The 230,686-nt window shown below is 54.3% G+C and carries 178 protein-coding genes, 2 tRNA genes and 1 pseudogene (2 of these 181 running past the window's edge); 118 read left to right on the forward strand and 63 right to left on the reverse strand.

Features of this window, described 5'->3' with window-relative positions; translation table 11 throughout:
* On the forward strand, window positions 1–453 hold the end of the coding sequence (locus K239x_RS13580) for a TolC family protein (RefSeq protein WP_145418592.1). 2,889 nt of this gene lie to the left of the window's left edge; only the last 453 of its 3,342 coding nucleotides appear in the window; the start codon falls outside the window, past its left edge; its stop codon occupies window positions 451–453.
* A gap of 29 nt (window positions 454–482) precedes the next feature.
* Entirely contained in the window at window positions 483–1,952 is a 1,470-nt protein-coding gene (locus K239x_RS13585) for an SGNH/GDSL hydrolase family protein (RefSeq protein ID WP_145418593.1), read from the forward strand.
* A gap of 484 nt (window positions 1,953–2,436) precedes the next feature.
* Here K239x_RS13585 and K239x_RS13590 read toward each other — a convergent pair whose 3' ends face one another.
* Complete coding sequence (locus K239x_RS13590; RefSeq protein WP_419190023.1) at window positions 2,437–4,734, reverse strand: hypothetical protein; 2,298 nt, start codon at window positions 4,732–4,734, stop codon at window positions 2,437–2,439.
* Between the two features lie 756 nt (window positions 4,735–5,490).
* On the opposite strand from K239x_RS13590, the gene K239x_RS13595 reads away from it, so the two are divergent.
* On the forward strand, window positions 5,491–6,078 hold the full coding sequence (locus K239x_RS13595) for a peroxiredoxin-like family protein (protein WP_145418595.1): 588 nt from the start codon (window positions 5,491–5,493) through the stop codon (window positions 6,076–6,078).
* Window positions 6,079–6,279: 201 nt separating this feature from the next.
* Here K239x_RS13595 and K239x_RS13600 read toward each other — a convergent pair whose 3' ends face one another.
* From K239x_RS13600 to K239x_RS13615, 4 genes are all read right to left on the reverse strand, one after another.
* Window positions 6,280–7,578, reverse strand: coding sequence for a Gfo/Idh/MocA family protein (locus K239x_RS13600; RefSeq protein ID WP_145418596.1), 1,299 nt, complete (start codon window positions 7,576–7,578; stop codon window positions 6,280–6,282).
* Window positions 7,579–7,593: 15 nt separating this feature from the next.
* Window positions 7,594–8,511 carry a DUF6807 domain-containing protein gene (locus tag K239x_RS13605; RefSeq protein WP_145418597.1) on the reverse strand — a complete coding sequence of 306 codons (918 nt, stop codon included), beginning with the start codon at window positions 8,509–8,511 and terminating at the stop codon, window positions 7,594–7,596.
* 98 nt (window positions 8,512–8,609) lie between these two features.
* Window positions 8,610–9,620, reverse strand: a complete 1,011-nt coding sequence (gene argC / locus K239x_RS13610; protein ID WP_145418598.1) for an N-acetyl-gamma-glutamyl-phosphate reductase — start codon at window positions 9,618–9,620, stop codon at window positions 8,610–8,612.
* Between the two features lie 66 nt (window positions 9,621–9,686).
* Window positions 9,687–10,943 (reverse strand): putative sugar nucleotidyl transferase, encoded by a 1,257-nt coding sequence (locus tag K239x_RS13615; RefSeq protein ID WP_145418599.1) that lies wholly within the window; start codon window positions 10,941–10,943, stop codon window positions 9,687–9,689.
* Window positions 10,944–11,217: 274 nt separating this feature from the next.
* Between K239x_RS13615 and K239x_RS13620 the strand changes: the two genes are divergently transcribed.
* Window positions 11,218–12,435, forward strand: coding sequence for a hypothetical protein (locus K239x_RS13620; RefSeq protein WP_145418600.1), 1,218 nt, complete (start codon window positions 11,218–11,220; stop codon window positions 12,433–12,435).
* A gap of 137 nt (window positions 12,436–12,572) precedes the next feature.
* Complete coding sequence (locus tag K239x_RS13625; protein WP_145418601.1) at window positions 12,573–13,775, forward strand: hypothetical protein; 1,203 nt, start codon at window positions 12,573–12,575, stop codon at window positions 13,773–13,775.
* Between the two features lie 67 nt (window positions 13,776–13,842).
* Here the strand turns inward: K239x_RS13625 and K239x_RS13630 are convergent, their stop codons facing one another.
* The 6 genes from K239x_RS13630 to K239x_RS13655 all read right to left on the reverse strand — a co-directional run bounded on the left by K239x_RS13630 (window position 13,843) and on the right by K239x_RS13655 (window position 25,189).
* Window positions 13,843–14,580 (reverse strand): class I SAM-dependent methyltransferase, encoded by a 738-nt coding sequence (locus K239x_RS13630; RefSeq protein WP_145418602.1) that lies wholly within the window; start codon window positions 14,578–14,580, stop codon window positions 13,843–13,845.
* Between the two features lie 97 nt (window positions 14,581–14,677).
* On the reverse strand, window positions 14,678–16,630 hold the full coding sequence (locus K239x_RS13635; protein ID WP_419190024.1) for a dienelactone hydrolase family protein: 1,953 nt from the start codon (window positions 16,628–16,630) through the stop codon (window positions 14,678–14,680).
* Window positions 16,631–16,697: 67 nt separating this feature from the next.
* The gene (locus tag K239x_RS13640; RefSeq protein WP_145418603.1) at window positions 16,698–18,314 is read right to left on the reverse strand and encodes an outer membrane protein assembly factor BamB family protein; all 1,617 of its coding nucleotides are present in this window, start codon (window positions 18,312–18,314) and stop codon (window positions 16,698–16,700) included.
* 105 nt (window positions 18,315–18,419) lie between these two features.
* Window positions 18,420–19,370, reverse strand: coding sequence for a TIGR01777 family oxidoreductase (locus K239x_RS13645; RefSeq protein ID WP_145418604.1), 951 nt, complete (start codon window positions 19,368–19,370; stop codon window positions 18,420–18,422).
* A 128-nt stretch (window positions 19,371–19,498) separates the two neighbouring features.
* A complete protein-coding gene (locus K239x_RS13650; RefSeq protein WP_145418605.1) occupies window positions 19,499–21,403 on the reverse strand; it encodes a hypothetical protein in 1,905 nt (634 codons plus the stop codon).
* 150 nt (window positions 21,404–21,553) lie between these two features.
* Window positions 21,554–25,189, reverse strand: a complete 3,636-nt coding sequence (locus K239x_RS13655) for a hypothetical protein (RefSeq protein WP_145418606.1) — start codon at window positions 25,187–25,189, stop codon at window positions 21,554–21,556.
* A gap of 204 nt (window positions 25,190–25,393) precedes the next feature.
* Between K239x_RS13655 and K239x_RS13660 the strand changes: the two genes are divergently transcribed.
* Complete coding sequence (locus tag K239x_RS13660; protein ID WP_145418607.1) at window positions 25,394–25,909, forward strand: gamma carbonic anhydrase family protein; 516 nt, start codon at window positions 25,394–25,396, stop codon at window positions 25,907–25,909.
* Window positions 25,910–25,912: 3 nt separating this feature from the next.
* Here the strand turns inward: K239x_RS13660 and K239x_RS13665 are convergent, their stop codons facing one another.
* The 3 genes from K239x_RS13665 to floA form a co-directional block, all read right to left on the reverse strand.
* Window positions 25,913–26,815, reverse strand: a complete 903-nt coding sequence (locus tag K239x_RS13665) for an NAD(P)-dependent oxidoreductase (RefSeq protein ID WP_145418608.1) — start codon at window positions 26,813–26,815, stop codon at window positions 25,913–25,915.
* 13 nt (window positions 26,816–26,828) lie between these two features.
* A complete protein-coding gene (locus K239x_RS13670) occupies window positions 26,829–27,335 on the reverse strand; it encodes a hypothetical protein (RefSeq protein ID WP_145418609.1) in 507 nt (168 codons plus the stop codon).
* Window positions 27,336–27,517: 182 nt separating this feature from the next.
* Entirely contained in the window at window positions 27,518–28,543 is a 1,026-nt protein-coding gene (floA, locus tag K239x_RS13675) for a flotillin-like protein FloA (RefSeq protein ID WP_145422353.1), read from the reverse strand.
* 618 nt (window positions 28,544–29,161) lie between these two features.
* Between floA and K239x_RS13680 the strand changes: the two genes are divergently transcribed.
* The 5 genes from K239x_RS13680 to K239x_RS13700 all read left to right on the forward strand — a co-directional run bounded on the left by K239x_RS13680 (window position 29,162) and on the right by K239x_RS13700 (window position 34,702).
* Window positions 29,162–30,187, forward strand: a complete 1,026-nt coding sequence (locus K239x_RS13680) for an SPFH domain-containing protein (protein WP_419190026.1) — start codon at window positions 29,162–29,164, stop codon at window positions 30,185–30,187.
* 25 nt (window positions 30,188–30,212) lie between these two features.
* Window positions 30,213–31,142: an SPFH domain-containing protein gene (locus K239x_RS13685; protein ID WP_145418610.1), complete on the forward strand. Its 930-nt coding sequence runs from the start codon at window positions 30,213–30,215 to the stop codon at window positions 31,140–31,142.
* 21 nt (window positions 31,143–31,163) lie between these two features.
* A complete protein-coding gene (locus tag K239x_RS13690; protein ID WP_145418611.1) occupies window positions 31,164–31,580 on the forward strand; it encodes a hypothetical protein in 417 nt (138 codons plus the stop codon).
* A 128-nt stretch (window positions 31,581–31,708) separates the two neighbouring features.
* Complete coding sequence (locus K239x_RS13695; RefSeq protein WP_419190027.1) at window positions 31,709–33,070, forward strand: BNR-4 repeat-containing protein; 1,362 nt, start codon at window positions 31,709–31,711, stop codon at window positions 33,068–33,070.
* A 117-nt stretch (window positions 33,071–33,187) separates the two neighbouring features.
* Complete coding sequence (locus tag K239x_RS13700) at window positions 33,188–34,702, forward strand: Gfo/Idh/MocA family protein (protein ID WP_145418613.1); 1,515 nt, start codon at window positions 33,188–33,190, stop codon at window positions 34,700–34,702.
* Window positions 34,703–34,838: 136 nt separating this feature from the next.
* Here the strand turns inward: K239x_RS13700 and nagB are convergent, their stop codons facing one another.
* The 3 genes from nagB to K239x_RS13715 are packed head-to-tail and all read right to left on the reverse strand — an operon-like array spanning window position 34,839 to window position 37,742.
* Window positions 34,839–35,630, reverse strand: coding sequence for a glucosamine-6-phosphate deaminase (nagB, locus tag K239x_RS13705; RefSeq protein WP_145418614.1), 792 nt, complete (start codon window positions 35,628–35,630; stop codon window positions 34,839–34,841).
* Window positions 35,627–37,006 carry an HD domain-containing protein gene (locus K239x_RS13710; protein ID WP_145418615.1) on the reverse strand — a complete coding sequence of 460 codons (1,380 nt, stop codon included), beginning with the start codon at window positions 37,004–37,006 and terminating at the stop codon, window positions 35,627–35,629. Before K239x_RS13710 ends, nagB begins: the two co-directional genes overlap by 4 nt.
* A gap of 4 nt (window positions 37,007–37,010) precedes the next feature.
* Window positions 37,011–37,742: a hypothetical protein gene (locus K239x_RS13715; protein WP_145418616.1), complete on the reverse strand. Its 732-nt coding sequence runs from the start codon at window positions 37,740–37,742 to the stop codon at window positions 37,011–37,013.
* Window positions 37,743–37,765: 23 nt separating this feature from the next.
* On the opposite strand from K239x_RS13715, the gene K239x_RS13720 reads away from it, so the two are divergent.
* Window positions 37,766–38,428, forward strand: a complete 663-nt coding sequence (locus K239x_RS13720; protein ID WP_145418617.1) for a tRNA (cytidine(34)-2'-O)-methyltransferase — start codon at window positions 37,766–37,768, stop codon at window positions 38,426–38,428.
* 108 nt (window positions 38,429–38,536) lie between these two features.
* Here K239x_RS13720 and K239x_RS28635 read toward each other — a convergent pair whose 3' ends face one another.
* The gene (locus K239x_RS28635; RefSeq protein ID WP_419190028.1) at window positions 38,537–38,698 is read right to left on the reverse strand and encodes a hypothetical protein; all 162 of its coding nucleotides are present in this window, start codon (window positions 38,696–38,698) and stop codon (window positions 38,537–38,539) included.
* Between K239x_RS28635 and K239x_RS13725 the strand changes: the two genes are divergently transcribed.
* The 5 genes from K239x_RS13725 to K239x_RS13745 all read left to right on the forward strand — a co-directional run bounded on the left by K239x_RS13725 (window position 38,697) and on the right by K239x_RS13745 (window position 42,113).
* Complete coding sequence (locus K239x_RS13725; RefSeq protein WP_145418618.1) at window positions 38,697–38,993, forward strand: hypothetical protein; 297 nt, start codon at window positions 38,697–38,699, stop codon at window positions 38,991–38,993. The genes K239x_RS28635 and K239x_RS13725 overlap by 2 nt on opposite strands.
* Window positions 38,994–39,282: 289 nt before the next feature.
* Window positions 39,283–39,651 carry a hypothetical protein gene (locus K239x_RS13730; RefSeq protein ID WP_419190029.1) on the forward strand — a complete coding sequence of 123 codons (369 nt, stop codon included), beginning with the start codon at window positions 39,283–39,285 and terminating at the stop codon, window positions 39,649–39,651.
* Window positions 39,652–39,838: 187 nt separating this feature from the next.
* A complete protein-coding gene (locus K239x_RS13735) occupies window positions 39,839–40,873 on the forward strand; it encodes a hypothetical protein (protein WP_145418619.1) in 1,035 nt (344 codons plus the stop codon).
* Between the two features lie 202 nt (window positions 40,874–41,075).
* The gene (locus tag K239x_RS13740) at window positions 41,076–41,504 is read left to right on the forward strand and encodes an STAS domain-containing protein (RefSeq protein ID WP_145418620.1); all 429 of its coding nucleotides are present in this window, start codon (window positions 41,076–41,078) and stop codon (window positions 41,502–41,504) included.
* Window positions 41,505–42,040: 536 nt separating this feature from the next.
* Window positions 42,041–42,113 (forward strand) — tRNA-Asn (locus tag K239x_RS13745).
* On the opposite strand, the gene K239x_RS13750 is transcribed toward K239x_RS13745, so the two are convergent.
* Window positions 42,087–42,692 (reverse strand): hypothetical protein, encoded by a 606-nt coding sequence (locus K239x_RS13750; RefSeq protein WP_145418621.1) that lies wholly within the window; start codon window positions 42,690–42,692, stop codon window positions 42,087–42,089. The genes K239x_RS13745 and K239x_RS13750 overlap by 27 nt on opposite strands.
* Before the next feature lie 20 nt (window positions 42,693–42,712).
* Here K239x_RS13750 and K239x_RS13755 point away from each other — a divergent pair, with 20 nt between their 5' ends.
* From K239x_RS13755 to K239x_RS13775, 5 genes are all read left to right on the forward strand, one after another.
* Entirely contained in the window at window positions 42,713–42,907 is a 195-nt protein-coding gene (locus tag K239x_RS13755) for a hypothetical protein (protein ID WP_145418622.1), read from the forward strand.
* A gap of 85 nt (window positions 42,908–42,992) precedes the next feature.
* A complete protein-coding gene (locus tag K239x_RS13760; protein ID WP_145418623.1) occupies window positions 42,993–43,199 on the forward strand; it encodes an NAD-dependent epimerase/dehydratase family protein in 207 nt (68 codons plus the stop codon).
* A 777-nt stretch (window positions 43,200–43,976) separates the two neighbouring features.
* Window positions 43,977–45,575, forward strand: coding sequence for a redoxin domain-containing protein (locus tag K239x_RS13765; protein WP_419190030.1), 1,599 nt, complete (start codon window positions 43,977–43,979; stop codon window positions 45,573–45,575).
* 244 nt (window positions 45,576–45,819) lie between these two features.
* Window positions 45,820–47,067: a trypsin-like peptidase domain-containing protein gene (locus K239x_RS13770; RefSeq protein WP_145418625.1), complete on the forward strand. Its 1,248-nt coding sequence runs from the start codon at window positions 45,820–45,822 to the stop codon at window positions 47,065–47,067.
* A gap of 190 nt (window positions 47,068–47,257) precedes the next feature.
* A complete protein-coding gene (locus K239x_RS13775) occupies window positions 47,258–51,238 on the forward strand; it encodes an NACHT domain-containing protein (RefSeq protein ID WP_145418626.1) in 3,981 nt (1,326 codons plus the stop codon).
* Window positions 51,239–52,038: 800 nt separating this feature from the next.
* Here K239x_RS13775 and K239x_RS13780 read toward each other — a convergent pair.
* The 4 genes from K239x_RS13780 to K239x_RS13795 form a co-directional block, all read right to left on the reverse strand.
* The gene (locus K239x_RS13780; protein ID WP_145418627.1) at window positions 52,039–52,815 is read right to left on the reverse strand and encodes an SDR family NAD(P)-dependent oxidoreductase; all 777 of its coding nucleotides are present in this window, start codon (window positions 52,813–52,815) and stop codon (window positions 52,039–52,041) included.
* Between the two features lie 182 nt (window positions 52,816–52,997).
* Window positions 52,998–54,497, reverse strand: a complete 1,500-nt coding sequence (locus K239x_RS13785) for a sulfatase (RefSeq protein ID WP_419190031.1) — start codon at window positions 54,495–54,497, stop codon at window positions 52,998–53,000.
* Between the two features lie 68 nt (window positions 54,498–54,565).
* The gene (locus tag K239x_RS13790; RefSeq protein WP_145418629.1) at window positions 54,566–55,984 is read right to left on the reverse strand and encodes a hypothetical protein; all 1,419 of its coding nucleotides are present in this window, start codon (window positions 55,982–55,984) and stop codon (window positions 54,566–54,568) included.
* Between the two features lie 256 nt (window positions 55,985–56,240).
* Window positions 56,241–56,543 (reverse strand): hypothetical protein, encoded by a 303-nt coding sequence (locus tag K239x_RS13795; protein ID WP_145418630.1) that lies wholly within the window; start codon window positions 56,541–56,543, stop codon window positions 56,241–56,243.
* Window positions 56,544–56,724: 181 nt separating this feature from the next.
* Here K239x_RS13795 and K239x_RS13800 point away from each other — a divergent pair, with 181 nt between their 5' ends.
* From K239x_RS13800 to K239x_RS13835, 8 genes are all read left to right on the forward strand, one after another.
* Window positions 56,725–57,261 carry a sigma-70 family RNA polymerase sigma factor gene (locus K239x_RS13800; protein ID WP_145418631.1) on the forward strand — a complete coding sequence of 179 codons (537 nt, stop codon included), beginning with the start codon at window positions 56,725–56,727 and terminating at the stop codon, window positions 57,259–57,261.
* Entirely contained in the window at window positions 57,228–58,658 is a 1,431-nt protein-coding gene (locus tag K239x_RS13805) for a FecR domain-containing protein (protein WP_145418633.1), read from the forward strand. The genes K239x_RS13800 and K239x_RS13805 overlap by 34 nt, the downstream gene beginning before the upstream one ends.
* Before the next feature lie 104 nt (window positions 58,659–58,762).
* Window positions 58,763–59,449 (forward strand): 3-keto-alpha-glucoside-1,2-lyase-like domain-containing protein, encoded by a 687-nt coding sequence (locus K239x_RS13810; protein ID WP_145418635.1) that lies wholly within the window; start codon window positions 58,763–58,765, stop codon window positions 59,447–59,449.
* A gap of 87 nt (window positions 59,450–59,536) precedes the next feature.
* Window positions 59,537–62,188, forward strand: coding sequence for a DUF1592 domain-containing protein (locus tag K239x_RS13815; RefSeq protein WP_145418637.1), 2,652 nt, complete (start codon window positions 59,537–59,539; stop codon window positions 62,186–62,188).
* 8 nt (window positions 62,189–62,196) lie between these two features.
* Window positions 62,197–63,483, forward strand: coding sequence for a DUF1552 domain-containing protein (locus K239x_RS13820; RefSeq protein ID WP_145418639.1), 1,287 nt, complete (start codon window positions 62,197–62,199; stop codon window positions 63,481–63,483).
* Window positions 63,484–63,636: 153 nt separating this feature from the next.
* Window positions 63,637–63,828, forward strand: coding sequence for a hypothetical protein (locus K239x_RS13825; RefSeq protein ID WP_145422356.1), 192 nt, complete (start codon window positions 63,637–63,639; stop codon window positions 63,826–63,828).
* Window positions 63,829–63,935: 107 nt separating this feature from the next.
* Window positions 63,936–68,258, forward strand: a complete 4,323-nt coding sequence (locus tag K239x_RS13830; RefSeq protein ID WP_419190032.1) for a sulfatase-like hydrolase/transferase — start codon at window positions 63,936–63,938, stop codon at window positions 68,256–68,258.
* Between the two features lie 353 nt (window positions 68,259–68,611).
* Window positions 68,612–70,123 (forward strand): peptidase associated/transthyretin-like domain-containing protein, encoded by a 1,512-nt coding sequence (locus K239x_RS13835; RefSeq protein ID WP_145418641.1) that lies wholly within the window; start codon window positions 68,612–68,614, stop codon window positions 70,121–70,123.
* A 194-nt stretch (window positions 70,124–70,317) separates the two neighbouring features.
* Here the strand turns inward: K239x_RS13835 and K239x_RS13840 are convergent, their stop codons facing one another.
* Entirely contained in the window at window positions 70,318–70,554 is a 237-nt protein-coding gene (locus K239x_RS13840) for a hypothetical protein (RefSeq protein WP_145418642.1), read from the reverse strand.
* A gap of 121 nt (window positions 70,555–70,675) precedes the next feature.
* Between K239x_RS13840 and K239x_RS13845 the strand changes: the two genes are divergently transcribed.
* The 3 genes from K239x_RS13845 (at window position 70,676) to dgt (ending at window position 73,255) form a co-directional block, all read left to right on the forward strand.
* Complete coding sequence (locus K239x_RS13845; protein ID WP_145418644.1) at window positions 70,676–70,939, forward strand: PEP-CTERM sorting domain-containing protein; 264 nt, start codon at window positions 70,676–70,678, stop codon at window positions 70,937–70,939.
* A 162-nt stretch (window positions 70,940–71,101) separates the two neighbouring features.
* Window positions 71,102–71,431, forward strand: a complete 330-nt coding sequence (locus K239x_RS13850; protein ID WP_145418646.1) for a hypothetical protein — start codon at window positions 71,102–71,104, stop codon at window positions 71,429–71,431.
* Between the two features lie 555 nt (window positions 71,432–71,986).
* Window positions 71,987–73,255, forward strand: coding sequence for a dGTP triphosphohydrolase (gene dgt / locus K239x_RS13855; RefSeq protein WP_145418648.1), 1,269 nt, complete (start codon window positions 71,987–71,989; stop codon window positions 73,253–73,255).
* Between the two features lie 329 nt (window positions 73,256–73,584).
* On the opposite strand, the gene K239x_RS13860 is transcribed toward dgt, so the two are convergent.
* Window positions 73,585–74,037 carry a hypothetical protein gene (locus K239x_RS13860; RefSeq protein ID WP_145418650.1) on the reverse strand — a complete coding sequence of 151 codons (453 nt, stop codon included), beginning with the start codon at window positions 74,035–74,037 and terminating at the stop codon, window positions 73,585–73,587.
* Between the two features lie 375 nt (window positions 74,038–74,412).
* Here K239x_RS13860 and K239x_RS13865 point away from each other — a divergent pair, with 375 nt between their 5' ends.
* From K239x_RS13865 to K239x_RS13875, 3 genes are all read left to right on the forward strand, one after another.
* The gene (locus K239x_RS13865) at window positions 74,413–77,430 is read left to right on the forward strand and encodes a DUF7133 domain-containing protein (RefSeq protein ID WP_419190033.1); all 3,018 of its coding nucleotides are present in this window, start codon (window positions 74,413–74,415) and stop codon (window positions 77,428–77,430) included.
* Between the two features lie 115 nt (window positions 77,431–77,545).
* Window positions 77,546–79,003, forward strand: coding sequence for a DUF1593 domain-containing protein (locus K239x_RS13870; protein ID WP_145418654.1), 1,458 nt, complete (start codon window positions 77,546–77,548; stop codon window positions 79,001–79,003).
* 142 nt (window positions 79,004–79,145) lie between these two features.
* Window positions 79,146–79,958, forward strand: a complete 813-nt coding sequence (locus K239x_RS13875; protein ID WP_145418656.1) for a hypothetical protein — start codon at window positions 79,146–79,148, stop codon at window positions 79,956–79,958.
* A gap of 71 nt (window positions 79,959–80,029) precedes the next feature.
* Here the strand turns inward: K239x_RS13875 and K239x_RS13880 are convergent, their stop codons facing one another.
* The 4 genes from K239x_RS13880 to K239x_RS13895 form a co-directional block, all read right to left on the reverse strand.
* On the reverse strand, window positions 80,030–81,574 hold the full coding sequence (locus K239x_RS13880; RefSeq protein WP_145418657.1) for a DUF7133 domain-containing protein: 1,545 nt from the start codon (window positions 81,572–81,574) through the stop codon (window positions 80,030–80,032).
* A gap of 68 nt (window positions 81,575–81,642) precedes the next feature.
* On the reverse strand, window positions 81,643–83,943 hold the full coding sequence (locus tag K239x_RS13885; protein ID WP_145418658.1) for a c-type cytochrome: 2,301 nt from the start codon (window positions 83,941–83,943) through the stop codon (window positions 81,643–81,645).
* Window positions 83,944–84,098: 155 nt separating this feature from the next.
* The gene (locus tag K239x_RS13890; protein WP_419190034.1) at window positions 84,099–85,196 is read right to left on the reverse strand and encodes an exo-alpha-sialidase; all 1,098 of its coding nucleotides are present in this window, start codon (window positions 85,194–85,196) and stop codon (window positions 84,099–84,101) included.
* Between the two features lie 303 nt (window positions 85,197–85,499).
* A complete protein-coding gene (locus tag K239x_RS13895; RefSeq protein ID WP_145418660.1) occupies window positions 85,500–86,675 on the reverse strand; it encodes a Gfo/Idh/MocA family protein in 1,176 nt (391 codons plus the stop codon).
* Window positions 86,676–86,926: 251 nt separating this feature from the next.
* Between K239x_RS13895 and K239x_RS13900 the strand changes: the two genes are divergently transcribed.
* The 3 genes from K239x_RS13900 to K239x_RS13910 all read left to right on the forward strand — a co-directional run bounded on the left by K239x_RS13900 (window position 86,927) and on the right by K239x_RS13910 (window position 89,204).
* On the forward strand, window positions 86,927–87,832 hold the full coding sequence (locus tag K239x_RS13900; RefSeq protein WP_145418662.1) for a polysaccharide deacetylase family protein: 906 nt from the start codon (window positions 86,927–86,929) through the stop codon (window positions 87,830–87,832).
* A complete protein-coding gene (locus tag K239x_RS13905; protein WP_145418664.1) occupies window positions 87,832–88,203 on the forward strand; it encodes a hypothetical protein in 372 nt (123 codons plus the stop codon). Before K239x_RS13900 ends, K239x_RS13905 begins: the two co-directional genes overlap by 1 nt.
* A gap of 155 nt (window positions 88,204–88,358) precedes the next feature.
* A complete protein-coding gene (locus K239x_RS13910; protein WP_145418666.1) occupies window positions 88,359–89,204 on the forward strand; it encodes a transglutaminase family protein in 846 nt (281 codons plus the stop codon).
* A gap of 468 nt (window positions 89,205–89,672) precedes the next feature.
* On the opposite strand, the gene K239x_RS13920 is transcribed toward K239x_RS13910, so the two are convergent.
* From K239x_RS13920 to K239x_RS13930, 3 genes are read right to left on the reverse strand one after another with little or no spacing between them, the layout of a single operon-like run.
* The gene (locus tag K239x_RS13920) at window positions 89,673–90,950 is read right to left on the reverse strand and encodes a lamin tail domain-containing protein (RefSeq protein ID WP_145418669.1); all 1,278 of its coding nucleotides are present in this window, start codon (window positions 90,948–90,950) and stop codon (window positions 89,673–89,675) included.
* The gene (locus K239x_RS13925; RefSeq protein WP_145418671.1) at window positions 90,919–91,563 is read right to left on the reverse strand and encodes a CotH kinase family protein; all 645 of its coding nucleotides are present in this window, start codon (window positions 91,561–91,563) and stop codon (window positions 90,919–90,921) included. The genes K239x_RS13920 and K239x_RS13925 overlap by 32 nt, the downstream gene beginning before the upstream one ends.
* A gap of 54 nt (window positions 91,564–91,617) precedes the next feature.
* Complete coding sequence (locus K239x_RS13930; RefSeq protein WP_145418673.1) at window positions 91,618–92,040, reverse strand: hypothetical protein; 423 nt, start codon at window positions 92,038–92,040, stop codon at window positions 91,618–91,620.
* Between the two features lie 593 nt (window positions 92,041–92,633).
* On the opposite strand from K239x_RS13930, the gene K239x_RS13935 reads away from it, so the two are divergent.
* A complete protein-coding gene (locus K239x_RS13935; protein ID WP_145418674.1) occupies window positions 92,634–92,840 on the forward strand; it encodes a hypothetical protein in 207 nt (68 codons plus the stop codon).
* Between the two features lie 38 nt (window positions 92,841–92,878).
* Here the strand turns inward: K239x_RS13935 and K239x_RS13940 are convergent, their stop codons facing one another.
* On the reverse strand, window positions 92,879–93,475 hold the full coding sequence (locus K239x_RS13940; RefSeq protein WP_145418676.1) for a hypothetical protein: 597 nt from the start codon (window positions 93,473–93,475) through the stop codon (window positions 92,879–92,881).
* A 255-nt stretch (window positions 93,476–93,730) separates the two neighbouring features.
* On the opposite strand from K239x_RS13940, the gene K239x_RS13945 reads away from it, so the two are divergent.
* The 3 genes from K239x_RS13945 (at window position 93,731) to K239x_RS13955 (ending at window position 97,044) form a co-directional block, all read left to right on the forward strand.
* Window positions 93,731–94,243 carry an EF-hand domain-containing protein gene (locus K239x_RS13945; protein ID WP_145418677.1) on the forward strand — a complete coding sequence of 171 codons (513 nt, stop codon included), beginning with the start codon at window positions 93,731–93,733 and terminating at the stop codon, window positions 94,241–94,243.
* Between the two features lie 405 nt (window positions 94,244–94,648).
* On the forward strand, window positions 94,649–95,986 hold the full coding sequence (locus K239x_RS13950) for a tetratricopeptide repeat protein (protein WP_145418679.1): 1,338 nt from the start codon (window positions 94,649–94,651) through the stop codon (window positions 95,984–95,986).
* Between the two features lie 2 nt (window positions 95,987–95,988).
* On the forward strand, window positions 95,989–97,044 hold the full coding sequence (locus tag K239x_RS13955; RefSeq protein WP_145418681.1) for a PEP-CTERM sorting domain-containing protein: 1,056 nt from the start codon (window positions 95,989–95,991) through the stop codon (window positions 97,042–97,044).
* Between the two features lie 111 nt (window positions 97,045–97,155).
* Here the strand turns inward: K239x_RS13955 and K239x_RS13960 are convergent, their stop codons facing one another.
* Window positions 97,156–101,406, reverse strand: a complete 4,251-nt coding sequence (locus K239x_RS13960) for a response regulator (protein ID WP_419190035.1) — start codon at window positions 101,404–101,406, stop codon at window positions 97,156–97,158.
* Window positions 101,407–101,941: 535 nt separating this feature from the next.
* Between K239x_RS13960 and K239x_RS13965 the strand changes: the two genes are divergently transcribed.
* Window positions 101,942–103,270 (forward strand): DUF1552 domain-containing protein, encoded by a 1,329-nt coding sequence (locus K239x_RS13965; RefSeq protein ID WP_145418685.1) that lies wholly within the window; start codon window positions 101,942–101,944, stop codon window positions 103,268–103,270.
* 11 nt (window positions 103,271–103,281) lie between these two features.
* Window positions 103,282–105,807, forward strand: coding sequence for a DUF1592 domain-containing protein (locus K239x_RS13970; protein WP_145418687.1), 2,526 nt, complete (start codon window positions 103,282–103,284; stop codon window positions 105,805–105,807).
* Window positions 105,808–105,877: 70 nt separating this feature from the next.
* Here K239x_RS13970 and K239x_RS13975 read toward each other — a convergent pair whose 3' ends face one another.
* The 4 genes from K239x_RS13975 to K239x_RS13990 form a co-directional block, all read right to left on the reverse strand.
* Window positions 105,878–107,524 (reverse strand): flagellar hook protein FlgE, encoded by a 1,647-nt coding sequence (locus tag K239x_RS13975; RefSeq protein WP_145418689.1) that lies wholly within the window; start codon window positions 107,522–107,524, stop codon window positions 105,878–105,880.
* 123 nt (window positions 107,525–107,647) lie between these two features.
* The gene (locus tag K239x_RS13980; RefSeq protein ID WP_145418691.1) at window positions 107,648–108,013 is read right to left on the reverse strand and encodes a flagellar hook capping FlgD N-terminal domain-containing protein; all 366 of its coding nucleotides are present in this window, start codon (window positions 108,011–108,013) and stop codon (window positions 107,648–107,650) included.
* 56 nt (window positions 108,014–108,069) lie between these two features.
* On the reverse strand, window positions 108,070–110,232 hold the full coding sequence (locus K239x_RS13985) for a flagellar hook-length control protein FliK (protein WP_145418693.1): 2,163 nt from the start codon (window positions 110,230–110,232) through the stop codon (window positions 108,070–108,072).
* Between the two features lie 298 nt (window positions 110,233–110,530).
* Window positions 110,531–111,217, reverse strand: a complete 687-nt coding sequence (locus K239x_RS13990; protein ID WP_419190036.1) for a 3-keto-disaccharide hydrolase — start codon at window positions 111,215–111,217, stop codon at window positions 110,531–110,533.
* Between the two features lie 443 nt (window positions 111,218–111,660).
* On the opposite strand from K239x_RS13990, the gene K239x_RS13995 reads away from it, so the two are divergent.
* The 26 genes from K239x_RS13995 to K239x_RS14125 all read left to right on the forward strand — a co-directional run bounded on the left by K239x_RS13995 (window position 111,661) and on the right by K239x_RS14125 (window position 138,337).
* Window positions 111,661–113,751 (forward strand): FAD-dependent oxidoreductase, encoded by a 2,091-nt coding sequence (locus K239x_RS13995; RefSeq protein WP_145418695.1) that lies wholly within the window; start codon window positions 111,661–111,663, stop codon window positions 113,749–113,751.
* 347 nt (window positions 113,752–114,098) lie between these two features.
* On the forward strand, window positions 114,099–114,599 hold the full coding sequence (locus tag K239x_RS14000) for an RDD family protein (RefSeq protein WP_145418696.1): 501 nt from the start codon (window positions 114,099–114,101) through the stop codon (window positions 114,597–114,599).
* Between the two features lie 455 nt (window positions 114,600–115,054).
* Entirely contained in the window at window positions 115,055–115,393 is a 339-nt protein-coding gene (locus K239x_RS14005; RefSeq protein ID WP_145418100.1) for a hypothetical protein, read from the forward strand.
* Window positions 115,394–116,315: 922 nt separating this feature from the next.
* Window positions 116,316–116,867 carry a hypothetical protein gene (locus K239x_RS14015; RefSeq protein ID WP_145418699.1) on the forward strand — a complete coding sequence of 184 codons (552 nt, stop codon included), beginning with the start codon at window positions 116,316–116,318 and terminating at the stop codon, window positions 116,865–116,867.
* Between the two features lie 24 nt (window positions 116,868–116,891).
* Complete coding sequence (locus tag K239x_RS14020) at window positions 116,892–117,281, forward strand: hypothetical protein (RefSeq protein ID WP_145418144.1); 390 nt, start codon at window positions 116,892–116,894, stop codon at window positions 117,279–117,281.
* A gap of 129 nt (window positions 117,282–117,410) precedes the next feature.
* Window positions 117,411–117,980, forward strand: coding sequence for a hypothetical protein (locus K239x_RS14025; protein WP_145418701.1), 570 nt, complete (start codon window positions 117,411–117,413; stop codon window positions 117,978–117,980).
* Between the two features lie 626 nt (window positions 117,981–118,606).
* Window positions 118,607–119,158, forward strand: coding sequence for an SMI1/KNR4 family protein (locus K239x_RS14030; protein ID WP_145418703.1), 552 nt, complete (start codon window positions 118,607–118,609; stop codon window positions 119,156–119,158).
* Window positions 119,159–119,198: 40 nt separating this feature from the next.
* On the forward strand, window positions 119,199–119,978 hold the full coding sequence (locus K239x_RS14035) for a hypothetical protein (RefSeq protein WP_145418705.1): 780 nt from the start codon (window positions 119,199–119,201) through the stop codon (window positions 119,976–119,978).
* A 131-nt stretch (window positions 119,979–120,109) separates the two neighbouring features.
* Window positions 120,110–120,505 (forward strand): hypothetical protein, encoded by a 396-nt coding sequence (locus tag K239x_RS14040; protein ID WP_145418707.1) that lies wholly within the window; start codon window positions 120,110–120,112, stop codon window positions 120,503–120,505.
* Window positions 120,506–123,140: 2,635 nt separating this feature from the next.
* Window positions 123,141–123,680, forward strand: coding sequence for a hypothetical protein (locus K239x_RS14050; RefSeq protein WP_145418711.1), 540 nt, complete (start codon window positions 123,141–123,143; stop codon window positions 123,678–123,680).
* A gap of 1,370 nt (window positions 123,681–125,050) precedes the next feature.
* Window positions 125,051–125,347, forward strand: coding sequence for a hypothetical protein (locus K239x_RS14055; protein WP_145418713.1), 297 nt, complete (start codon window positions 125,051–125,053; stop codon window positions 125,345–125,347).
* A gap of 608 nt (window positions 125,348–125,955) precedes the next feature.
* Window positions 125,956–126,507 (forward strand): hypothetical protein, encoded by a 552-nt coding sequence (locus K239x_RS14060; RefSeq protein WP_145418699.1) that lies wholly within the window; start codon window positions 125,956–125,958, stop codon window positions 126,505–126,507.
* Between the two features lie 63 nt (window positions 126,508–126,570).
* The gene (locus K239x_RS14065) at window positions 126,571–126,966 is read left to right on the forward strand and encodes a hypothetical protein (protein WP_145418715.1); all 396 of its coding nucleotides are present in this window, start codon (window positions 126,571–126,573) and stop codon (window positions 126,964–126,966) included.
* A 909-nt stretch (window positions 126,967–127,875) separates the two neighbouring features.
* Window positions 127,876–128,130, forward strand: coding sequence for a hypothetical protein (locus K239x_RS14070; RefSeq protein ID WP_145418717.1), 255 nt, complete (start codon window positions 127,876–127,878; stop codon window positions 128,128–128,130).
* A gap of 188 nt (window positions 128,131–128,318) precedes the next feature.
* On the forward strand, window positions 128,319–128,789 hold the full coding sequence (locus tag K239x_RS14075; RefSeq protein ID WP_419190037.1) for a thioredoxin family protein: 471 nt from the start codon (window positions 128,319–128,321) through the stop codon (window positions 128,787–128,789).
* A gap of 122 nt (window positions 128,790–128,911) precedes the next feature.
* Window positions 128,912–129,166, forward strand: a complete 255-nt coding sequence (locus K239x_RS14080) for a hypothetical protein (protein ID WP_145418721.1) — start codon at window positions 128,912–128,914, stop codon at window positions 129,164–129,166.
* A gap of 906 nt (window positions 129,167–130,072) precedes the next feature.
* Window positions 130,073–130,540, forward strand: a complete 468-nt coding sequence (locus tag K239x_RS14085) for a hypothetical protein (protein WP_145418723.1) — start codon at window positions 130,073–130,075, stop codon at window positions 130,538–130,540.
* A gap of 297 nt (window positions 130,541–130,837) precedes the next feature.
* Window positions 130,838–131,161 carry a glycosyl-4,4'-diaponeurosporenoate acyltransferase CrtO family protein gene (locus K239x_RS28640; RefSeq protein WP_419190091.1) on the forward strand — a complete coding sequence of 108 codons (324 nt, stop codon included), beginning with the start codon at window positions 130,838–130,840 and terminating at the stop codon, window positions 131,159–131,161.
* A gap of 94 nt (window positions 131,162–131,255) precedes the next feature.
* Window positions 131,256–131,750 (forward strand): hypothetical protein, encoded by a 495-nt coding sequence (locus K239x_RS14090; RefSeq protein WP_145418725.1) that lies wholly within the window; start codon window positions 131,256–131,258, stop codon window positions 131,748–131,750.
* Between the two features lie 603 nt (window positions 131,751–132,353).
* A complete protein-coding gene (locus K239x_RS14095) occupies window positions 132,354–132,854 on the forward strand; it encodes a DUF6714 family protein (RefSeq protein WP_145418726.1) in 501 nt (166 codons plus the stop codon).
* Window positions 132,855–132,977: 123 nt separating this feature from the next.
* Window positions 132,978–133,454 (forward strand): hypothetical protein, encoded by a 477-nt coding sequence (locus K239x_RS14100; RefSeq protein ID WP_145418728.1) that lies wholly within the window; start codon window positions 132,978–132,980, stop codon window positions 133,452–133,454.
* A 107-nt stretch (window positions 133,455–133,561) separates the two neighbouring features.
* A complete protein-coding gene (locus K239x_RS14105; RefSeq protein ID WP_145418730.1) occupies window positions 133,562–135,004 on the forward strand; it encodes an FG-GAP-like repeat-containing protein in 1,443 nt (480 codons plus the stop codon).
* Window positions 135,005–135,259: 255 nt separating this feature from the next.
* A complete protein-coding gene (locus K239x_RS14110; protein WP_145418732.1) occupies window positions 135,260–136,054 on the forward strand; it encodes a hypothetical protein in 795 nt (264 codons plus the stop codon).
* 134 nt (window positions 136,055–136,188) lie between these two features.
* Window positions 136,189–137,172 carry a DUF4303 domain-containing protein gene (locus K239x_RS14115; RefSeq protein WP_145418734.1) on the forward strand — a complete coding sequence of 328 codons (984 nt, stop codon included), beginning with the start codon at window positions 136,189–136,191 and terminating at the stop codon, window positions 137,170–137,172.
* A gap of 270 nt (window positions 137,173–137,442) precedes the next feature.
* Window positions 137,443–137,745, forward strand: a complete 303-nt coding sequence (locus tag K239x_RS14120) for a hypothetical protein (RefSeq protein WP_145418736.1) — start codon at window positions 137,443–137,445, stop codon at window positions 137,743–137,745.
* A 154-nt stretch (window positions 137,746–137,899) separates the two neighbouring features.
* On the forward strand, window positions 137,900–138,337 hold the full coding sequence (locus K239x_RS14125) for an SRPBCC family protein (RefSeq protein ID WP_145418738.1): 438 nt from the start codon (window positions 137,900–137,902) through the stop codon (window positions 138,335–138,337).
* Window positions 138,338–139,798: 1,461 nt separating this feature from the next.
* On the opposite strand, the gene K239x_RS28645 is transcribed toward K239x_RS14125, so the two are convergent.
* Entirely contained in the window at window positions 139,799–139,999 is a 201-nt protein-coding gene (locus K239x_RS28645; protein ID WP_419189511.1) for a hypothetical protein, read from the reverse strand.
* A gap of 100 nt (window positions 140,000–140,099) precedes the next feature.
* The gene (locus K239x_RS14130) at window positions 140,100–140,582 is read right to left on the reverse strand and encodes a transposase (protein ID WP_419190038.1); all 483 of its coding nucleotides are present in this window, start codon (window positions 140,580–140,582) and stop codon (window positions 140,100–140,102) included.
* 686 nt (window positions 140,583–141,268) lie between these two features.
* Between K239x_RS14130 and K239x_RS14135 the strand changes: the two genes are divergently transcribed.
* The 5 genes from K239x_RS14135 to K239x_RS14150 all read left to right on the forward strand — a co-directional run bounded on the left by K239x_RS14135 (window position 141,269) and on the right by K239x_RS14150 (window position 145,387).
* The gene (locus K239x_RS14135) at window positions 141,269–141,601 is read left to right on the forward strand and encodes a hypothetical protein (protein ID WP_145418740.1); all 333 of its coding nucleotides are present in this window, start codon (window positions 141,269–141,271) and stop codon (window positions 141,599–141,601) included.
* A 374-nt stretch (window positions 141,602–141,975) separates the two neighbouring features.
* Window positions 141,976–142,776: a PEP-CTERM sorting domain-containing protein gene (locus K239x_RS14140; protein ID WP_145418742.1), complete on the forward strand. Its 801-nt coding sequence runs from the start codon at window positions 141,976–141,978 to the stop codon at window positions 142,774–142,776.
* Between the two features lie 591 nt (window positions 142,777–143,367).
* Window positions 143,368–143,517 carry a hypothetical protein gene (locus K239x_RS28650; protein ID WP_419190039.1) on the forward strand — a complete coding sequence of 50 codons (150 nt, stop codon included), beginning with the start codon at window positions 143,368–143,370 and terminating at the stop codon, window positions 143,515–143,517.
* 772 nt (window positions 143,518–144,289) lie between these two features.
* On the forward strand, window positions 144,290–144,652 hold the full coding sequence (locus K239x_RS14145) for a hypothetical protein (RefSeq protein ID WP_145418744.1): 363 nt from the start codon (window positions 144,290–144,292) through the stop codon (window positions 144,650–144,652).
* Window positions 144,653–144,790: 138 nt separating this feature from the next.
* On the forward strand, window positions 144,791–145,387 hold the full coding sequence (locus tag K239x_RS14150; protein ID WP_145418746.1) for a hypothetical protein: 597 nt from the start codon (window positions 144,791–144,793) through the stop codon (window positions 145,385–145,387).
* Between the two features lie 145 nt (window positions 145,388–145,532).
* Here K239x_RS14150 and K239x_RS28655 read toward each other — a convergent pair whose 3' ends face one another.
* Window positions 145,533–145,739, reverse strand: a complete 207-nt coding sequence (locus tag K239x_RS28655; protein ID WP_419190040.1) for a hypothetical protein — start codon at window positions 145,737–145,739, stop codon at window positions 145,533–145,535.
* A gap of 58 nt (window positions 145,740–145,797) precedes the next feature.
* Between K239x_RS28655 and K239x_RS28660 the strand changes: the two genes are divergently transcribed.
* The 10 genes from K239x_RS28660 to K239x_RS14200 all read left to right on the forward strand — a co-directional run bounded on the left by K239x_RS28660 (window position 145,798) and on the right by K239x_RS14200 (window position 154,991).
* The gene (locus K239x_RS28660) at window positions 145,798–145,923 is read left to right on the forward strand and encodes a hypothetical protein (protein ID WP_419190041.1); all 126 of its coding nucleotides are present in this window, start codon (window positions 145,798–145,800) and stop codon (window positions 145,921–145,923) included.
* A 615-nt stretch (window positions 145,924–146,538) separates the two neighbouring features.
* Window positions 146,539–147,111, forward strand: coding sequence for a hypothetical protein (locus K239x_RS14160; protein ID WP_145418750.1), 573 nt, complete (start codon window positions 146,539–146,541; stop codon window positions 147,109–147,111).
* Window positions 147,112–147,387: 276 nt separating this feature from the next.
* Window positions 147,388–147,876, forward strand: a complete 489-nt coding sequence (locus K239x_RS14165; protein ID WP_145418752.1) for a hypothetical protein — start codon at window positions 147,388–147,390, stop codon at window positions 147,874–147,876.
* A 136-nt stretch (window positions 147,877–148,012) separates the two neighbouring features.
* Window positions 148,013–148,777 carry a trypsin-like peptidase domain-containing protein gene (locus tag K239x_RS14170; RefSeq protein WP_145418754.1) on the forward strand — a complete coding sequence of 255 codons (765 nt, stop codon included), beginning with the start codon at window positions 148,013–148,015 and terminating at the stop codon, window positions 148,775–148,777.
* Window positions 148,778–148,976: 199 nt separating this feature from the next.
* Window positions 148,977–149,291, forward strand: a complete 315-nt coding sequence (locus tag K239x_RS14175) for a hypothetical protein (RefSeq protein ID WP_145418757.1) — start codon at window positions 148,977–148,979, stop codon at window positions 149,289–149,291.
* Between the two features lie 791 nt (window positions 149,292–150,082).
* Complete coding sequence (locus K239x_RS14180) at window positions 150,083–150,601, forward strand: heavy metal-binding domain-containing protein (RefSeq protein ID WP_145418759.1); 519 nt, start codon at window positions 150,083–150,085, stop codon at window positions 150,599–150,601.
* A 187-nt stretch (window positions 150,602–150,788) separates the two neighbouring features.
* Window positions 150,789–150,995: a hypothetical protein gene (locus K239x_RS14185; RefSeq protein WP_145418761.1), complete on the forward strand. Its 207-nt coding sequence runs from the start codon at window positions 150,789–150,791 to the stop codon at window positions 150,993–150,995.
* A 346-nt stretch (window positions 150,996–151,341) separates the two neighbouring features.
* The gene (locus K239x_RS14190; protein WP_145418763.1) at window positions 151,342–152,028 is read left to right on the forward strand and encodes an ankyrin repeat domain-containing protein; all 687 of its coding nucleotides are present in this window, start codon (window positions 151,342–151,344) and stop codon (window positions 152,026–152,028) included.
* A 424-nt stretch (window positions 152,029–152,452) separates the two neighbouring features.
* A complete protein-coding gene (locus K239x_RS14195; protein WP_145418765.1) occupies window positions 152,453–153,622 on the forward strand; it encodes a hypothetical protein in 1,170 nt (389 codons plus the stop codon).
* A 1,159-nt stretch (window positions 153,623–154,781) separates the two neighbouring features.
* The gene (locus K239x_RS14200) at window positions 154,782–154,991 is read left to right on the forward strand and encodes a hypothetical protein (RefSeq protein WP_145418767.1); all 210 of its coding nucleotides are present in this window, start codon (window positions 154,782–154,784) and stop codon (window positions 154,989–154,991) included.
* A 52-nt stretch (window positions 154,992–155,043) separates the two neighbouring features.
* Here the strand turns inward: K239x_RS14200 and K239x_RS14205 are convergent, their stop codons facing one another.
* Entirely contained in the window at window positions 155,044–155,412 is a 369-nt protein-coding gene (locus tag K239x_RS14205; RefSeq protein ID WP_145418770.1) for a hypothetical protein, read from the reverse strand.
* 519 nt (window positions 155,413–155,931) lie between these two features.
* Between K239x_RS14205 and K239x_RS14210 the strand changes: the two genes are divergently transcribed.
* Complete coding sequence (locus K239x_RS14210) at window positions 155,932–156,552, forward strand: EF-hand domain-containing protein (RefSeq protein ID WP_419190042.1); 621 nt, start codon at window positions 155,932–155,934, stop codon at window positions 156,550–156,552.
* A gap of 432 nt (window positions 156,553–156,984) precedes the next feature.
* Window positions 156,985–158,436: a hypothetical protein gene (locus tag K239x_RS14215; RefSeq protein ID WP_145418774.1), complete on the forward strand. Its 1,452-nt coding sequence runs from the start codon at window positions 156,985–156,987 to the stop codon at window positions 158,434–158,436.
* A gap of 31 nt (window positions 158,437–158,467) precedes the next feature.
* On the opposite strand, the pseudogene K239x_RS14220 reads toward K239x_RS14215, so the two are convergent.
* Window positions 158,468–158,611: pseudogene (locus K239x_RS14220) on the reverse strand (DUF1501 domain-containing protein); the annotation flags it as partial.
* A 111-nt stretch (window positions 158,612–158,722) separates the two neighbouring features.
* Between K239x_RS14220 and K239x_RS14225 the strand changes: the two are divergent.
* The 7 genes from K239x_RS14225 to K239x_RS14255 all read left to right on the forward strand — a co-directional run bounded on the left by K239x_RS14225 (window position 158,723) and on the right by K239x_RS14255 (window position 168,088).
* Complete coding sequence (locus K239x_RS14225; protein ID WP_145418776.1) at window positions 158,723–159,406, forward strand: transposase; 684 nt, start codon at window positions 158,723–158,725, stop codon at window positions 159,404–159,406.
* Window positions 159,407–159,548: 142 nt separating this feature from the next.
* Window positions 159,549–162,725, forward strand: coding sequence for a PSD1 and planctomycete cytochrome C domain-containing protein (locus K239x_RS14230; protein ID WP_419190043.1), 3,177 nt, complete (start codon window positions 159,549–159,551; stop codon window positions 162,723–162,725).
* The gene (locus K239x_RS14235; RefSeq protein ID WP_473163587.1) at window positions 162,725–164,200 is read left to right on the forward strand and encodes a DUF1501 domain-containing protein; all 1,476 of its coding nucleotides are present in this window, start codon (window positions 162,725–162,727) and stop codon (window positions 164,198–164,200) included. The genes K239x_RS14230 and K239x_RS14235 overlap by 1 nt, the downstream gene beginning before the upstream one ends.
* 128 nt (window positions 164,201–164,328) lie before the next feature.
* Window positions 164,329–165,462: a cellulase family glycosylhydrolase gene (locus K239x_RS14240; RefSeq protein WP_145418780.1), complete on the forward strand. Its 1,134-nt coding sequence runs from the start codon at window positions 164,329–164,331 to the stop codon at window positions 165,460–165,462.
* A 124-nt stretch (window positions 165,463–165,586) separates the two neighbouring features.
* On the forward strand, window positions 165,587–166,294 hold the full coding sequence (locus K239x_RS14245) for a DUF3467 domain-containing protein (protein ID WP_145418782.1): 708 nt from the start codon (window positions 165,587–165,589) through the stop codon (window positions 166,292–166,294).
* Window positions 166,295–166,345: 51 nt separating this feature from the next.
* Entirely contained in the window at window positions 166,346–166,966 is a 621-nt protein-coding gene (locus K239x_RS14250) for a Maf family protein (RefSeq protein WP_145422361.1), read from the forward strand.
* Between the two features lie 99 nt (window positions 166,967–167,065).
* The gene (locus tag K239x_RS14255) at window positions 167,066–168,088 is read left to right on the forward strand and encodes a DUF1573 domain-containing protein (protein WP_419190044.1); all 1,023 of its coding nucleotides are present in this window, start codon (window positions 167,066–167,068) and stop codon (window positions 168,086–168,088) included.
* A 145-nt stretch (window positions 168,089–168,233) separates the two neighbouring features.
* Here the strand turns inward: K239x_RS14255 and K239x_RS14260 are convergent, their stop codons facing one another.
* A complete protein-coding gene (locus tag K239x_RS14260; RefSeq protein ID WP_419188952.1) occupies window positions 168,234–169,289 on the reverse strand; it encodes a hypothetical protein in 1,056 nt (351 codons plus the stop codon).
* A 498-nt stretch (window positions 169,290–169,787) separates the two neighbouring features.
* Between K239x_RS14260 and K239x_RS14265 the strand changes: the two genes are divergently transcribed.
* Window positions 169,788–170,252 (forward strand): hypothetical protein, encoded by a 465-nt coding sequence (locus K239x_RS14265; RefSeq protein WP_145418784.1) that lies wholly within the window; start codon window positions 169,788–169,790, stop codon window positions 170,250–170,252.
* 198 nt (window positions 170,253–170,450) lie between these two features.
* On the opposite strand, the gene K239x_RS14270 is transcribed toward K239x_RS14265, so the two are convergent.
* Window positions 170,451–170,524 (reverse strand) — tRNA-Cys (locus K239x_RS14270).
* Between the two features lie 284 nt (window positions 170,525–170,808).
* Here K239x_RS14270 and K239x_RS14275 point away from each other — a divergent pair.
* Window positions 170,809–171,852, forward strand: coding sequence for a methyltransferase (locus K239x_RS14275; protein WP_145418786.1), 1,044 nt, complete (start codon window positions 170,809–170,811; stop codon window positions 171,850–171,852).
* Between the two features lie 120 nt (window positions 171,853–171,972).
* Here the strand turns inward: K239x_RS14275 and smc are convergent, their stop codons facing one another.
* Window positions 171,973–175,569 (reverse strand): chromosome segregation protein SMC, encoded by a 3,597-nt coding sequence (smc, locus tag K239x_RS14280; protein ID WP_145418788.1) that lies wholly within the window; start codon window positions 175,567–175,569, stop codon window positions 171,973–171,975.
* 347 nt (window positions 175,570–175,916) lie between these two features.
* Between smc and K239x_RS14285 the strand changes: the two genes are divergently transcribed.
* From K239x_RS14285 to K239x_RS14305, 5 genes are all read left to right on the forward strand, one after another.
* Window positions 175,917–177,956: a tetratricopeptide repeat protein gene (locus K239x_RS14285; RefSeq protein WP_145418790.1), complete on the forward strand. Its 2,040-nt coding sequence runs from the start codon at window positions 175,917–175,919 to the stop codon at window positions 177,954–177,956.
* The gene (locus K239x_RS14290) at window positions 177,953–179,044 is read left to right on the forward strand and encodes a MotA/TolQ/ExbB proton channel family protein (RefSeq protein WP_145418792.1); all 1,092 of its coding nucleotides are present in this window, start codon (window positions 177,953–177,955) and stop codon (window positions 179,042–179,044) included. The genes K239x_RS14285 and K239x_RS14290 overlap by 4 nt, the downstream gene beginning before the upstream one ends.
* A gap of 40 nt (window positions 179,045–179,084) precedes the next feature.
* Window positions 179,085–179,510, forward strand: a complete 426-nt coding sequence (locus tag K239x_RS14295; protein ID WP_145418794.1) for an ExbD/TolR family protein — start codon at window positions 179,085–179,087, stop codon at window positions 179,508–179,510.
* Between the two features lie 17 nt (window positions 179,511–179,527).
* Complete coding sequence (locus tag K239x_RS14300) at window positions 179,528–181,369, forward strand: prenyltransferase/squalene oxidase repeat-containing protein (protein WP_145422364.1); 1,842 nt, start codon at window positions 179,528–179,530, stop codon at window positions 181,367–181,369.
* A 73-nt stretch (window positions 181,370–181,442) separates the two neighbouring features.
* Window positions 181,443–182,567 (forward strand): sensor histidine kinase, encoded by a 1,125-nt coding sequence (locus K239x_RS14305; protein ID WP_145418796.1) that lies wholly within the window; start codon window positions 181,443–181,445, stop codon window positions 182,565–182,567.
* A 128-nt stretch (window positions 182,568–182,695) separates the two neighbouring features.
* Here the strand turns inward: K239x_RS14305 and tadA are convergent, their stop codons facing one another.
* Together tadA and K239x_RS14315 are read right to left on the reverse strand one after the other, a co-directional pair.
* Complete coding sequence (tadA, locus tag K239x_RS14310) at window positions 182,696–183,172, reverse strand: tRNA adenosine(34) deaminase TadA (RefSeq protein ID WP_145418798.1); 477 nt, start codon at window positions 183,170–183,172, stop codon at window positions 182,696–182,698.
* Window positions 183,172–184,017, reverse strand: coding sequence for a LamG domain-containing protein (locus tag K239x_RS14315; RefSeq protein ID WP_145418800.1), 846 nt, complete (start codon window positions 184,015–184,017; stop codon window positions 183,172–183,174). The genes tadA and K239x_RS14315 overlap by 1 nt, the downstream gene beginning before the upstream one ends.
* Before the next feature lie 349 nt (window positions 184,018–184,366).
* Here K239x_RS14315 and K239x_RS14320 point away from each other — a divergent pair, with 349 nt between their 5' ends.
* A complete protein-coding gene (locus tag K239x_RS14320; protein ID WP_419188953.1) occupies window positions 184,367–184,780 on the forward strand; it encodes a VanZ family protein in 414 nt (137 codons plus the stop codon).
* Window positions 184,781–184,791: 11 nt separating this feature from the next.
* Here K239x_RS14320 and K239x_RS14325 read toward each other — a convergent pair whose 3' ends face one another.
* Window positions 184,792–186,408 (reverse strand): ribulokinase, encoded by a 1,617-nt coding sequence (locus K239x_RS14325; protein ID WP_145418804.1) that lies wholly within the window; start codon window positions 186,406–186,408, stop codon window positions 184,792–184,794.
* A 175-nt stretch (window positions 186,409–186,583) separates the two neighbouring features.
* Between K239x_RS14325 and acs the strand changes: the two genes are divergently transcribed.
* Window positions 186,584–188,542, forward strand: a complete 1,959-nt coding sequence (acs, locus tag K239x_RS14330; RefSeq protein ID WP_145418806.1) for an acetate--CoA ligase — start codon at window positions 186,584–186,586, stop codon at window positions 188,540–188,542.
* 7 nt (window positions 188,543–188,549) lie between these two features.
* Here the strand turns inward: acs and K239x_RS14335 are convergent, their stop codons facing one another.
* On the reverse strand, window positions 188,550–189,053 hold the full coding sequence (locus K239x_RS14335; protein WP_145422365.1) for a hypothetical protein: 504 nt from the start codon (window positions 189,051–189,053) through the stop codon (window positions 188,550–188,552).
* A gap of 175 nt (window positions 189,054–189,228) precedes the next feature.
* On the opposite strand from K239x_RS14335, the gene K239x_RS14340 reads away from it, so the two are divergent.
* Window positions 189,229–190,122, forward strand: a complete 894-nt coding sequence (locus tag K239x_RS14340) for an alpha/beta hydrolase (RefSeq protein WP_145418808.1) — start codon at window positions 189,229–189,231, stop codon at window positions 190,120–190,122.
* A 45-nt stretch (window positions 190,123–190,167) separates the two neighbouring features.
* Here K239x_RS14340 and K239x_RS14345 read toward each other — a convergent pair whose 3' ends face one another.
* A complete protein-coding gene (locus K239x_RS14345; protein WP_145418810.1) occupies window positions 190,168–190,974 on the reverse strand; it encodes a TrmH family RNA methyltransferase in 807 nt (268 codons plus the stop codon).
* 896 nt (window positions 190,975–191,870) lie between these two features.
* On the opposite strand from K239x_RS14345, the gene K239x_RS14350 reads away from it, so the two are divergent.
* The gene (locus K239x_RS14350) at window positions 191,871–192,182 is read left to right on the forward strand and encodes a hypothetical protein (protein ID WP_145418812.1); all 312 of its coding nucleotides are present in this window, start codon (window positions 191,871–191,873) and stop codon (window positions 192,180–192,182) included.
* A 187-nt stretch (window positions 192,183–192,369) separates the two neighbouring features.
* Here K239x_RS14350 and K239x_RS14355 read toward each other — a convergent pair whose 3' ends face one another.
* The 3 genes from K239x_RS14355 to K239x_RS14365 form a co-directional block, all read right to left on the reverse strand.
* The gene (locus tag K239x_RS14355) at window positions 192,370–193,656 is read right to left on the reverse strand and encodes an outer membrane protein assembly factor BamB family protein (protein WP_419188954.1); all 1,287 of its coding nucleotides are present in this window, start codon (window positions 193,654–193,656) and stop codon (window positions 192,370–192,372) included.
* A 295-nt stretch (window positions 193,657–193,951) separates the two neighbouring features.
* The gene (locus K239x_RS28665; protein WP_419188955.1) at window positions 193,952–194,617 is read right to left on the reverse strand and encodes a hypothetical protein; all 666 of its coding nucleotides are present in this window, start codon (window positions 194,615–194,617) and stop codon (window positions 193,952–193,954) included.
* A gap of 358 nt (window positions 194,618–194,975) precedes the next feature.
* A complete protein-coding gene (locus tag K239x_RS14365) occupies window positions 194,976–196,754 on the reverse strand; it encodes a ferredoxin (RefSeq protein ID WP_145418814.1) in 1,779 nt (592 codons plus the stop codon).
* 655 nt (window positions 196,755–197,409) lie between these two features.
* On the opposite strand from K239x_RS14365, the gene K239x_RS14370 reads away from it, so the two are divergent.
* Window positions 197,410–198,783: a tetratricopeptide repeat protein gene (locus K239x_RS14370; protein WP_419188956.1), complete on the forward strand. Its 1,374-nt coding sequence runs from the start codon at window positions 197,410–197,412 to the stop codon at window positions 198,781–198,783.
* A 112-nt stretch (window positions 198,784–198,895) separates the two neighbouring features.
* On the opposite strand, the gene K239x_RS14375 is transcribed toward K239x_RS14370, so the two are convergent.
* Window positions 198,896–200,191 (reverse strand): DUF1552 domain-containing protein, encoded by a 1,296-nt coding sequence (locus K239x_RS14375; protein WP_145418816.1) that lies wholly within the window; start codon window positions 200,189–200,191, stop codon window positions 198,896–198,898.
* 37 nt (window positions 200,192–200,228) lie between these two features.
* Complete coding sequence (locus K239x_RS14380; protein ID WP_419188957.1) at window positions 200,229–202,784, reverse strand: DUF1592 domain-containing protein; 2,556 nt, start codon at window positions 202,782–202,784, stop codon at window positions 200,229–200,231.
* 416 nt (window positions 202,785–203,200) lie between these two features.
* On the opposite strand from K239x_RS14380, the gene K239x_RS14385 reads away from it, so the two are divergent.
* The gene (locus K239x_RS14385; RefSeq protein WP_145418818.1) at window positions 203,201–203,389 is read left to right on the forward strand and encodes a hypothetical protein; all 189 of its coding nucleotides are present in this window, start codon (window positions 203,201–203,203) and stop codon (window positions 203,387–203,389) included.
* A gap of 116 nt (window positions 203,390–203,505) precedes the next feature.
* Here the strand turns inward: K239x_RS14385 and pheA are convergent, their stop codons facing one another.
* Window positions 203,506–204,546, reverse strand: coding sequence for a prephenate dehydratase (pheA, locus tag K239x_RS14390; RefSeq protein WP_145418820.1), 1,041 nt, complete (start codon window positions 204,544–204,546; stop codon window positions 203,506–203,508).
* Window positions 204,547–205,253: 707 nt separating this feature from the next.
* On the opposite strand from pheA, the gene dnaK reads away from it, so the two are divergent.
* The 4 genes from dnaK to K239x_RS14410 all read left to right on the forward strand — a co-directional run bounded on the left by dnaK (window position 205,254) and on the right by K239x_RS14410 (window position 214,428).
* Entirely contained in the window at window positions 205,254–207,188 is a 1,935-nt protein-coding gene (gene dnaK, locus K239x_RS14395) for a molecular chaperone DnaK (protein ID WP_145418822.1), read from the forward strand.
* 274 nt (window positions 207,189–207,462) lie between these two features.
* Complete coding sequence (clpB, locus tag K239x_RS14400) at window positions 207,463–210,105, forward strand: ATP-dependent chaperone ClpB (RefSeq protein WP_145418824.1); 2,643 nt, start codon at window positions 207,463–207,465, stop codon at window positions 210,103–210,105.
* A gap of 323 nt (window positions 210,106–210,428) precedes the next feature.
* Complete coding sequence (ppc, locus tag K239x_RS14405) at window positions 210,429–213,167, forward strand: phosphoenolpyruvate carboxylase (protein WP_145418826.1); 2,739 nt, start codon at window positions 210,429–210,431, stop codon at window positions 213,165–213,167.
* Window positions 213,168–213,261: 94 nt separating this feature from the next.
* Window positions 213,262–214,428 carry a hypothetical protein gene (locus tag K239x_RS14410; RefSeq protein WP_145418828.1) on the forward strand — a complete coding sequence of 389 codons (1,167 nt, stop codon included), beginning with the start codon at window positions 213,262–213,264 and terminating at the stop codon, window positions 214,426–214,428.
* Between the two features lie 27 nt (window positions 214,429–214,455).
* On the opposite strand, the gene K239x_RS14415 is transcribed toward K239x_RS14410, so the two are convergent.
* The 3 genes from K239x_RS14415 to K239x_RS14425 all read right to left on the reverse strand — a co-directional run bounded on the left by K239x_RS14415 (window position 214,456) and on the right by K239x_RS14425 (window position 217,408).
* Window positions 214,456–215,586, reverse strand: coding sequence for an NHL repeat-containing protein (locus K239x_RS14415; RefSeq protein WP_145418830.1), 1,131 nt, complete (start codon window positions 215,584–215,586; stop codon window positions 214,456–214,458).
* Window positions 215,576–216,265: a response regulator transcription factor gene (locus K239x_RS14420; protein WP_145418832.1), complete on the reverse strand. Its 690-nt coding sequence runs from the start codon at window positions 216,263–216,265 to the stop codon at window positions 215,576–215,578. Before K239x_RS14420 ends, K239x_RS14415 begins: the two co-directional genes overlap by 11 nt.
* A 297-nt stretch (window positions 216,266–216,562) precedes the next feature.
* Window positions 216,563–217,408 carry a sugar phosphate isomerase/epimerase family protein gene (locus K239x_RS14425; protein ID WP_145418834.1) on the reverse strand — a complete coding sequence of 282 codons (846 nt, stop codon included), beginning with the start codon at window positions 217,406–217,408 and terminating at the stop codon, window positions 216,563–216,565.
* Between the two features lie 381 nt (window positions 217,409–217,789).
* On the opposite strand from K239x_RS14425, the gene K239x_RS14430 reads away from it, so the two are divergent.
* The 5 genes from K239x_RS14430 to K239x_RS14450 all read left to right on the forward strand — a co-directional run bounded on the left by K239x_RS14430 (window position 217,790) and on the right by K239x_RS14450 (window position 222,236).
* Complete coding sequence (locus tag K239x_RS14430) at window positions 217,790–218,290, forward strand: zinc ribbon domain-containing protein (RefSeq protein ID WP_145418836.1); 501 nt, start codon at window positions 217,790–217,792, stop codon at window positions 218,288–218,290.
* 156 nt (window positions 218,291–218,446) lie between these two features.
* Window positions 218,447–219,925: a DUF1570 domain-containing protein gene (locus K239x_RS14435; RefSeq protein WP_145418838.1), complete on the forward strand. Its 1,479-nt coding sequence runs from the start codon at window positions 218,447–218,449 to the stop codon at window positions 219,923–219,925.
* Between the two features lie 72 nt (window positions 219,926–219,997).
* On the forward strand, window positions 219,998–221,002 hold the full coding sequence (locus K239x_RS14440; protein WP_145418840.1) for a hypothetical protein: 1,005 nt from the start codon (window positions 219,998–220,000) through the stop codon (window positions 221,000–221,002).
* A 310-nt stretch (window positions 221,003–221,312) separates the two neighbouring features.
* Window positions 221,313–221,678: a hypothetical protein gene (locus K239x_RS14445; protein ID WP_145418842.1), complete on the forward strand. Its 366-nt coding sequence runs from the start codon at window positions 221,313–221,315 to the stop codon at window positions 221,676–221,678.
* 111 nt (window positions 221,679–221,789) lie between these two features.
* Entirely contained in the window at window positions 221,790–222,236 is a 447-nt protein-coding gene (locus K239x_RS14450) for a nuclear transport factor 2 family protein (protein WP_419188958.1), read from the forward strand.
* 46 nt (window positions 222,237–222,282) lie between these two features.
* On the opposite strand, the gene mnmH is transcribed toward K239x_RS14450, so the two are convergent.
* The 3 genes from mnmH to K239x_RS14465 all read right to left on the reverse strand — a co-directional run bounded on the left by mnmH (window position 222,283) and on the right by K239x_RS14465 (window position 227,225).
* Complete coding sequence (mnmH, locus tag K239x_RS14455; RefSeq protein ID WP_145418846.1) at window positions 222,283–223,311, reverse strand: tRNA 2-selenouridine(34) synthase MnmH; 1,029 nt, start codon at window positions 223,309–223,311, stop codon at window positions 222,283–222,285.
* A 191-nt stretch (window positions 223,312–223,502) separates the two neighbouring features.
* Window positions 223,503–225,473: a multiheme c-type cytochrome gene (locus tag K239x_RS14460; RefSeq protein ID WP_419188959.1), complete on the reverse strand. Its 1,971-nt coding sequence runs from the start codon at window positions 225,471–225,473 to the stop codon at window positions 223,503–223,505.
* A gap of 231 nt (window positions 225,474–225,704) precedes the next feature.
* Window positions 225,705–227,225: a sulfatase family protein gene (locus tag K239x_RS14465; protein ID WP_419188960.1), complete on the reverse strand. Its 1,521-nt coding sequence runs from the start codon at window positions 227,223–227,225 to the stop codon at window positions 225,705–225,707.
* Window positions 227,226–227,511: 286 nt separating this feature from the next.
* Between K239x_RS14465 and K239x_RS14470 the strand changes: the two genes are divergently transcribed.
* Window positions 227,512–230,686, forward strand: the 5' portion of a protein-coding gene (locus K239x_RS14470) for a tetratricopeptide repeat protein (RefSeq protein WP_145418852.1). It continues 275 nt past the right edge of the window; 3,175 of the gene's 3,450 nt are visible here — the first part of the coding sequence; its start codon is at window positions 227,512–227,514; its stop codon lies off the right edge, out of view.

Genomic DNA, 230,686 nt, shown 5'->3' on the forward strand with positions numbered 1-230,686 from the left:
TTGGCGTCCGAGCGAGTTACGGGCACGGAGTTGGAAGTTCGCAGTGGGTTCGCGACGTCACGTGACTTTTTGGAATCGCAGCAAGCCTACGTACAGGCTATCAGCGGCGTTGCGTCCGACCACATCAACTATATCGTGGGGCGATTGCAACTGTTCTTGGATCTTGAATCATTGACGGTCGGAGACAACGGGTTTTGGGAACAGTTGTATGATGAACAGCATCAGCCTATGCCTCAGTATCAACTGCCCTCCTATGCACGACCAGGTTACGGAAGATTGCATGCGAATCTAAAGTACTCGAAACTGATCAATCGAATGCGTTGCGTACCCGATGGTGTTTCAGTGATCAATGCACCAGAGCGTGACCAAGCATTAGGCGACCAAGGCATGATTGAACAACGTCAGAGTTTAGATTCTCCGTTGTCAGCTGAGAGGGCTTCGGTGCAGAAGTGATTCTGGCGACTTTTTGGTAAACTTGAACGATGCACCATGCAACCTGCCAGCCTGCTCCACTTTCGCCTGGACGCAAACGCCTGTTTCGATTCGGTGCGATCCTATTGGGGTGTTTTGCGGTCGTCGTGATCGAAGGTTTACTTCGACTGGTGGGCGTTGCTCCGTTCGTTCCGCCTGCGGATCCCATGGTAGGCTTCAGCGATGTGCGGCCGCTGTTCAAGATCAATGCGACCGGTGACCGCTACGAAATTCCCCAGTCTAGGCAAGCGTTCTTTCAGCCCGATTCCTTTGATGCAACAAAGGATTCGAACGAATTCCGAGTCTTTTGTTTCGGTGGTTCGACCGTTCAAGGCCGACCGTATTCCATCGAAACCTCCTACACGGCTTGGTTAGAAATGTCACTGCGAGCCGCTGATGCGAGCAAGAAATGGCAAGTAATCAATTGCGGTGGTGTCTCCTATGCGAGCTACCGACTGGTACCGATCATGACGGAGACCCTGGATTACCAGCCAGACCTCTTTATTGTCTATACGGGCCACAATGAATTCTTGGAGTCGCGAAGCTATCCGGAGATCAAACGTCAGCCTCGCTGGCAGAGGAATCTGTTCAACACGGTCTCGCAATCGCGGATCTACGGTTTGATCAACCAGATGATGCCGGCCGATCCGCCCAGGAAGAAAATCAACTTGCAGAGCGAGGTCGATGCGTTGCTGGATTATCAAGGTGGCTTGGCGAAATACCATCGAGATGATGCGTGGCGAGATGGCGTGATTTACGAGTACGAACAGAATGTAAAACGTCTGATTGAGATCGCTCGCGAGAATCAGATCCCATTAATTCTGATCAACCCGGCTTCGAATTTGCGAGACACACCGCCGTTTAAGGTTGAATTGCCAGGTTCATTCACCCCCGCACAAAAAAAAGAGTTTCAGAGTCGATGGGACGCCGCAAAATCCGCACCCTGGGATAACCTTGGTGTCAAACTTGCCGCCGTTCAAACTGTATTGGAGCTGGACAACCGGCACGCCGAAGCTCACTTCTTGGCAGCAAAGGTCTACGAAGCTCTCGGGGATCTGTCTCACGCCAAACTGGCATATCTGCGTGCAAAAGACGAAGACATCTGTCCGCTGCGAATGTTGGAACCGATGTACGACTCTCTACAGTCCATTGCAAGCCAAACACGTACTGAATTGATTGACATCCGCGCCCAATTTGAAGCGGAGGCAGAGTATGGAATTCCGGGAGATGATCAATTTATCGATCACGTGCACCCGCACATCAGTGGACATCAAAAAATTGCCCTCGCGATTTTCGAGGCTCTCGTGAACCGAGAGGTGGTTTATCCTGGGAATAGGTGGCAGACCCGCCGAGATAAGCTCTACGCCGAACATTTCGATACTTTACCCGACAACTACTTTCCAGAAAGCGTCGAGCGGCTACGTGGACTCAAACGTTGGGCGGCCGGACGAGCCCTGCGTCTAAAACTGAGTGACCAATAGTGTGCTCGCCACTCGTGCCCATTCAAAGGCTAAGAGTACCGCAGAGACGGAGAACATGTCTGGTAGACAACGCTGTATCAAACCATCCTGCATCCATCTTGAACTGCACACGCGACTGCAAATCAACGCCGCGCACCGCAATATAGAAATTGCTGATTTGCTTCATCAACAGATCGAAGTCAACGTTGGCCACATGCCCGTGCACACGCCCTATTTATCAAATTGCATTATTCACTGCTCTGATGGTGACTAACGGAGTAGAAAAATTGAACAGCCAGCCTCGGAAAAAATTTCGGGCTTTCGCGTTGGCAAAAGAGAGAACCTTGCGATGACGAAAATCACCCGGGATTGCTCGCAACTTCAATGTGAGATTCTCCTCATCATCTCAGTTACACTCCAAATTGGCCGCATCCTCCAGTGCACATGCGTTCGTGATCTCGTTTCACGAACCACCAATTCGCGACGCGGCGCCCTTGGACAAAAACTAATTGAGTTGAAGATTGGTATTGGGGTGCTGCTCGCGAAACCGCTTGACTGCGGTTGGGCTGATCTCGCTGCGGCTTGCGTAAACGTATTTCAGATTTGTGAGTGCAGTCAGATGCTCCAAGCCATCACCGCTTACTTTGGTACCATTCAGGTAGATCCACTGCAGCTCGTTGAGATTCGCCAGCGACTTCATCGCGTCATCTGTCACATCACTCTCTTGGAGTCCAATTTGAGTTAGATTTGGGAAGTACTCCGCAATCCTTGCGACGACTTTATCGTTCAAGCGACTACCTTGAAAATGTAACCGCTCCAGATTCAAGTGCCTCATCGATTGGAAGACGCTCACGTCAAGCGTTACGCCACTTAAACGCAACTCGGTCAGATTTTTCGCTTGACCTACGTGCTTCAAAACGTCGGCGTTGATCCCGGGAATTTCCGTAAGAGAAAGTTGCGTGAGGTCCTTTAGTTGACCTATTTCTTTCAATGCCGAATTGGACAATTCAGAGCAGTTCGACAGTGCCAACCGTCGGAATTGATCATGCGTAGTCAGCCCCTTGCAAAGACGCTGCAGCCCTTCGTCCGAAATCTGTGCCTGCGTTAATGAGATTTTCGTCAGCAGCGGCATTGCGAGCAGGTCGTCGATGATTTGATCACTGACTCTATCGGATGAAATGGATATGTCTGAGATCGACTTGTGATTCTCAAACGGTTCGAGAACGCGTGACGTGATCGCCGTCGATGAGATATAAAGCCCGGTCATTGAGACCTTCTTAAGTCGAGCGATCTGGTCGTCCGTTGGATCTCCCATCGTAATGAAAACGCTGCCTAGATTTGGTTCCGCATTGAGCAACTTGACTGCTTCGGCATTGATTATTCCACGAATGTGACCCGATTTGCGAAGTTGATTTGGGACTTGATAAAAGCTAACGTTTGGCAGTTTCCGAGGGACAAAGCGACCAGTCGCCACCGGTTTTCCAATGTACTCTCGATTGAAGCGAATCCGCCGAACGTTGGGAAGAGCAGCGAGCAAATCTTCCGCACCCTTTTGAGTCACTTTCGTATCGTGAAGGCTGATCGAACTCAACACCTGGTTCCCTTTCAAAGACTGAATGCCTTCGTCGGTAATTGATCCACCATAGATCGACAGGCGTTTCATCGTCTTGCTGTTTGCAATCGCCGCTAAGCCGTCGTCGCTGATGTCGCAGCGAAATAGCGAAATGGAAGTGAAGCTTGCCTCGCTAAGCGATATCCAACTTTGTTCGGAGATATCTTTGCTGCTAGTGATTGTCAATGTTGCAGGCAAAGTCAGATTTGCCAGATGTTTACATTGTTCATCAGTGAGACCTTTCATCGATAGCGACAACGTAGCAACGCGATGCAATTGGTTCAGCGATTCAATGCCTTCTTGGCTGACGATTAAATTCGACAGAGTAAGTGACGTCAGCTTGGGTAACTTGGTCAATAGGCGTAGTTCCTCTGCGTCCACGCGTGTTTGCAGCGACAGCATTTGAAGGCCTGGGAATTCGTAGATGGCGTCTACAAGTGCTTTGCTGATTTCGCGATCTTGAAGTGTTAGGCTGCGAACCGATCGACACTTCGCAATTTGAAGCAATCCATCATCTGAAAGCGATGTGTGCTTGATCGACAGATAACTGAGGGTGGGAATCTGCAGCAAGTGCGGTATGACAGCATCGGTAATCATCGGACCATCTAAGTTGACGGACGTCAGTGTTGGAAAGAAACGGAACTGGCTGGCGGACTTATCTTTCTTAATCCGCAAGAGAGTGATGGGAGCGTCGCCCCGTCGAAAAATCTGCTCGCCAAATGACTCCAACTTTTTGATCGCGCGGTCTTGGTCGGTAAGGCTCAAGTCTTCGACCTGCTTGCTTGCGAGCGACGCAGTGTCGGTTGCCCCATTGGAAACGACGCGTTTCAATGCTTCCAAGACTGCTGGACGACGCGACTTGTTCGCTCCAATCTGCGTCAAAGCTTCGACGCATCGAGAACCAGCTTCCACGTCATCTGTTAAGGCTGCCGTCGTTAGTGGAGCAATGGCCGCATCCCCGCTCTCGATCAAAGCTTCAAATGCGGTCTGTCGTTTCTGAAACTTGACACTGGAAAGGTCAGCAATCGCAGTTTGGATTGCAGCGCTGTCGGGTTCTGACTGATTCTTATCCTGGCCGGTTTCAGTTGTTGCAGGCTGGGCAAGCGAAGTCGCGCACCAATGATCCGGCACGCCGAGATAACCAACAATTAACAGGATGTAAAGCACCAAAGTTTTCGTCGGAATCGTCATTCTCATCATCGAACGCCTCCCCATCAGCGGTGATCGAAATCTGTCTACGCCAAACCCAGCGGCGCAGACCAATATAGCGGCGCGGCGCACGCTCGTCTCGAAACCGAACATACGAGACGTTTGTGTCGACAATCAGGGGTTACGGATGGAATCTTTGCAGGGAATCATCCTGCTGAGAAAAGCAACCAGGAAGTCAGTAACAATGATAAAGACGCTCAACGGCGTCCGCGAAGTTCAGCTAACTAATCGATCATCATGGCATTTGATCCTGCCGTGATTCCTCTCCCAAAATCGTCGACGGAGTTTTTCTAGGCCATCGCTGAGACCCTGAGCCTGGTGCACAAAATAGAGGCCCAAAAGCTGGGCGTTGCACGCTGGCTAGCTCTCAACTGAAAGATTACCAATTCAGCGTTTGGAGCAGAGCAACTTTGCCTGGTTCAAACATTTGAGACCAAATTGCTCTAATTGCCGATTCGTAAACGCCCCTAAGTAACTGCCGCGGAGCTTTTCGGGTTTGAGTCTCCGAAGCCGGTGTGCGCGACCGTCAACGCTCTGTTACAACGCATCGTCGATCAGATGTGCCTCACCATTTTGCAACGAAACTTCCGATTCGCCTGCGGGTTCAACGGGTGTCCAATTCTTTACTGATGCAGACATGGCGTACATTTCTACTCTTTGGACATTTATATCAAAGAATGAACCACTGCCTGAACGCAACCATATCTGAACAAAACAATCCCTCTACAAAGACGACCCATGAAAAACCATTTCGCGACCTTTGGGCTACTGCTGCTTTTGGCGGCCGTTACGTTTTCGTCAACCGCTCAAGCACAGCGACGTCGTCAAGCAACGCCAGGCAAAGAGCCTCCGCATCCACCAAAGGTCGGTGAAGTTGCCCCGGATTTTGAACTAGTGGATTTAAAGGGAGAGAAGGTCTCGCTGAAGGAACTGACAAAGGAGTCGCCCGTCGTGATGCTCGTGCTTCGAGGCTGGTATGGGAAACAATGTCCAATGTGCAACCGACAAGTCGGTGAATTCTTGAGCAAGAAGTCGGCGCTATCGAAAGTCCAAGTTGTGATGATCTATCCAGGTGAGGCTAGTCAGCTCGATGAGCATGCTAAGCAGTTTATTGGGAGCAAATCATTTCCGGACAACTATCATTTCGTGCTGGATCCGGATTTTAAATTCACCAATGCATGGGGGCTTCGCTGGGAAGCTCCGCGTGAGACAGCTTATCCGTCTACCTTTGTAGTCGACCAAGAACAGAAGCTGGTCTTTGGCAAAACCGTGGTCTCGCATGGCGACCGTGCCGACGTGTCCACCGTGGTGGCCAACTTGCCCTAAGCGTTCTTGCCAAGGCAAGCGTAGCGGTCGATCGGTTGCATCGAAGTTTGATCGATTTGACTTTGCGGTTGGCTGTGAAGAAGTGTCCCAGCTGAACAACAGCGCGGGCGAGTGTCGAAAGACCTAGGTCCACGCGGCGATGATAGAACCTATTTGCGCAATGACTTAGCTGGGAACCACGTGGTCACGCCTCGTAAGGTCTTAGGCTTTGGGTTTCCAGCCCTCGGCATACTCGCGGCCCCACAAGTCTTGGGCGTGCGCGTTGTCGACGATATGGCCGTTGGCGGGATCCGTCTTAACGACGCTTCCGGTGCGATAGGCGATGTTGCCCAAGTGACAAAGCAACGTGCTTTGGTGAGCAATTTCGATATCGGCATTGGGTTTGCGGCCCGTTCGAACGGCGTCCAGAAAATCAGCAAAGTGATCTGCGTCGCCGCCGTCAGCCGTTTCGGTTTCGATCTCTTTGTTTTTCATGTCGTACAGCGTGTAGCCGGACCCACGAATGACAATCGAACCTTCGGTGCCATGGATACTGACTCCAAACGATGCATCCAACGCTCCCAGCGGTGACCAACTGAGGCCTTCCCAGGTGATCATCTTTTCATTGGGAAACTTCATCGAAACCATCATCGTGTCAGGAGTTTCCTGATCATCGTCGTGACGGAATCGTCCGCCGGTGGCGGTGACGCTTTCGGGATAGGTCACGCCCAAACCCCAGCGTGCCACGTCAATGCCGTGAACACCGTTGTTGCCAAGTTCGCCGTTGCCCCAATTCCAATGCCAGTGCCAGTTGTAGTGCACGACATTGTCCTTGAACTCCTGACGCGCTGCGGGGCCTTGCCAGAGATCCCAGTCCAACCATTCGGGAGCCGCTGTTGTTTTGCCTTTGCCAATGGGGCCACGCCGGTTGTTGTACCAAGTACGTGCATAAAGGGTGTCGCCAATTGCGCCGTCGTGAACTTTGCCGATGCCTTTGACCAAGGCAGGCCAACTGCGCCGCTGGGTTCCCATCTGCACGACACGGTCGTTGTTGCGAGCCGCTGCGATGGCAATCTCGCCTTCTTCGGCAGTGTGGCTGCAGGGTTTTTCGACGTAGACGTGTTTGCCTGCTTTGCAACCCAAAATGGTTGCGGGAGCGTGCCAGTGATTTGGCGCAGCGCACACCAATACATCGATTTTGTCATCGTCCAAGATATTGCGAAAGTCGCCGACGACGTTGGGCGCCGTACCTTGATCCTTTGCCACGAGTTTGGCCGTCAACTCTGCCGCGCGGCGATCCACATCGCAGATCGTGCCAATTTCGACGTTAGGTTGAGCCATCATGCCGCGAGCAATGGCTTTGCCTCGCCCATTGACGCCCATGATTCCCAGAACGATTTTTTCGCTGGACGATTCGGCTTCTTGAGCCGATCCGGTGCGCGCTGCATTGGTAAATCCGCCGGCTGCCGCGATGCCCGCACCTGCTTTAAGAAAATTTCGGCGATCTGATTGGTAGTTCATTCGGCAATTGCCTGACTAAGGGAGTCTGGAGATGGAGTTGCGATGATGTGGCTTGCCGCCACGTCCAACGCGGAGGGAGGTGCTGGAATTGAAACGGTCCGCAATTGAATTGGCAGATGTCATGTCAATTGCGCCAGCGTGAGCGTGTAGCAAATATCTGAGGGTCAGCGGATCGTTCTTGGTCAGCATCACTGGGGCGTCGCGGCAGATGGATGCTCCCATCCATCCGTCATCGCGAACGTGCCATTTACTGGGGTAAGTAGGATTGGAGGAATGGTCAAAGTACGTGATGCCTTCCGTTACATCCGCGTCGATCGATCCGCTGTAGTCGATCCAAGCCGACGGTTTTCCGAACAACAACTTTTCGGTCGACTGTCCACTGGATCCGGTCAAAACACCGTTGCCGAATCGGGCCGAGATGGATTTTGCGACGCGCACCGCCAACAGACCAAAATTGGTTTGTTCCAACTCGAGGCTGTCCGCAACGGATTTTAAAGAGGTTTGGATTTCAAAAAGAACTCCGTCAGCATCGTCGGGTGCGACAGACACGATCAATTGTTGATCGACCAGAGGTGCGGGATCGTGGCCGTCGTACCACGCCAGGCGGCAGGCCATTTTGGCGGCGTCGTCACCGTCGTCGTAAGCCAGCCATTCCTCTTGGCGGATTTGCGCATCGGTGGCATCGCCCCAGAAATTGATGCCCATCACTTTGTGGTGCGCAAACCAAATCGAACGATGATGATCGTGGTCCGGTGCACCGGGGTGTCCCATCCGAGTCAGTGGCAATCCGGATGGACCGATCAGCGGAAAGAAAAATGGGCGAGGCACATCGCTTCCTGCATGCCACCGCAACCGTTCGCGACCATCAATGCCAAAAGCGACCTGGCGACCAGGAAGTGGCACAATCTGGCATCGAGGTGATCGGGTAAACATTTGTCATCTGCTTGCAGGTTCGATTCGCTAACACGGCACCATTGTAGCGGCAGCGAATGTCAGTTGCATGCTTGCGAGCAACGCATCGACACAAATGATTAACTCAATCCCGTTGACTCCGGTTGATCGAACATGACGTTCATGTTTTGCACCGCCGCTCCGCTGGCGCCTTTGGCCAAGTTGTCGATCGCACAAATCAGGATCAGACGTTTGCCGGCTTCACGGACAGTCATCTGCACAAAATTGGTTCCCGCAACATGCTTGGTTGCCGGCAAATGATCGACGGGGGTAACAAACACGGAATCGGAATACGTGTCCTGCCAACATTGCATGACATCTTTGGCAGACGCTTGATTCGGCTTGGTATAAATGGTCGACAAAATGCCACGACTCATCGGCGCTAAGTGGGGCGTGAAAGTCACGTCCAGTTCGGTGCCGCTGATCCGTTGCACCAGATCGGCGATCTCCGGCTGATGGCGATGATTGCCAACGCCGTAAGCCGCGATCGATTCGTTGGTCTCGCAGTACAACATCGCCAGCTTCGCTGACCGACCTCCGCCGCTGACGCCCGTTTTGCTGTCGACGATCACGTCGCTTGCATCGATCAGGCCGTTTTGCACTAAAGGCGCAAGAGGCAAAATGGCCGATGTGGGATAGCAACCGGGATTGGCAACCACGTCGGCGTCTTGAATTTGGTCGCGAAAGAACTCCGGCATTCCGTAAGCCGTTTTGCCGACTCGTTCTGGCCATGGGTGCGTGACGCCGTACCATTTTTCGTACAACGGAACATTGGACAAACGAAAGTCCGCGCTGAAGTCGATCACGCGTGTCCCGTGTTGCACCAATTCCTTGACCGTTTGTGCGGACGCTCCGTGCGGCAGGCAGCACATCACGACGTCGCATGTTTGGGCGATCTTAGACGCGTCCAATTGCGTCAGTTCTAAATCAAGGCGACCGGCGAGCATGGGATGCACTTCGGCAATCGGTTTTCCGGCGTCGGCACGACTGGTTGCCACCACCACTTCGGCTTGCGGATGGCTCAGTAATAGACGGATGGCTTCCAAGCCGGTGTATCCCGTCGCGCCGACGATGCCTACTCGAATGGTCATGAAACTCTCAGTGTAGTGGTTAAATGTTATCAGACGCGACAAGTCGTTTTGCGAACGCCCGTTCGCCTACAGACCGTCGTGTTCGATCGCTTCGGCCCGTTCGCTTTCGGTCAAGCTGTACATGTCACGAATCAACTGCATGTCGCATTCGCGTTGCTGCACTTTACGCCGCGCGAACATACGTTGTTGCGTATTGATCATCACGTCGGCAGGCAGCAGCGACGTTTGTCCAAACAGCCTTGCATAGTTGACATAGCTGGGCACGTTCTCGGTCGCAAAACCGTACAGCATGCTGCACACACCGATCACTTTGCCGGTAAAGATACTGGTGTTGATCGCGGTCTTGGAATAATCGCCGATGATACACCCCAAGAACTGCATGCCGGTGGCAATCTTTTTGTCACCGTAAGTCATGTTGATCTTACCATACGTGTTCTTCAAGTCGCTGTTGCAGGTTCCCGCGCCCAGGTTGATCCAGCTGCCCAGGTAGCTGTGTCCCAAGAAACCATGATGCTGTTTGTTGGTAAAAGGTTCGATCACGGACGCTTCGACTTCGCCGCCGATCTTGGTGGTGTGCCCGAGTGCGACGCCGTCTTTCAACGCGGCATGTTCCAGCACCCGCGCACGCGGCCCCGCGTAGACCGGTCCGGACAAGAAGCAAAACGGTCCGACTTCGACGTCTTTGTCCAGCAAGATAGGACCTTCGGAAGTATCCACGACGCTGTAATTACCCAGCGTCGCACCTTCCGCGGCAAAAACGCCATCGGCCGTTTCTTTGTAGTCCCCGTGCTCCAAACGCCACTGCATCGCGTCGGGCATCAACGCCATGTGGTGAAAGACGACTTCATGCGGGTGTCGCAGTACTTCGACGGATGTTTCGGATCGACCGAGAGTGGCCGCAATTTCGATCAGGCCAGCTGTGACCGAATCCGCTTGGTCGATCGCGGACTGCTGCGAAGCAATGTCCGCGGCCGTGATTCGGGCCAACAAAACTACGCCGTCTTCTTCGTCAAAGATGGCCGTCGATTCGTCTGATTCGCAAAGCGTCTTTAGCAGCGACGCTAGTTCCACTTTGGGGACAATCCGGGCGTTGACCAAGACGACGCCACCTGGGTCGCTGGCATTCGCGGGAGCCTCCAGTTTACGGTCAAGCCGTTCGATCGTCGCCAAATGCGGCCGCACGTCGACGGTCAGGTTGCCAGGAAGTTCTTGCAGCCAATCCAACAGCGTCAAACTGGCGCAATTGATCGCGTAGGCAGGCCGCGACAACGTAATGGGGCGAAGTCGATCGACAAATTGATCTTCGAAGCAAATGGTCTGCATGAGCCAGGCAGGGTGATAAGTAAGAGCGGACGATAACGATTGTGCCGGTGCCGCAGTTTAACCAAATCAAGGCCCCTGTCTGTAACCCTGAAAAACCTGTTTGCAGTCGGTAGTGTGCAGAATTCGCAACTAGAGTGCACTAGAGCTTGTCAGAGCACCACGCCGAGCAGGTTTCTGCTGCTGCCACAAAGCCGCTGCGACGGGATGCGTTTTGCAGTGTGCTCCCCCAGAGTCAACCACACAAAGGAAACCGTTCGATAGCGACGGCGTCTACATGTTTCTACGGCAGCGCAAATTGGGGGCTAGCTACTTTGGCGGTTGCCTTTGCGGTGTGTTGCTGAGCCTGATGACGACAGCAACGTCGGCTGACGAACTCGCCACGGGGGACCTCTCGTCCATCGATCGGCTGGTGACGCAACTGGACCACGATTCATACACCGTTCGACGTCAATCCAAGCGACGACTCTTTGAACTGACTCAGAGCCCTGAGACCAAAGAATACTCGGTACAAGCAATTGTACAGGCGACCAAGTCTCCGATTCTGGAGATCCACGAGAACGCCAGTCGCCTTCTTCTCGAAATCGAGCTCGCCGAAGTCGAACGTCAACTGAGTCGATTGATGGATGTGACGGTCGCGGCCGATGCGATTGATTTGCCATTTTGGAACCGTTATCGCAAAATGGCCGGAAGCGATTTGGACGCGCGACGATTGTTTGCAAAAACACTGCGTCAACACGATGCTGCGATTCGGCTACTTGCTCAATACGATCCTGTCACAAAACGCGACTCGGTGCTGCACCGAAACACTCCCGCTTACCCTCGATGGCAACTCGCTCGACTGCTGAATCCGCACACGATTGCCGCAGACGATGCGGTACTCTGGACAATTCATCTCTGCGCGGACGATCGAACGCTCCCCCTTGGATTGGCAGGTTTGTCCACCCAGACGATGCTGGTTTTGAGCCAAAACGAGGGTGGGCCGCAAATCGGCAATAGCGGCGAGGCAGCGGTTCTGCGCCGCGTGGTTGGAAACTGGATCGCCAAGGACCGGGGCACTGGATTGCAGCGCGAGCGAATGTTGATTGCTTTGAAATATCAGTGCGATCAGCAGGCTCGGGCTTTGTGCGACCAAGTGCTCGGAGATCGATTCGCCAGCGCATCTGCGCATTCGATGGCATTGTTGTGTGCATCCAAACTGAAGCGATCGGATTTACGTGAATTGCTTCGACAGTGGATTGGCGACGATCGCACGGCACACGTCTGGACGTTGATCGCATCTCGAAAAGCAAAGATTCGCACCCAAGTCGGCGATGTGGCTTTGGCGTTGTTGTTGCATCATCACGGAATTGATCCGCGACAAGCCGGCTTTCATGATTTGCAAGCCGATCCACGAACGATCTTTCGCGAGCATAGCCTGGGTTTTTCCGATCAAGCCACGCGTTCGGCCGCCTACAAGACGGCAGCGGAATTGATCCAATCGGTGTCGAACTGAGCTTTGCAGGCCTGCCATTGATAGCAAGCGATTGGCGATCAATTTGTCTCTGGCGTTGACCTACCACCCTCAAGCTTGCTAATCGCTGAGTTATTCCACGTTGAATCAACTCACGTCCCGGATTAACAGCACACTTCGTGAACGCTCGCGCACTCGTACCGCTCTTTGTCAGTCGCACGCCCAAGTGCAAAATCAGCCGCACGCTGACGACGCTCCTGCTTGCACTCGTGATGGCTCCTTTGGGATGTCAGGCTCCGATCCAACGTGAAGTCTACTCGGCAAAATTGTCCAACGAAGTCCGGGTCCTCGAAGACCAACTCTACGATGCCGACTATCAGAATCGTGTTTTGCGAGATGAACTGAAACGCGTGAAATCCGACTGCGAGCCGGCCGATGCGTCGGGCCACAGAGGATCATCCATTCAGAGTGAGTCAGGGCCTCTCCAGTACGGACCGACTGTTTTGCCGCCGCCTGTATTCGGTTCGCCGCAGGCATCCGATCCGATACCGTTGTCGGATCAGCCAATGCCGTCGTATTCCAGCGAGTCGATTGTCGACGAACCACCGGCCATGCCCGATTCGTCACTGCCGTCGGTGCCCTACATTCAGCCATCGCCCAGCCCAAACGTCGACCAAATCGAAACGCCGCAGCCTGATCAAATTGACGAATCAGACACGCTGCCTGCCCCCAAGCGAGCGGCGGAGGAATCGGGTGAGTTGCCCGCGCCTCAAATCGCCGAGCCCCCTGGACCGGAGACATTCAAAGTTCCGCCAATTGAACCAGGAAAACTTCAACCACCACCGCTGCCCGGTTCGCGAGACGACGTGCCTGATGGCAAAGTCGAACTGCCCGAGCTATTGGACGCTTCGCTCAATTATTCGCAGCCCGTTTTGCCAGAGCCGGTCAGCCCGGACCACATCCAGCTGCACCCCAGTTTATCGTCGGCACATCAGTTTGACGAAGACGATGAGGTGGACGGCTTATGGGTGGTCGTAAACGTCGTCGACGAGAACGGTCGCATTCTGAATCTGAATGATTTCGACATTGATGCCTCGATGACGATCGTCGCGTTGGATCCGACACAAGATTCGTCGGTTGCCAAAATCGGCCGCTGGGAGTTTTCGGTTGAAGAGGTCAAGAAGTTTGTCCGTTCGCTCCCAGTCGATGGCTTGCATGTTCCGATCAAGTGGCAGGACATCGAACCAGCTGGCGATGAAGTGATCGTGCATGTCAGGCTGCAAGCCGAAGGCGAAGAGATGCGTTGCCAAGGCAAGCTGAAACTGGAGTCGGACGTTGCGATGGCCAAGTGGCTTCCACGCGGCGAATCAATCAAACGCTAGATCAGCTGGACGGGCCGCTAAAGCATTCTCTCGCTATGCCAGCCAGCATCAGTCGCTGGCTCCGTAATCACTTGATCGCACCGAACGCGGCGAAGCACGAATTTTTGTGCAGAAGTTCGACGTCGCGAAAACCAACACGACGCAACAGCTCCAGTTGGAAAGTGACCGGGCGAGGCGAGTCTTCTTGGTCGATGTACGCAAACACCGAGTCGCGATAGTCTTCGCCGCCCTGGGCCGTCAGGTAGTCGCCATACCGCCCCCACATCATCTTCCCAACGGCAGACGATTCGTGCGAAACCAAATCAGTGATCCAAACCGAACCTCCGGGTTTCAGCAATCGGTGAATCTTCGCGAACGCAGCGTGCCAATCGTCATCGTCACGCAAATGATGAAGCACCGCCGCTGCCAAAACGACGTCGAATGATTCGTTTGGTAAGTCAGCGTCGCGAAAATCACAATGCCAAGTCCGGACCACTATTGCGCCCATGTCGGCAACGCGTTGCTCGGCTCGCTCCAGCATTGGTTCGCTAAGATCCAATAGGTCCGATTCAAAGTCTTTACCGCATGCTTGGCGAAGTTTGATCGTGTTGTTGCCAGCACCACAGCCGATGTCTAGCACGCGCTGAATGTTGCTTGTCGCCGCGACGGCGGCTTGCGTGATCAGCTCCATCGCGAGCGGAGCATCGATTGTTGCCGACTGCCCGGTTTCCAGATTACTGAATCGCTCCACGTCCCCGTCAAAGCGTTTGCAGATATCGTCGGGTGATGACTTGTTCTCTAGACTCACTTGGTCGGGAGTTTTCATGGTTTAAGCAGTGAGGCAGAAGAAGGATTTCAGTGCAAACTAGTTAAGAGGGGCGTGCACACGGATAGGTTCGCATCTCTTTTTCGTAAAGCGATGGCTATTGAGCGTGCTTGGCAGGCAGAGTCTTGGTTTCTGCTGAAGCGTCAGTCCAACATAAATTTCGGAACTCGGCATCTTCGCCTTCCCACGGCTCACCAACGATACGCGACGGTCGGCTGTCACCTCGCTCGGGTTTTAAGCGTTCGGAATCGCTTAGTGTCAGCCGCTTGATTCCGTTCCAGTTCTGACGACCGTTGCCGTCAAAATCTTTGAAATCCTGTGGCGAAAGTCGGACGATCTGCCATGCGTTGTTTCCTTGCAGGGCAACCTCGGCTGCGAAACCATCGAGCATCACGATCAGTTCGTTGGGTTTTTGGCAGCGAACCTGGATCGAAAGCTGGTCGCTTTCACTGGGTTGGTAAATTCCGTTGTAGAGCTTGTGAGTTGAACGCGCCCATTTTTCGCTTCGGTAAGTAAACCACTCCTTGTCCCAATCGTCACCGAAGTCTTCGATCGTGCGGGCCGGTTGAAGCGTCGGCCTAACGCTGGAGGATTGCAAATCGTCTGCGGATACCATCTTCAACAGCGACGAGAGATTGAAAGAGTCGGCTGAATATTCGCGGTAGTAGTAGCCTGCGCCGTTGACGGGTTGGTCCAGCGCGTAACGCACATTGGCGTAAACCCAAAGCGGTTGGTCCACCTTGGCGACCGGCAGTTTTGCGGTCCAGTGGTCGCCCGACTGGCTGGCTGGTGCGTGATGCCAAAATCGGTGTTTGGTGTTTTCAAAATCTTCCGGTTCGTCGTCGCTCTTCCCGTGCGGTGTGTAGAAAGCGTCCACCGACAAAATGGTCCGCGTATCGTCCGGACGAATGGATAGCTGAGCAACACCGTCGGTCGTTTTCAGATCAAGCGATGTGTCGGGTGTCGCGGGGCATCGAAAAGAACCCTTCAAATGCTGGTCGAACCACAGCAACGTGGCGACTTCGTATTGTGCCACGTCTTGATGGTTGTGGTGCGGCGCGCAGGTGAGTCGCCACTGACTGGTTGGCAGTTCATCAATCGCTTTGGGAAGGTCATTGATACGTCCGTGAAAATCGTTGGCGGGACTCAGGAAAATGATGGGACAATCGACGTGCCGCAGACTGACATCGTCACCCAAGGTCGCACGAAACACGGGGCTATCGTTGTCGCGATCGCTAATTCCTCCGCACGACGGCGCGGCCGCCTTGACTCGCGCATCAACGGAAGCCATGACTGTTAACTTTCCACCCATCGAATGACCGTAAACGCCCAGTCGTTCCGCGTCGACTTCGGGTTGGCGTTCCAGAAAAGTCAAAGCACGCCGCGCCGCGATCGCTCCCAGATACCAGCCGCTGTTACGAGGCGATTCGATATCGTCGATCGTCCAAGCGGCACTCTTTGCACTCGGGAACACATTGCCTTGGTTTCGACTCGGAGCGTGGTATCCATCGACTGCTCCCCAGTCGGTCGTCAGCTTGTAGTCCGGATCGTCTGTTTTGTTGTCCCAAAAAAGCTTCACGATGCGGGAATCAACACGGTAGCCGGGGGCGGAAATGCGACCGGCCCAGGCGATCGAAACCGTCGCATAGCCTCGCTTTGCGTTCAACAGACAGGCTTTGTAGTCAGCGAACTGACCGCCGCCGTGAATCTGCACCAAGCCCGGCACCTTTGCGTCGGCTGAGGCTTGCTTGGGAAATCCATAGACAGCGGCAAGCTTGGCGGTTTTGCCTTTGAACACGCCAATTTGGAATCGGACGATCCGCAACACCACTTCGTCTTCTTCCCACTCGCGAACCGTTTCCACTTGCAGCGATTCCGCTCGCGGATCAAATCCCGCCCACATGCCCTGAAAGTCGTCGATCGTCTGTCCCGGGCTCAGCACCGGCAATGTGTCGGATTGCTGAGCGATCAAAAGCGTTGCGAATAAACTCTGGCAGCAAAACGCCAGCAGACAGACAACCGTTTTTACGCGCATGTTCGATTGATTCATTGTGGAAAGTCGTGTGCGTCACTCGAACGTGGAATCGGTCACAGCGACACTGATCAAAAAGGGGACGCTACTGATCGGAATTTACATCGTTTTCGATGCAGACGATCTCTTTCATGGTATGCGCAAAGAGCCGATCATTCGCAAATGTCAGCGACGCCAACGTCCATGTCTCACCGCCGGTACCGAGGTCATTGATTGCGGCAATGGATTTTGGATCGAGCGTTTCGGTTTCTGTATCAATCACGTACACCGTGCCCGTCACTACTGGCAGGAAAAGATATCGCCCAACCCGTGTGGGGCTGGCCGCCGAAATATGTCCCCAGCCGGTTCCCTTATGGCCTTTGTCACCGACCGAGAAACCGTTTGAATTGACCGGCCGATTGTCGGGATTACCTTTTTTCCAAAGCAGTACATCCTTGTTTCTCGATTCGCGACTGGCCATCAGTTGGGCGGGTAATTCCAAGTACTGTACTTCGCCGGTTTCGACGTTGACGCGGCCGAGGTAGTGCACGTTGTGCGATAGGAACCAATGCCAGTCGCTCACCACCAAGTTGGCCTGATTGGTATTGGGATGGCCCTTTCCCGCTTTCACTGCGACGTGCAACTGCTTTGACCAATCGCTGGTCTTTTCATCAAAGCTCCAAACCGCTGCGTCGGCGTAAAGAGGTGATCTGCGAATCAGTTTGCCACTGCGTGTGTCTAAAACAATGTGATTTCCCGATTGAAATCCAAACACATAACGCGAGTTCCAGTGGCATGCGTACGAAGGATCCAGTCTGGGAAGCGTCACGCTCCAAATCGAAGTCCCCTCTTCTCCCGCCGCTAAGCTGGTCAGACTCTGTCCGGCGGGTTTTTCCAACGGACCATGCGGTCCACCGCGAGCGTGCGCGACAGCCAATTTCCCATCGGACGTGACACCAACCGTCGGCGTGTTGTGAACCGACGTGCCGACGTTTTCGCGCCACAGGACTTTTCCCGTTCGTTTGTCGATGCCATGTAGATAAGTCCAAACTTCCCGCTCATCTACGCCGGCGGGAACGTCAATCGACTTGGATTTGACGCCGGGTGAAGACCACTTTTGCATCTTGGCGCCTGAGTCTTTGTTGGCGACTTCCACATACAGGATTGCGTCGCCAACCAAGTAGGGTTCTGCTTGCCGATTGTTGTGCTTGAATCGCGGCGTCCATCCGCGAATCCACACTTGGTTGCCAGCGCGATCATAACAGCCCATCGCGCCGCATCGATTGAAAAACCAGACGTGTTCTTTGTCACAAATCGGCGCAAACACGGTTCCGTCGGTGAAGCCTCCGGCCAATGAGATCGACACTTTGCCTGGAAGCGTGACTTGCCACAGAATTTTTCCGCTGTCCGCGTCCAGACAAATGCCCAGGATGTCTTTGACCGCAATCTTGGATTCAGGACGTTCGATCGGCACGTGCGTCGTCACAAAGACTCGGTTGCCCCAGACACTGACGTTGCTCATGCCAGCCTCTGGCAAAGCGGTTTTCCAGCGAATGTTCTCGTCGCGCGTCACACTCCAGCGAGTGGGCGGATCACCTTCGACCTGCCAATTTCCGTTTGGGCCGGCCGCTTGATGCCAGTTTTCCGAAGCCCGCATTGTGGTTGCACTGCCGGCGAAGCAAACGAGCGACAGGAATCCAAAGAGAGTACGAATGAATTGCATTTTCTGAACACGAAACTAAAGAAAGAACGACTGCGAACCGTTTGACGCATCAGTCTAAGCCAGAATCCATTGCCCTGTGCAGCACTTGATTCGAACGTTCATTCTTTAGTCGCAAGGTTTTGCATAAAGCTCACGCAGTGCATCATTCAAATCGGAGAACTGAAACGTAAAACCCTGGTCGCGGAGGCGTTTGGACACGACGTATCGTCCGTAGAGTGCAAGTTCGGCGTCCGTGTTCATCAACAGCGGGGCTCCGATACGAACCATCCACTCGAAAGCTGGCAGGCCGATCGGCATCTTGAGAAATTTTCGTAGTGCCCGCATGAAGTCGACTTGAGCCACCGGATTCGGAGAAGACGCAATGTAAACACCGGACATACTGGCGTCGGTGATGGCATGTGCGAAAAGCCGATTGAGATCCGATTGGTGAATCCAGCTCATCCCGTGCCTACCACTCCCAACACGTCCACCCAAACCAAGTCGTGCGAGCAGTGCCAGTTTGGACATCGCTCCGCCGCCGGCTCCCAAGTCACGCCCGATCACGAAGCTCGTTCGCATGACGACGCCACGCTGGCTGGGCAGACGGCTTTGGTAGAATGCAGACTCCCAAGCCCGGCCAACCGTCGGCGCAAAACCCAGGCCTGTGGCGGAATCTTCATCGCAGACTAACGCCGGAGGATCTCCATAGATGTGCGCTGTACTCATTTGCAACCAAACCGACGGCGGCGAATCGACCGCCTGCATCGCGAGGCCAAGCGCACGCGTCGATTCGACTCGCGAACGCAGGATTTCGTCCTGATGATCGGGTGTCTTGATGCAGTCGACGGTGCGGCCAGTTAAGTTCACGACTGCGTCGGCGCCTTCGATCCGAGACAGCCATTCGCCGCAGGTTCGAGCATCCCAAATGCAAGTTTCCCAATTGCCAGACACGGCCGGCCGCTTACGCGAGAGAACGACGACTTGAGCGCCTTGTGCGGCAAAGTAGTTGGCCAGCGACGTGCCCAGAAAACCACTTCCACCCGCGATCACAATCCTCTTGTTGTCCAATTCCTGCATGCCAGAGCACTCCCAAGCCGGTACGGTTTGTCTACGGATTTAACCGCAATTCAGACCGTTCGTTGCCAGCGGAAAGTCGAAACCCTGAAAGATTCTGCGAACTTTGCTTCCAGCGAAAGTCGGAAGCGCTAGTGAACCGGTCGCACACAACGCGTCACCCAGCTCTTTGCCCGGTTTCGTTGCAGTTCTTTCAGCCGTTCCATCTTTCCGTCCGCGGCCAATACGGCTTGCTCCGCCCAAGTCGCGGGATCGTGCCGTTTGCGACTCATGCCGGCGTCTTTCAAGATTTGCTCCAACTTTGCAGAGTCGATCGACGCCAAACATCGAAAGCTATCGATCCCATTGGCGGACAACAGCTCCTTAATCTTGCGTCCAATTCCTTTGATCACCGTCAAGTCATCGTCAGTCCGTGTCGGCTCCGCAACTTGCACTGGCTCGGGAGCGACTTCAGGTTCTTGGGTGACATGAACTGATTCAGGCGGAGTCGTTCGATCATCGTTGCATGGTTCGATCTCGAGCTGTTCGTCCGAGGGCGTTCTCGCTTGGTCGATGTCCTCAGAAGTCTCCGTTTCTTGAGTCACATCGGCAGCATCCGATGATGATTCGGCCAAGTGCTTGGCGTAGAGGGACCTCTCGTGCTCCAGATTGGACTGACTCTCCGCCAGACTTTGCCGAAGCGTGATGAGTTGCTGTTCAAGCTGATCGACATGCTGAGCCGACTGGACCTGTTGTTCTGCTGCCTCGGAACGAACTTGCAGAATCAGAGCGTCCTGCTCTCTTCGTTCTCGTCCGACACGCTCCAGTTCCGCGACAAAATTTGAAAGCAGCGCCTCGGTCTGTTGCAGTTTCTTCACTGAGACCGACAACTCACTCTCGAGCAAATCACGCTGCACGGTGTGTTGTTCAACAGCCTTTGCGTTGGCAAGGAGATCAGATTGCAAACGTCTGATTTTTGCCTGCAGCGTCTGCATCAATCGCTCAGCCGACCCGGCCGACAGTTTTTGATCTACGCGAACTTGTTCCAACTCGGACTGCGAATGACTCAGTTGAGAACGAAGGTCTGCAAGCTCGGCATCGCGATCACCCAGTTTGCCTTGGATGAAGGCGATCTGCTTCGTTTGCTGGCTCGCTAAATCGGCAGCGGACTGAAGACGCAACTCAAGTGATGATTTCTCCTGCGACAGTGCATCGACTTGGCCGCGGGCTATTTCCCACTGTTGCAATCGAGTCGCGGCTTCGCTGGCAACTTGATCGTGGTCAGCCTGCAGTTTGCAGTGCGAACGGTTGAGATTGTGATGAGCGTCGCGAACACTCGCAATCTCGGCATCCCGTTGGATCAATTCGTCAGCGAGTCGCGAGATCTCCTTTTCCAGCTTCGACGTCGACTGCTGCAGAGAAAGGTTCTGACTCGATAGCGAAACCGCCTTGTCGCTGGCCAAATCAGCTGCCTGCTGAGCCGCTTGCTTTTGCGTGTTGGCCGCGTCGAGTATGCTGGCCAGTTCGTCGCGCTGCTTGGCTAATGCCCGCTTCTCGCCCGAAACTTGTTGTTCGCGTTTCAACGCCTCTTCCAACTCGTTGCCGTGCGAAGTCAGTTCGGATTTCAGACGATCCGATTCCTGTATTTGATGCTCAAGCTGTGACTCCACCTGTCCCAGTTCGGTTTTCAGGCTCGCAGTACACGAATCCGCGTCGCTAACTTGCGTCGTAGCCGTAGATAGTTCGACAGACAACTTTGCGTTGTCGGACTGCTGCTGGCCTAGCTGAGTCTGGAGCTGTGACTTTTCGGCTTCCAACCTGCTGGTGGTCTGTTGAAGCTCTTGTTCTCGCTGGTGCGAAGCCGTTTCGACTTCGGCTTCCAAGCACTCCAGTTTCTCCTGCAGCGATTCGCAATCCTCGGCCAGCTTGTTTCGCTCGGCCACCGCCTGATCATAAAGGTCGGCGGTGCGCTCATTAGCTCGATAGACTTCGTCCAGTTCGTCCTTCAAATCATCAAATGATTGCGACGGTTTGGAATTCTGAGACGTATCTGGCATTTCAAGTCGTCAGTGACGCTCGCTCGATTGGTCGCTTGTTGATCAATATCAACACGACCATGATTGCGAACGTCAGCCCTTCTGATTGGGGGCCGACTGGAAACTCGCAATCCGACTGCATCATCTTAGACAATCATCGGTCGCAATCAATTACGTACGACGACCACCCACCAGAGAATCTTGCAAGCGAACCAGTTTCTTCCAGTTCTGGTCGGCGGCCAATTGCGCCTGATCCGGCCATGTGGTCGGATCATGCATGTGAAAACGTCCGTCTGCGTCCTGCAAAATTTTGTGAAGTTTTTCGACACTGGTGGACGCCAGTTTGCGATAGGTACGAATTCGCTTTTCGACCAACAAGCTTTGGATCTTGGGACCGATCCCTTCGATCCGCGTTAGATCGTCGGGTTCAGTCTGGCGTTTTCGCGTCGGAGCCGCCGCGGATCGGTCGACCGAACTCGGCGGTGTCTTGAGCGTCAGCGGTCGCAACTCACTCAGTTTGGCGTCGACGGCACGTTTTTCGCTTTGCAGTCGTTCGAAGTCAGCGGCGGCAGCTTGCAAATTCGCAAAACTGAGAGCTTCGGTTTCCGTATTGGCGCGAATCAGGTCGCGTTTCTCGTTAATCAAGTGGTCAATTCGCGCCGCTTGGATATCCGAATTCAGTTTGACGTCATCAAGCGAATCACGCAGGTGAACCAGTTCGGCTTTTCGTTCGCTCAGCTCTTGGGCTCGCAATCGATCAGCACGGGTCAGTCTCTGATTCTCGTTGATCAAACGCATGATCTTGTCGGCTTGCTCGACCGACTGAGCGCGAATGGCTTCGTGACTTTTCTGCAGTCGCTGAATTTCGTCGATTCGTTCGTTAAGTGTTTCGGACAGAGCGTCGTTTTCGGTCGACTCTTGTGCCAGTAGCCGTTCATTCTCGGCAGCGAGTGCGGTGAGCTGCCCGGTTTGCTCCTGGACAATGCGTCTGGCTTCTTCCCAGTCCGCATTAAGATTCTGTAGTTCGCCGTCTCGCTTGGACAACCGGGCTTCCATTTCTTCGGCTAGCTGGCTGAGAGCCGCGTTCTCTTGGCGGATCGATTCAAGCTCTGTTTGATACGTGTCGCTCTCACGTTGGTTCTCGTGACAGAGTGACTGCAGCCGCTGGATTTCTTCGTTGGACGCATTTAGTTCCCCTTCAGCGGACGCTTCGTTTGCCTTGGCCGCTTCGTATCGTTCGACCAGAGAACGGGTCCGCGTCGTCAGTTCTTTTAGTTGATGAGCGAGTCGGTCTTTGGTTTCGTTGAGCTCGCTGATCTGAGAATCTTTTTGCGCGATCAAGTCGACGGTTCGGGCTTGTTCGACTGTTTGTTGCTCGCTTTGTGAGATCAAGTGAGCGATTTCGGTCGCCTGCTGCTCTGACTTTCGCGCCAAATTCTGGTGCTGTGCGTTGAGCCGCATCAGTTCAGCGGTTTGCGCGTTCAGAGATTTCGAGGTCGACGCGTGCTTGCCAGTCACTTGCTCTTTTTCATCTAAGAGCGATTGAATCTCGTCGACTTGTTCGGCACAGGTGGATTGCAAAGCCGCGTGTCCTTTTTGCAACTCCGAAAGCTCTTGAGTGACTCGTTCGACCGCCGCGTTGGATTGACAGATTGCTTCCTGGCTGGACTGAACGGCTTGCTCGTTGGCGATCAACGATTCGCTTTGTTGCTGGATCGTGGTTTGGAACTGGCTGTTCTCGCCGGTCAGCTTTTCCAATAGTTGCCGAAGTTCGGCGTTTTCGGCAGCGGCCCGCTCGCACTGTGATTCCAAATCACGTTTGATCTCTTCAAGGCGTTCTTGCTCGGATTCAATGGTTGCGCGAAATTCGTCGGATTCGATCTGCGAGCACTCTTTGGTCTGGCTCAGCTCCGTTGCCATGGTTTCGATGCGAAGCTGATCGTCGGCGACACTGGCTCGGAGAGCCTCGTTTTCCGCGACCGCTTGATCTCGATCACTCTGTAGTGATGCGGCGGCCGACTCGAGATCACGCTGCTGTTCAGCCATGGTAGCGACGGTCGATTTCGCTTCGGCCAGTTCGCGGGTCAGAGTTTGAATTTCTTGGTCTTGCTTGGACTGAATCTCAGAAGCGTGGCCACGCTGTTCACTAAGTGCGTTTTGGGCAGCTTCCCACTTGGCTTGCAGTCCGGATTCGCTTTTGATTGCGGTTTCGAGTCGCTCCTGAAGTTGCTCCGTCTTGGCTTCCAGTCGCTGGGACTGCGAATCTTGTGACGCACGCAGTTGTGACAACTGCTCGGACAGTTGCTCCGAAATGGCCTGTGTTGCGGAGAGTTTTTCGTTTGCGATGGTTTCACGAAACGTCCGTTCCTGGATCATTTCTTGAGCCGCCATTTCCTTAGCATGATGCTCTTTTTGCAACGTCGCGAGCGACTGAAGTTCCGCTAGTTCGTGGCGTAGAGCTTGCGTTGCATTCGCGGCATCGCCGATCTGCTCCTGAAGCTGTCGCTCAGTAAGAATCAGCGCATCAATCTGCGCCTGTTTAGCTTCGGCTTTTGCAACGATGTCATCAATCTGCGATTGCTTGGCGACACCATCAGCGACGACTTCATCGATGCGTGACTGCTTGGCCAGTCCTTCGGCGATGATCTGATCGATGCGAGCTTGTTTCGCTTCGCTTTCGGCAACCAATTGATCAATCTGTGCCTGCTTCGCTTCACTTTGTGCGACGATGGCGTCGATTTGCGACTGCTTTGCATCACCATCGGCGACAACTTCATCGATCAGGGCCTGCTTAGCCTGACTTTCGGCGATGATTTGGTCGATGCGAGCCTGTTTGGCTTCGCTTTCGGCCAGCATTTTGTCAATCTGTTCTTGCTTGAGCTGGTCTTGCTCCACAATTGCGTCAATCAGTTCTTGCTTTGCCTGACCATCGGCGACGACTTCGTCAATCCGTTCCTGCTTGGTCTTGCCGTCCGCGACGATCTGGTCAATTTGTGCTTGCTTCGCTTCGCTCTCCGCAACGATCGCGTCGATCAGGCTTTGTTTTGCCTGACCTTCGGCGACGACGTCATCAATTTGTGCTTGTTTGGTTTCGCTATCGGCAATGATTTGATCAATCTGCGACTGCCGGGCCGCCTCTTTTGACTGCCAGTCTTCGCGAATCGAATCATCCGCGATCTTCAACTTCGGAGCAGACTTCGTCGTAAGCGTTTCGCTGCTCGGTCGCTCTTCGCTAACCGAGGATCCCTTAAGCAGGCGATCAAGGGTCTGCTGAGCGCGCGTCAATTCGTCTTCACCGCCCGCAATTTCGCTCTGCAATTTCGTGAACTGTTGCGAGAGACGGTCATCTGTCTGGGGTGCGATTTGATCAGAGTGACTCTCCTGATCAGTTTGGTCTTCTTCTGGCCGATAGAGTGTCAGTTCGATCGTTGACGGCGACTTTCGCGGTTCATGATCTGAATCGTTTTCCGCGTCTGCGATTGCGTCGCGAAGGCCATCGTTTCGTTCATGCAAATCGAGCAGTACCGCGAGATCGGATTGCAGCTGCGAAATCTCTGACAGCGAGTCACCAGCAGGTTCCGTACTGGGAGGTGGCAACGCGTCGGTTGGCTCCAGGTTGTGCCGCGAAAGTTCGGACTGCAGCTGCCGGAATTCGTCCAGCAAGTTCGCCAGTTCGGCGTCGTAGGACGGCGAGTGTTTGGCGGCCGGATGCTGGTCTGGGTGCGAGTATGAAAAGAGACGTAGCGAAGGCCCCTCTGTTGCAGGAGCAACCGAAGTAGGTTCGTGATGGTACAGCTTGTCTTCCATGACCGATTGCCGAACGTGTGAATTGAGTGCGCAGTTCTTCTCATCCAATCGGCCGTAAAAGTCGATCGAATTGAACTAACCCGCATATATTTCGCGATCCCGTTACTCTGCTACCAATGGCTTTTGCTTTCAACTGGCTGTGGAGGCAGGCTTGCTCGCCGGCTTATTAAGAAGTCGCCAGGTTCTTACAAGGTTTGGACAACGATGTTGAACGTGACTCATCAATGCGATCTGATCAACGAATCTGCTTTCCTGGCGGATAATGCAACCATCGTGGGACACGTCGAGATCGCCGCTGATGCAAGCATTTGGTTCGGCACAGTGATTCGTGGCGACAGCGAGATGATAGCGATTGGAGAGCGTTCCAACATCCAAGATCTATGTTTGATCCACGCCGACCCCGGTTCGCCATGTCGCATTGGCAATGATGTCACCATCGGTCACTCGGCGGTCGTGCACGGAGCGACCGTGGGCGACGGCGCGATGATTGGGATTCGCGCGGTGGTTCTGAATGGTGCCGTGATTGGCGAAGGCGCTTTGGTGGGCGCCGGCGCGGTAGTGACCGAGGGCACGGTGATCCCGCCGGGACATCTGGCGGTCGGGGTGCCCGCGAAAGTGTTGAAGGAATTATCCCCCGAACAAAAAGAACGCGTCGCTCACGCTGCCAGCCACTATGTCAAAGCGGCCAAAGAATACGCCTGCGAACAAGACAAACCGTAGACGCTACGACCAATTGATGTTGTTCATTTTCGCCAAAGCCAACAGCAGCGATTGGGTGCCGTCTTTGGAATGCCCCTGAGCCGCCACCGCTTGATAAAATTGATGGGCCAGGGCTAATCCAGGGAGCGAGAGATGCATTCGTGCGGCTTCGTCCAGAGCGATGCCCATGTCTTTGATAAAGTGCTCGACAAAAAAACCAGGGTCAAAATCCCCGTCGACCATGCGTGGCGCCAGGTTCGATAGCGACCAACTGCCGGCCGCCCCGGAGGAAACACTTTGCAGGACCGTCGGAATGTCCAAGCCGGCTTTGTGGGCGTACAACAATCCTTCGCACACGGCGATCATCCCGCTGGCGATCAACGTCTGATTCACCATTTTGGTGTGTTGCCCACGACCGGGACCACCTTGATGCACGACCGTTTTGCCCATCAAATCAAATAGCGGTCGCACCGATTCCACCGCGGACGTGTCGCCTCCGATCATGATCGACAGCGCTGCGTTCTTGGCGCCCGTGTCGCCGCCGCTGACAGGTGCATCAATGGAAATGACGCCCAGTTTGGCCGCTTGTTCGGCAATCTCTTCAGCCAACGAAGGCTGGCTGGTCGTCATGTCGACAATGGTTATTCCTGACCGACAGCCAGCTAGCACACAATCGTCCCCGTCGATGATCACACTGCGGACGTCCGACGGGAAACCGACAATCGTAAATACAACGTCGCTCTGCTCGGCGACTTCTCGTGGTGAACCGGCTAACGTCGCGCCCCTGGCGACCAAATCATCGGTCTTGCCAACCGTGCGGTTAAAAACCGTCGCGCGGTAACCAGCGTCCATCAGATGGCCGCACATGCTGCGGCCCATGACGCCGGTACCGATCCAGCCGATTCGGGTAGATTTTGGATCCATGATGTTGTCGATTGACCTACCAGCGGTGATCGGGACGCTCCAGGATTTCGCGAAGCAAGATCGACTGCTGAATCCCGCCCGGTTTGGTCAGCATCTTGATCAATTCTTCGGCCGGATTACCAGTGGTGGCCGCTTGAATGGCTTTCGCCTTTGCTTTGATAACCTTGGCTTCTTTGATGGCCGTTTTGGCGGCCAATTTGACCTGGGCGTCACGCTCATTAGCGGCCCGTTGCCGCTGATTGGCGGCGGTGACTTTGGCTCGTTTTTCCTGCTTCTTTGCTTCGGTCAGCTTGCGGTGCAAGGCTGCTTCGTTGTCGGCTCGCTGATCACCGACCACTTGCGCCATGACCACATCGTCATCATGCTGACGAACCTGTCGTTCGCTGCGGTGACTGGTGTACTCCGGCGCCGGTTGTGCGCGAGGCGGCAAACCTTGGCCCACACCACCACCACCTTGTTGAGCAGCTTTCTGCTTGCGGCGTTCAGCGGCGCGACGCAAGAAATCTTCTAAGTCACCGGACATAAATGGGGTATCCGAAAAAGTGCAGCAATGGAGGTGTAATCCGCGAGTGCTTCAAACACATTCAAAATAACGTTAGCGAAACTCGCCACGGGGTTTCGGTTGATTCGGCAGATACCGAACGTCTTGACGATGTTCGCTACCACTTCAACCTACGCGCCCGATTTGGAGCAATCACTGCTGGATTAGTCGTCGTACGAATTGTCACTGGAGCTGGTCGCTTGCCCTGCCACAGCGATGGACTTTCGCATTTCGGTGTCCGCACTGACGTTCTGCAGTTTGTAGTAATCCAAAATATGAAGATTTCCACTTCGGAACGCAGCCGACATCGCTTCGGGAACCGCCGCTTGGGCTTGAACCAGCGAGGCACGGCTCTGTTGAATTTTGGCTTGCATCTCTTGCTCTTCTGCGACGGCCGACGCACGCTTGCCTTCCGCACGAGCACGTGCGACTTGAGTGTCCGCTTCGGCCTGGTCCGCTTGCAAGCGAGCACCGATGTTGGCCCCGACGTCGATGTCAGCGATGTCAATCGAGACAATTTCAAATGCCGTCTGCGAATCCAAACGCTTGGCCAGCACTGCTTTACTGATCACATCGGGATTCTCTAGTACCGCTTTGTGGTTGGCTGCCGAGCCGATCGCACTGACGATGCCTTCACCGACCCGCGCGATAATGGTTTCTTCGGTCGCACCACCGATCAACTGTTGCAAGTTAGCGCGAACAGTCACGCGAGCTTTGACCTTGAGCTGGATGCCGTCTTTTGCGACCGCGTCTAGCGACGGTTTTACGGATCCGCGCGGTGGACAGTCGATGACTTTGGGATAGACACTGGTCTGAACCGATTCCAACACGTCCCGACCCGCCAAGTCGATCGCGGTGGCTTCACGAAACGTCAAGGAAATCGTTTTGGCTTTTTTAGCAGCGATCAAAGCACGAATGACTTGCTGGACATTACCACCGGCCAAGTAGTGAGCTTCCAACGCGCCACTTGTCAGTTCTGGGTCCACCAGCCCTGCCTGAGTCGCCATGATCTTGCTGCGAACAATCTGCCTGGCGTTGACTTTTCGGAAAGTCATGCCCAGCAAACTGAAAATCGTGATGTCCGCTTTGGTCAACCAAGATTGAACCCAGAGCCCAAAGTAGCTCGCGAAGATGAACAGAAACACCAACAGCACGACGAAGAGGATCAGCGCGCCGATCAAACCGAACATCGTGGCGTCAGAAATCCCCTGAGCGATCAACCCGGACGGAGTGCCAATTCCGATCCTCTCGGATACCTGTGCGAATGGGAACATTGTTTGAATCAATCCTTGTCAAGCGAACGGTCACAGGTGGGGCCAAAAACGACATCGATCTTTCGACGCAATCTTCGCCATAGAGCTGCCTACTAATGTCCTGGCCTCCCACGCCCATGTCAACAACCCGTTCCTGCATCCAGCCTGAAACGCCCCACTCACCGCAACCGACGACAACGCGGCACCTAAGCCAAGGAAGTTACAAACGATCGGAACGCTGACAAGCGGGATCACCTTTAGAAGATAGGAGGTTTGTTTTTAGCGGAATGGCGCAACGCATCGGGGCTTTGACGCACCGGACGGCTCGCGCCGTTTCGCTAATAGTTGCCCCACTTTCCAAACGTAACTTGCCCTGGCAACGCTGCCCGCTTGCTAGGTCATGTTGCTAGGTCATGGTTGAACAGTAGTGCGATCGGCCACGAGGCAACATTTCGATAGGCAGTTTGTTATCTTGTGGCTGTCACGTCGCGGCCCCTTCAGCGCCGCGACGACTTGACCGACCAATGCGCAAAACACAGATACAAGGATACGTTCGTGGGATTCGTCATCTATCCGTTTCTAGCAGGCCTGATCATCTACGCGGTCTTCCGTGTTGCAATCAGCGGCTTTTACGTTGTTCGTCCTGATCAGCGAGCGGTGATTACGTCGTTTGGACGGGCCGAGCGCATGCCGGGCGGTCAAGACGCCGGGGAGGCGGATCCGTATTTGAGCGAAGACGAACGGGTGCGCTACAACTATCCTCGCGTTCGCGTCGTGCAGCCGGGCGGGCCGTATTTCAAATGGCCTTGGCAAGAGGTTCACAAAGTCAGCGTGGCGACCGAGGCAGTGGACCTTGCCTGGGATCCGACCAAACACCAAGACACGATCGAAGCGGTCACCAAAGACAATCTGACCACCGGGGTGAACGGACAGATTCGATATCGCGTCAGCGAAAGCAATCTCTACGCCTACCTGTTCGGGGTGGACAGTCCGCTGGAGCACATCATGGGTTTCTTTGTGTCGGTGTTGCGAGAACGCATTGCGACGTTTGTCGATCCGAAAGGCGACACCCTGCTGGCGGACGCCGATACAGGCGACGTGGACGATTCGGCCGTGCTGAAAATTTTGGAATCGTCCGCTCCCAAAGAAATTACCGAAGGCGTTTCGATCAACGACCTGCGAAAGAATCTGCCACTGCTGAATTCTTACATGGAAGAACAGTGTCGTGCGACTCCCGGGCGTTACGGTGTCGAACTCGAGGCCGCTCTGATCACCGCGATCGACCCGCCTCAGGAAGTCGATCGGGCACTTTCTGCGATCAACACGACCAGCAACCAAGTTGCTGCCGACATCAGCACCGCCCAAGCGGATGCGGAACAACAGATCACGATGAGCGAACGAGCGGTCGAGATTGCCGCCAACAATGCCGAAGCCGAAGTCGCGCCGCTGCGTGAACTGGCTAAGACGCTCACCCAGATCAAAACCGAAGGTGGGTCTCAAGCACTTGCTGCGTACGTGCGTAATTTGCGCATCGATCTTTACAAACGCGCTAAGAGCGTGATTCAAGTCGCCACGAAATAGCCTCACCAACGCTCGAGTATTTGTTATGAATCCAGAAGAACTAATCGTTGCCGGCATCGCCTTTTTCGCTGGTTTAGCTGCCATTCCGATCGCGATCGGAATCATCAAGGCGTTTGGCTTGTTCACCAGCGTCGGCGAACGACAAGAACACGTTTACACCTTGTTTGGAAAAGTACTCGGATCGCTCAGCGAGCCCGGTTTGCAGATCCCAATCAAACTGTTTGGCCCACGCGCTTTGCTGGTTCCGTTTTTTGGTCGCCGCGAAGTTGTCAGCACACGTTTGCGGCAGCACTACCTTCGCGGCCAAATGGTCAATTCCGAAGAAGGCACGCCGATGGGGGTCGGCATCTGGTACGAAATGGAGGTCAACGATCCGGTGGCTTATCTGTTCACAAACACCAACCCCGAAGGATCTCTGCAGGCCAACGTTGCTAGTTCGACGATCTCCACGCTGAGCAATTTGGAAATGGACAAAATGCTGGAGGATCGGCACAGTCTTTCGCGAACCGTTCGCCAAACCGTTTCACCTTTGTCCGAAAAGTGGGGCTACCGTCTCGGTTCAGTCTATATCCGCAAAGTCTTCTTTACCGACGTCCAGATGGTCCAGAACATTACCGACAAAGTCGTCAAGCGATTGGTGCAGGTCACCAGTGCAATGAAACAGGACGGAGACAACCGAGTGGGATTGATTCGCAGTGAAACCGCAAAAAGCGTTTCGCAAAAGATGGCTGAAGCCAGTGCGATGCGTCCCCAATTTGTGGGCAAGGTGCTAAACGAAATTGCCAAGGACGATGAAGAAATCCTGGAAGCGGAACTGGAGGTGCTGGAAGTCGAAAAGCTGCTGCAGTCGGGTGCCGATATCAACGTCATCCCTTATGGCACAAACTTGATCATGAATATGGGCGGTAATCAATCCTCACCGCCCAAGCGAACTTCTTCTCGCACAGAATCCTGACCTGCCCTTACATCGTCTGATATGTCGCACACTGCCCTCGAGCCTCCTGAATCCGGCCCCGATTTCGTCGCTGGCTTTCGCTTGATCGGTGGATCCGTTCTGGTCTTGATCGGCGTTGTACTAGCGCTCTATATCGTCACCGTCGTCATGGGCCTGATTGCCGCGGACCGACCACTCGAGTTGATCGACAAGATTGTCGTGCCCGCTGCGGAACGAGCGATCGAGCATGCCGAAGCAAAGGGTGACAACGCCAAAAATATCCATGACGTGTCTGACGACCTGAAGCGAATGATCGTGCTCGGCATCATCGCGTTTCTGATGCTGATCCCCACCATCATCGCTACCAACCTGATACACAGCGGTGTGAATTTGATGCAAGGCGACGCAGCGAAGTCGCTCAAGCAAATTGCAGCGAAGATCAATGCTCTAAATCACTGAACATGCTGTGCCGGCGGCGTGCCTCCGTCAGCGACACCGATTTGCGGTCATCGTGTGACGCCAAACCCTACTTAGTTCCCCGTCGCATTGTACAGCCGACGATCAACTGCATGACTTTCCTAATGAACGTGAAATCCCCTACGTACGCATTCTTTGGCGAGGCCGCAACACTGGCGGTTTCCGTCTTGCTCTTTGCCTTTGCCGCTTCGTCACCGCGAATTGCTTCGGCACAATCGCCAAGCAAACTAACGACTTTCATGACCGACGCGGGTTGGTGTTGGTACCAAGATCCGCGCGCTGTGATCAGCAACGACAAACTTGTCGTTGGTGGTGTGAGCGGCCAAACCGGTGACATCAAAGTGAGCGTGTTTGATTTGAAAGCGAACAAATTGCTGGGAACAAAGACGCTACACGCTCAGTTTGAATCCGACGACCACAATGTGCCTGCGTTTTACGTCCGCCCCGACGGCAGCCTGCTAGCCGTTTGGGCGAAACACGGCAACGAAAAGATTCACCACTACTGCATTTCGTCTCCTGACGATTACCTTCAATGGGGACAGCGTCAGGCTTTCAAACACGACTATCCCGATCGACCCGGCGTTACTTACCAGAACCTTCTTGTCATCGAAAACGAAGGCTTGCTCTTTAATTTCTTTCGTGATGGAAAGACGTACAATCCGACTTTCATTACGTCGGATGACGATGGAAATACTTGGCAAAACCGCACTCATTTCATTGCGGACGAAGTCGATGGACGCCATCGCCCTTACCCGCGTTATCTCCAACGCGATGCAAACACGATTGGCGTTTCGTTCACCGAAGGCCACCCTCGTAACTATGGCAACAGCCTTTACTACGCTGATTTTCGTGAAGGAGCGTTTTTCAAGGCCGATGGCACGAAGATCAAGAATCTCGACGACGGTCCCTTGATGCCGTCTGAGGCTGAGCGAATATATCAAGGCAGCGACACGACGGAAAAACCCGATGGATTTGGCAGTGTGCCCAACAGTGCCTGGACCTGTGCCACTGCGACCGATGCGATGGGGCATCCCAAGCTGGGGTACACGCTGTATCTAAGTAATGACGATCACCGTTTTCGCATGGCATCATTTGACGGGACAGGCTGGATCGATCGCGAAATCGCCTATGCCGGCACTTGTTTGTATCCGCGAGAAACCAGTTACACGGGTTTGATGACGTTCGACCCAGAAGACAGCAGCAAGGTCTTTGTCTCTAGCGATGTTGATCCGACGACCGGAGCGCATTCCGAAGGCAAGCACCAGATCTACTGTGCTACCATCACGCCAACGGACGACATTTCGTCAATCAAGTGGCAGCCGATTCAGCATGACAGCGGCATTCGTAATATTCGCCCCATGGCGCTGTCCGCGGACGGCTACAAAGTGCTGCTGTGGCTTAAAGGACCTTGGAATACGTACACCGATTACGCAACAAATGTTGTTGGCATCGTCCTGGAACGCCCCCGTTAATATGTACAATCTTTGCGTTAGCGCCGTCCGCAACTGACACCCTTCCAACGCCTGTCAGTGCTACAATAGGTGCCCCACAACCTTTCCCTTCCCACTCCATTGTGATGATATCCCTCCATGCCAAAGCTTAATCGACGACAGTTTTCGTTTGCCACCGCTGCCGCCGTCACGACGGCTACTCTGTCGCGTCCATCATTGGCCGTCAGCCCGAACGACAAATTGGGCGTATGCATTGCAGGTGTCAACAGTCGCGGCAACGAACACATTCGCGGATTTAACAAAGACCCACGCACGGAGATTCGCGCCATTGTCGATATCGACGAAAGCGTGGGCCAACAGCGAGCTGCCAAGATCAAAGAACTGCAAGGAAAGGCTCCCGAAGTATTCAAGGACGTTCGCGAGGCATTGGAATTCGATGGCATCGACATTCTCACTTGTGCGACGCCCAATCACTGGCACGCACTGATGGGTGTATGGGCCATGCAGGCGGGCAAAGACGTCTACATCGAAAAACCAATTAGCCACAACATCCACGAAGGACGTGCGCTGGTAGAAGCCGCCAAGAAATACGGCCGTATGTTCCAAACCGGTACGCAATCACGTAGCAGTTCGGCTTGTCAAGAAATGGTCAAGTTCATCGAAGACGGCGGGATCGGCGAAGTCAAGTTTGCACGTGGTCTATGCTACAAGCGACGTAAGTCAATTGGCGCTAAAGGCGACTACCCGATTCCCGAGAAAGTGGACTTCGATCTGTGGAGTGGTCCGGCGACCTACACCGATCCCAAACTGACTCGTGGTCGTTTCCACTACGATTGGCACTGGCAACGTCACTACGGCAACGGTGACCTGGGCAACCAAGGACCGCATCAAACCGACATTGCACGCTGGGGACTCGGCCTCAATCGGCACCCCAATTCCGTCGTCAGCTACGGTGGACGACTCGGTTACGACATCGAACGCGACGATCCCGCTTACGTCGACGCGGGCGACACGGCCAATACTGAAGTCTCGATCTATGACTACGGTGACAAATGCATCGTCTTCGAAACTCGCGGACTTGATGTCGCCGAATCACTTGGTGACGAAGTTGCAACCATGTTTGGCAAAGAACGTGGCAACAAAATCGGAGTCATTTTCTACGGCACCGAAGGATATGTAGCGCAAACGACGTACAGCTATTGTCGCGCATTCGATAAGAACATGAAACTGACTAAGGAGTTTCGCGCCAAGGACGTCGGCGACGCGCACTTCGCCAACTTCATTGATGCATGCCAAAGTCGCGACTACAGCACGCTAAATGCTGATGCGATGACCGGCCACCTGTCGGCAGCCGTTAGTCACCTTGGCAACATTTCGTACTACCTAGGCGAAGAAAACAAAGTCGACGCCTCCGAATTGGAAGCGACTTTGTCGAAAATCAAAAGTTTGGACGACAATTCGGCAACCCTTGCTCGAACGGTCCAACATCTCAAATCCAACCGCGTCGACCTCGACAAAACGCCAATCGCATTGGGCCCACATCTGAAATTCGACCCCAAAGCAGAAGTCTTTTTGGAGAATGCCGAAGCCAACAAAATGTTGACTCGCGAGTATCGCCAGGGATTTGAAGTGCCTGATGGCGCCAATGTCTAACCCGATTGGTTGACTGGAACTTAGTCAGCCCAGCGAATTTGTCGCTGGGCTGCGGAGTGGTTGGATCGCTCAAAGAATCCAAGTCTTCATTCGTCGTTGCTGCCGGCTAAGGGCGCAGCTACTAGCTCGGGCGCCGCTACTGTTTCAAAGCGGACGACAATCCCTTCGCAGCCGCTTCGTCCAACACGTACGTGACGTTCGCGTGCGTTTGCAGGAACGAAGCTGGGTGCGACGCGCTGACTTCTCCTTCGATAGCCAATCGAACCGCGTCGGCTTTGTCGCTGCCAAGTGCCAGCAACACGATCGCTTTGGCCTCCAGGATTGTCCCGATGCCCATCGTGATCGCTTGCTTTGGCACGTCGTCGATCGAATCAAAGAACCTGGCGTTGCTGGCGATCGTCCGTTCGGTCAAGTCGACCAGCCGCGTTCGACTGTCGGGGGCTGAACCGGGTTCGTTAAACGCAATGTGTCCGTTGTGTCCAATTCCCAATAGTTGCAAATCGATTCCGCCGGAATCCGTAATCAACTGTTCGTAACGCGAAATCTCTGCGTCGACATCAGTCGCCATACCATTGGGCAGAAACGCGTTGCGCGGATCCAGATTGACATGCGAAAACAGCTGCTGCTCCATAAAGCTCCGGTAGCTCTGGGGATGATCAGCCGCCAGCCCCACGTATTCGTCCAGATTAAAAGTCTTGGCTTCTGCAAAACTAATGAGGTCCTGTTCATAGAAACGCACCAGCTGCGCGTACATCTCAACTGGCGTTCCGCCGGTTGCCAATCCAATTTTGAGGTCGGGCCAACTATGAAGCGATGCAGCAAACAGCTTGGCAGCCCGTAACGAGGCGGCTTCCGCGTTGTCACAGATCAACACGTTTGGGTTGGGAGTGGTTGTCTCCGCTGTCGCGGGAGGGTCGCTTGACGTCATGCCATACCTTGTTCGGTGATTTCGATCGCACTGGCCAGCCACTGGGCCCACTGCCGCGTGCTGCTGCCGCGGTCACCCATCTGCTGACGCAGTTGGTCGCGTACCTCCCGGCGCACAAACACACGAACCCGTTTGACTTGATTGTCAAACTGCTGATTCGCTAGCGCTGATGCGACCGGCGAAACGTCACCCAAAGTGGACGATCGGCCATCTCGCATCACGACGTCCACATTGATGTCCACTTCCAATTTAGACGGCGGCGCGTCGATCAGTACATCGGCCGCGTGAACCGGAACACCACACTGCTGCGACAGATGGCTAGCCAGCGATTCGGCGCAAACAACCAGCCACCAGTACGGGCGTCTCGCCAGCTGCCGGTGAATCGCAGTCGTCTGCAAACCTTGTTCTGAATCCGCTTCGCTCGGAATCGCACTGAATTCTGCAACCCGTTTGTACAACTGTCGTCGCGAGCCAAATAAGCCGTTCGCGAGCGGTTCAGCGACCGACCCTTCGGCTGCCCGCGTCAGCATCGCGATCCACTCGGCGTCGACCAGCCGAAGTGACGATTGCAGGTCAAATCGATTCTGCAACAAGAACACGGCGCGTTGCAGCATTGCCGTGGCTGATCGGACCGTGTGGTGCCAGTAGACTTCGCTGAACATGACGTAGCGAGCGAAAACCATCATCTCCGCCGCCGTACGGCCTTTTTCGCCTACCGCTAACTGTCCTTTTTCCGGATGAACACAGATCGACGCGATCAATCGGTTGGTGTCAAAATTGTTGCCGTACGGGACCCCCGCGTGCAAGCTGTCGCGTTGCAAGTAATCCAGTTTGTCGACGTCGATGGGACCGCTTAAACAGCTCGCCAGAAACGTCACCGCCGGTGATTTTGATATCGGCTGCAGCAGCTCCAGCACGTCGTCGATCGTTGCGTTCCAATCTTGGTCAATGCAATCGGCGATCTCTGGTTTTCGCAGCCACTGCCCGACTCGGGATTCGTGCTCTTCCAATCCATCCAGTCGCATGTCTTCGATCGGATGGCAAAACGGCCAATGACCGACATCGTGAACCAATGCCGCGAGCACAAATGCTTCGCACATGGTTTCGTCGACCAAATTCTGAAACGCCGTGTCGGAATCAAGGCGTGCCAGCAGACGCAACGCGTTGTGGTACACCCCGAGCGAATGTTCAAAACGACTATGCATCGCGCCGGGATAGACCAGCGACACCATGCCCAACTGGCTAATCGATGCCAACCGCCGCATAGCCGCACTGTCGATGATGCGTCGCACGCGACGCGACAGCGGAACGCCATCGCTGGGCGGAATCCGAATCAGTCCACTCGCTTGATTCAGCGAGATCACTTCAGGCAGCATGCGTTTACAAACCCAGCTCTGGACGCAAACCTATCCCGACCGGTTCGACGCCGGCAAGCGTGACGCCGCTTACCACCGCCAGCAGAATGATCGCGATAAAGTACAGCCCAGCGTGGAAAAGCCCGTTTCCGATCTCAAGCTCGAAACATCCAATCGAAACCAAAGACCCCAGTCCCAGCATGATGCACAGCGTGACCCCGGCGGTTCCAAATCCAATTTCGTTTGCGTGATCCAATTCCAAAACATATGCCGGAACAAAAGCGTAGACGCTCCAGATCAGTGCAAACAAGACCGAACAAACCAGCACGCGATTGCGCAGTTCCGGACCAACGTACGGTTCGCGTTCTTGATCGTACAAAAACGAATAACCTGCCCAGACAAGTGGCGGAGCCAGCAGCAGCAGACCGGCGATCTGCGCCCACAGCGGAGTGCCTTCTTCGCCACCAGTCAATCGAAACGCCACCGCGACGGCAAAGACGGCCAAAACGGCGCCGATCGTGATAAACAGTCCCTTCTTGGTGACGTCGGTTTCTTTCCGCGCCAACGGTTTCAGCACGCTGCGGCCGCTACGATCCTTGGGCGCGCCGTCATCGGGAGCGTGAATCGTGACTTCTTCGGACTTGTCCGGAACCGAGATCTGTTTCTTGCAGTTCGGGCACGGCCCCTTCTTACCAGCAAACTTGTCGCTAACTTGGAATCGCTTCAAGCAATTCGGGCAGGTAACTTGAATCGACATTGATAACAGCGAAAAAAAGTGCGATGGGAGATAGTGTCTTGAACAACGATGACGATCTGACGGACGGTTCAAACGTTCCGCGCGATTTGCCGCGATCCGATCTGCAGCCGGACAGTTCGCAGCTAAACCAATTGCCGCCCGATAGTTTGTCGCGCAGCGATGCTCGGTCGCAACCCGCCGATCACGGACGCAGCCTAGATGGTAACGAATCTGACGCGTCGCCGTCGGCGCACGTGGTTTTGTATCATCCAGAAATTCCACAAAACACCGGCAACATTGGTCGCACCTGCGTGGCCGTCAATGCGAAACTGTGGATTGTGCGTCCAGCTGGCTTTCAGCTGGATGAAAAACGCCTGCGTCGCGCCGGTTTGGACTACTGGCAGCATCTGAAATTGGGGGATGCCAACAATTGGTCACACCTGACCGATCAATTGTCCGTTCCCCACCAAAACGGACGTTTTTTTTACTTGTCAAGATTCGCTAAACGCGAGATCTGGGAAGCGGACTTTCAACGCGGCGACGTGTTGGTTTTCGGAAGCGAATCGGGCGGACTGCCGGACCAGATTCTGGACACCGACCACGCTCACGCCCTGCGTCTGCCGACATCGGCGGATGTTCGCAGCCTTAATCTGGCAACCACCGCCGGCGTTGTCCTTTACGAACACATGCGTCAAACGCGCACTTGATCGACTGATTTTCCGAGCCAGTCGACGCGCACACGCAATTGTCCGCGCCGATTCCGGCTTGTCAAATCGGAGGCCCCACGTCGGAAGAACGGCATCAGCAGGCCGTAATCAATGGGCTGGCATCCGTAGACCCGCACCGCAGCTTTCGACAAATGCGCTCACTTCCACGCGGTCTTCTTCTCTTGCCTCGTCTGTCCCTTTCGCCATACAGTTGTAGTCCCATTCATCGACGTAGACTTTCAGCCAACCATTGCGACGGAATTTTCTCATGCGACAGTTTATTTTCGGCATGATTTGTGGGGCGGGATTGCTTTATGTTGCGATGCACTTTCACGTCGTTCGCGGCAACGATGGAGTCGTGTTGGTTCCCAAAGTCAGTAACAACCTGTCGGACGTCTACGTCGACATTCGCAACTTTGAATTGAACGACTGGAAAGAGCATAAGCCACTGGCCGCCGCGATCATGAAGAGCAGTCAGGCTCACTTGATCGAAGACTCGGCCCATCGCGCATTTGGTGATTCGATGCGCGGCCTGGTCGACGGATTGTTTCAATCATCCCAGTAGATTGGGTTGTCCCAATCATTCTCGCTGCTCGGCAACTCCGGGTGGGGACTGGACGTTAACTGGCTGTCAATTCAGTAGCGAAGAGAGCAACGCTCCGCTAGTGCCATCGAATGTGTTCTGCGTTGGGTGAATCAATGTCAACGCATCGCGGAGGCGAAGTCGGCGCCTGTGTATCTGCGCCGATGTAATTGTCGCAAGGCAATCAATCCGTATCCGCGTCATCTTCGCGCTATGTTGCGGTAGCAGCGCACTGGTCGTGCGCGTTGCAGTTTCGTGATCTTAGTGGACGATGAAGTTGACAGGCCATCGATCCGTCGACGGCCGCCTTCCTCCCAAGGCAACCGTCAAGGACACCGATGCCATGTCGTACTATCGAAACCGCTATTTTTTGCTTGGACTGTTGCTCATGCTACTGGGCGCTCAGTTCCGCATGATCGATTCATTCGTGCTGAATGAACCGACCACCAAGCTGCTCGCAAAAGTCACCAAGTCTTCGGTCGCCGAAGACACCACCGCAGGTGCGATCTTTTGGAAAGTCGCGCCCGTCGAAATGACGCGCAAACGCATTCACCCACCGCGTTGGCTTGGCTTGGCCATGATGGCAGTCGGCGCTGTGTTCAGCTTTCACGCGGTAGCACTTCCCCGATACCGCGAATAGACGTCGAACAGATTCGATCAGGATACTGGCTCAAGCAGTTCAGACGATTCCCAAGCCGCCGATGCGATGCGTGCCCTAACAGCTCGGTTCGCATTCGATGTTCCGTCGCAATCAATCCACCACTCCAATCTACGGACCCAGCAGGATGCGCAACTTTTCAAAGAGACGGCCAGATACCCTCGGCCGAATGAAACGACTGGCTCTCAACAGCATCCTGATCGCATCCTCCGCTGCAGCGATCACGGTCCCAGGATCGCTGCAAGCAGCGAATTCGTTTGACGTCTTCAACAATCCGTTGCGTGCAGAGACATCGTCGACAGAGAATCTGCGTGCTGAACCGGCTGCCCCGGCGATTCACAGTGACGATTCCCTGGCGACGTCCGATGCAATCCCGCAGGTGACGTATGGCGTAGCAACCGCCATTCCTCCGGCGTCAAACAAGCCGCCGACTTATGCCGCCCAGCAGATGCTTTCGGCGCGGATGGTGGTAACGAACCAAGTAGACCTCAAATCTGATTCGGTAAGTAACTCAGACGTCGACTTAGTCGAAAGCGATGCGCCCGGCGCTCTCGCGATTCAGGCGATTGACTTTCCACCCGCTGAGAATCAAGACGCATTGCACAGTTCACAAACGATGCAAAACACGCTGCAGTCACAGTCACTGCGTTCCACCAAGACGGTGTTGGCGATGCCGCCGACAGTCGGTCGATTTGTTCAGGACGAGAGTGTCTGGTTGTTTGTTCCGGACCAAGCGTCCAGCGCACCAACCACGCAAGCAGACGGCAGCCTCTCAATCGCGGAGCAAGCATCGCAACTACGAGTCAATCCGCGGAATACGTTTCGCCGCAAGTCCGCGGTGGATCAACTTCGGCATGCCACTCAAAATTTCGTCGAACTACTTCCCACCAATCCGTTCCGCAACGAAACGACGCCGATCGACCTTCCTGCTTCAAATGATACCGACGAGTACTTTCATTCAGCCAACACACCGGCAACTCGTTCAGTGCTGCCGGAATTTGGGATAGAACAAGCCGTCGTCGTCAACGATCTGATTCTGCAGCGAGCATTGCATACGATGCGCAAAGCCGAACTCTCTAATCAGTTGGCGTTTCACAACAGCCAACCTCCAACCGAGTCGCGTTGGGAAGTTTCCGGCGCACTATCGCTGGTCGACGGGAAGTATCAACTGTCATTGCACTCTGCCCAGCCACTTCACCGTTAGTGGGGGGAGTGGCTTCCCACATTCAATTACCTCGCGTTGAATCGCTGACGTATGCCTGCGCATCCTGGTAAGCGCAGTCAGAAACGGTTGATCGACAGTAGGTCGCGTGGTAGATTGTTTAGCACGCGAATGAGTTGTCCAAGGCAGCGCCCAAACAGGTTTTCTCGCGTCTGAAATCGGTCGGAAACGCGGAGAAATTTGGATGTATCAGTCGAGTTGGTCTCTTCAAGAAGTGGCGGACGTTGACCGGACAAAACGAGTGGCGGGAAGCGAAGTGCTCGGACTCGATGCGAGTGGTCTGGCTACCGAAATCAGCGACCTAATCGATTCATCCAGCGAAACCGCAAGCACCAACACCGTCGATGATTCGGCCACTGGCCCGCAGTTGGATTCCGTGCCTGACACAGCCAATGGTCACGGTCAATTGGAAATCGATTTCGCCGATATCCAAACGCTTAGCTCAGCTCACCTGGGCGGGTTGATCCGAGCAAATCGCGAAGCTCGCGGGATGAACGTCGCTTTGGTTTTGGTCAACGTATGTGACCCGGTCAAAGAAATCTTTTCCCTCACGCGGCTCGATCGAATGTTCACGTTCGTGGAAAAACGAGCAAATGTCAACGCGATGGCTTAGCAGGCCTGCAGGCAACGCACTTCTTTTAAGCGAACTGCTGTCACCGAAAGGTCGAAGCTGAGAGAGTCGACGCCATCGTGCAGCCCGAGAGCATCGCGGAGACCGAAAGTCTAACGCGTATCGATTCTTAACCGGCGTGCCGTTTGCGTCGAATCAGGCAGGATGAATCTGCACCGACCTGGGTTGCGGTCGACACCGGTCAATCTTTGATTGTTGGCTCTTTTTTAGACAGTTTGGTTATCTCACCGGCCTGAGCCATCCGATAGTGGCAATGCACGGCAGTCGATCAGGAGATTGGGCTAGCTGGTTGGGCGAACATCGATCGCCAAATCGTGTCCAAACTACCAGGCTTCGTGTCCACAATCGGCATGCGTGGCAAGTGCAGAGGACAAATCCAGCGTCCACGTGGCTACGCAGGAAAGAAAAGCGAGATTCGTTGCAAAAACATGCTCCAAACGCACCTTGCAACCAAATCCCTGCTCAAGTAAATTCTGCCGATCAACTAAGAGAGGTTCCAAAGCGAACCGCTCACCTATTCCCCTGTAGCTCAGTTGGTAGAGCAGGCGGCTGTTAACCGCCTTGTCAGAGGTTCGAGTCCTCTCGGGGGAGCTGGTCGTCGTCGCCGTTAGTGGCGGCGACTGGAGCCAAGTCGCGATTGGACCGGCGGTTTACGGTCTTTTGCGACTTGGCTCCTTTCTCATCCGTTGCCCTCCGCTTCGGGTTTTGTGACTCTAAATCGTCCGTTTGGGAATTGAGAGCTGCGCCTATTGCTGCGCCTTCCCCAGGCGTTTCGGCATTTGGCGTCTCGAAGATGCTTTGGGTTTCCATCGCGGCTTTGAAAGTCGCTTTCGTCGCCATCGCGTAGTGATCCATCGCGACGACAACGCTGTTGCCGCACCACTCGGTAACGTCCTCGACGGGGAACCGGGCCAGTAGTTCAGTTTCGCGGCTCGCCCTTAGGTTTTGCAGCCGCTTTGGCCACGGCTTGTGCCCAGCCCCCTCGACGATCTTTTTGAATGTCGTCCGTAGGTTTTGATCGAGGCTTCGATAGCGGGTGTCGACGTGAACGGCTCCCTCCGGAGCCGCGTCCCAGGCTTCTTCGAGATACGGACGAAGTTCGGCGAAGATCGGACAGACACGGACGCCGCCGCCTTCGTGATGCTCGACCTTCGGTTGCCGAAGCACCATGAAACCTTCGGGTACTCGCCGTGAACTTTCGCAAGGACGGCCAAGCTGGTTCCCTTCGCATTGTTCGGATCGGAGGGCAACCGGGCGTTGCGATTTTCAATGACCATCAGCCGGTCTCGGTGGTCACTCTCGCCATACGTGGCAACGCGGTGACGGAAGTTTACGTCATGCGAAATCCCGACAAGCAAAAACTCTGGCCCGAAACAGTAACGTAACAATCGTCGCCCGACAGCTCCGCCGGTCGGAATTGCAGCATACAGATCGGCGCAGCGATCCTGCGACTAGAAGCAAGGTTTATTGATGAAGACAACCGTTCTCGGCGCCACCGGTTTTATCGGGAATCGTATCGTCGAAGCGCTTCGCGAATCGGGGGCCGACGTCGTCGTCGCTTCCAGAAAAACGGGAGTGGACGCCATGACGGGCCAAGGACTTGATGAAGCAGTCTCTGGTTCGACCACCCTGATTGATGTCACCAACGCTCCGTCCTACGAAGAAGCCGAAATCTGAGCGTTCTTTGACACCGCGATGAAGAACATTTGTGCGGCGGCGGCCAAATATCACATCCAGCACTACTAGTTGTTGTCCATCGTGGGCGTGGACCGAATGGCGGACAGCCCCTATGTGCAGGGGAAGCTGATGCAGGAGAGAATCGTATCGCAGCCCGGCATCTCGTTCACCATTTTGCGAGCCACGCAGTTCTTTGAGTTCCTAAAAGTTTGCGGGCTTCTTTGAGGACAAAGGTACAATTCGTCTCCCGCCGGTGCGGAATCAGGCGTTAGCGGCTGAAGACGTGGCCGATCATGTTGTACGGCTGATCGGTCAAGACGCTCAAGATGAAGTTGTCGAACTTGCTGGCCCTGACCAATTCTAATTAATGGACATGGTGCGAAACATAATGGAAACTAAAGACGATTCCCGACCGGTAATCGAAGACCCGGCAGCGAGATACTTTGGATCGCACATTAATGAGACAGCTCTGGTTCCTTTAGGATAACACCAGATTGGACGAACAACATTTTCCGAATGGATGAACCAATTAACCAAACCAGTTTGATAACCCAACTTGATGGACAGCGAACAAACATCCATCGACGTCGCCGAACTGATTTACCCCCATACAACTCGACATTGGAGACCATTATGCAGCCAACAAAACACTTTCATCAAATACACCGACTGTTTCTACTTGGACTGTTGATTGCTGGCTCAGCGGTAATGGCATTCAGCCTAGGGCACGCTACTGCTCAGGAAACTGAAGCAAATCCGTCAACCAAAAAACCGCAAGTGAATGTCAAGGTACTGCGGCAAGATGAGTACGAAGCCAAAGTCGATGGAGAGAAAACGACGGCGACGATGCTGGAAGTCATACTTGATCCGTTGGCGGGCAGCCCACCGCACCGACATCCAGGGCCACTCTGCGGGTACGTGATCGAAGGCACGTTTGAATTCCAAGTCGAGGGCGGGCCGCTTCGCACACTGAAAGCAGGCGACGCATTCTACGAACCCAAAATGATCTTACATCAAGTTGGTCGCAATCCGGACAACAAGACGCGCACACGTGTCCTCGCCACAATCGTGCATCCATCGGACGCTGAGTCGCTAGTAATCCTTGAGCCTCAGCACGAGCAGGCTAGTTTGTCCACCGAAACCTTTGACGCTCCTAAGTCATTGTCATCGTGGTCAGCAAAATCTTCTTCGGGTGAGGATGTTCCTTTGCAACAACTCGCCGGCAATCCATTCGTGTTGGCGATGTTTCGTGGACACGGTTGCTACCACTGTGTCGAGCAACTGAAGGCTTTAGAGCAGGCTGAAGAAAACTTTCGGGAGCAAGGGATTCGGATTGTCGCAATCTCCAGCGAGTCGGTGATCGAAATGAACGCAGCCCTTGCCAAAAAGCCGCTGCCCTTTACCGTCCTTTCGGACATAGAATCGACTCTTGCCAAGTCTTTAGGGTCAGAGAGAATTGACAACTGGCACGGGCTGCTGATCGTTGACTCAAAAGGTAAGGCTCACGCACTGATAAGCGGATCGGCTCCCATGATGGATTGCGAAAAAATTCTCGCCACCACACAGTCGCTTGGATTGACGGGAGAAAAACTGGCCAGTCATCCAATTGGCAATGCACGATTAAGTTCGCTGATAAAGAAACAAGCTGCTGAGTCTCCGGAAACCTGCGCCGTGCCCACGACCCCAAGCAAGGCGGCAGCAACGCAAACGACTCCATCTAACCTTACCTATGCGGCCCAACCGAAACCTCTCGTTCCAGATTTGCCAATCGTCGGGCTGCTGATCTACGATCATGTGTTGCAAACGGAAATCACAGCCCCCAGCGACGTGTTTAGCAAGCACTCGGAAGACGGCAAGCAAATGTTCAACGTGATTACGATCGCGGCTTCTTACGATTTGATTGAAACCGAAGAGGGCCTGAAACTGTTTCCCGATTACACTTTTGAGAACGCGCCGAAACTGGACGTGATCGTTGTCCCCAGTGCCTACGACATGTCAGCGCGAGTCAAAGATGAGCGGCTCGTGCAGTTCATCCAAAGTCAAAACGGGAATACCAAATTCACGGTCAGCAATTGCGGCGGCGCGTCATTGATTGGCGAGTCCGGTATTGCCAAAGGAAAGAAAATCGTGACTTGGATCGGCGGTGGCAAAGACCTGCAAGAATCCTATCCTCAGTTGAAGGTGCAGGACGACGCGAACGTGAGCTATGTTGAGGACGGAAAATTTCTCTCGTCCAACGGCAATCTCGCTTCGTACATTTCATCGTTGGAACTACTTGAAAAGTTGACGAGCAAGTCGCATCGGAAATTCGTAGAGTCCTATCTCTATCTTGAAAGGCTAACTGGCTGGGACAAATCGCGAAGTCAGCCCGAATAGCCACATGACCACTGGCGTGAACAAGTCCACGCAATCTCCCACGCGATCTGTGCAAACGAGTAGAACCGTTTTCAAAAGAAGGTGAAAAAACTTTCTGCAACACCGCCCCGCTTCGCTCAACGCCAATCCATTCGCCTCCGCTGCATTGATTTGCAGGCCGATTCGAGGCACTTGAACCAATAAACCTCCATGCAATCCTGAGTGTCAGTTAGGACGTTCAGTTGACTCGCATGGAGGTTTTTTGATGTGTCGCGTTTCTCTCACTCTATTCGCAGTTGTTTCTTTAGGCGTTGCAATCCACGCCAACGACGACTCGGCAGATCGCGTGTTGCGTGCGTCGTGTCGCATCTTCGCAGGCAATGCCCGAGGCAGTGGAGTCATCTTCGATACCGACGAGGACAGCTACCACGTTCTGACAAACGCACACGTCGTCGGCAGAATCGGCAACCGAGTGAGTCTTGAGTTTGAGCATTCGGGTTATCGGTCCGGGAGGATTCCAGGCCGCGTGGTTCGTTCGCATAACGCCCGCAACACTTCGATTGATTTGGCGATTGTCGAACTTCCGCGTTCGGAGTTCCCCGGGCCGATGCCCGTCGTGCCGCTTGCAGGTGTTGGCTTCAAGGAGGAAACGCCAACCGTGCTGACGTGCGGAGCCCAAGGAGGGGCCGCCGTCAGCCTGCAACGTGGTCACATTGTTCGGCGGACACGAAGCTTGATCTACTACAAGCCCGAAGCGTTGCCCGGTCGATCGGGCTCGCCATTGTTCAACGAATCCGGTTCGCACATCATCGGCTTGGTCGCATGGAGAACCGGCGACGGTCACGGCTTGGCAGTGAATGCCGCCGTCGTTCGCTCGTTCGTCGGCGGCGAAGTCGCGGACGCCGAAACCGCATTACCCGACGACGCCATTCCCCTGTGGCAACCTCGTGTGCGTCTCATCTTGGTCACGTCCAAAGGATGCCAACCCTGCGAACTGCAAAAGCAATCCATGCCCGATGACGTTCGCTACGAAACGCTCGACATCACGAAAGCAAACGCCAAGGGCTACAACATCCGCGTGACACCAACGCTGATGGTCTTTGTCGATGGAAACCTCGAACACACCACAAGCGGTCTACTTCGCGGCGACCGCTTGCGAGCGTTCTTATATCGCTGGGGAATCACCGACAACGACACCCAGCCCGACGACGCCGACTTCAATCCCTGGAGCAATCCCCGCCGCTGGGAACGTGGCCCGATCCGCGACCGCATCGACAATGCCAAAGACCGCTTCGCATGGTGGCTCCTCGCCAAATGGCTCGGGTTCGCCACTGGCGGAGTAGCAGTCGTGTTTCCCTGGTTGTTCTTTATCTATCGAGCGTTACGCAAGCTGCGTGTCGCAGAAACAGGCAGACGTGTAGCCAGCAAACCCAGAAAACGAAAGCTTCGATCGAAACCGCTACGAAAAACCACGGGTCGAGGCAACCTATCGGCAACAAAACACTCGCGATAGCAACCTGAAAGCGACGCCAGAAATGCCGGACTCTCCTATTTCTTGCCTGGCTTCATGGGGCAAGTGTTTGAGCGGAAGTCGTACGGACCTGCTGAAAACGTAGCCAGGCTGATGTAACAGCAATCTCTTGATCGTTACAATGTTTTCCGTAGGAGACGCTCGCGAATATTTCCCACAATGCCTTTGTGTCATGCCCGATAGTTACGATCTAACCCAACTGAACAGTAGTGCCTTCGAGCATATGGTTAACGCAATTGCAATGCGAGAGCTTGGAACAGGTCATACTGGCTTTGGTCCAGGTGCTGATGGAGGACGAGACGGTTATTTCGAGGGACGTTCCCCATATCCAAGTGACGAGGAACAGTGGGAGGGCATTTGGTACATACAATCGAAGTTTCACAAGCCCTCCCTTGGAACCGATCCCCAGAAATGGATCCAAAAACAATTGAAGGGAGAGATCAAGCAATTTACCGAGTCGCCCGTTCGCGAATGGCCGAACAACTGGATTATTGCGACAAATATTGATCCTTCAGGTGTGCCGGAGACTGGATCATTTGATGTGCTGAAAGAGCTGGTTTCAGAGGCGAACGAGCTGCTTGCGTCAAAGTTCCATGTTTGGGGCGGCAAGAAAATCCTAGACCTTCTTGCAAAGTATCCGGATATTCGCGACGAATACGGGCATTTCCTTACACCAGGGCATGTTCTGACTGAGCTAATGAGATCGTTTGGCGACGAAAAAGCGCATGTTGAAGAGGTAATTCGTGAGCTTGTTGTTCCGGTCTTCAAAGATGAGATTCATACAAAGCTCGATCAGGCAGGAAGCGACAATGATTCAAGGCCTGGAATTCACAAGCTCTTCATTGACCTACCGTACTTGGCACACACTCCCGGACAAAGCCAGCATTTCCCTTCACAAGGCACAGTGCTCGATGGCCTTTCTAGGGCTTCAAATAGGAACCACGGATCAAAAGCAAGTTTGCCATCTGGAAAGAAATGGCTCAATTGGCTAGCGCAGCCAGAACGTTCTTCCGTATGGTTTGTGATTGGTGGCCCGGGTCAAGGCAAGTCAACGCTCGGTCAGTATTACTGTCAGATTCAACGGGCAGCGATAATCCTCGATGGTGCAATAGACCAAATCCACTCGTCAACTGTGGAGCTTGCAGAAGAAGTTCGTGAAGCTGCCATCGAGGGTGATGTTTGGCCAACCTCCCCTCGAATTCCTGTGGCGATCGAACTCCGAGAGTACTCGCATTGGCTTGCACGACGTGAAGCAGATGATGCGAAAGGTTTGCTCACCTATGTCGCGTCAATTCTGACGAATTCTCTTGAGAAGGACGTGAACCCAGGACTTCTCCAGCGAGCCCTTGCCAAAGGTGCTTGGTTCTTCGCGTTTGACGGATTAGATGAAGTACCTGGCGACACCAAGGCCATGGTAGCACGCGAGATCCAACACTTCGTTGAGGAGATTGCCGTGCGAAACAACTGTGACTTGCAATCGCTATGCACGTCGCGGCCACAAGGCTACTCCGGAGAGTTTAATGAAATTCAATGTGCGACAATTCGACTTCGACATTTGCACCCAGAAGAGGCGTTCCTTTGTGCGAAACCTGTGTTGTGTATCGGACGATCGAAGGATGACATCACACGATCGGAGAAAATTCTTGAATCGGCATTGAAATCACCAGCGGTCCAAGACCTTATGAAGACTCCTCTTCAGTCACACATTATGGCGGTTGTGGTGCGAGATGGAAATAAACCACCAGAACGGCGGTGGCAGCTGTTCAACAACTTCTACGAGGTAATACGCCGACGAGAAGCGAACAAGGAACTTGCAGACCCGGACGTTGCAAAGCTACTTAGAGAAAATGAAAACCTTCTTCGGTCAATCCACAACCGGCTCGGTTTTGTGTTGCACGCGGAGGCGGAGTCTGCGTCAGGTGCGACAACAAGTTTGAGTCGTGAGCGGTTCAGGGGCCTTGCCGAGAAAGTCGTCAATCAAATGTTGGACGATGACGGCGATCAAATGGTGAACACTCTGATGGAGGCGACTACAAATCGTCTCGTTTTGGTTAACACTCCTGACGATGGCGAATACTTGCGGTTCGATGTTCGACAGCTGCAAGAGTTTTTTGCAGCTGAGTACATCTACGAATCAGTTGTTGCGGGTGACCTACAAGATCGTCTGCAGATTATTTTCGGAGATTCTCATTGGCGAGAAGTCAGCCATTTCGTATTGAGTGCTTTGATCGAGAATAAGCGACAGACTGAACTCGCAGTCGCGATTGATGTTCTTAGGTCTTTAGATGGCGTTGACCCAGGAGCTCTTCGCCTCACGGATAGACGACTTGGCCGCGGCGCACTTGCTGCGAGTCGTTTGATTGAGGAAGGCGTTTTGGAGCAAGACAAACGCGTGCGTCAAGGCTTCCGTTCTTGTTTCGATGCAGCGTGCTCGTTTACATCTATGGATTCGTCCACGAGTCTTGCGAGCGTGGTCCAACCTAGGTCGCGCACTTGGTTAGTCAATTATCTAGTCGATGAACTAAAAGAAAGAGCCGAGTCGGAATCAATTGGTGCGTATGCCTTGCTGTTCGGCATGCTTGATCCGCAGGATGAAAAATGGGAATGGTTCTCGGCTCGTTTTAGACGAGCAAGCAGTCACTTCCAAGATGCTGTTTTTGCCTGTTTTCGGACTTATGTCAACGAGAATGCAAAGATTCGTTCCGAGAAGGCGACGATTCTCATTGAACGCATGATTGGAGACTCGTGGACCACACTGTCCGCGAGTACTCTTGAGTGTATTTGCTCGCTTCTTGGTCAATCAAGCGAATCGCTAGAGGATCTGGCGGGTTCGATGGGCCTTTCGGATCCAGAGCTTCGACTTCTTCGAATTCTTGTTGAGTCAGGAACGCACCCGACTCGTCGATCTCGGCATCATCGCACCCCGGTAGACGAGAACTGTGACCTAGTTCAGCACGGACCAGTTGCCTGCCTGTATGCAGCAGCAGATTGGTCAACTGAAATAGTACCAGAGTGCGATAAAACAGAGAGCACGAGAGGCTTCTTAGGTTTCCTTTCGTCTTTGGAAAGATTTGCTTCGTATCGTAACAAGGAAACTTTCGTTGCGGCACTCACAAAGGCGGAACTGGTCGGATGGGCAATGTTTCGAGAGGTTCCATCTGAGATACGCTGTCAGTTTCCCGCACTCGAATGCAATTCTGATCTGGCGGAACTTATAGAACAGCTTGATGACCTGGATGACAGCCAATTTCTTCGGTGTTTGTCTGAACGAAAAATTGGGAACTTTAGACTGAAACGCTGGGCTTCTTCCTTTCAATTTGATCCAGGTAAACCGATTGCTGATTTCGTGTCGCTTGTCAAAGAGCGTCCGGCTGTAGCAATGCAGGTGTGGTTTGGCGGACTTCTTGAAGAGCGATTTGGCATGGATTTTGATAAACAGAAGAGCGGTTGCCAAGACGTTCTAAACGCCTTTCAACACGCCGTTAGTGAGTGTGTTTCCCCCTTCTTCGTGGCTCCTGGACTGTGGGGGCGAATGATAGATTCTTTACCAGATCCAGACGCGTTCCGGGAAGAACTCACCGCTAATTGCATGTTATGTACGACTAGCTATGCAGCGTTTATTGCACCTGAAATGTACCCATTTCGACTTCGTTTACCAAACGAATCGAAGCTACTTCCACACTTAGCAAATTCGGTAATTGGTTTGCTTAACCACCGGCGTTCGGGTGCCCCTGGTGAGGAAGCATCCAAGCACGCTGCGAAGGTCGCTAAGTCCTATGCTGAGCTCGACCAGCTCGGTTGCCTTGTGGAGTCCATGAACGCGTCAGATCCGGAAAAGTTGGCTGCGGTCTTACTTCAAGTAGTTATCAATGGTGAGCTTGATTTCCTTATCGAGAAGGAGTCGTTGGTAGTAAATACCCTCAGCGGTCCAAACACTGCATCAGCGCGTTCCATTGCCGGCCTAATCAGGGCTTTCGGTAGTTACGCAAATGACGATCACCGGGGTTTTGCTGGAAAGATTCTTGAGACAGTGCGAGACAACTACGGAGTTAGGAGGATTGTTGAACAGGCAGTTTGTTCATGGCGTGAAAAGCCGACTTCCCCGCTTCAGCGATCCGGGAAGCTGCCTGATTGGCTCGACGGAACCGAGTAAAGCAGTCCATCTAAACAAGACACAATTCAGGCACGCCTACAAGAGTTTCCTAGGGGTGGCGGTATGGCGTGCAGCCGTTTTGCCGTCGACGCTTTCACCGGGGGTTGGAAGCACCGCTTGTCACACCGCCAAACCCCGGCTCGCTCGTTCCTCACTGCAGATACGTCACGCGACGGCTCCGCATTCTAGCGTGACGATGCTCGGGAGCATCTTCCGTGCGGCCGGCCTTTAGAGCCCGGTTCAGGCTGTCCGCAAGCGGTTAGCCACTTCTTTCGAGGGTCAAAGTCACTCGGCAGGCCACCGCTGCGTTCGTCCGTTCCGGTCGTCCGCTCGGGACTCGTTGGTGTTCGTGCTTTCGCACGTTTACTCGATCGTGCTTCTTACCGGCCTGTGGTTCTCTTTGGTGGTTTGGTCTAGTGTGGACCAGGACTGCACGAGCGTGCGTAGTGTGGAATCTTCCATTGCCGATGAGCCCACTGCACCGAAAATAGCACCACCACCTAGGCAAACCTCGGGTTTCCCTGGTGTTTTGCGAGGTTGTGCGTCTCCTGCCGGGGGAGCTATTTGGCTGAGTATTCGGTTCGATGTCTGTGTGCTTTGTCCAGTGGTTGTGTCATTGGTCGTTCCTGAAAACGGTGCTTGAATTTTCGGGTTGCCGCTGCTAACCAACTTCGTTGAGAATTCGGCCTGCCTGGGCGTCGACGTCTGATTGGCACGCTGGAACGTGGGATAGGTTTTCAGCTTGTCGAAGTGAATGTGACAGGCTGGAAGCTTATCCCACTGCACTTTCGAGGTACCGGTTAGGAATGCATGACTTGGCCGCCATCGATGTTGATCGTTTGGCCGGTGATATTGCGGGCGGCGTCGGATGCTAAGAACAGAGTCACCGCGGCGATCTCATCAAGCTCTTGCCAGCGTCCCAAGGGAGCCACTTTTTCGATTTTGTCGGCCGCCCATTCTTCGTAGGTCGGTTGCTCCTTTGCCGAAGAGCCACGAAAACTGGATTTCCAAACGGACTGATTCAGATCCGTCTTTACCATCCCAGGTGCGATCGCATTGACGCGTACGCCGAAGGGCGCCAGATCCTTTGCTGCACACTGTGCGAAATTGATCAACGCCGCCTTCGACGCGCTGTAGGGAGGATCCGTTTGAGAACCAATTTGTCCCGCGACGGAAGTAAAGAAACACATGCTCCCGCGACCGCGATCGGCTAGCCCCGGCGCGAATGCGTGCGCGACATTGACGGCTCCGATCAAGTTGACCTCCAAAACACGCTGCCACTGGGCCGGAGGAACGTTCCAAAACGGAAACCCGCAATGTCCACTTCCGACCCCTACGGTAAAGACGACATGCGAAACGTCACCACACTCGCTGGCAAGCTTTTCGACTTGTTCCAAACGGGTAACGTCAACCACTCTGCTTGTCATTCCAGCTGGCGACTTTTCCAACGCACGGTCGTCCGCATCAGCGGCGAGAACGGAACTGCCCGCATCGAGAAATGCATCCGCGACCGCTCGCCCAATCCCGTGAGCGGCACCGATGACGACCACTTTGTTCACGATTAGTTCAGTTTCCATTTTGCGACCTTCTGTTTCTTGCTCATACACAGTTCGTTAGCTTTGCCACCGGACCGAAAGAAAGCACGGTACTGCGTGCTAACAAGGCGAAGTAGGCCGGTTTGCTCAGGCGCCAAATTGGGGGAAGTCAGTTTTGGGCGGCGAGTGTTGATGTTTTGCGACGGCGACGCGATTGACGACGCCTACTTCTTTTGTTTCCACTTGCCCGACTTGGCGACAATTGCTGCCCGATTTTTTTTGAAACCTGCTGCATTGCGTTTGGCGATCAGTTGCTGCCGCAGTTTTTTCACGACCGTCGCGTACTCAGGATTTTTTGCTTGGTTCGTAAACTCGCCCGGATCGTTTTTTAGGTCGTACAGCTCCGCACCACTTTCGCCAAAGCCCCACTGAGTGAAACGCCAGTCCGCCGTGCGAATCGATTCTCCGCCGCTACGGCTGATTGTGAATGCCTGCTTCTTCGTCCACGCCGTTGACTCGGTGTTGGCCAACAGCGGTTTCAGGCTGGTTCCCTGCAGCGTGTCCGGCGCGGAGAGACCAACCAATTCGGCGAGAGTCGGATACAAGTCAACCAGCTCCGTGATTTTGGTCGTGCCACGGCCGTGTTGATCTTTCAGCCACGGCACGCTGATGATAAACGGCACGCGTGTGGCTTCCTCGAACAGATGTTGCTTTTGGTACTTGTGATGTTGTCCCAACAGGTAGCCGTGATCACTACTGAAGACGACAATCGTATTGTCCGCCAACCCCTTCTCATCCACCGCATCCAGAACGCGTCCGACCTGAGCGTCCATGTACGAAACGCTGGCGTAGTAGGCCTGTAGCAGGCCTTTGTGCAATTTCGGTGTCACCCCATACGTCGTGCTGTTTCGCTTGTAGCCGCGGATGATTCCTGGCACGTCATCCAGGTCATTCTCCGGCACAACGGGCGGCTCCATTTCCTCGCGATTGTACTGGTCGAAATACTTTGCCGGTGCGACAAGCGGCACGTGCGGTCGAACAAATCCCACGGCCAAGAAAAACGGTTTGTCTTTTACTTGCTCCAGGATCTTGATGGCACGATCCGCCGCCATGCCATCGGCGTGGTCGCTGTCTCCGCCGGACGCAACCACCCCCGCAAAGGTTTGTGAACCTTTGTCTTTCGGTGACCAGTTTGTCAGTTCACCGAGAGCATTCTGTTCCGCAGCTTTGACGTTGAACGCTTCGTCCCACGAGAACGGATCATCGCTTTCCGCTGTGCCGTCGATGATCTCAAACGGAATCCGCATGTGATAGATCTTGCTGACTCGCCCCGCGTAGTAGCCGTTGTTACGAAAAGTCTGCGACATCGTCACGACATCAGGCATACTGCCTCGCAACGTGCCAGCATTGCCCAGCGTCAGATTGGAATACGGATACAAACCTGACATGATCGAAGCACGCGACGCCCCACAAACGGGATACTGACAGTGCATGTTCTGAAACTTGACGCCGCGCTGTGCCAAGCGATCAAGGTTCGGTGTTTTGCACTGTTTGTGTCCAAAACCACTCAGCGCGGTGTTCAGGTCATCTGCAATCAGGAACAGCACATTCGGCTTTTCAGCATCAGCCCGTGACTGCGGAATCAGCATGGTTCCAATCAGAGCAACCAGCACCAGACAAGTCGTCTTCATCGTTTGATTCATCTTCTGGCCACTGGGAGACATGTTGAGTTTATTGTGGGAGTGCATGGGATCTGAAAGGAAAGGATTTGAGTGCGGGCTCAACGCGATTGTTATTGCACTTCGATTCGGTTGATGGACAGAGGTGGCAATTTGATCCGTCGATCTGTTGATTTGACTTGCACCAATACGTCCTCGTCCATATCGAACGTCTTGAAATCGTTAGCAGCGTCGAAAGACAACGCTCGGTGCATGACCGGCTGCGAATTGGCGTTCCCGTCAACGTTGAATTCGAAAGGGACCGGCTGAGTTGTCTTGTTGATTGCGAACAAAATTAGGTTGCCGTCATTGATGACCGCATTGGCACTAACGGCATCCAGGCCGTTGCCGATTGTCGTCGAATCAATGCTGCTCTTGTAAATCTGGCTGCCCTCGAATACGTTTCGCACAACTTGATAAGCGGCTCCGTAGCACGTCCGGGTATGTGTTCCAGTCGACTTGTCATACGCGATTAGCTTTTCGCTTGCGTTGATCTGGAAGTAGTCCGCGATTGCGAACATTTCCGGGTGTTCGAAGAATCCCAGATAGACGTCGGCCATTGCCAGGACACTGAGCGCGTTGGAGCCGCAACTGGCTGACCATTCGGAAACCCAGATCGGCAGGTCGGGGAACACCTTTTGCAGAGTCTGCCCGGTTTCCACCATATGCTGTCGTGCTGCCAGAGTCTTGGCAGCCCCTTCGCGATCAGGCTTGTAGCCGATGTGTTTGTGCAGGGTCACGGCGTCATAATAATCGTGCTTCTTCACCGCGATGTTCCACGGATTGGTTTCGGCCGTCCGCCAGTGCACGGGAATAGATACCAACAATTCGGGCGATTCTGCCTTGAGGGCCGCTGCGTGTGCCTTGGAAACTTCGACGTACTTTTCAACGTCCGCGATGGCGTTGCTACGTTGCGTCTTCCAAAACGGCTCATTCCCCAACTCCACCCATTTGACGTCGAATCCCTTGCTGCGACGATCAGCCAGTCGCCTGACGGCTTTCTCCGGGCTGTCGTAATTGACATTGAAAGTCAGCAGCACGTCGAAGTTCAGCTGCTGGTGCAGTTTGTGAAATCCGTCGAAGCCGTATTTCAGATCCGGATGGTTCTTAACCGCGGTATCGTACGGCGTATGGTAGTCGTCGGTTATCCTGCGGCCATCGGATTCCCAGTCGTAAAAGTTTGCCCAGACGCCGTGCGGAAACCGCAGCGATGACGGGTCGAGCTGCGTGATCAATTTTTGTGCGTCCGGATGGTTGTATCCAATCTTGCCGTACAAATTCTCCGGCCAGTTGCAATTCAATCCCAGCAGCAGGTGGTTGACTGGGGTGCTGCCGGTTGTGTCCACGTTCAGCGTGGCTTTGATCTCAGTGGGCAATTCAAATGGATACTGGACTTGAGACCCTTCGGCATCTTGCGCATCAACGTGCGCATCGATCGACGAAGTAGCACAGGCGAACACGGCAATCAGGAATGCGAGAAGATTTCGATTCATTTTCTACGATCCTGTTTGATTGATGGCTTGTGTAATGGCGAGCACTTTACTTGTCGCGGCGTGCTGTCACTTCTGGCGTGATCTGCGGCAACACAAAGTCTTTCAGCAATTGCGGCGGTCCGCTGAGCGACTGATCGTCGTCAACTTCTTTCATCCGTTATACAACCAGCTGACGAAGTTCAGCCAACTTGTCCGCGTGATCGGACGACTTGGCGAGGTTGTTTTCTTCAAAATGGTCTTCTTCGATGTCATAGAGCTATTCGGCCGGATTGCTATGATAGTCGTTCAGAAGTGCAGCTGCCTTTGGGTCCGTATGTGCTGCATCGATATACGACTGCCAATGGTGCCCGGCATTCGACCAGTGCTTGGGATCGCGTGGCGTTTCCTTGGCCCAAACATCGGTGTGGGTGGTGTAAGCAAATTCCCGATGCAGCTTGCGAGTGTATTTCCATTTGCCCACGCGGACGCAGCGAATCGGATAGACGTTCTTTTCGCTGTCCCCCTTGTGTGTCGCGTAGATCACGTCGCGATGCTTGCGGTAGCTTTTACAGAAAGTCATCCAACGCTTCACGCTGAGCCGCCAGCTAAGCTTTACGCCGAGTGGACTCTTCAGCCACCAGGTCGAGTACATCCTGGGACAGCACATGTCGGTCATGACACTTGTCACGGAGCCAGCCGAGCGATTCAAATCGAGCCACATTCTTTGCTAATTCCTTCCGCCTCACTGGAATTCCAAGCTGATGAGCAATGAATTCGTCCCTATCGAAGATCACACGCTGCAGGTGCAAACGCTGTTTGTACAGCACCAGCAGGCTGTTCTAGCGTTTGTATTGTCGCTCGAACCCCGAGTGCATGAAGCAGAGGAAATTGTTCAGGAAACCTTCGTCACGGCCAGCCGAAAAGCGGCGTCGTGGACTGCCGGAACAAATTTTTTGGCATGGGCCTGTACGATCGCGCGCTTCCAGACAATGAGTTCCCAACGTGATCGAGGCCGGAGCAACCGACGGTTGGCGAAAGATGTCGTTGAACTGCTGGCAGAACATACCGAAGAAGATTTTGCGGTATTTCAGGGGCGAGTGTCGGCACTGCGCGTCTGTCTGCAACGGTTGGCACCCAAAGCTCACGAGTTGATCAATCTGCGATACCACGCTGGACAAATGCCGGAGCAGATTGCAGAAGAAATCGGCTGGACCGTCAATTCGGTTCGCGTCGCACTGACACGGGCTCGCAATTCGATCCGCGAATGTCTCGAGAAATCCGAGGAGACGGCACAGTGAACAAAGCGATAAGAAAATTTCAGCGGCTCGATGAACTGATCGAAGCGTGGCGAGACGGCGAGCTATCCGAATCCAAGACGGAAGAACTAAACCAGATTCTCCGTGAATCAGAAGCAGTACGCGCACGGTTTTCCGCAGAGTCGCAGCTCCACGGCTTGCTGCACTGCGCCGTGTCCGAAGAGACGATCCAGCGAGTTGCTGACATTCCTGCAACGACACTCAAGGACGCAACTGGCAGCCTGCGAGGCGATTCGCGGTTCGGATGGTTGATGTTAGTCTCGGCTGTTGCGGCAGGATTACTGGTCACGCTGGGAATCCAGTGGTGGAATTCGCCCTCCGTGCCAGCCACCATTGCGACGCTTGCATCGAGCGAGAACGCGGCTTGGGAAAGTGACTTGCCGACGACACAAGGGTCGGAGCTATCTGCAGGACTGCTCAGCCTGCGAGCGGGCGTTGCCACAATCCGCTTCCATTCGGGTGCAGAAGTTGTTGTCGAAGCCCCTGCGCAAGTGGAGCTGATCTCGGCGATGCGAGCGAGGCTGCTTTCGGGTGCCGCCGTGATCGAGGTGCCGGATTCAGCGATCGGCTTTGTCGTGGAGACTCCCGATGGATACGCCATCGACTATGGGACACGGTTTGCCGTGCGAGTCGACGGGACACAAAAGCAATCCAATTTCGAGATCATCGAAGGCGTAATCTCAGTACACCACCCCGGCACGGGCGACGAAGTGCGACTTACTGGCCACGGCAAAGCGGTGACAGTGTCGGAACGATCGATTGACGTCGTGGATTTTGAGCAACAGGAAAACACACCCGATCTTTCGCAAGACGTGATTCGGATCGGAAGCAAGGGGCGAACGGGGTCGGCCATGCGACGCGATCACAAACGCCACAAATTCATCCAACCGGAGTTCCTTTCGGTCAAACGCACCGCCGGCGGAAAATGGGACCACCATTCTTTCTTTGCGTTTGATGTCAGTGCGATCGACCTTGATCAAATGCGATCCGTGCGTCTGCGGTTGAACCTAGTGCCGTCCACACGTGGTCTCGCGTCGCGTTTGCCCAAGATCAATCGGTTTGGGATCTATGGACTGACGGATCGCAAGAAAGAAGACTGGCTGTTTGGACAATCGTGGGACGATTCTCCGGGACCGGATGACGGCGTTCGCCTGGGGCACTTTGAAGTGCCTCGCAGTGCGAGACGCGGCACCTTTGGAATTCAGAATGACGCACTGCTGGATTTTTTGAGAGCCAATCACGATCGCCCTGCCACACTAATCCTCGTCCGCGAAACGACACAAATCGAAGGCGTGGGTCCCGGTTTGACTCACTTGTTCGCCAGTGACCTGCATCCCGAGGCGGTTGGGCCAATGCTTGAATTTGTGCCGATCGAGTAAATGAATGTGGCACGAGATATCGGACTGTCGTAAACAAGATGACAAGCTGGAATCCGATCCCACTGAATGTTTTGATGACTACGAACCCTTAGCGAGATTTCTTGATGTCGAATGTCAATGTGCTCTGTTTACTTGCGTCCGCGATGATGGCGGTCCAAGCTTTTGCGGACGAGCCAAAATCGACAGTTGCTTTTACGGATACGTTTGACCGCACAGGGCAAGTCGGCAACGAATGGAAGTTGAACACAAAGGAGAAACACGAGTTTGTGCTCAAGGATGGAGCGGTCCATATCACTCGCAATACCGACGCCAAGCACTCTGCGAACATGCTTCACCAGGCGCAGTTTCAAAATGGAACGCTGGCGATGCGTTTCAAATTGCTTCACGAAGAAGATTCGTTCAACGTGCAAGTAAGAAACTCTCAGTTCACCGACGTGAAACAGGGAATGCTGTTCAACGTTCGCATAGCCAACGGCACACTGGAGTTGCAGGACGCTGTGGTCGCTTATCACAACAAGAAAGCGATGCAGGCCAAAAATGCTGCGGAGCCCACGCCAACACAGAAAGCCGAATTGGACAAAGCGACCGCCGCGGTTCCGGTCAAACTGAGCATCGACCAATGGCATAAGCTGTTGGTGTCTGTTCAAGACGACCAATTGGCCGCATCGATTGACGGTAAGGAACTGGTTTCGCTTTCATCGAAATCAATTGGCCACCCAACGAAGGATAATTTCCGTCTGGAAGTCAAGCTGACGCTGGTGGTGGATGAAATCAGCGTGACTGTAAAGTGAGCCGAAGACGCTAGCCGCAGGCCTTCTGAAAGATCGAGCCGTAGCTCGATGGCTCTCAGTATCTAGAATTCACATCGTACGCAAATAATGAAACACATGTTCAGAACCTCGCTCGCCCTGATCGCTCTCGCGCTGTGTGGCAGTGTCTCAAGTGCGCAGGAAGCGCAGGCAGCGATCAATGCTGCGATGTCACAAGAACACCTCGCAGTCTTCAAGAAGTACTGCTTTGACTGCCACGATGCCGCGACTCAGGAGGGCAAGTTGAATCTCCAGGATCTGTCGTTTGAAATCAGCAAGGATGGCTCGACGGCGGAACATTGGGACAGCATCCTCGCGGCATTGAACTCCAACGAGATGCCCCCTGAAAATGCCGAGCAGATCCCCGACGACGAAAAGGCGGCGTTTCTTAAAGTGCTTTCCGAGCAAATGGTTCATGCGAGAAACATTCTCGGCGACAGCGGCGGCGAGATCACGATGCGGCGGATGAATCGACGAGAGTATCAAAACACTTTGGAAGCACTGCTTGGTTTTCGCGCCGATGTTTCGACTTTGCCGGATGATGATTCGTCGGGCGGGTTTGATACTTCGGGCGGCTCGCTTTTCTTTTCCAGCGATCAGTTTGAACAGTACCGCGCGACCGCAACGCAAGCCCTGGAGTACGCGCTGAGCCGCAAGCCCAGGCCAGAACCCAGGACCGTTCGATTTGAAGGCGAGACAATTCCTGCGGCTTACATGGAACGTGCCAAAAACAAGCGGGAATCGTACAAACGGGCGAAGGCGTTCCTCGCACAGGATGAAAAATCAGCGGCTGACTTTGGCTTTCCGCATCCAGAGCAAGCAAAAAACATTTGTGACAAACACGAATATGCAATGGCCGTCTATGACAATTACTTCTTCAATCGCCCTGAAAGTAAGACCGGAACAATCCTGCTGCCAGGACGGCGCAACGGTCCCGTAAAACAGATGCCTCGATTGCAAGTTCCGGCGTGGTATCCGGGCGGCACCTACAAAGTGCGACTCAAAGCAGCCAGCTATGACGACGCAAAAGATCAGCATCGGTATATCCAGGTGCAGTTTCAGGCAGGAAAGAATGAGTTTACCAATCTGCAAGGACTCACTCGGGTGACGGGATCGATCAAGAATCCGCAGCTTATTGAATTGGAATTGCAAAACCCGGTCGGCGTGAAAGGTAATTTTCGTGTCAGGCAGCGCCACTACGAAGAACCGTGGCGATACAAGCTGGACATTCAACAGATGGCAAAGAACGGCGTCGGCAGCCTGCCGGCCGTGTGGGTCGACTACGTCGAGGTTGACGGACCGTATTTCGATGAAGAACTACAGCAGCTACCAAGGATGCTAAAGAGAATCAGAGGTGCTTCGGATGAGCAGTACGCGCGGACCGTGATCGCCAGGTTCGCAACCAAAGCTTTCCGAAACAAGGCACCTGATTCCGAGTTCCTAGACAAACTGGTTCGCTACTACCTGAATCGTCGTGGGTCCGGTGATGATTCCAGGAGTGCAATGATCAAGAGCCTCGCACTGGTTTTGTCGTCACCTAGTTTTGTGTACTTGTTGGAATCTGGTGAGCCCGCGGCGCTAGCCACAGGCCCCAGCAGTGTTGGTCATGAAAGGCCCGCCACAACGACCGACCGATCACGAAGACTAAACGATCGGGAACTAGCGATTCGCCTGGCGTATTTCCTGTGGAGCTCACCTCCGGATGAAGCACTGATGGCGGCTGCGAACGACGGTAGCCTTTCAGATCCTGAGATTCTCAAGGCCCAAACCACGCGTCTGCTCGGTGATGCTCGGTCCGCTCGATTCGTCAGTGGCTTTGCTCACCAGTGGCTGGACATGAAACGAATCGACATGTTCGATTTCAGTGCAATCGAGTTTCCAGAATTCGACGAATCAGTGCGCCGGAGTGCACGGCAGGAAGTGTACGAAACCATCCGGCTTATCCAGGACGCCAAACTACCAATCAGCACATTGTTAAAGTCCGACTTCGTCATGATCAATGACGTCCTCGCTGATTTTTACGGGTTGAATGAGCCCGCGTCGAGCGCTGTCGGTTCCGAATTTCGGAAGGTAACGCTTCCGGCGGGTTCACCTCGCGGTGGGCTGCTGGGGACAGCGGCGATTCACATTATGGGATCCGACGGGCAGCGGTCTTCCCCCGTCGAGCGTGGCGCGTGGGTACTGCGGCATGTGATCAACGATCCGCCGCCGCCAGCGCCACCCAACATCCCGATGCTGGAACACGGGGACGCCGTTTTGTCGATCCGCAACTTACAAAAACGCCATCAGTCAGAACCTCAATGTGCATCGTGCCACCGCAAGATCGATCCCATCGGTTATGGCCTCGAAAATTTCAACGCGGCTGGACTCTGGCGTGACGTGGAGGAAGTCAAAATTCCGTCGGAGTTGAATGGCAAACGCAAAAGGAAAAATTCAGTTCCGAAGGTGAAGCGATTTCCGATCGATCCCACTGGTGAGTTGCCAGGAGGAGAACAATTTGCCAGTTACCAAGAACTTCGTGACAGCATTCTGGCCAATTACCACGACACATTTGCTCGCGGGTTCTCCGAAAACCTCCTCGCCTATGGTCTTGGCCGACCCTATGGGATTTCTGATCACAATCTTGCGACAAAGATGACGTTACAAGCCGCTGAGAATGGCAATACGTTGCCTGCATTCATCCACGCCCTCGTCCAATCAAAAGCATTCCAATCCAAGTGAGCCGACCTATGAACAACACGCGTCGACACTTTCTGCGCAGCAGTACCGCAGTCATCGCACTACCGCTGCTCGAATCGATCGGTTTTCGTCGTTTTGCATCGGCAGCCGCGCCCGTGACCGGGCCGCCGAAACGCATGATCTTTCTGGGCACTGGTTTTGGTGTCACCGCCGATGCGTGGTATCCGGACAAGGATGACACTGGATACGACTACAAGCTTCCCAAAAGTCTGGCTCCACTGGCCCGACACAAGCAGGACATCAGCATCCTGCAGCATCTCGAACATGCCAATTCGCGAGATGGCCACTCCGGATCGACGTTTTGGCTGACCGGAGCTGATCGCTTCGCCATTCCGGGACGGAACTTCCACAACACCATTTCGGTAGACCAAGTCGCCGCATCGCAGTTTGGCAACGAAACCCGCTACACGTCACTGCACATGGATGGAAGCGACCTGATTGGGCACGGCAGCGGTTCCATTTCGTGGAATCAAAACGGCAAACCGATCCCAGGCCTGAAGAATCCCGTCGCTCTTTACCACAAACTTTTCTCCGGCGACGGTGTCCCGCTGGAGCAACGTCAGGCGATGCTCGCCGAAGAACGATCGGCGCTCGACACGGTTCTCTCTGATGCACGATCAGTGAAACAAGGTTTGACGAAGACTGACCTTAACAAACTGGATGAGTACTTTGAATCGATACGCGATATCGAAACACGCATTTCCAAGGAGGAGAGTTGGCTGAGTGTTCCCAAGAAGGAGCCCGCCGATCTTGTCATAGCACCCGGCGAAAGTCTCGAAGGTGCGCCCGCCGTCGAAGCCGTCTATGATCTGATGGTTGCCGCCATGCAGGTCGACGCCTCACGAGTCTTTACGTATCGATTGCCATCGGACAGTTTTTGCTCCAGCATTGGATCCAGCTTTTCCGCTCATAATCTGAGCCACTACGCTGGCACCGAGCGAACCAAAGACTCGATCCTCCGCGACCAGGCTCATGCTCGGCTCATTGCCGGTCTGATGGACAAACTGAAAGCAACCAAAGAAGCTGACGGATCGTCTCTTTTGGACCACGTTGCGCTGACGTTCGGCAGCAATCTGCGAAGCAAGCACAGTCTCGACAATTGCCCGACGCTGATCGCGGGAGGCGGAGCAGGCTTCAAACAAGGTCGACATCTTGTAATGAAAGACGAAAAGACTCCGCTGTGCAATCTGTGGCTCTCCACGCTACGTGGAAGCGGCATCAACGCCCATACCTTCGGCGACGCAACCGGCGTCATCGACGAGTTGTTTGAAGCTTAACCGCCAAGACGTAAGTGCACCATCAAGTGAGCCCACGCCGCTAGCCGCGGGCCCGATACTGTCGAAATCTACAAACAGTACTCCGTTACGTACGCTGAAGCCGAGCGTCCCAATGTGCTGTTTATCGCAGTGGATGACTTGATTGATTGGGCGATGGATTTGTCGACGGAGCACACGGCAAAAACTCCGCACATGGATCCGCTCGCAAAACTCGGTGTGTTGTTCGCCATCGCCCACTGTGCCACTCTCGTCTTCGGTCCTTCGCGTGCCTGCGTGATGACAGGCGGGAAGCCTCTCCCACGTTACAATGCCACGGTACTGAAAGTGCCGAAGGGCTGTGTTTAGGACACTATAAAGCTTCTTCTCCGAAATGTTGGCATGCACTGTCCAATTTCGTCCTCGTTGGCACTAAAAAGAGCATCACAAACGAGACAACGTCTTCGAGAATCGAAATGCAATTTGACCGAGATCTAAGCACTGCTGCTGTACGAATCCGCGCGGGCCTGAATCTTGCCGTGTTGATCGGCATGTTGGCGAGCGGGCACTGTCCAACCTTTGCGGCGACGGCCCCCGAAACAGCCGCGACGCAGCCGAATATTGTCTTCATTCTGACAGACGACCATCGCTGGGATAGCTACGGTGCTTCTGATAACGCTGGTGTTCGGACGCCAAACCTCGATCGAATTGCATCTCGTGGCACGCGATTTGAAAATGCGTTCGTCACCCTGGCCATCTGTTCGCCCAGTCGAGCTGCTTGCCTGACAGGAAGGTATGGCAGCGCGAATGGAGTGACCTCGGTTGGCAAAAAACCGCTCAACGACGGGGAAACAACCTTCGCCCACGCGCTGTCCAGCGCTGGCTACGCGACGGGAGTAACCGGTAAATGGCATTTGAAAACGACACCTGAAGAATGTGGTTTTGATTTCGCGTCGACCTGTTGGAGCAACGGTCCGTGGTACGACCGCAAGTTCACCGTTGACGGCAACCAGAAAGTGATGCCGGGTTTCGTTGACGATGTTGCTGCTGACGAATCAAGTCGTTTCATTGATCAAGCAACCCAGGCTGGCAAGCCATTCGTGCTGTGGTTCTGCACGCAAGTGCCTCACATGGATAGCAAATTCACGTGGCCGGCGAAGCAGGAGTATCTTGCCAAGTACAACGCCGACAAAATGCCGTTGCCGAAGACATGGAACGACGATCTCGCAGGAAAACCTGAATACCTCAACGCATCTCGCAATCGCACGCAGGCGATCAAGTATGGCTACGAAGATCCTGCCGCCATTCGCAATCATGCTCGTGACTACTACGCCAGCGTCGAACAAATGGACGCGGCAGTTGGCCGGCTGATGAACGAAGTGCAGCGTCGCGGTCTGAGTGAAAACACGTGGTACATCTTCATGGGCGATAACGGCTGGTTTCTTGGCGAACACGGCATGACCAGCAAGGTGTTGCCTTACGAAGAATCCATGCGAGTTCCGATGGCGATTGCCGGTCCGAAGACATCAGCAAGAGTCTCCGAGGAACTGGTGATGAATATCGATCTGACCGCAACGATCTATGATCTAGCTGGCTTGCCGATCCCAACTTCGCTGCACGGTCGAAGCCTGTTGCCGATTGTCCAGGGCGAGACGCCGGCTGATTGGCGAACTAATTTTCTTTACGAAGCACCGACGCCGCAACTGGGCAGTCAACCGTTGTGGGCGGTCCGCAATGCTCGCTGGAAGTACGTCGAGACTCAAAGCGGTACTGCATCGGGCAATGTCTTTTCGGAATTGTACGACCTGCGGTCCGACGCGATCGAAGAATACAATCTTGCTGAAAATCCGAAGCACAGCGCCACGCTCAACAGTTTGCGAACCGCGTTGGTTCAACTTCGCGAAGCAATTGCGAATGGAGATTCAAGACTCGTTGCCGACAACACAGTAAAGCCGAAGCTAAGCGGTGACCCGCCGAAGATCCCAGTCGCTCCTCCCAAACCTCCGCGAACCGACATTCACATCAGTGGCGTCTATCCACACCTGACGACTTACGGCGTCTACAGCCAGAATGGTGCTCACTACAAACAAGGCCACAACGAATGCGGCATCGGAGCGATTGTTCCGTGGGCGGGTACATTGTGGATGGTGAATTACGCACCGCATCAACCAAGGGGCAGCGAACACAAGCTATTTTCAATCGATCCGGATTTGTCTCAGCCGATGACAGTGCATCCCGAGAGCGTAGGCGGAACGCCGGCCGGACGCATGATTCACGCCGAATCGAAACAGTTGTTGATCGGCCATCATTTGATCGACGAGAACGGCAAAGTCCGAACGATTCAGCCAAAAGACATGCCGATCCGCGTGACCGCGATCGCGCGTCACCTGACTGATCCGGCCAACATGGTCTACTACATCGACATGGAAGGATCCATCTGGGAAGCCAACGTTCACACTCTGGCCGTGAAGCGACTTTTCAAGAAACCCGTTCCCGGTTGGCACAGTAAAGGCGGCTACACGTCTCAGGGCCGATTGGTCATTTCCAACAACGGCGAACTTCATGTCGGCGACTACAAAGACGTATTGGTCGGTGGCAAAGCAAAGACGCCAGAAGAAGGCGGAGTGCTGGCTGAATTCGACGGCACGAATTGGAAGATCGTCGAACGGCGTCAGTTCACCGAAGTCACTGGGCCGAAGGGAATCACCGGCGGCAGCGACGGTAACGATCCAATCTGGACCATGGGTTGGGATCGCCGCAGTGTTCGTTTGAAAGTACTGGACAACGGCCAGTGGCACACTTACTTGTTGCCCAAGGCTGCCTATTGCAACGATGCCAGCCACGGTTGGTATACCGAATGGCCGCGCATTCGCGAAATCACCGACGGCCGCTGGATGATGGACATGCACGGGATGTTCTTCGACTTCCCCAAGACACTTTCCAGCACCAATACCGCAGGCATCAAGCCGATCGGCAGTCACCTGCGATACGTCCCGGACTTCTGTGACTGGAATGGCAACCTGGTATTGGCGACTGACGAGACCAGCATTCAAGGCAACAACCTAGCCGGTCAACCGCAAAGCAATCTGTGGTTCGGCGAATACGACGATCTCAAAAGCTGGGGCCCCGCGAGTGGTTACGGTGGCCCATGGATTGAAGACGATGTGAAAGCCAAGCGTCCCTCGGATCCGTTTTTGGTAGCCGGTTTTGATCAACGCATGCTGCACCTTGCGATTGGCCGGATTCGACCGGTTGCCAACACATTGATGCGGACCACCGACCGGTTACCAATCACGAACCTGCCCGATGAACTCGCCTCACTGCCTCGAGTCACGGTTCCTCGCGGTGACTGGCGTGACCCGGCGGCTGGTTTTGCATTCACGCTCAGCAAACCCGCCACGGTCTATCTTGCCGTCGATGGACGAGGCCACTCGCCCTTGCCGCCAGATTGGAAGTTGACGAACCTGACGTTGAACTGGAGCCCCAACGTCAAAGACAAAGTGTTCGTTCGCGAGTTTCCGGCCGGAAGCGTTTCGATACCAAGCAACATTGTCGAACACAACAAAGGCGCATTTGGAATGCCGCACATGGCATTCGTCGCAATACCAAAGGGTTTCACGAACGCACTGAAACCAATCGGTACGGCCACTGTGACGAATCCGCCTGCGAAACAGGCGACTACGCAGGACAATGACTCGCCCGTTTGCGTGACGCTGCAGGTCGACCAAAACGGCAATGGCGAGTGGACAGATTTCGACTCGATTGATGTGGCACCCGGAACGTACTTAGGGAAAGTTCTGCCGGCCGATCTTGATGCAGTGTGGTTGCGATTGATCACAGACCGAGATTGCGTTGCCACGGCCTTTTTGCATCAAACGACCAACCAATTTGTCGACGGAAAATCACCTGAGAACCAAGCATTGTTTGCTGGCTTGGCCGACGTCGGCCAAGAGTCTCTTGATGGTTTGGTCTATCCGGCAAAACGAAATCGAAACCTGCGAGTCATCACAGGCGACCAGCGTCATTTCGATTTCACCAAATCCGACTTTCACTTTGAAGCCGACGACCCCGATTCAGAGCTCGCGAAGTTGCTGCGCGTCGAACCAGACTTTTCAGTCGACGAAGCATCGGTTCTGCTGACTCACAAGGGTATGCAGCTGCGACTACCAAAAGGCGCCGCGGCCTACAACAAGCCATTAGCATCTGGTTGGCCGAGAGCATCTCGCGAAGTCGAATCCGAACGACATCTCGCTAACATCCACGGCACGTTCTACGAAATCCCACTGGTCACCAACGGGGCGCCGCCTGCGTGGAACCTGATGCGACCTGTCTCCAGCCACTCAAAGCAGATCGCCGATTTCTGTTCCTGGAACGGCTTGTTAGTCCTGAGCGGAATTCGCCCGGACGCCAAAAACGACGGCCATGTCTTTTGCGACGACGCACACAACACGGGTCTGTGGTTTGGCGGAATCGACGACCTATGGAAGTTGGGCAAGCCCATCGGCAACGGTGGCCCATGGTCAAACACCAACGTCAAAAGCGGAATCCCTTCGGATCCGTACCTAATGAAAGGTTACGACAAAAAGACCGTCTCAATGTCGCATGACCATCCCAACACCGCCACCATCACGCTGCAGATTGATTTGGATGGAAACGGCCTGTGGACAGATTACAAAACCTTCCCAGTCGCGAGCGACCAAACAGTGCAACACGAGTTTGCTGACGGTTTTTCAGCCTGCTGGGTCCGGGCGGTTTCCAACACCAATACCGCAGTAACCGTGCAATTCGAATATCGATAGGCCGGCAGTCGACGCGAGCAATGCGGATCGGCCAGGCATTTGGCTGGTGGCGATACGAAGGGTGACGACACAAGAAAGGCCAGTCCTTCCGGTACATAATTTTCCCGCGTCTTATGCAAACTGGCAGCGAAAATGATCAAGCGCACTTTCTGGATCAGACGTCGATTTAGGGCAAAGCGGCCTTTTCGATCGAATCGAACTGTATAATTTCTGCGAACAACATTGGACCAACCACGTGAACGAAAGCGTTGCGATCGAAAATCACCGTGGCAAACATTTTTTCGCAACCGAGTGTTCACAGCAACGCAGTGTGATGGGCCAAATAGCTTGCGACGACTTGCAGAGGGCACGAAATGATCCATCGTCTACGACAGTTCTTGGCATTGATTTTCTTGATCGCTGGCGTTCATTTGCCGGCGGTGGCTCAGCAGATGCCTGCCAGAACATTTGAGGGCACGGTTGTTGATCAACAGGGGCAGCCAATCGCGGGGGCCATGCTGTGGTATCGGTATGCGTCTGAACGGCCCCTCTTCAAGCCGTTGGAGATGGAAACGCGTGCGGACGCTCAAGGGCGGTTCGTTTTGGAAGTGCCATCAGTCACTGAATCCGAAAACTTGGTGGCGTCCAGTCGTTCGATACTTTGGGCATGGGCGCCTGGCTACGCTCTCGGTTTTTCTGAACGGCATTGGCTTGACCAAGAAACCAAACGCATCGAACTCGCACCGGCGACCGACACGTCGTTCGTCGTTGTCGATGTGAACGGGGAACCTGTTACAGATGTCTTGGTCGAACCACAGAACTACCGGAATTGGCTCGGTTACGACTTGGTCCCCAACCTGGCGGTGACTCAGTTGCGTCGCCGCACGGACAAAGACGGACGGGTCAAGTTTCCTTCACTGTTGAAAGAAAAACTGTTTAGGTTGCGTTTGACGTCGGTGGATTTTGGCATTCAAACAATACGGCCAGGCATGCAACCCAGCGAACCCGCGGAGCGAACTATCACGCTGCGACAAGTCAGTAGGATCGAAGGACGCGTGGTTGCCGACCACCTGGCTTGGTGCGGAGGCATCAAACTGCATTTCAGTACCGAAAAACCATTTGCGGCCGGAAAGACGAAACGTCCGCCGTGGCCAACGGAAGGTAAGGCAACCGCAGTGACTGACAAGACTGGACGTTTTGTAGTACCTGTGATTGCAGAAGGCCGAGTGCGTATTGAACATTCGATTTTGTCGAACGACGTTCACGCAAGGCCATTGTTTCCAGATGCAAGACTCGTTGAAGGTTTAGCCACCAAGCTTGAGATCCCGATGCAGCGATTGGTTCCGATTCGTGGGGCGATCATTGCGAAAGAAACTCGCATGCCAATGAAAGGCATCAAGATCCATGTCTACTATGGCTCGTATCGCCAAGGCACTGATGTCGTGAGTGATGCCAACGGCGAGTTCGCAGCTTGGGTGCTGCCTGGGAAAGTAAGGTTTCAACCGATGAACCTCTCGGCAACGAAATACAGCCAACTCGGGGCCCCCAAGCAAAACGAAGTGCCCGAGGACGTCCCCGAAGACGAGGCATTTGAACTTCCAGCGATTGAAGTCGTTCCGACCGAACCACTGCAGGGACTTCTGGTTGATCAGGACGATAAACCTGTCGCCGAAGCACGTGTCATCGCTTACTACAACAATTATCTTTGTTCTTCGGCAACGTCCGATGCAGATGGAAAGTTTCTGCTGGGAAAGTTCCCCACCCAGATTGATTTCAAGCACGCAACCTATCGCGTGGTACTTGATGAACACGAAACGCGGCACATGAGAGACGGCGATGTTCAGATTGAACCAACCCAAACGTTAAAGATCCAAGTGCGTCGCTGACGGTGCCCAAAGCAAACAACTTCTTTAGCCTTCGTACACTTCAATTGTGAATTTCGACTGCCGATACGCAGCGCCACTGGTTGGTTGACTGTGCCCTCCGCCCCGTGACCCATGATGCACACACGCCTTGCAGACTGTTTGCATGAAGGACGGCGGATGCGATCTCATACAATTCTTGTCCTGGTATTTACGGTTCAAGCCATACTTTTGGCCGACGAGCCAAAGGCCCGGATCGACGCGAAGGATGGGGGCGATGATTTGGCATCAATGTGGAATGAAAATTGGGCCGAGTAAAGCTCCAGTCCTTCACCGAGCACTCGCTCAAACACAGCGTATTCATCTTCCTTGCGAAAAATACTCTGCAGAGCATCGCCGCGGTTCAGAGCGTGATAAGCACCACCCGCCACATCGAGACGTCTCTGTTGAGGCATCGTGATCACCTCAAGCAAGGAACGAGTTGAAATCCAATGACACCAACCGATTCAGGCAAGCCAAAAAGACCCCCGTCCCAATCGTGTTCGGCACGGCGATTACACGTCCCCCGATTCCACTATGCACACGATGGCCGCCGGCACGTACGATCTGTGGACCGGCACCACCAAGAACCAGACCGGCCAGACCCAATCCACTCAAACGGGTGGCCTTCCGACCGGCGGCGTTGACTCGCTTATCATGACCACGTTCAATAACCAAGATGGCTCGGCATTCACCTTCGACAATATGTCGTTCAACACCATTACAGCAGTCCCCGAGCCCAGCAGTTTTGCTCTGCTCGGCATCGGCATGCTTGGAATCGTCGCCCGTCGACGCAGGTAGAATAACCACAATTGATTTGTAGACGTTGATTGAAGACTCAGAAAGCCGCCCAAGACAACGGGCGGCTTTTTTTGTTTGTGGAATGGAAGGGGCGTCTTTGCCAGGCGTGCAGAGCTTCGGTTTCTTTGTCAATCAGCACCTTGCTACGCCAGTTTTTGGCTGATGGCTCCGAGTGAGATGAAGGGAATCGATTTGGTCGCTCGCGTTCATCACAATCGCAAGGTAGATTTTCGGAAAGGACTCATGCAGGGATACGTTGATCAACTCGTCGCGTATCATCGCCCGCAGCGTCAAGCATGGATGAGTAAACAAGAGTACGACGCCTATCCCTTGGCTGTCCTTGTTCGCCACTTGAAATACATGGTGGAGCAGAGAGGTTTTCGCACATGGGAAATCACATTGGCCACCACGCTTCTGAACACCAATAGTTATGAAGCGGAGGAACTTGCCTCGCTCTATCGTCGCCCCGGGCTGGTGGATTTACATATTTGAAATTTGAAAACGCATATGGACACCTTCGCTGCAAGAGCCCACAGGTGGAGCGCAAAGAAATTTGCTCTCACATGATCGGATACAACTCGGTCTGCGCGGCGATGCTGGCTTCAGCGTTGAAGTATGTACTCAGCTCGACGCGACTGTTTTTTACCGGAGCGATGCAAGCAGTCGAAGAATTGGCCTCCAGCTTGCGACTAGGGTCTGGTCGCCATCATGAGCAATCGACGAACCTGCTCGAAACCATCTTCGAACTCAGGGTTAGCGATCAACTCGGACGTCAAGAAAAACGCAACCTCAAACGCAGGCAAAAGAACTACAAGCTGATGCACTCACCGCGGAACCCGAACCGAAACCGTTTCGCCACAGCAGCTTAGACTTCTCCCCGCGCCCTTCGCTCGCGTCCCCTTTTCCTCGCTCAAGGCATCAGCCTGTTTAGCGACGTGGTTGGCGTGGTTAATCAGGCTCTCGAGGAGATCGCAAACAGAATGTCACAAGTCCGAACGCTATTCCGCATGATGTCAGAACGAAAGGCCATTCGCTACGATTAGGCAGATGGAAAACACCTTCTACAATCAGTTCGATACCGAATCTCTGTCTGGATCCGACGGCAAGCGTCCAGACGACTATCGCACGCCGTTTCAAGTCGACCGGGATCGGATTCTTTACACGTCAGCGTTTCGCCGTCTACAGAACAAAACGCAGGTATTTCTGTCCGGTGAGTATGACTTCTATCGCACGCGACTCACCCATTCGCTGGAAGTCGCTCAGATTGGCCGTTCAATTTGCAGCCGCTTGAAGGCGACCAGCGATCTGCTTGGCGACGACTACTACATCGATTCCGATCTCGTCGAAGCTGCTTGCCTCTCTCACGACATTGGGCATCCGCCATTTGGCCACGCCGGTGAGCGAGTGCTTCACAACCTGATGCGAGATCAGGGAGGATTTGAGGGCAACGCCCAGACGTTGCGACTGTTGACGGAGACGATCTATGGGCAGCGCGGCATGGATCCAACGCGAGCGTTCCTGGATGCCACGCTGAAGTACAAAACACTGCTGTCCGAGACTCCCGATGCATCCAATCATTTTGTCTATGACACGCAAAGGCAGTTCCTTGATTTCACTTTCGGTGACAATTTATTCGTGTCTGAACTTCAGCCCGGCAAGCAACGCAACGGCTTTAAATCGATTGAGTGCCAGATAATGGATTGGGCTGATGATACCGCTTACTCGTTGAACGACATCGTCGACGGCGTCAATGCGGGCTTCATCAACTTGGAACACCTGGAACGCTGGGCAGCGGAGAACAACATTCAGGCCGAGAATGCAAAGCACATCGATCGAATTTGTGACGCCATTCGCCGTCGTCGTTTAGAGCCATTGATGGGCAGCAAGATCGGTGGCTTCATCGCAGCAGCTGACATTGTTCCTGCACCAGACAATTTCATGTCGTCCCACACCGCGCGCTTTCGCTATGCGGTCACTGTCGAACGAGAGGCGGCGGAAGAGTCGAAGCTCTATAAGCGAGTCTCGCTGGATCTTGTCTTCCGCTCGCCACAACTACAGCAATTGGATCACAAGGCAGAGCGGGTGCTCGGCGAACTCTACAACATTTTCGCTGACAACTACTTTGGCGGCCGGTCGCAGCCATTGCGTCTGCTGCCCGACGAAACTGAAGCCGAGTTGAAAGCAGCGGAGGGCGATCAACCTGCGTCGGCCCGGATTATCTGTGACACGATTGCAAAGATGACCGATCGCTTCGCCGTCCGCACGTACCGCAGACTCATCGATCCGGAGTTCGGAAGTATCGTGGACCTGCTGTAAAGGACAAAACACAGGCTGGTCGCAACGCAACCCAACGAAACATCGTTAAGAAACGCAGTAATGGGACGCACAGCATTGTGAAGGGGGTCATTTCGCTTGGCGTCACAAGCTCTGGCCGTTACAGCATCGATTTCTTCGGGTTCACAGAATCAAGTCGTTGAAGCCGATGGCGGGCACTAGTCGCTGAACTGTCCGAAGGCTCATCAGACGATCTTTCACAACTCGCAGCACTACGACGCATTCTTAAGAGTGATCGGTCAAGGATTCGAAGAATCGGCCACGGACGGAGCCTTCATTTGCTGCCTGCCGGACCATTGGCGAGGCATTCTCTATTCCAATTCGGCAGCAATTGTTGATTGCGTTGGCATGCGCTTTTTTGACACGCGTTCCGGATGGGGCGTGTGGAGTTTTTTGGCAGCTTTGATCGCCATCTGAGTCGCCTTTTCACGGCCATGCTTTTTGATCGCGTAGGAAACTCGTTTCCACTGGCCGTCTTCGCGGCGATAGCTGACGGCGATGTACTTGGTACCGTACTGACTGTTGGTTTCGACAAACGGCTTGAATGAGGCAGATCGGTTTCGATTCGATTTTGACCGGCCAGCCGAAGTCATCGGATCGGTATCAAGTATTTCGAGCAACCGCTGCTCGTATTGCTGAGCCGCTTTCAGTGCTTTGCGTTTTCCTGCCGCACAGTTAAACGTCTTGGTGTAGCGTTTGCCGTGGCGGCAAACGCGCACTTGATAACGACAATAGTTGTCTTCTTCCCAGTAGGTGATAGGCATTGAATGTTGGTCGATTAAGGGGGCCAGCTTCTACGCTTTCCGCAAGGAAGGCGCGGCGTCACGGAAACAAATCAACACTCCCAAATTGCACCGGAGTATCAGCGGCTTACCACTTTAGTAGAGAATCTGAGAAAACCAAGACGGGAAGCCCTGTAGGGGGATGCCTGCCGGGCCTTGCCAGTGGTCGTCGCCGCAGAAAACGCTTGGTCCGACAGGCTGCTTTCTAGAGGTGATTCCAGGCACACACTTCTAAAGTCATTTACACTTTTGAACTGTGTGTACCCAAATTTTAGTGGCCAACCTTTCGGTGATCGTCCCAATCGATCCGAGTCGGAAAGCTCGGGGCAACTTCACTCAATCATGTTGATGACGATTATGAAACCATTCCGAATTTTGGTCGGCTCTCGCCGCCTGGGTTTGTTACGAGCTAGATGTGCGTTGGTCGTTGCTGCTTGTGCGGCATCGGTTAACGCGGCGGATGGACCGCAAGTCAAAGCCCTGGTACCGGGACTTACGATCCAGCGTTTGCCGGTGAATCTGAACAACGTAGACAGTGTCGATTACGGTCCGGACGGTCGGCTCTATGCAGCGGGTTACGATGGTCGCGTGCACGTGTTGACGGACACGGACGGTGATGGCGTGGAAGACAAAGCGGAAGTCTTCTGGAAAAAACCTGGTGATTTGCTGACGCCTGTCGGAATCCTTGCGACGACGGAAGGACTGTACGTCGCGGCTCGAGGCAAGATCGCTTTACTGAAAGACACCGACGGCGACGGAATCGCAGACAAAAGCGAAGCGGTTGTCTCGGGCTGGGCCAATGAGACTCACAACAGTGACACTCGCAACGACGCGGCGGGTGTTGCAATGGATGCTGACGGCAACCTTTACTTCAGCCTGGGCTGCATGTCATACAACAAGGCTTGGTTGCTGGATAAGAACGGAAAGTCCCAATACGACAAGACGAGCGAACGGGGCACGATTCTAAAAGTGTCCGCGGATCGAAAACGGCGCGAAATCGTTGCGACCGGTTTGCGGTTCGTCATTGGTTTGGATTTCAACAAGCACGGGGACCTGTTTGCGACTGATCAGGAAGGCGACACGTGGTTTCCCGGCGGCAATCCTCGCGACGAACTGCTGCAAATCATTTCCAATCGCCACTATGGTTTTCCTTTTCGTCATCCGGAATACTTGCCGACCGTTGTGGACGATCCCGCGGTGGTTGATTTTTCGCCTCAGCATCAATCGACGTGCGGTTTTCGATTCAACGAACTACGTAAACATCGCAAGCCGTTCGGTCCTTCGCACTGGGAAGGCAATGCGATCGTCACGGGATTTTCACGTGGCAAACTGTGGCGAGTCCCGCTTGCCAAATCCCGGGCCGGCTACGTCGGCAAACAGGTTCAGTTCGCAGCCTTTGAATCACTACCGACCGATGTCGCCATCGCACCGAGCGGTGACTTACTGGTGACTTGCCATGGCGGCAAACCGGATTGGGGCTCGGGGCCCGCGGCCAAAGGGCATTTGTACAAGATCAGCGTTGATGCGAAACAGCCTCAAGTGGTCGCGGCTTGGTCGGCCAGCCCGTTGGAAATCAAGGTCGCCTTTGATCGTCCGATTGATCCGACCAAACTACAAACGCCTCAAATCGAAATGGGCGACACAGCCTACGAAGGTGACCGACACGAGTGGATCTGGCCCGGCTACGAAGTCGTCAAGAAGGAGAAAGCAGCTCTGCGACGTCCATTGAACGTCGGTGCCGTTGCTGTATCGGACGACCATCGTACGGTGACATTCACGACCGCCGGACAGCCGTGGCGGACTCGCTACGCGGTCACCATTCCCGGCGTGACTTCGGCTGGCGATGATCACTCCGCCGCAGAAGCTAGCGATGCTGAACTGTCATTGGATCTTGGTGGAGTTCAGGCCGAATGGACGCGCCGGGGCGATGAGCGACCGACGTGGACCGGCTGGCTTCCCCATGTTGATACCAACGTGATCGAAACGCTGACAGCGGGTTCCGCAGAACACCAGCAGCTGAACAAACTATTGGAACAACAGGGCACACTGGTGCTTCGTTCACGGCTTTTACTGCCGGGAAACGAAGTCACCTTTCGTTGGGAGGCGAATCATTCATTCACCGTCAATTGCAACGAAAAGGCAACGCAATCCACTGCCGATGGGGAGCGTCAGGTTGCAGTATTTACCATCGCTGCACAGCAACCACGACGCGAAACGGAGCCGCGTGGCGGGCGCGAACAGGTTTTGCCAAGCGAAGAAGTCCCGCTGAAATTGGTTGTACAGACTGCCGCAGCAGACGAGCCTTTTCAGCTCGACGTGTCCTATCATGCCGACTTTGACCCGCACGAGCGTCCCTTGCGGCTGGAGCATTTGTTTGTGCCGTGGGCACCGACCATTCGGCCTCCTGAAGACGAACCGCTCGACACCGAGTCTGCGTTGGTCGTCGGTGATCCTGTGAAAGGGCGTGAAATCTTCTTTGGCGATGAAGCGAAGTGCGCCGTCTGTCATACATTTGCAGGTCGCGGTGGAAAAGTGGCCGCGGACCTAACGGTGTCCGTCCGTCGATCTCCCGAAGCGGTGCTGCGTGACATTGTTCAGCCAAATGCGGCCATCAATCCCGACTACGTCAGCTATGTGTTGCTGACAGATTCAGGACATGCGTTGACGGGACTGCTGCAGTCCGCGGACCAGCAACACATCGCGTTGGTTGATGCGGCGGCCAAAACGCATCTTGTCAAGCGAGAGGAAGTGGAAGACATTCGCGCAAGTTCTGTTTCACTGATGCCGACGGGGTTTGACAAACTGGGGCCGGAGAAGCTTCAGGATCTTGTGGCGTTCCTTTGTTCAGAGGACGACGAAGCGAAAAAGAAGGGGCTTCCCACCGGCGTGATATCACGCGAGTTTTGGCTCGAACTGCCCAAGGGGGGATTGTCCAGCTTGACCAAGCATGCTGATTTTCCAGCTAAGCCATCCGGTGCAGGGCTGCTGACTCGTTTCGAGTCGCCCGTGAATTGGAAAGACAACTTTGGATCACGTATCCGTGGTTACATTCATCCGCCGCAAACCGGCGACTACGTTTTCTGGGTGGCAGCCGACGACTACGCTGAACTTTGGCTCAGTTCGTCCGACGCCCCTTCAAACAAGCAACGCATTGTCACCATGAAACGTTGGACACCATCGCGAGTTTGGGAAAAGTATCCGGAGCAGAAGTCCAAGCCGATTCGTTTGGAAGCCGGCAAACGCTACTACATCGAATCGTTGCAATTCGAAGCGAGCGTGGATGACTGTTTGGCGGTCGGCTGGCAGCTGCCTGACGGCGCGATCGAACGCCCGATCCCAGGCTCCCGACTGTCATCAGCCAATGAAGTCGATTGAGCCTTTCGTTACATTTGCCGCCAGGCCCATCCATCACCCAGTCGGCAAATCCGTTAGAACTTGAAAACGATTGACACGTAACTGACGACACTCCGATCCGGACCATGAACACTCCATGAGATTGACGACAAAAGCATGTCCGCTAGCCTTGGTAATCGTTGGCATTTTCATGCTGGTATCGGGACACACTTTGGCGGCCGAGACATCGTTTCAGAAAGTCGAGAAACCACGACTTCTGGTGCTGACCGATATCGAAAACGAGCCGGACGATGCGATGTCTTTGGTTCGACTGTTGACGTATTCCAATGTGATCGACATCGAAGGGCTGGTTGCGACGACGTCTTGCTGGCAACGCGACGCGATCGCTGACTGGCGGCTTCACGAGATCGTCGATGCGTACGGTGAGGTCCGCGACAATCTGCTGAAGCACGAAGCGGGCTACCCGACTCATTCGCAACTCAAGAGCCTGATTAAGAAAGGCATTGCGTCGTTTGGAATGGAAGCGGTCGGTGAAGGCAAGGACTCTGAAGGATCCGACTGGGTGATCAAGATGGTCGACAAAGATGACGATCGCCCAATTTGGATTCCGGCGTGGGGCGGTGCCAACATTTTGGCTCAGGCGTTATTCAAGGTGAAGAAGACGCGTAGCCCAGAAGAGGTCAAAAAGTTTGTGTCAAAAATCCGGACTTATACGATCTCCGACCAAGATGACTCCGGCCCTTGGATCCGTGAGACATTTCCGGATCTGTTCTACATCGTCAGCCCCGGCTATCACGAAAATGGTGGCAACAGTTATCCCTACGCGACCTGGGTCGGCATCGCCGGAGACAGATTCCACGGAAAGTTCTCCGGCGCAAATTTCGACATCGTCGACAACCCTTGGCTGGACAAACACATTCGACAAAACCACGGTCCGTTGGGTGCCCAGCATCCGCACACCGAGTACTTGATGGAAGGTGACACGCCGTCATTTTTCCACATCATTCCCAATGGATTAGGCCACCCCGAGCATCCCGATTGGGGCGGATGGGGCGGACGCTACGAACTGTACACTCCAGCGAAAAAGAACTTCATGTACAGCGCGGAGACGCGGCCAATTTGGACGGACACGGTGGATGCGGTCGTGGGAGTCGATGACAAGCATTACATGACCAACCACGCCACCATCTGGCGATGGCGCGAGGATTACCAATTTGATTTCGCAGCCAGAATCGACTGGTCGAACACCAGCGAGTTCGACAAAGCCAATCACCGTCCGGTCGCGGCTTTTGCAAAGAACACCAGCCAGAACATCGTTCACATCAATGCCAAACCGGAAGAGAAGTTGACACTCAGTGCGGCTGGCTCAAGTGACCCCGACGACGACAAACTTTCCTATCGATGGTTCCAGTATCGCGAGGCGGGAACACTGCCCAACGAAGTCAAGATCGACAACAGCACCGCCGTCGAAGCCAAGATGACGGTGCCGAAGACGGATCGAGCTGGAACCCGTCACGTCATCCTGGAAGTCAAAGACAACGGCACACCATCGCTTCGCAGTTATCGCCGCGTGATTGTTTCGGTGGGCAAATAAAGCAGAGCGAAACGCGATAGGCAAGCGAGTTTGGTTGCTCAATACATCCCAATGATTACTTTGGATTCGAGCAAGCCAACTTGAACAACGCACGGCAGCCAGAGCGTTTCCGTCGGCCATTTTCCGCGAATCAAAATGAACCATGTTGTCTCGAATACTCCCCCAGGTTTTCATGCTCGTGGGGGCAGCCATTGCGCAGGCGGATGACATCGAACTCTCGCGGGCGATTCCGGTCGCAAACGGTAGCATGGTCGTGATGCGGTCACCGGATGCAAACCCTACCCGGCTGCTAATGCACTTCCACGGCGATCCGAAGACCGTAAGGGCGGCGTACGCTCGCAGCGAACTTGAATCGGTACTTGTGGTCATCAACTTTCCTGGCCTATCGACTGCGTATTCCAAGCCGTTTTCAAACGATTCCACACTTTTTGAACAGATTCAGCAGATTGCCAGAACCGAAGTCGCGAGCTCGCTTCGCGGTGCCGAAGTTGATTGGGACTGTGTTAGCCTTTCGTCCTTCAGCGCGGGCTACGGTGCGTTGCGTGAGATCCTAAAGACGCCGCGGAATTTCCAGCAAATCAGTGGCATCGTCACGGCTGATTCCATTTACGCGGGATTGCAGGCAGAACATCCGAAGCGCGAAGTCGACGAGTCCGACATGCACGACTTCCAGCGATTTGCGTCATTGGCTGCACAAGGCAAGAAAAAGTTTATTCTGTCACACTCTGCTCAAAAAACGCCCTACGCGAGCACCACCGAAACCGCAGAGTACTTGCTGCGTTCGCTGGAGCTTCATCGTTCTTCGGCGAACGACCATCCGGTCAAATCCATGCATCAGGTTAGCCAAGCACAGCAAGGGAACTTCCTGGTGCTCGGGTTCGATGGCACGACGGGACCGGAACACATGCAGCACCTTCACAACATCGATCTACTTTGGCGGCAGCTTTCCGATTAAGCAGCGCATTCTTTTTCTGACAATCGAAAACGGGTTGGCAAAGCGGCCCACACGATGTGGCGGATGTTGGGTCACTTTGGAATTTTGTTCAGGGTGTACCACGCGTGTGGATGCAGCAATGATTGTCCTTGCGCGTTTTTGACCCTGTCGGCAATGATCTCATGCACGAAAAGCTCTCGCAAACCGTCCACCCTGAGGCGAACGCTTTTCAAGTCGTCCGCAACCGTGGCAGATTCTACGCTCAACGAACGCTTTTGAATTTCATCACTGCCGTAAGTCGAGTGGTACAGATAGGTGTGACTGTTTAACTGATAGGAAGCAACGTCTTCGGCGGAACTGCGATCCACTGGCTGCGTGAACGTCAGCTCGAAACCATCGGGAAGAGCGTGAATCTCTTTGACCTCGAACGGCGTCTTGCCCGTCCAGCGCAGTCGCTGCAAACCGTACGACGCCGATCCCAAGCTACTCCATCCGCGATTCGTCAGTCCTACAAACATGCTGCCGTCGGTGCCCTGATCCATTCGCAACACAGCCGATGCCAGCCGGGAACGAAATGGGAAGCACGCTCCCTGGTATTCGCCGTCAACTTTTTCTAGGAACACGCGATGGATGCTGGCCTGCGTGAATTCGCCGACGAAAAGCTGTCCTGCGAACGGCCCAAACTTGCCGCCGCTTTCATCCAGCATGATGTCAGTTGCTGACTGCCCCGCCTTTTTGTACGGAAACCAAACGGCCGGAGGGCGAAGTTGGTCGAACTGCTTGACGGCGTCGGGGTACGGCAGCCCATTGGGCACTTTTGTGACGCCGTGAATCGGGGATCCGGGTTGGTCCATCGACGCGAGCGATTCGGGATGATGAAAGAAAGCTCCTTCGCGCATGTGATGTAATGAGTTGGTGGCAACCCAATTGCCCTGTTGGTCCGAGTAGAACATGTCGCCGTCCGCGTTCGCGCCAATCCCACTTGGCGACCGCATGCCAGCACAGACTGGAATCAGTTTGCCAGCCGGTGTGACCTTCATGCCCCAGCCTCGCCAACGTCCCTGATGGTATCCCAGCACCGGATTGGACACGGTGCGTTTGCGGTGTTCGCCTTTGAGCCCCATGCCGATGTTCAGCGTGACCCACAGATTTCCGTCCTTGTCCAGCTTTGGGCCATACGCATACTCGTGGTAGTGGCCGGTGACTCCCCAGCCCTTCGCCACGGTCAAGTATTCGTCGGCTGCACCATCGTCATCGGTGTCAGTAATCCGGGTCAGTTCGCTGCGCTGAGTCGTATAAAACGCTCCGTTGTGTTTCAGCAGGCCAAGCGGTTCGTGAAGTGCCGTCGCAAAACGGTGGTACTTTACATCGGTCGGCGGGTCCGCATACACGTTGTCCAGAAACCAGATCTCGCCCTTTCGAATCGCGACGGCAACCCGATTGTCATCGATCACCTCCAGGCCACTGACCTCCAACGCCAGATCGTCGGGCGCCGGTTTCCAGTTTGACGAACGCGAACCGGTGGGTGATTCGGAAGCTGCGATCGTGATGATTCGGTAATAGTCCGATTCGTCGTCGGCGATTGCCGATGTCATCGGGCTTATCGCCAGCAGCGCAAACGCTGGCTGAAATGCCATGGCGTGCCAATTCACACGAACAGAGCGGCAAACTTTGGCAAACGAATGCAGGTGGTAGTTACAAGTTTTCACCATTGGTAATGCAGTTCCATTTCAACGACAGCGTTTGCGGGAAGCGGCAACATCCATTCGTAGCCATTCTTGTTTCGTCGCACCTCTCCATCTGAAGACAGCCCGACGACGGTAACCTTCAGTCCGTTCTCGTCTGTCATGGTGAAGTCGTCTTTCTGCCCCGGGGTTTTTCCGCTTAGCGGTCGAATCCAAATCGTTTGATCGACCGCAGTCCGCCGAATCGTCAGCTTGCGACGGAGTTGGCGGTCCGTCGTTGCCGTGATGCGGTCTTGAACATCGCAGCCCGCCATCTGATACAGAAACGTTGGCACGCCTGACGGGTCAAGGCGAAAGCCCTGGAATCGCATTTCAGCGTCATTATCTTGCACAAATAGCGACGCATCGGGAAAGACAATCGAGTCGTCCCCCAACTGTTCGGCAGGTGGTGCAAATCGGACGAACCAGGTTCCCTGTGCATCAAGAAAGCGGCCCTTCCAAGCCGTCGCTAGACGCACCCTTTCGGCATCAAATGCAAAGCTGATTTTCTCTGGTAGACCGACGGCGATCGCGTGAGTTCCAGCGTCCTTCATAAACGTTCTGAGCAACAGCGGACGATCTTCTGGAATCAGTTCAAAATTTTGCGACCGCGATTTTTCCAGTTTCTGTGGCAACGGCTGGTTCGCAGATTGTTTCAGGTAGTGCCAAAGCGCGGATATTTGCCGCGAAGCGTCCCCGCCGTAAACCGTCTTCAGTTGCCCTTTGCCGTCCGGGAAGAACGAAGGCATTCGCGTGCCCGGTTTCAAGTGGGCCGGATCCAACAGGAAATCGCGAAACCATTGCGGACGGACGCGGTTGGTAACGTCACTGAGTTCCACGCCAACGACACCGGGCAACATGTTTCCTTGGAGCGAGTGGCACTGCACGCAGCCGGTATCCAATAAGATTCGACCAGCGGCCATGTGTTCGTCTTCCAACGGAAACAATTCCTGTTCTGCAATTTCGTCTTGCTGATCTGCGCGGCTTAACTGCGTTGGCAAATCCCGCATTCCAGCTTGGGGAAAACCAGGCATCTGAATCGTCATGTGTGGCCGCAGCTTTGCCTTACCCGAAAATACATCTTCAAGGCTTTTGGGTAGGAGCTTGTGCCCCACTCCTGTCAGCGGCGGTGGCAGTCGGCCTTCGTCGCCGACGTCAATGTTCCCAAAGGTTTCGAAGCACGCCTTTCGATAGCGGCCGACACCGCCGATTTTGTCCCGCTGATGACAGGCAAAACAATTGAACTGCAGCAAGGTGTGCCGAGCCAATGCATCTGCGTCCAACGAGTCACCTTGGCCAGTGGCGCTCGGCATCGCACTATCAATCGCACTGGAAATCGCCTGCTGCTGATCGTCGTTCAGCCCAAAATCTGGCAAGCCGGTCGCCGAATTGAGGCAGGAATGATCAGTGGCACGCAGCGTACCCCAAGCCTTTGCCGTCGCGGATGGTTTCACTTTGCCTGCCGAATGACAGTTGGCACAGCCCAGTGCCGCAAATAGCACTCGCCCCTTTTCGGCGAGCGGTTGGTCGACCTTGGCGGGATGAAACTCGGACGCCATGCTCGGCCCCGATCCGTCTCGCTGCGTAATCCAAGCGGCGATATCGGCGGCTTGGACAACGTTTAAATCGAACTTGGGCATTCGGCCGGAAATGCGAGTGCGATGCGGGTCGAGCAGAAAGTGCGTTAGCGACTGCGCCGAGTATTTCTTCGATAGTTCGTGAAGCGGTACCGATGCAACACGCCGAGTCGCCGACGCCAACCCCATCTCTTCGATCTCGTCCGGACTGAGCTGCTCAAGGACAAGCGACAAGACAGTGGGTTGCGTTTCGACGGTCTCGTACGTCGGATCCGGTTCGTGACACGCAACACAGCCGATGCGATGGAACAATTTTCGTCCCGCTGACGGATCACCGTGTTTCCAAAACTCGTGCGGCACCGCACTGGCGCCACCCGCCTTAATGACCGGAAATTCCGCTTGCTGTGCTCGCAAAAACTCGGTAATCGCCACCACGGTCGCTTCGCGATCCTTCGCCGGAAGCGTTGCTAAAATATGCGGCATCGTCGTGCCGGGTTTGGTCTCGTGGGGAGCCGCAATGAATCGTTTCATCCAATCCGAAGAAAGCTGCACGCCGGCTACACTCAGGTTTGGCCCTCGTTTGGGCTGCAGCGATTGTTGTTCTGATGCATGGCAGGCCACACAGCTCAATTCGCTGATCAACAGTCGCCCGCCCTCGGCAGAGTCGATATCCCCGTGACGTGCGAAGCGTTCGAAGCCAGCCACGAACGGCGCTTCCTGCGCAGTAACGCCTGAGCCGAGAATTGCTAACGCAGCAAATGCGATGGATCTAATCAAGGTGCAATGATTCACTCGTGGCAACCGGTTTACAAAGTCCATGTTCTCTAGTGTCGATACCAAAACGTTTTCAGCTGATCTCATCAGTCCGCCAGTTGATTGGGCACTGACCATTTGATCTTGGCAATGTGAATGCTGTTGTCGGCACCATACTTGTTGTCGACTGGAATCACATGATTGGGCCCCCACGTCTGCATCCATTCCGTCACGACGACCCATGTTTCATTAGAGGTGATGTTGGCGATTCCAAAATTCCCCAGTCGTGCCCCGCGCTCGGGGACGATAATTTGTTCCGTGCTCTTGATCAATGTCAGCTTGTCTGGGTCGACTTGAGCGATGAATAGCGGCGCTCGATGCCGAAAGACGTGGTCGTTGTCGGCTCCTTTGCGAGTGTAAACGAGATACAGACCGTCGGAATGTGTCACCCAGTGCTGCTGCGTGTTGTAGTTGCCCAGATCGGTGCCATCGTCAAATTTCCAACGCTTCGGTTGATCATAGGTCAGACCGTCCTGGCTGCTGGTGACGTACCCGTGATCGTCGTTGCGAAGCGTCAGGAAAAAGCGCTCGCGAAACTTAGCTACCGACGGTTCGTAGAGTCCACGTTTGACGTCGACCGTCATTTCGTTGCCGTGTTTGAGGTACGTGAGTTCATTGCCGTCGAATTTGCAGAGGCAAACCGTGACGCCAAACTGTGTTTTTTTCGGGTCCTTGAAATACACGGGAAGCAAAATGTTGCCATCGGGGAGATCAACCCGCTGAACGCTACCGGCGCCACTGTTTTTGAAGCGAATGTCGTCAGGCATCTGTAAATGTTTCGGCTTACTCCATTGATTGGTCGCTGGATCAAAGACGGCGTAAGCAGTTTGTCGCTCTCTGACCTTGATGACTTTGTTGTTCTTGTACTGAACGGTTTGTCCGGTCCCCAGCAATACGCCGCTCTCGCGATGCCACCGGGGAGTGAAGTCGCAAATCGTTTCTTCTTTGTCGTCGTCGATCCGTCGTCGTTCGAAGAGTTTTTGCGGCATCAACGGCGCCCACGATTTTCCCAAGTTGCGACTGACCGTGGAATTGAGTGCGTAAAACACGTCGGAACCGGTGATCATCAGCGGCTGTGTCGTCACGACAACGGTCGGTTCCGGCTGATCAGGCCCAGGCGGGATGATGCCAGCTCGGGCGTGCACCCAGCACTTTGTTCCGTCGTACCCTTTAGTCAGAACGGTCCGTTCAATCTGGAAGGCGGTACGATTTGGTTCCAGGGGATCGTCGGCAACACAGGGGTTCACTGCAACAACGAACACAGCAACTATCGAGGTGACCAATGTTGCTGCACAAAATGAGCGGCGCGTCATGGTAAGAATTTCTTCTGCTTGGAGGGCGGGCACAGAAATGCGGGCGGGGTGAAGGCGGGACCGCCTCGTTCGGAAATCTCTGCGGGTTCACATCATATCGTGATTAGGAACGTTGCTGTCGATCGGTACCAATCGCTAAAGAAGACTCAAAGCGTTGTCACGTTGCACGAGCGGGAAGTCGATGGTTTTTCCTTGCTGCCGTTGAGATTCGAATACACCGCAGATCATTTCGACCGTCGTCGCAGCGGCATGAGCATCACAAAGCGGCTGTCGGTCCGTGTCGCAGGCATCCATCAGATCGCGAACGCCAAGCACATGGTTGTACACATTGGCGATCAATTCGTTTTGAGTCTCCGGACGTCCGACTCCGCCCGTCGTAATTGGAATCCAGGGACGAGGCGTGCTGGACGGCTGGAACGGGTTTCCGGGAGTGAAGTGGGCAACAGGTTTGTGGTCGATGTGAATGGTCACGGTGCCTTTGCTGCCGATCAGTTCCATGCAATATGCTTTTCCGTTGGTTCCGTCGTTCGCGATCGAATCGTAGTAAGCGACGATGCCCTTCTCCGTTTCATAACGAGCGTGAACTTCGTTGGCTGCCAGCGGCCCGAGTCCTTCTCCGCCAGCCCGAACATCCGACGCAGCGATTTGTCGTCCATCGCGAAGCATGATGGCGGAGCACGACTTGGGGACGCCCGCAAAGTAATGAACCAAGTTCAAGACGTGACTACCCAGAACCCATAGGTCTTCGTCGCCTCCGCGGCGGTCGCCTTTCCCGCGGCCGCGAATTTGCAGCAATTTGCCAAGTTCGCCCGCCGCGATCATTTTGTCAATCTGCGTCAACACAGGGTGATAGCGATTGCGGTGGGCCACCGCGATTTTTGCACCGTGCTTTTCACTGGTCGCAATCAGAGCGTCCGCTTCACTGGGCGTTCGGCAAAATGGTTTTTCGATGTAAAGCCCTTTCACCCCCGCTTGGATCGCTGCGATGGCCATGTCGTGATGTTGATCGGCGTGACGAGGACAAACCGACACGAACTCGGGCCGAATTTCTTTCAGCATCTTGCGATAGTCGCCGTAGCCCTTGTCGACTTTCAATTTCTTCAACTCGTTTGCCAAACCAGCCTGATCGGCGTCGGCTACCGCAACGATTTCGACACCAGGAATCTTCTGCCAAACGGTGTCCAGGCCGTGTCCGTAATTTCCACGCCCGGTGTGTCCGATCACGGCGACACGCCGATTCGTTTGGGTATCTTGAGCAAACCCCGTCGCAGCGATTGCGGAGGTGGCTGCAAAAAAAGAACGTCGCTTCATGGTGAGATAGCTTTGCGCGAGACTCGGTGGGCGATGCTTTTAGGCAAGCAATCGTGGTGACAGTATAACTGCACGCATCGTGCTGCGCGTTCATCGAGACCTGCTACGATTCCAGCAACCAACAAAGTGCCCGTTTCACTGCAGTGGATTCTTTCGACTCGTGTTAGGTGACGAACCGAACACCTGAACAACGGACTGCCGCGCATCCTTCGGTATCCACATCGCAGCCCCCGCCCGACAGAGAGTTCCCGATGAAACGTACTGTACGAATCTTCTCGTCGATCGCACTCCTGACGATTGCCGTCTGCTTCTGGTCGGCCTGCAGCATTGCCGACGACGGGGGTACAGAGGATACCGGAAAACCTGAACCGAAACCCGACGCCATCAGTCGGCTTGACCAGGCGGAACAGACCGGTGTGATAAAAACCACCGGTTCGTCACCGCCAGCTTCCCAGCCAGCCAAGTTGACAAAAGGCGGAGTCGTACTGACGTTTGACGATCGCAACTTTGACGACTGGGTCAATACACTGTCTCTATTCGACGAGTTCAACGTCAAAGCAACCTTCTTTATCCACGGAAAGATTGACGGCCCGGCGCGAATGGCCATCGCACAACTCAAGTTGCATGGCCACGCGATCGGCTCACACAGTGTCAGCCACCTCAAGGCAGTTGAGTATTTCGAGGCGAACTCAGCCGAGAAATTTCTGCAGACCGAAATCGATCCGCAGATGAGAGAGTTTGAATCCGCTGGCGTCGATGTCGTTTCGTTTGCTTATCCAATGAGCCGTAACAACACGACGACGGACAAAACATTGCTGAAAGTCTTCCGGCATCTGCGCACCGGCAGAAATATCACGGAAGGAAAACGGTTCCGCGACGATGACGCGTTCTTTGTAAAAGCAACTGAAGTCTCCGAGCATGGATGTCTGTACGCTAAAGGCATCGACCATGCTCCCTGGCGTCCCGATCGCACCTACGCTCAGATCGACGGAGCTCTCGAAAGAGCAGCAGCGAATGACGAAATCATCGTGCTGTATGCTCACCGAATTTCTGAAACCGGCACGCGGAACTACTTGACGCCCGAAGCACTCATGCGCGTGATCAGCAAAGCGAAGAGCATTGGATTGCAGTTCTATACGTTCGACCAATTACCGTAGTGAAGCTCCTAGTCTGCGATGCGTTGTACTCCGCAGAACGCAGCGAACTCTCAAGCACGCGATTTCCCAAGAATCATCGTTGGTGCCCTGAAGGTCTCTTGGCGGTAGCGACTGTCTGCCGTTGCCGTGATTTGATCAAGCGTCGTCGAGTGCTCGATCCAACGCAGGATTTTGACAAATCGCCTGAGACGTCCCTGACGGGGCAAAAACACAAAGGGTGCGATGTGACTTGCGGAATCACACGGCTCTTTCGACTCTCTGGCGGAGGGGCGCAGTACTTTGAGTTGCGAACGCTACAATCGATTGCAGGTGCAGCATCGCATCCGGCTTGCAGTGTGAGTCACAACTTCAGTGGTGCACTTTTGAAATGAATGACGCGTCTCTCTGACAGATTGATGAGCTTCCCGAAGGCGGATAGCGGGAATCACTCGATCCGTCCGAAAGCATATGGTTTGCGGTGGCTACTGCGGTAGCGAAAAGGTTCTTTCTGGTCCGTCTTGTCCAATAGCGTTGGCGTCTGACACAAGTGATTTACAAAATTTCGCATCGTATCGATTTTCACTACGACGAAGCAGTCAGCATCCAACCGCTAACGATTCGGTTACGACCGCGTAGCGATGGTGTGCAGCGTGTGATCCAGTGGAGCTGCCACTTCACGCCCCATTCGTCTGCGTCGACGTCGATCTTGGATGTGTTTGGCAATGTTGCCCAACAGGTTTCGTTTGATGGCAGTCATCGGGAGTTGACGATTCAGGTCGAATCGCAAGTCGAAGCATCACGGCTAAATCCGTTCGACTATCTCTCGCTAGATTCACGTGTGACGAATTTGCCAGCTTTCTACGACCTCGATATTGGCCAAGCACTCGCGCCCAATCTGCATCGACAGACGATGGATCTCGAAATTGGCCACTGGGCGGGCGAGATTTCGGGAAGCGTCGGTTGGCAAACGCAACCGTTCTTGCTGAAGCTATGCGAGACCATCAATCGCGACTACACGTCGGAGATTCGTTTGGAAGGTGCCACGTTTTCTCCGACAAATACGTTTAGTGAAAAGCGGGGCGCGTGTCGCGATTTAGCGGCGCTGTTTATGGATGCCGCTCGTTCTCAAGGGCTCGCGACTCGCTTTGTCAGCGGCTACGTCTACGAGCCAGGGCGAGTCCATGGTTCGGAATTGCATGCCTGGGCCGAAGTCTATTTGCCCGGCGGCGGCTGGCGTGGCTACGACCCAAGTTTAGGTGTCGCCGTCGCCGACTTGCACATTCCTGTCGCAGCCGGCCCAGAACCACAGTGGGCGGCTCCTACGGAAGGCTGCTACTTTGGACGAGGGGATTCCAAAATTGAGTACGAAGTGCAAGTCACTCGCCTGCAATAGGCAGCCAAATTGCTTCCCCGTTGCGAGCGATCCATCGCAAGCTCTGGCACAACTTGCCAGCTTGGATCTGGTTCAGGGTAAACAACTGTTAGCCGTCCGGCATGTCAAAGACCGGATGGTTTGCGCCATGCCGCTAACTACAAACCTCGTATGTTCAAGTACCCATTCGACGTGGGTGACTTCGCTGGTTATTCCGTTATCACGGTACTGATCAACTTGTCACTGGCCAGGATGTCCCAAGCGCCTTCCAGTTCGTTGTCTTCGGTTTCCGTCTCACTGTCGTCGTTGACGTACTGGATGATCGCCACATCGTTCGCGTTCCCGCTACTTGGCGATGTTACTTGCCAGGCCTTTGGCGCCAGGTTCAATTCTTCCTGGGTTGAGTCGTCTTTCTGCGTTTCGGAAGAGTCGGCGTTGGCGGAAGGGTTTAACAGGGACGTTGATATTACCTGCGACTCACCCTGCGCGTTAGCAAGTTGCGTGCCCGCCAGTTCCGACCGGGACCAGTTGGCTTCCAGTCGGTTCAACACCATCAAGATATCCAGCGGCATCGGCGACGGGCGCGAGATTTGAAACGGTGGCGACATTCGTTGCACCAGGTGTTGGCGACGTCATCGAAACAAACGTCTCACTCCCATCAGGAAAGCGTCCGTCGGAAACGTCCGTCACTTGTTCACCGAATACAACCGAGTCGATTAGGGTCGTGCCGTCAGTGTGATACAGTCTGATTTCTTCGCCATCGGAGTAAAGTTTGAAGGTTGCGTGCGTGTCGCCTTGATCGGTGTCTCCATCGGCCCAGACAATGAGGTAGCCACCTGCGGCGATCATCGTTCCATCGGCAAACTGACACTGAGTCGGGTCAGCCAAATCAACAGTCATCGACATTCCGCTCGAATCGATGGTTTCGGTACCGGGGTTGAAGATCTCTACCCAATCATCAAACGCACCATCTTCCAGGCTGAATTCGTTATCCGCAATGAATTCATTGATGAATAACACGACCGGGTCCACTGGATCGACAATGACCACGCTGGCAAGATTCGCTTCGCCAAGCGTCGGCCGGTCGGTTGTCTCAAAATCGCCTTCGCCATCCAGCACGCGGGCCAGTGAAGTATCGTCGGCCATTGCGTCGTAGGTCAGCGTGTCGATTACCGTGACACCATCGGTCAGTTGCAACGTGCCGCCAGTCGCATTGACGGAGAAACTAACGTGGTTATCGCCTTCGCTGGTTTCGCGGTCGATCCACAACGTCAGGAACTCGCCATCATCCAGATTTCCCGTTGGAATCGCCCACTTAGTCAGGTCATCTGAATCGCCGGTCAAATACAGTCCCGAAAGATCCACCATTCCGGGACCGACGCTGTAGATTTCGATCCACGGATCAAAATCCCCCGACTCATCTTGAGCCGTTGCGACATTCGCGGTCATGAGCTCATTGAGTCGTAGATCCGACGTCGATGCGTACGTGTCCAACTCGGCATCAAGGTACTGTGCACGAGCATCAATGGACGAAGTCAATCCGAAGATCGTCTTGTTTCCGGACACAACGTCGCTGTTCAAGTTTTGCTCGAACTGCGCGGCGGTGTATTGCTTAATGGGGTCCGCCGCGAAATCGTCGCGAATCAGATCGCCTAGCTCGTTGATCCGATCGATCGCGGTCGCGACGTCGAATCCTTCACGAAGCATTTCGGCCAAGTCACGAAGGTAGTCATCGCTATACTGATCGACTGCCCACAAGTTTTCCATCAACGGGCAGCCCGAATGGATCTAGCTCCTGCAGATCCTGGCCCGGAGACGTGAACAGGCTGAACGTTCCAAACGATTCATTTGCGTCCCACAGCAAATGGGTGAATTGCCCCGTGTCATCGCGATCATAAAGAGTAAAGTGATGAGCCGCTCTGTTGTAAGAATCCAAGTTCGCGAACAGGTTGTTGATCGCAATCGCCGCCAACGCATCATCGACATCAAGCAACGGTTCAATTGCCGCCGGCAGGTCTTTGGCGGATGTGTTGTTAAGGACGTCGATGAATTCAACTAAGTCGGAATAGTCGTTTGCTGATTCATTCGTTTTCAGCTGGTAGTTATCTTCGTAGGCGACGGGGTCATCACCCAAGTAAGTCATGTTCGACCCGAAATCAGCTTGAGGATCGTTGACGACGGTGTCCGATGCCGCGCCTTTGAAGAGGTCGCCGTCTTCGTCACTGCCGAACCGCGTTTGCACATAGGTTTTGTCGATTTGCTCAACCGCGGTGTAGACGCCATACAATTCGCCATTGATCGTGACATTGGTGTGCACGGCTCGACTGGCACCTTCGACGAAGTTCGCCGCAAAATCGTACAGCAACTTTTCCCGCAGCATGGTCGGGTCATTTGTAGTTGTTGTTCAGGTTCAGCATTTTCAGGCCGAGGTACGTCAGGGCGTCGCTGTCTTCAGCGACTTCTTGATGCCGGTACCGGTAAACGATGAATTGCCTTTCAAACGAACGCCGACGTTTTGCATCGTGATTCCGTCGATCGTGACATCAGCGGCGAAGCAGGGATCGTCAACATCGTTTGAGTGCGACTCGAATAGCACGTCGTACCAATCATCGTTTTGAAACGTGAACGAAACTTCATGGACAAAGCAATCGTCAAAGAACGCCGCGGCATCGTCTGCTACGACAGCGTGAGTCCAAGCAGATTCGGCGTCGGCGATCAACTCGCCCTGGGCCCGCACGTCGCCTGCCCCCACGACCGCCGACACAAGCGAATTGATTGACGCAGCCGCCAAATCGGCCGCGGTTGACAGATTGCCTATGTGGGACGTCGTATCCACGCCATCACCGTGTAGCATCATCTGCTGCTCGAAAGCTTCGACCCGCAGACGGCGACGGGACTTCTTGGGCGAACTCTTCTGAGGTAGTCCTTGAGCGGGGAACCAACCTTTAAAGACGGCGATCTCTCTCGTTCTTGTCTGACTAAGGCAACGGCTTTGGAGGTGAATGCGTAGTCACAACTGCCAAGGGTCCAAAATTCTGTCGAAATGCACGGAGAAAATTCCGCGAGCAAGTTTGGCCCTGTAGCGTGCGTTCTGACGCATAAAGATACAACGCAACGAAAATGCACATTCCACTTTCACATTTCATTTGAACCAAAACCCGCACGATCGACAGACGAGAGATCGTTGCGGCTTGGGAAACCCTCGGCCGCATCAGAGGGGTCTGCCTTCGGTTTGCGGTGCCCATTCGACAAAATGCCGCAGCCAGTGCTAGTTTGCGTTGACAATCCAGAGATGAATCAAGCTTGCAAACGGAAAGCCTCAGTTTGGCCAGCCGTCTCGGCCATAGCTTGGCTTCACGTCGCCGATTGATACGACGTGCGACGCTCGCGAGTTTTAGGCTGTTTTCACTGTTCGGAAAGTTGATCAAAAATGATTCTGAAGGATGCCGAATGACTCTAACCTATGAAACGACGATTAAGACGAGAGTCGAACGAACACTCTGTCAGTTGGACTACACCGCAGTTCCGGTGACGGATCACGGCGATGGTCGCATCACGCTTTCCTGCATCGATTTGGAGCCGGGTGATGTATGCATCGCCAGGGCGGCCGCCAAATGTGTTGCCGGAGTAACCGCGGTCACTGTGAAGCGAAACTGAAACGCGGGAAACGCAACTCTGGTGTACAAAGAATTGCGTTACACCAAACGATTAACGAATTGGCCGTTGCTGCCCAATTGGTTACCCAGCGACTGTTGAAAAAGCCCCACATCGACGCCGTTCTTTTCCAACACATTCGTCAACGCTGCTTCGAAGTCTTCGCCAGAAACTTCTTGATTTACGTTGGTCGTTAGTTCCGATATTGTGTCGACCAATTCGTTCAGCAACGCTTCGATGTCTTGTTCCTGAACATTGGCCGCGGACAGAGCGGACTCCACGGAGGTCGAACTACCGCTGCCCGGAGGCGGGCCCTGTGGTGGCGGTCCCGCAGGACGATTCGACTTGATGGCGTCACCTATTTCCGCCGGGTCGATCCCATTGGCTTCCAGGATCTCGCCGATGGCATCTTGAATCTGTTTGCCGTTGGCCGACCGGTCTGATGACCCCGACTCGATCGCACTGACGGCTTCTTGGACCTGATCAAGAATCTCGGAAGCCTTTTCATCGTCGACACCAATGGCGTTCAAGGCCCCGGAGAGTTCTTGGGCAGGTGGCGGTGGAGGCGGTCCCTGCAATGCTCGTCCTGTCGACGATGGCTGAATCGCAAAGGAGGTTGTGTAATCTGGGACGTTCATTTCGTTATACCAGTATCCAAACGGAGGAGATTTTTCCAGAGCGTGCAAAGAATTCGCAGCTTGCCTGTTGAACTATTCGATTTTCGCATTCGCGTAGTCGCATAAAAACCGGCAAATCGCGGGATGTTTGGATCAAAACGCGATGTCTCAAAACGGACTCACAAAATGAACGCGAATTGTTGTCACCTTTGACTGGCAAGCACGCATTGAGACTTAGGAACGCTTCTCGCCCCACACTTTTCAAGGAAATGAACCATGCGTGTTGTCTTCGCAGTGCTGCCGCTAATTGCCCTGGCCATAACGCCCGCTGGCGGCACCGCTCAACCTCCTGGACGCGGTGGTGGTCCCGGTGGGCCTCCCACCGAGATGATTCTGCAGCTATTCACGCTAGCCGACACGAACAATGACGGGAGTGTGACCAAAGCCGAACTCGCAGCGGCGATGCGAACCGATCGCGGAGGAAATCGACCAGGTCGCGGTGGTCCTCCCAACGGGGGACCACCCCCGCGCAATGGCAATCAGCAACAGGGCATGCCAGGTCAGCAGGATGCTGCTTCACGCCCCGGTGAAGTGCTGCCTTCGTTTGTCGTGGATGCACTCAATTTGGACGATCGGCAAAAGCGACAGCTGACCGCACTGCAGACGGAAGTCGACAAGCGGCTGGCAAGAATCTTGACCGATGAGCAAGAGCAGCAGCTACAAAACCAACAGCCAGCAGGCGGCGATCAAGGACGCGTGCAGTTCGGCCGGCCGCAGCGTCCACAATAGCTCTGGCAGTGACGCACCGCTCTGCAACACTTCCGTTCCGACCGGCCGCGCGCAACTTGAATGGCGCTAAAGCAGAGCCCCCCTTGTGCGGAGACTTGTCCAGCCTGCCATCTGAATCGACGCGAACCGTTCGCGTTGCAATTGAAAGTGCAGAGCATTCTCGTGGAAGCCTGCCAACTGAATCGATCGCAAACCTTCGTGGCTGTTCGGCAATTTTTTTGCAGAACCTTTGCCGTGGTTGATCGCTAAGGTTGCAGTCCCCCTCACCAGCAGACACAATGCTACGCTTGTCCGAGCGAGGGGACGAACTACAGGCAGGGGCGCACCGATTGGGTAGATTTCGGTCTTACTACTGAGACGCTCAAACTGCATTCATACGAGTACTTCGGCGTCATTGGCTTTTTTATGCGTCCGTTCCATCACTTCATTCGCGTGTTGCTTCTTTGCTTCACGCTCAACGCAGCGCAGAGCGTTGTTGCTGAAGTGATCACTCATGCGGATGAGAATTGGGAAACTGAATTTCAGGACGCGGGATCGAATCAACTAATCGAGCCGATTCGCAAGATGGTGTCTCTTGGACAGATAGATCAAGCGCGGTACGCGATCGCCAGAGTTTTCGAGAACACGGCAAACGCATCGCACTCCGAAATTGTGCTGGCACAACTGGCGTTCAACGAAGGCAAGCGTTTGCGAGCCAAAAAAATCTTGGAATCGCTGTCCGGAAAACACCCCAATCGCTTAGACGTGCAACTTGCATTCAGCCAGTTGGCGATGGCCGAACAGCGCTGGTTCGATGCATATGGAATTGCTTCGCGGGGTGCAGCCGCGGTCACTCCGACGACATGGGACGAGGCTCATGCCGCGAGTGTGCAACACCGACTCACAATGATCATGGCCAAGAGTTGCGAACATCGTCAGGCTTGGGAAGAAGCCGGCAGCATCTATCTTGAAGCGGCCCGCCGATCCGAACCTACTGCGGACGTATTAGCAGGACTTGGACGATGTCACTTCCACAACGGTGAAGTCGCCAAGTCAGTGCTTGCGTTTCGTGAACTTCGCAAGCTTGTCGTTAACGCGGAATTCCCCGAGCTGAGTGTCGCGAAACTCTTTCAGGCAGCGGGAGAACATGAACAGGCAAAGAAGTTTTTTCGGATAGCGGTTGCGAAGAGCGATGGCCGCGATCGTGAACTCAGTTTGATCGCGTACGCTCGGTTTTGCATCTGGAATAATCGCCCTGAAGTCGCGGCGAAAGCAATCGAGTCGCTTTCAGACGTGGCGACCGGCGAGCGAGAAGTCCAATTTTTGCTGGCGTTGATCGCAAGGATGGAGTCGCGGTTTTCCGATGCTCGCACAATATTGGAGCAGCTGCAGAGATCGCACCCCAACTCGATGCCAATTAAGAACCAACTTGCTTTGGTGTTGATTGAATCAGAGAACAAGGACGACCGAGCCTTCGCACGGTTGATCGCGGAAGCCAACACAAGAGCGCACTCGGCTGTCGCCGAAACCTGGTCCACGTTGGGATGGATTCAATACCGACTGGGCGAATTGCAATTGGCCGAAGAAACGCTGAAACACTCGATGAAAAGCGGAACGGGGCCACGTGACGTCGCTCACTACTTGGCAAAAGTATACGAGGGACTAGGAAACAACGAAGCGGCAATGGCATTCGCTAAAGCAAGAAACGTGGCCGAAGGCCCAACGTTCTACGCAAACACAAATTTTGAAACGAACGAGAATTAAACGTGAATAAATCCTTAGTTGTATTGCTTTACGCATTTATGCTAACGAATTTCTGCATGCACTCAGTGCTGCTTGCTCAGAACTCTACTTCGTGGAGCTCGACGGCTGCCAACGAAAATTGGAATGTTGGAGGCAATTGGGATAATGGCATTCCGGACCTAGTGACTGACGCTTTCATTAGTACTGTTAACACGGTCACGCTGAACACGTCTGGACTAGAAGTGGCGACGGTCAAGTTTCAGGGCGCGGGGATTTTGCAACTAAACGAAGCCCTGAATATTACAGGGCGAGGAACCGAGACACCATCGCTCATGATCACAGATAGTGATGTGATAATTGCGAATGGAAAATCGCTTGTCGTCGTAGGCGACGTAGAGGTTATTGACGGCTCGATATCCGGTGGAAATCTGATGCTAACCCCAGATACCGCCGCGCCACTGCAGGACGGGAAGATTCTCGTTCAAGGCACGGGCTCGCTAAACGCTGCTACTGTGAACGCGGCAAGTGTCACAGCCTCGGGGGGCAATGTAACGGTCGAAAACTTGACAACTTCTGGTACCACAAACGTGACAGGAGGCTCCCTAAACGCAAACAGCTTGAATGCAGCAAGCGTGACCACCTCTGGAGGATCTGTCAGTGTTGGCACTTTGACAACTGCTGGCGACTACGACTTTACGGGAGGAACGTTGACGATGAATCTGGGAGGCACCGCCCAGGGAACCGAGTACAGCTTCCTAGACATTGGTGGTGATTTTGACATCGAGAACTCGGGCACAACGCTTGAAGTCGCAACGGTAAACGGTTTCGCCCTGTCTGCAGGGCAAACGTTCGATCTTTGGGATGTTGGTCCATCGAATGACAGTGCCACCGACGGCATGTTTGCGTCAATCATCCTTCCAACTCTCTCTACTAACCTCGAGTGGGACGACTCTCAGCTGTTTACTACTGGTCAGCTCTCCATCACGGCCGTGCCCGAACCTTCTTCTCTGGCCGCCCTGGGAATGTTGCTAACCGTTTTCACGGTGCGACGTCGACGTCGCACAACTGTGGCTGCTTAGTCGTTACGTTCTCATCGCGGCAATGGTGCAAATCCATCGGCTGTTTGTTTTCCTGCCTGAATCGATTTCAAATCACGCGCTGCCCGATTCACGTTCAGCGCGTTTGCATCATTACTTGGTGGGAACGACGCGAAGGTGCTTTCTAACGATGGCCTGCAGGTCTTCGTACGCGACGGGCTTTTTCAAAAACTCGCTGGCGTCGATCCCTTCGGAAACGGGCTGTGCCCAACCTGAAATCATGATCACGGGCAGTTTTGGATTTCGACGCTTGATCTCCTGCATCACTTCGACGCCGTCCATCCCAGGCATACCGCGGTCGCACAGAACCAGCTGAAAATCATTTTCGCCAAGCATCTCCAGACCGGTCATTCCGTCCGGAGCGGTCAAGACGACAGTTCCCATCGAATTGAGCATGGCAGTGACGCTTTCACGAACCATCGGCTCGTCGTCGATATACAAAACCTGTGGCGACGAGGCGTCGGATGATGAGTTGCTCAAAAGGTCGTCCACCAGCGACGCTGTTTCGCGTGTCAGCGGTTCTGCAGGAACGTCCGTGGCAAGAGGCAACGAAAATTTCGCGACGGCTCCTTGGTTCAAAGTGGAATCGATCTCGAGCGTGCCGCCGTGCTGCGAAATGATCGCGAGGCATTCGCTCAGGCCAAGTCCGCTGCCTTTGTCTTTCGACGTATAAAACGGTTCCAAACATTTCTCGAGATCTTCGGGAGTCATTCCGACTCCGTCATCCGCCACTTCGACGACAGCGTCACCAGACTGTTCAAAAATCCGAATCGTCACCGTGCCTTCGCCATTGATTGCATCAACGGCATTGAAGATCAGGTTGGTCATGACAGCACGAATTTGCGACGCGACCGCGTGCACCGAAGGCGACGAACTTGCATCCACCTTTACCTGAACTCTCTTACCTCGCTCCGTAACATTGTCTTGCCAGCGGGGCTTGGTCATGTCGACGGTTTGACGAATCAAGTCCGTCAGTGAGACCGTTTCGAGCAAATTCAGGTTATGTGAAGCTCTGTAAAAGTGATCAAGCCGCCGGACAGTATCCGACATATCGCTCACTCCCGTGCGAATGTACTCGGCCCATTCATGTGGTTTGCCAACGACAGTACCGTCCTGTGCCAACAACTCCGCAAACGTCAAAATCGGTGTCAACGAATTATTGATATCGTGAGCGACGCCGGCTGCCATCTTCCCAAGGGCTGCCAACCGCTCTCGCTTGATGGCTCGATCCTGTGTGAACTGCAGTTGTTCCAGCGTGTGACGAAGCTTTTCGTTACTAGATTCCAATCGATCCTGCGAATGAACGCGTTCGGTCACATTGTCCACGGCTCCGACAAAACCCAGCAGTTCGCCCCCGTCACTTTTGATGGGCTCCGCAACCACTTCAAACCAAATCACATCGCCATTGGAGTGAACAAATCGCCCTTGATCGCGAAACTTGCCGCGCGTGCGAATTGATTTCATCCACAATTCAACTACGCGATCCCGATCCCCCGGATGAATGCCGGTCGCCCAACCGTCGCCCAACGCGGATTCGGCTGGCACGCCCAGCGTGCGTTCGAGTTGATGGTTGACGTAGGAAAGTTGCCCATCGACCCCACTGACAAAGATGCCCGTCGGCGAGCAATCGCAGATCGCACGGAACTGGGCGGTCTTTACTGCAAACTGACTAGCCAAAAGTTCTTGAGTGCGGGCCAGTTCTTGATTAGACGTTCGCAATGCAATGCCACGCCGAATCCATCCCGCCGCCAACCACGCCAAGACCGCCAGGAGACAAGCCGCCGCTGCCAGGAACCAGGGTCTTGCCCAAACCGGCGCAATGACCTCGATCGACGTCGGGCGACTAACATCCGACACGTTAAAATCGTGGTCTCGCGAACGCAATTGCAAGCTGTGCTCGCCCGGGCGGAGACCTTGCAACAAGATTCGTCTTGCTCGCCTGAATCGAGACCAAGGCTGATCATCGATTCGATACGACCAAGTCAATTCGTTGGGGCGTGTCCGATTCCAAGTATCGACACCTTGAAAAGTAATTTGCCACTGACCGTGCTGCTCCATTGAGATCGTTGGCGGATCAATCCAAGCCGTCGGGCGCTGACGGTCGGCATGAATTCGCTTTCCACCATCCAGCCACACACTGCCGTCGGCCTCGAATCGAATAGACCGACGCCCTAGATGATTGGGCAGATTGACGTGGTGAAAATGGCTTCCATCGAAACGGTGAATTCCCTTGGATGAATTCGTCCAAACGCCACCTCGCTCGCCCACGTTAATGACGCCGATGTCGCTCAGTGGCAAGCCATGTTTTTCGCCGTATTGCGTATAGCGTGTGCCGTCAAATTTGACGACGCCGCATTCCAAGGTCGCGATCCAAACATTGCCTTCCGCATCGATGCACGCGTTGGTGCATCCTTTGCCGTTCAAGAGTGGATCGTCCGGGCGTTGCCACGTCTTTCCATCGTACAGAATGACTCCAAAACCTCCCGCAAACATCATGCGCCCATCGGCAAGTTCAACAATCGTCGTCGCGAACCGTGGGCTGCTGGGCAAATGCATGTGGTCCCATTTGCCTGGGCGACCGACGATAAAACCTCCCGATAGTCCGCGATCTAAGCGGCCGTTAGCAGAAATCCAAATGCGTCCGTCACGTGAGAGCTTAAAGCCCTTGCTGCCAAACGAGCGAGCAATTTTTGGAAATGTACTGCGTTCCCATTTCGCTCCATCAAACGTACTGACAGCTGCCGACTGACCATGTGCACCACGAACGATAACCCCCTGCTCCAATGCCGCAATGCAAATCGGTTTTGCGATGCACCCATCGTCGGCGCTGTAGGCGACGGTTTCTTCATCGCTTTGTCGTACGGTCAAACCGAGAGCCGCATCAATGAACCAACGATCGCCTTCAGCATCCGTGCATTGGTAGTCCAGATTTTGCACGGACCAGTATTCCGATTTCGACATCGCGATCCGAATGGGAAACTGCCGCAGCCCCAAAATCCACAGCGCGTCATCCGATGCGACAAACATTCTTTGTCCGCGACTGGGCAGTTCCTTATCCCGCGTGTCAAACGTTTTCCAACTTGAATTGTGGTACATGTGCATCCGCTGTAGCCCGCCAACCCAAAGCGTGTCATCGTCCGTTTGCACAATGGGCGAGACAAAATCACCGCCCACCAGATTGGAGAGTTCTCCTGACATCCAGCCTTTTCCATCAAAACAATCAAAGCCGCCGTCTCTGTCAGACGAGATCACCCAGATCTTGCCGTCGCGAGCTTCGAGCACCGCAGGGCGTTTTCCAACCACCAATTCTTCTTTGTCCCATGAGCTCCACGTTTCTCCCTCGTCCGCGCTCATCAGCACGCTGCCATTGACCGCACCACACCAGAGTTGCCCGGATCGCGATCGCATAATCGAATGAACTGCCGGCGACGGAAATGACTTCCGCGTCGACGTCGTCGTAAACGAAATCGTTTTCTTTGCCTGGCTGTCGGGACGTATCACCGAAAGTCGCACCAATTTGCCGGGCGAGCGCTGCAGACTTTCGGCAAGATTGTTGGATTGACCGTTGACCTTACGGATGACGTCACCGATTCGCAGTCCTGCGGCTTTCGCTGGCCCTTCCTCGTCAAGAAAGACGACCGTTCGCCCGACTAACACCAGCCCTGTTCCGTCATAAGCTTGATCCACCGGTAGCAACGAACCGGGAAACGATCTGACTTCATCGAACCAGTCAAATTCGTCGATGACTGCGGCAAAGTCGTCAGAAGTGTAAAGCGTGGATTGGTTGGCTTCAAAACGGATCAGCCCCCAATCGCTGCAAACCCAAAGCGTTCCGTCAGCTGTCTCGACAACGTTGCCAAACTCAGGACCAGGCTGGTCAGCTGGCGGAAAAAATGGTTTCCACTTTTCACCTGCGCGGTCTGTCTCAGCGTTTGGTTCCGATCGATAAAGTCCTTTTCCAGACGAGGCGATGAGTGAACCGTCGTGGCTTGCGGTTAACCAGTTGATTGGAGCGGAAGGCAAACCATGTTTACCAGCAAAGTATCGCCACTGGAGCCCGTCGTATCGGGCCAGTCCGCTCTTAAGGCCAAACCACATGTTGTGCTGATGGTCTTCCGCAACACAGCGGGCTCCGCGAATGGCAGGTTCGCTAAATCGGCTGATTCGCCAAGGCTCCGAAAGCGGATTGGCTGATTGGATTTGGTAGGCAGTCTCCGCTAGCAGCGTCTTTACACTTTGCTGACAGGCGATGCTTGCGACGATCACCAACACGCTCAGACGCAGAGCCGACAAAATCTTCGGCGTCGGTTCACTAAAGGGATGCGGTCGTGGATGACGAAACATTTCGGCTGCTCGCATCTCGTTTGCGAAGGTGACCCATTCGATTTAAATCTGCTTCATCTCGCATCACTCTGGTCAGTAGTCTCGACAAAGCACAGAATCCTTGGAGCAATTTCGCCCAGTCGTGTGCACCGACGACTTCGCGGGTGGATCGCGCTGGATCAGCACACACTGCCGACCGACGAATTGCGCCCCCCCCCCCCCGATGTTAACGGATTGTGGTGCCCTCCGGTGGGCCCTCGCGATGAATCGACGTTACTGACGATGTATCGAAACACCCAGACAGCCAATTCGCTCAGCGGTGATACGGGGCCACAACGGCACAAATTGCACACCTGATATCGCTCACTCATCACTTCGGCGAGGCTCGATTCTCACATTTGGCTTTTGTTCGCCGGCCTTCGTTCGGTTCGCTCCTTCCTGAGCTTACCGATTGATCCCTGCTATCAGACGTCGACTGACGTCCAAAACAGGCTGCACTGCCCTCCAGTACATAACTGTCTTGGAATTGTCGCTGCTGACGGGCTAGAATGGGCCTATGTCAAAACCAAACAATGTCAATCGCCGCCGATTCGTCGCCCGTTCCGTCGTCCGTTCCGTCGCCGGATCCCTAGCTCTTCCGGGGCTTCCGTCACTGATGTCTCGTTCATCGGCAAACGACGCGTTCCAAAACAAAGCAGCCGCTTTGGATTCGCAGGCGGCGGATGCCGGACCCGACTTCGATGCCCGCCGGTTCGTGGCAGTTGGGAACTTGCTCGGTTTTCAGCAAAAGCACTTTTTCCCGGAGACGACCGGGAGCGAGTACGAAGAGACAACGTTGCTGAATCCCCTAGCTGATAATCGCGACCAGATGACGGTCTACCGTGGACTTGATCACGGCTTACGAGGCGGGCACTTTGCGGTGCACACGTTCCTCTCGGGAGTGCTGCACCACGAATCAAAAAACCGGCGTGATGGCAACGTCACTTTGGACCAACTAATCGCTGATCAAGTTGGCACTCAGACGCGTTTCCCATCGCTGACCGTCGGTTCCGAAGGCGGCATCCACGGTGGGTGTCAAATGTCGTGGACCAAATCGGGCGTTCGCGTACCGCCAATCACTGGCCCCGCGGATCTATTCAGCCGACTGTTTGTCACAGAATCCGCTGACCGACAAGCACGACGGGCCAAAGAAAATTCGCTGCAAGCGTCCATCTTGGATTCGATTCGCGACGAGGCGCGTTCGCTTTCCAAACGCGTCAATCACGAAGACAAAAACAAACTGGACGAGTACTTCAGTTCGATCCGCGATGTCGAAAAACGACTGGCCGGCCGACAGCAGTGGTCGGATCAACCCAAACCCAAAGCCCCCTTCGACAAACCGGCGGACACCAACACGGTGGACGATTTGCCGATGCTGTACGAATTGATTGCGTTGGCACTGCAAACTGATTCGACGCGCGTCGCAACACTAGAAATCGGCGGCAGCTTCTTGCCTCAGAATCTAGGCATCGACAAGTCCTATCACAGCCTTTCGCATCACGGCAACGACAAGGATGCTGTCGCGAATCTGATCACGCTGGAGACTTATCAGCTGGAGCAGTTTGGTAAGTTCCTGACCCGACTCGCTGGCATCACCGACGGACAACAAAGCCTACTCGACTCGACCGCGGTGCTGTTCGGCAGCGGAATGGGCAACGGAAGTTCGCACAGCAACATTGATTTGCCCATTGTGCTAGCCGGTGGCGGTTACGGAACGGGAACGTTCAAAAAGGTCAAATCAGACGGCATCGGGAAGGTGCCGCTGTGCAATCTGTACGTCGATATCGCTCAGCGAATGGGCGTCGACACGCAATCGTTTGGAAACAGCACCGGCACGTTTGCTTAATCGTGACTGCCATGCATCGATCCCATTTCATTGGCAACCAGACACGTGTGCCAGCCTGTTTGATCGCCCTGTGCCTTGCGGGCGTTCAGTGGTTTTCGGCGCCCAGAAACGTTTGGGCCGCCGATGAAAAACCGGCTGCTGTCGTCAAGGCGTTCCTTGAAAGTTACTGCCACGATTGCCATAGCACGGATTCAGCCGAAGGCGAACGAGAATTCGATTCGTTTACGCTGCCGCTTTCGTCGGTGCCGCAACTGATCACGGCCGACGAGATTATCGATCAAGTCACGCTCAAATCGATGCCGCCCGACGACGCGGACCAGCCGACGGACAACGAGCGGCTAGCGATCATCAAACACCTTCGCAGCAGTATCTCGCAGGCTCGTGACAAAATTCAAAGCACCGGTGGCCGCACCGTCATGCGTCGACTGTCCAACCGCGAATATCAAGTCACCTTGGCGACGTTGTTCAATCGTCGTGTCGACACGCTCGGCCTGACAGCTGACTTTCCCAAGGACAATACCAGCCATCACGTCGATACGATTGGCGAATCGTTGGTGACATCGGGTTTTCTGCTGGACCAGTACTTCCAATCCGCGTCACGGCTCGTCGAAGCGCGTTTGGGAAAACCAGAGACCCCTCCCAAGTCGTGGCACTTCACCGACAATTTCCGGCAATACGAAGAACTGACCGGGTCGCACAAATCGGTGTTCAAGTTCAAATTCCTATGTCTCTACGAACAGCCCAATACAGATACGCGGCAAGGTGGTTACGGACACATCGAAGACTTTCTGCAAGGCGTGCCTGTTTCGGGGCTCTACGATATCGAAGTCCATGCGCAGGCGATGCATCGTGACACGCACTATGATCCCAAGATCTTTCGCATCGATTTTTCCGAACCGTTTCAGCTCGCTGTCGTGCCGGGAGACGTCACCAAAGGTCACATTCATTATCCGCAGGCCATCGAACCGATTCTCGGGACCGCGATTGTGCCCGACGATCAGCCCGAATGGATTCGCTTTCGCGTCTGGTTGGAAGCTGGACAGACACCGCGTTTCATTTTCCCCAATGGGCCTTACGAATCGCGCGCGTCGGTGATCGCGACCAATAAGCGATACAAGAAAGAGTTTAAGAACCCCAAGGAAGGCGTCAGTCGTGCAACTCTGCTACGCGAAGGAGCCTTGCCGCACATCAAAATTGGCGAAATCAAAATTCGTGGTCCACTCAAGGAACCGGGCGGAAGCAAAGAGGAACTGGCGGTCTTTGGCGAGCAGGGTTTCCAGAGCAAACAAGCTTTGGACCAATTGCGTGCCTTTGCACAAAGAGCTTATCGGCGCACGCTGGACGATTCGGATCGCCAACGCATCGAAGCGATTTATCAAAAACGATTGTCCCAAAACGCCCCGCCGCGACAAGCCGCGCTGGACACTCTCAAGATGATCCTCTGCTCGCCTGCGTTTCTGTATCTGAGCGAAATCACGCCAGAGACTGAATCGGAACTACGGCCGTTCGATCTTGCCTCACGACTCTCCTACGCTCTGTGGGCCGCACCACCGGACGATGCTTTGTTCGCATCCGCTCAGTCGGGCGACTTGACGAAACCGGCTGAATTGAAAAAGCAAATTCATCGCCTACTAAGCGATGACCGCTCGGCTGAATTCGTAAACGGCTTTCTGGATAGCTGGCTGAACCTGCGAGACATCGGAAATCTACCACCGCCTCGCAAAGCGGCTTGGGAATACTATTCGGAAAATCTGCCCGACGCGATGAAGACGGAATCCCGATTGTTCTTCACCAACCTTCTAAAATCGAACGGTTCGGTGATCGATTTTCTGCAATCCGACTACACGTTCGTCGACAAGCGTTTGGCAAAGCTATACCAACTGCCAGAGAAAGACACGCTCCGGCTGAAGGATGGTTTTCAGCGTGTTCGTCTGGCAAAACCAGCACAGCGAGGAGGACTATTGGGGATGGCCAGTGTGTTGACGGTCAGCGCCAATGGCGTCGATACGTCTCCGGTCACCCGCGGCGTCTGGGTCTCCGAAAATATCCTCGGCGTCACCCCTCCGCCTCCGCCTCCGCCCGACGAAGTGCCCGCGCTGGATTCCAACGTGAGCGGTGCAACCACGATCCGAGAGAAACTGGCAAAACACAGCGAGGACAAAACCTGTGTCGTGTGCCATCGAAACATCGACCCGCTGGGCTTTGCGCTCGAGACTTTCGACCCGACCGGTCGCTGGCGAACAAAGTACCCTGCCGCCAAAGGCAAGTCGCCCCAGGTGGACGCGTCAGGCGAGTTTCCATCGGGCGAAACGTACCAAGACTTTGCAAGCTTCAAGAAGATCCTGGTCAAAAGTCGCCAAGATCAGTTCACGCGCCACTTGATCCAAAAGCTACTCACCTACACCACCGGTCGCCATATGGAACGAGTCGATCAGTACGAGATCGACGATCTATTGCACCGTGTCAAGAAAGATGACTTCGGGCTGCAAACCATGGTCACCGAAGTCCTCGCCAGCACGATCTTTCGATCCCGCTAAACGACAACGTGGGTTCCCAGGCCGGTCAAACCGGCCTGGTTACGATTGCCCGTTGGAGCTGCCGTTACGTTTAACGGATCAGGTTGGTGAGCTCTTCCAAGATCTCTTCGGCCACGGTCACCGTTCGAGCGTTCGCCGAAAATCCTCGTTGCGCGACGATCAGCTGAGTAAACTCCTGCGCGATATCGACGTTGGAACTTTCCAACTGACCACCGACGACCTGTCCTCGGCCACCACCAAGTCCAGTTCCGATCGAAGCATTTCCGCTACTGAGGGATTGCTGAAAAAAGTTTCCCCCCAACGGATCCAACGCACTCTGATTGGAAAAACTAGCGATCGCCAACTGTGCCAGCGGTAGCGTCTTGCCGTTCGTTGCCAGTCCAGTCAACTCGCCACTTGAATTGACCGAGACCGATACGAGACTACCAGGCGGAAATCCGTCCTGGTCTTGGCTCAGCGAATACTCGGTCGCCAAGTGCTTGATGCCGCTAAAATCCAGCTCGATCACTTGCGACGCGGTCAACGAATCAAACTGAATCTCGATGTTTGCGTCGCCCACGCCGTTTTCGCCCGCCAATGCGTACGTGCCGTCTTCGTTGAACGTCAGGTTCAACACCGAATCATCCACCATAACACCCGAACTCGCGTTCACATTCGCTTGCACGGACCAAGTATTGGCGGTTTCTTTGCGGATGTCATAAGTCACTCGGTGGCTCTCACCGCGACTGTCAAACACTTCCGTAGAAAGCTCAAAAGCGTCTCCGCTGGATCCTTCGGTGGTCACGACCAGCGAATTGCTGGAGAACGCCGTGGCACCACTGTTGCCCGCCGCATCCCGCAAAAGCAGACTGCTAAAAGCGTCACCGGATTCGTCGGACGTAATCGTCACCGTGCCGTTTGGCTGCAGCTCCGCGACCGCCCCGGTCATCAACGAATTGATCTCGGCGATCAAATCGTCCAGCGTCGCCGTTTCTGCATCAAGGGTTCCGCTGAACGGCGACCCATCGGGATTGGTGCCGTTGATCTCGATCAAATCGCCAGCACCGTAGTCACGTTGGTTAAATGCGAGATCGTTCAAACTGGTCGTGCCATCTGCCGCTCCTGTATCCGTCTGAAACGGCTCAAACGAAGTCAAAATTTCGCGAGTCGGCGGCAGAGCTGTCGAGGGCAAGTTTCCAGCCAAAGACATGCGCGTCGTACTTTCACCAGGAATGGCATCGCCCAGCGGAACTCGGATCGACGATTCACCTGCAACTTGAAAAGCAATGTCCCCTTCGCTGGCCGGTTCGCCCAATTCGCCAAATCGCTGCACCAAGAACCCCGTTGACGGATCAACCAAGCGTCCTTCGCCGTCGATCGTGAACGAACCCGCTCGCGTATAGATATTTTCGTCCGATTGACCGGCAAGCGTAAAGAACCCGTCGCCTTGGATTGCGAAGTCCAGGATTTCTCCCGTCGACTGCAGCGTTCCCTGCGTAAACTTGCGACTGATGCTGCCAATCTGCACACCCGTGCCGATCTCTTGCGGGTTCACGCCACCCGTGTTGGCCGTGCTCCCCGAACCACCTTTTTGTTGGTGGTAGACCAGATCGGCGAACTTGGTCGTTTGAGATTTAAACGCAATCGTGTTCATGTTGGCAAGGTTGTTCGACACGACATCCAACTGCTGCTGGTGTGCTCGTAGACCGGTAATTCCTGTGAATAATGCTCGACTCATGGTTCATCTCTCTCTATTAAATAATCAAGCGACCCGAAGGACGCCTGCAAGGTTTTGGGGGACTCAACTGCGTGCCGCCATCGACGACAAAATTCGTGAAGTGGGATCTCAATTCGGCTTGTCTTAAGTAGCCGAACTGACACCGGTGATGTTCGAAATGTCGACAGTCGTTCCGTCGACTAGTAAGTTGACAGTGTCGCCGGCAGTAAACATTTCCGAAGCCTTGCCGCTGCGCATTTCACCGCTGATCGGATCCTGGTATTGAACGTTCTTGCCGACCAAGTTGACGCCCTGCGTGGCTTCCTGAAGCTGAAGCATTTTCTCGAACGAACCGTTCAGCCCCTCGATGCCTTCCAGCTGCGAAAACTGGGCGAGGTCATTGATCAGACCCTCCTGATCGACCGGGTCGATAGGGTCTTGGTTTTGAAGCTGTACGGTCAATAGTTGCAAGTAGTCGATCGTGGCCGTTTGTGAATTGATTCCGTTCATTAGATTGCCTTCCTAGAGGTTCGTACTGTCTGTATCGTTGTATAAAGTTGAATGAGCTAAGCGACGATGTCCAAGCCGCTCTTGCCGGTGGATTGGCTCGGCACCGAAACATTTCGCTTGATCGATTCGTTGCCACCAAACGCAAACGCCGGTGCGTTTGACTCGCTGTTGTTTTGAAATTCGCCGCCCCCATCGTGCGACACGTCCACGTCGACGTCTTCAAACCCAAGATTGCTCAGGGCTTCCTGAAGTTCGATTTTCTGTGACGCTAGCAGTTCGCTGGATATCAATTCCGACGCGATGATCTGCGCAGCAATCGTTTCACCTGACTGATTGATTTGGATCGCCAAACGGCCAAGTTCAGCGGGGTGCAGTTCAAATGACATCGAATTCATCTCGCCGTCAGACGACTCGATCACGTGAGCCACCGCGGCGGACGTCTGGTGCGTGACATCAGCGGACTGAATCGCCGAAAACATCTCGCCCGTCCGAATCGACGAAGCTGCCCCGACCTGAGTCGGATCCATCGATACGTTGCCCGCAGACGCCTGCCCAAAGGCCCCTTGCCCACCAAGTGCTTGCTCTCCAGACGCTTGGTTGCCATTTGCTTGCTGTGCGGCTGACTGCGCGGCTGACTGCGCGGCTGTTGCGGGCGTGTCTCCGCCCGATGGCACCGTACTGGGGAACTCAGCGGACGACGCAGACGAACTGGACGAAAAATCACCAAGCACTCCCGCACCCGCGTCTCCCGCGACGGCTTCACTGCCCGGTGCTTCATTGCCGTTCACTTCGTTGCCAACTATTGATTCATTCGTTGGCAGCACTTCGTCGTCAGTCTCAAGCCCGACGGCTGAGCCATCGGTTCGCGACAGCGAGTTGTCCAGTCCAAACGCATCCGAATCGTCGTCACTGCTCTCAAATCCAGCCGCATTCTCTGCCAGCGATTCCGACGATCCATGCTCGGCGCTCATGCCACCTTGCGAATCAGAAAATTCGCCGTTTGCTTGTTCGGTCGATGCGACAGAAACAGCACTTGGGTCGTCAGCAACTGCCGTCGACGACCTGGAGTGCTCCGCCGTCGCCTGAACAATGGATTCATCGGGTGTTCCAGAGACAGACTCCGCCTCGACCGTCGCGTCAGCCACTGCATCACTCTCCGGTGACGCTGTCTTTTCGCTTCGAATGAAACGAGAATTGGTTTCCAACTCCGCGATTTCTGCTTCGCCGACGTTGTTGCTTTGCACTCCGCCGGTATCAACGTTGCCAACGCCTGCTTGATCCGCAGGCCCGATTTCAGTGGCGGGCGGTGACTCCAATGCGTTTGAATCAGCAGCAACTTTGGTTTCACTCCCCTGGCTTTCAACTCGGAGCGTCTCCCTAGCAGCAATTGACTCGCTCTCATTTTGGCTCAGCGCGCTTGAGATTGACGTGCTGTTGATTGACGTGCTGCGGCTCGCAGCCTCCCGTTCCCTATTGCCTTGGTCAGCCACCGATGATGATTCGGAATTTGCAGCCATCGGATCGGTGTTTGGCGACGCTTGGCCGTTCACTGCGCCCGAATTTGACGACGCCAAATCCGGGGACGACGCTTTTTGTCCCGCCCTTTGGGCACCAGTGATGGCATCCGCAGTTCCGGGGCTCACACCATCTCCCACCGCAACCGATCCGGACTCTCCGGTCGACACGACAGTTTCAGCGCCCAAGCCTTGCGACGGCAATGACGCTGTGCCTTGCGACTGCAACGACTCTGTGCCTTGCGACTGCAAAGACTCCGCATCCTGCCGTTGCAACAGTGACGCGGCCTCCCTATCAAAACGGCCATGTTGATTTGCGGCGTCGAATCCAAAGCTCCCAGGATCGACGCGATTGGCGTTCCCAAACGATTCGCCATCAGCCACTCGATCGGCCGCACGTGTTTGAGTCGTTTCCGACGCAGACAATTCAGCATCAATACTGTGCAACTTGTCGTGGCTGTCACCGCCCTCAGTATCGCTGAACGACTCCGAGTTCCCCAACAAACTGTCGTTGTCGTCCAAGCCGGCGCCAACGCCTACACCCAAGCCCAGTGCATTGCTACCATCGTCGACGACATCATCCAAGTGCTTGGAAAATGAATCGTCGTGAATGATCGGAACGTCCGTGGACCCGCGATCGGTCGACACAGACGACGCTTTGGCGGGAGCTAAGAACTGAGCGATAGATAAATCGGTTGGCACCATTTTCTCCTAACGAGTAAGGAGATCACCAGTACGCAACTAGTGTGCCAAAGCAATTCGGACCCGCATTTCGCACCAAACGCTAGCGAATGCGGGTCAAGGTTTTTTCAATCGGTCCAGCATGCCTTTCTCAGAATTGTTAAAGACCACCGCCTCGCAGATTCTGCTTTGCTGGTAGCAAAAAGTGCCCCAGCAAATCACCGCATTCACTCCATCCGTCGTCAGCACCACCCTCAACGTCGATTCAGCACCACCAAGCCGCCATCGTCAAACCGGAATCATCAAATGCCAACGATCTCGCCTACTTCAGCGGCTTGATTCTCAGATTTCGCCAACGCACTTCATACGGTCCGGAACCCTTTTTGATTCCGTGAACCTGCAATCCGATCAGGCCTTTGGGATGCGTCTCAAAAATCTCCTCGTCCGTCAAATCAGCGACCGCATTGCCATTGATAGACGTTTTGATAGTTGACCCTTTAGCCACAACGCGAAACTGATTCCACTCGCCGTTCTTCATGTGCGAATGTTCGTTCGACGCTTTGTCTTTCATTTTCGGTTCCGGAGACAACCAACCTCGGCCCGTCGCTTCGCCATAAACCCAACCGGACTGTCCGGGACTCGATTCGATCTCAACCTGTGGCCCAAACAATCGCCCACCATACGAATCCTTGCCGTCGACGTTCTTGAGCTTCGAACGAATCTGGACCCCCGAATTCAATCCGTCATCCACTTTGACTTCAAACTCCAGTTCAAAATCTCCGTACTCTTGGGGCGGGCACAAAAACGAATTGCCGCTCCCCTCCGCTGTCTTGCCCATGATCACTCCGCCCTCTTCGACCGTGTACGTCGCAAAGCCGCTCTTGACGGACCACTTGTCGATCGATTTCCCATCAAACAAAGCTGTCCAACCGTCCTGACCCGAAGCAGGGCAAGCCAATCCAAATCCGATTGCCATGGAAAAAAACACAGCAGAAAATTTCAGCGTCATAGTCATCTCATACTCGACAGGGTTAACAAAAATCCGATGCATCCTGAACACCTGCGCAGCAAACGCATTCACTCCGGCACACCTCAACATCACAAAACCGATAGAACACAGCGCTACAAATCAACCCACACCACGTCCATTGATGGCAGTATAGCTCAACCGTCCTGACCAAACGGCCATCCTCAGCCTCGACACCGTAAAGCCTTCGCGAAAGCATGTGCTAGCCCGCCCGAAAGCATCTACTCGCCCGCTAGCGTACTCCTTCGCACGCGAAAGTATTTGCTGCCGGACATCGATCCGCGACGTCGCGCTTGTTATCATGTTCGCTCCCCAAAACGGCGAACCCTGCTCCGGGCTGGTTCTTCAGGAATCCAATTCCGACAACCACCCCCGCGATCTCTCCTTTGTCTCACCCGCCTTTCCACGCCCAAGTGACACCACCTATGTCCCGCCTGATTATTCCGATTGCCTTGCTATTGATCGCCTGCATCCCACAGCGTAGCGATGCCCAGCAAGCCGATGTGATTGTCTACGGCAACACCTCCGCGGGCGTGATCGCGGCCGTCCAAGCTGCCAAAATGAAACGGAGCGTCATTCTGGTCGGACCCGATCGCCACTTGGGCGGACTCTCCAGCGGTGGCTTGGGCTGGACCGACTCCGGCCGCAAAGAAACCGTGGGCGGACTTGCTCGCGATTTTTATCACCGCATCTGGCAACACTACGACCAGAACGACGCCTGGACTTGGCAAAAACAATCCGACTACGGCAACCGCGGCCAAGGCTCCGCTGCGATCGATGCCGACAATCGTACGATGTGGATCTTTGAACCGCACGTGGCCGAACAAGTCTTCGAGGACCTCATCGCTGAGCACAAAATCCAAGTGTTTCGTGACGAATGGCTCGATCGAGAAACCGGCGTCGATGTGGTCGACGGGCAAATCACACAAATCCGCACGCTCAGCGGCAAGACCTTCCGAGGCAAACGCTACATCGACGCGACCTACGAAGGCGACTTGATGGCCGCCGCCGGAGTCGACTACCACGTCGGTCGCGAAGCCAACGACGTCTACCAAGAGAAATGGAATGGCGTCCAAGTAGGCGTCCTTCATCACAAGCACTGGTTCGACAAACCCATCGATCCCTACATCGTCCCCGGTGACCCAAGTAGCGGCGTGTTGCCGCTAATCAGTACCGACCCGCCCGGTGTTCGCGGCGAAGGAGACGATCGAGTCCAGGCCTACTGTTTTCGAATGTGCCTGACCGACGTCGCCGAGAATCGCCTCCCATTCCCTCAGCCCGACGGTTACGACGCCAAAGAATACGAATTGCTCAAACGAGTCTTCGATGCCGGCTGGCGCGATGCATTTAAAAAGTTTGACCCGATTCCAAATCGCAAAACCGACACCAACAACCACGGCCCGTTCAGCACCGACAACATCGGCATGAACTACGACTATCCCGATGGCAGCTACCAACGCCGCCGCGAAATCATTGCCCAACACGAAGCTTATCAAAAAGGCCTGATGTACTTCATCGCCAACGATCCCTCGGTCCCCGCCAAAATCCAACAAGCCATGAAAAAATGGGGCCTCCCCAAAGACGAATTCAAAGACAACGGAGGCTGGCCGCACCAGATCTACGTCCGCGAAGCACGCCGAATGATTGGCACCCACGTGATGACCGAACACGACTGCATGGGAGTTCACGACGTCACTGATTCGGTCGGCATGGGGTCCTACACCATGGATTCGCACAACGTCCAACGGTACATCAAACCCGACGGGACCGTTCAAAACGAAGGCGATATCGGAGTCCACCCCGGTCGACCTTATCGCATTTCCTACGGCAGTCTGGTGCCAAAAAAATCACAATGCACCAACCTGCTGGTCCCCGTCTGCATCTCATCGTCGCACATCGCGTTTGGCTCCATCCGCATGGAGCCGGTCTTCATGATCCTGGGACAATCAGCCGCAACCGCCGCCATCCTGTCAATTGACCAAGACATCGCCGTGCAAGATCTGGACTATCAAGTTCTCAAAAAACAGCTCGATGCCGATCGACAAGTCCTGCAATTCGACGGCCCCTTCGTCTCGAACGGCGGCATGGATCCCTCCAAATTTCCCGGGCAAGTCCTTGACGATTCCGATGCCAAAAAATCAGGGCTCTGGCGCAGCAGTCATTCGGTGCATCCGTTCGTCGGCGAAGAATACCTTCACGACAACGGCGATAAACAGACGCTTAGCAAAGTGACTTGGACAGTCGACGTTCCCAAACCTGGCAAGTACGAAGTCCGAATCAGCTACACCGCCAACCGCAATCGTTCGACCAAAGTCCCCGTACGAATCGACAACCAAACCGTACTGGTTAATCAACGCAAAAAGCCCCAGCAACGCAGTCGAGATACGCACGACGGAATCTGGCATACCGTCGGCACCTTCCCGTTCGCAAACACCGCCACCATCGAAATTAGCAACGCCAATGCCGATGACGGCCACGTCATTGTCGACGCCGTGCAGTTAATCCGCGTCAAATAGACCGCGTCAAAAATTAAAACTGCACGCCGCCTCCCCCGCCCTCTAGGGCCCCCCCGACCTGCCGGGCCCCAGCACTTCGAGCGCGCTACCGGTCCATTGCCGCGCCGCCTCGTACCCGCCGCCTCCCAACCGCCGCGAACTAATCGCTGCAAACCAAGTTAAATCGCGACGATTACACCAACGCGCCAGGTTCTTTTTCCAGCAAGGGATCTTTCTGCCCCCTGGATACCCCCGAGCGGTATTCGATTGCTTTAGAATGCTCGCCAAACCAGTTTGATGCATCTGAGAATGCTCTGCGTCGTTCTGATCGCAACTCGTCCCACTGAAACTTTCGTTGGAGTCAATCGATGTCAGACAATCCTTATGCCAGTCCTCAAAGTTCGTTCGAGCCCATTGGAAATTCAGTCGGCGGACTGGCGATCGACAACATGCCGGTTGCCTCTCAGAACAAGCGTTTAATCAATTTCTTTGTCGACAACATCATGACTCAGATTCTGTCCATGGCCGGCGGATTCGTCCTTGGAATGGCCGCGGCCGCCAACGCAGGCGGACAGTTGACGCCCGAGGAAGCCGGACGGTTGCAGTTGCTCGGAATGCTGGTCGGCTTGATCATCATGCTGATCTACTTCGTCGGAATGGAAGTCGCCACCGGCGCCACGATCGGAAAACTGCTGACCGGTACGCGCGTCGTCAACGCCGGTGGTGGCAAAGCCAGCTTCGGCCAAATCTTCGGACGCACGCTCGCAAGAATGATCCCCTTCGAACCGTTCTCCTTCTTGTTCGGCGACAAAACAACAGGCTGGCACGACTCACTCTCCGGCACCCGAGTCATCGACACACGCGGCTAACCATCCGTTCGCGGACTCCGACCGGGATCGAAAAGCCACGATCTCTCCGCGTAAACCCAAATCTCCCCTGCCCTCTCTCTCTCCTCCAGCTTGCCTAAAGCAAAGGGGCTGGGGAAGCCGGAATCAGGCGTAGCGGACCGGAGATGATCTGCTGCAAACACGCGAGCCAAGCTCACGTGAGAACGGTCGCGCGAATCTACGCCAACCAGCAAAACGACCGCGTCAACCAACGGGCCCAAGGTCGTCCCTACCACGATCAGCCAAGTAATGAAAGCGCGCCCACACCGCCAAAAAGGGCGAAAAACTCAAAGACTGGCTCCAATGGGGGGACCCGATTATGCGTCTTAATAGAATGCATAATGTATACATTTACCGTTCGAATAGCCCAGATAATGTATTACCTTATCCCCCATACTAAAACCCATAATATATGGTTCTGCCATAGACATCAAGCAATGAACAAATCCATATACCACGGTCACCTGCAAGGTGCATCTGTCGAATTGATTAACAATACGACAGTTACAGTCAACGGTGATCATCGCTTTCCGTATCCTTCGGCAGTACAAGCACAAAATGTGGCGGCTCAAAATGGTGACGACCCCGCGAGGGTTTACTATTCGCTTGGCGAAGTGTCACCGGGCGACGACGTCTGCGTTACCGTGGAGGGAACCGAACATTCTGTGGAGGCTGACAAGACCAATTGGCACATGTTCTTGATCAAGATTGTTAGTAAACACGAAATTCAGACATCATTCATTGACGACCAAGTCTCGCAAGAGGGCGCGGAATGATTGGGAGAGAACGCTGATTTTTCACCCGAGTTACAAACGCTAGGCAGAACCATGACATGCACGGAAGAACGGCTTGCGTGTTTTTTGAAGTGGAAAGTCAATCGTCCGTCCTCCGTGATGTCTACCGTTCTGCCAACGGGATGCCCGTTATGAAATGCAAAATCAACTCAGACGTACACATGCAACTGAACTAACTGATGCTGAACTGATCCTCTTTGACATAATTGCAACGCGAGGTGGCACTCGCCGATACTTTCACCCTGATGTCTTCCCGCTTCAATACAACTATCCATCTCATGGGTTCACGCCGAACGACCTTTCAGCGGCTCTTAACCGTTTTGAAGCAAGTGGCTGGGCTACTGGCAGCGACTTTATCGATCGTCACTCAAAGTCTGATCGCGAGATTTCAATAACCGACGCAGGCGCGAGACTTTGGGAGTCTGAACGCCAGCCCGATTGGTCTCGCCTGGTAATGGAATGGTACGGACGATCTCGGCCCAACACTGAGCGTCATCGCGTCTCTGTGTTGGGGCATTCCCATGCGATTTGTCAACGGTTCTTTGATGTCTCGTGTGAGTGCGGATTTTTCGACTACGACTTGGGGCCGGTGGTCTCCCGTATGGCGAATCGGAAACTGATTTATTGGCGTCCCGTGCAGCCAGTCTATTTGATCTCAGGATGGCTGAATTCGTGGCACGGTCGCGCAGACTGGGAGCACTTTCAACGCGAACGTGTTTGGTGGAGATTTGCCGATGAGATTGGTACACTTTGGGAACTGCCTAGTGCCGACGGATAGCGTCGGGGAAGGCAGAACCATGCCATTCACACGAAGGACGGCGTGGGGCGTTTACAAATGGAAACCACATTGGCCGTCCTCGGTGATGGCGACCGTTCTGTCGATGATCCCTAAAATCAATCGCCCATGAAGGCGTCAATCCTCGACCTGATTTTCGCAACTGTCTTCGCAGCTTGCACCTTTTCGTTGTGGATGCTCTATCCTGAATTCGCAGATACAGCTATCGCCGTCGGATTATGGTCTCTGCTGGCTGCAATATCCTGTATTCGACGAAAACGAACGCTAATCTATTTCTCGGCTATCGCAGCCGTAGCATTCGTCGTCAGATATGCGGGGCACCTGGACAGGCTGCGCTCACCCTATTTCTTTGCGGAGTTTGTCGACATCGGCTCAATGCTCTGCTGTTTTGGCATTGTTGCAAATACTGCGATTCTCGATCGTCATAATCTCGCGTGGTATTTGGGCATTGCCGCATTGTTCGTCGTCTTCTTTTTTACGCCATTCCTTCTCCCGATCCATCCGTTGATTTCCCTGTCACCGATGATGATAATCTCCACAGGTTTGGTTCTCACTTGGCAGCGTGGCCGGGCAGCGCTTAAGATGACAGAACCATGCGATTCACACGAAGCACCGCATGACGATTTTAGAAATGGAAACCACATTGGCGGTGCTCGGTGATCGCCGCCGTTATCCGACTGAATCATGACTGACGGCACAGGCGTTTTCCATGGCCCGAAATCTATTGGGTATGCTCGTGTCCATGTTCGTTGTACCGAGTCGCCGCGCGATTTCGCAGTCACTCTTGCGTTAGATGACGACGAGTGGAACAACCAACTTCGTGATGGCGGATTTTCCGACTGGACTGATGCGGCGTTGGCTGGTTTGGAGCATGCACTCAGGCTTAGTGGTAATGCTCACGGTCAATGGGCTGTTATTCGTGTCGTGGGATTGGTCTCAGATACAATCCCACGATACATCGCGCATGCATCTGCGCTCGCTGCGTGGGACAGTGTCGGTTACCATGCTGAAACAGAGGAACTCGAATCGCTCCTCAATTGGACTGTCGAATCATTTCCAGGCTTGGACGATTGAATCGGCGGATAACCATGTGTTGGACCGAAGATCGCGATGAGGCGGTTTTTGAAATGGAGGACACAAGGCGCGATCTCGGTCAACACTACCGTTCGCCGACGAAACAACGCTTCAATTTGAGACTCATTGGTGATGTCGAAACGTTCGCTACAGTTCTCGCTTCGATCAATCTTGATCGGTGTTCTCATTGCAGCCATCGTCTCACTATCTGCTAGATGGTACATAGAACGTCGCGCAGATTTTGTTGATCCGCCTACTTACGCTCAATCGAAGCCACTCACACAAGCGGAGATCGATGAACTCATTGCCAAATCAAAGAAGGGGCGTGATGTGTACGCTTCCGAAATATCTAGAGAACATCCGCCTCTTGGGATTGACCACTGGGATCAGCAGGCTGATAAACTCAGACCTGGAATGACAAAATTTGCGTTGTTCAAGTATGTTCCCGCTGCATCGGCGAATGGATCTTGGTTGATTCCGCGACCAAACGGTGAAACGACGCAGGTTTTTTATTACGCGGTAGATTCGGAGTATGCGGCGCTTTGTGAAATGAGGACGAATGATCCGAGTCAAAGTCTGCGTGTCGTCAAAATGCTTGGTTTCTATAAACATCATCAACGATTTACGGATTACGGATCACCCAATATCACGAAACTCGACATCACCAGTGGTCCCGAACCCGTTGTTGTCTTCGAATAGTGATGGAGGCGGCGAACCATCCGATGCACCGAAGTACCGGGCGTCGCGTTTTAAGAATGGAAACTCAACCGCCGGTCCTCGGTGATCGGTACCGTTCGTCGACAATGAACACACCATCTACAGCAAGCTCGTAACTCGTTCCATGACGCTAGAAAACAAGGCCGTAATCTCCACCGCCGTGGTAGTTGACGTTGACGCGTCCGAGACCGGCAACTCTTCGCGAATGGACTCGATTGCACGACGCCTTCGCGATGCCGTGGAATCGGCGTTCTCTCGCGATGCATCCGTCGACCCAACCGAGTGCCTGGCATGGGACTGGTTGAACGATTCGGACACCAATTTTGGGCGATGCGCAGACTGCAATCGCCTTGTATCCAACTACGAACAACCCCATCAAATTCGCACGCTGATTGATGCTCGGATCGTAGACGGTACACTACTTTGCGATGAATGCGCATATTCCCGCCGCGAAGGGGCGTCCGCAGATGCTTGATGCTTCTCTTCCGAACATCGAGGGAAGAGCGACGAACCATGCGATGGACCGAAGTCGCGGGTAAGGCGTTTTGACATGGAAACCTCACTGCCGCGACTCGGTCATCGCGGACGTTACCCGACTTTGATGCTCGATGAATTACGAATCCTTCTTGCCTCGATATAGCAAAGTGCTTCTTGCCACCGACGACTTGCACATTGATGATGCTGTCCGCGAATCCGAATGGTTGGGGTACGAACCATGTAGTCTTGATCAGATTGCGGACCACGAATCGCGTCTTGGCGTTATCCTACCTCAATCGATCCGAGAGTTTTACCTAGCCACCAATGGCTGGCGCAATGTTGATACGTTTATCGATGAGATACTCCCGATTGAACGCGTAGACTATCTACGCACACTAGACAAAGACCTGTGCGAAATCGTCAGCGACGACATACGTCCAGTCGATGATCCGGAATGGGTCGAGGAACAGACCACCTCAGTCGTCAGATCGCTTTGCTTCAGCCTTGAGGGCGATGCAGCGCGACTGCTTGTCGACCCACATTCTGATATAGGCTCTGGCGAATGGAACGTTGGCACTTGGGCCAGCTGGCAGCCCGGAATGGAATGGTCTGGACAGAGTTTTGCTAACTTCCTGCAACTGAGACTCGACGGACTCGTCGAACTACGCGATATTGGCGGGTAACCATGCCGTGCACGCGAAGGACGGCATAAGGTCTTTACAAATGGAAACCACATTGGCCGTCCTCGGTGACGGCGGACGTTATGCCACTCGCAATATGAATAGTCGCGTGATGCCATTCGAGCCACTTTGGATTGCACCTCAAATCCCTGGCTACCGCCCATGTGGCACAACCTACGGATCCTTTTCGCCTGACGATCTTCCGCCGTTGCCCAAACGCGAAACTTCAATGCACGACTGGTTGTCTTCGCTACCCAATATTCGACTCAGCGGAAAACCTCTGACAAATCACACCGTAGATGGAATTCGCTCGCGGCGTGAATGGTCAGGCTTCGCAAGATCAAAATTGGTCGATAGATCGAAGGCAATTGGGGCTCCGCCGCCACAGGACTTTCTTGATTTTGTTTTTGACGTCGAGAATGTCTTGCGTTTTCGCAGCCCAACAGGATGCCATTTTACTTTACCTGACAGGCCGATTCATGATCTCTGTCAACCAGGCGCATATTTTGTTCGCTTTCTCGACGACTCTCAGGACTGCGTCCATTGGTACCTCTACGTCGAACCAGATGGGCAATCGTCAATTGCTGCTGCGTGGGGTTACGATCACTGGATGGAGACGGACCTAGGCGTTGATATTGAGGATGACCAAATCACAGAAATCGAATATGCGTCGACTGATCTTGCCTCGTGCGCGTCTTCGATCGATGAGTTTTTGCGCCGCTACTGGATTGAGAATGAAATTCATTTTCGTCTCGTCACCGATGACTGGACTTTGACTCCCGAAATGAACGACTACGTAAACCACTACAAGAATCCGGCATAACCATGTCGTGCACCGAAGGACCGCATGACGAGTTTACAAATGGAAACCACATTGGCGGTCCTCGGTGACGACCGCCGTTCGCCGACTGAATCGCTAAACCCTTCGCATCATTAACCGTAGATTTACTGACAATGATTCACTCAATTGGCTACCTCGGACCGTTTGCTCCAAACTTCGACGACCTGCACAAGATCACGATTCAGTACACCAAGCATGATGGCACGCTAGGCAACTGTGATGTGCAGTCCGACAACGCCAGCGGGATATTCTTCGGATACCTTGAGAAGCCTAATCGCAACTTTTTCGCTGTGCGTGCACAATACGGTGAGGTTCTGGTTGACCTAGCAAACCCGGTTGAGCTTAATCCGCGACGACACATGGACGGTAAACGACCTGGGCCGAAACCGCCTCAGTTCGGTGACGAGTGTGCCGCCAACTTGTTGCGTGATATGATCTCTGCAAACGCCTCGCAGGCAGATGCATTGAGCGCCATTGCCGCAAATACGGGATTGACCGTCGCAACATAATTGCGGCGAACCATGCGATGGACCGAAGTCGCGGGCAAGGCGTTTTGAATCGGATACCACATTACCGCGACTCGGTCATCGCGGCCGTTCCTCGAGCGATTTTTGTCGTACCTAGTTCTGCCAACACCGCTACTATGAATCCGAAACGCTGGCGTCTTGTTCGGAATCTCGCGTTTTGTGCGGCGCTGGTTGTGACCACAATTCAACTTTACTTCGTTGTGCCGATATTTCTCGATCTTTTCAACCGCCTCCCGGCTCCCAATAATCCAAATCCACCTGCGGGTGATCCCAGCAATGAATCGCGATTGCTTACCGCGATGGTCCTGCAGACAATAGGACTTCCTTCCTGGGTGATCGCATTTATCGGCTGGCGTGTAGGGCGGCGCACCGATAGGACACTCGACTCCGAGTGATAGTTTCGGCACTTGCGGTCGTCACTTCCCGTTGGCGACAGGTGCAGAGGCGGTAGTACATCACGCTTGCTGCTACAATGAAGGCGAGGAACCATGCCGTGCACCGAAGTACGGCATCGAGTTTTTACAAATAGAAAATCAAACCGCCGTACTCGGTGACGGCAAACGTTACGTGATCGAATCGAACGGCTGACTCTTGGTCGTTGTGGTTGCTCTCAGCTCACTTCAGTTGCGCGGTCGATTGTTGCGCGGTCGGCAGGATTCGTGATTGGTGCGCGGTCGCTCATACCGGAAAAGTTGCGCGGTCAATGCGACTCTGAAACGCCAATGCCCAAGATTGGTGCGCGGACGAGAGTGCCCGAAACGGATGCGCGGTCGTTCATGCCCAAAAGACGTGCGCGGTCAAAAAGGTGCGCGGTCAAACTTGCTCGGTCCTACTTCGGTCGGCTACAATACGGTCCAATCGTCGATCGGACTGGCTGATCGGCCTGCGCTTCGCCAACGCCGCGTCACGTAACCAGGCCGTGCACCGAAGATCGCGATGACGCGGACTTTGACATGGATCACACACTACGCGATCTCGGTGACGGCAAACGTTATGCGACGAATTGCACTGACGTGATCGTTGGTGATGGCTTGTTTTTCTTTGCGCTTTTTTGCGCGGTCATGGGGTGCGCGGTCGATCTTGCTGGAGATTGATTGCGCGGTCGTTGCGACGGTCGATTGGTGCGCGGTCGTTGCGCTGGCGTTGGGACATGCTTGATCTGCGAGCGGCAGCGTTTCGACTTCGGTTGTGATCGTTGCGTGCCGAAATGGGCGTTCATATCGGCCACATCGACCGTGCTTCCGCTGCTCGGTCAAATGATGCCACTGGAACGCTTGTGATCGGCTGGCAACAGGTTTTCGACTTCGACAACATCCATGCCAGGGCAATTCGTCGGCCGATCATGCACCGGAGATCCGCGGAACTTGCATTTCGATTCCGCTCGCCGGTACAATCAACCACTCAATACAACCCAACATTTTGCCGCATCACACACAGACCGCGCATAACCATGACATGCACACGAAGATCGCGATGAAGCGGTTTTTGACATGGATGCCACAGGACGCGATCTCGGTGATGTCTACTGTTATGTGCCTCAACTAATATGTCATTCGGACGCAAAACAGGTCGAAAACGTGACGGTGAGTGTCATGTCTGCAAACTGGTTGTCCTGACGGAAGAATGTGAGAGCTTCACCCCAAGAGGCTGGGAAGTGATTCGGTGGGCACCCGTGATGCACCGTGCTCCTTGCGGCGCGCACTGTATGGGCGGTAGCGTTTACCATGGCGAAACAGATGTGCACGTTGTAACCTTTGGTGCTTGCCCGCGATGCGGTGAAACCGATTCGGAGATCGCAGAAACAATCGAAAATGGCGATGGAACTGAACGTGTTGTCATACACCGTTACATCCACGAATATGATGCAGACAAAGGATTTCGCATTGAACTTGAAACTAGCTCGGTCGATGGCTGGGTGGTAAAATCACGCTGGCCAACTAACCATCCAGACTCACTTGAGGAAACGGTTCGCTGGGCTGAGAATTACGTCCCATGGCTAGCCGAACGAAACGGCACATAACAATGTGATGCACGCGAAGCCGGTCTTGCGTGTGCGAATTAGTATTTGGATCAACCGTCCCGGCTCGGTGATCACGGACGTTCTGCCAATGACTACGCTCCAACTGATTGCCAAATAGAAATGTGGCCCTTCGCTCGAATTTCGCTTCTGCAATACACGATGATTTCGGTCATCGCGTTCGGGATTTGGCAAATCGGATTGGGGGGGGCCATCATCTATCGTGAAATGGGAGCGGGCTCAGTCGTTAGCGCGTCGGGTGCGAACGTGTCAGTATTCTCTTTCTTATCGGGCATCCTCGCCATGATTTCAGGCGCACTCCTTGTGACTCGCAAGCCGGTTGCTCGCTATTTTGCAATTTGGTGTCTCACTTCCCACACACTTATGTTTCTCTACGGGGCAATTCCCACTAATCCCGGTGGTGAACTTGCGCTCGAAGTTAGGATTGGCGCTGCTCCACTATGGCTCATGCCTGGACTGCTTGTCATATTGCTAATGAGCCGCGCGGTGACCGAGGAATTCACTCGGGATTCGCCGGAGAAGGCAGAACCATGAGATTCACCGAAGTACGGCATCGGGCGTTTACAGATAGAGATCACAATGGCCGTACTCGGTGATCTCTACCGTTCCCCGAATGGCACAGCGGATCGAATGAGATTTGGACTTCGCACTTTGCTCATCGTTGTCGCTTTGTCGGCGGTGCTGATTCCGCGTGCAATCACAACTTATCGTGACGCAACCTATCCTTCGCTGCATACGTGTGTCACCGGAACGCCGACTGTTTTCGAGGGGCCATATGTCCACTGCATGGCTGCACACGACCCGGATTGGGGACGTGTTCGTTTGGTCTTTCTCCAACAGATCCACACTGAAGAACAGTGGCACGAACGCAATTTCATTCCATGGCTAAACCATCGTGGTGACAGTCGACGAGGGACACGCCTTTACGTCAATGATCGTCTTGTTGTTCCGGACGAATCGGTACTGGTATACTATAGCGATGGTAGTGCCACTCCGAGTTTCGTCGAATTTGATTCAGACGAGATTCCATTGCGTGATCCATGGTGGCCGGATGCGGAACAGCTCTGGCAGAAGATTCATGACTCGACTCGGACACACTTAGATCACGGGGAACCATGACATGCACCGAAGGACGCGAGCCCAGCGGTTTGGCAATGGAACGCCTTTCGCGCGTCCTCGGTGATGTCCGCCGTTCGCCGACAGAACTACACACGTGAGTATTTGATTGCGTTTTACGATACTCACTTTGACCATGTTTGTTTTTGCTTTCGCGCTCGCGTTCGCGATGATTATGCGACCAAGCGACGTGGCGTCGGAGATTTTGCGGTCTGCATCGATCCTTTCCGGTTGCATTGCCTTCACGATTGCGTTCCACACGACGGGCAAAACACAATCGTTTGCGATGACTTACGGTATCTTCGCAATGTCTTCGGTCATTCTCGGCGTTTGCCCAGACTCTCTCGCCGTATGGATATACGAGAACATCGATCACGATGGTCCCGAGACAGTTCCGGTCGCGAACGGATACGGGTACGTTCTTCAGCGCACGGTCAACTCCTGGTTTGCTATACTCGTTGGGATCTTTGCTGCTTCACTCGCGTCAAGCATTACATCGCGATCTAAGAGCGGCGAACCATGTCGTGCACCGAAGGACGGCATATGATAGTTACAAATGGAAACCGCAATGGCCGTCCTCGGTGACGACGGACGTTCCTCGAGCGATTTTTGTCGTACCTAGTTCTGCCAACACCGCTACTATGAATCCGAAACGCTGGCGTCTTGTTCGGAATCTCGCGTTTTGTGCGGCGCTGGTTGTGACCACAATTCAACTTTACTTCGTTGTGCCGATATTTCTCGATCTTTTCAACCGCCTCCCGGCTCCCAATAATCCAAATCCACCTGCGGGTGATCCCAGCAATGAATCGCGATTGCTTACCGCGATGGTCCTGCAGACAATAGGACTTCCTTCCTGGGTGATCGCATTTATCGGCTGGCGTGTAGGGCGGCGCACCGATAGGACACTCGACTCCGAGTGATAGTTTCGGCACTTGCGGTCGTCACTTCCCGTTGGCGACAGGTGCAGAGGCGGTAGTACATCACGCTTGCTGCTACAATGAAGGCGAGGAACCATGCCGTGCACCGAAGTACGGCATCGAGTTTTTACAAATAGAAAATCAAACCGCCGTACTCGGTGACGGCAAACGTTATCTGGCTTGGCATTTTGACAGCACGCATTAACCAACTCGATGGATCTGTAGTTGAACAAGATGGTCGGCGCTTTCGAGTGCGTCTTGAGGACGGACGCGAGATATCAGCAACAATCGACAAACGGGTTGGATGCGTGTTTGGAGACCCGATGACGTGGCGAGTGACTGTTGAACTCGGCACTACAGATCGGTCACATAGAATCGTCTCAATTCGCGTGTAGGCACAACATGTTTCACGGACAGCCATATTGCAAATCGTGTGGACATGACGGGCCAAATTTCATGTGGTCTTACCATCAGTACATGGGCTTGTCGGTCTTGTTGTGCAACAAGATTACAAACGAACTACGCACTGTTCATATCGACGACCGCGATGAATTTCACGACCATTCCAAAACTGAGGATGAATTGGAGGCTGTTTTTGATGCGTTCATAAACAACATCGTGACCCGTGAAGCCAACGAGAATGAATACAGCGTTGACGTCGTAAAATTTGCGTTGGATGAAAACAATCCAACCACATTAAAATGTCCCAAATGTTCCGAACTGCTATACTGGCGATCCACTGGCATTTCTTGACAGGACACCAATCGCCAGATAACAATGTGATGCACGCGAAGCCGGGCTTGCGTGCTGGTTTTTCTGCTTGCAAGATTGTCGTCCCGGCTCGGTGATCACTGCCGTTCGTCGACACACAGGTTTAGCTCCGCTCGCTGAATGCAATCGGGAGTCCGAGATCACACTTTCGCTTCGTTCTATCATCCTATGCGTTTTTCTCTGCGCGGCATCATTTGCGTTTGTCGCGGCAGAGACCGGGCTTGGAAGTCAGTCCGACGATTTGCGTCTCACTACCGCATTATTGGCACTGCCACTGATGCTCATTGGAATGTGCGCGACCGGTGCAAGTCTAGCGTTCGATCGGTATCGTACGCGGCGGGCAGCGGAGAGGGGTGCTATATATGGATTCATTGGCTTCGCGCTGTTGGGCATCTTTCTTGGGCTCGCACCCGCAGTCGGTTGATTCGATATACTTGACCAACGCGGCGTGGACCTCCTACGCGAATTAAATAGCGACGAACCATGCGATTCACACGAAGCACCGCATGACGATTTCACAAATGGAAACCACATTGGCGGTGCTCGGTGATCGCCGCCGTTCTGTCGATGATCCCTAAAATCAATCGCCCATGAAGGCGTCAATCCTCGACCTGATTTTCGCAACTGTCTTCGCAGCTTGCACCTTTTCGTTGTGGATGCTCTATCCTGAATTCGCAGATACAGCTATCGCCGTCGGATTATGGTCTCTGCTGGCTGCAATATCCTGTATTCGACGAAAACGAACGCTAATCTATTTCTCGGCTATCGCAGCCGTAGCATTCGTCGTCAGATATGCGGGGCACCTGGACAGGCTGCGCTCACCCTATTTCTTTGCGGAGTTTGTCGACATCGGCTCAATGCTCTGCTGTTTTGGCATTGTTGCAAATACTGCGATTCTCGATCGTCATAATCTCGCGTGGTATTTGGGCATTGCCGCATTGTTCGTCGTCTTCTTTTTTACGCCATTCCTTCTCCCGATCCATCCGTTGATTTCCCTGTCACCGATGATGATAATCTCCACAGGTTTGGTTCTCACTTGGCAGCGTGGCCGGGCAGCGCTTAAGATGACAGAACCATGCGATTCACACGAAGCACCGCATGACGATTTTAGAAATGGAAACCACATTGGCGGTGCTCGGTGATCGCCGCCGTTCGCCGACTGAATCGCTAAACCCTTCGCATCATTAACCGTAGATTTACTGACAATGATTCACTCAATTGGCTACCTCGGACCGTTTGCTCCAAACTTCGACGACCTGCACAAGATCACGATTCAGTACACCAAGCATGATGGCACGCTAGGCAACTGTGATGAGCAGTCCGACAACGCCAGCGGGATATTCTTCGGATACCTTGAGAAGCCTAATCGCAACTTTTTCGCTGTGCGTGCACAATACGGTGAGGTTCTGGTTGACCTAGCAAACCCGGTTGAGCTTAATCCGCGACGACACATGGACGGTAAACGACCTGGGCCGAAACCGCCTCAGTTCGGTGACGAGTGTGCCGCCAACTTGTTGCGTGATATGATCTCTGCAAACGCCTCGCAGGCAGATGCATTGAGCGCCATTGCCGCAAATACGGGATTGACCGTCGCAACATAATTGCGGCGAACCATGCGATGGACCGAAGTCGCGGGCAAGGCGTTTTGAATCGGATACCACATTACCGCGACTCGGTCATCGCGGCCGTTATTCGACTGAGAGCGTTCGATGGTGTTGGCGGCGTCCCTTGCGATTCAAGCCGAAGCACGACACCGCTGGACGATCGTTCGTTCGGCAGACGTTGCTCGCTTCGATTGCTCGAATTCGGCGGAAGACGAGATACCCGATTTAAATGACTACCGTCGCTAGCGGGAGCAACAACCAAACTGCCTTCAATCGATTGATTGATTTTGACTTCCGCCACAACAACCGCATTCAACACAACCTTTGTTTATGAAGCACAATATTTTCTCATTTCCGTACAGTTGGCTTTGGTTTTTCGCGGGTATGGCTACGTTTGGCATTCCGGCTGATTTGCTCCTTGGATGGGGCAGTCGCAATTTCTGGGGAGCGATCGGTGGCATACTTTTCGTCGCGATTGGCGGCTTCGTGCATAAACGACGCATCGATGATTCTCCACCAGACAACGAATAACCATGCCGTGCACGCGCAGGACGGCTTGCGTGTTTTTGCCAATGGAAAGTCAATCGTCCGTCCTCGGTGACGGCTACCGTTCTGGCACTGCCGTTTTCAATCTCTGTTGCTAGCTCCACACGAATGCTATCTGCAAAACGATACCGTCGCATGAACTACTTGCTGGCTGCTTTCATCGTATGTGGAGTCCTATTCGCTTGCCCCAAGAAGTTTTCTAAATCCGACCCTTCCATCATATACCTTCACAGCCGAAAGCGCGGAGTTCATGTCCATCTTCCGCCGGATAGTGATCCTTACGCAAAACGGCCCTTGGGAGCGTTGGCACGTGACTGGTTACGATACAATGCACAGTGGCATTGTTGGAAACCTGCCCCAATGTACTACTTTAAAGGGCATATCGAAGTTTCCTCTGAAGACAGCATCATCAAGATTATTAACAGCTCGGTTGCTTGGGGTTGCTGGGTTCGCCCCTTAACGATGGTTGACCTCGACTTTATTGCCGCTGTTCGCTCAGACGAATCCGCCGTCAAATACAACCGAGATACTTCGATGTACGTTGATTGGCATGGCCCTGGCTCAGCACAGACGAAAGGCCAGAACCAAGCGATGGACGCGAAGCCGCGGAGTTGAGTTTTACGAAATTGATGATCAATCGCCGCGGCCCGGTCATCGCAACCGTTATCCGACTGAATCATGACCAACTCCTCTACAATGGACCCGATCCGATGATTCGACGCACACACAAATTTTGGCTCGTATTCGCAGCGCTTTGTTGTGCGACGACCATCGGTTGTGGGTCCGCTTCGACTGGCACAGCCGTGCTCGACGCTGACCCGCCGGAGCAGGTCTCTGAGCCGCCGTTGGCTACGTCACCGGTCGAAGCTGCACATGCAGACTTCTACACCGTATCAACCTACGACGAATCGTTTGATCCAACTGACGATCTCGCCAAAACCCTTGTTCGTGCGGCGAACGAAAACAAACGCGTCATCCTGCAAATCGGCGGTGATTGGTGCGGATGGTGTGCTCGAATTACTGACTACATGTCCACAAACGAGACTATTCGTTCCCACATCGACAACAATTTTGTTGTCATGAAAGTGACGTTCCCCGGCGAGCACGCCAAAGACTTCCTTTCTGCGTACCCAAAATGCAACGCGTACCCCCACTTCTTCGTTCTTGATGAGAACGGGGACTTTCTGCACTCTCAAGGGACAGGCGAGCTTGAGAAGGGCAAAGGGTATGACCAGGACGTATTCATGGCGTTCCTGACTAAATGGACACCGTAGTTCACACGACGGATAGCCATCCGATGCAGCGGAGCGGCGGTTGTTGCCTTTCCCGTTTGCTTGCACGCCGTTCGCCGACGCCCGGTGATCGGTACCGCTGTCGGACTGAAGATGAGCAGAGCGTGTTAAACCCGTACTCTCCGCCGGATTCTGAACCCAAGGGCGAAGACGCGCCTCGGAAACCTTTTCGGATCGGATGGCTCATCGTTCCGACCGTGCTGCTCATGATGTATGGCTCGATCATGCTTCCTGATTTCACTGGCCGTTCGGTTGGTGACCCAGACGGACGTTCACGCGGCGCTGCTGCTGCTGGCGGTGCAATTGGACTTGCGCTGGGGTCGATTGGTTACTTCTTGGCGGGGCATAAGCCAAACTGATTGGACCGATGGGACAGTGTCGTATTTGCGTTGCTCGGTCACTTTCTTCGGGCTACACTAGATCACGTGTCGAAGGCATGTCTGCAAAAAACCCGGCGGATAACCACGTGTTGGACCGAAGCTTGCGATGACGCAATTTTTGACATGGAAGACACAAGGCGCGATTTCGGTCAACACTACCGTTCGTCGACAACAAGAAACACATTGACCAACCCGTATTCGCCGCCCAGTTCAACAACCTCGGCTAGCGAGACGCGTGACTCTCGTGCACTCCGTGTGTTCTCAATCGCATCATTTGTCTGTGGGTTCGTTGCATTTCTGGCCTACTACGGCTACCCAGGGTTCATGAACCCAACGTGGTATTTTCGCTACCTGCCGATACTCGCAACCTTGTCGTTGATTTGTGGCGTCGTTGCGATCGCGTTTCCCTGGCAGCCGACTAGATCTGACACCGTATTCGCGACCGCATTCTCGCTAATATTTGCACTTCCCGTTACCTGTTTGTGTCTTGCTGCTTTCTTGGATGCTACGACGAGATACGGTGAGTTCTGGCTGCTCCCGCGTTTGATTTTGAGCCTATTTGCCACGATCATCTCGTGGAGGCTCGCGTCTAAGAGGCACCGAGTGATGCGACGGCGGCGACTTGCGTGCATTGGACTCGGTTTTGCTACGCTGCAATGTCTAACGTCGATTGTTGACTTCCTCTACACTGATTGGGCAGCGTAGGCCGAAGGCGCGACGAACCATGTCATGCACGCGAAGGACCGCATGGTGTTTATACAAATGGATACCACATTGGCGGTCCTCGGTGATGACCACCGTTATCCGACTGATTGACTTTCGATCTAATGTGAGGGCGATTCGTTCTTAAACCACATCGAGACACTCTACGCGATCACAAAGCCGTTGCTCACTCACTACCATCACGCGGATCAGTGTGGCGTCAACAACTGCAATTTGATCTCTGATTTACGCGACAACCCAACATTTGAACCGACCGCCGAAATGCTGCACGACGCTGCTGCGAACGCGTGTTTCGATGGTGTCGCCCCGATCATCGACTACTCCATGCTGGAGCACGTGGACATTGACTTTGAAGTTCGCTTGGCCGTGATTTTTCGCATTTGCTTTTTTACGGAGTTGGGGAACTCGGATTCGCCCGCTCGGTTTTGTCTTAGCCGAACCCCATCGTCTGGTGACTCGTTTCTTGCGGAATACGGCTGTGGGTTACTCGACGATCACCGACACTTTTGGTATCCACGAACTGACAAACATGTGGGTCGCTTTGATGTGCCACCGGATACAAACGACGGGTGGGCGTTTTACCGATCCAAACGATATGGTGGCAACGGGCTGTCGTCTCACATGCAATAATCTTCCCAAGACGGCGGATACCATCGCATCCACACGGAGGCCCGTTGGTTCGGTTTTACAAATCGAACGTCAACTCACGTACCCCGGTGATGCGGGTCGTTACCCCATATTAGCAGGACATCATAAACGAGGTTCACATAGTTGGATTTTGCAAACCCGTTTCACAACTCGATATTCGTTCTGCTCTTGTCTTGGACCGTTGGGGCCGTTCTCGAACCGCTTCTACGACGATTCGTGAACTACAGCGAGGTCGAAACGAGTCTCTTCCGTAGGAGTCGAACGTATGAACTGATCGGTGTGCCGTTTGTTCGGTGGGTAATCCTGAGGGGACGACTGAATTGCAATCCAGGGTTGAAGAGAGTCAAGAACGGTCAAATAGAGACACTGGTTGAAACTCGCAAGGCACTGACGATCGCGGAGTTTGGGCATTGGATTGGTTTCGTTGTCATGTTGGCGGCGATTGGAGCTTCTATAGTTGCAGGCGTTCCGAGTTCGGTCCTCGCGTCACATTTTGTGGTGAACGTGCTCGGCAATGCGTACCTGTCTCTCGTTCAGCAGTACAATAGGCGTCGCGTTGATAGGCTAATTGCCAGGGCCGAGAGGCGGGGCATTGACGGGTAACCATCCCGTCCACCGACGTACGGCTTGCGCGATCTTGCAAATGGAAACTCAAACGTTCGTACTCGGTGACGGGTACCGTTCTGGCATTAACTCAATGATTCGATCAATACTCGTACTTTGCGTTGTGCTTGCATGCTCAACGATCGCCGTCGGAGAAGTCTTCGACTTGGACGCGCTCAAATTTCCGTCGAACGACCGCCAAGCGTTCGACGAAAACAATGTCCCTGCGTCCATTCGCGGTCATCTCAACAGTACCATCACAATTCGAGGGTACATGATGGTATCAAGCGTCACATCCACAACGGACATTAAGCGATTTGGCATGTGGGCGGAGACGACGCAGAAACCTGTGAACCTAAACGCTTGGAAGATCCTGCCGCTACATCACATGTTATACGTTGAAATGTCTGGGGACAGATCGACAGAGTTGCTCATCAATCGTCCCATCGAGGTCACGGGGAAACTGACAATCGACGTAATACGAGATAGTGACGGAACGGTGGGAACCGTTTACAAGATCCAGGCAAGTCGAGTTTCCAAGGCGACAAAGCGTGACGGGCACTTCCCCGCAGCAGGACACGGATGCTAGCCAGAACCATGGCATTCACACGAAGCACGGCATAAGATATTTTCAAATGGAAACCACATAGGCCTTGCTCGGTGATGCCGGCCGTTATCCGACAGAGGCACCATTTCGCTGATCGCACGATGAATCGCCTCCAATTCCGTATTTGCACCTTGCTCGCTCTAGTTGCTCTCGTAGCAGTCGTGATTTGGTGGATACGATGGCCGGCACAAACTGCTTCACGATTCGTCGCTGATCGCGCCCAGTTTGTTCGCAGGATCAACGCAACTCCGACTTCCGCTCATGCTCCGAGCCGCCTTGACTCAACGTATTTCGCAAAACCAGAGAATTGTTCGCTCACAACACGTGAAAGATCCTGGGCGGATATCCTGCTTGCGAGACAGACGTTCTTCTATGCCTCATTCCGGTTTTCTGTACGGCGTGGCACAGTCCTGTCAGGGCCGACCTATTATTTCGACTACGGCAACCTGTGGCTACGATAGTTCAAGGCTCAAGCACACAACGGATAACCATGCCGTGCACCAAAGCACGGCATAAGATGTTCACAAATGGAAACCACCTAGGCCGTGCTCGGTGATGCCGGCCGTTCTGCCATTCGGAGACTCAATGGTTCGCAAGAATCAAAGTCTAATCGCCAAGATTGATGCCGCGTTCGATGGCGTAGTGCTCGGTTCTGGCGTGAGCTTGCGAGAGTCAGTTGCAATCGACCATCACGAGTGCTTTGAATCACGCGAATCTGCACGTAAACCAGACGAAAAACACGACTGGCGCATTCTCGTCAACAATCCGGTGCTGCTACGCACCCACGGGACTGGCGGCCCAATATTCATGGATCCACGCGGCTTTATATTTTATCTCCCCGCCTATTTGACAACCGTACTGACCGACGTTGACGGCGAGGCAATTGATTACACTGACGCATTCGATAGTGTGATGGAGCGACTTGTTGATCTTTCCAGTCGTGGGAAGGCTAAATTCGCAATGCTTTCCGATGAGCAACGAGACATCGTGGGGCAAACGCTTAGATACTTGGTGAGTGCCTGGGAACTCGACGACCATGAACTTGCTATCGCGATCGATACTTACTGGCTTGACAGCACCGAGTAGACAAGCAGAACCATCCCATTCACCGAAGTACGGCATCGGGTTTTTACAAATTGAAAATCAACTCTCCGTACTCGGTGACGGGTACCGTTCCCCGATGCAATCAAGAACTACGAAGTCCTAACGTTGGCACACAATCATTTGATCCTCTTGCTGTTAACGTTAGTCGCTCGCAGCGGGCTTTGTGCTGCTGAGACAAAGCAGCAAATGACCGTCACGCTGGACGACTCGAAAGCGAAGTTTTTAGTTGATGGCGAGCTACCGCTGAGTTGCATGACCGCCGACATGGACGCAGCGGCCGATCTGGGATACGCCGGCGTTACGACTACACAGGTCACGGCTGCCAAACAGGCTTTGTCCCCAACGGGCGTATCGTTTATTGTCAACATTGAGACCGATACCGTCACATTTCGCTCGTCGCGACCGGTGCCAAGCAAGGTCGTGATCTGTTTTCGCAAGCGAATGAATTCAGCGTCAATCACTCATGTGCGTTTTGCAGCATTTGATGCCGACAGAGAAAACAAAGATGGGGGACAATCCGATGCACCCGAGTCGGCGAGTCGGGACGATTTGACAATGAAATTAGCCGCGCCGAACGGGTGATCGGTAGCGCAGGACTGAAGACACCAGTCCGATGGCGAGCACCCCACTGTGAACGGCATGAGCCCCAAGCTGAGTGTGCATTCGCCAAGGCAACCTCATTAACGAAAGTGATTCAACGAATGGTCAGCCGGTTCAATTTCCAATCTGTTTGTGTTGCTGGTCTCTTCGCGCAGTGCATTTTGTCGACAGGCTACGCTGAAGAGACTCGGAGAGACGCACAGCTGTACCGCAGGTTACAGATTCCTAAACAGCTTCTTACTACAAACGGCGGGCATACGTATGGGGGCGACATCCGCATCGGCGACCTGAACGGAGATGGCCGATGCGATTTCCTTGTCTATCGCTGCAATCACGGAGCGCCCAGTGGAGCCCACATGGGCGGCATGAAGCCGACATTCCTTGGTGCGTTCGAGATGGATGGCAGTGTTCTCTGGTCGGCCGGTCAGGGTGGGCATCAGCCGTCGCGGCCGATGTCGGTTGCAGTCCATGATATGACTGGCGACGGCGCGGCTGATCTTGTTTGCTTTTGGCATCAACCGACGCCCGGCATCAAAAGCGACTGGCTGTCCTTGACAGACGTGGTCGTTCAGGTGCGTGATGGCCGCACGGGGCGAGTGTTGCGTCAGTCGGCTCCCACGGCTATTACCGAAAGGCGTCTCAAGGATCCGCAAGGGAGTAACTGGGTGCATCAGCGACTGTTGATCGCTAATTTTCGCGGCACTCCGCAACCTCGCGATATCGCCGTGAAAATCGGTGACACCTATGTCGCCCTGGACGAAGAGTTGAACGTGTTGTGGACGTACCGTACGAAGTGGAATAGGTATTCGCATTGCAATGCTTATATTCCGTCCGTTGGTGACATCGATGGAGACGGACGCGACGAACTGAATGGCGGCTATTTCGTGCTTAACGACAATGGAAAACTGCTTTGGGAAAAGAAGCTTGGACGCAACATGGATTCCGTTGCGATTGCGGAGTGGGACGACGGACAAATGCGCGCAATCTGTTCAGGGTTCGGCCACGTAATAGGAGCGGACGGTGAAGTCGTGTTATCGCTCGGAGAAGAGGAGGTTCCTCACGGTCAGGAAGTGCGTGTCGCCAATCTGCGGAGCGATTTGGACGGCCCGGAAATGGTACTACGCAACAAGGGACACACCAACGATCTGTTGCTCGTCAGTAGTGCGACAGGGGGCATCGTCGATCGTCTCAAGCTCAACATCTCACCCACGAACGTCGGCATGGAGCCTGTGTATTGGAAAGGCTCGAACCAGGCAGCGCTCCTGTACAATGGCGGCTGGCTTTGGGATTTGCACACGCGCAAAGGGTTTTCATTGCCTGGTCTTCCGCGGCCAAACGGTGGTGAGGTTCATCGAATGGGATTCTACCATGCAATCCCGGCTGACCTTTGCGGCGACAACCGCGAAGAATTGCTGCTCTGGGACCCGACCGCAACAGAGTTGTTCATCTTCACGCCAAAGCCCTTGGACGAATCAGCTTACAGCAAGTACTTTAGCACTCCACGTCAGTACAATCCCCGGCTTATGGATTAAGGCAACTGACGCTCGACCAGCCAAAGATAAGGTCTAACAAGTAAGTCTTTGGCATCGTGAGCTTGCGAGCCGATGTTCAAGGACTTGGTTCAAGAAGGCCGCAGCGGCTCTTGGGATTCACTTCTTTGTGTCAGTCAGAATGCTGGGACGGATTGGCTGCCGGGAGTTCGACGCGGAAATCATGTTGGCGGTCCTCGGTGACGACTGCCGTTCGCCCACAAACTGAAGACGCCTCGAGAACGAAACTTACACGCTATGACGGGAATCGTAACAAGCTGCGAAGGGCTTTCACTTGACCAGCAGGCCAGCGTAGAAGAGTTCATGGCTAAAGTCGTTGCAATCTACGATGACCAGAAGATTTGTGATGTCCAGGATTTACATTTCGACCAGTGCCCTGACGACCCACGCAATGATACGACGTGCGTGAACCATCATATGCATCTATGCGAGAACGAGCACAAAACGGTGTACGCATGGAATGCTCGGCCATTCAGTCCACCCGACACCCCGTACTACGAGAAACACAAATTCAATCCCGATCCCACGATATGGATTGAAGTCACACTTCAGGACGGGCGTTCCGAACACACAGCGAACTTTGTTTGCTGCCCGAATTCGGACGGCAAACTGCAAGCTTGCCACTGGATCGATCGGAAAAAGCCGCTACCGCGGACTTCAAGACAGATTAGCAAGGCGGAACTTGAGAATGCCCCTTCTGCAACCGTGTCTTTCGATCGAAAGGAAAACTATGAAGCGCGTATCCGACGATACTGCGAAGCCAATGGAATTGTCGTGCCTGGCGCATTGGGAGCCAACGGACGCGCACCTGTTGCTCGCTACGCTGTTGTCGACCTAAACAAGACGCCCCCGCAACTCGTAGCCCTGACATTTGACAGCTCAGCTGATTTGATCGGCTACCTCGATCGGACCGATGTGGACTGGGGAAATGAATCAAATCCAGCAATACGGATTCTCGATTTCAAGAAGGGTCGCGAACTGCATCATGTTGGTGGGTGGCGACTACGTCGTGGCTCATCATTCGTGCGATGAAAGGCGAACCATGGATTGCACCGCAGTCGCGGTGGTGCGGCTTTTTTAAGTGGTTACTCAACTCCCGCGACTCGGTGAATCCTATCGTAATCCGAATAAGGTTTCGCTCCAAGGTAACCTGAGGCTGAACGACAATGACTGACGTCCACAACGACCTGAGGCGTGCGATCGCTGACGCAATTCGCAAGGCTTGTGCAGATATGGCTAACGAGTTTGGGCATGATCCGCTACACGGGTTCGCGCTTTGCACAGACGACAACGTGATGACTCTCTATTCTGCGGCCTGCACAAAGTCATGGGTTGCTGAACGTAAGCCGGAAGACAAGGGGATCGGATCGAACTACACGGAATGGGTTCAGAATGCGGGCGACGAATATTTCGACTCAGTATCGACAACCATTTCTGTGCTAGCGGAAAGTGACCGATCGACGATCCAGCAACGCTTCGAATGCCTAACACTTGCGTTGGAGGACTGTCGAAAAGAGGGGCTTTTCGATCCGGGCACATTGCTCTTATGCGGAAGCACAGGAGGCGTAGGGGAGATGGAGCTGGAAGCGGTCGATCGTGTGAATACTGCCGAAGCTGCCATTGAGATCGCCGAGGATCTTTCAGAAGATCATTTTCGCAATAATCAAAACGACAGTTTCGACCTGCCTGCAGAGAAGCCGGTTCGCCGAGATACCAGCCCCTTGCCATCAATGGAGATCATCCCTGGGCGTGGCGTTGACGGATGCGAAATTGGCCTAGCTAGGGAAACTGCTCACGAAGTGTTTGGCCCCACAGAAAGCACAAGCGCCACCTATCTTGAATTTCCTGGAGTAGGAGTTCAAGCAATATGTAGAAGAAAGATCGTTCAAACCCTTATCTTCTACTTTCGTCTCAACGACTACGGACGATTCAATGGCCTGACGCGGGAAGGAATCGGAGCAAACAATTCCGCGGATGATGTACTGAACACATACGGAAAACCTTCGCGCACGTCTGAGAGTACGGTATCGGAATTTGGGGCGGCTCCCGGTGCGCGGGAGAAATCGATTGAATACAATAATTTGGGAATCACGTTTACATTCTGGGATGGCCAACTGGCCGACATTCGCGTTGATAAAATAAAAAGCTGATTAGCAAGGAACACGCGGATAATCAATCCGTGCACACGGCGCACGGATTGCAAGGTTTTACAAATGGGAAGTCGTCCGTCCGTGACCGGTGACGGCGAACGTTATCCGAATGAGCATGGGCTTTTGGCTTGAATCAAAGTTCTTGACTGATCGTAAAGAACTTGCGCCCTGCCCAGAATCGTACCGTGCCATTGCCTATGGCGGGTTCGTCTCTTTTTGCCCGACTCAAGTCACTCTCGCATTTCTATCCCACTTTAGGAACTCAGATCCATGTCAAAGCGAACTACGCTGTTTTGCGCTGCACTACTAACATCCTCGCTAGGATTGACTGCCGCAATTGTAACTGAAACCGCCAATGCGAAGGAAACCGCAGAAATTGTCGCGAAACCAACAACGCCGAAATTGCGTTTCGAGAACGTGTTCACGCAAGATGCAAAGAGCATGACCTTCAATCGTGCAAAAGTTCCCGGTGGCTGGCTCGTTACCAGCACACTGTATTCTGGACCCAAGGGATATGGAATCACATTTGTTCCTGACCCCAACCACGCATGGGATGGGTCTAGCGTCGAATAGTAGTAACTAGTTCACAACGGCGGATAACCAACGCATGCAACAGAGCGTCGGTGGCCGGCATCTCTCTTTGCTTGCAAGATTGCTCCCGACGCCCGCTGATGCGGGCCGTTACCCGACTGAAATCCACCCGATTCCACCTCAGCCCCAACGCTCAATGAAAATCACCGTCGAAACAACTGTTGACGCACCACTTGCTGACGTTTGGCACGCTTGGAACAACCCTGATGACATCGTGAAATGGAACGCCGCCTCTGATGATTGGCACACCACTCGTGCGGCAACTGACCTGCGGGTTGGCGGCGTACTCTCGTCGCGAATGGAGGCAAAGGACGGCAGCATGGGTTTTGACTTCGCTGGGACCTACACGCAAATCGAAACGCAACGGCTTATCGAATACGAGTTGGACGATGGCCGGACCGTTCGCGTCGAATTCGCTCCGACTGACAAGGGCGTTACGGTTTGCGAGACTTTCGACGCCGAATCGACACATTCCGAAGAACAGCAACGCGCGGGGTGGCAGGCGATTCTCGATCGGTTTGCCAATCATGTCACCTCGCTGGACCGTAGCCGCACATCCCAAAACGCCGGATAACCAAGCCATGCACCGGATCCGGGCTTGCGAGTTTTTACAAATGGAAGATCAACCGTCCCGGTCCGGTGATGGCAGACGTTATCCGACTGATTTGAAACAGTGAGTACACTACACCAACAGACACGAGAATGAAATGAAGAGCTTAAGCGTGACGAATCCGAACCACTTCATGGTGTTTCTCAGGGGCCTGCCAACAATCGCTGTTGCAGGACTCGCTGGCATCGCGATTCAGCATTCGCCAACCGTCGATTTATCAAGAACGATTTTGTCCGCAATTGTTGCCGCTGCGATTATTTTGAATGGACTTTGCGGACCGCGACTGTGGTCAGCTTTCGTCGACACCGATTCTAATTCCAATCTCCGTTGACGGAATACCATGACGCATTACCCGACTGAACAGCCCCCGCCGACTACTATGACGGCTAACCCATACTCACCGCCGGGAACCTCCTCTGAGCTTTCGCCAGAAGTGCGTCGCATGTCCGTAGCGACGAAGGTGCTTGCGCGGCAGAGCAGCGAAGGCGGTTTGACTGCACTCATGATGGCCGTTTTGTGCGCGATCGTCGGGACCGTGCATCTAGTGTCTTGCTTTGTTTGCTGCGTGTATATTTGCCTTTCCTCTTCTCCGAAACTTGAAACTGGGCTGATCAAGTGTGGGGCGATTTGCTTGCTCGCCACATTACTGGCGTCCGGCGCAACACGTTACTGGTGGCTGGAGAACGTCCGTTGGGGATTTCGGCTATCCGTTGTTCTGTTCCTCGTGTCCGCTCTCGTTGTTAGCGCGATCCAATGACCAGCAGGCGGCTGATAACCATGTGTTGGACCGAAGTTCGCGATGACGCGGTCTTTGGCATGGAAAACACAAGGCGCGATCTCGGTCAACACTAACGTTATCTGACTGAAATTCTCTCACTTCTTATTGCATCTCATTGAACAGAACATCGATAGCACTACTGGTTGTCGGCACTCTGGTCTTTCTTTTGCTAGTGACTTCGAGGCGATACATCGCTGAGCCAACTGCGACACGCTGGGTCGTGAGAAGCAACGCCGATGAACACGCAGACGAGATTGATGGGCACACGTGTGCCGGTCCAAGTTGACGCCGTCGTCTCATCATTCCTTGCAGTGCTCTCGATCCGGCTGGATCACGACGGGCAGGTTGCCGGCCACATTCTTTAGGGCGACATCCCGGAGAAGTGCTTTCTAAAATGCTTCTTGGGTGCCAGGCTTGCTCAGTGGTCGCGGCGAAAGGGGGAGTCCTTTTCGGTAGTTCGTGAGTTCGGCTTGCGGTGATTCGCTGTCAGTGGTGTCGCTCGTGTTAGGTGAACTGGTTGGAGTAACAGTGGATGGCTAAAAGATCCCTCGGGCCCTGAACGCAATCGTTCTCTCGAGGTCATCCAAGACAGGCTTGCATGCCTCAGGCGGCCGATTCGCGGTTGACCCGAGGGATCAGTAGATGGCTTAGGTTTTCATTGGGCTGCGCCGTGGACTGCCTCGTCGTTTGGTTTTGCGCGAACCGCGAGCGGCAGGACGTTTGGGGCCACCGCTGTGCAGTTCGCCAGCCGGTCGCACCTCGGAGCGTTTCACTTTTAGCTTCACGTCTTCGGGCGGCATTTCGGGTAGCGGTTTCGTCGAGTCCCAGTCGGTTTCGTCACACATCATCGCCCAAGCGATCACGGCCAGTTTGCGTGCCAGCGCGATGCCGGCATTTCTTGCGGCGCGTCCTTGATCTGCCGGGGATTCTCGCGAACGTCTGCTTTGCCTATGCGTTGTATCGTGTGCTCGCCCACGCACATTCCAGCAGCATCGAACGCAACATCCTTGGTCCCCGTTTGGAGATTCGGCCGCTGCGATCGGTCTCGCCGGATTGGTATTGTTTGGGCGTCATGCCCAGGTAGCTCGACAGATGACGTGCACTTTTGAAGCGATGCGAATTGTCGATGGTCGCGACGAGTGCTTCGGCGGTCTTGCGGTCGGTCTTTCCCTTGGTGTTTTTCCAGCTCCAGGCCTCGTCATTGGTACTGCAAACGATGGTCTTGATTCCTTGGGCCCGGCACACATCGCTGATCCAACCCGACGGCCCACAGGCTTCCATCACAATCAAATCCGCCCGATGCGTCTGGAGTACATGCTCCACGTGCGACCGTTTCGTCGCGATCGTCTCAAAGGAATACTTGCGATTTACGGTATCGTACAAGCAGCAGACGGTGTTGAACTTGCCAAGGTCCATTGCAAGGATCATCATGAGAGTGTCCGGGATTTGAGGTGTCAGTGTTTTTTAAGAACAGACTGAATTGTGACGTCTCCAAAGAGAACGATCACGGCCTGGTCAGCGCGGAAACCCAGCCGACTCGCCTCAAACCACCGACTTCATGGATTCTTTCTGCGACTAAGTGAAATCGCAACCCTTTCATCGCATTCCAACTGTAGCTACGAATTCGACGATAGAAGCCAGATAATAGTTCATTCCGACGAGAAGGGCGTGACTGTTCACGCCGCTTCTCTTTCGTCGATGCCATCGTTGCGAACAACTCAGGTTGATCATTGAAACACTCACTAAAGATCCTTGCTTTCTCACTTATATTGATCGCCCTTGCGGTCCTTATAATCAACGTTCAATCGTCAACCGGACCGTCTGGGCCTGTCTTGGCTGCGGCCGGTTTCGCTATGATAACTGGAGTCGCGTTGATGGAAATTGATCGAAGATTGCACGCACTGGAGTCCCGCAAGAAAGATACGGACGCACTGTAGCTTCTGTCGGTCGATTCGGTGAAATAGAAATTCAAAGGACGGACAACCAGTGTGATGCACCGAAGTCCGGTTTGCATTCTTTTTTGAAATGGAAGATTAACCTTCCGGACTCGGTGATCACTGACGTTATCCCGCTAAATTGAAGGACGCATTGGACGTACTTGTACTTAACCAGAGGCGATGATGAAACGCATTCGCAATATTTTCGTCAAAACTGCCTTAGCGTGCTCGCTAGTTGCGGCAGTTTGGTTTGTCGGTAACTACATGCGTCTGCTGGCGGAACAAGAGCCTGTTGCAGCAGCCAGTTCTGTTGCCGGTCGATACATGCAACCAGCAGCTGGAGAAGGATTCTTGGCAATTGCATCAGGTGAACAGCCAGTGCCTATCTTTCCATTTGGTGAAGCGCACTCTTTTGACATTCACGACGGGGAACTGACTGTAGCAAAGGTGCAACTGAACAATTTCCTTGGTTTGGGATGGCAGTTTTACTCTTTTAGTCGCGCCGATCCATAGGGCGACGTGCCGCCAGAGTGTTTTACAATCGTCTCTGCCGATGATGCGACGGTTCTTTTGCAACCTACGGCGGGTGGCGATTCGATTACGCTGACGCGGCGACGATGACGGCTACTTCCCGACACGGCGGATAACCATCCGTTGCACCGGAGCCACAATAGCACGATTTCTTTAAATTTCTGCAAGCCGATCGTCGCCGACCAATGATCGGTACTGTTATCCGACCGAAGCAAAATCGAGAAGCACTATTTTTTGCGCTGTCCTATGACTTCACTTCAACTTGCTGCTTCAGGACACCTACTAGAGTCACTTGCGGGCGAACCATCGACAAGGCAGCATAGCCCCACCCCGCGAGAGCGGGAGTTCCTTCCGCGTTGATTTTGATATTCGTCATCCTTGCGAGAGCCGATCGCCATGAAAATTCAGCAACTGCTGTTGTTCGGAACGGGCAGAAGTGTTTGCCTGTGTTAGGCATTCTTCTCGTTTCCTTTTTTGCCTTTGGCAGTCGTGATGCCGAGGCCGGAATCGTCTTTACAGAGACTTGGGAGTCCCCGGTTGTCGCCGCCAACAGCACAACAACCCTGCTCCCGGCGCCCTGGGGTGAGTTTACAGGCGGAGCAATGTCCAGCATTTTGCATGCAGCAGATGCTAATAGGTTTGCTCAACCGCTACCGAGCCCCGCAGGTGGAAACCAAGTTTTAGAGCTAGCGGGTACTAACACGGGTATATTCCGAATGAGTGGTGAAGCACTCCAGATCAATTCGATCTTCACGCTTTCCGCAGCCATCGGCAACGACGCGACACTCGGGGCCGCGAACGAGTTCTGGAGCCTACAGCTTTGGGCGGATACCAACGGCAGCAGTTCATTCGAAGGATCTGGATCAGACACTTTTATTGGTCAACAATTCGGCAGCAGTTCGACAGCCGTAACTGCGGCCGAAGGTCAGTGGGCCCTGAACTCTTTTTCGTTTGAAACCGGTGGCGATGATTCACTTAGCGGCCAAGAACTGATCGTCTTCCTGAATAATTTCGATACCGGCAGCTCTTATTATGACAATGTCAGTCTCTCGGTCTCAACCGTGCCTGAACCTTCCTCAGTTTGCATTTTGTCGGTTGGGCTACTTGCATTAATAGTTGGCAGGCGTAGGCGGGAGGCCCACTTGGATGTGTGTTGAATTAGGCTTCTTTAATGGGCACAGCGACGACCAATGCGAAGCACCTGAAAGTCCTGCCCCCATCGGGTGGTGTAACTTTCTTTCTGTACTTTCGATTTGTTGATATTGCCGCGTTTTGCTTCGTGAGCTTACGAACGGAGCAAAATGCGGCAATATCGGCGACCGCTTGAAAGAGCGAGCCAGATCGGTTTCTTTTCAAAGTTCTTACTCAACGAAAAGAAACACGATCATCACCCACCAAATGCAATCTAACGAAGTTCACAAAGCTGTCCAGCTACTTGCCGACAGTGGCTTTGAATGAATGGCCAATGCGATGCAGATCCTACGACTCGTCACTGCCGTTCTTGTCGAACTCAGTGATGAATGGGAAACCGGAATGCGATACCTCACATTCCAATACTAAACCTAAACCGACTGGACGAATTTACAGAAAGGCTGTTGCTCTATCCAAGCATCGACGACTTTTGAAACACTTGAATGCTATCCGTCTCTGTATTCAGCCCTAGACATACACCGACACTCGGCATGCTATGCTCTCTTCATTCAGCATTTGGCTGCAAACTCCCCTGAACCTTTAAATACCAACGTACAATGCTCAACTACTTTCACATTGTGGGGTCTCTGTTTTTCTGTGTTGGTGCTGGATCGCTTTTGAGCATTTCGATCGCTCTATCCAAGATCGAGAAACACCTTGCAGCCATGGCGTCCCAGCGTTCAATGGGTGACAAAGACCCCGAATAGCCAAGGGTTGCACCAAAAGTCCGGTGGCTTGATATATCGAAATGGAACATCCTGCCCCGGACCGCGGTGAACCCTAACGTTATGTCGACACAGGTTCCTGTAGTCACCTTTGCCGTACTAGTTGTGGTGCTCGTCGATCGCACTTTTAGCTCCCACACCCTTGCTCCTTGGGAACACTTGGCGCAGGTCATTTCCGCCGAGCAGCCTGGATTCGACGAAAACAACATTCAAACTTTGGTCGCGAGCCTGGCCGCTCCTGGAAGGGACGACGAGATTCGGCAATGCCTCCACCCGACAAGAATTCTGGACTCATCAACATTCCCGATGTCGATGCGATTCTCGTCCACCCTTTCGACACAAGTGTCGCTCCTTCGAAAAGAACGGCCCTGTTTCCAAAAGCGATGCAACGCGTATCAGGCAAATAGCTCACAGCAAAATGGCCAGTCGTGATCGCGGCCTGCAACCACGGCGAACCGGTCAAGGCAGTTTCGTTGGATCAGGTGATGCCAAGGAAACATGAAGAGGACGTTGTTCTCTGGCTACCTTCATCGACTGGGTGTAATATCGTAGTGTTTGATCACAATGGCGAGTTGAAATCTAGCACAGTAAATGAACGGGGGCAGATCTCGTACGTGATATTAGTGGTTGCGAACACGGCCGGAATACCAAAACGATGCACACAAGGCCGAACTTACACGCGTAAGTTGAGGTTACCGTTCAGGCTCGGTGATCGCAGGCGTTCTGCGACTGCTAATACAGCGAATCGATCGCGGTGAAATACCTTCGATGCCGATTCACATTGAAGCGTGTCTTCGTTGCGACCGCGTCCATTGCGTGCTTGCTTGCGGCTCGATCGCTTTGCTATTCGCACGCGACCATTCAGATCAGAGACATTCGTGACGACTTGGGATCAACCCTCGACGTGACCTACTTTTCAGACTTTGATCACGGATGTGTTGGAGGCAATGCCCAAATCCCGCGACTAGCTGGTGGTGCCGACTTTTCCGAACTGGCGGGAACGAAATGGAGCACGGCTTACCGTCCTCACGATTTCTTATGGATGAACGCGAATCACCATCAGGTAATAGAAATGGAAATGGCCTCTGCGTTCGGCGATTATGCTTCGTCGCACTAGACTGTAACAGCGCAGAATCATGCGATTCACACGAAGGACCGCATGGCGCGTTTACAAATTGAAAGCACATTGGCGGCCCGCGGTGAACAGCACCGTTTTGGCAATATCCTATCACACTTACACGTCATGAGACCTAGAATGAGATGTCGTAGCTTCGTCCTACTGCTGGCTCTCTACACGCTCACGACGTTTGCTTCTGAGCTACCCGCCCAGAAGCCAACGCCAGCGTCGATCGAGCGGCAGCAATTCAATCAGGTGTTTGTCAAGGTGATCATACCGGTCACCGCTCGCACCCCGAAGCAGAATGGACCCGTCGTCGAGTCCTGGGTTGCAGAGCAACTCAAAGAACTGGGCGAGACCGAGTATTTCGCTGTCACAGACTGGGTACCCGTTTGTGACGGGCTGCTGGAGGACGATGAAATCGACAATCGCATCTGGAGCGGTAGTCTCGCCGGCAAGAACTCTGGTCTCTTTTGCCCAGTTGGCGGCGACCTTCCTGAACGCAATAGCGGAAGCGTGCTGCTAAGCGTTGGTGGCTGGTCGCCAGCCTCTGGATATGAGGCGAGAGTCACACTGGCGGATGAACCTGGGACTCGAGCCGTTGAGCCGGTGATACATTATTCTGCCCGCGGAAAAAGAAAGGCGATTCCGGGTAAAAAGCCGCTGGCTTATGTGGCCATCCTGATTGGACCGCCACCTCGAAAGCCTGTCACGTCACACAGCGATGGCGAATAGGCTAAACCATGCAATTCGCGGAAGTGCGACACGGCGCGTTTGCAAACGGAAAGTTAACTCTCCGTCAGCGGTGATGGCAAACGTTGTCCGCCCAAATTACTTGCGATGTCGTCGGTCGACGTGTCGCTCAGTTCAATCCATGTTTTTACCGCCCTGTCGGTTGATTGGTGATAAAGATGATCGTTCGAGTTCGTGACTTGGCCTCTGCGTTGCTAATGTTTCCGCTTGCGATTTCCGCGTTTGCCCTTGGTGTAGCGTTAGTAGACACATTGGGCAGTATTTCGCCACCTGTCTCGGACGCGCCTGCAACCATTACCCAACCACCCGCAGGCATTTCGAGCGCGTCAATCATCGGTATCACTATCTGCATACTCGTGCCGATTGCTTACTTCACTTTCATCGCATACCAAATGCGATCAAAGCCAGACTATCGCTACTTCGGCGAACTTTCCCAAAATGCGTTCATCGCTCTTGCCGTAGCCGCGTATGTGCTTCCGCTGGTCGCGGCCCTCACAATCATGGTTGCCTTCGGCTAAATTGCGAATACTGCGTTTGCTTTGAAGCATTCGCAAACAGTGGCCGATACAGGACCTACTTGGTCGGATCGCTCGGCCTCTATTCGATTGATTTCGCAAACGCGAGATGCTCTTCGACTCCCACTTTCGCAGCGTCCAATCGCCTCACGCTCGGATAACCATGGCGTGCACACCAAGCGCGACATATGATTGTTACAAATTGAAACCACATTGGCGGTCCTCGGTGAGGACCGCCGTTCTGCCATCAAAAAGAGTCGGAGCTTGCCATGGTCGCGATGGATCCAAGTGATCCCGAAACAGTCGAGCGTGCAAGAGCGGTCATCCGAGAGCACGCAGACATTTTCGGCGTTTCCTTCAGAAGCGCGGTCTACTTGTCTTGGCTCCGGTTAAAGGACGTTGGCGCTGTTAAATCCCTTGCCAGAGTGTCGGGATTGCAATTGGCTTCCCGGTTTGCCTGTCTTTAGTGGTGTACATTTTGAAGAACGTGACCACACGATAAACAACATTGCGTCGATCGGCGATCTGACTGGACTAGAAATGAACTTACTGAGCTCTCATGCGATGTTACAAAGAGACATTCTGCATGTTCATCTGTGATTAAAATCAGAGTGAATAATGAGTAAAATGATGCGAAAATATTTGAAGAGCTTTTTGGTGATGGCTTTGGTGGCCGCGGTTTCATCCGGTGTTGCGATTTCGGATGATGACAAAGCAAAAATGGATTCGCTCTTTGCTGTTGAAAAGTATCCGATTACGCATGAAACGAGAGAGCAGTTTTTGCGGGAGCGACACCGAGGACATGTGCAGTTGCAGGAGTTGATCGAAGAACTTCGCAATGGATACCTAAATGAGAATCAAGAAGTTCAGCAGTTTGTGGTGGAGAACAAGTTAGACTCGAAAACACTGACGCGGCGATTATTCGCACAACGTTTTGCGCGTAACGAGTTTATTGAATATGAAGTCAGCAAAGAACTGAAGAGGCTGCAACAAATCGAACCAACCGATCCAAATCTGAAGTACGACGTTTATCCGACAATTCGAGTTACTAAGCAACGCTACATGCTGTTAATCCGTCGCGTTGAGCAGCAAGTGAAACGAATCAAGAAAGATCGGGAAGAAGACGTGGCCGAAGTGCTGGGGGGGAATTTCTGCCAAGCATTATATCGAGGCCCAGAAATTATCACGTGAAATCACGAAAGAAAGGTTGGAAGCTATCAAACAACGCATCCGGAGCAAGTATTCGCAACAAGGTGCGTAGATTTCTCCGGATGCTATAGCTGGTTATTTGCTTGGAGGTTTTGGTACTCTCCTTGCTCCTCCTGCCACTCTTGAGCAATTTCATCGACTTTGATTTCATTCAGTGCCACTGCAGTTCCGGCCAGAGCAGTGATTATCAAATCCGTGTCTTCCTTTGCATCATTGGATACCTGACTTAAATTAACACTCCGTTAAAGGATTGCCGTGATGCGCAAGTGGTTTGCCCCCTTAGTCGTTTTTAGCGTCGTGTCGAGTTGGCCTGCGATTGCGGACGAACCTCGTCGGGAGCCCAAAATCGGCGACCTTATCCATGTTGAAATAATCGGTGACGCGGCGAGAAAGTACGCCCGCGTGAACGGTGGTTCCTTCGATACCAAAGGGGTGGCCAATCCGACTTTTGCGACCACCGCGTTTGTACGCAACATACATGGTGAATCAAATTTATACATCGAACATCAACTCGAAACTTCCAACAACGAGAAGCGATACTTGTGCACACTGAGCGGAACGTTTTCGAAGGAATGCATCCATTATGAACCTGTGATTGGTTTGACACAGCCTGCCGTGTTGTCCGATACAGAGGCACGCCTACCGATGACGCTTGGACACAATCTGCGCCTACGCATCACAGACTTTTCGATGTTCCCTCAGCTGAAACTTCAGCGATGGCAGATGATCGAAGGGGCAGCCGATTGATCCGGAGCTCAATGCTGGAACCGGAAACGGCGGAAACGACCATTTACTGTGCCCATGCGGCTCGTCCTTCTGCATGCTGACGTGTCTTTCACCGCCCGTTGGACCGTATTGCTATCTAACTAAAGTCTAGACATCTATGAAAAACGCTCTCACGTTCGCCTTCGCCGTTTTCACATTCTCGGCATTTGCAGATGGGGCTGAACCGGGCCCGGCCGAGCCGTGGGACCGTGTCGTATGCATACAGTCGCTGGTCAAATCGAAGCCTGGCACGGGCAAACTGTGCTCAGCGTTTCTTGTTTCAGCAGACGCAAAGCTGTTCCTCGTGACTGCTGGTCATGCCTCTGCCGAAACCAACCTGAGCAGCAAACTGAGGTACCGCGACCCTGATGGTGCATCGCAATGGGTAGCTCTCAAGACGTTCTTCCGAACGTCGGCTAATCCTTGGCTCCGTGATGACCGATCTGACTTCGCTGTCGCTGAGCTGCCGAATGTTGACGGTGCTGAAACCTATTTTTCTCATCTCAGTGCTCTTTCGATTCCGCTAAAGTCCGTATCGACTAAAACTCCGCCACGCACAACGCGCATTGTTACGGTCGGATTCCCGCTCACAATCGGAGCGGGAGACATCGTCTCTCCCGTCGCGGTGGTGGGGCACATTGCATCTCGCGAAACCAATACGGCAAATCGCTGGGGCAATGAACCGATCGTGTATTGCTCTCCGGCACTTGGCCAAGGAACGAGCGGCGGCCCCGCTTTTCTCGGTGATCAATCCGATGGCGATTTGACCGTGGTTGGCATGTATATTGGTGTGGTTAAAGACGAAACAGGTGGGAAATTATCCAAAATGGTGCCCGCCAGATTAATCCGCGACGCTATCTCGCGTGTCCACGCGGGCGGGTAACCATGCGTCTGCCCGAACCAACGCCTTGGTCCACTGGAGATGGCAATCACAATGGCGTTGCTGGGTCAACGCCGCCGTTAACCGAGCGAATTGATGCCGAATCCGTACGATCCACCAACCGTAATCGCCAGACAAAAATGCGATCGTGATTGCGCGCGTGATGAATGCCTTTTGTGTCTTCATCACCAAAGCATTTGAAATGCGACGAACTCAATTAGGACCTACCGCTGCGAACAGTGCGACCAACCACTGGTGGTCGCGCTCCCGACGACTTGGTCACGACTACGCATTGTGTCTGGGCTTTTTGGTTGTGGCTGTGTATCTAACGGCCAAGTTCTGGTTTGGCGTGCTGCCCGCCACACGCGTGATTGGCATCTACTCCATTGCTTTAGTTGCATCCGGCTTCGTGCTACGATATCGCTTCGGATATCTAAATCCAACTCGAGCGCAGATTCGGTCCCGTCAGGAACTCAAGCCAACGACTCTTGCCGATTTGGAAAAAGGCGGCGGGTAACCTTTGCATTCACCGAAATACGGCATCGGGCTTTTGCAATTGGAGAATCTAATTGCCGTACATCAGTAATGTTATGGCATGAAGCAAATGTCCGACGCAAAACGCAAGCTTGCCCTCGCTGCCTTGGTTGTCATTCTCGGTTTCTGCGTTGCACTGTTCGCATTCAATGAGGGTCAACTGTGGGCGTTTTGGTTGGTGACACTTGGATTCTTCCTTGGCGTTGCACTATCGCCTAAGCTAACAAATACGGCGATACTTATTTGCTCGATTGCCACTCTTAGCATTGCTGCAGCGTTGATATATCGTGGGTTGCCGATTCACTCGCTTCCGTGGGCCGGTGCGGATCGCGTCGAAATCGATAACTCAGATGACGACTCACGCATCCCCATAACTGATCCAGGCGAGATCGCCGCGCTCATGAAATACGGGGAATCGGGGCACCGGAGATCAATGCTGTTCTCGGGGTCAACACGGGTGATCTTCGTTACTCATGCACACACTACTACGACATACTATATTCACGGTGACTCCGTTGGCCCGTCTCCGGGCGGGTTTATGCAGACGGTTTTTGTGCCGAGCGTCCCAGGCCTATGGTCGCACTTGGATAGAATGATCAGTCGACACAAGCACGGAAACACGCAATAACCTTTGCACGCACCGGAGTGCGCCAGCCGGTTTTTACAAATTAGGCTTCCACCAGCAGTACTCGGTGATGGTCGACGCTACTGTTAACCGAACAAAGTGCCCGCCTTCCCCAGCCAAATTTGATAACCAAATATTTCGCAAAGCAAATGCCACAGTTCGTATGTCCTGAATGTTCATTCACGGAAACTATCGCCGACGCTTTGGGCGGCGAGACGCTTACCTGCCCGGATTGCGGCCACCTTTCCAAGCCCGTCGAAACAAACGTGCCAAGCGATACCGAATTTCTTGAACGCCATGCATCTAAGGTGATTGTTACGACGACTAACCATATCGAAGGATGTTTAGTCACCGAGTACTTAGGGATTGAAAGCGTTGAGTTCGTAATCGGCACAGGAATTTTCTCGGAATTCACAACACAGATCGAGGACTTTTTTGGTGCACGATCAAGTGCATTTGAAGGAAAGCTACAGGCAGCCAAAAATCAGGCATTCAAAACATTGCGTTTGATCGCGGCTCAGAAGGGAGCGAATGCCGTAATTGGAATCGATTTAGACTACGCCGAATTTTCCGGAAACAGGATCGCGTTGATGCTAAATGGAACACTCGTAAAAGTGGTCCGTCAAGCAAGCCAGGCGGAGTCAGTCGAAATTCTTGGTAAAGGTTAACACTGGCATGCACCGGAGGAGGGCTCGCGTTATATTCCAAATGGCTGGGCTTACTCTACGTACGCAGTGGTCCCGGACGTTCGTCAGATAAACTTTCAGCCAAAAGGCGATTGGAGCGACCATGGCATCACCCAGTTTGCTTCCAAAACCGCTCGCTGCGTTTTGTCTTTGGTGCGCATGGATTTGGATGACCATTTCCGCGTTCTTCTTCCTTGCATCCGTGATCCTCTTGTTCATCGTTGATGTGCGCTTCTTCTCAGCAGATTCGGCGGTCTCACCGAACTCACCTTTGTCAGATAAACTGCTTTGGCTTACCGGAATTGCGATGTTGTTCGCTTTTGGCTTTTTACAAAGCTACCTATGCAAACGCGAACTGCGCAAATCGAATCGTTAGACTTCGGACACACTGGTATGCGATGCGTCTGGACACGGATACTGGCCGCAAGATGCAATGCTATACTGCTTGGTGACGATCTGCTGTGGTCAAGCTTGGACGTTCCAAACGACCGACGCACCATGCCGTGCCCCAAGCCAAGCATCGGGCGTTTTGACTCGAAACACACAATGCACCGCCCTGTAGCACGTCGTACTTCATTTCTTAACGCCTTGAATTTGCGCACCGGAATGACTGTCACGAAAAACAATTCCCTGCACACAAAAGTTTGTCACACGGCAATCAAATAGCAACCGATTTGGTCATGCTCCGTGATAGACACCGTTGGTCTACCAAAAGTCGTCTGATGGCAAACCATCCCATTTTTGCACCGACGTTTCACGGTGACGTGTCCGCCGTCAAAAACATTCTCGACGATGACCCGACGCTGATTGCGGTACGTGACGCCAAGAATCTGACGCCGCTACATGTTGCCGCGAGTCGCGGGCAATCCTCCGTTGCTCAACTTTTGATTGACTATGGTGCCGACGTTCAAGGACCAACCGAAGACGGCGAGTGGTCGCCACTCGTATTCGCTGCGTATCGCGGACATTGTGACGTGGCCCGCGTGCTGATTGAGAACGGTGCCGGTGTGACAGCCCACGCTGGCAACCCGATTCACTATTCCGGACAACGCCAGCACAAAGACATTTGCCGTCTACTGGTCGAGCACGGAGCGATCGACGATCTGCTTGACTCGGATGATTCCGAAGCTCTCAAACTGTTCCGTGCCGCGTACAGCTATGACTCGAATACCGTCAATGAGATCCTTACTCGCCACCCAGAGCTAGTTGACTGCAAAGACAGGCTCGGTCGAACGCCTCTCCATGAGGCTTGTGCCCATGGCGACACAAAAACAGTGCGAGCATTGCTACAATGTGGTGCTGATTTGACGATACGAAACAACAACGGAGAGACGCCTTCGGATCGCGCATCGTCACACAAACAGCGCGACGTAATGCGGATTCTTGAAAAACATAAATCCGCAAATTAGCAATGGGCTGTGCACGAAGCCGCACTCATGCGTGCGAATTGGCAAGGAGATCTTCCGTTCTGGCTCGGAGACATATGCCGCTAAGCAGTCGCTTTCCATGGAAAAAGAAATCGTGCAGCCACCTGAATGTTGTTGGGACAGCCTGCATGCCGTTCGAATAAAAGAGCATCACACTCGTTGCAAACACAAGACGGGCGTGCGTGACATTTGCATGCTCACGCCGCCCCAATGTCATAACCGAACCAGGTGTTGAACCGAAAACATTGCCCCAAGCCGCAGAGTCGGCGATCTAAAAGCCGCGAGCCCCTGGCCGCAGCTTCGTGATCGAAGCTGTGATCGGGATTGAACTTAATAACTGCAATCTGCCTGGAATCCGTAGTCTCGGCTCCCGCCAAAACCGTCCGCCACAAGAGGCCTTGTCCCGATGCTTCGCAACAACCAAGGGCAGCGATCAGCCCTAGCCATGCTTCCGCTGGTTTTCTTTCTTTCGGTTGCAAATGCACAAGACAATCGACAGGACGCGATTGAGCGGGTACTCGATGGCACAACAAGTGTTCGCTACATCGACAAGCCTCTTTCACGGGTGCTCGCTGACCTCGCAAAAAGGCACGCGATTTCAATTCGGATGGATGACCGAGTTGCGAAAGCAAACCCGAATTCCCCGGGACTCGCTATCAGCATTGAATTAAGGGACGTATCCCTCCGAAGCGTTCTAAGACTGTTGCTGCGTGAGCACAATTTGGAATACGTCAACGAAGGCAACCGATTGCTTGTTACCACCAGCGAGCACGCTGAGAACTCTCATCAAGAGGAGCGCTATGCGATCCCGGAATCTGTCGCGAGCGATACGGATGGTTTCGCTGCGGCCATTCGCGAGACGCTTCTGATGAACGACTCATTGGGCACGGCCGAAATTATCGGCAGTGAACTGGTGGTGAGAGCTCCCCGCGCCGTGCGTGCCAAAATCAGCGATTTGGTCGCACAGTTTCAGCCCGCCAAAGATGCTGAAAAGACCGCAGCGCAGTTGGAGATCGATCAGATTCTCCAACAACCCGCCGACATGAACTTTGTGTTCACGCCACTTGCTGAAGCGATGCAGCAGATCTCGAGGTCTCATGGACTCAGGGTCATTATTGATCGCAAATCGCTTGAGCAGGCTGGAATCACTCCTGACGTACCGGTGACGTTTGAGTTGAAGGGCGTTGATTTGGGGCGGTCATTGCGTTTCCTGCTGAATACGTGCAATCTGTCGTACATCGTCAAAGACCAGTGGGTTCAGGTTACGACCAAAGCGATCGTAGATGCACACCGCGAGTTGGTCGTTCACACTTTTCCCATTGCTGCGGAGCCACACATGCCAAAACTTCGCGAGATGTTTCTGAAGCGGAAACCAATGGCGTTGACCGCAGGAGACAATCGAATTGTCACGTTTAAGAATCACTTTATCGTCTACGGAACGCGGCCAATACAAAAAGCGGTGAAGCAATACGTTGATGCCCTGGCTGTGCGTTTCAACAAACGACCAGCGGTTCAGAATGCACAAAAGGATGTAAAGAAGGAAGAGAATCGTTTTGCAGATCCATTTGCCGGATGAATCTGCCGGGGATGTGGATTTACCTGCGAGTCCTTTTCTACAGGCACTTTGACTGCGACGAAACCTGGACTGCCACCAACAGAAGCGAGCCTACAAAAAGGCCAAAAGCAAACTTGAGACGACGGTTGACGCGGCCGCATTGGGTGCAGAGACGGGCCCAATCTGCCAGGCTCACCTGGCCAATCGTGCTATCGTTGCTTCGGTTTGCATCTGCCGCGACGCCGCCACGACATCCTTTCGGGTTTTGCCAGCCTGCGGTATCTGCCAAGAACGTTTGGCGTACTGGGGGCTCGATGTTATGATCGCCGTTCCCGGCAACTCCGCTGTAGAAATTGGTACGTTTGTATCGCTCCGGGACTTACGTCCGCACTACTGGCTTCCCGAGTCCAGATGCCGACGACCGGTACTCAAAGACAAAGGCAACCTTTACATGCACCGGAGCTCTGCAGCAGTCACTTGTAAATGGAACACCAACAGCGCAGTGAAGGTGCGTGTCATCCTACGTCCATGAACACCAATGCCCACGAAGCACCACCAGAGAATGCCGGCGTACGAATGCCCGTTATTCGCGCTGCGCTGGCTGGTTTCGCAGTTATCGGATTCTTGGCACTAGGATTTTTGTTCTTACAATCCATGAGGGCGCGTGACTGGCCGATTGCGATATCGACTGTGGTGGGCGCACTCTCGGTCATTCCTTGGGCGTCTTACCGATCAACTACTCGAGATTGTTTTGCAGGCACTGTGGCGTTGGCAGCCGGGGCATTTTGTGGAATTGGCGCCGTCATTGTCTATCTGGGAATGTTTCATTACGAATGGTTTAGTGACGTCTTCGATCACAAAGGAATTGGCCCGATCGGAATGTTCTTGTTTGCGGCGTTAGGATTTAGCTTGGGTGCCTACGCCACCTTGCATACAATGATCAGGCTGTTGTTGCCAACCAGCGTGCGATGTTCGGACTTCTTGACGAGTTGTTTCAGTTCAACCTCCACGCGAAACGAAACATAGCCGGACGATAACAGCCGAATCGCGTGTCTTGGAGTCAAGTTCACCTCGGCGAATAAATGGTCTTTTCTATTCTGCGACTGAAATCCAAACGTGCTTTTGTGGCGACAATCCGCACGACTGCAAGTCCTCAACGTGTCTTGAAAGAGTCATGATAATGCAATCGATTTGGGGAATCGCAATGGTAATCGTTGGCCTCTCAATGGCCGTCGGTGGCTTCATGAAATCTGAGTTCATTGTGTATCGTGTTTTGGCAATGCGCTCGCGCCCGCTATGGGGCGACAATGTGCACATTTTCTACGTGATTTCGGGACTGATGGTCGCAGCGTTTGGCGTTTTGTTTTCCCTCGGCATTGTTGGCGGTTAACGATTAATGTCGCCTCGATAGTAAATGCTCAACCCCATGACGCGTTTCAGTGCTAGCTCAGTTCGCAAACCTGGATACCTGATACGACATGACTGCGTTGAATTGGCAAACCGAAGCCGACACACCGCGTGGTTTCGAATGCTTGATCGCTGGCTCTGGCTCCGTCGTCACCAACGTTCTCCCTATCAACTTTACTTTGTGGTCTCTTAATGAACACGCGATGGATGCAATTCCGACTTCGTTCGATGCTGGTTTTGGTCGCGATCATTGCCGTCTCGATCGTCGCTCTACCGCCACTGCATGATTGGATCGTAAATCCTTCCTCCATTTCATTGTCAGGAGTCGCGACAACGTTCAACGAATCGAACAATGGCAGCAACGCACCAGCGAACATTACCGCGGAGGAAATTGTCGCGTCCATCAAATCCCAGCTTCCAACACTTGTGGCAGCGGAGCGCGTAAAGCAGATAGTTAGGCGAATTGTCGATCGACAACGGGTGCCTCCGAGCACAAAGATAGAACACACCTCAGTGGCGACTTCCGCAGCGACTGGGAAACGACCTAGTACCCTGAACTTGAGTTTTTACACAGGGCCGAAATCAGGATTCAGGCCATTCACGATTCCGATACGCAAAACGCACTGAGTGGATGGACCGCAGCCAGTGCCCTACTCATGGTCACCAACGCTGCAGAAGCAGGCGTCGGACCGAAGCAGAGTGTTGCCCAGGGGATTATCGACCGCCCGGATCGCTGGGCCGTCACGCTCACCAACTGAGCAGGCTTCGAGCAGTGCTTTTTTCGACTGGCCTGTTTCGTGGCGAACTGCACGTGTCCTTTCGCCTCCTGCCTTTTCGTTATGATAGGGCGACTGTCTGGCGACAAGCATTTGTTCTCGGCAAGAAAGACAGCTGTTTTCACACTACACTCCGAGGGATTTTCGATGTCCACCAAACGAAACCGATTGCCCATCGCTCTGTGTGGTATGGCACTCATTCTGATGAACTGCGTTGCCGCAGAGGCCCAGCAGCGTGAGGGGGACGCGGGCGACCGTCGCGTTCGACCGCAAATGCGAGATGGAGCACCCAACGCTACTGGCGGTCGTCGAGCTGGAGATGCACGCGCAGGCCGGCCTAACGAGCCAAGGGAGATATTGATGCGTTTGCCGGTCATCGCTGCGCTGGATACGGATCGAAACGGAAGGATCTCCGCTCAAGAACTCGACAACGCGGTTGCGTCGCTGAAATTGCTCGACAAAAACGGAGATGGCGAGATCGACATGCGAGAGATGACCTCGCCTGGCACAAGGAACAACGAAAGTGCAACGACGATGATTGCTCGTCTGATGAGACGGGACAAAGATAGCGACGGTTTTTTGACCTACAAAGAGATGCCTGGATTGCTGGCCCGAATCGTCAAGCGAGATGACAAGAACGGGGACGGAAAGTTGTCGCGAGAGGAAGTCAAGGAATCCGTGCAAGCTCTTATCAGTAAGCGAGACGCAAAAGACAGCGACGATACCGCCAGTGGTAAGCGTCCCAAACAACCGCCACTCAAAGAATAGAGCAACTACCTAGCAGTTCCTTCCATGCACTGCCAACCGAAGGGGGACAAAAGGGGACGGGGGTCTTTTCGACTTGCTTGAATCGGTTAGTTTTATTGGGCTTCAGCTCGTTCCTTGCTTTCGGACGAAACAAAGGTGTCAGGTACAATACTGTTCGGCACGAGATTTGCGCAGCGAATCACATCCTTGCCTGGCACGCAATTTGCGCACGCAGTCATCACCGCGGATGAGCCGCCATGATGACACTCGCAAGGCTGTTGGATGCCAAAAAGACTGCCGAAACGGCGCAAGCCGGTTGCCCAACACGATCAGCAACTTGAGCAGCAACTTGAGCAGGCGGCTTCCATCGCCTCAGGTTTGAACGGTTTTGATAGGTGGTCCGTACTCTGGAATAAGGAAAGGCAATTCGACGTCACTTGGGAGCCAACGCTGATGAAGTTGCGACAGTCAGTTTTGTGGTTTATCGGTGGTTGGTTGATTGTTGGAGCACCCCAGGTTAGTTCTGCCCAGGCAGAACCGCCGGATTTAACAGTCTTGTTGCGCCAGTTTCGTGATCAATGTGGTGCTGATGTGGTCTTTCGACAGCAAGACCTGCCGCCTGGGAAATATCATGATGTTCTGAAGCCGTTGGATGAGTCGCAGAAGATCCGCGCTGTGACGGTTTGTATCGAAGAAGCGAAGAAATATCCGCGGCAATTCTTCGCCGAAGTTGGATTGAAAAAAATTGGCGTCTTTGCTGCGTGTGCGTCGAAAACGACGACAGACCCGTCACGCGAATTTGATCAGCAGTTGGGCGGCTACCGTTACTTTGGTGTCTACAACGGCACTGATGCAATTGCTGCTTCGTTCTATAGCGAGGGTCAACTGGCATTAACGTTTCACCACGAAACATTCCATCACGTTGATTCGACGGTCGACGGCAATACCGCGTCCTGGCAATTGTCCAGCGACGACGCGTTTTATCAGGCCGCGATCACACAGCGCAGGCCGTACCGTGCTCCGCCTATTCCGGCAGAGGACTTGGCAATGTTACGCACGAAGTGCATTGGATTTACGTTGAAAGATGCGGTCAGCCAGTATGCCGCAAAGAATAGCCGCGAAGACCAAGCGGAAACGGCGCGACATCTCATGAGCATGCTGCCCAACTCGCTGGTCCAGGCGATCGAGCAACCAGAGCTTGCTGGAAGTCAGCGGATTTTGCACGTGCTTAATGAGTACCGGCAATCGGTGCCAGACGGCCCCAGCTTTGACTGGTTCGTCGACGTAGCACTGGAACGTACAGCAAGCCCTATGGAATTTGAAAACACACAAGAACTGCTGGACCGCTTTGTTGAAATTTGTGATCGTGTGGACAACGGCGACGACATTCTGTCCAGCGAACCCGAAGTGGCAAGAGCGGCACTTCGTGCTTGCATACGTTTGAGTCCCAGGCCAATTTCGCAGAAGCAATCCAGTCGGTTACTCGCATTGGCATCAGAGATTACGGTTGCGTTGTTGCGAGAACGAATTTGTCCCGGTCAAAAATTGCAGCGGTTTGACATTTGGGGCGCAGAGGATTCTGCGGGCGTCAATCATACCTTGCGGCATGATGTGATCCAATTCGGTCGCGATGTCCAGCGTCTCAGATGGATCGCGGCCATTCATGCCGGGAACAGTTCCAGCGACAAAATCGTGGTGGATGCTTTGCAGAGTAACCTGCGACTGTTGGCCAAATACTATGTGTACATCGATTCAAATTTTCCAATGACGGTTGGCACAAAGCAGGAGTTTGAAGATTCACGACGGTTGATGGTTCAGTCGGTGTCGCACGATCGCGTAAATCTGTCAGGCGAATGGCAATCGCGGTCGTTTGCCAAAATTGCCCAGCAAGATGTTGGTGATTGAAGGTTAGCTGCGAAGAATCGTTGCGGTGAATCTAGGCGAACACTTTTTCAACGACGTGTCCGTGAACATCGGTCAGTCGGAAGTCGCGACCGGCGTATCGGTACGTTAATCGCTCGTGGTCAAAACCCATCAGGCGAAGAATCGTCGCGTTCACATCATGAACGTGGACTCGAGGGATAACGCGATAAAAGGGGACGCGGATAAAAGGCGACGGGGGTCTTTTCGACTTTCCTGAATCGGTTAGCTTCATTGGAGGTCAGCTCATTCCTTGCTTTCGGTGGTCACAATGCCTCGACAGAAACGTCTCGATGTGGCGGGTGGTTGTTATCACGCTCTGAACCGCGGCAATGCTCGTCAGACAATTTTTCGAAAGGAAGATGATTACGCTGCGTTTGAGCGAGTGCTCGGTGAAGGACTGGAGCGTTACTGCGTCCAAATCTTTTCTTACACTTTGATGCCAAATCATTGGCACCTTGTTTTACGCCCCGGGCAGGACGGCCAAATGGGAAAGATGTTGCGTTGGGTTACCGCTACGCACACTCAGCGCTATCACGCTCATTACCACACCGCCGGTGAAGGTCATCTGTACCAGTCACGGTTCAAGAGCTTTCCAATTAAAGATGACGAACACTTCTTGACGGTTTGCCGCTACGTCGAACGCAATCCGCTCCGAGCCAACCTAGTCAAGCGGGCCGAGCAATGGCGGTTTGGGTCTCTACACCGCTGGGAAAACAATTGCGACAAGGCCCCGAAGCTACTGTCCGCTTGGCCGCAGCGAAGAACGCCAGCGTGGACCAAACATGTCAATCAAGCATTTTCCGACAAAGAACTGGCGGCCATCCGCACGAGCGTGCAACGTGGGCGACCGTTCGGGAATATTGAATGGGTGGAGAAACTAGCTGACCAGCACGGCCTGTGGTCAACGATTCGACCGCGGGGAAGGCCCCAAAAGACAATCGAAGCAAATTAAAGACCCCCGTCCCCTTTGATCTCGGCGTCCCCTTTGATCTCGGGTTGTGATACGCAGCTGGAGCGCGGGAGGCTACAATGAAGCCTGACTGTCGCCTCTTTCGTGAAAGCCTTTTTCTACCAGAATGTGTTTCAACCATTTCGTGTCAACCATCCGAACCATTTTGATTGTCGCGGCGGCCCTTTTGGTCCGGCCTTGCCACGTGATTGCGGATCAGCACGATGAATCTGCCATCGATTTTACTCGTGACGTTCGGCCGATTTTGTCGGAGAACTGCGTGTACTGCCACGGACCGGACGCGGGCACGCGGGAAGCCGGCTTGAGGCTGGATACCGAGGACGGAGCGTTGACGATTTTGGAGCCGGGTGATCGCGAGGCCAGCGAATTGATGGACCGTCTGATGAGCGACGATCCGGACTACAAGATGCCGCCGCCCAATTCGAATCGCTCGGTGAGCGCCCAGCAAATTCAGCAGATCGGACAATGGATTCATGACGGAGCCAAATGGGAACGGCATTGGTCGTTTCGCCCCATTGTGACGCCGCCGGTTCCGGTTGTCACCGCAGTTGATACCAGTGAACGCCGGATACAGCATCCGATCGACGCGTTCATTCAACAGAAACTTGTCGACAGCAAATTGTCGGCCGCACCGTTGGCCGATCGACGTACGTTGATCCGGCGATTGTCATTGGATTTGACAGGGCTGCCACCGACGGCCAAACAGGTCGAACAGTTTGTCAACGACACGCAAGACGACGCCTACGACGAACTGGTCCAGCGGCTTTTGGAGTCGCCAGCTTATGGTCAACGAATGGCTTGGAACTGGCTGGATGCGGCGAGGTATTCCGATACCAATGGCTACCAAGGGGACCGGGAACGCACGATGTACCCTTGGCGAGACTGGGTCGTGCAAGCGTTCAACGACAACATGCCGTACGACCAGTTCACGATTTGGCAACTGGCCGGCGATCAGCTTCCCGAGGCAACGGATGAACAGAAACTAGCGACGGGTTTTCTGCGAAATCACATGATCAATGGCGAAGGAGGCCGGATCGCCGAAGAGAACCGCGTCGAGTACGTGATGGACATGTCTGAAACGGTGGGCACGGTCTGGTTGGGCCTGACGCTGAATTGCTGTCGTTGCCATGACCACAAATACGATCCGATCTCCAACGAAGAGTACTATCAGTTTTTTGCGTTTTTCAACCAGACGCCCGTGAAAGGAAATGGCGGCGATCCACAGATGGCACCCAATTTGGCAACGCCGTCAGCCAAACAATCCGAACATCTTGCGTCGCTTGCGGGCCGTTTGTCCGAACTGGACGACCGGCTCGTCCAGCAATCCAAACGCCTGGTCGCTGAGCAGTCGCAGTGGGAAAAAGAGCAGACGAATGTTCTGGACCTAGCGTCTTGGAAAATCCTACACCCGATCAAAGCGTTTGCGGTTGGACAGCGGACGCGAGTGCTGGGAGATCAATCGGTGTTGACGTCAGGCAATCCTCCGGCGAACGATACTTACACGGTCATCGCCCAACCCGAATTGAAAACAGTAAGCGGATTGCGAATTGAAGCACTGCGGCACGATTCGATGACGGGCGGCGGACTGGCACAGAGCGGCAGCAGTAATTTTGTACTGACTGGAGTCAAGGTTTCGTTGATCGATGGCGGCGAGGAGGCCGAAGGGCAGGACGCGTCGAATGCTGGGCAGAAATCGCAACGCAGGGAGATCAAAATCGTTGCAGGAGAAGCGACATTTGAACAGAAACATCATACGATCGAAAAAGCGTTTGATAGTGACAACCGAAGCGGCTGGGCGGTGCATCAAGGCAAGATCGTCGATCGCGATCACGCGGCTGCGTTTACGTTTGAGCAGCCGATCGAGATCGAGGAAGGCCAGCGGATCGAAATTGTCTTGGAGCAAATTTCGATCCACGAGAAACACAATATCGGACGATTTCGTTTATCAATGACCAATGCCAAGCGCCCCAAGCTGGGCATGGCAGACGCCAAATTGGTCGCGGCGCTGCAGACGCCTGCTGAGGAGCGTTCGGCGGAACAGACCAAGTTGATTGCAAAGACGTATCGCGAATCGAATCCGGAGTATCAAGCGATCAAAAAGCAGCGTGACGGGGTGATCAAAGAGCGAACCGAGTATCAAAAGCAGATCGCCAAAGTCATGGTGATGCAGGACATGGACACGCCGCGCGAAACGTTTGTGCTGGAGCGAGGGCTTTACAGTAAACCGACGGACAAGGTTAATCGCAAGTTTCCGGACTTCTTGCCTTCTAACTGGAGTGCGGACACCAAACCCGAAGATGCCGCCGCAAAAACTGGCACTTCAAATCGCTCTGAACCCAATCGCCTGGACTATGCGCGTTGGCTGGTCAACGACGAACACCCGTTGACGGCGCGAGTGACGGTGAACCGGTTATGGCAACAGTTCTTTGGCATCGGTTTGGTCAAAACAACGGAGGACTTTGGGCGGCAAGGAGAGATTCCGATTCATAGGGAGCTGTTGGATTGGCTGTCGGCCGATTTTCGCGAGAGCGGCTGGGATGTCAAAGAATTGATCCGCAAAATTGTCACCAGTCACGCGTACCGGCAGTCGTCGAAAATGACAGCAGCAGCCTACGAGATTGATCCGCTGAACCGTTTGATGGCACGCGGCGCCCGATTCCGCATGCCGTCTTGGATGCTGCGAGATCAGGCGTTGGCGATCAGCGGATTGATGTCGGGCGAGAGCGGTGGGCCGTCGGTCAATAGCTACCAACCGCCCGGTGTTTGGGAGGAAGCTTCGTTTGGCAAGAAGACGTACCAGCGAGATTCGGGCGAGAAGCTGTATCGCCGCAGCCTGTACACGTTTTGGCGTCGCATCATTGCGCCGACGATGTTCTTTGACACCGCGTCGCGACAGACTTGCACGGTCAAAACGTCGCGAACCAATACGCCACTGCACGCATTGCAAACGCTGAACAACACTCAGTTCGTAGAATCGGCACGCGTGTTGGCGGAGTTTGCATTGCACGCCGACGTGGGAGAATCGAACGCAGCGAGCGATCGCGACGTGGATACGAATCGAATCAATGTGATTTTTGAGCGGGCATTGGCAAGGCCGGCGTCGGCCAAAGAAATTGCGGTGTTGACCGCTGGGCTGGATCGCACGCGTGGGCAATACGCAGACGACGAGTCGGCCGCGGCAAAGCTGCTGTCGGTCGGGGAGTCGGTCCGCGACCATGAATTGGATTCGCGAGAACATGCCGCTTGGACAGCGCTGTGCCTGGCCGTTTTGAATTTTGACGAAACACTGACGCGAGAATAATGATGGATCCGCTAAGTCAAAATCGCTTGCACCAAACGCGACGTCAATTTCTTGGTTCGGCCGGGACGGGGTTAGGCACGGCCGCGCTGGCAGGACTGCTTGCCAACGACGGATGGGCAGCGGGAGCCGGTCCGAGTACTCAGGCACGATTCGGTGGTTTGGATGCCTTGCCGCATTTCGCCCCCAAAGCCAAGCATGTGATCTATCTGTTTCAGAACGGAGCTCCCACGCATGTTGATTTGTTCGATTGGAAACCCAGGCTGAAAGAGTTGCACAGCACGGCGGTGCCGAATTCTTACATTGGCGATCGACGGTTCAGCACGATGACGGGCGAAGCCGACGGCAAGCTTTTGTTGGCGCCGATCGAACCGTTCGCTCAGCATGGTCAAAGCGGTGCCTGGGTAAGCGAACTGATGCCATACACGGCCAAGATTGCCGACGAGCTGTGTTTTGTCAAAGGAATGCACACCGAACAAGTCAATCACGCCCCTGCGATCAATTTTATTCTCAGTGGCGGCGAGCAACCGGGGCGTCCGACACTGGGGGCCTGGTTGACGTATGGACTGGGCAACGAGACCGACGAACTGCCGGCGTACGTGGTAATGACCAGCATCACGAAGGGGACTTCGTGCGGCCAGATCTTTTACGATTTTTATTGGGGCAGTGGTTTTTTACCGTCGCGATTTCAAGGCGTGAAGTTTCGTGGCAGTGGCGATCCGGTGCTGTATGTTTCCAATCCGGATGGAATGAGCCGGCAAGTTCGCCGCGACTGGTTGGACGACATCGCCAGAGTGAACGAGCTAAAACTTCAAGAGTACGGCGATCCGGAGATTGCAACGCGGATCGCGCAGTACGAGATGAGTTTTAAAATGCAGTCCAGCGTGCCCGAATTGGCGGACTTGTCCAATGAAACGGAATCCACGTTGGAGATGTACGGTCCCGATGTGAAGGAGCCTGGCACGTTTGCGCACAATTGTTTGATCGCGCGTCGTTTGATCGAACGAGGAACTCGCTGCGTGCAGTTGATGCACGCTGGATGGGATCAGCACAATTCTTTGACAACTGAGTTGTACGATCAGTGTCGTGTGACCGACCGCGCGAGTGCGGCGTTGGTATTGGATTTGAAGCAGCGCGGACTGTTGGACGACACGTTGGTGGTTTGGGGCGGCGAATTTGGCCGCACGCCATTCTTGCAAGGTGATTTTTCAAACCGGCCGCGTTGGGGACGCGACCATCATCCCTATGCGTTTACTTCTTGGATGGCCGGCGGCGGCGTGAAGCCCGGTATCAGCTACGGGGAAACAGACGATTTGGGAATGAACGTGGTGAAAGATCATGTCCACGTGCACGATTTTCAAGCAACGATCATGCATTTGATGGGCATTGATCACGAACGACTCACGTACAAGTATCAAGGTCGACAGTTTCGTCTGACGGACGTGCATGGCCACGTCGTTAAGGGTATTTTGGCGTAGGACGTCACACACAAGTGATCCATGAAGTTCGCTGCAGGGCACCTGACTGCGTATCAGTGTGCCGCGTTTTGATCTCGCTGTTTTTGGTCTCGCTGCATTTTATTCTCTTTTTTTGCTGGATTTGCAGAATGTCGAACGGTTTCTCAAAGCACCTCGGTCGGTTCCTGGTTGCCTTTGCTGCCGTGCTTGTCGTTTGCGACACTGGTTCCTTGGCAGCCGACCCGTCCGCGGAATCAAAACTTGGACGTGTGAAGATTGCGAGTCATCGGTTTGGCATGACGGTAGTCGCTGCCAACGGCGATCTTTTGCGAGGCACGTCGTTGATGATTTTCTCCTATGGAAAATCGATCGGAAAAAGTGATCACATCTACGACGACGCGTACTGGCAGTTGCTTGCCGACAGCGGCGTCAACGCCGTCCGCTTGGCATGCTTTGATGCTTGGCAACAGGCTCACGGAGCACCGGGGTCATCCAAACCGTATCCGTTTACCGATTTCAATGATCCGCAACAGACCGCTGAGATTTTGAAAGACTACGACCAGGTGGTCGACGCGGCTGGCAGGCACGGCATGTACGTGATGGTGAACTATCACAACACGGGCGGCTACCGCGATCCTGACTTGGCATCCAAAGCGGATTCGTCTTCGCAATTCGGTTACCTCGATACAACCGATTCGATCAAGCGGTTTTGGCAAATCGTTGCACCGCGGTACAAGGATCGACAGCATGTTTTCTACGAACTGATGAACGAACCGGTGCAGTGGTTTCCCGAGAACTATACCGACCAGGTACTCGATGACATCCAAACGCTGCATGATCAAGTTCGCTCAGCGGCGCCGAAGACTCATTTGGTCCTGGTGTCGGCGCCGAATCATTTGACGTGGAATCCGCAGCGAGGCAGTTTGGTGGGCGTTGCGAGAAAGCTGAAACTTCGCGGCATCGAGTTTGACAACGCATCGATCGGAGTTCACACGTACAACACCAAGCACCCGCAACCCAATCAAGCTGGCCCGGTGCTGAAGACGATGAAGGAATTTCCGGTCATCAATACGGAAGCCAATTTGCCGCGAGAGTCAAACGACACACCGAGCGACGGGGATGGAAGCGGGTTTGACAGGGATCGATTGATAAGTCAGTCGATGGAAAGACTGAAAATCAGTTGGTTTCACTGGAAAACGCATTCGCCCCAAGAGCTGCAAAAAACTTGGATCGATGTGGTCCTGAAAGATGCCAAAGCGAAAGGCTATTTCTGGGCAAAGTAGACGCACGGATTGTCAGGCGGCGTTCGTGCACGCGTGTTTTTGTCCGCATCGCCAACGGCCATCGATTCGCTATGATGTTGGCAGATTGTTTTGACCTTTTCGCATCAACGCACTGCTAAACTCTATGTCATCCGACGCAACGCCTCCGGATTCGCCCAACCCGGAATCAAACGATCAGAACCCGGCTCTTCGTGCTCGCGTGCCTGATCATGTCGCGGACGGTTGTTTTAGTACCGGCGCGATCGTGATGACGGGTCCGAGTGAGTTTATCGTGGATTTCTTGCAAACGATCGGACGTCCGCACAAGATCGCGGCTCGCGTCGTGATTCCGCATCCGGTGATGCCGCAGTTCATTGACGCACTGAATACGAACTTGGAGTTGTATCGCAGTCGGTTTGGTGATCCGCATGTGCCGCAGCAAAAACCGAACCCGGACGCGCGACGCCCCACGCCTCAGGAAATCTACGACGATTTGAAAATGCCCGACGAAACACTGAGTGGCGTTTATGCCAACGGCGTGATGATCGGCCATGGTGCGAGCGAGTTTGGGCTGGATTTCTTGACCAGTTTCTTTCCGCAATCCGCCGTCAGTGCCCGTGTTTTTGTGTCGGCGGGGCAGGTTCCGCGTTTGCTGGAATCGTTGCGAGGAGCGGTGGTGCAATTGGAGCAGCGTCGCGCGAACCAACAGACTGGTCAGCCACCGATTCTGCCTCCGCCCACGCAACCCGATTCTTCAGCGGGCGACAGCCCATCCAACGAAGCGGATAACGACGAAACAAACGGCGACGGAACGCAAAACGGCGGTCCTGATGCGCCGTCGGACGAAAACTAGAGTTCACGATGGAGCGCGTGCGAAGTGAGTAGCGAAAACGAATTGCCGCTAATGAACGGATTGCCTCGAGCCGATTTGCCAACGGATGAGCCGTTAGTCTTGGCCAGCGGTTCGCCTCGGCGCGCGGAGCTTCTGAAGTCGGCCGGCTATCAATTCCGCATCGATCCGGCCAGTGACAATGCTGAATGTGGAATTTGCAGTGGCGATGCTGCACCGGAGTTTTCGGCACGAAATGCGTTTCGCAAAGCCGAAGACGTCGCTGGTCGGTACGAATCGGCTTTGGTGATCGGCGCCGACACGGTGGCCTGGTGTAACGGGCAGATTCTTGGAAAGCCTCGCGACGTCGACCATGCCGAATCGATTTTGAGAATGCTGAGCGGGCGATCGCACGATGTCTACACAGGCATCTGCGTCTGGTCCGTTAAGCTGGGCAAGGTTGTGGTCGAAGCTGTTCGTACCGAACTGCAAATGCTGGCAATTTCTGATGCGATGTTAGAAGAACATTTGGATTCAATGCGGTGGGAAGGCAAAGCCGGCGCGTTCGGTTTTCAAGACGGAAATGATTGGTTAAAAATCACGGGCGACGGCAGCGCATCAAACGTTGTTGGGCTTCCTATGGAACGATTGAAGGAAATATTGGAAAAGTTTGACTCAATTGCCGATCCCTTGTAACAGGGATGAACCTACAAATCGCTCTACGGATCCACGCCGTCATTTGCTAGTGTTCTATTCTTGGATCAGTTCGACTTCTCGTACCTATCTACGCTCACCATGCATTCTCATTCGCGCCGAGAGTTTTTTCGCCTTTCGTCTAGCCTGGCACTTGCCGGTGGTCTGATCACCACTGTTGATCAGCAAGCGTATGCGCAGCAGAAGAACTGGGCGGCGGAAATGTTCGAAACGCTTGAGCACGATTTCCGAACGGTCGGGCGCGGCACCAAGTCCGAGTTTCACTTCGCCCTGAAGAACAAATTTGAAGAAGACGTTCACATTGCATCGGTACGGACCAGCTGTGGATGCACCACGCCGACGATCGCCAAGCAAGTACTGAAAACGCACGAAACCGGCGCGATCATCGCCAAATTCAACACAGACACCTTTGTTGGCAAGAAAGCAGCCACGGTCACGGTTGTTTTTGACCGTCCGTATTACGCCGAAGTCCAGCTGAAGGTTGCGGGTTTTATTCGCACGGACATCACATTTGACCCGCCCGAAGTGAACTTTGGCGAAGTGTCACCGGGAGGTGACAGCGAGAAAGACGTTGTGATTACTCATAATGGAAATTCAAACTGGCAGATCACGGATGTACGCAGTTTCTGCAACCATTTGCAGGTCAGTTTGAAACCAGCCGAACGCAGTCCTGGCATTGTCCGCTACCGGATGAAAGTCAAACTGCTCGGTTCGATGCCCGAAGGCGACATTCGCGAACGGATCACGATCATCAGCAACGATCGTGCTTTTCCGACGACGGAGATGTCGATTGCCGGTCGGGTCCGCCCTACGCTTTCGATTTCGCCACCGACCGTGAGTGTCGGAACGACTCGTCCTGGCCAATCGGTTGACAAACGATTGTTGATCCGCGGTGAAACGCCGTTTGCGATCAAAGAAGTTGTTTGCGGAGACGATCGTTTTTCGTTTGACGTGCCCGATGGCAAAAAGAAATTGCACTTCGTCAAAATGAAGTTCAACGCGGATGCGACCGACGACCGAGTCGGCCAGGAAATCCGAATCGTGACCGATTTGCCCAAAAACAAATCGGCGACGTGCATCGTGACGGGAACCGTTGTGCGATAGTAGGATCGCTGCGAGATAGCGGTAGGGCTGCGTGTTATCGCTGGGCTTTGCTGTATTTTGCGTAGTTGGATCGGTCTAAAAAAAATGACCCGAACGCAAAATGCGTTCGGGCCACTGACGAAAAGATCGAAGCAAATTCGATACTTTAATATCGCATGATTAAGTCAAGCGTGACGCGATCTTCGATAACGTCCTCAAATCCGGTGAGAGGAAACTCGTACGCGATGCCGGCTTCCAGGCTGCGGCGAGGCTTGAATTTCAGGCCAACATTCTGCGTGACCAAATCGTTGCCGTCGACATTGTTGACAGGCAGGTTGAACAGGTCTTGTCCGGCGACTCCCAGAGCGAGTCCGGTGTCGGCGTCGTCGGTCCAGTGCCACCAAGCATTTTCAGTGAATGCATAAACGCGGTCGGTCAATTTCACGTCCAGGTGATTGGACCAATGGATCGATGAGCTCTGGACGTCGTCGTCCACTGGAAAACGGTAGCCAACGCTGGACAAGATGTGGGCGTTGCCGTCTAGCAATCGTTGGCCAGCGGTACCGAACACATGGAATTCACCGTCGCCCAAACCTTGCAGTGCTTTTTCGCTACCGAGTGGGATTTCGTAAGTGAAACCAAAGGAAGCCAGCGTGCCGCTTTCGACGTCTCGAAGCAGGTTGTACTTCAAGCCAGCCGAGACATCTGCCCAACCATCATCCAGCAAGGTATCGATTGCTCCATCGGTATTGTCCACGATGTAGCCGTCTTTGACAGCGATCAGGCTTAGTCGTTCGGTCAGTGCGATTCGAAACTGAAGAGCGTACAGTTGAATGGACCCCCCGCCCAACGATTCGGGAACGTTGTGGGTCACAAAGATCGGACGCAGTTCGGTGACATTTCGTGGATCTTCGAAGAATACGAAGTTGATCATCGGGCTGATGAAATCGTCAAAGCAGCGATCGCTTGGACGAACCCAGCCGCAAAGATCCAGTTTGTCAGAAATCCGATCGAAACAAGCCGAGTCGCAGCCTGAATCGCAACCAAGATCGCTGCATCCAGGAGAAGCACAGCCCATGTCGCTGCAGCCTAAATCCGAGCATCCCAGATTGCTGCAACCTAAGTCACAGGCTTGCTGTGCGCTTGCTTGGCTGATCGGCATCATCGCGATCATCAGCAATGCGGCCGCGGCTTTGAGAAGCCTGAGTGTTGATAGTTTCACCGCCTTGTCCTTCCTTGTTTCATTGTGCGTTTGCAAGATTTCGGGTCGACGTATCGAATCGATGCCGACCACAGTTCCGTTCTTTGGACACGATCGTAAATTCAACGTTGACCACCGAACCGCGTGTTCAGTTGCTTTCGTTGCCAACGTAACCGTCAAACTCGCAGCGGCATCCAACGCGTTTTGCTGCAAGTGTGCCGCGGGTGCACACTTCGCGTTGGGTTTCAATGCCATCGCGACCTAGGGCGTCACAGTTCGCCTAGGCAATCCGTCGCAACGATTGACTTTGTCAAATCCGCATGCATCCAAATTTGCAGAAAAGCGAATAGCCTGTCCGCTCAATCGCTCCAAACGCTAGGATTTGACTCGAAAAGCAATGCGACCAGCCGCAACTGAGCAATGAAGCTGCGGTTTGCCGCTTTCGGATCCAGTAGACTGACACGCAGTCTGCGGTAACTGCCATCGTGTCTGCCATCGTGTCTGCCAATTAGAGTCTTGATGACCTACGTCGCCGTTTTTCTGTACGTCGCTTCGACATTGTTTTCAGCGTCAGCGCTGTCAGTACTCGTAGACGGAACGATCCCCAGCCTCGGTTTTTTCGCGGTGATCTGCAGTTTGATCATGGTGCCCGAGCTGTTTTGGTTGATCCCACATAATTCCGAATCGGTGAAGCATTCCGATAAACCGCCGTCTTGGATGTTTCGCGTGGGCATGCAGCCGCCCGCGGTGCTCTTCTGCGTGGCTAGCGGGTTAGGCGTCGTTCACGCGGCTGTGACGTTCTTTTTGTTCCGAACGTTTACGGACAAAATCGAGTGGGCGATTCCCAATCTTCTTTGCGGGGCCGGTGTGTTCGCATTGCTGGTTGTGATCGGCATCACCATCGCTCAAACGTCGGCCACAGCGAACCGTTTGACGGCCATCGATTCAGAGCCAGTCATTCGCCGGCGACGCAAGCGAAAATGACCGCAGCGAGCTCGTGATTCCTTCACAAAGTTGCTTGTGCGCACATGGCGTGGCATCAGACGGCGTGACATCGATGCCGGACGCACAGCAAGGCGTCGGGACGTGACCCAAGAAGAAAACCTGGTCACTTGGAAAGCAGCTTGGCGGCCAATTGTCGCCATTTGTGCCGCACAATTGCGGGCTGCGAAGAATAAAAAGAGGCGACGGTGGGATTCGAACCCACGAATCGCTGATTTGCAATCAGCTCCCTTAGACCACTCGGGCACGTCGCCTATTTTTGGATCCCCGGACTGTCCGGCGATCGGTCTCTCAGCAGCGAATTCTTCTCAATTCGCTCTGAGGAATGGGCAAGGTAGGAGAAGTTTGAGGCGGCGTCAAGATCCGCATTAAACAACCGTTCCTTCCAATCAGATTGACGGTATCGTCCCGTTCGCCCGGAATACTTTAGGGACGTTGGCACTTTATCTTCGGTTCGCTTATTTATCCCTGCTGCGTGGTAGCCTACGCTCGTAATTCTTCGCTCGCCGCCCCCCCTCTTTCAGAGACGTTTTTACCGATGCCGCGACTTGCCACGACGCCCCCCCAGCACGACCCGACACCGATCTTTGAGTTGTTTCGCGGCAGCTACGGTTCCGAACTATTGACCGCCGCGATCGCTCACTTTGACATTTTTGCGCGGCTGGAACGATCACCCGAATCACTGGAGTCGCTTGCAGCGGCCAATGGTCTGCAAATGAGGCCAGCCAATGTCCTGGTGACCGCGTTGCGAGCGATGGGGCTGATAGGCGTCGCGGATGGCAAGTTGACGTTGACGGCTATGGCACAGGAGCACCTAGTGCCTGGTGGCATGTACGATGTTGGCGATTACGTCGGATTGGCGGCACAAAGCCCGGGCGTGTTGACGATGGTGCGGTTGCTGAAAAGCAATCAGCCGCTGAGTTTTGATGATGGCGGGGCGGCGTTTATCTATCGCGACGGGATGGCATCGGCGATGGAAGCGACTGATTCGGCACGGCACTTCACGCTGGCCCTTGCTGGTCGGGCCAAGAATGTCGCTCCGGCGCTGGCTGAAGCAGTGGACGCAGTCGACGCGGAGCTTTTGGTGGACATTGGAGGCGGCACGGGGATCTACAGCTACGCGATACTGCAAAAGCATCCATCGCTGCACGCCGTGGTGGTGGATCGCCCGGAAGTGCTAAAGGTCGCCGAAGAGATGGCGGCCGAATATGGCGTTGCCGATCGCGTTACTCTTCAGCCGGGCGACATGTTTGACGATTCCATGCCGACGGACGCCGACATTGTGCTGCTGTCGAATATTCTTCACGACTGGGACGTTCCCGAATGCAAAAAGCTGGTGCAGCGGGCGGCAAGCTTGCTTCGACCGGGCGGACAAGTTGCGATCCACGATGTATTTTTGAACGACGAACAAGACGGACCACTCCCAATCGCGCTCTACTCTGCGGCGCTGTTCACGCTGACGGAAGGCCGAGCCTACAGTGAAGCCGAATATGCAGCTTGGCTGGTGGAAGCCGGACTGACGGTACAGCCTCGCGTCGACACGCTGATTCACTGCGGCGTTTTGGCAGGAAAAAAAGCGTAACCGCGGGGCACATGCTTTTAGCGCCGAGTGACTGGAACACGCGCGACCAATGGATCACGCGGGGCAGTTTCCGCAACGGGGAATCCGGCGCAGCTATCGGCTGCGACCAAACCGCTGAGGCTAGGCCGCTTCGCCTTCAGAAATTTCGCCGGTGTCACTGACGTCGTCAAATCGGATCGAGACTTGTTTGCTGACTCCGGATTCTTGCATGGTGACGCCATACAACGTGGTTGCGGCGGTCATGGTTTTTTTACTGTGCGTCACGACGACAAATTTACTGTGATCCAAAAATTCGCTTAACACGGTAACAAAACGGCCGATGTTGGCTTCGTCAAACGGCGCGTCGACTTCGTCCAACACACAGAATGGGCTGGGGCGGTACTGAAAGATCGACATCAGCAGCGCGACGGCTGTCAGAGCTTTCTCGCCCCCCGACAACAGCGAGTTGTCAAAACTGGGTTTGCCCGGCGGAGTCGCGACGATATCGACACCGGCTTCGAGCGGATCAACGCCTTCTTCGAGCACCAGGTCGGCGTGGCCACCACCGAATGATTTGCGATACAGCTTTTGGAAGTTCTGGCGAATAGCTTCCAAAGTATCCAAAAACAAACGTCGGCTATCGGCATTGATGCGTCCGATGATTCGTTGCAGCGAATCTTTGGCTGCGGTCAGGTCTTGGTACTGCGTGTGAAGTTCGTCGTAGCGTTCCTGCAGGCCTTCGAGCTCCTCGAGCGCCTCCATGTTCACGCTGCTGGTCTTCTGCAACTGACTGCGTAACCGAGTGATTTCCTCTTCGACTTCCTCGCGGTTCTCGGGCGCTTCCCATTCTTCGGGAGTGTCGCCGGAGCGGAGGTCAATCTCGTAATCTTCAAACAATCGATCCGCCAGCGTGTCGCGGCGAAGGGCCACACTGTCGCGGCGTGCCGAAATCGAGTGGACCGATTCGCTGGCTTTGCTGGCTGCTTTGATCGCCACGTCGGCGGCTTTCATGATGTCGCGATTGGACTGCCGCACATCCGCTGCGTTCTGCGCCAGCACGGCGATCGCTTGTTGGCTCTGCTGGGCGTCCCAGTGGAAAGTCGCCAGCTGATTGGTCGCGTCCAGGATTCGAGCCGTCAATTCCGCGATCCGTTGCTTGCCGCTGGTGACTTGAGCACGAACGTCCGCGACGGCTGCTTCGCGCTGGCCTTGATCGCGTTGCTGCTGCAGCATGGTGGCCTGCAACGCTTCGAACTTTTGTTCTGCGCGAGCCACATCGACGGAGACCGACATGACGTGGCTGGTCGCGGCTTGCAGAGCCGACTGAGTCTCCGAGAGCATTTCGTCAGAATCGGCAGCCGCCAGCTCCAGCGTTTCGATGTTGTGACGGGCTTCGTTGATCTGATTGGAAAGCAGGCCGCACTGCTGGTTGGCGGAATCGCGATCGGTGGTCGCCAACGCAATCTCAGTGGCAATTTCGTTGCGAACTAATTCGCGTGCTTGAAGACGTTCGTGGGTGTGACGCAGTTCAGCGGTCGCGGCCGCACGGTCGGTAATGAGTGAACGATGTTGTTTTTCTAATCGCCCCAAATCGTTGGCTTGTTCATCGACGACTTCGGTCAAACGCTCCAATTCCGCATCGCCTTCGGAAATTTGGAATTTGTAATGGCCCAGTTCTTCTTCCGCAGAATTCAATTCGCTTCGTCGGCTGACCAACCCGGTCGAAGCGCCGGCGGGACCGACCACTGTGGTTCCGTCGCTTTCGAGCAATTCGCCAGCCGAAGTCACAAACCGCAGTCCGGCACCGCTCAGTTTGCGAAGCCCCAGAGCTGTTTCGAGCGAATCGACGAGCCACGTGTTGCTAAGCAGGTGCTTGGTCAGAGCTTCGTACTTTTCGTCGCACTGCACCAATCGATCGCCGCGTCCGATGACGCCCTTGAGACCATCAAGCCGAATGCGATCGCCCGGGCGCCGACGTGGCAGGTCGTCGATGCGAATTAGCCCGACGCGGCTGTCGATTGTCAGTCGCCCGTCAAGAATGGAGTCTTGCAGTTCATTGCCGCTGACGACCACGTACTGAGTACGCTCTCCCAACGCCGCGTCGATCAGCGGGGCGACGCTGGTATCGGCACTGATGCAATCGGCGACGATGCCGTGCAGGTTGCTAGAGAGTTCGTGCGAACTGTCGCCAAGTTGTTGCAGGATGGTTTTGACGCCGCCGCCGACACCTTCCTGACGGCGCTGCAAATCGTCTAGGACTTTCATTCGTTCGGTGACACGTTCGAGTGACACGTTCAACGAAGATTGTTCTTCGGTACGTCGCGTCAGTGTGCGACGACTCTCTTGAAGCTTGGCGTCCGCCAGTTCGATTTCTTTGGCGAAGCGGGCGATTTGCGTGTCAAGCTCTTCGACACGCTTGCGTGCTTTTTCTGATTCCGCGCCGGCTTCGGAGAGCAGTGATTTGGCGGACGCGATTCGTTTGCCCAAGCTGACCAGCAAGCGGGCGGCTTCGGCTACGCGAGATTCGGACGCTTGTTTGGTCGAATCCAAATCCGCGACACTGCGAACCGCTGCCAAGTGGTTGCGTTGCACCTCGTCGCGTCGCGTAAGCACGTCGTCGACTTCGGCCTGAAACTTATCGCGTTCCGCTTCGACTTCCTGGGCTCGCTGGCGAACAGCCTGCAGTTCCGATTCGTACTGTGCCAGTCGTTCGTTGGCGCCACGCAGTTCAGCTGCCGCGCTGCCAGCCTGAGTCTGCAGCAGTCGGACTCGGCGAAGTGATTTGGCGACTGATGTGCGAAGGTCGACGATCGCGGCTTGGTCGGCATCTTTTCGTCCGGCCAATTCGGCAATCCGCTGCATGCCCTGAGCGCGAACGTCTTCTGCTGCGCGAGCTTCTTCGGCGATCTCTTGCAACTGCAAGTCTGCTGCCTGTCGCTGCTGCGTCATTTGATCACGAGCAGCTACCTGTTCGGCAAGCGTCGAAATCGCAGTCGCCAGATCCGTTTCGGCCGTCTGAAACTCATTGGTCATGCTGGTCCAGTCGGTCCAAGCAACTTGAGTCCGCAGCTCTTTCAGGCGGGTCGTCGCGACACGATAGCGTTCCGCTTTGCTGGCTTGGCTGCGAATGCTCTTTAGCCGCGCGGCGACTTCGTCAACGATGTCACCCAGACGCGTCAAGTTGGTCTGGACGCGTGCGAGGCGGCGTTCCGCTTCGATCTTCTTTGCTTTGAAACGACTGATGCCAGCGGCTTCTTCAAAAATCGCGCGGCGGTCTTTGGCGTTTGCCTGCAGCATTCGATCGACTTTGCCCTGTTCGATCAAACTGTACGCGTCGATCCCGATGCCCGTGCCACGGATCAAATCCTTGACGTCTTTGAGTCGCACGGGCTGATCGTTGATCAGATACTCCGCTTCGCCGCTTCGGTACACGCGGCGAGTCACACGGACCTCTTCGGCATCGACTGGCAAGTTACCGTCGACATTGTCAAAGATGATGGTCGCTTCGGCCGTGCCGGCGGCTTTCCGAGTCTGCGATCCTTTGAAGATCACGTCGGCCATTTCTTTGCCGCGTAGACTCTTGGCACTCTGCGATCCGAGTACCCATTTGATCGCGTCAACGATATTGGATTTTCCGGAGCCGTTGGGGCCTACAACAACGGTAATCCCGTCTGGAAAATCAAAGCGAGTTCGATCAGCGAAACTCTTGAAACCGGCCAGTTCGAGTGCTTTGAGCATGCGACGGGTTGATTTCTCAGGTTCAGCGGTGAGGTCGCGGCGTGATGACGCGAATCGAACGGACGCGGATACAACACTCCGCGTGAAATAAGGTTGGAACTACAGAGTAAATGAAACATGGGGCGGGGCCTAGCTCTGTTTTCGCGGCAATTTGCGGGTTTTGGGGAGGTTTTGAGCAGTTTTGGCAATCTGTGAGGCGGGATTGCACTAGGTAGCAAAAATGCAGTATCTGAAGGACAGAGGGAAAGGATCCCCAACAGTGCGCTCGCGATGCGCGGACAGGACCAAATGACGGTTCAGATTGTGTCGGTGGATCGCCAGCCAGTTTCAACGATCAGGCAAAGGACATGCTGTCTCCCACAATGGATCGAGCCACAAACAACAGGCCTCACTCACGCGTTCGTTGGGCCATCTTGGTTGCGTTGATTTGCCTGTCGGCAGCGATTGGGTCGACCAATCCGGCGACCGCCCAAGAACAATCGCCGTCTGAATCAACCTCCGGGCAGCCAACGATTGCGACCATTGCCCAACTGGTGCAAACCGGCGACCTCGCGACCGCGACCAAGCAGGTGACCGAACTGGACGACGACGTGATCGGCCAGCCATCGTCCAACGTCGACACAACACTCTTGCTGACTCAAGTGGCGCGGGCTTGGGAAAACAAAGGTGACGACAGCGCCGCCGCGGAGCTTTACCTTCGCGCCAATGCGGCCAGCAAACGAGTCTCTTCGCAGTTGAACGCTAGCCAGATTGCCATGATCCAATTGGCTGCCGGATCGTCATTAGTCCGAGCGCATCAACCCAAACAGGCCGTCGACATTCTGGCCGAAGCCTTGCAAACTGCGCCGACGCCTTCATCTTCGAGCGAAATAACGCTGAATGTCCCCGCATCATTGGGTTCGCCCCAGCAGGAAGTTCAGCATTTGCTGTCGCCACGTCAACGTGCTTCAGCCGGCCAACTGCTGATGCTGCTTGGAAGCGAAGCACTGACCGAATCCCAAAGTGAGCTCGCCGAAAAAGCTTACGACACCGCTTTGCCTCACGTTGCCAAAAGTTCCAAAGCGACGGTCATGCTGGGCAAGAGCTGGGCGATCTCGATGCAGAAAGGTCGCGAGCAAGACGCCGCCGACGCCCTGGCTTCGTTTGTTCAGCAGTATCCCACTCACAGCGATGTTGCCAGTGCGGCAGGGCTATGCATCGCAAAACGACAAGCCTGTGGTGACTCTAAGGGGGTCGAGACAATGACGGCCCGACTGCTGACGCGTTGGTCCGAATCCAAAGCTGCCAGCGATCTGATCCGCCAGTTCGCTGCTTCGCCGATCACAGAGATTCCACAAGCCGCCAAGACTTGGTTGCTCAGCCGCGCCGAAGCAAAGCGAATCAGCGGATTGGATCCAGCCACCACCGCGACGGCATTGTTGATTGCGATTGATGAACAGCAGCCCGATTTGTCGGATGCTTTGATCGCGCATTTGGCGGCCACAGACCAAAGCGGTCAAGCTGTTTCGGATACGCTTCACCGTTTAGCCAGCAATCGGCGCGCTGCCGATGCAGAACAGTTTGCTAGCCGATTGGTTAGCCCGGCCACCAAGACCGACGGCGAAACGGTTGCAAGCAAAACTATCACGCCAGCTGCACGCGAAGCTGCTTGTCGATGGGCAGGTCGACGACAACTTTGGTCCATGCTGGCAATGGCGTCGGAATTGTCCGATCCCGGTCAAGAAGAACCGTCGCGAACCGTCACCGTCGAACGACTGTATGCCGAAGCGCTCACTCAAACGGGACGCGGCGACGAAGCCCTGGTTTGGTGGAACCACTTGGTCGATTCTCGCCAGGTCGATGACTTCGCCACGTTGCTGCGATGTGCCGAAACCGCCACGTCTCACGCAGAAATCCCAGTTGCTACCAATCGCATCTCCGACGCTCGTGCGGCTGCTGGTGGAGCCCCCAACAAGACTTCGTTGGTCGACATGTTGGCCGCGGAATTGTCGGTCCGAGAGTTGCGTTTTGATCAAGCGAGATCGATCTTAGAACAGATTGTTCGGTCCGATGGAGCGGTGCAATCCGTCCGCGGTCGAGCTCAATGGACGATCGGTGAAACGTATTACTTGCAAGAAAAGTTCGCGGATGCGATCGAAGCTTACCGAAAAGTAGAAGGGATCGATGCCGAAGGCCAATGGATCGCAGTCTCACTGGTTCAAGCTGGCAAATCGTTTGAGCAGTTGGGGCGAACACGCGAAGCTGCTGTTTGCTATTCGACCCTAGTTAGCCGGTTTGCCGAGAGCCCCCATTCTGTTTCTGCACGCCGCCGACTTGCTGCCATCGACCCGCAGTCAAATCATTCGCAACCGAACTCGTCTCCTTCCACTGATACGTTTCGACGATGAATCAAAAATCGAAAACGAAAAGCCGACGAACACCGTCTGGCAACGATCGCGAATCCAGACGCTTCATTGCGCCGGTCAATCGTTCGTTGCCTTCGCGCGGAAAGGGATTGCTATCGCGTCTGATTCCGTTGGGAGTCTTGGCGATCGGAGCGTTGTGGTTGATGACGGTGATGCAGAAAGCCGACGCGCAATACCCACAGCAGTATCCGCGTCAGTTTCAAAACCAATCCAACGGCCAGCAATTTCAGCCGGTCCGTCAAAATTTTCCGTCCAATTCGCAGTCAGTCAGTGCGCCGGCATTTCGAACGGCCGCTGCCCCGACCATTCCGTCGGCCGCTCAGCTACAACCTGTGGCCAGTCCTGCACTCCAAAACGACGCGACTGCCGACGAATCCGCCGAGAGCCTAATGTCAGGCTGGGAGCTCCCCGCCTTTGTCACCAAAATCATGCAGGGCGGATGGCTGATGCTGCCACTGGCGCTGTGTTCTTTGATTGTGTTGGCACTGTCCATGGAACGCATGGTGGCATTGCGACGCGGCCGCGTCATTCCACGCCCGTTTGTCCGCCGTTTCACCGAATGTGTCGAAGACGGACAATTGAGCTACGAAGAAGCGACTGAGATTTGCAAAGAATTTGATTGCCCTGTGTCGGAAGTCTTTCGTGCTGCACTGCGACGATGGGGACGCCCGATGTTGGAGATTGAACAAGCCGTGATGGACGCGGGCGATCGTGTCGCTGAAAGGCTGCGGCGTTTTTTGAGAGTTTTTCACGCAATCAGCAATGTCGCGCCGCTAATCGGATTGTTGGGCACCGTGATCGGAATGATCGAAGCGTTTGACATGATCAGTACGCAAGATTCGATCGGCCGCCCCGAAGTACTAGCGGGAGGAATCAGCATGGCACTGATGACCACGGCGGGCGGACTGTGTGTCGCGATCCCAGCCTACCTGGCCTACATGTATTTCAGCAGCAAATCGGATCGCTACTTGGGCGAGATCGACAAGTTGTGTCAACGAGTCGTCGATAGTATTTCGGCCGAAGGTTTGGAAGACGCTGGCGCACGCGGCAAGAAACGTCGCGCAGCCTAGTCGGCGTACGAAATCTCATCTGAAGCAAGGAATTCTCATCATGTCACGACGACGCGAAAATCCTGAAGAAGCCACGATCAACTTGACGCCGATGATCGACGTCGTGTTTCTGTTGGTGATCTTTTTTATGGTCGGCAGCAAATTCAGCGAAGCCGATAGTCGGATGCAGGTCAGCGTGCCAAGCGTCGGCGAAATGCGTAGCTTGACTCGCGTGCCCGACGCACGAGTGATCGAAGTCAGTGCGGACGGATCGGTGTCGCTCGATCGGTCGCCCGTCACGCTGGAGCAACTCTCGATAACCTTGTCGCAACAAATCGAAAACTACCCGGGCTTGAAGGTCACGGTGCGTGCTGACGGAGCGAATTCCTTTCAGAAGGTCGCTGAAGTCATGCAGGTGGTTGATAGCAGCGGCGTCCAACGCATGGGCATCGTCGCTAGGTCTAAATCAGGAGGAATGCGTCGTTGAATCACTTTACTTTGGTCATGATTTGGTCCGATCCTCGATTCGTTTACTCCGTCGCCATCGCTGCGGTCTTGCTGCTGTGCGTGACGATCTGGTTGTTTCGCCGACCACAACGATCAGGCCGCCAAGCCGGCATGGTGTGTTTGATGTTGTCGATCATGGCGCACTTGGCATTGTTGCTACTGGTGCCCATCCTGTCGCAGCGAAACGGCGGTTCATCGACCGTTGACGAAGCGGTCGATGACAATGTTGGCATGGAGTCGGTGACGTTTTCTACTTTTGATGAAGATATGATCGCCGAAGACGTCAGCGGGACCGACGAACAATCGGTCGTTTCGCCGCTGCCTGTGTCCGAGCTCGAAGAACTCTTTGACGAACCGTCGATTTCGGCTTTCGAACTCCCCTCCGAGACTGTTCCTCCGACACCGGCCGTCGATGTGGTTCCCGAGTCTTTGGCGAAGACCGACTATTCGATCAGCGATGACACCGCGGACGACCTGGACGCATTGCTCGAAGAAGCCTTGGCAGCTGCGACCGTTGTACCGGAACCGGAGTTGGCCGCTGAAATGCTTAGCCCACCCAAACAAGCCCCCACGCCGGAGCCCAACCTGAAATTGGAGTTCCCCGAAGAGTCGCAGTTGGCAACCAGCGAATTGGAGCGCCAGCCACAAACCGAATTGGCAGAAGTAAATTCCCGCGTCGGGGACATGGATCCTACGATCCAAGCTCGGCCAGTTTCTTCGTCCAACGCTCCGTCGGCGTACACTCCCAGCGGTAACAAAAATGACTTTGCCAACCGAGTTGGATCTGCCAAAAACTATGCGATCGAGCGAACCGGTGGCAGCGCGGAAACCGAAGCTTCCGTTGCCGAAGCGTTGCAGTATCTGGTAAATCAACAGCGGCCGGACGGAAGCTGGGATCCGATGAAATCGGGTGCTGGCCAGGAGCGATCACCGCTGGGCGAGAGCCGCGGCGGAGCAGGCGGACGAGCAACCAATGCCATCACCGGCTTGTCATTGCTGGCATTACTGGGCTCCGGAAACACGCACCACGAAGGCGAACATAGTGACGCGGTCTACCGTGGTCTGGCGTATTTGATTCAGAACCAAAAAGCCGACGGATCACTGGCCGGCAACGCCGCAATCTACGCATCGACTTATGCACACGGCATGGCTTCGTTGGCCATGTGCGAAGCCGCTGCAATTACTCAGGATCCATCGGCGATCACGGCTGCCGAGCGGGCGATCAAGTTTACGATTCGCATGCAGCATCCAGCCACAGGGGGCTGGCGATACACTCCTGGCGACCCGGGAGACATGAGCCAATTGGGCTGGCAAGCGATGGTGCTTGACGCAGGACACCGGGCCAAGCTTTCGATTGATCGACGAGCGATTAGCGGTGTCCAAAAATTCATGCGAAGTGTGCGGGCAGGCAACAGCGGTGGCTTGGCTAGCTATCGGCCTGGCGAACGCCCTAGTCGAACCATGACGGCAGAATCGCTGGCGACTCGACTCTTGATCGGCGACCGTGTGCCGCAGTCCGAGATCGCTGAGGCGCAGCGATCGATTTCGCAAGAGCTGCCGGGGACAGGTCAAGACAACTATTACTACTGGTATTATGCTACGCTTGCACTGCACCAACTCCAGGACCAGTCCTGGGATCAGTGGAACGAAGCGTTAACCAACCGACTGCTGAGCACTCAGCGTAGCGACGGTAGCTGGCCCACGACAAGTGTTTGGGGTGGCTATGGCGGCAGTGTGTACACCACTGCAATGGCCGCGTTGTGCCTCGAATCATATTACCGCCACGCTTTGCGAAGCGATCAAGATCGTGTGGCAAACGCGGGCAATCCGCTGCGATGATCCATTGCGATAATCTACCGGGGCCCATTGGCCACGAATTCTTTAACAACATCGCGTAGCAAGGGCAGCCTCCGTGACCGACGATGGAAACAACGAACCAGGCACGCCGAATCAAGACATCAGCCAAAAGCTGGATGAGATGACGCAAGTCAGCCATCAGCTTTCGGATTTGTTGTCGATGGCTGACACGGCGATGATTTTGTTAGACAGCCGGCTTTGCGTTGTAGAGTTCAACGCGGCGGCTAAAACTCTGTTCAGCATCTTGCCTCAAGATCGCGGTCGTCCGCTCGAGCACCTGGCACATCGCCTGGATTATTCGCAGCTGCACGATCAAATCAAAGAAGTCGCGGAGCAGCGAGTTGCCCACACGTGCGACTTACTTGATGAGAACGGCAGGACGCACCAGCTTAAACTTCGCCCAGCGGACGACGGCGGGGTCGCAGTGTTGTTGCAAGACATCACCGAATTTGCACTGACGGTCGCCGAGCTAGAAAAAACCACTGCGGATTTACATCGCCGCAGTAAACTCTTCCAAGACTTTGCGTACGCAGTATCGCACGACTTGCAGGCGCCGCTACGACACCTGATGCAGTTCACGTCGATCTTGGCGGAAGACCATCAGAACGAGATCAATGCCGACGCAAAGATGACACTCGGGCACATCGGAACTAGTGTTCAACGTTTGCAATCGATGTTGGCTGCACTGCTGGATTATTCGCGGATCGAATCACAAGGCAACGTTTTTGCTAAGGTCGATTTGGGCGAAGTGTTGACGGAAGTGGGCGAAGCGTTTCAGCCGCGTCTATCCGATATGGGCGGCGAATTGCAAATTGGCGACCTTCCTTCGATGAAAGGCGACCGAACGCAACTATACCGATTGTTTTGGCACTTAATCGACAACGCAATCAAATACTGCAACGGAAAACCGCTGATCCAGATTTCGGTTTTCAAATCCGATTTGCACGATCACTTGCGATTCCAGGACAACGGAATCGGCATCGCCGAGCGACACGTTGAAAATGTCTTCAAGATGTTCCGGCGTTTGGAAGCCAAACCAGAGGTCGAAGGTCGCGGCGAAGGGTTAGCGCTGTGCCAACGCATTGCCGAACGTCACAACGCATCGCTGTGGTGCGAATCCGACGGACTCAACGGGTCCGCATTCATCATGCGTTTGCCGCATGTCCGCAAGATCACGTAGGGCACTTCACAGACACGAAATCAGACGCGTGTCAGCATCCGCTTGCCGCGCTGCGTCTGCCGACGCAGGAACGTACCTCCGCTGGCGTTTGTTCAGCAACACGGCGATGCCGCATACCGAATCCGTGGCTATTTCTTTCCCATCGCCCGCTTGGACGCAAAGAAATCGGTCAGCACCTGGCCGCATCGATCGGCCAGAATCCCATGCGTGACTTCACATCGGTGATTCAGCCGTTCATCTTCCAATAGCCGAAACAAGCTGGTCACCGCGCCGCCTTTGGGATCCGACGCGCCGAACACAACTCGTGGAACGCGTGCCTGCAAAATCGCACCGGCGCACATCACGCACGGTTCCAAAGTAACGTACAGAGTCGTTTGCTCTAGCCGCCAGTCTTCGATCGAAGCGGCGGCCTGAGTGATGGCGATCATCTCGGCGTGGGCCGTCGGATCGTGAAGTGATTCGCGTTGGTTCGCAGCAGCGGCGATGATGGAATGGTCACGCACGATGATCGCGCCGACAGGGACTTCGTCAGCAGTCGCCGCGCCGTACGCCAGTTCCAAAGCACGCGTCATCCAATGTTGGTCAACATCGACAATCGGATCCATCACTTGGCTTCGCCACCGCTTTTGGCGTCGTCTTCCTCGGCAGCAGGCTTCTTTGATTTGAGCGGCTGCCCCAATTCATCGGCCTTTAGCTTGCGAACGCGTAGGTTCCGCATCTCGGATTTGCATTGAAAGTTGGCAAGCCCAAGCGGCAGGCAAGGATCCATTTCGTAGCGGATGTCAAACTTGTGATCATCCCGCGGCTGTTCAAACTGCAATGTGTCATCGATCCACACTGCGATTCGCGACTCTTCGACTCGCACGCGAGCCTTGTACCACTGATTGTTTTTGAAGTCACGGTACATCGTGGTGTCGTTGTCCGAAGCGTCACGGTCATCGATGCTGCTAATTCCCATCGTGCCGCCACCCCAGCCGCCCATCACCAAACTTGCGCGTCCTTTCTCGCCGACTGGAAATGTCAGAGCACAGAAAAAATCGAACCCATCGACTCGCCGGCCTTCCATTTCGATCTCGTAATTGTCACGAACCACGTCGCCGGCCCAGCGCACGCCCGTGATCGGGTCGCCGTAGTCCAAGCTGATTTTCTTCTTCCCGATTTCGATTTCGCCATCACCACCGAACTGGCACTTTTCCCACTGGCCTGTCAAATCGGTCCACTGCAGCTTCTTGGCAGATTTAGCTTTGGCTGACGAGTCGTCTGTGGCCTTGTTTTCGGAAGCCTTGTCCTTTGTAGCTTTATCTTCCGAAGCCCTATCTTCCGAAGCCTGGGGCTTTGGTTTCGCCGTTTGCGTGGCTACATCGTCTGCAGTCGCGGATCCGACGGGAAGCAAAACGCTGGCACAGAGGACCAACACCGTCAACAGAACTAGGAGTGGCTTGATGGTCACTAAAACACCTTTAAAAATGACAGTCGGGAGCGGTCGATTGTAAAACAGGTTGCGTCGAGACGGAAATGATTGGCAAGATAACGCAAGGTAAACTGGTTTTCTACAACCGCACCAACCAGCCGATGGCAGCTTGGCGCGGTTTCCGTCGAAAACTGCTGGCGAACGGTGCGAAGGTACTGCGGCGAATACGGCCGATCAAAAAGTAATTCGCCGTGCAGGATGCACCGAGAAAAACCAATTGCGAACTTAAATCAATTTGGCACGTCGCAGGTTAGCATTTGGCAACCTCTGCCAACACCAACCCTTCAGACACGATTGTAGACCTTCACCGATGCCGTCGATCCGGAAAATGACGATTTTTGGTGTCCGTGTTGTCTTGATCGTGCTGGTCGTCTACTGGTTGACGATTTTCGCCGGCACACACTTGGCCCACCCGCCCGAGATAAGCTCCACGATCAATGACAAAGTCAAACACTTCGTCGCTTACTTGGGACTGACCGTGCTACTTAGCGCGGTGTTGGATTTGCCCGCACGAAAACGCTGGTGGATCATCGTCATCGCAATCGTCGCCACGTACGGAATCGTCGACGAATTGACTCAGCAACTGGTCCCAGGCCGCGTCGCCGATGTCAAAGACTATGTCGCGGATCTAGTCGGGATGATCGTTGGCCTTGGACTGTACGTCACCGCAACAAAACTCTTCCCTGCCAAAAGTGACATCGCCAAAAGTGACATCGCCAAAAGTGACATCCCCGACCGATAGTTAGAATCGGTTTATTGATCGCTCTGCGTCGTCTGGACCACGTCTGCCAGTGAACGGTAACGCTGATACAGGCTGGCATACGCGTCCGATCGCTCGGTTCGTGGAGCAATGAATTCGCTCTTTTGCTGTGCATCGTTTGCCATCGCAGTTGCGGCTTCCTTGACATTGGCAAAACCGGTCACTTCGCTGCCCGCAGCCAGCATGCCCAAGACTGCCGCGCCAACCGCCGGGCCTTGCGTGGACGGATGAATTTCGATCGTTTCGCCAAGCACATCCGCGTAGACTTCCACGAATGCCCGGTTGTGATGCGGCAGGCCTCCGGTCGCAACGAAACGATTGATCGGCACACCGCCCTGACGTAGAAGTTCGACAATCCAGCGCAATCCAAACGCGGACGCTTCCATCAGCGCCAAGTACAAATGCTCCGGCCCGTGTTCGAGTCCCAACCCAGTAAACGCGCCGCGAACGTTTCCGTCCATCAGCGGAGTTCGGCATCCGTTCATCCAGTCCAGACAAGAAACACCTTCGGCTCCTGGCGGCAACTGCAAAGCCGATTCGGCCACGGCATCAAACGAATCTAGGTTCAACAAACGCAGCAACCAAGCAAACGCGTCGCCAACCGCTGCTTGTCCCGTTTCGTAACCAAACAGTTCTGGCAGAATCCCGCCCTGGACCACTCCGGCGACGCCCGGCACATCAGCAAACTCAGTCGCGTTAAGCATGTGGCAACTGCTGGTGCCCATCACCATCACCAGCGTCCCCGGTTCGGCCGCCCCGACACCTGGAACCGCAGAATGAGCATCGATGATGGCCGTTGCAACCGGCGTGTTCACCGCCAAACCAAACTGATCCGCCATCGACTTACAAAGGCCGCCGGCCGATTCGCCCGGCGCACGCATCACGCCCGGCAGTCGGTTGTCGACGGCTTCGGCAAGTTGCGAATGCACGGCCTGAAAATACGCTTGCGATGGATAACCTTCGCTGGCCGACCACATCGCTTTGTAACCAGCCTGACAACTGGAGCGAGTCAGATCGTTGGCTTCACACGCCACCAGACGCCAAACGAACCAATCGCCGGCTTCCAACCAAACCTCTGCGGCCGCTGCCACGTCCGGCGCCAGTTCGATCGTCTCTAACATTTTCGGAAAAAACCACTCCAACCCGATCGTGCCGCCGTACCGACCAAGGAAACTCTCGTTTCGCTGCCGCGCGATGGAGTTCATTCGTTCAGTTTGGTCGATCGCTCCGTGGTGTTTCCAAAGTTTAGGCCACGCCAGCGGTGTTTGACGAAACTGCTGGACTTCGCAAAGAGGTGTTCCGTCGATGGTCGTCGGAAGCATTGTGCAACTGGTAAAGTCGACGCCGATGCCGACCACGGAATCTGCCGATAAGTGGGCGGCTTTCATTGCTTGCCGAGTCGCTTGTGCGGCCGATTCGATCCAATCACCGGGGCACTGCAATGCAAAACGCGGTGGCAACGGATCCGATCCACCTGGCAGGGATTGCAGAATCTGTCCGTGCTTGTATTGGCAACTCGCGACGCCCCGCTGTTGACCGGTTCGATCGACCAAAATGGCACGCACCGATTCGGTGCCAAAATCTAATCCCAGCGAAACCACAGACGACATACTTCACCAATCGATTGAAACAAATGCAAAAAGGGAACCGGATCTCTGGCCAACGTTATAGCAACCACGAATGCGTCGGATGTTGGCCCTTGTGCACGTCTAAAGTTTGATGCGTTACACTACGTAACCCTTTCAAAGACATTCCTACCTTACAACCTAGTTCCGGATTGCCCCCATGGCCGATTCTGCTTCGGGTCAAATTGACCACGTTCTGACTGAAGATCGACTGTTTCCACCGCCCGCCGAGTTTACGCAAAAGGCGGTCTTCTCGACCGAAGAACAGTATCTGGAGACGTATGCACGGGCCCGAGACGATCGCGACGAATTCTGGAAAGCCGAAGCTCAGGAACATCTGCACTGGTTTGAACCGTTCAATGAAGTCTGCAAATGGGACGCGCCCAACGTCGAGTGGTTTGTCGGTGGCAAAACAAACGCCAGCTACAACTGCCTGGATCGGCACGTCGAAGCTGGCCGCGGAGATCGCACCGCCATCATCTTCGAAGGCGAACCCGGTGACACTCGCACTCTGACCTACTCCGAACTTTTGACCGAAGTTTGCAAGTGCGCCGAAGGCCTTCAGTCGTTGGGTATTACGCAAGGCGACGTGGTCAGCGTCTACATGCCAATGACGCCCGAGTTGGCGATTCTCATGTTGGCGTGTGCCCGAATCGGTGCGATCCACAGCGTGATCTTTGCCGGATTTAGTGCCGAATCCATTGCCGATCGCAACAATGACGCCAGTGCAAAGTTGATGGTTACCGCGGACGGTCTGTATCGCCGTGGAAAAGTACTGCCACTGAAAGAAACCGTTGATCAGGCGCTCGCAAAGTCAACGACGATCGAAAAGTGCTTGGTGCTCAAGCGTGTCGGCCAAGACAATGTGTCCATGACCGAGGGCCGAGACGTTTGGTGGCACGATGTTGTCGATACACAAGACGGCAAATTGCCGGCCGTGCCGCTCGATAGCGAGACCAGTCTGTTCATCCTGTACACGTCTGGCAGCACCGGCAAACCCAAAGGCATTTTGCACACGACCGCCGGCTACAACTTGTGGGCCAAGCGAACGTTTGAGTGGGTGTTCGATCATCGCGAAGACGACGTCTATTGGTGCACCGCCGACTGTGGCTGGATCACGGGCCACAGCTACGTCGTCTACGGTCCCTTGTCAGCAGGTGCGACGTGCTTGATGTACGAAGGCGCGCCGAATCATCCGGCCGAAGACCGTTTCTGGGACTTGGTGGAGAAGTACAAGGTCACGATCATGTACACCGCGCCGACCGCCGTGCGTGCCTTTATCAAATGGGGCGACGAACACGTCGACAAACACGACCTGTCCAGTTTGCGATTGCTGGGCAGCGTGGGCGAAGGAATCAATCCGGAAGCCTGGATGTGGTACCACGAAAAGATTGGCAACAGCAAATGCCCCATCGTCGATACGTGGTGGCAGACCGAAACCGGCGGCATCATGATGAGTCCGCTGCCGGGAATCACTGCCACAAAACCAGGCTCCTGTTGCAAACCGCTGCCCGGTGTGATTCCCGAGATTTTGGACGAAACGGGTCGGCCCGTTGATCCCAGCAGCGGCGGCATGCTGTGCATTGGACAACCGTGGCCGGGCATGTTGCGAGGAATCTACGGCGATCAAGAACGATACGTTCAGCAATACTGGTCCACCGTGCCTGGCAAGTACTTAACAGGCGATAATGCTCGGCAAGACAGCGATGGCTATTACTGGATCATGGGTCGCATCGACGATGTGATCAATGTTTCCGGGCACCGATTGAGCACGATCGAAGTCGAGAGCGCGTTGGTCAGCCACGAAGCCGTTTGCGAAGCAGCCGTCGTGGGTCGACCGCACGATCTCAAGGGACAAGCGATCTCTGCGTTCGTGACGATTCGCGACCGTGAACCCGACGAAGAACTTCGCCAGGAACTTCGCATGCACGTTCGCAAACAAATTGGCGCGTTGGCTCAACCCGACGACGTGCGTTTTGCTGCCACTTTGCCAAAAACCAGGAGCGGCAAGATCATGCGGCGACTGTTACGCGACATTGCCGCGGGAAAAGAAGTCGCCGGCGACACTTCGACGCTGGAAGATTTCACCGTGTTGGCAAAACTAAAAGAAGAAGACTGAGCCGACGCTACGCAACTTGCCTGCGGTTTGGCAGATAGCGCTGAAGCACTGATTCGGGATAGCCGTCGTAAAAACGGCGAATCCAATGCCGTCCCGACCATTGCTTCAGGTGTCGTTCCCAACCTTGCCGTTGCAAAAAGCGATCCGTGATGGTGCTGTTGCTGATATGCGCCACGATCGCGGTCGCGCTGCGGATACGTGCGATTTCATTTAAAACGTGAATGGCACCCAAAAAGGTTTTGTAGCCAGCACGTTCGCCTGCGCGAATGTAGTCCAACGTCAAAAACTGTGGCATGCCGATCGGCTGGTGGTAATCCAACCAGCAAATGTTGTCGTTCATTCGGCCGTACTTCGCTTGCCACCACACTTGGGCCATCGAAACCGAACCGCAGATCAACCGGTGTTTAACTTCCACCAGAGCGCCATCCTGCATCACGATCCGACCACATCGCCAGCGACGGATTTGCTCCGCACCCGAGATGGGATCGTCAACGCTGGCAAAACTGATCATGGCTCGGCAATGGCCTGCGCTAAAGCGTGGAAAGTTGTGTTGAGAACGACCACCAAGGTGTTCTTTCAAACGTACCACGTGGTTAAAACACATTGGTTTGTGCCAATCAAACTGACAGACTGTTTGCTTTTCACGATCGCTGATACCGTCACGGTCGCTACAAACGGAAACTAGGATGACCGAAATCACAGCTGACGAATCCAAGGACAAAGCAGCAGCGTCGGTGTCGCCACCAAACAGGATCGTGTCCCTGGCCAAAACGGTGCTGCGAATCGGCCTGTTGGCCTACGCAATCGTGATCATTTTGATGGTCACTTTCGAATCCAGACTGGTTTACCCCGGTGCCTACATGGACGTACCGCAGCGAACCGAATCCGGAGTGATCGAAGTGCATTACAGTTCTAGCGACGGAACGCCGCTCAAGGGTTATCTGTACGAAGCTCCAGCCGATGAATCTGACGGCAATCGTCCGACGGTGTTGTATTTTCATGGCAACGGAATTACCGCCGCCTACGAAAGCACCTTCATTGCAAACTTGGGCCGCCAACTTGGGGCAAACGTGATGGCCGCTGAATACCGCGGCTTTGATTCTTTGGAAGGTTCGCCGCACGAATCAGGCGTCATTGCCGACGCCATGGCTGCACGTGATTTTCTGTGTGACCGCTACAACATCGAACCCGACACACTGACCTTGTACGGACAAAGTCTCGGTGGCGGATGTGCGGTTGCTGTCGCGGCCGACAGCGGTGCGGGACTGCTTGTCTTGGACCGAACGTTTGATCGCATGGTCGACGTGGCTGCCGACCGCTATTGGTTCATTCCGGTAGGATTGCTGATGCAGAACCGATACGATTCGATCGAGCGCGTACAGCACTACGCAGGTCCGTTGATTCAAGTCCACGGCACAACCGATCGGCTAATTCCGATTCACCACGGACGTCGCTTGCACGACTCTGCGCCCAGTCAACGAAAAAAACTGTTTGAAGTAGCCGGCATGGGCCACAACGATGCCATGCCACCCTCGGCCCGTGATGCGTTGATTGATCAAATCAAGGCGTGGATCGACTGAAGCGGCCGCGAACATGATGACCATTTAGCAGCAACCGAAGCCCCGCTATTTGGCAAGTTCGTACATCAATATCGCAGCAGCAACGGAAGCGTTCAGGCTGTCCACCTGATTTGACATGGGGATTTTTACTCGGTCCGACACCGCAGCCTGCACGATCGGTTCGATGCCTTTTGCTTCGTTGCCAATGATCAGTATCATCGGTCGATCGTCTCGTTGAAAATCCGTAATCATCTGAGAGGGATCGGCTAGGGTACTGGCAATCGTTCGCACACCTCGCTGCTGCAACACTGTCAGTTCGGTTCCCGGATCGGTCATCCGAAAGTAACGGTGTTTCAAAGCGGTCGCCATGCTGACGCGAATCACCCTGCGGCTAAGCGGATCGATCGTGCCGGGTCCGAGGAACACATTGTGCACGCCCAACGCGGCAGCGCTGCGAAGGATGCTTCCCAGGTTCTCTTGTTCGCTCATCCCGAGCAGGCAAAGCGACAATCGCCCCAGCAGTGAAACGTTGTGTTGTTCGCCAAACGCAGAAATGTCACGACGTTTTCCGCAAGCGATTACGCCGCGGTGAAAGTCGAACCCAACGACCTGGCTGATCAATTCAGACGCCATGGTGTACACAGGCGTATCAGAATTCAGTTGATCTAAAAAAGCTTCCTCGCGTCCTTGTTGCACCAACACGGACTGCAGTTCGTAGTCGCTAGCGATCAATCGCTCCACCACCAAACGGCCTTCTGCGATAAAGGTTCCTGCCTGAACCGCGGCCTGCCCGGATCCCGCTCGCGATCGGCGAAGATCGACGTAAGAAGCGACGCGAGGATCGCGGGGATCAACTATTTGGATCGGGCGCATAAAAAAAGCCTCGCGACAGACTGCGAACGATTTCCAATATGGGGCAAAGAGAGAAAACGTTTTTGTGCAGTCTATCGTAAGGCTTTCAACGTCCAACCTCACCGGGGCATGGTGGGGTTCGACGCGGGTGCCAAGAAGTAGATTGGGGCCAATCACTCCAAGACCGCGAGATGACTTGTGGGGACGCGTCAATCTCGCGTTTACGAAAGTGAATCTTTGTTACTGAAGTCTGCCATGCTTTGACCGACGCGCGGGTTTTCCCTCATCCGTTTCACCTGAGAAGTCGGTTCGACTGCCGTTGATGCAGGTTGCAACGACTTCGCCGCCATGTGGGGGCTACGATGTTCGCCGTAACGTCGCTTGCGTAAGCAGGGGGGCGAAATAGAATGGGCCCCGCAAATCGGAAGCACACTGCTGCCGTCCAATTCCGGCCTCGCGTGCCTGGCTGATTACCAGCACTTGCGATCAGCGCATAAAAAACGGCGAGTCTGCACGCCCAAGTGCAGCCTCACCGTTCTTTATTTAAAACCACGAAAAGTAGATTTCTTGCGGCCGCCGCAATCCCACACCACAGCGACTTTCTGAAATCCCCGATTCGAACACTTGAGCGTCGAGTCAACCACTCGATTGACCCTCGCCGGTAAAGTTAGGGATCGACCGATTGCAGCAGTCTCTCGGGTCCTAAGTTTCGTTTGGTCCGGATTGCATCGATATGAGGACATCGCATGCCGAATGTAACAGTCGGTCCGGTGGGGCAGACTTTGACGACTACAGGCGACTAGGCAGTTGATTCGTCAAAGCAATCGCGCACAATAAAGAACTGACCTACCAACGCACAATGATTACTCTCCGTGCTCCATGGGGAATGGTCCCACACGCAATTCAAGGCAACTCCAATGTCCGTAGTACTTTATAGGTTCGCGCGAACCATTTTCGTAGTCATCCTGCTGACGCTTGTTTTCAGCATGAGTGCCATCGCGGACTCTCCGCAAGGAAAATGGAAGGGACGCTGGCTCAGCGACGGCAGCGGCCACAACGGAACGCTTGGTGCACACATTCGACCAACCGGTCCGACCAGTTATCGGGCGGTTTTCTACGGACGCTTTGCTGTCGTCGTTCCATTTATCTACCGTGCAAATTTGCAGCAGGTTCCAGGCACGTGCGATTGCTATACGTCGACGCGAAAACTCCCGCTGCTGGGCGAGTAAAGAATGACGGCAAACGTTTCTGCCAATCGGTTTTACGCAAAATTTCAAGGCAAGAAAGATCAAGGAACCTTTGATCTTTCGCGTTGAATGACTCAAGCCGAATGCGACAGCGATCAGTGGACCCCAGTCTAAGACACCAGTCGTAAAACACGACGCGACAAGAGTCCCGCGGTTTTCGAACGTTGACCTACAAGGTCGATCCTTTCAGGACACGCAATTCCTGGCCGACTCGCAAAATCAACCGCCCGTCGGCGTACGCTGGCGTGGCTCCCACCGGACCACCTAAATCAAACTGGCTAATTCGTTCAAATTTGGTCGCAGCCTTCAGGACGGTTGCCTCGCCTTCCAAACTGATTAGCAAAAGTTTGTTGCCAACGATCACCGGCGACGCACCAAAGTTTCCACCGATGCGTTGAAACCATTTCGTTTCGCCCGTTATCGCATCTATGCAAGACGCGATTCCTTTGTCATCCACCATGTACAAGTGGTTGTCTTTGACGGCAGGCGTGGGCACGTAAGGCGCACCTTTTGCGATTCGGTAAACTTCGACCGGTTTTTCTTGTGCCGACTTGGGGATGCGGACGCCAACCAACTGGTTTCCGCCTCCGCCACTGCCGCAGGAACCGATTGCGATATCGCCAACAATCAGCGGCGTGCTGCAACAGCGTTTGTCGAACACTTCCAAGTTCCACAGCAACGCACCAGATTTGATGTCTAAACCAAATAGCCCGTTGCCCGTATTGGCGTCTATAACCTGCTTGTCGCCGCTCGAAGCCGTGTAAATAGCGGGGACGCCGTAACAACTACGCTTGGTATTGAGCGGTTGCTCCCAAATCGTTGCCCCGCTGGTGCGATGGACAGCGATCATCCGGCTTCGGCCCGCTGTCTGTCCCGGTTTCAGCTGCTCGGATTGCTGCGAATTAAACAGCAGCACCATGTCGCCAGCGATCCGCGGCGAAGTTCCAAACCCATGCTGGCTTTGCCACGAACCGAAGTCCCGCGACCAGATTTCATTGCCCTCGTGATCAAAGCACTTCAGAAAAGTGTGGGAACTGTCGCACCAACAGACAAAGACCTGTGAATCGTCCGCTGCTGGCGTGCTGGAGGCAAACGTGTTGCGTCGATGCAGGTGATGCTCTGGTTGGTCAAATGCTTTGCTCCATAATCGTTTGCCGCTGGCCAAATCAAACGCCTGTAACGAAATCTTGTCTTGATCCGGATTGGATGCCATCAAGAAAACCCTGCCGTTTGCCACCACCGGTGACCCGACATCGCGCGATTCAAACTTGTAACACCAAGCGTAGTCGCCGTCGCCCCATTGGTCCGGGATCTGTCCGTCCGCGACCAATCCAGCTCCATCAATCCCGTGGAAGCGGTTCCATGATCCGGATTCTGCTTGTGCGACTTGAGAAAAAACGAAACAGAGAACAAAGGCTCCGAACAAGCATGTCCGGTGATGTTTGCAAACGGTCATTGGCAGATGGAAAGTGAGGTGGTTGCTTGATTGCTAAGGCGTGCCGCAGTCCGGCACTCGTTTCACCGGCATTGTAAAGCATCCATCGGAGCTGTGCGATCAACTGTTTGCGTCAAATTGCACGACTTACGGATTCATCCGGGAGATGCGATCCGTTGGTGTGACGAACCCTTGACTGCTCCCCATGCCCGCAAGTCACAAAAAAAGCCGATGTTCCTGGGCAGGAACATCGGCTCATTGAACTCAAATCGTTGCGATGCCAGCCGAAAAATGCGGCCGACATGGGCGATCAAACTTAACGTCCAAAGTTGGTTGGAACGCTATTGTTTGGGTAGACGATCGACGATCCCGATGAAGTGCTTCGTGTCGTTGTGTTACGGCTTGAAGTGCTTCGTGGAGCCGAAGTCGATGCCGTCGAGCGGCTGCTGCTGGCTTTGCTGCTGGTTCTAGCAGTCGATGAAGTCGACGCTTTGTTGTCCGACAGAACCCAACGCTTGCCATTAAGGCCGTTGTGCGAATTCCAAGTCAAACCTGGAACGAACAAGATCGATTCGACGTTTTGTCCATTGATGGCAGCGGTGCCCCAAGAAGTTTCGATCGTGACCAATTTCAGATCGGTTGCACCGGTGATCGAGTCACCGTTGAGCATGACGACGGTGGTGGTTGCGTTTTCAGCCGATGCAAAGCGGATACCAGCAACTTCCGACAACGGAATGTTGGCCGAGCCGAATGAAGTTCGCATCTCAAGTGCAGTGGAGTCCATCAGGGTGCCGGACAACTTGGTTGATCCGATCAGATCGGCCGTGATGCTCAGAGGACGTACTTTGGCGACAGCTTTGGCAACAGGCTTGGCGGCTGCTGTGTCTTTCTTGTCGTCAGCCGTTGCGGGCAAAACGAAAGAAGTGGTGGCGGCCAAAGCGATAGCGGCAATCGCGCCGCGGAACGAGAAAACAGCTTTCATCAGTTGAATCTCCAAATGTGATTCGAGGTATTGTGCGTTGAGTTGGGACTCAGGGGGGTCGGAAATTTCAAAACGCGGTTGCGATTCGACCGATGGATCCGACACTAGTTCACGATTCGATCTTGTCTTGAAATTGCCAAGACAAATGACTGTAAAAGACTCACCCGCCGACGCAAATCCAGCCTGACCGATACAACCCGTTCCTGGCGGGGCTGGCGCAGTGCCTGAAACGCCAAAATCCCCTCAGCGCAAAAAAAAACCGCCATCATTTGTTTCCAAATCATGGCGGTCCCAACTCAACAGCGGGTTGCACTGTCGTGACTGTTGGCGGCGACCGGAGTCGCCGCTTCGCTACCTACTAGTTACATCCACAAGGTGAACCAACCACGGCTCCACATCCGCCACAGGCTGATGAGATCGTTGCAGTTGGAGCGATCGAACCGCCACAACCACATCCGCCACCGGAGATCACACCAGTGCTAGCACCGGAGCTGATGATCTGGCCACCCATTAGGTCACCTGAGAGAACACCACCCATTGAAGGTGCAACCGATGCACCCAGTGATGTCGAACCGCCCGTACAAGGCGAAGCCGTCTCAGCAACCACTCGTGGCACCATTTTGCACACTTGAACTTTACGCTCTTCGGTGACAGTGTATGGCACTTCCACGGTGTACTCTTCCACCTGATCTTCAGCAACTCGCTCGTAGCGAGTCGTTTGATAAGGCTCTTGGATGTACTCAGGAACATTGTACGTGTAGCTAACTTGCTTCGTACGTGGTTCAGTCGAGTAGCTGATGTGAGGAATCGTTTCGGTACGAGTCTTCGTCGTGTACGTCAATTCCTTACGCATACGTGTGCGAGGTTCTTCGTTGTACTTTACAACTTTTCGCATACGAGTTCGTGGTTCGTCGACGTAGACGACTGTCTTCTTAGTACCACTGCGTTGCTCAGCTCGGTACACCAATCGCGTACATTCGTACGGTACTTGGGTCGTTTGCTGTTCAAACACGGTGTACATCATGACTTGATCACGTTGTTCGCTGCTGGTAACCGAAACTTGTTCGCTGCGAACATTCGGTACCCAAACCTTCTGTGTCATCGTCGTTGTTCCACAACCAGCTCCGCCGGCCATAGCAACGTCGCCACCGCAACCGCCAGCAGCTGGGCCACATCCGCCCGATCCACAGCCAACCGATGAAGCACATCCGCCACAATTGCTTGATCCACATCCGCCGCAAGTTGCGACACATCCGCCGCAGTTGCTTGAACCGCAACCACCACAAGATGATCCGCGGTTGCAACCTAGCAAGCGTCCAAACAAGCCAACGCGGCCCGATGAAGCACCGTAGGAAACGTTAGCTGGAGCACATCCGCCGTAGCTGACAGCTTGGACAGGAGCCGCTGCTGGGACTTCGACGACGCGATCTTCCCAGTGGCCAAAGTCTTTCGTCACTGTCTGCATTTTTGTCGTTGGAACACAGACCTGAACGGTGCGTGTTTTTGTGACAGGCACAGCGTTAGTAACCGAATGCATTCGCTGTTCGCTAACTGCGTGGGGAACGTTCACGGTGTAAGTAAACGCTTCGTCTTGCAGCTTGGCCACCTTCACGGTGTACTGCTCAGGAACGTCAACCAATTGAGGAACGCGAACCATGTACTGCTCAGGAACTTCGTTCCAGACAGGAACGGTTTCCGTCAGCGTTACCGTGTTTTCCGATTTGACGGGAACCAAGACGGAGTAACTAACCGTTTTGGAATCTGTCTTCGGAACTTGGATGACTTTGCTGCGATACTTGGTCTCTGTGATCGGCACCGAACGATAAGTCGTCTTGGTGCGATAACGTGTTTCGGTTCGTGTCTTTTGAACACAAACAGCTTGTGATTCCGTCACGTACTTTGGTTCCATGACGACTTTGTACATCGTCACAGGTTCACAAAGAGTTTCGGCGCTCATGAATTCACCGCCTTCGCTTGGTCCGGCACTGACGATTTCACCGCCAAATACCATTCCACTTGCGTCGGCGCTTCCGAGCGAAGCACCGGTTACGACGTCGCCGCCACAACCATTGGCGACCGTCGCTCCACCGCATCCGTTTGCGATCATAGCTCCGCCGCATCCAGCGGAAACGGTCATCGGTGCACTTGCACACGGATCACTACATCCGCCACAGGGTGCACAATTGCCGGCCCAACTAAGTGTGGCCGTTGTCAGCAGAGCGGCTGACGCGCCTAAAAATGTTGCAACCCACTTCACGGTTGGGTTCCTCCGAACTCGGGGAAAGGAATGGAAAACTGTTTCGCGGCTTCCACTTCTCCGTGCGTTGCCAAAGCAACGTCCGTTCAGACGGTGAGCCACATCCCCCGAGCGGCTTGCATTCGACGATAGATGCAAAAACGAAACATACAATCATCAGTCCGCGGAAAAATCATAAATTCCTCATAACACGTCTTCTTACCGCGGTCGCCTCAAAATGACTTTCCCGCGCACTTTTCTCGCGATTTGCGTATCAAATCGACACAATCCGTACGACCGTCTAGCGCCGGGTCAAATTGCAACGACTTCGCAATCTGTAGTAATTCAAACCCGGACCTCGCTGATTAGCCTTGCGGCAGCCAGCTTCCCTTGAAGCCGTTTCAGCGACGCAAAGCATTGAAACGCGATCTTCGGGAGTCTGTTTCCAACTGATGCACCGGACCGGGTCTTCCTTGATCTTGTCCCACTTAATGCCCCCGCGGGCTCCCCCGACTGTCGTCTCGTTCTTACTGACTGACGCAAGGAAAGACCACTCGTGAAAACCAGCCCATCGTTTCGCTTTCGTTCGTTCTGCCCCACGATCCCTGGCAACCGATCTCTCAGCCGATCACTTCGCCAAATGATCCTGGCATCCGTCATCGCCGCGACAGCCATGCAGTCTGACGCCAAGGCCGATGCACCGTACGCTGAACCGGTGGTTGCTCGAGTCGAGATGAAGTTGACTGATGGCGAAGATTTTGTTGACGTGATCGAACCGGGCGATCTGCTAACGGTGATCGAAGAACGCGAAAAAGACTACGTCGTCGTCACTCACGACGGAACCAAAGGCGCGGTCAGCAAAGTCAACGCGGTGCGCATCGCCGAATCCGGCGACGTCTACAGCGAACTGATCACACGCAACCCCAAGGAAGGCCGCTTGTACACTCTTCGCGCGTCCTCTTTCTGGGCACTCGGAAAAGCCGAAGAAGCGTTGGCGGATTTCGACAAAGCTATTGAACTGGGCTATGACGAACCGCACGCATACACCAGCCGCGGTCTTTTTCACGCAGCGATGGGCAAGCACGAAGCCGCGATCAAGGACTACAACAAGGCTATCGTAAAAGATCCTGACGACGCGGCTCCCTACATCAACCGCGCGGCGGTCTACATGCAAAAAGGCAGCTTTGCGTCGGCTGCGGACGATTACACCACGGCGTTAGAATCCAACAAGGGCGATGCGGGGTTGCTGCACCAACGAGCCATTGCATGGAAGTCCGCGGGAGAACTTGAAAAGGCATTGGCTGACTTTGATTCGATCGTCGCCAAGAACAAACGCGACATCACGGCTGTAATGGGTCGCGGCTACATCAAATTTCAACAGGGCAATCACAGCGAAGCAATCAAAGACTTTGCCGCTGCCATTGAACTGAATCCCAAAGACGCCGTGGCCCGCAACAACCGTGGCTACAACCGCTTTCAAGTGGGCGAATTCGCTGGTGCACTGGAGGACTACGACGCTGCAATCAAGTTGGCTCCCAAGTACGCTCTAGCACTTCAGAACCGTGCTTGGCTGCTGGCAACGGTCGATGATTCGGAACTGCGTGATCCAGTAAAAGCCGTCGACTCCGCACGTATCGCTTGCGAACTGTCGAATTTCCAAAATGTAGGCGACGTATCCGCCTTGGCTGCTTCGCTGGCGGCTGCCGGAAAATTTGAAGACGCCTTGGGCTGGCAAGAAAAAGTCGTCGAAATGGTCGCGGAGGACTACAAGGAATTCGCCCAGAAGACGCTGGAGCGTTACGAAGCCGAAAAGACATTCGCATCGGACCCTGATAAAGCGAACGAAGAAGAACGCTTGGAAGCCGAAAAGGAAGCGAAAGCCAAGCAAGCGAGAAAGGCCGCCAATAAAGAGGCTGACGAAAAGGCGTAGTGCCACGTCCTCCGACATGCCACGTTGTCCAGATAGCGTCGCCGGAGAGCAACGTCGCCCGGAAAGGGCAGAACCATCGAAAGGGCAACACGTCGGCTAGCCGGCGTGTTGTCTAGCCGAAAAGTTCGTCGATGCGTCCAGTCGAATCACCGTGCTTGGGCACATTGACACCGATTCCATGCAAGACGCTGAGCCACAGATTGCAAAGCGGCGTCCGCGCGTCGTCCATCACCAAATGCTGGCCTTGCTTGAATCCAGCACCACCGCCCGCGATCAGGGTGGGGCAGTTCGTCAGAGTATGGACACTGCTCAGATTGGTTCCCATCGTCAGCGCCGCGTTGTCAAACAGACTGGTACCGTCGGACTCTTTTGACGCTTTGAGTTTGTCAATGAATTCGGCCAGCAATTTGGCGTGTCCGGTGTCACGATTCTGCGAAACCGTGCGGCGTTCACCCTCGCTGTAGTGACTCATGCTATGCGCCGTCATGGTCGCGCCCTGGCTCTGAATCATCGAATTGACCGGCATGCGGTAAGTAAACACTCGAGATGCGTCGACTTGCATCGCAGCAACCATCAAGTCGTACATCATTCGGATCTCTTGAACACCGGCCAGCGACTCGGCGGGTTCGCGAACAGGGCTGGTAGGCTTTTTCTTTTCGACGTCCAACCAAGCCTCTTCTTTGGATAGCCTGACTTCGATTTCGCGGATCGATTGGACGTACTCCGTCAACTTGTCTTTGTCGTCCTTGCCGATCTTTCGATACACCGACTTTGCATTTTCGGTCACCGTGTCAAGCACGCTGCGTTGTTTGTCCAGCGCTGCTTTCCGTTCTGCCAGCGGTGTATCGTCATCGGAAAACAATCGGTGAAAGACAGCCACAGGCGTGTCTAAACCGGCGACTGGTTTTCCAAATCGATTCCAAGCCAGGGAAGAACCGGGACCGTGACCATCCGATCCAGCATCGCGGCCACATAGCTGCAGGGAAGTGAATCGAGTCCTCTCACCCAGAACTTCCGCGGCCACTTGGTCGACCGAAACACTATTGTGAAAACTTTGCCCGGGGACTTCGTAGCGATTCGCTCCGGTCAACCAAAACGTGCTCCCGCTGTGACCGTCGGCACTGTAGCGGTGCATTAGGTTTTGGATGATCGAAATGTCTTTTTGGTGCCGCGTCAGTGGCTTTAGCAGGTCGGGCAACTGGTAGTTTTGGCCGACAGTGTTTCTATCCGGGTACCATCGGTCCGCAGTCACGCCAAATCCCATGCCCAAAAACACGACGCGTTTGGGTGACTTCGTCGGCGCCGCCGCGGATGCAAAACGCTTGTGCCCCAGCGATTCCAAGAACGGCAACGAAATAAGCGCCCCTGTGCCACGCAGAACAGCACGGCGGTTTGTTTTGAAGGACATATTCATATTCTTTCGCGAGAAGCCACAGGCTTCGAGATCATCTGGATTGGAAGGCACGCGACTGAATCAGTGCGTGAATGAACGGATTGACTTGGTAGTGATGCTTTTTTGCATGGGACAGGATTTGATCAGCCAACGCTTGGTCGCTGAATCCGTAGGGTCGGCCGAGTCCGTACGCGATGAGCGATTCAGTGAATCCGCGAGCAAAATCGTCTTCATGCGCTGCGACTGCTTTGCGAAGACCAAAGAAATCACCGAACGCTTGACCGCCCGGCAGCGTTCCACTGGCATCGATGTCAAACGATTTCGTTTTCGCCGGTCTGCCATAGAATCGTTTCCCGATCGACAAAACCTCTTTCTCTCGCCACAAACCGTCGGCCGCGAAATTCTCCAAACCGTATCCAATCGGATCGATCTTGCGATGACACTGGGCACACTGAGGTTGTTCTTGGTGAGCCTTTTGCAACTCCCTAGCTGAGAGCACTTGGCCCGCCAGTCGACTGAGCTGAGGCACGTTGGGTGGCGCGGGTGCGGGCGGATCGTTCAGCAGATGCCGCAACACCCAGGCACCTCGTTCGACCGGAGAGGAACGCAGGCCGTCGGAGCCCATCGCCATGACCGCGGCGGTTCCCAGCAATCCGCCACGCGGCATGCCAGCCGGCACTGGAACTTTGCGAAACCCGTGTCCGTCGACGCCGGGGATCCCATAATAGCCGGCCATGACGTCATTGATCACCACAAAATCTGAGTCCAACAACGCTCCCAAAGGCTGGTCGTGATTTGCGATGTGAGCAAAGGTTTGAAAAATCTCTTCGCGAGCATTTTCACGAGCCGCATTGTCAAATGTGGGAAAGTCCACGCCAGAGAACTGGAACATCCCCAAACGTTCCATGCCAAGCCATTGATGCACGAATCCATGAACAAACCGCTGGTGACGCTCGTCTGACAGCAAGCGGTCTGTTTGTGCCGCAAGGACCGCTGGATCACGCAATTTGCCGTCGCGAGCGACGCGCATCAGTTCATCATCCGGCGAACTGCTCCATAAGAAATACGACAGCCGGACAGCCGTCTCGGTATCGCGAAGCTGTTGGGATACGCCCTCGTTTTCGGTTTCGACCAAATACAAAAACTCAGGCGATGTCAGGATAATCGCTAGCGGCGAAACCAAGGATTCAGCCAGCGAGTCGCCCGCTTCGCGACGGGATTGGTAGTGGGCGAACAGTCGTTTCAGAAAGCCAGGTTCGGGCGGCGTTCCGCGAAACGCTTTGGCAGCGAACCGCCGCAGGACTTCGGTGGCATAACGATCGTCATTCCAGTCGCCGGGGCGATCAAACAAAATATTTGCGGCGGCCTCGGCGGGAGCATTGGCGACTATCGGCCCTTCGACTTCGGCCCAGTCAATCCAGACTCCCGGTTTCGTGCCCATTCCATTTTCCCTCTGATGAATGGTCCACAAATTCTTGTCGCCGCGATCTTGGTGAGAACGCTGATGCAGCCAAAGTTGTTCCTTGGAACCGGGGAGATGTTCAAACTGCAATTCGATCACCTGAGGATCATCCAATGTGCCGGTGACTTTTCGCCAACCACGATACTTTCGATCTGATCCGATGCCCGAAGACAACTCGACATAATGAAATCGTTCGTCGGCGTCAGGATAGTGTGCCGCGCGAAAGCGGACCGTGTATTTCCCTGGGGCGCGTTCATTGAGCACCGGCAATTTGACGCGTGTCATTCCGCCAGCTTTGATCGTCATGATCAAAGTCGATCCCGTCTTCGTCTCGGGTCGTGCTAAATACTCTTCCAGTTGCGGGCCCCATTGTTTGTATTGCTGCAGTTTCTTTTTGGCCTGATAACGATCCAAAAAGCCGAACTCCGAAGGTGGCTTGTCCGTCTGCGCGTTCCACTGGGTTGCACGTTCAAATTCGTCTTTGATCCCATCCAGGTACTTTTGATAATGGGCCGATTGCTGCTCCTCCGGATCGACACGGCGTGTTGCCAACTGGGGCGGTTGCCGAGGCAGCAAGCACAGACGCAGCGTTTTGGTCGCCGCGGCTAGATAGTTTTCGAGCTGATCGCTGGAAAAGAAAAGCGAAGCACCTTGAGTATCAAATCCCGCCCCCACCTGATCGTCGGGTAGCGACATCGTATCCGGGCGCACACCGAGCAACGCTTCGACCGTGTTAGCATACTCACGCCGATTAAGGCGACGCAGCGGGATGACTCCGCCGGAATCGCCCAGGATCTTTCGGGCCAATACCATCTGGCCGGTCAGGTCTTCTAAGAATGCGGCCTTGTCGGCATCGGACAACGGCTCGGAATCCTCCGGAGGCATTTCGCCGGAGTTGATCGCGTTGAGCACTTTTTGCCAAAGCTCTGCATTTTCGACACTCGCACTGATCTCGTACGAGATCGTCTCCAAATCGACGCCGGCTTCTTCGCTCCCGCTGTCGTGACAATCAAAGCAATGTTTCTTGAGCAACACTTGATGGACGCGGGGCATCTCCGCTTTGCCAGGAGTCGCTGCACGCATGGGCATCGCCAACGGGATTGCGAGCATCCATGCCGCGACGAAAAAAGGTGAAAACCGCTTCATGTTCGACAGGCAAGTTGCTAGATGATTCAGTGGATGACCAGGTCTGCGAATGCCTGCCCAGATGTCTTAGTCTACTTGGTAAAGCAGCAATTGGGGCGAAGGCCGTTTCCATCGTTAATCATATCGGAGTGCCGAACCGGGGTAGGCGACACTTTGGTGACTGAACGGCTTTGCGTTGTTCGCAAGTTCAGTGCCCGCCATTTTCTATCGCAACGTTTGATCGCTGACACTCCGACAAAGCATCAATCGGACCGAAAGAGTGACCTGCGATGACAAAAGGCCGCGTGCTCTTTGCCGATGGGGGCCACCAAGATAAATTTGGGGTTCCACTGCGAGTCGTTTAGCTTCTTCGCAAACTCACTGTCGCGACATGACCGGCAGCCCCGCCGACGTAAAATTTTCTGGAGCAGATCCAAGTGAAACGATTCAAAGGACTATGGCGTGATACTTGGTGGCTGTGGGCGTTTTTCGCAGTAATGGTCTTGGGCATTTCCGCGATGATCTCGTGGTTCTTTTTGTTCGTGTGGCTCACGCTGCCCGTCAGTTTTTTTTACTTCGCGTTTATCCGTTACGACGAAGAGGGAAACGAGAAACCCGAGGCCTGATCCGCGAAACGCGGTTGAGCCGGAACCGGATCACGTTCAACCTGCCAACCAGCCAACTTGCAAAACTAGTCCCCTGCTTGAATCAGTGGCCTGCGACCAGAGATTCAAACGCGTTGCTACAAACTCGCTTTGGCATAGGACCCCAGCACATCCAAACGCTGCGTCATGCCACCGAGCGTCTGGATCGCTTTTGCCGCCAAGCTCTCGGTTTGATGTCCGGCAAATTCGACAAAGAACAAGTACTCGCTTGGGCTATCGGGAGCGGGAAACGATTCGATCCACGTCAGGTTCAGCTCGCATTCTTTGAAGACGTTCATCACGTCGGCCAACGCGCCGGGGGCGTGCGGGATCTGGAACAACAAAGAAGTCTTGTCGTTACTTGTCGGAGGCATATCGTCGCGGCCGAGCACGGCAAAACGCGTCACGTTGTTCGGATTGTCTTCGATATTGGAATGGAGCACGTCGAGCGAATATTCCTGCCCGGCCGGCAAACTGGCCACCGCGGCGACACCATGCTTCTCAGCAGCCAATTTTGCAGCGGCGGTGGTGCTACTGATTTCGTGCAGCGTCGCGTCGGGCAAGTGCTTGGCCAGCCATTCACGACACTGCGACAGAGCTTGCGGTTTGCTGTGTACTTCGGTGATCTCGCTCAGCGGCGTTCGTGACAACAAATTGTGGTGGATCGGCAAAAGCACTTCGCCACAAACGTGCATTTTTTGCCGCACAAACATACCCAACGTATCAACGATTCGTCCGTCGGTGCTGTTTTCGATCGGAACAATGCCTAACTCCGCGTGCCCACGCGACACCGCGTCAAAAACCGCTGGGATCGACGCTACCGGTGTGAATTCAACTCCTTCGCCACAATACTTCATCGTCGCCAGGTGACTGTAGCTGTGAACCGGCCCCAAGAACGCGACGCGAACATTGTTGATTTTTCGCAGGCAGTAACTGGAAACGTGGCGCAGCAGTTCCGTTGTGCCGGCATCTTCGGTCAGGGACGCGATTTCTTTCGCGGCAGATGCGACGCGCTGCGAAATCGATGCATCTTTCACATCATGCAACGCTTGCACAAACGTCTGTCGCTTGGACAGCAATTCGATGAACTGTTGATCGACCTGGTTGATGGAGGCTTGGATCGCTTCGGCGTCAGACATGAACTCACTCGAAAAGGTTGAAGGCGACACGAGCCAAACAAAGTAGCTTTGATGCCGTTTGCGATGTAGCCCGATTCAGTCACGGTCGTCCAGTTTGCAAATCTTCGCCCCAACTCGCCGCCAAAATTCCTGCTGATTGACACAGCCGATCCTGCTGAGCCGAACCTGTTGAGCAAGCCGCACGTCCGAATCGTCACCTTTCTCGGCCCATCACAACACTTGCGCGGCCCGGCATCTTCCGTCGCCACGTATCCGGGCCAATCGGAATCTGACCCGACCAGCCAATACTCCCGGACTGACAGCGGCCGGCGGATACGTTGCCTCCCAAGCTGATCGCGGTGAGCGATTCTGCGCGCTTGTCTGCTGTCATTTTGGCAAACGCAAATATCCCAGATTTGGACGACTTGGGGGCGACTGTCAAAAACGACGTCAACTTAGGGGCAAAAGGACCGCGGTTAGGTACCCGTTTTCCGTAAATTGCCGGCCCATTGAGTGACTGTGTCTAAAAAGTTTGCGTTTTGACACCACGACTGGCACGGACTTTGCCTTACCACCATGGCAACGCGATCTGCCTGACGAAATGGGCGAAACAACGCGTTCAACGAAATACACGACCGGGCCAGCGAAAGATCGCAAACGGCCCATTTTAACACGCAGCTAACTTCAGCGCCCTCCAAGGCGCAAGTACCGATCGTAGGAGAAACACGATGGCTCAAGGCGAAAAAATCATTGGCATCGACCTCGGCACGACCAACAGCGTCGTCGCAGTGATGGAAGGCAGCGAGCCAAAAGTGATCCCTAACCCCGAAGGCAACCGGCTGACCCCGAGTGTCGTCGCGTTCACGGACAAAGAGGAAGCGATTGTCGGCGAACCTGCTCGACGCCAAGCGGTCACCAACCCGCAACGCACGGTGTACTCGGCCAAGCGTTTCATGGGACGGCGTCACAGCGAAGTCGAATCCGAAGAAAAAATGGTGCCCTACGGCGTCACCGGTGGTGCTGGCGAGTACGTCAAAATCAAAGTGGGCGATAGCGAATACACGCCACAAGAAATTTCGGCCAAAGTGCTTCGCAAGCTGAAGGAATCCGCCGAGTCGTACTTGGGACACAAAGTCAACAAGGCCGTCATCACGGTTCCGGCTTACTTCAACGACGCCCAACGACAAGCCACAAAAGACGCTGGCCAGATTGCCGGCTTGGAAGTCGCTCGAATCATCAACGAACCGACCGCAGCTGCCTTGGCGTACGGATTGGACAAAAAGGCTGACGAAAAGATCATCGTCTTTGACTTGGGCGGTGGTACGTTTGACGTTTCAGTTTTGGAAGTCGCCGATGCAGGCGACGAAGAAGGCGAAAGCCGCGTGTTTCAAGTCATCAGTACCTCGGGTGACACACACCTGGGTGGTGACGACTTTGACGCTGCACTGATCAACTTCGTCGCGGACGAGTTCAAAAAAGAAAACGCGATCGACCTGCGAAACGATCCCATGGCGTTGCAGCGATTGCAGGAAGCTTGCGAAAAAGCCAAGAAAGAACTCAGCACGCTGCCTGAAACTGACTTGAACCTACCGTTCATCACAATGGACGCGTCGGGCCCCAAACACTTGACCATGAAAATCACTCGGTCGACGTTTGAAGGGTTGATTGACGCTCTGGTGGAACGTTGTCGTGGACCGGTCATGCAGGCGTTGAAAGATGCCGGCATGAGCCCCAGCGACATCGACGAAATCGTCTTGGTCGGTGGTAGCACACGAGTTCCTAAAGTTCGCGAAGTGGTCAAAGGGATCTTTGGCAAAGAGCCACACCAGGGCGTGAACCCCGACGAAGTGGTCGCGGTCGGTGCTGCGATTCAAGGCAGTGTTTTGGCTGGCGAGCGAACCGATGTTCTGCTGCTGGACGTGACTCCACTGACGCTGGGAATCGAAACCGAAGGCGGCGTCATGACGGCGTTGGTCGAGCGGAACACAACGGTTCCAGTCGAAAAGAAGAACGTCTTTAGTACGGCCGCAGACAGCCAAACTGCTGTAACCGTCCGAGTTTTCCAAGGCGAACGCAAAATGGCGACGGGCAACCGATTGCTGGGCGAATTCAACTTGGAAGACATCCCTGCCCAACCACGTGGCGTGCCGCAAATCGAAGTCAAATTTGACATCGACCAAAACGGCATCCTGAGTGTTTCGGCAAAGGAGCTAAAGACTGGCAAAGAAGCTTCGGTGCAAATCAACGAAGCGGGCGGTCTGAGCGAAGACGAGATCGAACAAATGCGAAAAGACGCGGAAGCAAACGCGGACCAAGATCGCAAAATGTTTGAGCTGGCCGAAGCGAAGAACAAAGCCAATCAGCAAGTTCATCAACTGCAAAAGTTGATGACGGACAACGACGACAAGCTGAGCGACGATGACAAGGAACCAATGAACAAAGCGATCGAAAAAGTGAACGCTGCGTTGGGAACCGAAGAAGTCGAAGCGATCAAAACTGCCACCGACGAATTGGACGCTGCTTCGCAAGCCTTCAGCAAAGTCTTGTACGAAAAGACGGAAGCCGCGGGCGGAGCCGAAGCAGCCGCCGGTGGAGCTGCGGGAGCCGCCGCCGCTGATAGCGACGACGATGCGGTCGACGCCGATTTTGAAGTCAAAGAATAAGTCGCACTGAAGCAACGCAAATTCCGAAGCGGGTGCTTGCACCCGCTTTTTTTATGCACCTACCCAAACCATTTTGGCCGTGGGCGGTGCCACCAAGATCCCCTCACTCGCAGAACTGACAACGCGGGTGTCGCACCCTTAACGTCCATTTGCAACAAAGCAACCCGCACCCTCATCGGTTGGCGCAACGTTTGCAAAACAAAAGACAGACCACGGCCACTGCCAACGAATGGCAGGCGCGCGGCGACTCGCCAACACCTAGGAGAAACGAATCATGGCATTTCGATACGACAAACTGACGACCAAAGCACAGGCAGTCGTCGCGGAAGCTCAGGCTCAGGCGGCGTCGGCTACCAACCCCGAAATCGCCCCCCTGCACTTGCTCGCTGCGATGCTGCAGCAGACTGACGGCATCACCCGCCCTCTATTGGAAAAGATGGGCGTCGACATCGCTTCGCTTAGCGCCACGGTCAAAAGCGAAACCGAAAAACTTCCGTCGGTCTCCGGCGGACGCCAGCCAAGTGTTGCGCCCAAATTGCAACAAACGTTTGATGCAGCGGCCGAGGCGGCGACGTCTTTGAAAGATGAATTCGTTAGCACCGAACACCTGCTGCTGGGCGTCGCCAAGGTCGACAGCAAGGCGCACAACCTACTGAAACTTGCGGGTGTCAATGCGGACGATGTCCTGCAAGCGATGAGCGAAGTGCGCGGATCAGCGCGCGTGACCGACCAGAATGCCGAAGACACTTACCAGGCGCTGGAAAAATACGGCATCGATCTGACGCAATTGGCTGCTCAGGGAAAACTGGATCCCGTGATCGGTCGTGACAATGAGATCCGCCGTGTCATTCAGGTGCTTTCGCGCCGGACCAAAAACAATCCGGTTCTGATCGGGCAACCTGGAGTCGGCAAGACGGCCATTGCCGAAGGGTTGGCACTGCGAATTTTTGAAAACGACGTGCCGCAAAGTCTGAAAAACAAACGAGTCGTTTCCTTGGACATGGGTGCGTTGGTCGCTGGGGCAAAATTCCGTGGCGATTTCGAGGAGCGGCTGAAAGCGGTTTTACGCGAAGTCAAAGACGCCGATGGCCAAGTTGTGTTGTTCATCGACGAACTGCACTTGGTGGTCGGTGCTGGCAAAGCCGAAGGGTCCGCCGATGCTGCTAACTTACTCAAGCCCGAATTGGCTCGCGGTGCCCTGCGCTGTATCGGTGCCACGACCTTGGACGAGTATCGCCAACACATCGAAAAAGACGCCGCTCTGGAACGCCGTTTTCAGCCGGTCTTTGTTGGCGAGCCGAATGTCGAAGACACGGTTGCGATTCTGCGTGGTTTGAAATCTCGTTACGAATCGCATCACGGTGTCCGCATCACCGACAGTGCTCTGGTGGCAGCTGCCAATTTGTCGAATCGTTACATCGCAGACCGTTTCCTGCCGGACAAAGCGATCGACTTGGTGGACGAAGCCGCCAGCCGTTTGGCAATGGAAAAAGAAAGTGTTCCCGAGCCGATCGATCGAATTCAGCGTCGACTGCGTCAACTGGAATTGGCCCACCGCCAGCTTGCCGACGAGCAAGAGGAATCGGCGGTCGCCAAACGGACGGAAGTCGAAGAAGAAATGGAATCGCTCAATCACGAACTCGCCAGCCTGCGGGAACAGTGGGAAGCGGAAAAGATGGGCTTGGACGATGTGCAATCGATTCGTCAAGAAGCCGAGCAACTGGAGCATCGCTTTGCGTCGTTGGATTCGGATGCCAAGCAATTGCAACTGCGCGGCGAGAATCCTGAAAAGCTGTACCAAGAGATGCTGGAAGTGCGCGAACAGCAAAGCAAACTTCAAGCTCGCTTGGAAAGCCTTGAGGCCAATGAATCCAAAGAACCCGAGCTGGATGCAGACGCCCCCGAAAAACGCCGTCTCTTGCGTCGTGACGTAACCGATGAAGAAATCGCCGACGTCGTCAGCCTGTGGACGGGGGTTCCGGTGAGCCGCATGATGGAAACCGAACGCGCCAAATTGTTGGTGATGGAAGAACGATTGCACGGACGAGTGATCGGACAAGAAGAAGCTGTCGCAGCCGTATCCGATGCGGTTCGCCGTAGTCGAAGCGGTTTGCAAGATCCGAATCGGCCGATCGGTTCGTTCTTGTTCCTGGGCCCCACCGGCGTTGGTAAGACGGAACTGTGCAAGGCTCTGGCGCAAATCATGTTCGACGACGAAACGGCAATGGTTCGCATCGACATGAGCGAATTCATGGAACGCCACAGCGTCGCTCGGCTGATCGGTGCGCCTCCGGGATACGTGGGTTACGAAGACGGTGGCAAACTGACCGAAGCCGTTCGGCGGCGTCCTTACGCTGTTGTTCTGTTGGACGAAATGGAGAAAGCGCACCCTGACGTTTTCAACATCCTGCTACAAGTTTTAGATGACGGACGTCTGACCGACGGCCAAGGTCGCACGGTTGATTTTTCCAATACGGTCATCGTGATGACCAGTAACGCGGGTAGCCAAGTGATTCAAAAGATCACGGCCGAAGGCGGTAGCCAACAGGAAATGGAGGAAGCGGTTCAGGAAGCTCTCCGAGCCCGTTTTCTGCCGGAGTTCCTTAACCGTATCGATGACACTGTGATTTTCCATCCGCTTGGTCGAGAACAGATTCGCAAAATCGTGACGTTGCAGCTTGCTGGATTGTCGCAGCGGTTGGAAGCGAACGGGCTTGCGATCGAAGTGACCAATGCAGCAGTCGATCAGATTGCCGAAACGGGCTACGATCCACAGTACGGTGCGCGTCCGCTGAAACGAGTGATCCAGCGAGAGATCCAGAATCCGCTAGCGACATCGATACTGAAAAGTCAGTACCCCGAAGGATCGAAGATCATCGTGGACTATGACGGCGACGCGTATACGTTTCGCGTCTAAGCTGCGACGGTTTAGGCCAGCGTCAAATGCGACGTGCGGCTCTGCTTGACCGCAGATCGGGATAATGGTTTCGCTTCGGGCGCAAGTCCGAAGCGGCTTCACTGATCAGCCTCCGGGACTAGTCTGTTTTTGTCAAAACGGTACATTCTTCGTGCGAATGCGCACATTCTGACAGCCGATTTTGTCTACTCGTCCGCGGGGTTACCAGCGTCCCTACTGTGGCATCGGCGTCGACAATTGCGTGTTCAACGCTACTTGGCAATGAACTAGACGCACCGAACTAGACGCACCACTAGACGCACCGCATTCGACAATCGATCAATATGAAGACTGACAGCACAGACGATCTCCGACGCGAAATCGGGTATCTGGGGACCATTCTTGGCGACACGATTCGCGATATCGCGGGTGAAGAATCCTATGAGATCGTGGAACAACTTCGTCGTTCCGCCTGGGATCGTCGCGTCGGACGCGATCGAGCGGACGAGGACATCAAGCAAGCGATCGCTAATCTGGACGATCGGCAGATGCGCGTCGTGATCCGCGCCTTCACGATCTTTTTGGACCTAGCCAATCTGGTCGAAGATCGCCGGCGAGTCCAAATCTTGCAGCACCGCGCCGAAGCGTCGTATCCAGGCCCGCGCGGCGAATCGATTCGGGGTGCCATTTCCAGCTTAAAGGAATCCGGTAAGTCACCGGAGGAAGTCCAAGCGTTGATCGATCAGCTGCACGTTGATTTGGTTTTCACGGCTCACCCGACCGATGCCAAACGCCGGTCCGTTCGCAGCAAACTGACAAAGATTCGCCAACTGATGCAGACCGTCGGCGAAGATTCGTCGCAACAGGTTCGTGATCGTGCGGAACGAAAGATTCGCGCCGAAATTGCCAAACTTTGGCAGACAGACTTCATCCGACCGTGGCGACCATCGGTCATGCAAGAAGTCAGCCGGGGACTGTCGATCAAACCGGTGTTGTGGGATGAAGTGCCGCGAATCTCTGATGAACTTCAGCGTGGTGTCAAAGAAAACTATGGCGACGCCGTCCACGCAGAACGTTCTTGCGTGACTTTTGGTTCTTGGATCGGGGGCGACCGCGACGGACACCCTGGCGTGACTGCCGATGTGACCGAAGAAACGTTTCGATGGCTACGACGTGAAGCCGTCCAGTTTCATTTGCGTGCCTGCGATAGCCTTTACGATTCGCTAAGCATTTCAGATCGCCAAGTTGATTTTGATGGAAGTCTAATACGAGCGATCGATGCGGCAGTCCAACAGTGGCCCGAACTTCAACCGCGTTTGGATTTGCTGCCGCCCGGCGAAATTTGCCGCCGATCACTGGTGGTGATTCGGTGGAAACTCGAAAACACACTGGCCGGTATCAGCGACGAAAGTGCTTACGGTTCAGCCTGCGGATTGGCCGCAGACGTGCAGGCTCTTGTCGATTCGGTCCGTCAATTGCCCGGTAAAGAACATCACGCTGCGGAACTGGATGCTTGGCAAACACAGATCGAAGCGTTCGGTTTACATTTGGCTAGATTGGACATTCGACAGAACGCTTCGGTCTACCGTTCAGTCGTCGACGAAATCTTGAAATCCTGCGGACTGTGCGATTCGCCTGAAACGCTGGATGAAGCGACGCGTTGCAAGGTTTTGTCCGAATCCATCGGAGCCACGTCGTTGTCCATCAATCTGGACACTGCGTCCGAAATGGTCGGGGAAACCGTGGCGTTATTTCAGCTGCTGCACGAGATCGCCGCGACATCGTCCATGGCCGCGATTGGAACGCACGTGATCAGCATGACCAGTGCGCCAAGTGACGCGTTGACAGTCCTTTGGCTCTGGGAGTTAACGGGGCCGAAGGATAATTTTTCGGCGGCCGTGCAAGGCAAATCAAAACCGACTCTGCCGATTGTCCCGCTGCTAGAAACGATCGAGGACCTCAAGCACGGCCCCGATATTCTGCGAGGCATGCTACAGATTGATTCGTACCGCGAAAACGTCAGGCGTCTGGGCGATCGTCAGATGATCATGCTGGGCTACAGCGACAGCACCAAAGACGGCGGCTATCTGGCCGCGTGCTGGTCGCTCCATCAAGCTCAGCAGGCCTTGGTCGCGGTGGCAAAAGAGTTTAACATCGACCTAACCTTCTTCCACGGACGCGGCGGTTCGCTTGGCCGCGGCGGCGGACCGGCGGCTCGCAGTATCTTGTCGCTCCCGCGTGGCACTTTCAACGGACACCTGCGACTGACCGAACAAGGCGAAGTTTTGGCGGATCGCTACGACGATCCAGCAATCGCGCATCGGCATTTAGAACAAGTGGTTTGGTCGTCTCTATTGGCTGCGGGTGATCCTCAGCAAACCGATTCGCAGCAGTTCTACGACACCATGCAAACGATCTCGGAAGTATCGTTTAAGAAGTACCGTGAGTTGTTGGAGCAAGCTGGTTTCGTTGATTTCTTCCGTACGGTGACGCCGATTTCAGAGATCGAACAACTGCCAATCGGTTCGCGTCCGTCACGCCGCAAACCCGATGGCGGCCTGTCGGATCTGCGTGCGATTCCGTGGGTGTTTTCGTGGACTCAGTCACGTTGTCTGCTGCCTGCCTGGTATGGGATCGGAGCCGCACTGGGTTCCATGGTTGATGATCCAGCAATGCTTTCGCAGTTGCGGGCCATGTACACCCAGTGGCCCTTTTTCCGAGCGTTGGTCGATAACGCCGAATTAGCGTTGGCGAAATCTGATTTGGAAATCGCTGGCGAATACGCATCGTTGGCTTCGCGTGATCCAGCGCACGACACGATCAGCGACATGATCGAATCGGAATTCAAGCAATCCACGCGAGTCGTGTTGGCGATGACTGAACAAGAAGCTCTCTTGGATGGCACGCCTTGGTTGAAGGAATCGATTCGAGTGCGCAATCGATTCATCGACCCGTTGAATTTAATCCAAGTCGAATTGCTGCGGCGTCGTCAAAACAAAAACGCCGATTCGCCCGACGAGCTACGTCACCTGACACGCCTTTCGATCAACGGAATCGCAGCGGGCATGCGCACGAGCGGTTAGAATCGCGCATCCGCAACGAACCACTGCGGGTGTTTTTTTTGCAGGCAGCGTTTGCCTGCCAGATCTCGCACGCTGAGGATGCTTTCGATTCAACATGGCGATCAATCCCTATCAACCGCCACCGGAAGTCGAAGTTGCGGCCATTGCCCCGGCGCCCGATCGGTTAGAAATCGCTGGCCGAATTCGTTTTTCGGGAGCACCGACGTCGAGTGACCTGAATCGGTTGTTGACCAAGTATGATCACGTGGGCGTGCCAACGCTGGCGATCGCCATGCTGCTGATCGCGCTCGTCTTACTCTTTGTGATGATCGTCGGTTCATTGGCGGGCCAACTGGTGGTTGCCGGACTATGCGGAATCGCACTTGTCGCGTGCTTGGTGTCGACCAAGCTCTATCGCCGCGCGATGTTTCGATTCGTCAATCCACTCTGGGACGCACCAGTCCAAGGCGAAATCAGTCCCGATGGAATCACGATCAAACGTGATCACGGCAGTTTCTTTTTGCACTGGAACTGTCTGGAAACCGTCGTGGTCCATCGAAACGTGGTGGGTCTGCTGACGCCCAATTCGATCGGCCAGAGCATGGTGATCTCCGAATCGATGATGGACAGCGATGCCGATCTTGCCGGACTGATACTAGCAGCGGAGACCGTCGCTCGAAAAGTTGTGACCGCTGGGTCGATGGCTCGTCGGCGACAGAACATCGCCGCACTGCTTCGCGATCCCGATCGCCAGCGATCAGTTCAAGTCCCCGGCAATGCAATTGCATTTTCGGGACCGGTGACCATGGCCGATCTGATTCAATTTGGCGGTGACTACCAAGGCAAAGTGTGGCGGCGAAAACGATCCACGCACGGATTGATCGCGATGACCCTGCTGGTACTCTTCGCAACGCTGATCGCGATCGGGTTAGCAACCTTCGCCGTCAACTTGATCGGGACCGCAGGACTTATCGTGTTGCCGCTTTTGTTTGTGATTGCCGTTGCGTGGCATCTTTCATGGTCACAGCCACGGCTTCGACCCGATGAATCACTTCAGCATTTACTCGGCTTCGCGGACGATTCGGGCGTCACGACGGATGCATTTGCGGTGGTCACAAAACTGCCTTGGTCGCATCTCCGGTGCACGGCAAAGACGGACGACCGAATAACGCTGCGACACACGCATTCGCGCCGCGTCGTCGCGCTTCAGCGGAACATGTTTTCAAGTGATCAAGAGTGGACTTCGATGGTCAACCTGGTTGAAAGGAAGTTGTCGATCTAGCCACCAATCAATCTGCCAATGATTCCGCTACTTGGTCGTGGGCTGGTCGTTCAAGCCTTGAACGACGCGGTGCTTTTCAGAGTCTCCCACCATGAAGCCGTTGACGAAGACCGCGATCCCATGCGGCCGTTTCAGCGTGGTGGTTTCTGCCGCAGCGGTTCCCCCCATCACCGTCACGATCTTGTTGGCCGCAAAATCAATCCGGCGGATAGCGTGATTCTCCGTATCGACGACTAGCAAGTTACCGTCGGGTTCGGCCGCGATGCCCTTCGGGCCGCTGAATGTGGCTTCGCGAGGGTCACCTCCATCACCGGTGTAGCCTTTCTTGCCGGTCCCAGCGACGTGATGCAGCGTGCCTTTTTCTCGGTCCAGCCTCCAAATGCTGTTTCCTTCACGCAGCGCGATCCAGATTGACTTTGCGTCGACAGCCAGCGAACGCGGCCCATACAGCGGCGAATCGGATGCGATCGATCCGTCGGTGGGTAGTTTTTTTTGCCCGTTACCGGCGATGGTTTTGACGATTCCCGTTTGAAGATCAATGCGTCGCAGACGATGGTTCTTTGTGTCTGCGACCAAGAGGCCGCCGTCATGGTCCAGCACCACACTGTGTGGCTGGTCAAACTGAACCTTGGTTCCCGAATCACCTTCCCCAGCAAATCCGGGAGCGCCATTGCCGGCAATCGTGGTCACGATATTCGACTGGCCATCGACGCGGCGGATGACATGATTGCGTGTGTCAGCGATGAACAAATTGCCGTCGTCGTCCACACGAACTTCATGCGGCCAGTTGAACGCTGCTTGGTCCGCTGGCCCACCGTCACCGTCATAGCCGAGGCGCCGCGCCCCTGCGATTCGAGAAATCTTTTGGCCGGTCAGGCTGGTTTTCCAAATGCATTGGTCGTCGACCGTCGTGATCCAAACATTGTCCCCGATGATCTCGACGCCAAAGGGATTGCCCAACGCCAATTTCAACCGATCGGCTACTTCAACCGGAGCGTCCGGAGTCGCGTGGACTTGATTGACGTCGACTCCATATCCCACACCAGCAAATCGAATTGCGCCGGAGTGGCTGCGACCGTCCGCGATGTCTTGCGCGACAACGGAGACAGGAAGAACAAGAACACAGAAACAAACCGCTAGTCGCTGGCTAAATGTCATACTCAGAAGATTCTCTCTCGTCAGGCAGCATTTGACTGGGGTACTCGGCTCGTGCCCGTACGGCCACGAACTCAGACACCGACTCAACCGCCAACTTGCTCAGTGCGGAATGACGTCGGCGATCAACGGTGCGGCTACTAAGCGACAGCTCTTGGCCGATCATCTTATTTGGTTTGCCCTGCGCAGCACAGTCCAGCACCGCGAGCTCTTCGGACGTCAGCTTTGCCATGCGTTTGCGAGCGTCGTTGACTCGTTTTCGTTCGACGCCAACTTGCTGACTCCGACGGATCGCCTTGCCGACTTCCACGGCCAGTTCGCCCATGTCAAACGGCTTCTCCAACAAAGAAACAGCACCGTCCTTCATCAGCCTGACAGCGACCGGAACCGTCGCATAAGCGGTCAAAACTATCAGCGACAAATCACTTCCCAGAATCTTCAACTCGCGTTGCAGCTGAACACCGTCCATCGTCGGCATTCGCAAATCACTCACCACACACCCCAATTCGCTGGGAGAAACCCGAGCCAACAGTTCCGATGGTTTTGCAAAGCCCCGAGGCGCATAGCCGTGCAGCCGAAGCGATTCGGTGATCGCGCTGAGCACCAACGGATCGTCATCGACAACATAAACCACCGATTCGCTGGCATCGGTCGGGCCGGTCTGCGCTTCAAGGGTGTTCAAAGGTCAATGATCCTGCGTTCAGGTTTTGTAAGCCGATTCTGTGTGCATCAAACTTCATTGTTCAGTCGCGTGCGAAAGGCAAACGCAAGTTCCCTGCTTCGATGCATCAGTGCAATGCGAGGCATCCGACTGGCTTGTTGCGTCTGACAGTTATGGTGACCGCTCTGGTAGCAATTGTACACGTAGCCATACGACCACGTCGAAAAAGCTCTAGGGATGGCCTCGCGAAGTCGCTACACGCCACCGCTGCGGCCGTCAGCCGAAACTGTATCGGCATTCCACGCACTCTACGATTACTTAACCCAGGATCTGCGACCGCAATCGAGTCAGCAGATCAATCGCGTGACTGATCTCTTGTTTCTGTCGAACGGGATCTTGGGGGATCTCTCGTTCGATCGTCAACGGCCCGGTGTATCCGATTTCGTGAAGCGTTTTCAAGTAAGCTTCGATATCAACCTGTCCTTCGCCCAGAGCGACTTCTGCGCCCCAAGTTTCGCCGGGTTTGTCGCTCCACGTCGCGTCCTTGCAGTGAATGCTGCGAACATGTTTTGCGACCGCACGCAACGCTTCGATCGGCTCGCCTGTTCCATAAAGAATCATGTTGGCGGGATCAAAATTGATCTTCAAATTGTCACGCTTGACTTCATCGATAAACGTCAACAAACCTTCGGCCGTTTCTTGCCCGGTTTCCAAATGCAAGTACTGCTCGTTGGCGGCACAGTGATCGCAAAGCTGTCGCGTCACATCGACGATGTCGCTGTACCCGTCGGCGTCAGGATGGTGAGGAATAAAACCCAGATGCAGCGCGACCGCGTCGCATCCAAGCCATTTGGAGAAGTCCGAAATTTGGAACATCTCTTCCAGCCGACTTTGGCGACTCGCAGCCGGCACCAATCCGATCGTTTCGACGACTGTCGGAATGTCCGCATAGCTCTCTCCGTCAAATCCACCGAAGACAGCCGTACACTGAACGTCCATTTTGCTCAACTGCGAAGCCAATTCGCCGGCCTGCTTTTCGTTGCGCTTGTCACCGTGAGGAGCATGCAGTTGGATCGTGGGAAGTCCAAGTTCCGAAATCACGTCCCACGCGACTCCCAGTCCAGCATCGACGGAAGCGAAGACACCGATCGGCCACTTGTCCATAACTTTATTCTCTCGCAGAAATATGAATTCATCGAAGGTCGCAGCAAGCAGCCTCGCTGTGGATGGGCTATTTTAGCCGCAATGAGGGCGCGTCGCTATCGTGGTGCAGACCGACTTGCTTTTCGGATCAGGCAATCTGTGCGCGTCCTCGGTATCATCCGAGCGTTGTACGAACCGTCCAATCGCTCGGTACTGTATCGCTTCGCGTAATACGTCGCCATTTGACGAACGGCCAGACGCTGCGTTCGTTCAACTTGCAGCGCCCGCAATTCAATTTGGTTTAGCCTAGATAGACAGGGGCAGAACCGTTTGTGTGCCACGACCCCAGCAAATAAATCACTCAGCAAATCAATCACTCAGCAGTACAAGGGAGCATTGGTCTTGAATCGTAACATTTCGACTCAGCGTAAAACCGCGTACTACATCGGCATGGGGATTACACTCGTCGGCGTCATGACCTTTTTATCCGTCTTTGTCACTTCCGCCCTGTCGTTTGGTGATTTCGACAATTTTCACGGGCGAGCACGCAACTCCATGATGCGGTCCATCGTTGGCATGATCCTGATCGTGGTGGGACAAGCCATCCGAATGGTCGGAGCGCGAGGTCTATCGGGGTCAGGCGTGATTTTGGATCCCCAGCGAGCACGCAAAGACTTGCATCCTTACACCAACGCGGTGGGTGGCATGATCCGTGACACCCTGGATGCCGTCCAGCACGATGATCGCTCCGATGGCAACAGCTCTGTCGATGAAGATCCTGACACACGAGGTTTCGCCGCCCATCAAGCAAACCCGGTCATCATGATCCGATGCAACCAGTGCCGAAAGATCAACGAAGAAACCGACAAGTTCTGTAGCGAATGCGGTGAATCGCTCCAGTGAATCGCCGCGCACTTTTCCCACGAATTCACTCCGTACGCATGAAACGTTGATCAAGCCGACCATCGCTTGCCAGGGTGGGTAGCCGACTCCCCACCGGGCGTTCTTGCTGGCTATAATCGGGAGCGATAATCCAGATCAGTTCTTTCTGCGGGGCACATGGTGACAGGTTCAGTTCGTATTTGGGTCGGCGTCGGCACTCTTTGTGCCTTGATCAATTGGGGCGGCGCCGGGCATCCGGCTTGCGCCGACATCGTCGTTTACACCTTGCCAGGAACCAACCTGCGGATCCCGCTCGAAGGCAAAGCGACGGTCAACACGGGCGGCACGGTTTCTTATCGGCACAAACGCGGCACGCTGCATTTTAGCACGCGCGATGTGCAGATCATCAAGACGCCATCGAAGTACGCCCGGTACAACATCCAAGCTCAAAAGGCTCGCAGCGGCGGCGACGTTGATTCGATGTTGGAACTGTCCAAGTGGTGCATTTCAAACGGCATGCTCAAAGAAGCCGACGCCGCACTCAGCAGCGCGTGGAAAGCAGACAGTTCCGACAAACGAGTGCAAACGCTAGGCATGCTGACCAAGTACCGTCGTGGCACGGTCCCATCGACGCCCAGCGCCGAACAGGAGATGGCAAAATTCCTGAACATGAAAGGGATGAAAGTCGCTCGTAGTCGCCACTACATTTTGATGCACGACACGTCCGATGAAATCAATCCGATCACTCGCAAGACCGCCGCGCAACATCGATTAGACCTACTGGAGAAAGTCTACGACAGTTTTTACATGAAATTTGCCCTCGATGGCTATCCATTGGCGATCCCCCGCCAGCCGATGCGTGTCGTACTGTTTGACGAACAAGCGAACTATTTGGTTTTTGTCGCTCGACTTTCGCCCGAGCTGAAGAACACCGCTGGATTTTATTCACCCAAAGATAACATCGCGATTTTCTATCGGCAAAAAAGTGACGAGGCCTTGGAAGGCCTGCAGCAGTTGAGCCAATCGCTCAAGACACTGCGTGATCAGGTCAAGCGAACACGCGTGGCGGGTGCTGGCGAGATCATCCGTTTTGCCAAGACGCTGGAGTTGTTGATCGATATTGTTGGCGAAAACCAAGAGATCGAAGTCGTGACGCACGAAGCGACGCATCAACTTGCCGCCAACAGCAAACTAATGCCGCGTGCTACGTTTAACATGCGTTGGGCTCACGAAGGCTTGGCGAGCTATTTCGAATCGCCCAAGGATGCCAGCTGGGCGGGTATCGGCGCCGTCAATGAACAGCGTCTGATGTGGTATCGATTGCTGGCCGCTGACACGGAACATTCCAACATCAAGTTCATCGTGACGGATCGCATTTTTGACTACGCGCAGTCCAACGGTGCTCAACTGGCAGCTTACGGCCAGTCCTGGGCGCTGACGCATTTTTTGATGGACCAACACATGCCTGAACTGATGAAGTTTTATCGTTTGATGGGTAAACAGCCCGAAGACCAAGCACGCACCGAGCAGTGGCGTGAGGACACGTATGCTTCATTTCAGGAAATCTTTGGCAACACGCAGACGCTGGAAGCTCAGTGGCGGGCCTACATGCGTTCGTTGAAAACCGACACCGCCAAACTTCGCGAGCAACTCTGACGTTTCATTTCTGACGTTTTATCGCCGCGTGTCCGCTACCCTTGCAACCGTGTAAAGAAAGTCCAGCCGATTATGTCGTGGTTTAAACAGCTCACTGGCATCGACGAAGAATCCCCCCCGCAAGTGCGTCGTGATCTTTCGGTCGATGGCGACTGCATCGTCTGTCCGGACGGCCGTCGAATCGCATGGGGTAGCCTTCACACACCGCAACTGGCGGAACTGCGGTCGGACGTGGCCGATTCAAAGCCGACAGCAGGACGGTCAACCCTTCGCGAAATCGTGGGCGATGCCCGGCAATTGCACCGCGATCCATCCAACGCAAACGCGATCTTTCAAGTCGCATCGCAGTTCAACTTGCTGGAAATGACCAGCCCCTCCGTGACGCCCGACCAAGGCGTTGGGATCTACGAAAATGATCCCACCCAAGGTCCTGCGTGCGCGATCGCTTGTGGGGCCGGTACAATCTATCGAAACTACTTTGCTCCCGTCCGCGGCAGTGACGGATTGGCCCTGGTTGGACAAACTGCCGACCATCAAATCGACTGCGCCGCTGAGCTCGGGAAAACGCTGGGGCAAGCCGGCCAAGCAGTCTGGTCGATGGAGAACGGATACTTGTTTCCGACCGACAGCGGACTGGACCACATCAACGCGCGACTACAATCGGCCAGCGCAACGCAGCGCGATGCGTTGCGATCGGAACTGCGAATTGGAATCCAAGCCAACGCGTCCGTCACTCTGCCGGGGGCTCAGCACCGCGTCTCGCAAGCGTACTGCTCCGCACTTCCCGTCGCCTACGGCCGGCAGCCTGCTGACGCCTGGGCGGACTTTGCGAAGTTGATCTTGGAGGCCGCTTACGAAGCCACCTTTTGTGCCAGTGTTCTGAACGCCGATCGAACAGGTTCCCGCAAAGTGTATTTGACTCTGTTGGGTGGAGGCGTTTTTGGCAATCGCGACGAATGGATCACTGCTGCGATCGCTCGAGCGTTTCGGAAATACCGCGACTGGAATTTAGACGTTGCCATCGTTTCGTATCGGCAGTCAAAGCCAGTCGTGGCAGAGCTCGTTTCAATGCTTTGAAAGACGCTCGCCAAGACCGAGTGAAATTGTCTTTGACATTCCAATCAGCAAACACCTGTAATCAATTTGACGCGACTCGTTGTCAAATTGGTGTCGATTGACTGGACTTGGGAAGTGACGCTAGATCGATCAATGCGGCCGTTCTGTTACGCATTTATCCCCAGTTTCACGGCGTTTGCACGGTGAACGGACGTTTGTTGTCGCCAAGGGAGGTTTTGGCACGGCCTTAGCCTTACAGAGACGCGATCCGCCTGAAAATGAGTTTGAGCGGACGCGATTCCTCCGACACAAAGATTGAGACTTAACGAACATGATTAGTATTTCAAAATGGCTTTTGGCACCTGCTCTGGCAACCTGTTTCTTGCTGGCCGGCGATTCCAATTCCGCAAATGCACAAGGCTTTAGTTTGTCCATCGGCAGCAGTTCCTGCGGTGGCTACGGTGGAGGCTATCGTTCAGCCCGACCGGTGTACCATGGCGGATATGGTCACAGCTCTCACTATCGGTCTAGCTACCGATCGAGCTATCGCCCCAGTTACACACCGACCTACCGTTCGCGTTTTCACGACACGAGTCACTACGATTACCATCCCACTGAGATTCGTCGCCACGGAAACCACTTTGACGTAGTACCTGGCCACTACGATCTGCATCGAACCGGCCACTGGCACCACTAAGTCCGACATCGATACGCGGCGCGGATTGCGAAGGCATCCACGCCGCTGATGGCATTTGATAGACTGTCATCCGGATTGCCTTCGCAGACGATACTCCGACACTGGCCGACGATGAGCCTACACGACGACGGTTTGACTCCGGAGGAAATGGTCAACAAAGGATTCTTGTTGACCTGGGTCAAGAGAGCGTGGACATCTCCGGCGCTCGCGAGCGTCGAGGAGTATTTCCACCCCGACTGCGTTGTTACAGGGATGGCTCCCGAGGTTTTGGAAGGCATCGCTCAAGTCCAGGCAGTTTACAACACGCTGCATTCGCGCGTCGAACACAAGCACGCGGAAGTTTCGTTTGCCTTTCTCAAAGGAGAACATTTTTCGATGGTCATGGAGTTGCAGGGTGTGCACCGCGAATCGGACGTCGAAGTAGTGATCGAAGTCGCCGTGTTCGGACGCATGAAGGACGGGCAGATTTTTCAGGTCCACAATGTCGTGGACTATTCGCACATGTACGCCAAACTGGGCATGCTGGACGTCGCCAAAATCCGCACGCTGTTTGGTTAAGCCCGCGAATCAATTCGCAAACTGCCGCGATGATTGGCAGAATGCGTTATCGCAATAGTTTGTTTCCCAAGCCACGCAATGTCGCGATCGATTCGGGATCACCGGCGCATTTCATGGGAACGTTGACGGCGATTTGCCGCGGAAATTTTCCTTGTGAACTGCTGTACGCCTTGTCGTAATACTGCAGAGCCAAATTCGCGAACATGGCGACATCGTTGTTGTCCAGCGCTTCCAGAGCCGCAGCCAACCGGAGTCCGCCTAATCGTTTGCGGATTCGACCGATGGCGGTAGCAAGTTCGTCGGCCGGTAAGTCGCCGTACTCTTGAACCAGAAACTGAACTCGCTGCTCACAGGGCACTTCGACAAACACCACCGGTGCCGCCATCATCTGGTCCCAGAACGGAGCCGGAATGTAGACACGTCCGATCGACCGGCTTTCGCCTTCAATCCAAATCGGCCGGTCGGGGTCCAAGTCTCGCCACTGATCGAACAAAAGATTTTCGAAGTGTTCCACAGTCGGCTGTGGGGGCAATCCGATTCCGCCAAAGACAGACCCGCGATGGCCAGCCAAGTCTTCTAAATCGATTACCTGTTCGCCCTCGTCGCGCAGCAGTTTCAGAAGATGCGTTTTACCCGATCCGCTTTGCCCACTCAGAATCACGATCCGTTTGGGCTCGGCAAATCCTGCATGAACTGCATGACGGTACGCTTTGTAACCGCCACGGATCAGCTGCGGACGGAATCCATGCTGCTGAAGTAAATCGGCAAACCCTTCACTTCGCATTCCCCCCCGCCAACAATGCACAAACAATTCGTCGTCGGGCACAATTGATCGGACAGCGTCGACCAATTGATCGACTTTGACGCCCGCTAACTGACGGCCCCGCGCGATCGCGGGCTCGGTTCCTACCTGCTTGTAGATCGTTCCGATCTCGGCACGTTCGGCATCGTCAAAAAGAGGCACGTTTTGAGCCGACGGGATGTGTCCTCGCGCAAATTCACCGGGCGAACGCACATCGACGATCGGCAATGAACGGGACTGAAGAAACGCCTCGGCGTCGACGACGATACTCATTAACGTTTCACTATCCAAACGGCCTGTAAGGAGGCTCTCGGCTGAAATTCTTACGCGATCCCCTGGCAACCGTCGACCAAGTGATCGAGGAGAAACAGAGTCTAGGTGAGTCCGGTGGCAGGGGACAGGGATGCAACGCGAATCAAGCAAATCGTCATTCTGCCAACGCAGGGGATACCCGGCAAAAGCGACTACTCCGCTAAATCGACTATCGTCTTGTCCTGCTGCCGGGTCAAACGATCGATGACGGGTTGCTGCAATTCACCGGCTGAATCAATCAACAGGGATGGATTGGGCGATACGTCTGAATGCTTCTTGGCCCAATAAGTCATCACATCATTGATGGCTTGGCGACGCTCCAAATCGCTGCTGGTAGAAGTCGTCGCCAGTCCTTCGAGCCCCGCGAACTCACGCAATACGTTGCGTGCGATCAACCGCACGGCTGGATAATCATCGTCCAGTCGCTGCGCCAAAAACGGCAGCAGCCAATCGCTTCCAGAAACGTCCTTGGCTGCCGACCATCCCATGCTCCAAGTCACTAACGCACGTTCCGCCGCGTCACCTTTCAGCGACCACAACAGCGATGCTGCGATCGTTCTTTGGTCCTCGGTAAACCGTGGCGATTCGATTCCGTACCACTGGTCCAGATGCGTGGCCGACCACTGCAACGTCTGGTCCAAGTGGCAAAGGTTGCACGCATTGGGTCGTTTGGCCGCCATGTCGACTGCAAGATTGGGGCTTGTAATCGTATGGTTGCGAACCGCCTTTAAAAGACCGTATGCGGAGTGCGGCATATGGCAGTTGTAGCAACTCGCTCCGCTGGAACCTGCGGCATGGTGCGTATGTTGTTCGCCGTACTGATCCGACTGATGGCACTGCAGACAAGCCTGATCGTCCAACGCGACAGGATTCAATTGATCGTTGGCCCATTCCGCTCGACTGCGCGGATCCGAACCCGACTGATGCATCTGGTGGCATGACAAACACGACATTTCACCACGGACATGGCACGCCGATGCCACCAGCGCGCTGTATTCACGCCCGGTCACACGAGTCACGCCGTCCGGATAAAAACTGCGCGGCAACAGATCATCTTTTGCGCCAGGCAATCCTTCCTTCTTGTTGAAGGCGCGAATCTTTTCGACATCACGCTGCCAGATGAGACGCGTGTCGGAAAGATCATCGCCAGCACGATAACCGTGCCCGTGTTCATTCAACTTTTGCAGGTCTTCGGTACGCATGTTGATCGAGTGGCATTGTCCACAAACCTGCGACGATCGTTCGTGCGAAAGCGAGGCAGGATTGACGATTGGATCGTCGACGTCGCCCAGCACATCGACATTGGTCTGCGATCGATTTCGCCACAACTGCACATGTTTCGCACCAGGCCCGTGGCACGCTTCACACGAAATCCCAAGCTCCGAAACTTGCGTGTCCCAGCCTTCTTGCCCACGCGGGCGTTCGCGGCGATTGGTCGCGTGGCAGGCGCTGCACTCCGCATTCCAACGACCGCGTTCGTCATCCGCAAAAGGAGCTTCTGGACGCAGGAACGCATGATTGCGGGGAACCCACTCTTGAGATTCCTTGATGTACACGATCGGCAGCAAATCGGTCATTCGCCCCAACCCGGTCGCAAACCAGTAAGCCTGCATGTGGTGCGAACCGGTCGTCATCACAATGGGCACATTCAATTTTGCCGAAGCCGCATTTCCAGTCTCGCTAATTTCGGCCCAAGACAGATCCTTGTGCTGTTGAAACCGAAACGTCGTTCCCTGCGCGGACACTTCGACGTCGTCCAACGGCGTCATCAACGCGTCCGGCGAAGCAACTTGAGTCATCGTGCGGTGGTACGAAGCTTGCCAAGACGCGTGGTTGTCCTGGTGGCAATCGATGCACGCATCCGAACCCACAAAGCCGCCCACCGGGACCTCGCTGGGGAAAGTCGAACTCATGTTTTCCAGCGTGGGCCATTGATCGGACGCGTCCGCCTGAGCCGGCAATCCCGCATTCCACGGAAGTATCGCAGCGGTCAATCCAATGACAACCAACGGAACCGCGACTGCCAAGCCGATGCTGCGACGGTTCCAATAGATCAGTCCGCCGCCAAAGATCCCCACCAAAGCGGCGAGCGAAAGTACCAACAGGTTGAGCGAATTATCCATTGGACCTATATTTGCGAAAAACTCGATGACATGCTTCGCCATCGTCTCAGGGAACATTGCTGATCGTGCCGTATCAAGTCGAACCGAAATCGACTCTCCCGTGCAAGGGCTAGCGGCTGGAAGGTCACTCCCGATCCAATTCACTCGGATCGAACCGCCGGCGCAGGCGGGCAGTTGGGAGATTCGTTTGGGCAATCCGCCCGGGAAAACGATCGGACGACTGCGCTAAGTTCAGCGGCCAACAGGGACTTCGGCGGAGACTTCGGCGGCCAACGGATCGCCCAATTGTATCATTTTAGCAATCAGTTTGGCATGCAGCCTTTCGATGTTCGATTGGATCGCTGAAGACTTTTCATCGATCAGATTCACTGACTCGTCGGGATCCGCGATCAAATCGAAAAACTCGTCGCGTCCTTCATTGTGAAAGTCACGCACCAGCTTGAACTTGGGCGTTCGGTAACACCGGAGCGTGGCTTGGGCATAGTGGATCATGGTGTACTGGGCAAAGAAATCTTGGTCCCAATCCGCGACTTCCTGCCCACGCAAGAGGGGATTCAAATCGCGACCAATCGCCAACGGCTTGGACGTTTGCGGAAGCGGCGTCTTGCCATTGCCAATCGCAACCAAGGTCGGAAACATATCCAGACTCGACGCGGTATCGTCGATGACCGTGCCGGGTCGCACCACGCCAGGCCAACGAATGATCATAGGGACCTTGAGCGACAGGTCATACAAATTAGGGCGGTACTTGTTGGAAATCACACGCGTGCCGTTGTGCGTCGGGCCTGGTGGCTTGCGTTTGGTTGCCCAAATGCCGTTTCCTTTGTGCCAAATTCCGTTGTGCCCCAGGTTGTACCCATGATCGGATGTAAAGACGACGACGGTTTCGCGGTTCTTTGGCAATCCATCAATCGCGTCGAGCAACCTTCCAAGATTGCGGTCCACCCCCGACGTGCTGGCCAAGTACTCGCGCATGTTTTTCTTTGTCTTCGCAACATCGAGACCATCGTAGGCAGGGATCGTGACCTCCTGGCCTTCGTAAGCGTCCCAGTCGGCTGGAGCAACCGGCAACCAAGCTCCGTGCGGCGCTCGGGTGTGTAAACACAACAGGAACGGCTGCGGATTCGTTCTGTTCTGCTGCAGATAACTAATCGCATCATCAAACAAGATGTCGGTGGTCAAACCGTCGAACTTGCTGACCACACCGTCTTTTTCCAACTCAGGATTCGACGGAGAAGTCCCACCTGACGGCAACCCCATAAAATAGTCAAATCCATGAGCCGTGGGATGCAACCGTTGATTACCTGGCAGCGTCCATTCGCCCAGATGCCATTTACCAACCAAAGCCGTCCGGTATCCCGCTGCTTTGAGCGCTTCGGCAAAGGTCACACTTTGATCGGGATCCAAAGCGACCTGCCGCTGCGGAGCAAAAAGCTTGTGCTTGGGATGCGTAATGAAATCCTCGATCCCAAAGTCGGTGGCATACCGGCCCGTCATCAACGAAGCACGCGCGGGACTGCAAACCGGTGTTGTGCAAAAAAAGTTGCGGAACATTACACCTTCGGCAGCCAAACGATCCATGTGCGGCGTATTGGCAGTCATCACACCGGAGTACTGGCCACTATCAACCGCCGTCCCCATGGCCCAAGGCGCCTGATCGTCCGTCAACACAAACAGGATGTTGGGCAGCGATTCGCTGGCCGAATCGGCGAGTGCTGTCGCAATCGTCGCTGACGCGATACTCAAGTGCATCGCGAGACAAACGAATGAAGAAAAAATACAAGGTCGCATCAAGAAGTCGCATATCCAAAAGCAAGTGAAGAACGGTGGCCGACTATTGTAGTACAAATCAGCCGGTCTCTTCGCATCCGCGACACGCCCGCTCCATTGTCGAATTGAATCTTCCTGCTTCCCCGCTGCGTGAGCAAAGTCGTTCGACGATCTTTGTCGTCGCTTGCTGCTCGACTCGCGAGATTGATTCGCGTTATTCTAAGCGGCACTGATCTCTTGTATTTCTCACCTGTGCTGGACCGTCGACGTGTCGTCTCAGAATCCCTTGTCGCAATCGTACGAGCCCAACGATCCGTTTCAAGCGAACGTTCAACGTTCGGGATCGAGCCAAACGGTCATGCTGGTCATTTTCTTTGGGTTTGCGTTTCTGTTCTGCGGCGGATTCGCGGGACTGGCATTTGTCGGGCTGCGTCAAATGGCAGGAAAACGCACGGAACTGGAACTTCCAGAACGCCGCGACGATTCGTTCGGTTCCGACGCCGCTTTGTTTAACCTGTCGCTTCAGACCCCAGATGACGGTTCCGACGACAATGCCGAGTTGCAGACGTTTGTTACCGCAGTACTGGACGATTCGCAGAACGGCATTGAAGTCCCTCTAAACATCGAACTGTTTATCGAAGCGATCGGAGAAAGTCGTTTTAATACGGAACCGCTCGGGATGCTGGATCGATTTACATTGCGAACTTGGCTGAAGGAGTTTGCGCCCGTTCCGACAGGAGCAGACGAACACTATCGAATCGTGAAAATGCGGCAGGGTTCGGATTCGAGTTTTGCGACAGTTGACATCTTGAGCTATTCCGATGAAAGCCAGGCGACGACGGTTCAATGGTTTTTGGCGAAAGACGGCGACAAATGGTCGGTTTACGATTGGCAGCATCTTGAATATGGATTCCGCACATCGGATCAGTACGCAGCTCATTTGCGCGGATCCGATGCGAAAACCGAAGCCTACAATGATGCATTGCAGCTAATCGAAGACGCTTATGCCGCTTGGGAAAACGACGAACCGGAATTAGCCCGCAGCACGCTGGGGCGAGTGACCACGATGCGACTGTTGCCGTGCGATAGAGCGAACTTGTTGATGGACGTTGCCTACTACCATATGAGTTTTGACGACTTCGGAGAAGCATTGCGAGTTCTGAAACTGGTGCCAAATCCTGAGAAACGCTGGGGTGTTTGGCCAAGCGTCGCGGTTTGTCATTACAGTCTGGGACAAAACGAAAAAGCGATGGTTGCGATCAGAAAAGCCGAACGCCAATCGCCCAACCATCCCAACGTCCATGCCGTCCTTTGCCATATCCATTCGGCGATGGGTGACCACGATCTCGCGGCTGATGCAGCGGTCAAAGCGTTGGCAGAAACGCCCAAGGATTCAGCGACGTTTTCGACCGTCGTGCAATACGCCAGACCCAAGGACTTGCCAAGTCTGATGCGAATCGCCGTCCGCGAGAATGACGAACGTCTCTGGCGGCAATTGCTCAATGGGTCCGTCTACAACCAGGAATGGACGACGGCATTGCTTTCGAATGTCGAACAAACGCAAGGGACACCAGTCGGTATCGAAGAGTATCTGGCAGGACATATCGCTTGGGCTTCCGAGGAATACGACTCGGCAGCAGAAGCCTACCTTTCGGCCAAACAGAGTGCCGACGAAGACTACTTGGTGGATCAAGCTGCACGCTGGCATTTGAATGCTCGTGTCGAAGGGGAAAGCTACCAACAACTATTCGCCGAAACGAGCAATGCCTCGCAGGTCATCCAAGAGCTGGTCGATCTGGCTTTTGACGACGAACTGTATTCGGACCCAGATGCATTGCTTGCTGCGGTCGAAGCAAATCCCCAAATCAACAAAATCCCGTGGGCCAAAGCATTGAAAGGCTGGTGCTGCTTTTCGTCCCAAGAGTTCTCTGCCGCCCAGAAAAACTTGGAATCTGCGTTGACTTGGATCAACGAACACAGCGAAGAAGTCGACGAACAGCAGTGGTATCTACCAACGATTGAGTACTACATCGCCGAGTGCCTGCTGAGCCAGAACCAGCCGTTGAAGACACTAGAGCGTTTTCCAAACAATGCACTGCGTCAGCGACAAATCGGCGACCATCTGCTGGACCTCTGGGACGGTGACCAAGTTCGCGAGTTCCTGATTGCGACGGAGAATCTAGAACCGAGCGAGATCAAGATTCAGCGGCATCGTTTGAAAGCCCAGCAGGGTTTCCTTTCGGGCGATATCAACGTGTGCGATCAACAACACACTGCTGCGATTGCACTGGCCAATGAATGGTACGACGAAGCGTATCGCTACCAAGTGCAAAATTTGGTTAAGCAACGAGCCAAGCAATTGGCGCGGGCACAACGATGGCGAAAACCCGTCGACACGGGCAACGAAGACGACCGCGATACTCACTTCCGATCGTTTGCATCTGAAAGTGCAATGCTAGTCGATCTGGCCAACCTGGAACGGTGCGAAAATGAAGCACGCGAACACCCTGACTTGGGTGACGACCTGCGAGCTCAGATCGCCTGGGATCACGGTAGTTGTCTGGAAGAACGCGGCGACCTGCGGGAAGCAACAAAATCGGTCGAACAATCCCTCCTGGGCGCCGCTGCCAGTGATACGTGGAGGACCGTCGTACGTAACGAAAAGCTAGTTGATCTCCACCTTCGATTGGGCAACCTGTCCAACGCAACGTCTCACGCGGACGCCGCGACCGACGACAGTGAACTGATTCCTGGCCGGGCGCTGATCGAACTCGGCAACGGTGAATTTGATCTTCTGCTCGCGCGACTTCGAGCAGTCCCCTCGGACACCGCCGCCGACTGGATCGCATCGGACCTGCAACAGGTTTTGATCAACCGTCTAAGCCATTCCGATCAACACGCCGCGTCCATCAACGCTTTGTCGCAGGAGTTTGCGTTCGCGGTGTCTTATCATCGACCGGCATCCTGGGGCGAACTCTATTATCCAGCCGGCGTCGCACTCAATCGCGAATTTCTGTCCGGCGTGCTGAACCGTGCATCCAGTGGCAAGTTTCGTGTTCAAGAGATTGACGCTGATCGGCTGGATGATTCTTCTTCCAAATTTATGATCGCTGTCGCATCAACCGGCGAAAGGGTCCTGTTTCGGATTCGCAGTCGAACATTCCAGACCCGACTGCTGCCTAAGCAACTTCATGACGCTTTTGATGCCAGTGTTCTGCAGCTTTCGATTTGCATTTTGGATGACCAAGCCAAGTCGACGCAGCGTCTGTTCCGCTTGGCCGAACTCGCCTCCGACAAGGCCATCGCGTTTCAACACAATCGTTCGCGGTATCTTTGGGAGGGAACCGATCTGCCCAACCAATTGCGTTGGCAGGATCGGATGCCCGTTTCTTCGCGAACCACGTTGGCAAATTTGGAAGAAGAAGAAGAAGAAGAAGAGGCCG

It is taken from the genome of Stieleria marina, assembly GCA_007741555.1.
Lineage (GTDB): Bacteria > Planctomycetota > Planctomycetia > Pirellulales > Pirellulaceae > K23-9.

What these genes read in the sequence shown, in the direction of transcription:
- K239x_RS13730 (WP_419190029.1), top strand. Translation starts at nt 39,283, where the DNA reads ATGAAGTTGACAGGCCATCGATCCGTCGACGGCCGCCTTCCTCCCAAG.
- K239x_RS13935 (WP_145418674.1), top strand. Translation starts at nt 92,634, where the DNA reads ATGACTCTAACCTATGAAACGACGATTAAGACGAGAGTCGAACGAACA.
- K239x_RS14115 (WP_145418734.1), top strand. Translation starts at nt 136,189, where the DNA reads ATGACTGACGTCCACAACGACCTGAGGCGTGCGATCGCTGACGCAATT.
- K239x_RS14110 (WP_145418732.1), top strand. Translation starts at nt 135,260, where the DNA reads ATGACGGGAATCGTAACAAGCTGCGAAGGGCTTTCACTTGACCAGCAG.
- K239x_RS13650 (WP_145418605.1), bottom strand. Translation starts at nt 21,403, where the DNA reads ATGCCAGATACGTCTCAGAATTCCAAACCGTCGCAATCATTTGATGAT.
- K239x_RS13980 (WP_145418691.1), bottom strand. Translation starts at nt 108,013, where the DNA reads ATGAACGGAATCAATTCACAAACGGCCACGATCGACTACTTGCAACTA.
- K239x_RS13770 (WP_145418625.1), top strand. Translation starts at nt 45,820, where the DNA reads ATGTGTCGCGTTTCTCTCACTCTATTCGCAGTTGTTTCTTTAGGCGTT.
- K239x_RS13790 (WP_145418629.1), bottom strand. Translation starts at nt 55,984, where the DNA reads ATGAATCGAAATCTTCTCGCATTCCTGATTGCCGTGTTCGCCTGTGCT.
- smc (WP_145418788.1), bottom strand. Translation starts at nt 175,569, where the DNA reads ATGCTCAAAGCACTCGAACTGGCCGGTTTCAAGAGTTTCGCTGATCGA.
- K239x_RS13880 (WP_145418657.1), bottom strand. Translation starts at nt 81,574, where the DNA reads ATGGCATTTCAGCCAGCGTTTGCGCTGCTGGCGATAAGCCCGATGACA.
- acs (WP_145418806.1), top strand. Translation starts at nt 186,584, where the DNA reads ATGGCCGATTCTGCTTCGGGTCAAATTGACCACGTTCTGACTGAAGAT.
- K239x_RS14250 (WP_145422361.1), top strand. Translation starts at nt 166,346, where the DNA reads ATGAACGGATTGCCTCGAGCCGATTTGCCAACGGATGAGCCGTTAGTC.
- K239x_RS13715 (WP_145418616.1), bottom strand. Translation starts at nt 37,742, where the DNA reads ATGTCGATTCAAGTTACCTGCCCGAATTGCTTGAAGCGATTCCAAGTT.
- K239x_RS13685 (WP_145418610.1), top strand. Translation starts at nt 30,213, where the DNA reads ATGAATCCAGAAGAACTAATCGTTGCCGGCATCGCCTTTTTCGCTGGT.
- K239x_RS13620 (WP_145418600.1), top strand. Translation starts at nt 11,218, where the DNA reads ATGTTTCTACGGCAGCGCAAATTGGGGGCTAGCTACTTTGGCGGTTGC.
- K239x_RS13640 (WP_145418603.1), bottom strand. Translation starts at nt 18,314, where the DNA reads ATGCAATTCATTCGTACTCTCTTTGGATTCCTGTCGCTCGTTTGCTTC.
- K239x_RS14055 (WP_145418713.1), top strand. Translation starts at nt 125,051, where the DNA reads ATGTGGTCTTACCATCAGTACATGGGCTTGTCGGTCTTGTTGTGCAAC.
- K239x_RS14120 (WP_145418736.1), top strand. Translation starts at nt 137,443, where the DNA reads ATGTCAAAGCGAACTACGCTGTTTTGCGCTGCACTACTAACATCCTCG.
- K239x_RS13725 (WP_145418618.1), top strand. Translation starts at nt 38,697, where the DNA reads ATGCGACAGTTTATTTTCGGCATGATTTGTGGGGCGGGATTGCTTTAT.
- K239x_RS14060 (WP_145418699.1), top strand. Translation starts at nt 125,956, where the DNA reads ATGAAGGCGTCAATCCTCGACCTGATTTTCGCAACTGTCTTCGCAGCT.
- K239x_RS14015 (WP_145418699.1), top strand. Translation starts at nt 116,316, where the DNA reads ATGAAGGCGTCAATCCTCGACCTGATTTTCGCAACTGTCTTCGCAGCT.
- K239x_RS14345 (WP_145418810.1), bottom strand. Translation starts at nt 190,974, where the DNA reads ATGCGCCCGATCCAAATAGTTGATCCCCGCGATCCTCGCGTCGCTTCT.
- K239x_RS14320 (WP_419188953.1), top strand. Translation starts at nt 184,367, where the DNA reads ATGACGATTTTTGGTGTCCGTGTTGTCTTGATCGTGCTGGTCGTCTAC.
- K239x_RS13960 (WP_419190035.1), bottom strand. Translation starts at nt 101,406, where the DNA reads ATGTTTCGTCATCCACGACCGCATCCCTTTAGTGAACCGACGCCGAAG.
- K239x_RS14450 (WP_419188958.1), top strand. Translation starts at nt 221,790, where the DNA reads ATGAGCCTACACGACGACGGTTTGACTCCGGAGGAAATGGTCAACAAA.
- K239x_RS14445 (WP_145418842.1), top strand. Translation starts at nt 221,313, where the DNA reads ATGATTAGTATTTCAAAATGGCTTTTGGCACCTGCTCTGGCAACCTGT.
- K239x_RS14005 (WP_145418100.1), top strand. Translation starts at nt 115,055, where the DNA reads ATGAACAAATCCATATACCACGGTCACCTGCAAGGTGCATCTGTCGAA.
- K239x_RS14210 (WP_419190042.1), top strand. Translation starts at nt 155,932, where the DNA reads ATGTCCACCAAACGAAACCGATTGCCCATCGCTCTGTGTGGTATGGCA.
- K239x_RS14030 (WP_145418703.1), top strand. Translation starts at nt 118,607, where the DNA reads ATGAATTACGAATCCTTCTTGCCTCGATATAGCAAAGTGCTTCTTGCC.
- K239x_RS13985 (WP_145418693.1), bottom strand. Translation starts at nt 110,232, where the DNA reads ATGGTGCCAACCGATTTATCTATCGCTCAGTTCTTAGCTCCCGCCAAA.
- K239x_RS13700 (WP_145418613.1), top strand. Translation starts at nt 33,188, where the DNA reads ATGCCAAAGCTTAATCGACGACAGTTTTCGTTTGCCACCGCTGCCGCC.
- K239x_RS13735 (WP_145418619.1), top strand. Translation starts at nt 39,839, where the DNA reads ATGAAACGACTGGCTCTCAACAGCATCCTGATCGCATCCTCCGCTGCA.
- K239x_RS14135 (WP_145418740.1), top strand. Translation starts at nt 141,269, where the DNA reads ATGATGAAACGCATTCGCAATATTTTCGTCAAAACTGCCTTAGCGTGC.
- K239x_RS13585 (WP_145418593.1), top strand. Translation starts at nt 483, where the DNA reads ATGCACCATGCAACCTGCCAGCCTGCTCCACTTTCGCCTGGACGCAAA.
- K239x_RS13785 (WP_419190031.1), bottom strand. Translation starts at nt 54,497, where the DNA reads ATGTCTCCCAGTGGCCAGAAGATGAATCAAACGATGAAGACGACTTGT.
- K239x_RS14465 (WP_419188960.1), bottom strand. Translation starts at nt 227,225, where the DNA reads ATGCACTTGAGTATCGCGTCAGCGACGATTGCGACAGCACTCGCCGAT.
- K239x_RS13805 (WP_145418633.1), top strand. Translation starts at nt 57,228, where the DNA reads ATGTCTCGAGAAATCCGAGGAGACGGCACAGTGAACAAAGCGATAAGA.
- argC (WP_145418598.1), bottom strand. Translation starts at nt 9,620, where the DNA reads ATGACCATTCGAGTAGGCATCGTCGGCGCGACGGGATACACCGGCTTG.
- K239x_RS14325 (WP_145418804.1), bottom strand. Translation starts at nt 186,408, where the DNA reads ATGTCGTCTGTGGTTTCGCTGGGATTAGATTTTGGCACCGAATCGGTG.
- K239x_RS14095 (WP_145418726.1), top strand. Translation starts at nt 132,354, where the DNA reads ATGGTTCGCAAGAATCAAAGTCTAATCGCCAAGATTGATGCCGCGTTC.
- K239x_RS14365 (WP_145418814.1), bottom strand. Translation starts at nt 196,754, where the DNA reads ATGACCGTTTCCGCTGGATGCGGCGGAGCTATGATCGCAAACGGATGC.
- K239x_RS13995 (WP_145418695.1), top strand. Translation starts at nt 111,661, where the DNA reads ATGTCCCGCCTGATTATTCCGATTGCCTTGCTATTGATCGCCTGCATC.
- K239x_RS13820 (WP_145418639.1), top strand. Translation starts at nt 62,197, where the DNA reads ATGAACAACACGCGTCGACACTTTCTGCGCAGCAGTACCGCAGTCATC.
- K239x_RS13655 (WP_145418606.1), bottom strand. Translation starts at nt 25,189, where the DNA reads ATGGAAGACAAGCTGTACCATCACGAACCTACTTCGGTTGCTCCTGCA.
- K239x_RS14245 (WP_145418782.1), top strand. Translation starts at nt 165,587, where the DNA reads ATGTCATCCGACGCAACGCCTCCGGATTCGCCCAACCCGGAATCAAAC.
- K239x_RS13635 (WP_419190024.1), bottom strand. Translation starts at nt 16,630, where the DNA reads ATGAATCAATCGAACATGCGCGTAAAAACGGTTGTCTGTCTGCTGGCG.
- mnmH (WP_145418846.1), bottom strand. Translation starts at nt 223,311, where the DNA reads ATGAGTATCGTCGTCGACGCCGAGGCGTTTCTTCAGTCCCGTTCATTG.
- K239x_RS14185 (WP_145418761.1), top strand. Translation starts at nt 150,789, where the DNA reads ATGACCATTTCCGCGTTCTTCTTCCTTGCATCCGTGATCCTCTTGTTC.
- K239x_RS14195 (WP_145418765.1), top strand. Translation starts at nt 152,453, where the DNA reads ATGCTTCGCAACAACCAAGGGCAGCGATCAGCCCTAGCCATGCTTCCG.
- K239x_RS13970 (WP_145418687.1), top strand. Translation starts at nt 103,282, where the DNA reads ATGCATCGATCCCATTTCATTGGCAACCAGACACGTGTGCCAGCCTGT.
- K239x_RS13670 (WP_145418609.1), bottom strand. Translation starts at nt 27,335, where the DNA reads ATGTCCGGTGACTTAGAAGATTTCTTGCGTCGCGCCGCTGAACGCCGC.
- K239x_RS14050 (WP_145418711.1), top strand. Translation starts at nt 123,141, where the DNA reads ATGGCCGTACTCGGTGATCTCTACCGTTCCCCGAATGGCACAGCGGAT.
- K239x_RS13660 (WP_145418607.1), top strand. Translation starts at nt 25,394, where the DNA reads ATGTTGAACGTGACTCATCAATGCGATCTGATCAACGAATCTGCTTTC.
- K239x_RS13590 (WP_419190023.1), bottom strand. Translation starts at nt 4,734, where the DNA reads ATGACGATTCCGACGAAAACTTTGGTGCTTTACATCCTGTTAATTGTT.
- K239x_RS14275 (WP_145418786.1), top strand. Translation starts at nt 170,809, where the DNA reads ATGCCGCGACTTGCCACGACGCCCCCCCAGCACGACCCGACACCGATC.
- K239x_RS13775 (WP_145418626.1), top strand. Translation starts at nt 47,258, where the DNA reads ATGCCCGATAGTTACGATCTAACCCAACTGAACAGTAGTGCCTTCGAG.
- K239x_RS13600 (WP_145418596.1), bottom strand. Translation starts at nt 7,578, where the DNA reads ATGAACTACCAATCAGATCGCCGAAATTTTCTTAAAGCAGGTGCGGGC.
- K239x_RS14125 (WP_145418738.1), top strand. Translation starts at nt 137,900, where the DNA reads ATGAAAATCACCGTCGAAACAACTGTTGACGCACCACTTGCTGACGTT.
- K239x_RS14200 (WP_145418767.1), top strand. Translation starts at nt 154,782, where the DNA reads ATGCAATCGATTTGGGGAATCGCAATGGTAATCGTTGGCCTCTCAATG.
- K239x_RS14440 (WP_145418840.1), top strand. Translation starts at nt 219,998, where the DNA reads ATGTCGTGGTTTAAACAGCTCACTGGCATCGACGAAGAATCCCCCCCG.
- K239x_RS14040 (WP_145418707.1), top strand. Translation starts at nt 120,110, where the DNA reads ATGATTCACTCAATTGGCTACCTCGGACCGTTTGCTCCAAACTTCGAC.
- K239x_RS28655 (WP_419190040.1), bottom strand. Translation starts at nt 145,739, where the DNA reads ATGATTGACGCGCTCGAAATGCCTGCGGGTGGTTGGGTAATGGTTGCA.
- K239x_RS13940 (WP_145418676.1), bottom strand. Translation starts at nt 93,475, where the DNA reads ATGAACGTCCCAGATTACACAACCTCCTTTGCGATTCAGCCATCGTCG.
- K239x_RS14205 (WP_145418770.1), bottom strand. Translation starts at nt 155,412, where the DNA reads ATGGACGCGACAATTTCCTCCGCGGTAATGTTCGCTGGTGCGTTGCTG.
- K239x_RS13990 (WP_419190036.1), bottom strand. Translation starts at nt 111,217, where the DNA reads ATGACGCTGAAATTTTCTGCTGTGTTTTTTTCCATGGCAATCGGATTT.
- K239x_RS28650 (WP_419190039.1), top strand. Translation starts at nt 143,368, where the DNA reads ATGCTCAACTACTTTCACATTGTGGGGTCTCTGTTTTTCTGTGTTGGT.
- K239x_RS13900 (WP_145418662.1), top strand. Translation starts at nt 86,927, where the DNA reads ATGAAACGTACTGTACGAATCTTCTCGTCGATCGCACTCCTGACGATT.
- K239x_RS13895 (WP_145418660.1), bottom strand. Translation starts at nt 86,675, where the DNA reads ATGAAGCGACGTTCTTTTTTTGCAGCCACCTCCGCAATCGCTGCGACG.
- ppc (WP_145418826.1), top strand. Translation starts at nt 210,429, where the DNA reads ATGAAGACTGACAGCACAGACGATCTCCGACGCGAAATCGGGTATCTG.
- K239x_RS13690 (WP_145418611.1), top strand. Translation starts at nt 31,164, where the DNA reads ATGTCGCACACTGCCCTCGAGCCTCCTGAATCCGGCCCCGATTTCGTC.
- K239x_RS28660 (WP_419190041.1), top strand. Translation starts at nt 145,798, where the DNA reads ATGCGATCAAAGCCAGACTATCGCTACTTCGGCGAACTTTCCCAAAAT.
- K239x_RS14240 (WP_145418780.1), top strand. Translation starts at nt 164,329, where the DNA reads ATGTCGAACGGTTTCTCAAAGCACCTCGGTCGGTTCCTGGTTGCCTTT.
- K239x_RS14150 (WP_145418746.1), top strand. Translation starts at nt 144,791, where the DNA reads ATGAGATGTCGTAGCTTCGTCCTACTGCTGGCTCTCTACACGCTCACG.
- K239x_RS13845 (WP_145418644.1), top strand. Translation starts at nt 70,676, where the DNA reads ATGCACACGATGGCCGCCGGCACGTACGATCTGTGGACCGGCACCACC.
- K239x_RS13945 (WP_145418677.1), top strand. Translation starts at nt 93,731, where the DNA reads ATGCGTGTTGTCTTCGCAGTGCTGCCGCTAATTGCCCTGGCCATAACG.
- K239x_RS13865 (WP_419190033.1), top strand. Translation starts at nt 74,413, where the DNA reads ATGAAACCATTCCGAATTTTGGTCGGCTCTCGCCGCCTGGGTTTGTTA.
- K239x_RS14215 (WP_145418774.1), top strand. Translation starts at nt 156,985, where the DNA reads ATGAAGTTGCGACAGTCAGTTTTGTGGTTTATCGGTGGTTGGTTGATT.
- K239x_RS14255 (WP_419190044.1), top strand. Translation starts at nt 167,066, where the DNA reads ATGCATTCTCATTCGCGCCGAGAGTTTTTTCGCCTTTCGTCTAGCCTG.
- K239x_RS14160 (WP_145418750.1), top strand. Translation starts at nt 146,539, where the DNA reads ATGAGTAAAATGATGCGAAAATATTTGAAGAGCTTTTTGGTGATGGCT.
- K239x_RS28645 (WP_419189511.1), bottom strand. Translation starts at nt 139,999, where the DNA reads ATGATGTGTGACGAAACCGACTGGGACTCGACGAAACCGCTACCCGAA.
- K239x_RS13605 (WP_145418597.1), bottom strand. Translation starts at nt 8,511, where the DNA reads ATGTTTACCCGATCACCTCGATGCCAGATTGTGCCACTTCCTGGTCGC.
- K239x_RS28665 (WP_419188955.1), bottom strand. Translation starts at nt 194,617, where the DNA reads ATGAAAGCTGTTTTCTCGTTCCGCGGCGCGATTGCCGCTATCGCTTTG.
- K239x_RS13780 (WP_145418627.1), bottom strand. Translation starts at nt 52,815, where the DNA reads ATGGAAACTGAACTAATCGTGAACAAAGTGGTCGTCATCGGTGCCGCT.
- nagB (WP_145418614.1), bottom strand. Translation starts at nt 35,630, where the DNA reads ATGACGTCAAGCGACCCTCCCGCGACAGCGGAGACAACCACTCCCAAC.
- K239x_RS13795 (WP_145418630.1), bottom strand. Translation starts at nt 56,543, where the DNA reads ATGACTTTCTGTAAAAGCTACCGCAAGCATCGCGACGTGATCTACGCG.
- K239x_RS28635 (WP_419190028.1), bottom strand. Translation starts at nt 38,698, where the DNA reads ATGAGAAAATTCCGTCGCAATGGTTGGCTGAAAGTCTACGTCGATGAA.
- K239x_RS14065 (WP_145418715.1), top strand. Translation starts at nt 126,571, where the DNA reads ATGATTCACTCAATTGGCTACCTCGGACCGTTTGCTCCAAACTTCGAC.
- K239x_RS13810 (WP_145418635.1), top strand. Translation starts at nt 58,763, where the DNA reads ATGTCGAATGTCAATGTGCTCTGTTTACTTGCGTCCGCGATGATGGCG.
- K239x_RS13870 (WP_145418654.1), top strand. Translation starts at nt 77,546, where the DNA reads ATGAGATTGACGACAAAAGCATGTCCGCTAGCCTTGGTAATCGTTGGC.
- K239x_RS13815 (WP_145418637.1), top strand. Translation starts at nt 59,537, where the DNA reads ATGAAACACATGTTCAGAACCTCGCTCGCCCTGATCGCTCTCGCGCTG.
- K239x_RS14290 (WP_145418792.1), top strand. Translation starts at nt 177,953, where the DNA reads ATGAATCAAAAATCGAAAACGAAAAGCCGACGAACACCGTCTGGCAAC.
- K239x_RS14225 (WP_145418776.1), top strand. Translation starts at nt 158,723, where the DNA reads ATGCCTCGACAGAAACGTCTCGATGTGGCGGGTGGTTGTTATCACGCT.
- K239x_RS13920 (WP_145418669.1), bottom strand. Translation starts at nt 90,950, where the DNA reads ATGGAAAACTTGTGGGCAGTCGATCAGTATAGCGATGACTACCTTCGT.
- K239x_RS13825 (WP_145422356.1), top strand. Translation starts at nt 63,637, where the DNA reads ATGGATTTGTCGACGGAGCACACGGCAAAAACTCCGCACATGGATCCG.
- K239x_RS13630 (WP_145418602.1), bottom strand. Translation starts at nt 14,580, where the DNA reads ATGAAAACTCCCGACCAAGTGAGTCTAGAGAACAAGTCATCACCCGAC.
- K239x_RS14175 (WP_145418757.1), top strand. Translation starts at nt 148,977, where the DNA reads ATGCGACGAACTCAATTAGGACCTACCGCTGCGAACAGTGCGACCAAC.
- K239x_RS14335 (WP_145422365.1), bottom strand. Translation starts at nt 189,053, where the DNA reads ATGATCAGTTTTGCCAGCGTTGACGATCCCATCTCGGGTGCGGAGCAA.
- K239x_RS14380 (WP_419188957.1), bottom strand. Translation starts at nt 202,784, where the DNA reads ATGAAGCGGTTTTCACCTTTTTTCGTCGCGGCATGGATGCTCGCAATC.
- K239x_RS14000 (WP_145418696.1), top strand. Translation starts at nt 114,099, where the DNA reads ATGTCAGACAATCCTTATGCCAGTCCTCAAAGTTCGTTCGAGCCCATT.
- K239x_RS14170 (WP_145418754.1), top strand. Translation starts at nt 148,013, where the DNA reads ATGAAAAACGCTCTCACGTTCGCCTTCGCCGTTTTCACATTCTCGGCA.
- K239x_RS13800 (WP_145418631.1), top strand. Translation starts at nt 56,725, where the DNA reads ATGAGCAATGAATTCGTCCCTATCGAAGATCACACGCTGCAGGTGCAA.
- K239x_RS13720 (WP_145418617.1), top strand. Translation starts at nt 37,766, where the DNA reads ATGGGAGATAGTGTCTTGAACAACGATGACGATCTGACGGACGGTTCA.
- K239x_RS13645 (WP_145418604.1), bottom strand. Translation starts at nt 19,370, where the DNA reads ATGCAGGAATTGGACAACAAGAGGATTGTGATCGCGGGTGGAAGTGGT.
- K239x_RS13860 (WP_145418650.1), bottom strand. Translation starts at nt 74,037, where the DNA reads ATGCCTATCACCTACTGGGAAGAAGACAACTATTGTCGTTATCAAGTG.
- K239x_RS14035 (WP_145418705.1), top strand. Translation starts at nt 119,199, where the DNA reads ATGGAAACCACATTGGCCGTCCTCGGTGACGGCGGACGTTATGCCACT.
- K239x_RS14410 (WP_145418828.1), top strand. Translation starts at nt 213,262, where the DNA reads ATGGCGATCAATCCCTATCAACCGCCACCGGAAGTCGAAGTTGCGGCC.
- K239x_RS13875 (WP_145418656.1), top strand. Translation starts at nt 79,146, where the DNA reads ATGTTGTCTCGAATACTCCCCCAGGTTTTCATGCTCGTGGGGGCAGCC.
- floA (WP_145422353.1), bottom strand. Translation starts at nt 28,543, where the DNA reads ATGTTCGGTTTGATCGGCGCGCTGATCCTCTTCGTCGTGCTGTTGGTG.
- K239x_RS13615 (WP_145418599.1), bottom strand. Translation starts at nt 10,943, where the DNA reads ATGCAGACCATTTGCTTCGAAGATCAATTTGTCGATCGACTTCGCCCC.
- K239x_RS13950 (WP_145418679.1), top strand. Translation starts at nt 94,649, where the DNA reads ATGCGTCCGTTCCATCACTTCATTCGCGTGTTGCTTCTTTGCTTCACG.
- K239x_RS13760 (WP_145418623.1), top strand. Translation starts at nt 42,993, where the DNA reads ATGAAGACAACCGTTCTCGGCGCCACCGGTTTTATCGGGAATCGTATC.
- K239x_RS14355 (WP_419188954.1), bottom strand. Translation starts at nt 193,656, where the DNA reads ATGACCGTTTGCAAACATCACCGGACATGCTTGTTCGGAGCCTTTGTT.
- K239x_RS13930 (WP_145418673.1), bottom strand. Translation starts at nt 92,040, where the DNA reads ATGATGCTACACGGTGATGGCGTGGATACGACGTCCCACATAGGCAAT.
- K239x_RS14460 (WP_419188959.1), bottom strand. Translation starts at nt 225,473, where the DNA reads ATGGATAATTCGCTCAACCTGTTGGTACTTTCGCTCGCCGCTTTGGTG.
- K239x_RS14435 (WP_145418838.1), top strand. Translation starts at nt 218,447, where the DNA reads ATGGTGACAGGTTCAGTTCGTATTTGGGTCGGCGTCGGCACTCTTTGT.
- K239x_RS14190 (WP_145418763.1), top strand. Translation starts at nt 151,342, where the DNA reads ATGGCAAACCATCCCATTTTTGCACCGACGTTTCACGGTGACGTGTCC.
- K239x_RS13740 (WP_145418620.1), top strand. Translation starts at nt 41,076, where the DNA reads ATGTATCAGTCGAGTTGGTCTCTTCAAGAAGTGGCGGACGTTGACCGG.
- K239x_RS13595 (WP_145418595.1), top strand. Translation starts at nt 5,491, where the DNA reads ATGAAAAACCATTTCGCGACCTTTGGGCTACTGCTGCTTTTGGCGGCC.
- K239x_RS14180 (WP_145418759.1), top strand. Translation starts at nt 150,083, where the DNA reads ATGCCACAGTTCGTATGTCCTGAATGTTCATTCACGGAAACTATCGCC.
- K239x_RS14265 (WP_145418784.1), top strand. Translation starts at nt 169,788, where the DNA reads ATGACCTACGTCGCCGTTTTTCTGTACGTCGCTTCGACATTGTTTTCA.
- K239x_RS13965 (WP_145418685.1), top strand. Translation starts at nt 101,942, where the DNA reads ATGTCAAAACCAAACAATGTCAATCGCCGCCGATTCGTCGCCCGTTCC.
- K239x_RS14375 (WP_145418816.1), bottom strand. Translation starts at nt 200,191, where the DNA reads ATGTCCTTCAAAACAAACCGCCGTGCTGTTCTGCGTGGCACAGGGGCG.
- tadA (WP_145418798.1), bottom strand. Translation starts at nt 183,172, where the DNA reads ATGGATCCGATTGTCGATGTTGACCAACATTGGATGACGCGTGCTTTG.
- dgt (WP_145418648.1), top strand. Translation starts at nt 71,987, where the DNA reads ATGGAAAACACCTTCTACAATCAGTTCGATACCGAATCTCTGTCTGGA.
- K239x_RS13750 (WP_145418621.1), bottom strand. Translation starts at nt 42,692, where the DNA reads ATGGTGCTTCGGCAACCGAAGGTCGAGCATCACGAAGGCGGCGGCGTC.
- K239x_RS14350 (WP_145418812.1), top strand. Translation starts at nt 191,871, where the DNA reads ATGTCCGTAGTACTTTATAGGTTCGCGCGAACCATTTTCGTAGTCATC.
- K239x_RS14425 (WP_145418834.1), bottom strand. Translation starts at nt 217,408, where the DNA reads ATGGACAAGTGGCCGATCGGTGTCTTCGCTTCCGTCGATGCTGGACTG.
- K239x_RS13975 (WP_145418689.1), bottom strand. Translation starts at nt 107,524, where the DNA reads ATGAGTCGAGCATTATTCACAGGAATTACCGGTCTACGAGCACACCAG.
- K239x_RS14340 (WP_145418808.1), top strand. Translation starts at nt 189,229, where the DNA reads ATGACCGAAATCACAGCTGACGAATCCAAGGACAAAGCAGCAGCGTCG.
- K239x_RS14070 (WP_145418717.1), top strand. Translation starts at nt 127,876, where the DNA reads ATGTACTACTTTAAAGGGCATATCGAAGTTTCCTCTGAAGACAGCATC.
- K239x_RS14285 (WP_145418790.1), top strand. Translation starts at nt 175,917, where the DNA reads ATGCTGTCTCCCACAATGGATCGAGCCACAAACAACAGGCCTCACTCA.
- K239x_RS14300 (WP_145422364.1), top strand. Translation starts at nt 179,528, where the DNA reads ATGATTTGGTCCGATCCTCGATTCGTTTACTCCGTCGCCATCGCTGCG.
- pheA (WP_145418820.1), bottom strand. Translation starts at nt 204,546, where the DNA reads ATGTCTGACGCCGAAGCGATCCAAGCCTCCATCAACCAGGTCGATCAA.
- K239x_RS14415 (WP_145418830.1), bottom strand. Translation starts at nt 215,586, where the DNA reads ATGACATTTAGCCAGCGACTAGCGGTTTGTTTCTGTGTTCTTGTTCTT.
- dnaK (WP_145418822.1), top strand. Translation starts at nt 205,254, where the DNA reads ATGGCTCAAGGCGAAAAAATCATTGGCATCGACCTCGGCACGACCAAC.
- K239x_RS14130 (WP_419190038.1), bottom strand. Translation starts at nt 140,582, where the DNA reads ATGATGATCCTTGCAATGGACCTTGGCAAGTTCAACACCGTCTGCTGC.
- K239x_RS14165 (WP_145418752.1), top strand. Translation starts at nt 147,388, where the DNA reads ATGCGCAAGTGGTTTGCCCCCTTAGTCGTTTTTAGCGTCGTGTCGAGT.
- K239x_RS13710 (WP_145418615.1), bottom strand. Translation starts at nt 37,006, where the DNA reads ATGCTGCCTGAAGTGATCTCGCTGAATCAAGCGAGTGGACTGATTCGG.
- K239x_RS14090 (WP_145418725.1), top strand. Translation starts at nt 131,256, where the DNA reads ATGATTCGATCAATACTCGTACTTTGCGTTGTGCTTGCATGCTCAACG.
- K239x_RS13850 (WP_145418646.1), top strand. Translation starts at nt 71,102, where the DNA reads ATGGCTCCGAGTGAGATGAAGGGAATCGATTTGGTCGCTCGCGTTCAT.
- K239x_RS14235 (WP_473163587.1), top strand. Translation starts at nt 162,725, where the DNA reads ATGATGGATCCGCTAAGTCAAAATCGCTTGCACCAAACGCGACGTCAA.
- K239x_RS13840 (WP_145418642.1), bottom strand. Translation starts at nt 70,554, where the DNA reads ATGCCTCAACAGAGACGTCTCGATGTGGCGGGTGGTGCTTATCACGCT.
- K239x_RS13925 (WP_145418671.1), bottom strand. Translation starts at nt 91,563, where the DNA reads ATGCTGCGGGAAAAGTTGCTGTACGATTTTGCGGCGAACTTCGTCGAA.
- K239x_RS13830 (WP_419190032.1), top strand. Translation starts at nt 63,936, where the DNA reads ATGCAATTTGACCGAGATCTAAGCACTGCTGCTGTACGAATCCGCGCG.
- K239x_RS13835 (WP_145418641.1), top strand. Translation starts at nt 68,612, where the DNA reads ATGATCCATCGTCTACGACAGTTCTTGGCATTGATTTTCTTGATCGCT.
- clpB (WP_145418824.1), top strand. Translation starts at nt 207,463, where the DNA reads ATGGCATTTCGATACGACAAACTGACGACCAAAGCACAGGCAGTCGTC.
- K239x_RS14020 (WP_145418144.1), top strand. Translation starts at nt 116,892, where the DNA reads ATGACTGACGGCACAGGCGTTTTCCATGGCCCGAAATCTATTGGGTAT.
- K239x_RS14295 (WP_145418794.1), top strand. Translation starts at nt 179,085, where the DNA reads ATGTCACGACGACGCGAAAATCCTGAAGAAGCCACGATCAACTTGACG.